The organism is Vibrio iocasae (assembly GCF_042245395.1).
Lineage (GTDB): Bacteria > Pseudomonadota > Gammaproteobacteria > Enterobacterales > Vibrionaceae > Vibrio > Vibrio iocasae.
In genome coordinates, this window is record NZ_CP145311.1 from 2821863 (window position 1) to 3052548 (window position 230686).

The 230686-nt window shown below is 43.7% G+C and carries 193 protein-coding genes, 2 tRNA genes, 1 pseudogene and 1 other annotated feature (2 of these 197 only partly in view); of the genes and pseudogenes, 75 read left to right on the top strand and 121 right to left on the bottom strand.

Going from position 1 to position 230686, the window contains the following annotated elements; translation table 11 throughout:
- From glnD to SNR28_RS22760, 5 genes are all read left to right on the top strand, one after another.
- Window positions 1-2314: the 3' portion of a bifunctional uridylyltransferase/uridylyl-removing protein GlnD gene (glnD, locus tag SNR28_RS22740; protein WP_375751103.1), read on the top strand. The gene continues 311 nt to the left of window position 1, outside the view; 2314 of the gene's 2625 nt are visible here — the last part of the coding sequence; its start codon lies off the left edge, out of view; the stop codon is at window positions 2312-2314.
- A gap of 151 nt (window positions 2315-2465) precedes the next feature.
- Window positions 2466-2849, top strand: coding sequence for a DUF3461 family protein (locus SNR28_RS22745; RefSeq protein ID WP_375751104.1), 384 nt, complete (start codon window positions 2466-2468; stop codon window positions 2847-2849).
- Window positions 2850-3011: 162 nt separating this feature from the next.
- Window positions 3012-3788 (top strand): substrate-binding periplasmic protein, encoded by a 777-nt coding sequence (locus tag SNR28_RS22750; RefSeq protein WP_375751105.1) that lies wholly within the window; start codon window positions 3012-3014, stop codon window positions 3786-3788.
- 149 nt (window positions 3789-3937) lie between these two features.
- The gene (locus SNR28_RS22755) at window positions 3938-5716 is read left to right on the top strand and encodes a C1 family peptidase (RefSeq protein WP_375751107.1); all 1779 of its coding nucleotides are present in this window, start codon (window positions 3938-3940) and stop codon (window positions 5714-5716) included.
- Window positions 5713-10596 (top strand): OmpA family protein, encoded by a 4884-nt coding sequence (locus SNR28_RS22760; protein ID WP_375751108.1) that lies wholly within the window; start codon window positions 5713-5715, stop codon window positions 10594-10596. The genes SNR28_RS22755 and SNR28_RS22760 overlap by 4 nt, the downstream gene beginning before the upstream one ends.
- A 64-nt stretch (window positions 10597-10660) precedes the next feature.
- Here the strand turns inward: SNR28_RS22760 and truC are convergent, their stop codons facing one another.
- A complete protein-coding gene (truC, locus tag SNR28_RS22765; RefSeq protein ID WP_375751109.1) occupies window positions 10661-11380 on the bottom strand; it encodes a tRNA pseudouridine(65) synthase TruC in 720 nt (239 codons plus the stop codon).
- Window positions 11380-11694, bottom strand: a complete 315-nt coding sequence (locus tag SNR28_RS22770) for a YqcC family protein (RefSeq protein ID WP_375751111.1) — start codon at window positions 11692-11694, stop codon at window positions 11380-11382. Before SNR28_RS22770 ends, truC begins: the two co-directional genes overlap by 1 nt.
- A gap of 93 nt (window positions 11695-11787) precedes the next feature.
- Between SNR28_RS22770 and SNR28_RS22775 the strand changes: the two genes are divergently transcribed.
- The 4 genes from SNR28_RS22775 to SNR28_RS22790 all read left to right on the top strand — a co-directional run bounded on the left by SNR28_RS22775 (window position 11788) and on the right by SNR28_RS22790 (window position 14666).
- Window positions 11788-12840 carry a DUF3549 family protein gene (locus SNR28_RS22775; RefSeq protein WP_375751113.1) on the top strand — a complete coding sequence of 351 codons (1053 nt, stop codon included), beginning with the start codon at window positions 11788-11790 and terminating at the stop codon, window positions 12838-12840.
- Window positions 12837-13160, top strand: coding sequence for a DUF3301 domain-containing protein (locus tag SNR28_RS22780; RefSeq protein WP_375751115.1), 324 nt, complete (start codon window positions 12837-12839; stop codon window positions 13158-13160). Before SNR28_RS22775 ends, SNR28_RS22780 begins: the two co-directional genes overlap by 4 nt.
- A gap of 781 nt (window positions 13161-13941) precedes the next feature.
- Window positions 13942-14223 (top strand): hypothetical protein, encoded by a 282-nt coding sequence (locus tag SNR28_RS22785; RefSeq protein ID WP_375751116.1) that lies wholly within the window; start codon window positions 13942-13944, stop codon window positions 14221-14223.
- On the top strand, window positions 14220-14666 hold the full coding sequence (locus SNR28_RS22790; protein ID WP_375751118.1) for a YaiI/YqxD family protein: 447 nt from the start codon (window positions 14220-14222) through the stop codon (window positions 14664-14666). The genes SNR28_RS22785 and SNR28_RS22790 overlap by 4 nt, the downstream gene beginning before the upstream one ends.
- 5 nt (window positions 14667-14671) lie before the next feature.
- Here SNR28_RS22790 and SNR28_RS22795 read toward each other — a convergent pair whose 3' ends face one another.
- Both SNR28_RS22795 and syd read right to left on the bottom strand, forming a co-directional pair.
- Window positions 14672-15448, bottom strand: a complete 777-nt coding sequence (locus SNR28_RS22795; protein WP_375751120.1) for a Zn-ribbon-containing protein — start codon at window positions 15446-15448, stop codon at window positions 14672-14674.
- Window positions 15449-15457: 9 nt separating this feature from the next.
- Window positions 15458-16003: a SecY-interacting protein gene (syd, locus tag SNR28_RS22800; protein ID WP_375751121.1), complete on the bottom strand. Its 546-nt coding sequence runs from the start codon at window positions 16001-16003 to the stop codon at window positions 15458-15460.
- Between the two features lie 75 nt (window positions 16004-16078).
- Between syd and queF the strand changes: the two genes are divergently transcribed.
- The 5 genes from queF to xni all read left to right on the top strand — a co-directional run bounded on the left by queF (window position 16079) and on the right by xni (window position 23272).
- Window positions 16079-16924 (top strand): NADPH-dependent 7-cyano-7-deazaguanine reductase QueF, encoded by an 846-nt coding sequence (queF, locus tag SNR28_RS22805; RefSeq protein WP_375751123.1) that lies wholly within the window; start codon window positions 16079-16081, stop codon window positions 16922-16924.
- Window positions 16925-16935: 11 nt separating this feature from the next.
- On the top strand, window positions 16936-19203 hold the full coding sequence (locus tag SNR28_RS22810) for a tetratricopeptide repeat protein (protein WP_375751125.1): 2268 nt from the start codon (window positions 16936-16938) through the stop codon (window positions 19201-19203).
- Window positions 19204-19300: 97 nt separating this feature from the next.
- On the top strand, window positions 19301-20875 hold the full coding sequence (locus tag SNR28_RS22815) for a diguanylate cyclase (protein ID WP_375751126.1): 1575 nt from the start codon (window positions 19301-19303) through the stop codon (window positions 20873-20875).
- Window positions 20876-21079: 204 nt separating this feature from the next.
- Window positions 21080-22438 (top strand): nucleotide 5'-monophosphate nucleosidase PpnN, encoded by a 1359-nt coding sequence (ppnN, locus tag SNR28_RS22820; protein WP_375751128.1) that lies wholly within the window; start codon window positions 21080-21082, stop codon window positions 22436-22438.
- A 66-nt stretch (window positions 22439-22504) separates the two neighbouring features.
- The gene (xni, locus tag SNR28_RS22825; RefSeq protein ID WP_375751129.1) at window positions 22505-23272 is read left to right on the top strand and encodes a flap endonuclease Xni; all 768 of its coding nucleotides are present in this window, start codon (window positions 22505-22507) and stop codon (window positions 23270-23272) included.
- Between the two features lie 72 nt (window positions 23273-23344).
- Here xni and rlmM read toward each other — a convergent pair whose 3' ends face one another.
- The 6 genes from rlmM to pomA form a co-directional block, all read right to left on the bottom strand.
- Window positions 23345-24436: a 23S rRNA (cytidine(2498)-2'-O)-methyltransferase RlmM gene (rlmM, locus tag SNR28_RS22830; protein WP_375751130.1), complete on the bottom strand. Its 1092-nt coding sequence runs from the start codon at window positions 24434-24436 to the stop codon at window positions 23345-23347.
- 4 nt (window positions 24437-24440) lie between these two features.
- Window positions 24441-24833: a DUF423 domain-containing protein gene (locus SNR28_RS22835; protein WP_375751131.1), complete on the bottom strand. Its 393-nt coding sequence runs from the start codon at window positions 24831-24833 to the stop codon at window positions 24441-24443.
- Window positions 24820-25734: a transcriptional regulator GcvA gene (locus SNR28_RS22840; RefSeq protein ID WP_375751132.1), complete on the bottom strand. Its 915-nt coding sequence runs from the start codon at window positions 25732-25734 to the stop codon at window positions 24820-24822. The genes SNR28_RS22835 and SNR28_RS22840 overlap by 14 nt, the downstream gene beginning before the upstream one ends.
- Before the next feature lie 394 nt (window positions 25735-26128).
- The gene (thiI, locus tag SNR28_RS22845) at window positions 26129-27577 is read right to left on the bottom strand and encodes a tRNA uracil 4-sulfurtransferase ThiI (RefSeq protein ID WP_375751134.1); all 1449 of its coding nucleotides are present in this window, start codon (window positions 27575-27577) and stop codon (window positions 26129-26131) included.
- Window positions 27578-27730: 153 nt separating this feature from the next.
- Window positions 27731-28690, bottom strand: coding sequence for a flagellar motor protein MotB (locus SNR28_RS22850; protein ID WP_375751135.1), 960 nt, complete (start codon window positions 28688-28690; stop codon window positions 27731-27733).
- Window positions 28691-28704: 14 nt separating this feature from the next.
- The gene (gene pomA / locus SNR28_RS22855; protein WP_375751136.1) at window positions 28705-29469 is read right to left on the bottom strand and encodes a flagellar motor protein PomA; all 765 of its coding nucleotides are present in this window, start codon (window positions 29467-29469) and stop codon (window positions 28705-28707) included.
- 315 nt (window positions 29470-29784) lie between these two features.
- Between pomA and xseB the strand changes: the two genes are divergently transcribed.
- Genes xseB through dxs form a run of 3 tightly spaced genes read left to right on the top strand, consistent with a single transcriptional unit; the run spans window position 29785 to window position 32847 of the window.
- Window positions 29785-30036 (top strand): exodeoxyribonuclease VII small subunit, encoded by a 252-nt coding sequence (xseB, locus tag SNR28_RS22860; protein WP_375751137.1) that lies wholly within the window; start codon window positions 29785-29787, stop codon window positions 30034-30036.
- Window positions 30037-30051: 15 nt separating this feature from the next.
- A complete protein-coding gene (gene ispA / locus SNR28_RS22865; RefSeq protein ID WP_375751138.1) occupies window positions 30052-30936 on the top strand; it encodes a (2E,6E)-farnesyl diphosphate synthase in 885 nt (294 codons plus the stop codon).
- Window positions 30937-30963: 27 nt separating this feature from the next.
- Window positions 30964-32847 (top strand): 1-deoxy-D-xylulose-5-phosphate synthase, encoded by a 1884-nt coding sequence (gene dxs, locus SNR28_RS22870; RefSeq protein WP_375751139.1) that lies wholly within the window; start codon window positions 30964-30966, stop codon window positions 32845-32847.
- A gap of 558 nt (window positions 32848-33405) precedes the next feature.
- On the opposite strand, the gene fusA is transcribed toward dxs, so the two are convergent.
- Both fusA and radA read right to left on the bottom strand, forming a co-directional pair.
- A complete protein-coding gene (gene fusA / locus SNR28_RS22875) occupies window positions 33406-35490 on the bottom strand; it encodes an elongation factor G (RefSeq protein ID WP_375751140.1) in 2085 nt (694 codons plus the stop codon).
- A gap of 217 nt (window positions 35491-35707) precedes the next feature.
- Entirely contained in the window at window positions 35708-37087 is a 1380-nt protein-coding gene (gene radA, locus SNR28_RS22880; RefSeq protein WP_375751141.1) for a DNA repair protein RadA, read from the bottom strand.
- Between the two features lie 168 nt (window positions 37088-37255).
- Here radA and SNR28_RS22885 point away from each other — a divergent pair, with 168 nt between their 5' ends.
- A complete protein-coding gene (locus tag SNR28_RS22885; RefSeq protein WP_375751143.1) occupies window positions 37256-39604 on the top strand; it encodes a PilZ domain-containing protein in 2349 nt (782 codons plus the stop codon).
- Between the two features lie 43 nt (window positions 39605-39647).
- Here SNR28_RS22885 and serB read toward each other — a convergent pair whose 3' ends face one another.
- Complete coding sequence (gene serB, locus SNR28_RS22890) at window positions 39648-40616, bottom strand: phosphoserine phosphatase (RefSeq protein ID WP_375751144.1); 969 nt, start codon at window positions 40614-40616, stop codon at window positions 39648-39650.
- Window positions 40617-40714: 98 nt separating this feature from the next.
- Here serB and SNR28_RS22895 point away from each other — a divergent pair, with 98 nt between their 5' ends.
- A complete protein-coding gene (locus SNR28_RS22895) occupies window positions 40715-41320 on the top strand; it encodes a YtjB family periplasmic protein (protein ID WP_375751146.1) in 606 nt (201 codons plus the stop codon).
- A 75-nt stretch (window positions 41321-41395) separates the two neighbouring features.
- Here the strand turns inward: SNR28_RS22895 and deoD are convergent, their stop codons facing one another.
- From deoD to SNR28_RS22930, 7 genes are all read right to left on the bottom strand, one after another.
- A complete protein-coding gene (deoD, locus tag SNR28_RS22900) occupies window positions 41396-42115 on the bottom strand; it encodes a purine-nucleoside phosphorylase (RefSeq protein WP_375751148.1) in 720 nt (239 codons plus the stop codon).
- Window positions 42116-42249: 134 nt separating this feature from the next.
- On the bottom strand, window positions 42250-43476 hold the full coding sequence (locus SNR28_RS22905; protein WP_375751150.1) for a phosphopentomutase: 1227 nt from the start codon (window positions 43474-43476) through the stop codon (window positions 42250-42252).
- Between the two features lie 25 nt (window positions 43477-43501).
- Window positions 43502-44833 (bottom strand): thymidine phosphorylase, encoded by a 1332-nt coding sequence (deoA, locus tag SNR28_RS22910; RefSeq protein ID WP_375751152.1) that lies wholly within the window; start codon window positions 44831-44833, stop codon window positions 43502-43504.
- A gap of 90 nt (window positions 44834-44923) precedes the next feature.
- Window positions 44924-45700 carry a deoxyribose-phosphate aldolase gene (gene deoC, locus SNR28_RS22915; RefSeq protein ID WP_375751154.1) on the bottom strand — a complete coding sequence of 259 codons (777 nt, stop codon included), beginning with the start codon at window positions 45698-45700 and terminating at the stop codon, window positions 44924-44926.
- Between the two features lie 476 nt (window positions 45701-46176).
- Window positions 46177-47448: a NupC/NupG family nucleoside CNT transporter gene (locus SNR28_RS22920; protein WP_375751155.1), complete on the bottom strand. Its 1272-nt coding sequence runs from the start codon at window positions 47446-47448 to the stop codon at window positions 46177-46179.
- 202 nt (window positions 47449-47650) lie between these two features.
- Window positions 47651-48427, bottom strand: a complete 777-nt coding sequence (locus SNR28_RS22925) for a TatD family hydrolase (RefSeq protein ID WP_375751156.1) — start codon at window positions 48425-48427, stop codon at window positions 47651-47653.
- On the bottom strand, window positions 48414-48575 hold the full coding sequence (locus SNR28_RS22930) for a DUF5363 family protein (RefSeq protein ID WP_375751157.1): 162 nt from the start codon (window positions 48573-48575) through the stop codon (window positions 48414-48416). Before SNR28_RS22930 ends, SNR28_RS22925 begins: the two co-directional genes overlap by 14 nt.
- Before the next feature lie 379 nt (window positions 48576-48954).
- Here SNR28_RS22930 and SNR28_RS22935 point away from each other — a divergent pair, with 379 nt between their 5' ends.
- The 4 genes from SNR28_RS22935 to SNR28_RS22950 all read left to right on the top strand — a co-directional run bounded on the left by SNR28_RS22935 (window position 48955) and on the right by SNR28_RS22950 (window position 53758).
- Window positions 48955-49953 carry a BMP family protein gene (locus tag SNR28_RS22935; RefSeq protein ID WP_375751158.1) on the top strand — a complete coding sequence of 333 codons (999 nt, stop codon included), beginning with the start codon at window positions 48955-48957 and terminating at the stop codon, window positions 49951-49953.
- A 159-nt stretch (window positions 49954-50112) separates the two neighbouring features.
- On the top strand, window positions 50113-51681 hold the full coding sequence (locus SNR28_RS22940) for an ABC transporter ATP-binding protein (RefSeq protein WP_375751160.1): 1569 nt from the start codon (window positions 50113-50115) through the stop codon (window positions 51679-51681).
- Entirely contained in the window at window positions 51678-52790 is a 1113-nt protein-coding gene (locus SNR28_RS22945; protein ID WP_375751162.1) for an ABC transporter permease, read from the top strand. Before SNR28_RS22940 ends, SNR28_RS22945 begins: the two co-directional genes overlap by 4 nt.
- 2 nt (window positions 52791-52792) lie before the next feature.
- Window positions 52793-53758, top strand: coding sequence for an ABC transporter permease (locus tag SNR28_RS22950; protein WP_277828882.1), 966 nt, complete (start codon window positions 52793-52795; stop codon window positions 53756-53758).
- Window positions 53759-53996: 238 nt separating this feature from the next.
- Here the strand turns inward: SNR28_RS22950 and prfC are convergent, their stop codons facing one another.
- Entirely contained in the window at window positions 53997-55586 is a 1590-nt protein-coding gene (prfC, locus tag SNR28_RS22955; RefSeq protein WP_375751164.1) for a peptide chain release factor 3, read from the bottom strand.
- Between the two features lie 327 nt (window positions 55587-55913).
- On the opposite strand from prfC, the gene SNR28_RS22960 reads away from it, so the two are divergent.
- Window positions 55914-56582 carry a hypothetical protein gene (locus SNR28_RS22960; RefSeq protein ID WP_375751165.1) on the top strand — a complete coding sequence of 223 codons (669 nt, stop codon included), beginning with the start codon at window positions 55914-55916 and terminating at the stop codon, window positions 56580-56582.
- A gap of 135 nt (window positions 56583-56717) precedes the next feature.
- Here the strand turns inward: SNR28_RS22960 and SNR28_RS22965 are convergent, their stop codons facing one another.
- The 8 genes from SNR28_RS22965 to SNR28_RS23000 all read right to left on the bottom strand — a co-directional run bounded on the left by SNR28_RS22965 (window position 56718) and on the right by SNR28_RS23000 (window position 62983).
- A complete protein-coding gene (locus tag SNR28_RS22965; RefSeq protein WP_375751166.1) occupies window positions 56718-57314 on the bottom strand; it encodes a hypothetical protein in 597 nt (198 codons plus the stop codon).
- Between the two features lie 34 nt (window positions 57315-57348).
- Window positions 57349-59085: a hypothetical protein gene (locus SNR28_RS22970; protein WP_375751168.1), complete on the bottom strand. Its 1737-nt coding sequence runs from the start codon at window positions 59083-59085 to the stop codon at window positions 57349-57351.
- 21 nt (window positions 59086-59106) lie between these two features.
- Window positions 59107-60144: a hypothetical protein gene (locus tag SNR28_RS22975; protein WP_375751169.1), complete on the bottom strand. Its 1038-nt coding sequence runs from the start codon at window positions 60142-60144 to the stop codon at window positions 59107-59109.
- 2 nt (window positions 60145-60146) lie between these two features.
- Window positions 60147-60491: a hypothetical protein gene (locus tag SNR28_RS22980; protein WP_375751171.1), complete on the bottom strand. Its 345-nt coding sequence runs from the start codon at window positions 60489-60491 to the stop codon at window positions 60147-60149.
- 618 nt (window positions 60492-61109) lie between these two features.
- Window positions 61110-61568 (bottom strand): ribosomal protein S18-alanine N-acetyltransferase, encoded by a 459-nt coding sequence (gene rimI / locus SNR28_RS22985; RefSeq protein ID WP_375751172.1) that lies wholly within the window; start codon window positions 61566-61568, stop codon window positions 61110-61112.
- Entirely contained in the window at window positions 61558-61959 is a 402-nt protein-coding gene (locus tag SNR28_RS22990) for a DNA polymerase III subunit psi (protein ID WP_375751173.1), read from the bottom strand. The genes rimI and SNR28_RS22990 overlap by 11 nt, the downstream gene beginning before the upstream one ends.
- Window positions 61960-61968: 9 nt before the next feature.
- Window positions 61969-62472 (bottom strand): GNAT family N-acetyltransferase, encoded by a 504-nt coding sequence (locus tag SNR28_RS22995; RefSeq protein WP_375751174.1) that lies wholly within the window; start codon window positions 62470-62472, stop codon window positions 61969-61971.
- The gene (locus tag SNR28_RS23000; protein WP_375751176.1) at window positions 62456-62983 is read right to left on the bottom strand and encodes an SCP2 domain-containing protein; all 528 of its coding nucleotides are present in this window, start codon (window positions 62981-62983) and stop codon (window positions 62456-62458) included. Before SNR28_RS23000 ends, SNR28_RS22995 begins: the two co-directional genes overlap by 17 nt.
- Before the next feature lie 235 nt (window positions 62984-63218).
- Between SNR28_RS23000 and SNR28_RS23005 the strand changes: the two genes are divergently transcribed.
- The 3 genes from SNR28_RS23005 (at window position 63219) to SNR28_RS23015 (ending at window position 67284) form a co-directional block, all read left to right on the top strand.
- Complete coding sequence (locus SNR28_RS23005) at window positions 63219-65258, top strand: EAL domain-containing protein (protein ID WP_375751178.1); 2040 nt, start codon at window positions 63219-63221, stop codon at window positions 65256-65258.
- A gap of 113 nt (window positions 65259-65371) precedes the next feature.
- On the top strand, window positions 65372-66385 hold the full coding sequence (locus SNR28_RS23010) for a peptidase U32 family protein (RefSeq protein WP_375751180.1): 1014 nt from the start codon (window positions 65372-65374) through the stop codon (window positions 66383-66385).
- 11 nt (window positions 66386-66396) lie between these two features.
- Entirely contained in the window at window positions 66397-67284 is an 888-nt protein-coding gene (locus SNR28_RS23015; protein WP_375751181.1) for a U32 family peptidase, read from the top strand.
- Between the two features lie 52 nt (window positions 67285-67336).
- Here SNR28_RS23015 and SNR28_RS23020 read toward each other — a convergent pair whose 3' ends face one another.
- The 17 genes and pseudogenes from SNR28_RS23020 to SNR28_RS23100 all read right to left on the bottom strand — a co-directional run.
- Window positions 67337-68662 (bottom strand): MATE family efflux transporter, encoded by a 1326-nt coding sequence (locus SNR28_RS23020; protein ID WP_375751182.1) that lies wholly within the window; start codon window positions 68660-68662, stop codon window positions 67337-67339.
- A gap of 64 nt (window positions 68663-68726) precedes the next feature.
- Window positions 68727-69137 carry a MarR family winged helix-turn-helix transcriptional regulator gene (locus tag SNR28_RS23025; protein WP_375751184.1) on the bottom strand — a complete coding sequence of 137 codons (411 nt, stop codon included), beginning with the start codon at window positions 69135-69137 and terminating at the stop codon, window positions 68727-68729.
- Window positions 69138-69251: 114 nt separating this feature from the next.
- On the bottom strand, window positions 69252-70178 hold the full coding sequence (nlpI, locus tag SNR28_RS23030; RefSeq protein ID WP_375751185.1) for a lipoprotein NlpI: 927 nt from the start codon (window positions 70176-70178) through the stop codon (window positions 69252-69254).
- Between the two features lie 73 nt (window positions 70179-70251).
- A complete protein-coding gene (gene pnp, locus SNR28_RS23035; protein WP_375751187.1) occupies window positions 70252-72384 on the bottom strand; it encodes a polyribonucleotide nucleotidyltransferase in 2133 nt (710 codons plus the stop codon).
- A gap of 308 nt (window positions 72385-72692) precedes the next feature.
- Window positions 72693-72962: a 30S ribosomal protein S15 gene (gene rpsO, locus SNR28_RS23040; RefSeq protein ID WP_375751188.1), complete on the bottom strand. Its 270-nt coding sequence runs from the start codon at window positions 72960-72962 to the stop codon at window positions 72693-72695.
- A gap of 113 nt (window positions 72963-73075) precedes the next feature.
- Window positions 73076-74014 (bottom strand): tRNA pseudouridine(55) synthase TruB, encoded by a 939-nt coding sequence (truB, locus tag SNR28_RS23045; RefSeq protein WP_375751189.1) that lies wholly within the window; start codon window positions 74012-74014, stop codon window positions 73076-73078.
- Window positions 74014-74409 carry a 30S ribosome-binding factor RbfA gene (gene rbfA / locus SNR28_RS23050; protein ID WP_375751190.1) on the bottom strand — a complete coding sequence of 132 codons (396 nt, stop codon included), beginning with the start codon at window positions 74407-74409 and terminating at the stop codon, window positions 74014-74016. Before rbfA ends, truB begins: the two co-directional genes overlap by 1 nt.
- A 251-nt stretch (window positions 74410-74660) precedes the next feature.
- Window positions 74661-77372 (bottom strand): translation initiation factor IF-2, encoded by a 2712-nt coding sequence (gene infB, locus SNR28_RS23055; protein WP_375751191.1) that lies wholly within the window; start codon window positions 77370-77372, stop codon window positions 74661-74663.
- 27 nt (window positions 77373-77399) lie between these two features.
- Complete coding sequence (nusA, locus tag SNR28_RS23060; RefSeq protein WP_375751193.1) at window positions 77400-78887, bottom strand: transcription termination factor NusA; 1488 nt, start codon at window positions 78885-78887, stop codon at window positions 77400-77402.
- A gap of 35 nt (window positions 78888-78922) precedes the next feature.
- Window positions 78923-79378, bottom strand: a complete 456-nt coding sequence (gene rimP, locus SNR28_RS23065) for a ribosome maturation factor RimP (protein ID WP_375751194.1) — start codon at window positions 79376-79378, stop codon at window positions 78923-78925.
- Between the two features lie 254 nt (window positions 79379-79632).
- Window positions 79633-79709 (bottom strand) — tRNA-Met (locus SNR28_RS23070).
- Between the two features lie 46 nt (window positions 79710-79755).
- A tRNA-Leu gene (locus SNR28_RS23075) sits at window positions 79756-79840 on the bottom strand.
- Between the two features lie 10 nt (window positions 79841-79850).
- A complete protein-coding gene (gene secG, locus SNR28_RS23080) occupies window positions 79851-80189 on the bottom strand; it encodes a preprotein translocase subunit SecG (protein ID WP_375751195.1) in 339 nt (112 codons plus the stop codon).
- A gap of 206 nt (window positions 80190-80395) precedes the next feature.
- Window positions 80396-81733 carry a phosphoglucosamine mutase gene (gene glmM / locus SNR28_RS23085; protein WP_375751197.1) on the bottom strand — a complete coding sequence of 446 codons (1338 nt, stop codon included), beginning with the start codon at window positions 81731-81733 and terminating at the stop codon, window positions 80396-80398.
- A gap of 8 nt (window positions 81734-81741) precedes the next feature.
- Window positions 81742-82578 (bottom strand): dihydropteroate synthase, encoded by an 837-nt coding sequence (gene folP / locus SNR28_RS23090; RefSeq protein ID WP_375751198.1) that lies wholly within the window; start codon window positions 82576-82578, stop codon window positions 81742-81744.
- Between the two features lie 69 nt (window positions 82579-82647).
- Entirely contained in the window at window positions 82648-84615 is a 1968-nt protein-coding gene (gene ftsH, locus SNR28_RS23095; protein WP_375751200.1) for an ATP-dependent zinc metalloprotease FtsH, read from the bottom strand.
- Window positions 84616-84791: 176 nt separating this feature from the next.
- Window positions 84792-85007 (bottom strand): annotated as a pseudogene (locus SNR28_RS23100) (SAM-dependent methyltransferase); the annotation flags it as partial.
- A 200-nt stretch (window positions 85008-85207) separates the two neighbouring features.
- On the opposite strand from SNR28_RS23100, the gene yhbY reads away from it, so the two are divergent.
- Window positions 85208-85504 carry a ribosome assembly RNA-binding protein YhbY gene (yhbY, locus tag SNR28_RS23105; protein WP_375751202.1) on the top strand — a complete coding sequence of 99 codons (297 nt, stop codon included), beginning with the start codon at window positions 85208-85210 and terminating at the stop codon, window positions 85502-85504.
- Between the two features lie 104 nt (window positions 85505-85608).
- On the opposite strand, the gene greA is transcribed toward yhbY, so the two are convergent.
- On the bottom strand, window positions 85609-86082 hold the full coding sequence (greA, locus tag SNR28_RS23110; RefSeq protein WP_375751204.1) for a transcription elongation factor GreA: 474 nt from the start codon (window positions 86080-86082) through the stop codon (window positions 85609-85611).
- A 542-nt stretch (window positions 86083-86624) separates the two neighbouring features.
- Between greA and SNR28_RS23115 the strand changes: the two genes are divergently transcribed.
- The 3 genes from SNR28_RS23115 to dacB all read left to right on the top strand — a co-directional run bounded on the left by SNR28_RS23115 (window position 86625) and on the right by dacB (window position 90517).
- Window positions 86625-87632: a porin gene (locus SNR28_RS23115; RefSeq protein ID WP_375751205.1), complete on the top strand. Its 1008-nt coding sequence runs from the start codon at window positions 86625-86627 to the stop codon at window positions 87630-87632.
- Window positions 87633-87958: 326 nt separating this feature from the next.
- Complete coding sequence (locus SNR28_RS23120) at window positions 87959-88981, top strand: porin (protein WP_375751206.1); 1023 nt, start codon at window positions 87959-87961, stop codon at window positions 88979-88981.
- Between the two features lie 141 nt (window positions 88982-89122).
- Window positions 89123-90517 (top strand): serine-type D-Ala-D-Ala carboxypeptidase, encoded by a 1395-nt coding sequence (dacB, locus tag SNR28_RS23125; RefSeq protein ID WP_375751207.1) that lies wholly within the window; start codon window positions 89123-89125, stop codon window positions 90515-90517.
- Here the strand turns inward: dacB and SNR28_RS23130 are convergent.
- The gene (locus SNR28_RS23130; protein WP_375754151.1) at window positions 90492-91337 is read right to left on the bottom strand and encodes a magnesium transporter; all 846 of its coding nucleotides are present in this window, start codon (window positions 91335-91337) and stop codon (window positions 90492-90494) included. The genes dacB and SNR28_RS23130 overlap by 26 nt on opposite strands.
- Window positions 91338-91720: 383 nt before the next feature.
- A complete protein-coding gene (gene tyrS, locus SNR28_RS23135; RefSeq protein ID WP_375751209.1) occupies window positions 91721-92908 on the bottom strand; it encodes a tyrosine--tRNA ligase in 1188 nt (395 codons plus the stop codon).
- A gap of 128 nt (window positions 92909-93036) precedes the next feature.
- Between tyrS and SNR28_RS23140 the strand changes: the two genes are divergently transcribed.
- Window positions 93037-94323, top strand: coding sequence for a peptidoglycan DD-metalloendopeptidase family protein (locus tag SNR28_RS23140; RefSeq protein ID WP_375751211.1), 1287 nt, complete (start codon window positions 93037-93039; stop codon window positions 94321-94323).
- Between the two features lie 191 nt (window positions 94324-94514).
- Here the strand turns inward: SNR28_RS23140 and tyrA are convergent, their stop codons facing one another.
- The 3 genes from tyrA to SNR28_RS23155 form a co-directional block, all read right to left on the bottom strand.
- Window positions 94515-95642 (bottom strand): bifunctional chorismate mutase/prephenate dehydrogenase, encoded by a 1128-nt coding sequence (gene tyrA, locus SNR28_RS23145; RefSeq protein ID WP_375751213.1) that lies wholly within the window; start codon window positions 95640-95642, stop codon window positions 94515-94517.
- 188 nt (window positions 95643-95830) lie between these two features.
- Window positions 95831-96901, bottom strand: coding sequence for a 3-deoxy-7-phosphoheptulonate synthase (locus SNR28_RS23150; RefSeq protein WP_375751214.1), 1071 nt, complete (start codon window positions 96899-96901; stop codon window positions 95831-95833).
- 172 nt (window positions 96902-97073) lie between these two features.
- Window positions 97074-97670 (bottom strand): DUF2057 family protein, encoded by a 597-nt coding sequence (locus tag SNR28_RS23155; protein WP_375751216.1) that lies wholly within the window; start codon window positions 97668-97670, stop codon window positions 97074-97076.
- Between the two features lie 198 nt (window positions 97671-97868).
- On the opposite strand from SNR28_RS23155, the gene SNR28_RS23160 reads away from it, so the two are divergent.
- Window positions 97869-99554 carry a LytS/YhcK type 5TM receptor domain-containing protein gene (locus SNR28_RS23160; RefSeq protein WP_375751217.1) on the top strand — a complete coding sequence of 562 codons (1686 nt, stop codon included), beginning with the start codon at window positions 97869-97871 and terminating at the stop codon, window positions 99552-99554.
- A 2-nt stretch (window positions 99555-99556) separates the two neighbouring features.
- On the top strand, window positions 99557-100282 hold the full coding sequence (gene btsR / locus SNR28_RS23165) for a two-component system response regulator BtsR (RefSeq protein ID WP_375751219.1): 726 nt from the start codon (window positions 99557-99559) through the stop codon (window positions 100280-100282).
- A 67-nt stretch (window positions 100283-100349) separates the two neighbouring features.
- On the opposite strand, the gene nagZ is transcribed toward btsR, so the two are convergent.
- Window positions 100350-101333, bottom strand: coding sequence for a beta-N-acetylhexosaminidase (nagZ, locus tag SNR28_RS23170; protein WP_375751221.1), 984 nt, complete (start codon window positions 101331-101333; stop codon window positions 100350-100352).
- Window positions 101334-101501: 168 nt separating this feature from the next.
- On the opposite strand from nagZ, the gene SNR28_RS23175 reads away from it, so the two are divergent.
- Both SNR28_RS23175 and murQ read left to right on the top strand, forming a co-directional pair.
- Window positions 101502-102620 (top strand): anhydro-N-acetylmuramic acid kinase, encoded by a 1119-nt coding sequence (locus SNR28_RS23175; RefSeq protein ID WP_375754152.1) that lies wholly within the window; start codon window positions 101502-101504, stop codon window positions 102618-102620.
- Between the two features lie 13 nt (window positions 102621-102633).
- Window positions 102634-103554, top strand: a complete 921-nt coding sequence (gene murQ / locus SNR28_RS23180) for an N-acetylmuramic acid 6-phosphate etherase (RefSeq protein WP_375751223.1) — start codon at window positions 102634-102636, stop codon at window positions 103552-103554.
- Window positions 103555-103593: 39 nt separating this feature from the next.
- Here murQ and SNR28_RS23185 read toward each other — a convergent pair whose 3' ends face one another.
- On the bottom strand, window positions 103594-107655 hold the full coding sequence (locus tag SNR28_RS23185) for a response regulator (RefSeq protein ID WP_375751225.1): 4062 nt from the start codon (window positions 107653-107655) through the stop codon (window positions 103594-103596).
- Window positions 107656-107700: 45 nt separating this feature from the next.
- Window positions 107701-108042, bottom strand: coding sequence for a DUF2799 domain-containing protein (locus SNR28_RS23190; RefSeq protein ID WP_375751226.1), 342 nt, complete (start codon window positions 108040-108042; stop codon window positions 107701-107703).
- A gap of 281 nt (window positions 108043-108323) precedes the next feature.
- Here SNR28_RS23190 and SNR28_RS23195 point away from each other — a divergent pair, with 281 nt between their 5' ends.
- Complete coding sequence (locus tag SNR28_RS23195) at window positions 108324-109808, top strand: carbon starvation protein A (RefSeq protein ID WP_375751228.1); 1485 nt, start codon at window positions 108324-108326, stop codon at window positions 109806-109808.
- 387 nt (window positions 109809-110195) lie between these two features.
- On the opposite strand, the gene ispH is transcribed toward SNR28_RS23195, so the two are convergent.
- From ispH to murJ, 6 genes are all read right to left on the bottom strand, one after another.
- Window positions 110196-111149, bottom strand: a complete 954-nt coding sequence (gene ispH / locus SNR28_RS23200; RefSeq protein WP_375751230.1) for a 4-hydroxy-3-methylbut-2-enyl diphosphate reductase — start codon at window positions 111147-111149, stop codon at window positions 110196-110198.
- A gap of 23 nt (window positions 111150-111172) precedes the next feature.
- Window positions 111173-111604, bottom strand: a complete 432-nt coding sequence (gene fkpB, locus SNR28_RS23205) for an FKBP-type peptidyl-prolyl cis-trans isomerase (protein WP_375751231.1) — start codon at window positions 111602-111604, stop codon at window positions 111173-111175.
- 109 nt (window positions 111605-111713) lie between these two features.
- Entirely contained in the window at window positions 111714-112217 is a 504-nt protein-coding gene (gene lspA / locus SNR28_RS23210) for a signal peptidase II (RefSeq protein ID WP_375751232.1), read from the bottom strand.
- Entirely contained in the window at window positions 112217-115048 is a 2832-nt protein-coding gene (gene ileS, locus SNR28_RS23215; protein WP_375751233.1) for an isoleucine--tRNA ligase, read from the bottom strand. Before ileS ends, lspA begins: the two co-directional genes overlap by 1 nt.
- Window positions 115049-115105: 57 nt before the next feature.
- Window positions 115106-116041, bottom strand: a complete 936-nt coding sequence (ribF, locus tag SNR28_RS23220) for a bifunctional riboflavin kinase/FAD synthetase (RefSeq protein WP_375751234.1) — start codon at window positions 116039-116041, stop codon at window positions 115106-115108.
- Window positions 116042-116133: 92 nt separating this feature from the next.
- A complete protein-coding gene (murJ, locus tag SNR28_RS23225) occupies window positions 116134-117693 on the bottom strand; it encodes a murein biosynthesis integral membrane protein MurJ (protein ID WP_375751235.1) in 1560 nt (519 codons plus the stop codon).
- A 238-nt stretch (window positions 117694-117931) separates the two neighbouring features.
- Between murJ and rpsT the strand changes: the two genes are divergently transcribed.
- Window positions 117932-118192, top strand: coding sequence for a 30S ribosomal protein S20 (gene rpsT, locus SNR28_RS23230; RefSeq protein ID WP_375751237.1), 261 nt, complete (start codon window positions 117932-117934; stop codon window positions 118190-118192).
- A gap of 75 nt (window positions 118193-118267) precedes the next feature.
- Here rpsT and SNR28_RS23235 read toward each other — a convergent pair whose 3' ends face one another.
- Together SNR28_RS23235 and nhaR are read right to left on the bottom strand one after the other, a co-directional pair.
- Window positions 118268-118564, bottom strand: coding sequence for an ArsR/SmtB family transcription factor (locus SNR28_RS23235; RefSeq protein WP_375751239.1), 297 nt, complete (start codon window positions 118562-118564; stop codon window positions 118268-118270).
- Window positions 118565-118697: 133 nt separating this feature from the next.
- Window positions 118698-119588, bottom strand: a complete 891-nt coding sequence (nhaR, locus tag SNR28_RS23240; RefSeq protein ID WP_375754153.1) for a transcriptional activator NhaR — start codon at window positions 119586-119588, stop codon at window positions 118698-118700.
- A 377-nt stretch (window positions 119589-119965) separates the two neighbouring features.
- Here nhaR and SNR28_RS23245 point away from each other — a divergent pair, with 377 nt between their 5' ends.
- Entirely contained in the window at window positions 119966-121108 is a 1143-nt protein-coding gene (locus SNR28_RS23245) for a Na/Pi symporter (protein WP_375754154.1), read from the top strand.
- Between the two features lie 101 nt (window positions 121109-121209).
- Here the strand turns inward: SNR28_RS23245 and SNR28_RS23250 are convergent, their stop codons facing one another.
- From SNR28_RS23250 to rppH, 5 genes are read right to left on the bottom strand one after another with little or no spacing between them, the layout of a single operon-like run.
- Window positions 121210-122061 (bottom strand): thymidylate synthase, encoded by an 852-nt coding sequence (locus SNR28_RS23250; protein ID WP_375751241.1) that lies wholly within the window; start codon window positions 122059-122061, stop codon window positions 121210-121212.
- Between the two features lie 2 nt (window positions 122062-122063).
- On the bottom strand, window positions 122064-122879 hold the full coding sequence (lgt, locus tag SNR28_RS23255; RefSeq protein WP_375751243.1) for a prolipoprotein diacylglyceryl transferase: 816 nt from the start codon (window positions 122877-122879) through the stop codon (window positions 122064-122066).
- 24 nt (window positions 122880-122903) lie between these two features.
- Entirely contained in the window at window positions 122904-123698 is a 795-nt protein-coding gene (locus tag SNR28_RS23260; protein WP_375751245.1) for a sulfite exporter TauE/SafE family protein, read from the bottom strand.
- 8 nt (window positions 123699-123706) lie between these two features.
- Window positions 123707-125956 (bottom strand): phosphoenolpyruvate--protein phosphotransferase, encoded by a 2250-nt coding sequence (ptsP, locus tag SNR28_RS23265; RefSeq protein ID WP_375751247.1) that lies wholly within the window; start codon window positions 125954-125956, stop codon window positions 123707-123709.
- Window positions 125957-125965: 9 nt separating this feature from the next.
- A complete protein-coding gene (rppH, locus tag SNR28_RS23270) occupies window positions 125966-126484 on the bottom strand; it encodes an RNA pyrophosphohydrolase (protein WP_375751249.1) in 519 nt (172 codons plus the stop codon).
- A 618-nt stretch (window positions 126485-127102) separates the two neighbouring features.
- Between rppH and mutH the strand changes: the two genes are divergently transcribed.
- Window positions 127103-127768, top strand: a complete 666-nt coding sequence (gene mutH, locus SNR28_RS23275) for a DNA mismatch repair endonuclease MutH (RefSeq protein WP_375751251.1) — start codon at window positions 127103-127105, stop codon at window positions 127766-127768.
- A gap of 56 nt (window positions 127769-127824) precedes the next feature.
- Here the strand turns inward: mutH and SNR28_RS23280 are convergent, their stop codons facing one another.
- The gene (locus SNR28_RS23280) at window positions 127825-128139 is read right to left on the bottom strand and encodes a DUF6482 family protein (protein ID WP_375751252.1); all 315 of its coding nucleotides are present in this window, start codon (window positions 128137-128139) and stop codon (window positions 127825-127827) included.
- Between the two features lie 121 nt (window positions 128140-128260).
- On the opposite strand from SNR28_RS23280, the gene SNR28_RS23285 reads away from it, so the two are divergent.
- Window positions 128261-129295 carry an NADP(H)-dependent aldo-keto reductase gene (locus tag SNR28_RS23285; RefSeq protein WP_375751254.1) on the top strand — a complete coding sequence of 345 codons (1035 nt, stop codon included), beginning with the start codon at window positions 128261-128263 and terminating at the stop codon, window positions 129293-129295.
- 50 nt (window positions 129296-129345) lie between these two features.
- Here SNR28_RS23285 and SNR28_RS23290 read toward each other — a convergent pair whose 3' ends face one another.
- The 6 genes from SNR28_RS23290 to hrpB all read right to left on the bottom strand — a co-directional run bounded on the left by SNR28_RS23290 (window position 129346) and on the right by hrpB (window position 142078).
- Complete coding sequence (locus SNR28_RS23290; protein WP_375751256.1) at window positions 129346-129600, bottom strand: DUF1127 domain-containing protein; 255 nt, start codon at window positions 129598-129600, stop codon at window positions 129346-129348.
- 516 nt (window positions 129601-130116) lie between these two features.
- Window positions 130117-131448: a sigma-54-dependent transcriptional regulator gene (locus tag SNR28_RS23295; RefSeq protein ID WP_375751258.1), complete on the bottom strand. Its 1332-nt coding sequence runs from the start codon at window positions 131446-131448 to the stop codon at window positions 130117-130119.
- A 318-nt stretch (window positions 131449-131766) separates the two neighbouring features.
- Window positions 131767-134364: a bifunctional aconitate hydratase 2/2-methylisocitrate dehydratase gene (gene acnB, locus SNR28_RS23300; RefSeq protein WP_375751260.1), complete on the bottom strand. Its 2598-nt coding sequence runs from the start codon at window positions 134362-134364 to the stop codon at window positions 131767-131769.
- A 279-nt stretch (window positions 134365-134643) separates the two neighbouring features.
- The gene (locus tag SNR28_RS23305) at window positions 134644-136977 is read right to left on the bottom strand and encodes a patatin-like phospholipase family protein (RefSeq protein ID WP_375751262.1); all 2334 of its coding nucleotides are present in this window, start codon (window positions 136975-136977) and stop codon (window positions 134644-134646) included.
- 30 nt (window positions 136978-137007) lie between these two features.
- Window positions 137008-139395, bottom strand: a complete 2388-nt coding sequence (gene mrcB, locus SNR28_RS23310; protein ID WP_375751264.1) for a penicillin-binding protein 1B — start codon at window positions 139393-139395, stop codon at window positions 137008-137010.
- 208 nt (window positions 139396-139603) lie between these two features.
- On the bottom strand, window positions 139604-142078 hold the full coding sequence (hrpB, locus tag SNR28_RS23315; protein ID WP_375751265.1) for an ATP-dependent helicase HrpB: 2475 nt from the start codon (window positions 142076-142078) through the stop codon (window positions 139604-139606).
- A gap of 62 nt (window positions 142079-142140) precedes the next feature.
- Between hrpB and sfsA the strand changes: the two genes are divergently transcribed.
- The 7 genes from sfsA to panC all read left to right on the top strand — a co-directional run bounded on the left by sfsA (window position 142141) and on the right by panC (window position 148126).
- Window positions 142141-142848 carry a DNA/RNA nuclease SfsA gene (gene sfsA / locus SNR28_RS23320; protein ID WP_375751266.1) on the top strand — a complete coding sequence of 236 codons (708 nt, stop codon included), beginning with the start codon at window positions 142141-142143 and terminating at the stop codon, window positions 142846-142848.
- A gap of 141 nt (window positions 142849-142989) precedes the next feature.
- Window positions 142990-143433 carry an RNA polymerase-binding protein DksA gene (dksA, locus tag SNR28_RS23325; protein ID WP_375751267.1) on the top strand — a complete coding sequence of 148 codons (444 nt, stop codon included), beginning with the start codon at window positions 142990-142992 and terminating at the stop codon, window positions 143431-143433.
- A 57-nt stretch (window positions 143434-143490) separates the two neighbouring features.
- Window positions 143491-144378 carry a tRNA glutamyl-Q(34) synthetase GluQRS gene (gluQRS, locus tag SNR28_RS23330; RefSeq protein ID WP_375751268.1) on the top strand — a complete coding sequence of 296 codons (888 nt, stop codon included), beginning with the start codon at window positions 143491-143493 and terminating at the stop codon, window positions 144376-144378.
- 185 nt (window positions 144379-144563) lie between these two features.
- Window positions 144564-145922: a polynucleotide adenylyltransferase PcnB gene (gene pcnB / locus SNR28_RS23335; RefSeq protein ID WP_375754155.1), complete on the top strand. Its 1359-nt coding sequence runs from the start codon at window positions 144564-144566 to the stop codon at window positions 145920-145922.
- Entirely contained in the window at window positions 145915-146400 is a 486-nt protein-coding gene (folK, locus tag SNR28_RS23340; protein ID WP_375751269.1) for a 2-amino-4-hydroxy-6-hydroxymethyldihydropteridine diphosphokinase, read from the top strand. Before pcnB ends, folK begins: the two co-directional genes overlap by 8 nt.
- A gap of 23 nt (window positions 146401-146423) precedes the next feature.
- A complete protein-coding gene (gene panB, locus SNR28_RS23345; RefSeq protein ID WP_375754156.1) occupies window positions 146424-147218 on the top strand; it encodes a 3-methyl-2-oxobutanoate hydroxymethyltransferase in 795 nt (264 codons plus the stop codon).
- A gap of 8 nt (window positions 147219-147226) precedes the next feature.
- Window positions 147227-148126, top strand: a complete 900-nt coding sequence (gene panC, locus SNR28_RS23350) for a pantoate--beta-alanine ligase (RefSeq protein ID WP_375751270.1) — start codon at window positions 147227-147229, stop codon at window positions 148124-148126.
- A gap of 137 nt (window positions 148127-148263) precedes the next feature.
- On the opposite strand, the gene SNR28_RS23355 is transcribed toward panC, so the two are convergent.
- The 3 genes from SNR28_RS23355 to SNR28_RS23365 all read right to left on the bottom strand — a co-directional run bounded on the left by SNR28_RS23355 (window position 148264) and on the right by SNR28_RS23365 (window position 151690).
- Entirely contained in the window at window positions 148264-149034 is a 771-nt protein-coding gene (locus SNR28_RS23355; protein ID WP_375754157.1) for an ABC transporter permease, read from the bottom strand.
- Between the two features lie 4 nt (window positions 149035-149038).
- Window positions 149039-149956: an ABC transporter ATP-binding protein gene (locus tag SNR28_RS23360; RefSeq protein WP_375751272.1), complete on the bottom strand. Its 918-nt coding sequence runs from the start codon at window positions 149954-149956 to the stop codon at window positions 149039-149041.
- An 87-nt stretch (window positions 149957-150043) separates the two neighbouring features.
- Window positions 150044-151690 carry a SulP family inorganic anion transporter gene (locus SNR28_RS23365; RefSeq protein WP_375751273.1) on the bottom strand — a complete coding sequence of 549 codons (1647 nt, stop codon included), beginning with the start codon at window positions 151688-151690 and terminating at the stop codon, window positions 150044-150046.
- A 229-nt stretch (window positions 151691-151919) separates the two neighbouring features.
- Here SNR28_RS23365 and can point away from each other — a divergent pair, with 229 nt between their 5' ends.
- Complete coding sequence (gene can / locus SNR28_RS23370; protein ID WP_375751274.1) at window positions 151920-152579, top strand: carbonate dehydratase; 660 nt, start codon at window positions 151920-151922, stop codon at window positions 152577-152579.
- A 60-nt stretch (window positions 152580-152639) separates the two neighbouring features.
- Here the strand turns inward: can and hpt are convergent, their stop codons facing one another.
- Window positions 152640-153170: a hypoxanthine phosphoribosyltransferase gene (hpt, locus tag SNR28_RS23375; RefSeq protein ID WP_375751276.1), complete on the bottom strand. Its 531-nt coding sequence runs from the start codon at window positions 153168-153170 to the stop codon at window positions 152640-152642.
- Between the two features lie 381 nt (window positions 153171-153551).
- Here hpt and SNR28_RS23380 point away from each other — a divergent pair, with 381 nt between their 5' ends.
- Entirely contained in the window at window positions 153552-154157 is a 606-nt protein-coding gene (locus tag SNR28_RS23380; RefSeq protein ID WP_375751278.1) for a LuxR/HapR/OpaR family quorum-sensing transcriptional regulator, read from the top strand.
- Window positions 154158-154232: 75 nt separating this feature from the next.
- Here SNR28_RS23380 and lpdA read toward each other — a convergent pair whose 3' ends face one another.
- The 5 genes from lpdA to ampD all read right to left on the bottom strand — a co-directional run bounded on the left by lpdA (window position 154233) and on the right by ampD (window position 161792).
- Window positions 154233-155657, bottom strand: a complete 1425-nt coding sequence (lpdA, locus tag SNR28_RS23385; RefSeq protein WP_375751280.1) for a dihydrolipoyl dehydrogenase — start codon at window positions 155655-155657, stop codon at window positions 154233-154235.
- A gap of 208 nt (window positions 155658-155865) precedes the next feature.
- Window positions 155866-157455, bottom strand: a complete 1590-nt coding sequence (aceF, locus tag SNR28_RS23390; protein WP_375751282.1) for a pyruvate dehydrogenase complex dihydrolipoyllysine-residue acetyltransferase — start codon at window positions 157453-157455, stop codon at window positions 155866-155868.
- 19 nt (window positions 157456-157474) lie between these two features.
- The gene (gene aceE, locus SNR28_RS23395) at window positions 157475-160141 is read right to left on the bottom strand and encodes a pyruvate dehydrogenase (acetyl-transferring), homodimeric type (RefSeq protein WP_375751283.1); all 2667 of its coding nucleotides are present in this window, start codon (window positions 160139-160141) and stop codon (window positions 157475-157477) included.
- Between the two features lie 47 nt (window positions 160142-160188).
- Window positions 160189-160956: a pyruvate dehydrogenase complex transcriptional repressor PdhR gene (gene pdhR / locus SNR28_RS23400; protein WP_375751284.1), complete on the bottom strand. Its 768-nt coding sequence runs from the start codon at window positions 160954-160956 to the stop codon at window positions 160189-160191.
- A 263-nt stretch (window positions 160957-161219) separates the two neighbouring features.
- Window positions 161220-161792, bottom strand: coding sequence for a 1,6-anhydro-N-acetylmuramyl-L-alanine amidase AmpD (ampD, locus tag SNR28_RS23405; RefSeq protein ID WP_375751285.1), 573 nt, complete (start codon window positions 161790-161792; stop codon window positions 161220-161222).
- A 131-nt stretch (window positions 161793-161923) separates the two neighbouring features.
- Between ampD and nadC the strand changes: the two genes are divergently transcribed.
- From nadC to zapD, 7 genes are all read left to right on the top strand, one after another.
- Entirely contained in the window at window positions 161924-162811 is an 888-nt protein-coding gene (gene nadC / locus SNR28_RS23410) for a carboxylating nicotinate-nucleotide diphosphorylase (RefSeq protein ID WP_375751286.1), read from the top strand.
- Window positions 162812-163025: 214 nt separating this feature from the next.
- On the top strand, window positions 163026-163478 hold the full coding sequence (locus SNR28_RS23415) for a pilin (RefSeq protein ID WP_375751287.1): 453 nt from the start codon (window positions 163026-163028) through the stop codon (window positions 163476-163478).
- Window positions 163478-165163, top strand: coding sequence for a type IV-A pilus assembly ATPase PilB (gene pilB / locus SNR28_RS23420; RefSeq protein ID WP_375751288.1), 1686 nt, complete (start codon window positions 163478-163480; stop codon window positions 165161-165163). Before SNR28_RS23415 ends, pilB begins: the two co-directional genes overlap by 1 nt.
- The gene (locus SNR28_RS23425) at window positions 165126-166382 is read left to right on the top strand and encodes a type II secretion system F family protein (RefSeq protein WP_375751289.1); all 1257 of its coding nucleotides are present in this window, start codon (window positions 165126-165128) and stop codon (window positions 166380-166382) included. The genes pilB and SNR28_RS23425 overlap by 38 nt, the downstream gene beginning before the upstream one ends.
- A 34-nt stretch (window positions 166383-166416) precedes the next feature.
- Window positions 166417-167286, top strand: coding sequence for a prepilin peptidase (locus tag SNR28_RS23430; protein WP_375751290.1), 870 nt, complete (start codon window positions 166417-166419; stop codon window positions 167284-167286).
- Between the two features lies 1 nt (window position 167287).
- A complete protein-coding gene (gene coaE, locus SNR28_RS23435) occupies window positions 167288-167896 on the top strand; it encodes a dephospho-CoA kinase (protein WP_375751291.1) in 609 nt (202 codons plus the stop codon).
- A gap of 45 nt (window positions 167897-167941) precedes the next feature.
- The gene (gene zapD / locus SNR28_RS23440; protein ID WP_375751292.1) at window positions 167942-168682 is read left to right on the top strand and encodes a cell division protein ZapD; all 741 of its coding nucleotides are present in this window, start codon (window positions 167942-167944) and stop codon (window positions 168680-168682) included.
- Window positions 168683-168740: 58 nt separating this feature from the next.
- On the opposite strand, the gene yaaA is transcribed toward zapD, so the two are convergent.
- Entirely contained in the window at window positions 168741-169514 is a 774-nt protein-coding gene (gene yaaA, locus SNR28_RS23445) for a peroxide stress protein YaaA (RefSeq protein WP_375751294.1), read from the bottom strand.
- A gap of 118 nt (window positions 169515-169632) precedes the next feature.
- Window positions 169633-171051 (bottom strand): alanine/glycine:cation symporter family protein, encoded by a 1419-nt coding sequence (locus SNR28_RS23450; protein ID WP_375754158.1) that lies wholly within the window; start codon window positions 171049-171051, stop codon window positions 169633-169635.
- Window positions 171052-171360: 309 nt separating this feature from the next.
- On the opposite strand from SNR28_RS23450, the gene SNR28_RS23455 reads away from it, so the two are divergent.
- The gene (locus SNR28_RS23455) at window positions 171361-171546 is read left to right on the top strand and encodes a DUF3545 family protein (RefSeq protein ID WP_375751295.1); all 186 of its coding nucleotides are present in this window, start codon (window positions 171361-171363) and stop codon (window positions 171544-171546) included.
- 58 nt (window positions 171547-171604) lie between these two features.
- Here the strand turns inward: SNR28_RS23455 and SNR28_RS23460 are convergent, their stop codons facing one another.
- The 3 genes from SNR28_RS23460 to nfo form a co-directional block, all read right to left on the bottom strand.
- Window positions 171605-172171, bottom strand: a complete 567-nt coding sequence (locus SNR28_RS23460) for a hemerythrin domain-containing protein (RefSeq protein ID WP_375751296.1) — start codon at window positions 172169-172171, stop codon at window positions 171605-171607.
- Between the two features lie 107 nt (window positions 172172-172278).
- Complete coding sequence (gene ung, locus SNR28_RS23465) at window positions 172279-172956, bottom strand: uracil-DNA glycosylase (protein WP_375751297.1); 678 nt, start codon at window positions 172954-172956, stop codon at window positions 172279-172281.
- Window positions 172957-173235: 279 nt separating this feature from the next.
- The gene (nfo, locus tag SNR28_RS23470; RefSeq protein WP_375751298.1) at window positions 173236-174093 is read right to left on the bottom strand and encodes a deoxyribonuclease IV; all 858 of its coding nucleotides are present in this window, start codon (window positions 174091-174093) and stop codon (window positions 173236-173238) included.
- Between the two features lie 344 nt (window positions 174094-174437).
- Between nfo and grcA the strand changes: the two genes are divergently transcribed.
- Complete coding sequence (grcA, locus tag SNR28_RS23475; protein WP_375751299.1) at window positions 174438-174815, top strand: autonomous glycyl radical cofactor GrcA; 378 nt, start codon at window positions 174438-174440, stop codon at window positions 174813-174815.
- A 577-nt stretch (window positions 174816-175392) separates the two neighbouring features.
- Here the strand turns inward: grcA and thrC are convergent.
- Genes thrC through thrA form a run of 3 tightly spaced genes read right to left on the bottom strand, consistent with a single transcriptional unit; the run spans window position 175393 to window position 180103 of the window.
- Complete coding sequence (gene thrC, locus SNR28_RS23480) at window positions 175393-176673, bottom strand: threonine synthase (protein WP_375751300.1); 1281 nt, start codon at window positions 176671-176673, stop codon at window positions 175393-175395.
- Entirely contained in the window at window positions 176670-177626 is a 957-nt protein-coding gene (gene thrB, locus SNR28_RS23485; protein ID WP_375754159.1) for a homoserine kinase, read from the bottom strand. The genes thrC and thrB overlap by 4 nt, the downstream gene beginning before the upstream one ends.
- Window positions 177627-177643: 17 nt before the next feature.
- Window positions 177644-180103 (bottom strand): bifunctional aspartate kinase/homoserine dehydrogenase I, encoded by a 2460-nt coding sequence (thrA, locus tag SNR28_RS23490; RefSeq protein WP_375751301.1) that lies wholly within the window; start codon window positions 180101-180103, stop codon window positions 177644-177646.
- 29 nt (window positions 180104-180132) lie between these two features.
- Window positions 180133-180248 (bottom strand) — a sequence feature (Thr leader region).
- A gap of 350 nt (window positions 180249-180598) precedes the next feature.
- Here thrA and SNR28_RS23495 point away from each other — a divergent pair.
- A complete protein-coding gene (locus SNR28_RS23495; RefSeq protein ID WP_375751302.1) occupies window positions 180599-181072 on the top strand; it encodes a ribonuclease regulator in 474 nt (157 codons plus the stop codon).
- On the opposite strand, the gene SNR28_RS23500 is transcribed toward SNR28_RS23495, so the two are convergent.
- Together SNR28_RS23500 and SNR28_RS23505 are read right to left on the bottom strand one after the other, a co-directional pair.
- Window positions 181069-181551 (bottom strand): putative 4-hydroxy-4-methyl-2-oxoglutarate aldolase, encoded by a 483-nt coding sequence (locus SNR28_RS23500; RefSeq protein ID WP_375751303.1) that lies wholly within the window; start codon window positions 181549-181551, stop codon window positions 181069-181071. The genes SNR28_RS23495 and SNR28_RS23500 overlap by 4 nt on opposite strands.
- An 85-nt stretch (window positions 181552-181636) precedes the next feature.
- A complete protein-coding gene (locus SNR28_RS23505) occupies window positions 181637-182065 on the bottom strand; it encodes a DUF3293 domain-containing protein (RefSeq protein ID WP_375751304.1) in 429 nt (142 codons plus the stop codon).
- A 339-nt stretch (window positions 182066-182404) separates the two neighbouring features.
- On the opposite strand from SNR28_RS23505, the gene arcA reads away from it, so the two are divergent.
- Complete coding sequence (arcA, locus tag SNR28_RS23510; protein ID WP_375751305.1) at window positions 182405-183121, top strand: two-component system response regulator ArcA; 717 nt, start codon at window positions 182405-182407, stop codon at window positions 183119-183121.
- Window positions 183122-183205: 84 nt separating this feature from the next.
- Here the strand turns inward: arcA and arcB are convergent, their stop codons facing one another.
- The 3 genes from arcB to SNR28_RS23525 all read right to left on the bottom strand — a co-directional run bounded on the left by arcB (window position 183206) and on the right by SNR28_RS23525 (window position 188369).
- Window positions 183206-185554, bottom strand: coding sequence for an aerobic respiration two-component sensor histidine kinase ArcB (gene arcB, locus SNR28_RS23515; RefSeq protein ID WP_375751306.1), 2349 nt, complete (start codon window positions 185552-185554; stop codon window positions 183206-183208).
- A gap of 88 nt (window positions 185555-185642) precedes the next feature.
- Window positions 185643-187376, bottom strand: a complete 1734-nt coding sequence (locus SNR28_RS23520) for a diguanylate cyclase domain-containing protein (protein ID WP_375751307.1) — start codon at window positions 187374-187376, stop codon at window positions 185643-185645.
- A 54-nt stretch (window positions 187377-187430) separates the two neighbouring features.
- Window positions 187431-188369 carry a TIGR01212 family radical SAM protein gene (locus SNR28_RS23525; protein ID WP_375751308.1) on the bottom strand — a complete coding sequence of 313 codons (939 nt, stop codon included), beginning with the start codon at window positions 188367-188369 and terminating at the stop codon, window positions 187431-187433.
- A gap of 519 nt (window positions 188370-188888) precedes the next feature.
- On the opposite strand from SNR28_RS23525, the gene gltB reads away from it, so the two are divergent.
- Both gltB and SNR28_RS23535 read left to right on the top strand, forming a co-directional pair.
- Entirely contained in the window at window positions 188889-193439 is a 4551-nt protein-coding gene (gltB, locus tag SNR28_RS23530; RefSeq protein WP_375751309.1) for a glutamate synthase large subunit, read from the top strand.
- Entirely contained in the window at window positions 193439-194911 is a 1473-nt protein-coding gene (locus SNR28_RS23535; protein WP_375751310.1) for a glutamate synthase subunit beta, read from the top strand. Before gltB ends, SNR28_RS23535 begins: the two co-directional genes overlap by 1 nt.
- Window positions 194912-195013: 102 nt before the next feature.
- Here the strand turns inward: SNR28_RS23535 and SNR28_RS23540 are convergent, their stop codons facing one another.
- Entirely contained in the window at window positions 195014-196405 is a 1392-nt protein-coding gene (locus SNR28_RS23540; RefSeq protein ID WP_375751311.1) for a Fic family protein, read from the bottom strand.
- Between the two features lie 325 nt (window positions 196406-196730).
- Between SNR28_RS23540 and mtnN the strand changes: the two genes are divergently transcribed.
- The 4 genes from mtnN (at window position 196731) to SNR28_RS23560 (ending at window position 199929) form a co-directional block, all read left to right on the top strand.
- A complete protein-coding gene (mtnN, locus tag SNR28_RS23545; RefSeq protein WP_375751313.1) occupies window positions 196731-197426 on the top strand; it encodes a 5'-methylthioadenosine/S-adenosylhomocysteine nucleosidase in 696 nt (231 codons plus the stop codon).
- Between the two features lie 20 nt (window positions 197427-197446).
- Window positions 197447-198400 (top strand): cobalamin biosynthesis family protein, encoded by a 954-nt coding sequence (locus SNR28_RS23550; protein ID WP_375751315.1) that lies wholly within the window; start codon window positions 197447-197449, stop codon window positions 198398-198400.
- Window positions 198387-199214 (top strand): vitamin B12 ABC transporter substrate-binding protein BtuF, encoded by an 828-nt coding sequence (gene btuF, locus SNR28_RS23555; protein WP_375754160.1) that lies wholly within the window; start codon window positions 198387-198389, stop codon window positions 199212-199214. Before SNR28_RS23550 ends, btuF begins: the two co-directional genes overlap by 14 nt.
- 94 nt (window positions 199215-199308) lie before the next feature.
- Entirely contained in the window at window positions 199309-199929 is a 621-nt protein-coding gene (locus SNR28_RS23560; protein WP_375751317.1) for a TRIC cation channel family protein, read from the top strand.
- 50 nt (window positions 199930-199979) lie between these two features.
- On the opposite strand, the gene SNR28_RS23565 is transcribed toward SNR28_RS23560, so the two are convergent.
- Complete coding sequence (locus tag SNR28_RS23565) at window positions 199980-200459, bottom strand: CinA family protein (protein ID WP_375751318.1); 480 nt, start codon at window positions 200457-200459, stop codon at window positions 199980-199982.
- Between the two features lie 89 nt (window positions 200460-200548).
- On the opposite strand from SNR28_RS23565, the gene mutS reads away from it, so the two are divergent.
- Window positions 200549-203116 carry a DNA mismatch repair protein MutS gene (mutS, locus tag SNR28_RS23570; protein ID WP_375751320.1) on the top strand — a complete coding sequence of 856 codons (2568 nt, stop codon included), beginning with the start codon at window positions 200549-200551 and terminating at the stop codon, window positions 203114-203116.
- Between the two features lie 62 nt (window positions 203117-203178).
- Here mutS and rpoS read toward each other — a convergent pair whose 3' ends face one another.
- The 10 genes from rpoS to prfB form a co-directional block, all read right to left on the bottom strand.
- Window positions 203179-204153: an RNA polymerase sigma factor RpoS gene (rpoS, locus tag SNR28_RS23575; RefSeq protein ID WP_375751321.1), complete on the bottom strand. Its 975-nt coding sequence runs from the start codon at window positions 204151-204153 to the stop codon at window positions 203179-203181.
- 71 nt (window positions 204154-204224) lie between these two features.
- Window positions 204225-205166, bottom strand: a complete 942-nt coding sequence (locus SNR28_RS23580) for a peptidoglycan DD-metalloendopeptidase family protein (RefSeq protein WP_375751322.1) — start codon at window positions 205164-205166, stop codon at window positions 204225-204227.
- Window positions 205167-205170: 4 nt separating this feature from the next.
- The gene (locus SNR28_RS23585; protein ID WP_375751323.1) at window positions 205171-205797 is read right to left on the bottom strand and encodes a protein-L-isoaspartate(D-aspartate) O-methyltransferase; all 627 of its coding nucleotides are present in this window, start codon (window positions 205795-205797) and stop codon (window positions 205171-205173) included.
- 5 nt (window positions 205798-205802) lie between these two features.
- The gene (gene surE / locus SNR28_RS23590; protein ID WP_375751324.1) at window positions 205803-206543 is read right to left on the bottom strand and encodes a 5'/3'-nucleotidase SurE; all 741 of its coding nucleotides are present in this window, start codon (window positions 206541-206543) and stop codon (window positions 205803-205805) included.
- Between the two features lie 41 nt (window positions 206544-206584).
- Window positions 206585-207631, bottom strand: coding sequence for a tRNA pseudouridine(13) synthase TruD (truD, locus tag SNR28_RS23595; protein WP_375751325.1), 1047 nt, complete (start codon window positions 207629-207631; stop codon window positions 206585-206587).
- 3 nt (window positions 207632-207634) lie between these two features.
- Entirely contained in the window at window positions 207635-208111 is a 477-nt protein-coding gene (gene ispF, locus SNR28_RS23600; protein ID WP_375751326.1) for a 2-C-methyl-D-erythritol 2,4-cyclodiphosphate synthase, read from the bottom strand.
- A complete protein-coding gene (gene ispD / locus SNR28_RS23605; RefSeq protein ID WP_375754161.1) occupies window positions 208108-208758 on the bottom strand; it encodes a 2-C-methyl-D-erythritol 4-phosphate cytidylyltransferase in 651 nt (216 codons plus the stop codon). Before ispD ends, ispF begins: the two co-directional genes overlap by 4 nt.
- A 63-nt stretch (window positions 208759-208821) precedes the next feature.
- Window positions 208822-209097 (bottom strand): cell division protein FtsB, encoded by a 276-nt coding sequence (gene ftsB, locus SNR28_RS23610; RefSeq protein WP_375754162.1) that lies wholly within the window; start codon window positions 209095-209097, stop codon window positions 208822-208824.
- Between the two features lie 223 nt (window positions 209098-209320).
- Window positions 209321-210844 (bottom strand): lysine--tRNA ligase, encoded by a 1524-nt coding sequence (gene lysS / locus SNR28_RS23615; protein ID WP_375751327.1) that lies wholly within the window; start codon window positions 210842-210844, stop codon window positions 209321-209323.
- 23 nt (window positions 210845-210867) lie between these two features.
- Window positions 210868-211966 (bottom strand): peptide chain release factor 2 gene (gene prfB / locus SNR28_RS23620; protein WP_375751329.1). Its coding sequence is split into 2 segments (ribosomal slippage): window positions 210868-211890 and window positions 211892-211966, totalling 1098 coding nucleotides; the frame shifts between segments, so codons are not numbered across the junction.
- 231 nt (window positions 211967-212197) lie between these two features.
- Here prfB and SNR28_RS23625 point away from each other — a divergent pair.
- Window positions 212198-212833: a hypothetical protein gene (locus tag SNR28_RS23625; RefSeq protein WP_375751330.1), complete on the top strand. Its 636-nt coding sequence runs from the start codon at window positions 212198-212200 to the stop codon at window positions 212831-212833.
- A 149-nt stretch (window positions 212834-212982) separates the two neighbouring features.
- On the opposite strand, the gene recJ is transcribed toward SNR28_RS23625, so the two are convergent.
- The 3 genes from recJ to xerD all read right to left on the bottom strand — a co-directional run bounded on the left by recJ (window position 212983) and on the right by xerD (window position 216512).
- Complete coding sequence (gene recJ / locus SNR28_RS23630; RefSeq protein WP_375751332.1) at window positions 212983-214722, bottom strand: single-stranded-DNA-specific exonuclease RecJ; 1740 nt, start codon at window positions 214720-214722, stop codon at window positions 212983-212985.
- Between the two features lie 68 nt (window positions 214723-214790).
- Entirely contained in the window at window positions 214791-215591 is an 801-nt protein-coding gene (locus tag SNR28_RS23635) for a thioredoxin fold domain-containing protein (protein ID WP_375751334.1), read from the bottom strand.
- A 24-nt stretch (window positions 215592-215615) separates the two neighbouring features.
- On the bottom strand, window positions 215616-216512 hold the full coding sequence (gene xerD, locus SNR28_RS23640; RefSeq protein WP_375751336.1) for a site-specific tyrosine recombinase XerD: 897 nt from the start codon (window positions 216510-216512) through the stop codon (window positions 215616-215618).
- A gap of 162 nt (window positions 216513-216674) precedes the next feature.
- Between xerD and fldB the strand changes: the two genes are divergently transcribed.
- A complete protein-coding gene (gene fldB / locus SNR28_RS23645; RefSeq protein ID WP_375751337.1) occupies window positions 216675-217193 on the top strand; it encodes a flavodoxin FldB in 519 nt (172 codons plus the stop codon).
- Window positions 217194-217247: 54 nt separating this feature from the next.
- Here the strand turns inward: fldB and brnQ are convergent, their stop codons facing one another.
- Window positions 217248-218558 carry a branched-chain amino acid transport system II carrier protein gene (brnQ, locus tag SNR28_RS23650; protein ID WP_375751338.1) on the bottom strand — a complete coding sequence of 437 codons (1311 nt, stop codon included), beginning with the start codon at window positions 218556-218558 and terminating at the stop codon, window positions 217248-217250.
- Between the two features lie 293 nt (window positions 218559-218851).
- On the opposite strand from brnQ, the gene SNR28_RS23655 reads away from it, so the two are divergent.
- The 3 genes from SNR28_RS23655 (at window position 218852) to yacG (ending at window position 221119) form a co-directional block, all read left to right on the top strand.
- Entirely contained in the window at window positions 218852-219574 is a 723-nt protein-coding gene (locus SNR28_RS23655; protein WP_375751339.1) for a tRNA1(Val) (adenine(37)-N6)-methyltransferase, read from the top strand.
- Window positions 219575-219669: 95 nt separating this feature from the next.
- The gene (gene srmB, locus SNR28_RS23660) at window positions 219670-220914 is read left to right on the top strand and encodes an ATP-dependent RNA helicase SrmB (protein ID WP_375751340.1); all 1245 of its coding nucleotides are present in this window, start codon (window positions 219670-219672) and stop codon (window positions 220912-220914) included.
- 10 nt (window positions 220915-220924) lie between these two features.
- Window positions 220925-221119 carry a DNA gyrase inhibitor YacG gene (gene yacG, locus SNR28_RS23665; protein ID WP_375751341.1) on the top strand — a complete coding sequence of 65 codons (195 nt, stop codon included), beginning with the start codon at window positions 220925-220927 and terminating at the stop codon, window positions 221117-221119.
- A gap of 272 nt (window positions 221120-221391) precedes the next feature.
- On the opposite strand, the gene rplS is transcribed toward yacG, so the two are convergent.
- The 5 genes from rplS to ffh form a co-directional block, all read right to left on the bottom strand.
- The gene (gene rplS / locus SNR28_RS23670) at window positions 221392-221745 is read right to left on the bottom strand and encodes a 50S ribosomal protein L19 (RefSeq protein ID WP_275130224.1); all 354 of its coding nucleotides are present in this window, start codon (window positions 221743-221745) and stop codon (window positions 221392-221394) included.
- A 41-nt stretch (window positions 221746-221786) separates the two neighbouring features.
- Window positions 221787-222530 carry a tRNA (guanosine(37)-N1)-methyltransferase TrmD gene (gene trmD / locus SNR28_RS23675; RefSeq protein WP_375751343.1) on the bottom strand — a complete coding sequence of 248 codons (744 nt, stop codon included), beginning with the start codon at window positions 222528-222530 and terminating at the stop codon, window positions 221787-221789.
- Window positions 222531-222553: 23 nt separating this feature from the next.
- Window positions 222554-223108 (bottom strand): ribosome maturation factor RimM, encoded by a 555-nt coding sequence (gene rimM, locus SNR28_RS23680; RefSeq protein ID WP_375754163.1) that lies wholly within the window; start codon window positions 223106-223108, stop codon window positions 222554-222556.
- 18 nt (window positions 223109-223126) lie between these two features.
- On the bottom strand, window positions 223127-223375 hold the full coding sequence (gene rpsP, locus SNR28_RS23685) for a 30S ribosomal protein S16 (RefSeq protein ID WP_275130227.1): 249 nt from the start codon (window positions 223373-223375) through the stop codon (window positions 223127-223129).
- Between the two features lie 339 nt (window positions 223376-223714).
- Window positions 223715-225115, bottom strand: coding sequence for a signal recognition particle protein (gene ffh, locus SNR28_RS23690; protein WP_375751345.1), 1401 nt, complete (start codon window positions 225113-225115; stop codon window positions 223715-223717).
- A gap of 189 nt (window positions 225116-225304) precedes the next feature.
- On the opposite strand from ffh, the gene SNR28_RS23695 reads away from it, so the two are divergent.
- On the top strand, window positions 225305-226105 hold the full coding sequence (locus SNR28_RS23695) for an inner membrane protein YpjD (protein WP_375751346.1): 801 nt from the start codon (window positions 225305-225307) through the stop codon (window positions 226103-226105).
- 85 nt (window positions 226106-226190) lie between these two features.
- Window positions 226191-227459, top strand: a complete 1269-nt coding sequence (locus SNR28_RS23700) for an HlyC/CorC family transporter (protein ID WP_375751347.1) — start codon at window positions 226191-226193, stop codon at window positions 227457-227459.
- 154 nt (window positions 227460-227613) lie between these two features.
- Here the strand turns inward: SNR28_RS23700 and luxS are convergent, their stop codons facing one another.
- From luxS to SNR28_RS23715, 3 genes are all read right to left on the bottom strand, one after another.
- Entirely contained in the window at window positions 227614-228132 is a 519-nt protein-coding gene (gene luxS, locus SNR28_RS23705) for an S-ribosylhomocysteine lyase (protein ID WP_375751349.1), read from the bottom strand.
- A 45-nt stretch (window positions 228133-228177) separates the two neighbouring features.
- Window positions 228178-229755 carry a glutamate--cysteine ligase gene (gene gshA, locus SNR28_RS23710; protein WP_375751351.1) on the bottom strand — a complete coding sequence of 526 codons (1578 nt, stop codon included), beginning with the start codon at window positions 229753-229755 and terminating at the stop codon, window positions 228178-228180.
- A 120-nt stretch (window positions 229756-229875) separates the two neighbouring features.
- On the bottom strand, window positions 229876-230686 hold the 3' portion of the coding sequence (locus SNR28_RS23715; RefSeq protein ID WP_375751352.1) for a M16 family metallopeptidase. 2042 nt of this gene lie beyond the right edge of the window; 811 of the gene's 2853 nt are visible here — the last part of the coding sequence; its start codon lies off the right edge, out of view; it ends in the stop codon at window positions 229876-229878.

The following is a 230686-nucleotide window of genomic DNA, read 5'->3' on the forward strand; positions in this document are numbered from 1 at the left end:
TCAGAAAGTTAGTGACTTTATTACTTTGCTATGGGATATAAAGCTTGAAGTTGGCCATGCGGTAAGAAGCATTGACGAATGTGTCAGTATAGGGAAAGAAGATCTGACTGTCGCGACAAACTTGCAAGAAACAAGATTGCTTTCCGGTTGTGAAGATACCTTTTACAAACTGAAAAATAAGGTGCTATCCGAGTCTTTTTGGCCCAGCGAACGATTCTTTGAAGCAAAGATTGCGGAGCAAAGAGCGCGGCACGCTAGGTTTAATGACACCACCTACAACCTTGAACCCGATATTAAGTCCACACCCGGTGGCTTAAGGGATATACATACCCTAAGTTGGATTGCACGTCGTCATTTTGGAGCGACTTCCTTACTAGAGATGAGCAAATTTGGTTTCCTTACTGAAGGAGAATATCGGGAGCTACAGGAGTGCCAGGACTTCTTATGGCGGGTGCGATTTGCACTACATCTGGAACTAAAACGATACGATAATCGACTCACTTTTGCCCATCAGGCAAATGTTGCTGAGCTTATTGGTTTTACCGGAGAAGCTAACGTACCTGTGGAAATGATGATGAAGGAGTTCTACAGAACACTTCGCCGAGTTGCCGAACTAAATAAAATGCTCATTAAGCTATTTAGCACCGCAATACTTGATCAGGGTGAGGAGCTGGAAGCTGAAATAATCAATGAAGACTTCCAGCGTCGCGGCCCCCATATTGAGGCGCGAAAGCCAGCGTTATTTCAGGCAAGACCAGAGACCATACTGGATATGTTCCTGCATATCGCAAACGATTCGAGCATCGAAGGTGTCGCTCCATCAACCATGAGGCAGCTTCGAACCGCTAGGAGAAGACTAAACCGCTTCTTACATACCATCCCAGAAGCCAGAGAGAAGTTTCTGGATCTCTGTCGACACCCAAATGCCTTACATAAGGCTTTCAGTTTAATGCACAAACTGGGCGTTCTGGCTGCATACTTACCTCAATGGAGCCAAATCGTTGGTCAAATGCAGTTTGACCTCTTCCACGTCTATACCGTCGATGAACACAGCATGAGGCTTCTAAAGAACATCCACGCCTTTAGCTTTGCAGAAAATCATAATAGGCACCCTATCTGCTGCGAGGTTTATCCTAAAATGCAGAAAAAGGAGTTGTTGATTATCGCGGCTATCTTCCACGACATTGGAAAGGGACGCGGTGGTGACCACTCTGAAATTGGGGCAGTCGAAGCGTACGATTTCTGTCTGGAGCTCGGATTGTCAAAGCCAGAAGCCAAGCTCGTTTCATGGCTGGTACAAAACCACCTGTTGATGTCGGTAACCGCTCAAAGAAGAGATATTTACGACCCAGAGGTTATCGCTGAGTTTGCAAAGAAAGTTCGTGATGAAGAGTATCTCGATTATCTCGTCTGTTTAACCGTTTCCGATATTTGTGCAACTAACCCCGAACTATGGAACAGCTGGAAGCGAACATTGCTTACAGAGCTCTATCATTCAACTCAACGAGCACTAAGACGCGGACTAGAAAACCCGGTAGACGTAAGAGATCGTATCAGACATAACCAGCAGCTTGCTTCTGCTCTGCTGAGAAAACAAGGTTTTACTGCACGAGACATCGAGCTTTTATGGCAACGTTTTAAAGCAGATTATTTCCTGAGACACACACACAAGCAGATTGCCTGGCATGGTACCCATATACTAAATATGGAGGATACCACTCAGACATTGGTTCTAATGAGTAAGAAAGCTACCCGTGGTGGTACCGAAGTATTTGTCTACTCGAAAGACCAGCCAGCCCTTTTTGCAATGGTTGTTGCAGAGCTAGACAGACGCCACTTTAATATCCATGACGCACAAATCATGACAAGCAAAGATGGCTATGTTTTAGATACTTTCATGGTATTGGATCATACCGGTCAGCCAATAGAAGAAGAACGTCATGAACTTATTATTAAAGGTATCGTAAAAGTTCTTTCTGACAGCAAACTAGACAAGATTCGTGTTCGCCGGACGCCAAGGAACCTGGTCCACTTCAACGTAAAAACTCAAGTTGATTTTATTCCTACTAAAGCTAAAAAACGTACGCTCATGGAGTTCGTGGCACTAGATACACCAGGGCTTCTGGCCACAGTCGGCTCAACTTTTGCTGACCTGAATATCAACCTGCTCGCGGCGAAGATATCTACCTTTGGTGAAAGAGCAGAAGACTTATTCATTCTCACCTCTTCTGATGGTGAGCAACTATCCGCAGAGGTGCAAGCGAAGCTACATAAACAACTAGTGAAAAATGTGGCAGATCTAACCCCAAACTAGAGGATTAAACTTTATACAAAAGTAAATGGCGATCTGGTGCACAATCCTTGTTGTTGCGTGGTATATCAGCTATATACCTCTCCAATGTGTTGCTAGTATGTATTCATACACGTACTCGTTTTTTTAACACAATAAGGTCAAGAGGTAGCTTATGTATCCCAACCTCACTGGATTAGGTATTCACGATCCTACTCAGATCGAACGATACTCACTTCGTCAAGAAGCTCACAAGGATGTGTTAAAAATTTACTTTCATAAGCAGAAAGGGGAACTGTTTGCGAAAAGCGTAAAGTTTAAATACCCACGTCAGGTGAAAAGTGTATTAGTGGATAGCGGTACGCACCAGTACAAAGAGGTTACCGAAATTAATCGTAATCTGACTTTGATTGTTGATGAGCTAAATCTGATTACCAACCCCGAAGTTGTATCAGAAAAAGATTTAAAGAAGAAAATTCTCATTGATCTTCAACACCTTGAAAAAGTTGTATCAAGCAAAATCAAAGAAATTGAATCTGACTTAGCGCGTTTAGATTAATCAGAAAAATTCAAAATGGTTAAGCCCCTGATTTGATATCAGGGGCTTTTTGTTTTTATCCGCACTCACTACAACATACGGTTCTCATTTCTGAACCAAAGCCAATGAAGATTTGATTGTTAAACTTAAACAAGCTGAAGATAACTATATAGAGCTTGTTTTATGCGTTATTTCGTCCTAATCATTACCTTGGTTATTAGTTGTACTCAGTATGCTTCTGCACAACCTGAACTCAACATTGTTCGCGGAAATAAGACTTATCCACCATTCGAAATATATAACCCTGGACAACCTTTAACCGGTTTCCATATCGAGCTGGTCACTGCTGTGGCAGAAAAACTGGGGGTTAAAGTCTCCTTTGACAGTGTCCCCTGGCGAAGAGCCGTGTATATGATTAGCACCGGGCAGGCAGATGCCATTACTTACTTTGGTAAAACTGCAGAACGAGAACACTTCGCGATTTTTGAACCCGGAAACCGAATCAGTTATTCCGCTAACGCTTTTTTTGTCCGAAAAGACGAATCGGAAAGCATTAAATATGATGGTAACTTTAACCAACTAAACGGCTATACCATAGGTAAAGTTCTTGGATACAGCTACGGTTCTAAGTTTGACAGCTACCCATGGATATCTGTCAGCGATACTGCTAAAGATGAAAACCGCTTACTGGATATGTTATTGGCCAATCATATTGACATTGGTATTGGCAATAAAGACAGAGTCGCCTACTTTGCCTCTCTGTCAGGTATCCGACAAAAAATTGAGTTCTTAACCCCGACATCAGATCCTATAGCCCAATATATCGCCTTTTCTAAAGCCAGCCCGAACCATAAGTGGGCTAAACCTTTCGCTGAGGCAATGCTGGAATTTACTCAAAGTAAAGAGTACGAGCGACTACTTGATAAGTATCAAATTGAGCCTCAAACAAGTACAGATTAACCATTTCTAAAAAAATACCCTCTAAAACATATATTTGCCCTTCACGACTCAACACAACCCAGCCTAACCCAACAAACACTAGCATTCGTGTAACATAATGCTAATATATTTAACATCTTGCGATAATTTAAATTCAAGGAATTCTAATAGTGATATTTATTCGCAATCGATGGCTATGGTTGTTTTTAAGTGCGCTCCCATTTTTTTCATTAGCAAAAGACACCACCTTCACGCTGGGTGGAGAGTTCGATATCAAACGCTATAAAAAAGTGAGTAAGATCCCTCCATTAGCACGTGGTGACTATGACGATATTCCTACGCAATTCTCACTCAAACGTTATGCTCCCTCAGTGGGTAACCAAGGAAGCTCAGGAAGTTGTGTTGGCTGGTCTACCGGCTATGCTGCCAGAAGTATCTTGTACAACAAGTGGGCCGATAAATCTCAACCTAAGCAAGCAAAAAAAGGGGCATTTTCTCCTGCCTGGGTGTTCAATCAGGTAAAGCTGTCTGACAACTGTGAAGGTGGAAGCTACATATCTGACGCCCTCAAATTATTAGCCGATAAGGGAGCGTTGCAGGACACTGCCTTTCCCTACTCTGAAAACTCATGCTATCGCATACCAACTCAAAGTGAGTTCTCCAAAGCAAATGATTTTAAAATTGAGCATTTCCGAAGGTTGTCCTCTTCTTATTCCTCGTCTTCTATTGCAGTAAACACCCGCAAAGCACTCGCCAGAGGAAACCCTGTCGTTATAGGAATGGCGGTTGGTGATACATTTATGAGGCACCGAGGAAGAAGTAATGTTTCTTTCTCTCAAGATGATTATCAGAGTTTTGAGTTCCACGGTATGGATGATTTCGGTGGTCACGCAATGACAGTTGTTGGTTATGACGACAACTACAAAGGCGGTTCATTCGAAATCATCAATAGTTGGGGAACAGACTGGGGAAACAAAGGCTATTTCTGGTTAAGTTATGAGGATTATCAGACGTTTGTGTTCGAAGCTTACGAGTTGATCGGACCAAAACCTTATGTTGAACCACCACCCGTTCCTAAGCCTAATTTTTTCCTGGAAGCGAACTTTATTCACTTTGATGGTTCCCCTCTTTTATTGAGTCATAAAAATGAAAGGTTCCATATAAAACAACCTCTTGGTTCAGGAGAGCGAATCAGGGCTCAACTAAAACTTGAACAAGATAGCTATGTTTATGTCATAGGAGCGGATAAATCAACCAGTGATCATGCTGTACTTTTCCCTCACAAAGAGATTTCGTCCCCCTATATTGGCAAAGGAGAAACACTGCTTCTTCCGGGTCCAACCGAAGCCTACTTCTCTCAACTGAACCGAACTGAAGGGGAAGATTACTTCATCATTCTGACGAGCACACAGCAGATAAGCATTGATGAAGTCGCGAGAAAAATGAGTACGCTCGCGATAGGTACACCAATCCAAAAAAGGCTTTCAGCAGCTTTAGGTGACACCATAGTAATACCTTCTCTAAATAAACAACTGGCGCGGGGCTATCTTAAAAACAACCAGGTGATGGCAACCGTTGTTTCACTGGATCACACAGCCCCTCGCCCGATGAAATCAGAAAATAATTCACCACAAATTGTGTTTACTTACCCCGAACCAGAAGCTCCGGCAACAACACATAGTCCAGCGCTTATCCTAACGACTGAAAACACAATCAGTATTGTTGGAGCAGCACAGGACCAGAGCCTCATAAAAGAAGTCTCTTCGGAGCAGGCTCTGCAAACTCGCTTTTCTTCGCGTGGAGCATTCAAACTGAAATTTGACCTAAGTGAGCTAGAGATTGGAAAAACTCAGACACTTACGGTAAAGGCTGTTGATGAGCACGGAAACGCTAAAACAGCCCAGTTAAATATAAGAAAACAAGCTGAACAACCTGAGGTCAGTCAATGAAATTAATTAAATACTTATTGAGCGCATTTCTACTATTGTGCGTAGTGCCAGTTGGCTTTGCCATGGACATTCAAAATGCTGGCCCTAAGCAACTGTATCAATGGGCTACCTCTCCAAACAATCAGAACCTTAAGTATTACTTGCGTTCTGTTTTGGCAGAGCGATTTCCTCAAACACCAGAAGGGCAATTTGCCAGAGCCTGGTTAGAGGACCAAAAAGGAAACTCTAAAAAGTCCCAACAACTGTATTTGAAAGCTATATCAGGTTCAGATGAACTTCACATAGCTTTTTATAATTTGTCTACCAGTACAGAAAATAGTGACAAGAAAATTTCTCTTTTGGAAAAAGCCTATAAAGCGACGATTCGCAACAACCACATCGATGCTGACTACTTTTTACGCGAGTATTATGCTGCAAGAGCAAAAGCTTCCGGATCAGACATTCTGAGTATGTTTGGCACTACGCTTCGCAATGGCGACGATGTTGAACAATCTCTCTACCACTTTTTAAAAGCAGCAGAATTTCGCAATAACGGTCAGTTCAAGCAGGCGATGGAATCTGCTTACGAAGCTGTACAGCAGTACCCTTCTCCCGACAGTATTTATAGGCTGTATGACTACATCTTAAGGTATCAGAAACACAGTGGAGCCTCCCGTTCTGAACTTTTTTCTGCATTAGAGGAAGCCGTCGTGACCATTGCAAGAATGGGCGCACCTGCCTCTATCAATGAGTATGCTTTTAGTCGGCTGGCTGCGGTCATTAACAGTGAGTTCAAGGTTCAGGGGAATAGCACCGAAGCCATTTTGTACCAGCAAGCCTATCTGCAGAGACAATCTCCCGCAATGGCAATACAGTGGGGGCTTGCATTGGGCTCTCTTGGTGTTGGTAACTACGAAGGCGGACAGGAAGTATTGGAAGATCTGATGAAAGAACTTCCCGATTTTGCTGACGGGTGGGATGCTCTGGCGTATTACTACTATGAACGAATGTTTGATCGGGATAAGTTTGTTCACGCTTCCGAGATGTCTATCAAAACCAGTAAAGGTACAAAAGAACTGCTTCGCTTCATGCCAAACGTTGCCAGCAGGTACTCTTCGTTAGCCATGCAAGATGCCGCGTTAAAAATACTTGAAGATAACTACCAACAATTAAAGCAAGGTGAAGGCAGTGATTACACTAGCTATTATTATGCACTGGTAGAAACAGCTCTTACTGCATTACAGTTTGATAAGGCTGAATATTATTATCAGGAGGCGATCAAAAAAGTTCCTTATAGCAACTATTGGGAAAAATACCGCACCTTCATTGACAGTGCCCGTAACGCAGAGCAACAAACGGACACTTTCTATAAAAACAATCCATTTTTAAGCAATTGGGAAAAACAGTTTGGTAAGAGCATTCAGCTCTCAATCAATTTTGCCGTTAACTCTGCTGCAATCCCATCGTCTGCCCACAAATCGTTAGATAAGGCTGCCAGGGCTCTCAAACAACCAGGGGGTGATAACTACCTGTTCGAAGTTGAAGGGCATACTGATAGCAGCGGCTCTGACCAGATCAACATCCCGCTTTCGCAAAAACGCGCTGAATCCGTTGTCGCATATTTAGAAAAGAAACACGGGATCTCACCCAACAGAATGATCACGAAAGGGTTTGGTTCTGCTTTACCTATTGCCTCTAACTGGACCGAAAAAGGTAAAAAGCGTAACCGACGAGTAGAAATCAAGCCAATGGGGAACATTCAACAGCCACAATTTGCGGTTGCAGGAAACCTAAAAAGTGACGGTGCGACATTCAGTAAAGATGGTCGTTATATGGCTTCAGGCTATGCACCAATCAGGTTATGGGATCTCGAAAAGGGCATTACTATAAAGGAACTTCATTTTGGTGGAGAAAATAGAGAGTTCTCTCCTGACGGCCGTTACTTAGCCGTTATTTCCGATGTAACGCTTAAGGATGGTATCAAAATAGCCGCTCTCTATGTTGTTGATACCAAGACCGGAATAATGAAGGCCCCACTTTCACTATTTGGCATGGGAACCAACTTCCGTTACCTATCCTGGAGCCCGGATAGCGATAAAATTGCTTTTACTACCGGGAATGGTTATGTCGGTATTTTTGATGTTTCGAAGAATAAGTTCACACGTGCAAGCAGAATTTCTAAAATCGCGGTCAGCGGCCCTGTAGCATGGGTTGCCGCTACAAACCAGATCGCTGTTGCACAATCCAACTCCAATAAACACCTGAGACTGTTTGATGCGGACACACTCGCACTAGAGAATACTCTGGAAGGTGTCGACTGGGCTCACTCCATCGCTTATGTTGCTGAGCAGAATAAACTCGTTGTTGCAAACAACAACCGCACCTACTCAGTTTACGATGTGCAAAACCCTGAAGCCTTTCAAACCTTCTCAACCTCTATGCCGATCCCAAGAAGAATGGTACCTATCACAGGCAGTAACTACTTACTCATTGATGATAAGTTTTCCGATACTTCTGTAGGACTTTTCAACTTCGTGGATGGCACAGAGGGAGTGCTCGCTGAATATGAAGATGATCCTCGTATAGGTATGAGCCCTGATGGCCGATATGCAATAGTTGCTTCGGGAGAGAAGCTCTTCAAATATGACTTGCATGTTGAAACATTCAGAACCCCTGTTGCTGAGTTCGAATCAGCCACACCAACAGCCATAGATCTCAAAATAAACAAGAAGCACAACTTCTTAATATCGGAAGATACTAATGGTACGGCCATATGGCACATTCAGGAAGGTCGTAAGATTCACACAATAGACAAGGTGAACCACCTAAGTTGGTACCAGTCGCGTTCCAATGAGTCGAGTTACTTCTCACTGACTAAAGAGGGTGACTTTCTTCAGTTTGATCTCAATGACTTCAAGCTAAAGCAAAAAACTCTGAATCTGGGCTTTGAGCCAACGAAGATTACATACAACAACAAACACCTGGTTATTGCAGGCGTTGACCCTGACAGTGATGGCAAAGGTGGAAATGGTTACATTGCGTTATACGACATCAAGTCTTTGCGTAAAATTCAGCAAACCCGTTTTGATCTAAATACAGCCCCACTTTCTTACGGATTGTGGTCAGGTGGATTCTCTGATCTTGCCCTGTCAGACGATGGTTCTAAGTTAATGGCACTAACCTGGTGGAATGATGGCGGTAGAGGTACAACACGCTCTAAAGCGGTTTACGTATGGGACACGAACAACCTGAGCTCTTCACCTAAATCACCACGCACCAGCAGTACGCCTCTGTACTTAGTTGAGTTTAAAAAAGGAGATTCCAATACCGCAGTTGTTGAAGGGCTCACCTCTAAGATGGAGATGAACTTATCCACATCGAAAATCTCCAACTATCAGAATATTTTTGACAAAATTCCTGAGACGGATAGTGAACCTAAAATCTCGCGCGATGACAGAAGCTTAGTGTATGGCACAAAGACACGCTATCTGGAAAATCAGGCATTGTCTGTTATCAGTGAAGAGGAGCTCAACCTTGCCGTGGTTTATACCAGAGCTAATGCAATGGAGTTTTACCAACTCGACACGTTAGAGAAAAAGCTAACCATTCAGAATCGCAGAGATGGTGAGTGGGTTGCATTCACACCAGCAGGATATTACAACGCCTCTCTTAATGGTCTCACCGGTGTTTACTGGTCATTTGGCGACTACCTACTTCCGTTTGAAAACCTTAAAGAGAAGTACGTAAGCCCGCAGAGAGTTAAGCGGGCACTTCAGGATATTATCAACAAGCGAGATTCTGATGATCAGCCAATAATAGACAATGACATCATTGTAGATATGCCATACGAAGTCGCTTTAGTCGGTAAAGATAAGATTAATACTGAGGCAGAAAGTTATACCATCGAGTTAAAGGTAACAAAGACGGACAACTCTAAGCCAGATCCGGACTTCTTCTTTACTATTAATAATCGTAAAACTCGTGGCTTCGAAGCGGATCCTTTTGTTGACGACGATGAGAGCATCACAGTAACCCGTAAAGTCCCACTGGGTATTGGCGAGAATATCGTCACCGCCAACCTCGTGTACAAAGGTGTTGTCACTTACAAAAAGGATATCGTAATCACAAGACAGGAGACGCAAAGCAACGAAGGTGAAGGTACGTTGTGGTTCTTTGGTGTTGGGGTATCACAATATGAAAACCCATTGCAAAATCTTGACTTTGCTCACCGAGACGCACAGGAGCTCGCCAAAGCTCTTAAGCAGCAGCAAGGCAAGTTATTTGCGAAGGTAAATACCAAGGTACTTACAGATCAGACAGCTACTGCTCGCGATATTAAGATAGAGATGAATGAGTTTTTGTCAGATGCAGGCAGAGATGATCTGGTCGTCATATTTATCGCTGGGCATGGTGTTCAGGATGGCAACCAGAATTTATACTTCATGGCGCACGATAGTGAACTGAGCAAGCCATATACTGGTATGCCAATTGATGAGTTTAAAGCATTTCTTGATCGCAGACCTGTAAACCAGAAGGCGCTCTTCTTGTTGGACATCTGTCACTCAGGAAGCAGTATCGATAAAGGGCGAATCACTTCTGAAGATGCGATCAAAGCGTTATCGGATGGAACCGCGACCACCGTGTTTAGTTCCTCGAAAGGTGCACAACAATCCTTCGAAGATGAGTCGTTTGGTGGTGGGCATGGTGCATTCACATATAGTCTTCTCGAAGCACTCAAGAAAGGTGACGAGCAAATGGGTGATGGTGATGGCTACACCAGTCTGATGGAGATGATCTTCTTCACTATTCGTGAAGTTCCTCGTCTGACTAACCGCGCTCAAACTCCGGCTATTCCGGTACTAATCAATAATGATGACTACCCTCTGGCAAAAACGCCTTAATCACTAGATAAGGAACCAGGGCGATTCGCCCTGATTCCTTATAATATCTAGGAAGACATAACCACTATGGTCTATCCCACTCAAACTCATCAAATAACCGGGTCCAAATCTCATCAAACTCAGCCTTAATAATTAGCTCTTTTCCAGTAAACGGGTGAGTGAGTCTCAGCTCTGATGCATGTAACAAAAGTCTGCGCGCATCATAGTGTTCGCGGAACAATCGGTTATGTTTGCCATCACCATGGGTAGTATCACCAATAATCGGATGACTAAGGTGGTGCATATGACGCCTTAACTGGTGCTTGCGACCGGTTTTTGGTTGCATCTCTATCAGGCTATAACGACTGGTAGGAAAACGTCCTGTGGAGTGAGGAACTTCTACTTTAGCAAGTGGTGTGTAAACGGTGACGGCCTCTTTTGCCTCTTTGTCTTTATCAGCAAACTTATCCGCTATTTTATCCAGCTCTTCTTTAAGAGGGTAATCCAGGGTATCCCCCTCCTCTATCCAGCCACGAACGACTGCATGATAGGTTTTCTGCATCTCATGATTGGCGAACATCGGCATCACTTTAGATGCGACTTCACTGGAAAGAGCAAAAAACAATACACCAGATGTAGGTCTGTCCAGACGGTGAAGTGGAAATACATGCTGACCAATCTGGTCTCTCAGAGTCTGCATAACAAACTGAGTTTCATGCTTGTCCAGCCAGGAACGATGAACCAACATGCCTGCTGGTTTATTCACCGCAACAAGATATTCGTCCTGATAAACGATTTCTAACACTATTGGCAAACCTCATCTATCAAAGTCAGCAATTTGATAAGACCATCCTTATCGTTATCACCTTTCCATGATTCTTCGAAGTAAGGAGTAATAGCAAAGCCACAAGGCATCGGTTGCTCGTGTTCAATAAGGTCAAGCATCTTGGGAATAAAGATCCACTGAAGCCATTGCTCTGGACGAAGTGTGTCAACACCAAATGGTTCTCTGCTACTGAGTGCTTTGTCTGACGGACGAGTATCCTGCCAAAGATTCAGTTCACGCATTAGAGACTCAAGATCAATAAAATGCTGTTTTAGGCGAACGATATTAGTCATTTGTTACCATAGATAGGAGTGTTACCTTGAAATTCCGGCTAAGAGTACCATTTATATCAATATCATTAAAATAATAGCCAATGAGCCCAAGTAATGGAAAACAGCAATACTCTTAGCCAACTACTGAACAACAGCGGATGCGAATACAAAATCTATGATCTCGGTCGCCGAATTCAATCTATCGATAATGATCTATTCTCGAAGATTGAGCTAGGACAACAGCCGTATCCATACCCGCTGCAACGTCAGGCTCTGCTCGCTATGGCTTATTGGAACGAAAAAAAACAACCCTGGATTTGGTTCCTGAAGTTTCCACTAGATGAACGTGGCCTTCTAAAGCAATCTGATGTTGGTAACTTCATTAAATATGTTGTTGAGGCGATGGGAACTCGCCTGACCAAAACCATGGATGAAGAGACAGAACAGAAACTGGCAAACAACCCATACACGTTTAAACCAAAAGAAGACAAGTTAGCTGTATTTCACAGCATGATAAGAACCCACCTTGCTATGCCCACCAGTCAGTATTACGAACATGCGCAACATTACTTTACAGGGGCTTTGGGTTGGGAGAACTGGCAAACAGTCGGTCTGCAAGGCTTAACCGACATCTGCACTCGTCTGGGTAAAGAACAAAATGGTGTTCAGGTTAGAAAAGCGATTGGACACCTTCCAAATGAGCCACTATACGGTTTACTTGGCGCTTTGGAGCACGTGGATTTACCGGACAAACTTAGCCAAAAAATCGCTGAAATGGCCATGAACATCTGCGCAGATAAAACACCCGATCTGTTTCTTCTTTCCGCATTAGTCAGGGCGATGGCAGGCGGTAAGAAAGAAGCTTTGATGAAAGTTGTCGACAATATCCTTTCAAGCCCGATGCTCAGCCATCAGGAAGTATTGATTGCAATTGCAGGACGTTCTTGGCAAGCGTTAGAAGATGCACAACTGGCAGAACGTTTTCTAGTCAGATTGGCACAAACTGGCAACCAAAATTTATTCAACCAACTGTTCGCTGATTTGGTTATGATTCCTTCTCTACGGATGGTACTGCTACCTCTGCTGCATGGGGCACCTTCAGAGGAACTGGCACAAGCATTAATTAACTTACAAAATACAACTAAAGCAGGAGCTGGCAAACAATGATAGGAGATCTTCTGGCAATATTAGGACTGAGCTTTGCCTGTTTTCTTTTTTGGCAACAGAGAAGACAATCCGAGCTCGCCAAGCAAGCTATTGCCAGACGATGCAATAAACTTGAACTTCAGTTGGTCAGCGTAGCACTTGGTTCGCATAAGCTAAGAACAGCAGACAAAAAGTGGCGCTGGCATACGGTTTATCAGTTCGAGTTCTCAGCTCTGGGAGATGATCTATATCAGGGAAGATTGATTATGCAGGGCTTCCAACCCGTACACTTCCAAATCCCACCACACCGAATGAGTAACGAAGAACATACTCTTCATTAAATGAACATGAGCTGATTATTTACTGGTTAAAAAAGAAAAGCCCCGATACTTGCGTATCGGGGCAATAGTCTTACTCGCAGCAATCCGGCTACAAAGTGTGCTCCATGCATCATCCATAATAGTGCTGATTCATTCAGCTTATTCCTGCGTCGCCTTCCTAGGCGGTGTCCTGAGTCGTCCTAACCTGCTAACCGTCCTGTTAGCTCACATCACTTGTTCCCTGAGCGGTGTCCCTTACATCATCCTGATGTTGTCCTAGCCTTATCCTTTAAGGTGTCCATCGCGATTCCTTGCAGTTAACTATCCTGTTAACTATTGCATCCTGCAATGTCCTTGTGCTCCGTGCGATTATCACCCTGATAATCCAACCTTCATCCTGAAGATAACCAAGTCCGTGGTTATTCTTAAATCCTGTGTCTACGTCCTGTCGACAAGGAAAAGATTACGCTATCCAGAATTCAGAACAACAGAAATAGTGGTTTTTTTCTTATTAACAACGTGCACAAATAACAACCAAAATCAATAAATACAAACACTTAAGACCCTAAAGGTTTGTTTATCTTAGTCATATATAGCTTTATCTCACATGCTTTGTGAGAGATCTCTTACAAGTATGATATTAATTCTCTATTCATATCTCTTCATAGTTTGTAACAATTAATAATCCAGATCACACTTTCCTACCCCTTAAGGGGTATTGGCAATAATCTCAAATAAGACGTCACTGACGATATGGTGTAATATTTCCCGAAATGAACCCATTAACCAGACAGAGTAAGAGATGGAAACTCAAAATGTATCTTCCGAGATAGAAAAAGTCCTTGAGGAACTCGCTACTCAGGGCAAGCAACCATCGGTTGCTCTTGTAAAAGCTCGCCTTTCCATACCCGTCCCTATGCCAGCCATTATTGCAGCGATAAAAAGCTGGAAAAAAAGCAACCGGGTACCAAAAATTGAAGTTGCGGCGACAGTGGAGAAAACTGCGGAACAACGTATAGAAGAACTTGAAGATCAGGTACGCCAGTTATTCGCACGCATAGAAAAACTTGAGGAAAAGCAATGAAAATATGGGTTGATGCAGACGCCTGCCCTAAAGTCGTAAGAGAAACACTGTTTAGAGCCGCTGAAAGAACGGGAGTAGATTGTACCTTTGTTGCGAATCATCGCATCCCGGTACCTGTACGGACAAACATTCACACTCTGCAAGTAGAAGCTGGATTTGATATCGCTGATAACGAAATCGTAAGGCGCGCAGAATCAGGTGACCTAATTATCACTTCAGATATCCCCCTTGCCGATGAAGTCATTACCAAAGGAGCAGTTGCACTTAGCCCAAGAGGTGAGTTGTACACTCGCGAAACCATCAAGGCCAGACTGAACATTCGTGACTTTATGGATACGATGAGAGCAAGCGGCATCCAGACTGGTGGTCCCGCTGCATTGTCCCAAACCGAAAGGCGAGAATTTGCCAATCATCTGGACAGAATCCTCGCCAAAAGAAAGTAAGACCGTTACTTCAGATGATCCCAGGAGATATTTGAAACAATCCGGCAATCATCGCATTTAAAATAAAAAATATCGTGAAGTGGCTCTTCAAGCAGCCACTCACCACCGCATTTAGGGCACTTTCTGTTTCGCTCAGCCTGAAGGCTCTCACCGCCAACTCGATACTGGTAATAATACGTCGGAATCTTGGTCATATATTCAATCCGTCCTCGTATATCCCACCCTCTTCGGAATAAGTCACTCTCGACTGAGGTGATCTCTTTTAAAGCTGCATGTTCAGCCTTACAACCACCCGCCATTTGCAACTCATCACAGGCTTGCCATTCCGTTTGCCATTTGATCACGGACTTATGGTCGCCATTCAATGTTGGTCCATTTCGATACAGTGGAATGGGCAACAGAGTTTCACCGCTCCTCAATGGAGAGCAGGTATGCACATAGGTGGTGTAAAGCACCTGCCAGCCAGGTCTCTCTTCTTCAGCAGCTTGCTCAGAGTTTAGATCCCTACCCAGCAAACGAGCCTTTGGCGAGAGGAGAGAGGCTTCAGATAACTGATTGATGCAATAATTCACGTAATCAGAGTGATTATCAGGATGTAGGCTTTCTGCTTCCGGGCAAACTACCCGAACCGTAAAAGTACCTTCTCCCATAGTGATAGGAAACTCTCTGCCTAATACCTGCCCATTGTATCTGAGCGCTTCCATCAGGCCGTTTATAGCCCTGTCCACCGCAGAAACGGTTGTATTATCAAAGCAATCAAACTGCAACTCTAAAACGTACATTCTGATTCCCTATACTTGTGGTTCAAGTTTGTCTAAAAACTCTTCCAGATTTTCAGCCAGGACATCTCTCTTTTTGGTTCCTAACCTTTCGAAGATAACATTACCCGTAAGATTACAGATAGAGACTACATCCAGATCAGCATCGGTTGCGCCAATAAAGACTGTTGGCTTCAGCTTAAGACGCTTTTGAGTCACTAAATGGCCAATAATATTCTCCTGCAGGCGAACAAAATCTTCATCACTCCAAACCTGTAACAAAGTTAAAGCGTTGCCATTCCAGCTAGCCTCCATATCTGCAGAGTACTGGCTTCCATAAAACTTTTTAATGTCTTCATGCAATGCCAGTTCGATACCATTTTCCAGATTCTCAAAGCTTGCTTCGCTGTCTCTTCTGGTGGGTTGCCAATACACCGCATCATCCTGCGTTTCCACTATACAAGGTGAAGCAATGCCAACTAGCTCTTCACTTTTAGGCAGTGTTCCAAACTTCTCTTCCCAGCTTTTCGTATAACGGGTTGAAAACGAGTACAATTTATCTTCAATCGATTGAGACATATTTCTTCCTAATGACAGCGAATGCGTGTTTCAGTAAAATCATTCACTGGTAATAAACTGAGTTCTAAAGTAACTATGAGCAAATATTCTAACGCAAAAGAGCTTGCGGGTCTGACCCTTGGTCAAAAAACCGAGTACCGAAATCAATATGACGCTACTCTTCTGCAACCAGTTCCAAGAAGCCTAAACAGAGGAGACCTGAACCTTTCAGAGAAACTCCCGTTCAAAGGTTGTGATATCTGGACACTGTATGAACTCTCGTGGTTAAACACCAAAGGTTTACCTCAGGTTGCTGTTGGGGAAGTCTTTATTCCTGTCACCAGCGAAAACTTAATCGAGTCCAAATCGTTTAAACTCTACTTAAATAGCTTCAACCAAACTAAGTTTGAAAGCTGGGAAGAAGTACAAAAGACCTTGGCAAAGGACCTTAGCCAATGCGCCGGAGAAGATGTAACCGTCGATGTCTACCCGGTTTCTCGATACACCAATCACCCTATCGTTGAACTCGAAGGCGATTGCATTGATGAGCAAGATATAGAGATCACTGACTACGAGTTTAATGCAGATCTACTAGAAAACTCTGCTGGCAGTGAAAAGGTGACCGAAACAATTCACAGCAACCTTCTGAAGTCTAACTGTCTTATTACCAATCAGCCCGACTGGGGAAGTGTAGAAATCAAATACACGGGCAACAAAATAGATAGGGAAGCGCTTCTTCGTTATTTAGTCTCATTCCGTGAACACAATGAATTCCATGAGCAATGCGTAGAACGTATCTTTGTTGACATCACCCGTTACTGTCAACCTGAATCACTGTCAGTACTCGCCAGATACACCCGAAGAGGTGGGTTGGATATCAATCCGTATCGCTCATCTTTATCAGAGCAACCAGAACAAAATTACAGACTAGCCCGTCAATAACAAGGTTTACTATGTGGTATCAAAACCTTTTAAAGTTACTGGTTATTCTTGCGACTGTTTTCAGCTTCACGGTAAAAGCTGAAAACAGTTCGCGCATTCTCGAAGAAGCTGCAAAGTTAGCGGAAGTAACGCCATCTCAGGCTGTGGCTATCGCTCAGAACTATCTCGATAGCAGAACGATGGTTACGACGAACAAGACTCAAGGTTCAGGCTCGTTAACCCGTGAGGACACAAATAAAGATACCAGAACACCTGATTCCACCATTGATGCTCTGCTTATCATCTCCAGAGCAAAGCTGGCACTGGAAGATCCGTATAGCGCGCTAATTAATGCTGAAAAAGCAGAAGCTATCGCAATCCGCTCGAAGCTAAGCAAGGTCACCATAGATGTAAAAACCTATAAAGCGTATGTTCTGTGGAAGTTGTACAGGAACAACGACAAAGTTCAGCCAGCCATTAACGAAATCGAAAATATCCTCGCGAATGCAGAGTTAGATAAGGCAACACTCAATCAACTTGAGTACAACTTAATCATGTTAAAGGCCAAGGTATCCTCGGCTCTTAACTTAGTAGAATCGTCTGATCTCTATTTTGAACAGGCAGAAGAGCTATTAGTTCAACAAGAAAATGTCTTGCTTGAAATCGAGTATGGGCTGGCTGTTGGTAAACACAACTTAGAGTTTAAAAGGTTCAACAAAGCACTTTATAGCCTTCTGGGAGCATACTGGTCGGCAGTTGAGAAAGACTCCCCGCTATTACTGGCTAAAACAAATCGCCTGTTAGCAGAGCTATACACTGAGCGTGGGGTTTTAGATAAAGCTTTAGATCACTTATCCCAAGCTGCAGACTTTTACGATAATTATGGTCACTCAGTCATCCTGACCAACATACTTCAGGATATGGCGAACATCTATTATGAGCAAAGCCGCTACAACCTGGCCTTAGTTCATTACTTCAATGTGTTGGACGGTGAATCCATTCAGAATAATCTCGAAGATATCATTGAGACTCGATTAAATCTGGCTAAAACTTATTTGCAGCTCTACAACTTCCCACTCACAGAACAATACATCGAGAAGGCAGAATCTTTCCTCGCTTATACAGATTTTAATTCTCTAAAAGCGCAATCTCTTTTGATTCAGGCAGAACTAAGCAGCCATATCGGTGAGGAAGAAAAAGGCATCGAACAGGCAAAGCAGGCGTTGCAAATAAGCACCGAGGTGAATAATAGTCAATTACAAATTCAAGCGAACTTATTACTCTCGAAAATACTGGAACTAAAAGACAACTTTAAAGACGCCTATTTTTATTTACATCAGTACAACAAATTAACTAAATCTGAACAAAACCAGTGGTTGGAAATTAGTGAAGACGATTTCAGTCAGCAAAGACAATTAATTGAGAAATCGATTCACTATAAAAACCAAGAAGCAAAAATACTAGAAAGTTCCAGAGAAAGAGCACGCTTTCAATCCTCCGCTGTAATCCTGTTTATTTTGTCAGCAATACTATTACTCCTGTTCGTCCGAAGGGGTATGTCTAATCGAGTATTGAAAAAGCAGCTGGCTGAGCTCTATACGGATCACTACACCCATCCGCGTTCTGGACTAAGAAACTTAAGGCTTCTCAATGTACGACTACCCTCTTCATTAGAGCAAAGTAGCGCCCACTTCGAGCAATGGCAGACAGGGGAGCTGATACACGAACCGCTACATGACAAACTCAGATTTGTGATGATAGATCTCCCCTTCTTAAGAGCAAGATATCTTAAACGTGGTTATAAAGCAGGGTTAGAGCTTGAAGACCTATTTGGTAAATACATAAAAGAAAAGATTAAAAGCCCCGCACGACTGTACCATTTCTCGGATGCACGGTTCCTATACGTCACACCAAATACTAACCCTGACCAAACAGAAGAAGAGCTGTTCGAGAAAATTAATGAATGGGTACTGCAGTTCGAACCAGAGCAGAACATCGACAAGACCATCAGGGCAGGTATCGCGGACTACCCGTTCTTACCTAGGGCGTATACCGCAATTAATGACAAAGAACTGATAGATATATTATTAATGGCACTAGGTATCGCCAGAAAATTAAGTTTAGATACAAATGAAAGCCACTGGGTAAACTTGAAAGCGATAGAGAATGCCCCAGCGGCAAGTTTCGCTGGTGAAGATATTAGAGCAGCTTGTAAATCCGCACTCTCTAAAGGTTTAATTAAAATTCATTCCTCCTGCAAAATTGAGGACGGAATCATAAATTTTGAAGTGACTGATTAAAATACCAGCAGTTATATATAAATTTAAATGCACTAACTTAAAATTTTGTTATCATCGATGAGATCGGTCTTATTTAGAGTTTTTTCGCTTTTTATTTATGAGTGAACTGGGTGTTAACGGTTCGTCTACAATTTTAAAACAATTGGACAACTTAAAAAACAAATTAGAGTTAGCGCGTCTCACGCAGAGGGACGCGTCGCTTAAGATGTCCAGAGAAGTGAAAATTCTAAAACGAGTTATTAATAAACTCGGAGATGCATGCCTCGGATACGATGACAAACTCGACCAGGAAGTGGTATCGCTTCAAAAATCGCTTGAGCAACAACAGGATATCAGCAAGCTTATTCCTAAGCTTGCTATACTTGAGCGTGCGCTAAGTAAAAATACACGTAAGATGGAAAAGCAGAAAAGCCATTTAGACGAACGGATTAAAAATAGCGGTGAAACGCTACAAAGAGTCCCAGGGCTACCCGCTCAGCTTAAACGAGACTTGAGGAACTTATTAAGTTTTCCATCAACAAGAAACTCGGGACAGCTAGATCAAGCAGTTAGGCTGCTCGCCATCTACGAAAGCGCAATTAAGATCATCACATCGAACTCAAGACACTCCCGATCCCATGAGCCTGCCTTTAACAATGAGTTACTGTACAAGCTTTCAGAAGAGCTCCAAAACTTAATCACCGAGTTAGACTTTGATAGTGACTCCGGTTACTTACTGACAGATATTCGAATTAAGTTATTAGATGGAACCAATGCTGAAACCTTACTGGAGCTCACACTTCAAGTATTAAGGCTTGTTATCGAGGGGACTCAGCATGAGCGAAAAACCTCAGAGCAGTTTATAGGTCAGGTTTCGGGTTCCTTAACTCAGGTAATTAACTCAAGCGCCAAGAACATAGAGCAGGGAGAGTCCTACTCAGAACATCGCTCTCAGATGGCGAATGAGTTACACACACTTTCAACTGAGTCTCAGTCAATATTAAGAAAAGCAACCGATCTGGACACTGCAAAGTCCACGATCAATCCACTTCTGGAACAGATCAATATGCTTACCGAGAGGCTACAGCATAATGAGCAAAGAGAAAAAATCCTTCTAGAACGGATGAATCACAACCAGCGTCAGCTTGATAGTTTACAAGAACTGACAAAAAGCCATAAGCGCAGGTTGGACGATCAGGCAGAACGTCTTAAGCAAGACCCTCTCACTAAAACCTATAACCGAACAGCCTTCATTGAAAAGCTTGAAGTCGAATATCACAAGTGGATTCGCTCCCAGCAACCGCTACATATTTTGCTGTTAGATATTGATAGCTTTAAAACACTTAATGACAGCTTTGGATATACAGCCGGAGATAAGGCACTTAAGATAATTGCCCGAACTATCACCAAAGAGCTGCGCGATACAGACACCATTGCACGCTTCTCGGGTGAAGAGTTTATCGTTATGCTGCCAGACAACAGCGTGAAAGGTGTTCAGGATCTTTCTCACCGCCTTCAGGTACAAATCAGTAAGCTGCCATTTAAATTCCGGGAGCAAAACATCACTATCACTGCTTCCATCGCGACAACAGAATTAAGAGACTCAGATACACCTGAAATGGTTCTGGACAGATTGAACCATGCTCTTAAAGAGGTTAAAAAGAAAGGCAACAATCAAGTTATATCTAAGTAATCCCTCACCTCCACCGTCAATAAACCACTCTGTTAATATCGTATAAAGGCCTTAAATTAATTGGACTTAGAGCCAATTAGGTATATTGTTAAAGGTATATCTGTTAACAGATGTAGTCTTAATAATAATTAGAATCCTTATATCTATGATATTTATTGGCAAATACAAGCGGGTAACATCATAGATACCAGAAAGGAGGGAAGAATGATCACTCATATCAGTCCCGCCGGTAGTATGGATCTGTTGTCTCAATTAGAAGTACAGCGCCTGAAAAAAGAAGCTACCAGCGATCTTTACCAACTCTATCGAAACTGCACACTCGCAGTACTTAACTCTGGCAGTCATACCGACAACTCACAAGAGCTTCTAGACAAGCACCTTGATTTTGATGTTGATGTCGTCAGTCGGGAACGTGGCATCAAGCTAGAACTTCATCACCCCCCAATAGAAGCTTTTGTAGATGGCAAGATAATTAAAGGTATTCAGGAGCATCTGTTTTCAGTATTACGGGATATTGTCTACGTTAATATGCATGTTGCTCAGATGCATCAGGAAAATCAAAACGATCCTGTGCACATTACCAACCTTGTGTTTGCTATTTTGCGTAACGCAGGTGCGCTTCACCCCGGACTAGAGCCGAATCTGGTGGTTTGCTGGGGAGGTCACTCCATTAATCCGGTAGAGTATCAATACACTCGGGAAGTCGGACATGAACTAGGCTTGAGAGAACTCAATATTTGTACCGGGTGTGGACCAGGTGCAATGGAAGGTCCGATGAAAGGCGCTGCCATCGGCCATGCTAAACAGAGATTTGATGAGCAGCGTTATATCGGGCTAACCGAACCTTCAATTATTGCAGCCGAGCCACCAAACCCGATTGTAAACGAGCTCATCATTATGCCTGATATCGAAAAGAGGCTAGAAGCTTTCGTTCGTATGGCACATGGCATCGTTATTTTCCCTGGCGGACCGGGAACCGCAGAAGAGTTGCTCTACATTCTTGGCGTCATGATGCATCCGGACAATCACGCACAACCTATGCCTATTGTGTTAACCGGACCAAAAGAGAGTGAAGCATACTTCCGCTCTATCGATGAGTTTATTGGTGCGACGCTGGGTAAACAAGCACAAAAACACTACACGATTGTCGTCGGTGATCCGGCCAAAGCTGCACAAATCATTAAAGAAGGTATTCCCGACGTACAAGAGCACCGGAAAGAGACGGAAGATGCATACAGTTACAACTGGTCTTTGAGAGTTCCACCAGAGTTCCAATATCCATTCGAACCGACTCATGAGTCTATGGCAAATCTGGATTTACATATGGCTCAACCTGCGGAATCACTGGCGTCTAACTTACGAAAAGCGTTCTCCGGTATCGTTGCGGGCAATGTTAAATCTGAGGGGATCAAGGAAATCGAGAAACACGGGCCATTTGTAATCGATGGTGATCCGGAACTGATGGATAAAATGGACAAGCTTCTCCAGGATTTTGTCACCCAGCAAAGAATGAAGCTTCCTGGTTCGAAATATGTCCCATGCTACAAAATAGCTGGCAACTGACATCTGTTATTCGCTTGCTGAATTGTTATAGAATAAGGGCTTACGCCCTTATTTTTTTGGAACAACATGTCTATTCACTTAGTTATTATCGATGCTCTCAACCTTATACGTCGGGTTCATTCAGCTCAACCTGATCCGAGCGATATATCCCGAACTATCGAAACAACTAAGCGAACTCTGAACAGAATCATTTCGGAGTCAAATCCGACTCATATTATTGCTGTGTTTGACCATCAATTTCAGGATCGTGGCTGGCGAGCAGAAATCCTTCCAACATACAAAGAAAATAGAAAGCCGATGCCAGAACCTCTGCAAAATGGCATGGATTCTATACAAGAAGCATGGTGGGAGCTTGGTATTGATTCACTTCTATCTGAAGGGGACGAAGCGGACGACCTGGTTGCAACGCTTGCCGTTAAAGTTGCTTCTCACGGTGAGCGAGTAACCATCATTTCTACCGACAAAGGTTACTGTCAACTTCTGGCACCAACGCTACAGATACGTGATTATTTCCAACATCGCTGGCTGGACACACCTTTTATCGAAGCTGAGTTTGGAGTTAAACCTTCTCAGTTGTCCGATTACTGGGGACTAACCGGAGTAAGCTCCAGCCAAGTACCTGGAGTTCCCGGTGTCGGGCCGAAAGCAGCAAAAGAGATACTGACTCAGTTTGCGGATATCGAAGAAGCTTTTATATCAGAGGAGTTACCAGCGAAGTACCGCAAAAAGCTAGATAAACACATTGAGTTGGCGAGAAAGTGCAAGAAGATATCGACATTAAAAACAGATATAGAGCTTGGGTTTAATTTGCAGGATATAAGGTTTAGCGGCTAGTTAGTTCTCAACACTGTTCTAAGGGCTACAAAGACTGCAGCCCTTAAGCTCTAATTCGCCTTAAACAGCCAACTATCTTGGAGATATGTTCGACAAGCACTGAACGTGCACGGTTATCTCTTCCCTGTCATGGTATAGATGTTTAGCCTGAAGCTTAAACTTCACACCATTTTCGATTAGGAATAACTTTAGGTTCTCAATATCTTCCAGCACTTCATCGTAACGACCTTTCATAGGTAACTTCAGATTGAAGATTGCTTCTTTGGCCCAACCACTAATAATCCACTCACCCATAAGCTGCGCTACACGAGATGGTTTCTCAACCATGTCGCACACCAACCAGGTTACATTTTTCTTAGCTGGTTCGAACTTAAAGCCATCTTCTGTGTGATGCTTAACCTGCCCGGTCTCCATCAGGCTATCAGCCATCATTCCGTTATCTACGGCATGAACAAACATCGAACGCTTCACAAGCTGATAAGTCCAGCCTCCCGGACATGCTCCGAGGTCAACACCCCACATGCCTGAAGCCAAACGCTCATCCCACTCGTGCTTAGGAATAAAAACATGAAATGCTTCTTCTAGTTTTAGCGTTGAACGGCTAGGTGCATCTGATGGGAACTTAAGGCGTGGTATTCCCATGAAAAACTGAGAGTTGTTGCCTGTCAGCGAGTACCCAATATAGCAATGACCCGGTTTCGTGAAACAAACGTGAAGAACAGGCTTCTTAGGATTATCTTTGCTGAAAAGAATACCCTTACCTCTTAGTGCCTGACGCAAAGGCACAGTGAACTTACGACAGAACTTGAGTAGTTCTTTTGCTTCATTGGTATCAGGTGTCTCGATACGAATATCACCACAGCGCGGAAGTGACTCTACTTCTGCCAGCTCTTGCAGTATTGGTGAAATTCGGTCGTCGGAAGGTAGCTCTTCAAACTCAGCGGCAACAGCAAACATCTGACGTGCGAAAATAAGCGAACTGAAATCCAGATTTTCTACCAGCTTCTCAGCATCACCATCCTGATAGCACTCAAACAGAACAAAGCCAGTATTGTTTTTAAGGCGTGGAAATCCATATACCTCAAGGTTTGTTGCTTTATCCTGTATCTCACCAGCACACTCTTTTTCAAATCCAGAGCGGCAATAGAGCATTAACTGTTTCACTATTTTACCTCGCGTCTATTTTAAGAGCGGAATAAGCCAACATACCCCAACCAATCATAAACATCAGTCCACCAAAAGGAGTAATAGGACCGAACCATTTTATTCCTGTCAGAGCCAGCGCGTACAGGCTTCCACTAAAACAAAGGATGCCGATAATAAAGCATATTGCAGAGATGAAAAGCCCTTTTTTTGCCTTATCGCTAACACTTGTTTTCATAACGATTGCACATGCGATCAGTGCCAGCGAATGCCATGCCTGATATTGGACTCCTGTGTTAAAAACACCTAACAGGTAGTCACCTAATACATTTTTTAATCCGTGAGCTCCAAAAGCCCCCAGAGCAACGCAGATGAGTCCTGAGATGGCACCAATCGCGATCAAGTTATTTGCTTTCATCAAACAATACCTCTTGTTCGCTCGCGGCTTTCGCCAACATCCAATCCCGGAATTTCGCTACCCTGCCACTATCGGCATTCTTATCGTGGCAAACGACATAAAATGCATTTCTGCTAACCAGCACCTCATCGAATGGAGAAACCAAGCGCCCTGCATCAAGCTCTGGTTGAGCCAGTACGTTGTTACCCAAAGCGACTCCCTGACCGTGCACTGCGGCTTGCAGCACCATAGTAGAATGGCTGAAGATAGGCCCGTGATTCACATTTATCTCTTCCAGTTCGTTCTGTTTCACAAACTGCTTCCAGTCCTTTCTGGACGTATCGTGAAGCAAAGTGTGATGCTTAAGATCTTTTAATGTTTCCAGTGGTTTTTCACCAAGCAAAACCTGAGGAGAACATAGTGGAACTAAATATTCCTGATACAGTTTGTCGTACTTTAACCCAGACCAATTTCCCCGACCGTAATAAATCGCGACATCCACATCGTCAGTGAGCGAGCCTTCATCCATGTCGACAGCTTTAATTCTTACATCAATATCAGGCTCTTGCTTATTAAAATCAGAGAGACGCGGCACCAGCCATTGAATAGCAAAACTCGGTGGCAGGCTTATTGTCAGAGCCCCTTTCTCACTTCTTTCCAGAACTTTATCAGTCGCATCGGCAATAGATGAAAAAATATCTTTGATATCAAGAAAATAACTTTGGCCTTCTTCAGTCAGTAGTAGTGACCGATTTCTACGCCGAAAAAGTTTTATTCCCAAATATTCTTCAAGTGTCTTTACCTGATGGCTTACTGCAGCCTGAGTAACAAAAAGCTCCTCTGCAGCTCTTGTAAAGCTTAGGTGTCTTGCCGCAGCTTCGAATACACGAAGGGAATTTAAGGGTGGAAGTCGTCTGGACATAACAGATATTCACGCATTAGTTTTTTTTATGCGAATCATTATAATTTGTCCATTGTGGTTAGGCCAGAGAAATTCTATATTTCATCCCGCAACGATAGTCTGAACGGCATGATTCCTCTGAATCTATCGGCTTTTTGTTGCGATGTTGTGTTTGCAAACTCGATTTCGAGTTAAGGTAGATTTCTACCACCAGTTGAGTGTTTACACCTTAGATACTCAACTTATACTTCCTGTATTATTTGACCTGTCTGTCAAAAAATTTGATGCACTGCCAATTTGGCGGTGCTTTTTTTTATCTGATTCTCAGCGTTCACTACTACAAAATAGCAACAACAAAAAAAGCGCGAGAGTAGAAACACCTCGCGCTTTCAATACTATCGATAAATCGGCTGATTTATGGTCTGTAAACTTTCACGTTCTCAAAGCCCTGATCTTTCAGATAAAGCGCCTGAAGGCGACTCATAACGCCACGGTCACAGTAAAGAAGATAAGTCTTAGACTGGTCAAGATCACCAAACTTAGTCGCCAGTTTGTAGAAAGGCAGGTGTTGCACTTCTACATTATTGATCTCTAGCGGGTTTTCATCTTCCTCGTCAGGGCTTCGGATGTCCAGAACAATCGCATGCTCCTGAACCGCATCTACCAGCTCAACTTCGGGTGCCTGCTGCTGGCTCTCTTTCTCGATATCTCGGATGTCCATAACACGTGCGTTATAAACCACGTCTTCAAGGACAGAGTAATCAAACTTAGCTTCTTCCGTTTCTAGCTTTTCTTTAACAGCTTTTACCGTAGGTTTTTTAGAGATAACACCACAATACTCTGGCATCACCTTAGCAAAGTCTTCAGTACCGATGCTTCGTGCTAGATCGATGATGTCTTCTTTATCCCAGTTAATCAGAGGGCGAAGAATCAGTGTGTCTGTTACTCCATCGATATGACGAAGGTTAGTCAATGTCTGACTCGATACCTGCCCCAAAGCTTCACCGGTTACCAATGCCTGAATGCCAAACTTCTCTGCTAACATTCCACCAGCACGCATAAACATACGCTTAAGCACTACGCCCATCTGGCCGTCATCTACTTTTTCAAGGATTTCAGCAACAACAGGTTCAAAATCCACCGAGATGAATTTTACCTTCGCAGAAGAGCCATACTTGTTCCAAAGGTAATGAGCAACCTGCTTAACACCAATCTCGTGCGCGGGGCCACCTAAGTTAAAAAAGCAGTAATGCGTCTTCGAGCCACGTTTAATATGCAGATAACTAGAAACACCAGAATCGAAGCCACCAGAAATCAAGCTAAGAACATCTTCCTGTGTACCCAGAGGGAACCCACCCAGCCCTTTATGGCGAGCAATAACCTGATTAAGTTTGTCACTCGCAATTTCAAGGTTCACAGTTACATCAGGTTTGTGCAGTTTAACTTTTGCACTTTCAACAGCCTGGTTCAGACCACCACCAACATAGCGCTCTAGCTCGATTGAGGTGAAATCATGCTTGCCACGACGCTTAACACGCACAACAAACGTCTTGTTTTCAATCTTACTACGGCTTAGTTCAAGTACCTGCTCATAGATATCATGCATATCTTTGAACTCAGATTGCTGAACTTCAAGCACGTGATGAATACCAGGAGTTTGTGTCAGTACTGCCAATACTTCGTTGTAGTACTCAGCACTGTTCGCCGTTACTTCGATATGATCACGACGGTTAAACACAGCAACAGATTCCGTTTGACGCTGGATGATATTTCGGATGTTGCACTCCAGAATGCGGGTAAATCTCTTACGTACCGATTCACTTTTTACAAAAATTTCTGGATGTGGCTTAACTATAAATTTCATAGATCACTTCGCTGGTTGAAAAAGGCATTGATGGCAGGCTTACAAAATAGTTCGTAAGCCGCGTCAAAATAGGCGCGAAATTATACACGAGTTGTATTCGTTAAGGGAAGGGATTAAAACAAGCGGGCCTATAGCCCGCTGTTTTAATTATTATTACTGTTGTTCTTCGATACTTACTTCATCCGAGTACTTCGGCTTGCCTTGAAGAATGCCTATCTCAACCCTTCGGTTTTGCGCTCTCAGTATCGGTGTAGAGTTGTCATTCAACGGCTCAGTATCAGCCATACCTCTGACTCGCAGGCGATTGTGGTCAAAGCCTCTAACCTTCTCCATTTCGTGAGCTACAGAAACCGCACGCTGAGAAGAGAGATCCCAATTAGATCGATAAAGTTCGGAATCTAAAACCTGATTGTCTGTATGCCCCGAAACCCTAACAACCCCTGGAACGTCACTAACCAGCTCTGCAATCTGTCTAACCAGTGGTCTGAACTTAGGTTGTAAGAAAGCGGAACCGGCTGGGAAAGCACCCTTTTCACGAATTCGGATTATTATCTCTTGCCCAAGGTTCTCAACTTCAATTGCGCCTTGCGCAATTTCACGTTCAAGCGCCTTCTTGATGCTCTCTTCTAGTGAGTCTGTCTCTTCTGCTGCCTGAGACTGGTTTACCTGCTCTTGAATATCCTGAGATTGAGTCTCAGCATCCATAGCCATTTTGGTTGAAGTCTGAGGTGACTGGCCGCCAGTTTGCTTACCAGCATCCCGGCTCTTACCACCTGCGCGATCAGATTCACCTTCATGGAAATCCAGAGTCTGCTGAGTAATGTCTATCGTCTGCTGCATGATAACATCGATAGGAGTTGGCTCTGGTCGACCCGGTCGGAACTCTTGTGCGATAACACTGGTACCTTTCGGTATATCTTTTACTTCGAGTCGGTTTTGTACACCAAAAGCAAACTTCATCGAACCGGCAATCTGTTTAAACTTAAGTACATCCATCTCTGAAAATGAGAGCAGTAGTACGAAAAAGCACATTAACAAGGCCATTAAATCGGAGAAAGTGCCCATCCACGCGGGGAGACCGGGGGGCGGACATTTGCAATCGTCTTCATCCATCTCAATCGCTCCCGTTACTCGCTATCTACATCAAGAACACGTTTCTTCTCATTGAGGTAATTCTTCAAATAACCATCAATAACACGTGGATTCTGACCATCCTGAATCGCCAATACACCATCCATAATAAGTCGACGGTTCAATTTTTCCTGATCTTTTCGAAGAGACAACTTGTCAGCAATTGGGAAAAACACCATGTTCGCCAGCATCGCACCATATAGAGTTGTTAACAATGCTACCGCCATCGCGGGACCGATGGACTTAGGATCATCCATGTTTGAAAGCATGGCTACCAGACCAACCAGTGTACCGATCATTCCCATCGCGGGAGCAACGTCTCCAAACTGACGGAAAGCTTCACTACCCTGAATATGTCGCTCATCAGTCAGCGCAATATCTTTTGCCAAAGCAGCACGTACAACCTCTGCATCGTGTCCATCAACCAATAGGTCAATACCTTTCTGCATAAAGCTGCTGGTAATTTCCATCTCTTCCAGAGCAAGAAAACCACCTTTACGCGCAGCATCGGCCATCTCAACAATTTTAGCAATCAGCTCTTCCGGGTCGTCTGCTTTAAACATAAATGCTTTACCAGCAATTTTAAAAGCACTAAAAAACTGACCAAGAGTAAATTTTGCTAAAACTACACCTGCCGAACCGCCCACTACGATTAGGATAGATGTCACGTCGACAAACATCCCCAGACTACCACCGAGGATCATCGCCATAATTACGAAAGCAAAAGACGCTATTAACCCTATTAATGTTGCTAAATCCACTAACCACCTCTTTCTGCAGTTTTCTGGCTAATATCCAATTAGCCATATTATCGGCAAAACCTTTCTATATTTTAGGCATTTATTCGAAAACAGCTTCTATTTCTAAAAAAAGTCGTTTTTATATCCAAACTCTGCTCAGAATAAGCTTTACTCAAAGAATTGCCAAGTTAACACTGATGAATAATAGCTATAAGCCCTTGGTAGATTTATAATACCTTCTTATTGCTCAAATTTGGTGAACAAAACGTACATCCTATTTGACCACCATCGCCTGCTAGGGTAACTTTCCAGCACTTTTCGAAAAGCAGAAAAACTATGGCTACTAAAAAACCAGAAAACATGACTTTCGAGGCAACGCTCGAAGAGCTTGACTCCTTGGTGGAACAGTTAGAAAACGGTGACTTAGCACTGGATGACGCACTCAAAAAGTTCGAGCGTGGCATTTCTTTAGCACGCGCAGGACAAACAAAGCTGTCTGAAGCAGAGCAACGAGTATCCATTCTTTTAAAGAACGATGACGATGCTGAACTTTCTGACTTCGAAAGTCAGGCTAATTTCGAAAACTAAGGTATTACGCAATCAATGTTAACGAACCTTTCGTACTTTCAGGAACGAAATAACAAACAACTTGATAGCTGGCTGGATAAGTTAAGTTATCAGGATGAGCCTCTTATTAAGGCCATGCGTTATGGTTTACTACTGGGTGGGAAAAGAGCCCGCCCTTTCCTCGTATACGCTACGGGTGAAATGCTTGGTTGCCAACATAGCGAGTTGGATACCGCAGCATCAGCTATCGAGTGCATTCACGCATATTCGTTAATTCATGATGATTTGCCAGCTATGGATGACGACGAGCTTCGTCGAGGACAACCAACCTGTCATATTGAGTTTGATGAAGCTACTGCCATTTTGACTGGTGATGCACTCCAAACCCTTGCGTTCACGATTCTCGCAGAAGGCTCACTATCTCCAGCTGGAGAAACCATGCGAGTTAAAATGATTCAATACCTTGCACAAGCATCCGGTGCTCAAGGCATGTGTTTGGGTCAGGCGCTCGACCTTGGTGCTGAAAATAAACTGGTCGAACTAGAAGAACTGAAGACAATCCACAGAAATAAGACAGGTGCTTTGATAAAGTGTGCCGTCCGTATGGGAGCATTGTCGGCCGGTGAAAAAGGTAAAGAGATTATTACTTTACTCGATAAATACGCAGATGCGGTAGGTTTAGCTTTTCAGGTTCAGGACGATATCTTGGACATTGTTAGTGATACTGCGACGCTAGGGAAACCTCAAGGTTCTGATCTGGAATTGAATAAATCCACCTATCCCGCTTTGTTAGGATTGGATGGGGCAAAGCAAAAAGCAGGAAAACTTTTTGATGAAGCTATTCAAGCTCTGGAAGCAATCCCATACAATACCCAATTACTCGAAGAGTTCGCCCGATACGTTGTCGAGCGCAAAAGTTAGAATCACTATAAGAAAAGTGCGCAGATTATGACTCTTGATATATCAAAATATCCAACCCTTTCACTGGCTGATACGCCAGATGAATTACGTACTCTACCGAAAGAGACACTACCAAAGCTATGTGACGAACTGCGTACATATTTATTAAATTCTGTAAGTCAGTCTAGTGGGCACCTTGCATCCGGACTGGGCACGGTAGAGTTAACCGTCGCTTTGCACTATGTGTACAACACACCTTTCGATCAGCTTATTTGGGACGTAGGCCATCAGGCTTATCCTCATAAGATCCTGACAGGTCGTCGTGACCAGCTTCCAACTATCCGTCAAAAGGACGGGCTGCACCCTTTCCCTTGGCGTGAAGAAAGTGAATATGATGTTCTTTCTGTAGGCCACTCATCGACTTCTATCAGTGCTGCACTGGGAATGGCGATTTCCGCAGAAAAAGAAGAAAAAGATCGTAAGGTTGTAAGTGTTATTGGTGATGGTGCGATCACCGCGGGTATGGCATTTGAAGCGTTAAACCATGCCGGTGATGTGCACTCAGATATGCTTGTTATTTTAAATGATAATGAGATGTCTATATCTGAAAACGTAGGTGCACTAAACAACCATCTGGCGCAAATTCTTTCTGGTACCACTTACACCTCTATTCGTGAAGGTGGTAAAAAAGTACTTTCTGGTCTTCCACCAATAAAAGAGTTGGTAAAAAGAACGGAAGAGCACCTAAAAGGAATGGTCGTTCCAGGTACGCTGTTCGAAGAGTTTGGATTTAACTACATTGGCCCTATTGATGGTCATGACGTGAATGAACTGGTTAAGACGCTTAAAAATATGCGTGGCCTGAAAGGTCCTCAGTTCCTTCATGTGATGACAAAGAAGGGTAAAGGCTACGAACCAGCGGAAAAAGATCCTATCGGATACCACGGTGTACCTAAGTTTGACCCGAAACACAGCAGCCTGCCAAAGAGTAATGGAAGCAAACCAACGTTCTCGAATATTTTTGGTGACTTCCTTTGCGATATGGCAGCTCAAGATCCTAAGCTTATGGCCATTACGCCTGCGATGCGTGAAGGCTCTGGTATGGTTCGATTCTCAAAAGAGTATCCAGAGCAATACTTTGACGTAGCTATCGCCGAGCAGCACTCAGTGACTCTAGCGACCGGTATGGCCATAGCTGGGAATAATCCGATCGTCGCAATATATTCTACTTTCCTGCAGCGCGGATACGATCAGCTTATTCATGATGTCGCGATCATGAACCTCCCAGTGATGTTTGCTATTGATCGAGCAGGCCTCGTAGGTGCTGACGGTCAAACACATCAGGGCGCCTTTGATCTTAGCTTCATGCGCTGTATACCGAATATGGTGATTATGGCACCTAGTGACGAGAATGAATGTCGTCAGATGCTGTACACGGGTCATAAGCACAATGGACCTAGTGCAGTTCGTTATCCTCGTGGTTCTGGTAATGGCACTGAAATCCAGAAAGAAATGACGGAGCTGGAAATTGGTAAAGGCCGAATCGTCCGTCAGACAAACACAGCACTATCATCTCATAAAATTGCTATCCTGAGCTTCGGTACGATGCTTGAGAGCGCTCTAGAAGCCGCAGAAGAACTTGACGCTACTGTTGCTGACATGCGTTTTGTTAAGCCTCTTGATGGAGCTCTTATCACTGAGTTAGCGAATAGCCATGATGTATTAGTTACTGTAGAGGAAAATGCAGTTGCAGGTGGCGCTGGTGCCGGTGTCCTTGAGTTTATGATGAAGTCAAAACTGATTAAACCAGTTCTTAACCTTGGCTTGCCAGATGAGTTCATCGCTCAAGGCACTCAAGAAGAGATGCATGAAGAACTTGGTTTAGATGGTAAGGGCATCGAAGCATCTATTCGCGAGTATATAAATAAGTAGTTTTAGAATATAACTCGAAGACTTTGAAAGGCTAGATACTTAGGTGTCTAGCCTTTTTGTTGTGGTTTCGTCAGTGCTGGCCGTTCCGTGCTGAAGGGCGTATCAGGAATGCTCGCTTCCATGAGCCGCTTTCGGTGAGTTGCCTTGCAAACCGCTTAGTTCTTACTAGCATGCTCATTCCACCGAGCACACCTGATACACCTATATTTCCGTGCCATATAACTTAGGGACTTAAGGTGTACTGGGTGTGCTCTATGCAGCAAACATGCAAACTGCAAAACCACAGATAGAACAAGAAAAGAGTTATGCGGTTTGCGGAAGAGTGCATTCCCAGTATTCCTTTGCCCCACGGAATTACTGCCCGATAGTCAAGACCATTAAGTTATAAATTTATTTTTGACTACGATATGCATTACCACGCGAGAGCGTGGGAACGAGGTGTTCAGGGGAAGAGAGTATTCCCAGTATGCCCTTCATCACGGACGCACAACAAAAAGCGGGCATAAAAAAACCGGCAGCCTAAGCTACCGGTTTCTATTCACTTCGTTAAAGTGCTAATTACTTAGCGTTTTCTTCTTTAACTTTAGCAATTACTTCTTCAGCAACGTTCTGTGGACATGCTGAGTAGTGGCTGAACTCCATAGAGAACTGACCACGACCAGAAGTGATAGTACGTAGGTGACCGATGTAGCCGAACATCTCAGATAGAGGTACGTCAGCTTTAATACGAACACCAGTTACGCCAGCTTCCTGATCTTTGATCATGCCACGACGACGGTTTAGGTCACCGATAACATCACCAACGTGATCTTCTGGAGTGAACACGTCAACCTTCATGATAGGCTCAAGAAGTTGCGCGCCAGCTTTAGGCATAGACTGACGGAATGCACCTTTCGCTGCGATTTCGAACGCGATTGCAGATGAATCCACTGCGTGGAAGCCACCGTCGAATAGTTCGATTTCAACGTCTAGTACAGGGAATCCAGCAAGAACACCCTCGTCCATCATCATTGCAAAGCCTTTCTCAACTGCAGGCCAGAATTCTTTAGGTACGTTACCACCAACAACTGTTGAAGAGAACGTGAAGCCAGAGTTTGGCTCACCTGGTTTGATACGGTAGTCAATCTTACCGAACTGACCAGAACCACCAGACTGCTTCTTGTGCGTGTAGCTGTCTTCGATAGCTTGAGTGATGGTTTCACGGTAAGCAACCTGTGGCTGACCTACTTCTAGCTCAACGCCGTAAGTACGCTTAAGGATGTCTACCTTGATGTCTAGGTGAAGTTCACCCATACCTTTCAGGATAGTCTCACCTGAATCTTCATCAGTCTCAACCTGGAACGATGGATCTTCTGCAACCATTTTACCGATCGCGATACCCATTTTCTCAGAACCGCCCTTATCTTTAGGCTTAACAGCAATAGAGATTACTGGTTCTGGGAAGATCATTGGTTCTAGAGTACATTCGTTCTTAGGATCACATAGAGTGTGACCAGTCTGAACGTTCTTCATACCAACTACAGCGATGATGTCACCAGCTTGTGCTGAATCGATCTCGTTACGCTCGTCTGCGTGCATTTCAACCATACGGCCGATACGCTCTGTTTTACCAGTTGCAGAGTTAAGGATTGTGTCACCCTTCTTCATTGTACCCGAGTAAACGCGGATAAATGTTAGAGCACCGAAACGGTCATCCATGATCTTAAATGCAAGAGCACGTAGAGGTTCAGATGCGTCAACTTTCGCCACTTCACCAGTTGCTTCACCAGTGTCTGGGTCAGTTAGAGGCTGAGGGTCAACTTCTGTTGGAGATGGTAGGTAATCTACAACAGCGTCAAGCATTGGCTGCATGCCTTTGTTCTTGAACGCAGAACCACAGAAAGTTGGGAAGAACGCTAGGTCACGAGTACCTTTACGGATACACTCTTTGATCTGCTCTAGAGTTGGTTCTTCACCTTCCATGTATGCCATCATTAGGTCATCGTCCTGCTCAACAGCAGTCTCGATTAGCATCTCACGGTATTCTTCAGCTTTTTCAGCATACTCAGCAGGAATTTCTTCTACTGTGTAGTTTTCTGGAAGACCAGAGTCATCCCAGATAAGTGCTTTCTGGTTTAGTACGTCGATAACGCCTTTGAAGTCGTCTTCGATACCGATAGGCAGAGTCATAACTAGTGGGTTAGCACCTAGTACGTTCTTCACCTGCTCTACAACACGGTAGAAATCTGCACCCATACGGTCCAGCTTGTTTACGAAGATTAGACGAGCTACTTCAGATTCGTTAGCGTAACGCCAGTTAGTTTCTGACTGAGGTTCAACACCACCAGAACCACAGAATACGCCCACACCACCATCAAGAACTTTAAGTGAACGGTAAACTTCAACTGTAAAGTCAACGTGTCCAGGAGTATCGATGATGTTTAGACGGTGGTCTTTCCAGAAACAAGTTGTTGCTGCAGACTGGATTGTAATACCACGCTCAGCTTCCTGCTCCATGAAGTCAGTAGTTGCTGCGCCGTCGTGTACTTCACCTGTACGGTGGATTTTACCAGTTAGCTTTAGGATTCGCTCGGTAGAAGTAGTTTTACCCGCGTCTACGTGAGCAAAAATACCAATGTTTCTGTATTTTGATAAGTCAGTCATTGTCTTACTCTGTTAATAAGGTATAAAAATGCGCGCAGAGTATACCACAATCCAAAAAGACTGATACCCCTACGTGCATATGTACGAAAAAAAATCTATTTATACCAGTCCGGCACGGCTAAGTGACCATGATTCAGACTGATATCTGGTTAAATAGGTAAAAATAAGTGTAGTTTGGAAACACCAATACTGCATATTATGAGGGCGGATTTAAAAATTACAACTCATCAAATGCTTCTATTGCTTCAGAAAGCTTTTTCACTCCATGGATCTGCATACCCTGAATACCACCTTTAGGCATATTTGCAGCTGGAACAATTGCTTTTTTAAAACCGTGCTTAAATGCCTCGTTCAACCTTTCCTGTCCACTTGGCACCGGGCGAATTTCACCTGCCAAGCCTACTTCTCCAAAGATCACAACATCTTTTGGCAACGCTCGGTCTCTGAAACTGGAAAGAAGCGCCATCACCAGAGCAAGATCTGCACTTGTTTCGGTAACCTTAACGCCACCAACAACATTCACAAACACATCCTGATCCGCCATTTGCAGACCACCGTGTTTGTGTAGTACAGCAAGTAATAGTGATAAACGGTTCTGCTCAAGGCCAACAGCAACACGGCGTGGATTGGCCAGTTGGGAGTAATCCACCAGCGCCTGAATTTCGACTAGCAGAGGACGGGTCCCTTCCCATACCACCATAACTGAACTACCAGAAGTTTCTTCTTCACCACGGGAGAGAAATATCGCGGACGGATTGCTGACTTCTTTCAGCCCCTGCCCTGTCATGGCAAAAACACCAAGCTCGTTCACAGCACCAAATCGGTTCTTATGGCTACGAAGCGTTCTGAATCGGCTATCTGTACCGCCATCAAGTAATACGGAACAGTCAATAATGTGCTCCAGAACCTTTGGCCCTGCGAGGGTGCCATCCTTTGTAACATGACCTACGATAAATACCGCCACGTTATTTTGCTTGGCGTATCGCGTTAGTGCGGTGGCTGATTCACGAACCTGAGCAACACTACCAGGAGAAGACTGAACATCAGCCACATGCATGACCTGAATCGAGTCGATAACCATAATGCGGGGCTGCTCTTTTTCTGCCACCTGAATTATTTTATCTACATTGGTTTCCGAGAGCATTTTCAGGTGGTCTTTAGGTAGTCCCAAACGAGACGCACGCATAGCAACCTGCTGCAATGATTCTTCACCCGTGACATATAAAGTGGGCATCTGAGACGAAAGCAGACACATGGTTTGCAGTAACAGGGTTGATTTACCTGCACCAGGGCTACCACCGATCAATATTGCGGCCCCTGGTACCACTCCACCACCTAGGACTCTATCCAGTTCTTTGAATCCACTGGTAAATCGAGGTACTTCCTGAAGGTCAATCTCTGACAACACCTGCACCGACGATTCGGTCGCAGAACCTGCATAACCAGTAAGTCGCTCATTTCGAGCGACCTGAGGCGATGCCGCTAAACGGACTTCAGTTATTGTGTTCCATGCCCCACACGCATTACATTGCCCTTGCCAGCGTGGAAAATCGCACCCACAATCGTTGCATACGTAAGCTCTTTTTACTTTCGCCATATCTCTTCTTTAAACTATTCTGAATAAGCTAAAGCCAATTGTTCTGAAGCCTAATTCTCACTTCACTAACTATTTAATCTTTATATCAATAATTATGTGATAAATTCACTTAACTTTATAAAATATCAGCCGTTAACCTAGGTTAGGAATAACACTCTAACAGAAAAGATGCAGCAATCTGAAATTCTCTCGCTAGTTGAGCGACTCATCCCCGTGTATGGCGCTCCTGATTTTGATGACGTTCTGGAACAGCTCACCGTTGATGCTCCACCGTCAGCAAAAGTGATCGCGAAAATGGAACTCAATCGAATTATGGCTCCGTGTATTAAGACCATTGATTTGAGGGGGAAAGTACAGGGTGAATGCCGTGAGTACGAGCTAGATGGCAGAAAACACTGGCTGGATGACATTGCGCTGAATTCTTACCATCGAAAAATAAAACGCTTTGGTGGTTACACAGAAGGTGTTTGGGAAGCATTAATCAATACCCGAAATAATTTCAGGGTAATGCACCAAAAATCTAAGCATAGAGTCAATGAAAACCTGACCGACCCAGAAAGCCCGTATAAAGTCGAAGCGATTCAGCTTGGATTTGCTCTTAAGAGGCAAGAAAAGCGTCTGAGAATGGCATCCCAGGTTCAAATTATTCTGAGCGACAAGCAAGAGATACATGCAACCAGCGCAGACCTTTCGAACTCGGGACTTAAGCTCAAAGTACCTACTGCCTTTGAATATAACTTAGGTGAGACTTTCCAGGCTATTTTCACTGAACTATACAAAGCAACAAACATAGAAGAACTGTGTAAACCATTAAATTATCGAATTATTGGCATTGAAGAGTGTTATGAAAACGATAGCATTCGATGGCTAAGAGCGATTCGTCTTTCAGATACTGATGTTATCCGCAAAGCAATAAGCATCGTTCTGGACTCTCAGGTTAAACGAGCAAACCACGATAACCAGGACAAGGTAATTCGTGCCCGCACACACAGTTACGAAAATGCTTATATAAAGCACACAACTGCAATGCCGCTTTTCTTTAAGGGAACCGAGCTCAAGTATGTACTTCTGAATGAGAACAATCAGAAAGCATGGGACTACTGGCACGACGAGCGAAATCAACAATCAATCTCACACTTGTTAAACCCTGCCCGGATGAACGAGCTAACCAAGCACGGGATAAAGAGCAGTAGCAATGTTATCTACTCTTTTATACACGAGCATCAGGGTAAGTCCTTACACTACTCCATGATGCTTCCAGAGGCTGACAGAGAAGAAAGGCAACTGTTCTGGCACCTTGGCGCTCGAAGAAGCAGCTGGAAAGTATATCGTCTCAATATGTTTGAGCTCAATTCTGAGGAAGTAGCCAGCTTTATTGATGCTACGCCAGAGTATGAAGAGGCAAAGCTGGAGCTGACTCATGTAGGGATATTGCAAGAAATATCGGCTACAGAGTCCAGAAGAGATTACCTGTTAACAGAAAAGCCAAGTATCGAGACCAGTGTACTAAACAGATTTCGACACCCAAGAGCAGACAATACTTCTCCAAAGGGCGTCTATTTTGATGCTATATCGAGAAGGAAAGAGCCTCGATTTGAGTTCCACTCTCCTTTAGAAATACGCTCAGAAGGTATGCCTGTAATTACCGGACGCTCAGTGAACTTCTCTAGTCAGGGGCTGTATATAAGACTGGCATCACCCATCTTTTTACCCGCAACAAGAGAACTGCAAGTCAGTTTTAAAGAGCTTCAGCTTTACGATCACACGATACCGCTAACTAACGTTCCTTATACTATTGTGAGAATTTCACCTGATGGGCTGAACGTACAGGTGAAAATTGAAGACAGCAGCCGCACCGCTAAGACAATAAATTTCCTCAAGAAGCTGATTCAACATAACAAAGGTAAGTTGGAAGAAACGCCTGAAAGACTACCAACCGTTGGGCTTCTGGATACCATGTATGACGTCATTCTTCCACGAATGGTGAGCGTACCTGTTTATATTGCTAAGCAGAAACAGAACATGAAGCCAATCGCTATTGGAGTGAACTACCCGCTCTCTCCGAGCTTGAAGGTGCTTCAGATGCTAGGACATGCGGATAGCTTTTCATTAGAGCCCATCTTTAAGAAGAGAACCAGCAGACTTCTTAAAGAACCACTAAGGCCAATAACGAATCCTAAACCTACTTATTGTGAAATCTACTTCGCTGTAATAAAGAACATGCATGGTGATATCGAGGCTATTCACACTAGACTGGAAAGTGAGTTTAACTCCATAAAAGAGCGCATACTGTTTATCAAGAAAGCGAAACAGCTCGGCGACTTCTATGCTTTCAGAATGTTTGGAATACCCGTATCGCAGGATAAGTCTCAGATACTCACTCAAAAGCTACGTGAGCTCTCGTCGGTCAGTGCCCACCACGCAAGGGCATTAGACAAAGAGATAAAATCTTTGGTTGGGTACTGCGAGTTAATCGATATCTCAGAAGAGGTATTGATCCGCTTAGAACTGACCTAAAGAAATGCAGCCATTTGAGGCTGCATTCATTGTGTTTATTCGCTTACCAGCTGATTTTTCTTTGCTTAGCCATCATTCCTGAGAGAATACAGATTACGCCTCCAAGGGCACCAAAGCGGATTGCTGTTTGAGCTTGCTGTTCAACCTTAGGTTTCGCATGATAGGCAATACCAAGGCCCGCAGCATCCATCATCACCAAATCATTAGCACCATCACCAACGGCAATCGTGTTGCTCATTTCGATACTGTATTGCCTTGCCAAAGCTTCCACTGTATCGGCTTTAGTTTGAGCAGTCACAACATCGCCCAAAACCTGGCCAGTCAGCTTTCCACCAACTATCTCTAACTGGTTTGATGTAGCAAAATCCAGATTCAGATGTGCTTTAACATGATCAGAGAAATAGGTGAATCCGCCAGATGCAATTGCCGTTTTCCAACCAAATGACTGTAAAGTAGCAATCATCTCTTCTATCTCTGGCATAAACGGCAGATCTGCACGTACTTCTTCCAGAATCGACTCTGGCGCATCTTTTAACGTACCAACACGCTGACGAAGGCTCTGTTCAAAATCTAGCTCTCCCTGCATCGCTCTTTCGGTAACTTCCGATACTTCATCCCCTACCCCTGCAAGCTTAGCTATCTCGTCAATACACTCTATCTGGATAGCGGTAGAGTCCATATCAAGAACAATCAGTCCAGGCTTGGAAAGATCAGGGACATCAGCCAGATTGGCATAATCTATTTCAAGTGCTTTAAGAATTTTTTCCAGCTCAGGAGTTAGCGCACCTGCCATCAAGGCAACTTCATAACCACCTACTTTCCAAATGTCCAATACCGGGTTGTACTCTCCAGTATAAAAGTCGATATCCTCAAAATTCTGAGGCGAAAGGTAGGAAGAAAATACAATCCACTGCGCTTTATTCTTGTCCAGTTGAGTGGAGAATCGAGTTTCGGGAAGTCGGTTAACTAATGAAGTGTGTTTTTTGATTTGAAGCTTTTTCACGCGTTCCATGCCTGTCGTGTTTACAATGAATCCAACGTTAACCTATTGCAATTTCAAAATGCAAGCGCCAATATGTTCCAAGCTTAAAAAAGGAAATAAACCACTTTATGAAAAGTTCACTGTTTTCATTCAAACTATTCATGAAAAGTCTGGCTATCGTACTGTTAGTCCTGATGTTTCTATATACAGCGAAAAACAGCGTGGTTATCAGTAAAGGTAACGAGAAAATCCAAAGCCATCAGCTTGAGACGCTTACTAAGGTTCTTGTTTCGCAGGCCGCTCTTTCGGCAAGTGAACCCATTGCTACGAATGACCAGGAAAGACTCCTTAAACTCGCATATCAATTGGCGACTGAAGAGCTGGTATTTGATGCCACCATCTACGACGCAGAGGGTGTTAAGCTTGCTTCTAGTGAAAACGCTAAATCCGCTCGCGAGATCCTTGGGCTCGACACGCCACTGCAAACTGCGAGTATTGGTCGCCTTCAGTTAATCGAACCTGTATTTCACGACAATGTTCAAATTGGTTATGTACGAATGACGTTTGAAAAAGGGCGTGTAACTGCTTTCTCTGATCACCATTACCGCAATAGCGACCGATATATGTACACCATGATCTTTATGGGTTTCTTGAGTGGTTTGTTATTGGCGATGATTCTTCGACGCACCAAAAAGCCAAAGGGCGAGAATTTACTGCTTCAAGACGCTAAGTAGTTCATCCCATAAAACAAAAAAACGGCTGCATTTAACAATGCAGCCGTTTTTACAATCTAGTCTCTTAGCTGACGATTACTCTTCATCACCAAGAAGTACTGAGTCAAGAGCGATTTCCATCATCTCGTTGAACGTTGTAGCACGCTCATCTGAAGTTGTCTGCTCACCAGTCTTGATGTGGTCAGATACAGTACAGATAGCAAGAGCCTTCGCACCGTATTCTGCAGCAACACCATAGATGCCTGCTGCTTCCATTTCAACACCAACGATGCCGTACTTGTCCATTACGTCGAACATTTCTGGATCTGGAGTGTAGAACAGCTCAGCAGAGAATAGGTTACCAACTTTAACGTCAATACCGCGCGCTTTAGCTGCTTCTTCAGCCGCTTTAACCATTTTGTAGTCAGCGATTGCAGCAAAGTCGTGATCCTTAAAGCGGATACGGTTTACTTTAGAGTCAGTACAAGCACCCATACCGATTACTACGTCACGAACTTTAATGTCTTCGTTTACCGCACCACAGCTACCTACACGGATAATTTTCTTAACACCGTAGTCTTTGATTAGCTCAGTTACATAGATTGAGCAAGATGGGATACCCATACCGTGGCCCATTACAGAAATCTTACGACCTTTGTAAGTACCAGTGAAACCGAACATATTACGTACATCACATACCTGAACTACGTCTTCAAGGAAGGTTTCCGCAATGTATTTCGCACGTAGTGGGTCACCAGGCATCAGTACAACGTCAGCGAAAGCACCCATTTCAGCATTAATATGTGGAGTAGCCATGTGTTTATTTCCTATATATTAATTAGTGAACCTCAACCTTAGGGATTAGCCCCCTAAGCACAGATTCAAGATAAAAAATCATTAAAAAAATGAAAGTCAGAACCGAATTATCCGCTCTGACTTTCGTTTAGTTATTACTTAAGAAAACTCTTACCGTATTCCATATCAGAAGTACCGAAGTACTCTGCAAGGCTCTGACCGATGTCTGCGAATGTTTCGCGACGGCCTAGTGAACCAGCCGGGATTTTCTTACCGTACACAAGCACAGGGATATGCTCACGAGTATGGTCAGTACCCTGCCATGTTGGATCACAACCATGGTCAGCAGTCATAATTAATACGTCATCTTCTTCAAGAATTTCCAGAACTTCAGGCAGACGCTTATCAAAGTATTCAAGCGCAGCTGCGTAGCCCGCAACATCACGACGGTGACCGTATGATGAGTCGAAGTCTACAAAGTTAGTGAAGATGATAGTGTTATCAGTTTTCGCTTCTTTGATCTGCTCTAGTGTTGCATCAAATAGATCAGGGATACCTGTCTTCTTGATCTTCTGCGTAATACCGCAGTTTGCGTAGATATCTGCAATCTTACCGATTGAGATAACTTCACCGTTTTTCTCTTCAACCAGTTTTTGCAGTACTGTTGGAGCCGGTGGCTCAACAGAAAGATCACGACGGTTACCAGTACGAGCAAACTCGCCGGCTTTAGGGCCGATAAACGGACGCGCGATAACACGGCCGATATTGTAATCTTCAAGCTCTTCACGAACGATCTGACATAGCTCTAAAAGGTTATCCAAACCGTAAGTTTCTTCGTGACATGCAATCTGGAATACAGAGTCTGCAGATGTGTAGAAGATTGGTTTGCCTGTCGCCATGTGCTCTTCACCTAGCTCATCCAGTACAACGGTACCAGAAGAGTGACAGTTACCAAGGTAACCAGGAAGATTCGCACGTTCAACGATGCGGTCTAGCAGCTCTTGTGGGAAGCTGTTTTGCTTGTCAGAGAAGTAACCCCAATCAAACAGTACAGGTACACCAGCAATTTCCCAGTGGCCAGACGGAGTGTCTTTACCTGAAGAAAGTTCTGCTGCGTGACCGTATGCACCAATGATTTCTGCATCTTTATCAAGGCCAGCAGGGAAGTTACCTGTAGACTCTTGTGACGCTAAACCAAGGCCAACCTTTGAAAGGTTTGGTAGTGTTAACGGGCCTTTACGTTGCTCATTGTCAGCCTGGCCATTAGCACATTGCTCAGCGATATGACCCAAAGTATCTGAGCCCACATCACCAAACTTATCTGCGTCAGCCGTTGCGCCGATACCAAATGAGTCTAAAACTAAAATAATCGCTCTTTTCATCGTTTTCTCCACAGATGTCTATCCGTTAAACGTCTTCTGAACGTATCTCACGATACACATCTGGTGTTGCTACATACGGTTCGCTACCAACTTTTATTGCTTTCTTAAGTGCATCTGCTGCTTCCTGCCACTGAGATTCATTTCGTGCGTGAATCACAGCCAGTGGCTTGTCAGAATCAGCTGTCTCGCCCAAGCGAATAAAGCTGTCAAAACCGACTGCATAATCAATACTATCTGTTGCGACACGGCGTCCACCGCCCATACCTACAACAGCCATACCAATTGCTCTTGTATCCATTGCCGAAACAATGCCGCTTTCATCAGCGTAAACTGGCTTTATAACTTCAGCCTTTTCTAAGTAGTTCTCGTAGTTCTCAACAAAATCAGCAGGGCCACCAAGACCAGCTACCATCTTGCCAAAACATTCCGCAGCTTTACCGTTATCAAGTACTTCCTGCAGCTTACTTCTCGCTTCATCAGTATCTTTAGCAAGGTTTGCAAGTACCAACATTTCAGCACATAAAGCCATCGTAACTTCCAGCAAGCGAGGGTTACGATACTCACCTGTCAGGAAGCGAACCGCTTCACGCACTTCCACAGCATTACCAGCGGATGAAGCCAATACCTGATTCATATCTGTAAGAATAGCAGTGGTTTTCGTACCAGCGCCATTTGCAACTGCTACAATCGACTTAGCCAGCTCTTCAGATGCTTCGTAAGTTGGCATAAATGCACCAGAACCTACTTTTACATCCATAACAAGCGACTCTAGACCAGCAGCTAGTTTTTTAGAAAGAATAGAAGCCGTGATTAGAGAAATGTTATCAACTGTAGCTGTGATATCACGTGTTGCATAAACACGCTTATCTGCTGGCGCCAGATCACCGGTTTGACCGATAATTGCAACACCTGAATCTTTAACAACGTTGCCAAAGCCTTCGTTATCTGGCGTGATGTTGTAGCCTGGGATAGACTCTAGTTTGTCCAAAGTACCACCGGTATGACCAAGGCCACGACCAGAAATCATTGGAACGAAACCACCACACGCAGCAACCATAGGGCCAAGCATCAGTGAAGTAACGTCACCAACACCACCTGTGGAGTGTTTATCAACGATTGGACCACCAAAATTCATATGGTCCCAGTTCATTACCATGCCTGAATCACGCATTGCACAAGTAAGCGCAATACGCTCTGGCATTGTCATTTCGTTGAAAAAGATAGTCATAGCAAATGCGGCAATCTGACCTTCAGAGATAGTGTCTTTCGCAACTCCCTGAATGAAGAAGTTGATTTCTTCTGAGGTAAGCACTTCGCCATCGCGTTTTTTGCGGATAATTTCTTGAGGTAAAAACATTAGATTCTCCCAGCTCGTATGCGAGCTTGTAATATGTAGGGTAATAGGGAGAGGCAGAACTCAAGCGCCCTGCCCCAATAACAGTAAAACTTAGTAAGCGTTTGGATCCGCAGTTTCTTCTGTTACTTCTAATGTGTTTAGTAGGTTTGTTAGCAGGCTTGATGCACCAAAACGGTAGTGCATGTTGTCAGCCCAGTCTGAGCCAAGAATCTCGTCAGCCATTGCTAGATATGCTGCTGCATCTTCTGCAGTGCGAACACCACCAGCAGGCTTAAAGCCAACTTTCTCTGCAACGCCCATATCACGAATCACTTTAAGCATGATTTCAGCCGATTCTGGTGTTGCATTCACTGGCACTTTACCAGTTGAAGTTTTGATGAAGTCAGCACCCGCTTCGATAGAAAGCTCAGATGCACGCTTGATTAGCGCTTCCTCTTTAAGCTCACCTGTTTCGATAATTACTTTCAGTAGAATATCGCCACAAGCTTCTTTAACTTGTTTAACCAGTTCAAAACCAGTTTTCTCGTCACCTGCGATAAGAGTGCGGTATGGGAATACCACGTCAACTTCGTCCGCACCGTATGCAATCGCTGCTTTTGTTTCAGCTACTGCGATATCGATATCATCGTTACCGTGTGGGAAGTTTGTTACCGTCGCGATGCGAACTTCTGGTGTACCTTGCTCACGAAGAGTTTTCTTAGCAATAGGAATAAAGCGAGGGTAAATACAGATTGCAGCTGTGTTGCCAACCGCTGTTTTTGCGTCATGACATAGTGAGATTACTTTTGCATCAGTATCATCATCATTTAGCGTGGTTAGATCCATTAGTTTAAGTGCACGTAGAGCTGCTGCTTTTAAATCGCTCATTTCTATCTCCGATCAATATATTCAATTTGTTTACCGAAAGCGTACATCTTCCCATCCAGTATAGAAGGTAATTCAGCACTTGCATCCGGGCTACGAAATGAACGGACTTGGTTCCCTGAAGACTTGATACTTACTGCGATATGTTGGTAATCCACCAACAGTTAAGTACCAATTGCTATCCTTGTCACCGCACAGTGCCAGTCTGGCCTATGGCACAACAATCTGTGATTGCGGTGTCTAACATTTTTTGTTCACTAACTTGAAACGCTCAAGCAAAAACTGTGAACTCATACATTATAGATACTCACAATCAATAAGATAGTGCTGTGCAAATACGCAAACGGTTTGTATCTCAAAAAAGTTTAAATATCTAATTATTTCTGTTTTTGGAATGCCATATTCCATGTAATCCAAAAACAAAACACCGTAGCAATTTCTTGCTACGGTGTTTTTAAGCTTTACATCTTTATCTCAAATTACATTGCAAGAGAGATACAGAAGCCAGCAATTGTTGCAGCCATCAGGTTAGATAGCGTACCAGCACAAACCGCTTTGATACCCATGCGAGCGATATCATGACGACGGTTTGGAGCGATACCACCAAGGCCACCAAGTAGGATTGCGATAGAAGAAAGGTTCGCGAATCCACATAGAGCGAACGAGATGATTGCAGTTGTCTTAGTAGACATTACTTCACCTGTTGCTGGAACAACCTGAGCACCTTCACCAACGAATGGTACAAAGTTTAGGTATGCAACGAATTCGTTAACAATTGTCTTCTGACCGATGAATGAACCAGCCAGCGTCGCTTCTTCCCAAGGAACACCGATTAGGAATGCTAGAGGAGCAAAAACGTAACCAAGAATAAGTTCTAGGCTTAGGTTTTCCATACCGATCCAGCCACCGATACCACCAAGCATACCGTTGATTAGAGCAATCAGACCGATAAATGCGATTAGCATTGCACCAACGTTTAGAGCAAGACCAAGACCAGCAGATGCACCACCAGCCGCAGCATCGATTACGTTAGTTGGTTTGTCGTCACCACCAGAGATGTCTTCGTCGTTTAGGTCATCAACGAACTCTTCAGTTTCTGGCTTGATGATCTTAGCGAATAGTAGACCACCAGGTGCAGCCATGAATGATGCAGCTACCAAGTATTCGATAGGCACACCCATTGATGCGTAACCCGCTAGTACACCACCAGCTACAGATGCCAAACCACCACACATTACAGCAAACAGCTCAGACTGTGTCATTTTAGGTACGAAAGGGCGAACAACAAGTGGCGCCTCAGTCTGACCTACGAAAATGTTAGCTGCTGCTGACATGGATTCTGCACGTGAAGTACCTAGAGCTTTCTCTAGCGCACCACCAAGAATCTTGATAACCCACTGCATTACACCAACGTAGTAAAGAACAGAGATTAGTGCAGAGAAGAAGATTAGTGTTGGTAGTACCTGGAATGCGAAAATGAATCCAAGACCGTCAACAGAGAATGTTACTAGGTTACCGAATAGGAACTTAGTACCGTCTTGACCGTAGTTAATTACGTTAGCAACACCAGCAGAGAAACCACCTAAAAGGTCTTTACCCCATGGTACGTAAAGTACAAATGCACCAAGTGCGAATTGGATAGCAAATGCGCCACCTACAGTTCTTAAATTAATAGCTTTGCGATTGTCAGATAGTAGTACTGCGATACCAAGCAGAACAAACATACCGACTAGGCTCATAACCAGGCTCATGGTATATGACTTCCTTATAGTTAAATTGGCGTGTAACAAAATGGAGCTCAAAAAGCGATGGCGATTATACTCATAGCCACAAATATAAAGTAATACCAACTTCACACTTTGGTACCTGATACACATTCAATTCACTTGAATATGTGAACCTGATCATGATTTAAACTCATTTCATGTACTAAATAAACACCTTTTCAAGATCTCATTCACAAATTCGAAACAAACGTTTGCTATTGTCAAAAACCACACTGGCAACCGTTTGCTCGCATTCATTTCGCAGCAAGTTTAATGATTTTAGTACATCAACACTCCGTTTCGGGTGATTTGGAATTCCCTGATAACTATTTAATGGCATATCTGGTGAGTCTGTTTCGATAACAATAGAAGATAGAGGAATGGATGAAATGGTTTTTCTGGTTTTACTCGCTCTTTCATAAGTAATAGTGCCACCGACACCTATATAGAAGCCAAGATCAATAAAATCATTTGCCTGTTGCAGGCTCCCCGAAAAACCGTGTATGACACCTGAGCACTTTGGTTTGTATTGACGCAAGATCTTGATCAAATCCTGATGTGCTTTTCGGTTATGTAATATAAGAGGAAGTTCAAAAGTGTTAGCGAGCTTGATTTGTTCTATAAGCAACGCTTTTTGAATCGCTTCATTATCCCGCGATAAGAAAAAGTCGAGGCCACATTCCCCCACTGCAACACAGCCAGGGTCGCCTTTTTGAAGTCTGCTCTCTAATTCGCTTAGGTCGTTTTTGTTGTGTTTATCTATAAAATAAGGGTGAAGACCAAGAGCGTAATACAAGTTCGCACGTGATTGACTTATTTCTTTGACTTGTTCCCAATTGAAAGCCCCGCAGCCAGGAATAAGAATATGCTTTACCCCAGCCTCAGCCGCTGAATCAAGAACACCTTCTATATTTATTGAAAGCTCTTCCCTATCCAGATGGCAATGAGTATCAAACAGATTCACTGTCTTTGTTCTCTGCTTTCTTATTTTGTTGCTCTGAATAATCTTCTTTCCTTATCGGTACACAGCATCGACCTTGCTCTTTAGTCAGGCCCATCTCTTCGCACCATTTATCATACTTCTTTACTGCACTTTTGAGCTTTTCCAACATATTACTCACCTTTACTTCTTCATTTCTTACTGAACACTTTTTTCATATAACAGACGATTACTTATACATTCGTTAAATAGCTTAATCATATAAATGACAAAAATGTTAAACCGCGCTCATAATTAGGTTAACGGTTACATCTTTCCTCAAATTGATGTGATGCAAGCGCTTTTTTTTTATGCAAGCAAACGATACACTCGCGTCTGGCTAAACGTATAACAAGGGTAAAGTTGTTAAAACAGCGATCATTTACCCAATATTAACCACTTTGACTTACCAAGCTTAACCGAGGTTAAGTGTAGGACAGAAGCTATCTGGCCGCGTCTTCTGAAGGGGCGCAGGTTGCTATTTAACTTGAATACAACATAGGGATTATCCAGTGAATAAAGCTACTATCAAACTTTCTGCGCTAGCAATTGCTATCTCATCTTTTAGCGCATTTGCCGCACCTAAACCAGCTGTTGTTTATGATACAGCAGGTAAATTCGACAAATCTTTCAACGAAGCAGTTTATAAGAACGGTGTAGAAGTATTTAAAGCAGACAAAGGCGTTGCTGTTCGTGAATTCGAACCACAAAACGAAGCTCAGCGCGAACAAGGTCTGCGTCGTCTGGCAAGCCGAGGCTTTAGCCCAATCGTAGCCGTTGGTTTCAACATGGCATCTGCTGTAGAGAAAGTAGCAACTGAGTTTCCTGACATTCAGTTCACTATCATCGATATGGTTGTTGACAAGCCAAACGTTCAATCAATCGTATTTAAAGAGCACGAAGGTTCATTCCTTGTAGGTGCTGCGGCTGCTAAAGCATCTCAAACTGGCACTGTTGGTTTCGTAGGTGGTATGGACATCCCTCTAATCCGTAAGTTCGCTTGTGGTTACGAGCAGGGCGCTGTTTACACTAACGCTGATGCAAAAGTACTTCAGAACATGACTGGTTCTACGCCTGCAGCATTTGCTGACCCAGCGAAAGGTTCTGAGCTTGCTAAATCTCAGTTCTCTCAGGGCGCTGACGTAATCTACGCAGCAGCTGGTGGTACAGGTCTTGGTGTTTACCAGGCTGCTAAAGATGCGGGCAAACTTGCTATTGGTGTTGACTCAAACCAGAACCACCTACAATCAGGCACTATGCTGACTTCTATGGTTAAGCGTGTTGGTGTTGCTGCATACAACACTTGGGAAGAAGCACTTGAAGGTTCTTGGGCTCCAGGTATCAAGGTTCTTGGTCTTAAAGAAGACGGTGTAGCTTGGGCAGTTGATGAGCACAACGCAAAACTTATCACTCCAGAGATGAAAGAGTACGTTGAAGGTCTGAAAGCAGACATCATCGCAGGTAAGATCGTTGTTCACGATTACATGGCTGACAACACTTGTACTTACTAATCAGTAAGATAAGTTAGCAAGAAAAAATAACGCCGCTGTGCAGTTCGCAGCGGCGTAGTTGCGCTAAAACAGCCGCTATATTCAATGCCGGATTACAAGTAAGCACGTGTACAGGCGCTTATTTAGCTTGGTATTCCACTCTTAGATCAGGAAATTTACGTGACGATAGTTCAAGACTATGCCATTGAACTAAAAGGGATCGATAAGCGCTTTGGGGCAGTACATGCAAACAGAGCAATCGACCTTCGAGTTCCTAAAGGCACTATTCACGGTATTATCGGCGAAAACGGAGCCGGTAAATCAACCCTAATGAGCATTATCTATGGGTTTTATCACCCAGATGCCGGTTCAATGCTCGTCAACAATAAAGACTACCGCCCTTCTAACTCACAAGAAGCAATCGCTTCAGGGATCGGTATGGTCCACCAGCACTTTATGTTGGTTGAAACCTTTACGGTACTTGAGAACATTGTTCTGGGTGCGGAAGGTGGCTGGAAGCTACAGGAAAGTCTGAGCTCAGCCAGAAAAAAACTATTACAAATTGAAAAAGATTATGGTCTGGAAGTTCCGTTAGATGCCATCGTCGGAGAACTTCCTGTCGGACTTCAACAGCGCGTTGAAATTCTTAAAGCACTTTATCGTGACGCAAAAATTCTGATTCTTGATGAGCCAACCGGTGTTCTGACACCACAAGAAGCGGATCACCTGTTTAAGATTCTAGATAAGCTTCGTGAGCAAGGCACTACCGTTATGATCATCACGCACAAACTGCGTGAAGTACTTGCTATCACAGACAATATTTCTGTCATGCGCCAGGGTCAGATGGTTGACCACGTCGTAACTGCAGAGACTAATCAGGAACAGCTTGCAGAGCTTATGGTAGGCCGTAAGGTTCGCCTAAAAGTAGAGAAGCAAGCTGCTCAGCCAAAAGACGAACTGATTAAGATTAAAGATCTGAGTTACTTCGATGATGCTGGCGTTCAGCGTGTTAAAGGTATCAACTTCAAGGTTCGCGCTGGCGAAGTTGTGGGTATCGCCGGTGTATCAGGTAATGGTCAGTCAGAAATTCTGGGCTTACTATCGGGCATCCTAAAGCCTCACTCAGGTGAGATTGAACTGAACGGGCACACTATCAGTAAGGAAAAATCAACAGATCCTCAGCATGTACGTGCGATGGGTGTTGGCCATATCCCTGAAGATCGCCATAAGCAAGGTTTGATTAACAAGTTCGAAGCGCAGGAAGCGTACATTCTTGGCTATCACCACTTACCTAAGTACAACAAAGGATTCTTACAGGATAAGAAAGCCATTGAAGAATACTGCCAGGTAAGTATGGACAAGTGGGATGTTCGTCCTAACGATGTGAACCTGAAGACAGCGAACTTCTCTGGTGGTAACCAGCAGAAACTGGTTATTGCACGTGAAATGGAAGAAAACCCTGATGTTCTTCTGGTTGGGCAGCCAACCCGTGGTGTCGATATCGGTGCAATTGAATACATCCACCAGCAAGTCATTGCTGGCCGTGATGCAGGTAAAGCTGTTCTTCTAGTTTCTGTAGAGCTCGATGAAATCATGAGCCTTGCCGACCGTATTCTGGTTGTGTTCGATGGTGCGATTGTAGGTGAAGTGAGTGCGGAACAAGCTGATGAGAAGACGCTTGGTCTGATGATGGCGAACATCGTTCCGGATCACCTTAAAAATCAGCAGACCCAAGGAGAAGTATCATGAGTCAGGCAAAAGTCCCTGCATGGGTTAACGTTGCGCTGCTACCAGCGGTGAACGTTGCTGTCGCCTTCTTAGTTTCAGCCCTTCTGTTTATCTATATTGGTATCAATCCGATTGATGCTGCAAAAACAATGTGGATAGGTGCATTCGGCTACGCTGAAGGCTTTGGCTACACACTTTACTATGCAACCGGCTTTATCTTTACCGGCCTTGCAGTTTCTGTCGCTTTCAACGCCAGCTTATTTAACATCGGTGGTGAAGGTCAGGCATACATCGGTGGTTTAGGTGTCGGCCTTGTCTGTCTGACACTGGGTGAAGTAGCTCCGTGGTACATTGTGTTCCCGGTTGCTGTTGTTGCCGGTGGTCTGTTTGGTGCGGCATGGGGTTTTATCCCTGCTTACCTTCAGGCTAAGCGCGGTTCCCATATCGTAATCACCACCATCATGTTTAACTTCATCGCAGCTTCTTTGATGGCTTACCTTTTGGTCGATGTCCTTAAACCTGATGGCACAATGGCAACGGAAAGTCGCGTGTTTGCGGCAAGCAGTTGGCTACCTAAGATGCATGAAGTCTTGGCTGTATTTGGCATCCAGATGGAAGCAAGCCCACTAAACCTAAGCTTTATCTTTGCTTTGATATGTTGTGTGTTTGTATGGCTGTTTATGTGGCACTCTCGATGGGGTTACGAAATCCGTGCTATCGGTGCAAACCCATCTGCTGCGGGTTATGCAGGTATCAACTACGTAAAAGTGGTTGTTCTGACCATGGCGGTGTCTGGTATGTTAGCTGGTTTCTTCGGCCTCAACGTTCTGCAGGGTGAGCTTCACCAGATTAAGCTGAACTTCGTAGAGGGCTTCGGCTTTACTGGTATCGCGGTAGCACTTATGGGTCGTAACCACCCGGTTGGTGTATTGCTGGCGAGTTTACTGTTTGGCTTCCTGTACCAGGGTGGTGCAGAGCTAAGCTTTGAGTACGGTGTTGACCGAAACATCGTTGTTGTATTGCAGGGTTTGGTAATCCTCTTCTCTGGTGCACTTGAGCATATGTTCAGACCAACACTTGAAAAGACTTACCTTAAACTGTTTGCTAAAGCAGGGAATGGAGCGGCTTAATTATGTTTGAAACCATTATTCTTATGCTTGACGCAACCATACGTGTTGCGACTCCTCTTATCCTTGCGTCTCTGGCGGGTATGTTCAGTGAACGTTCAGGTGTTGTTAACATCGCACTGGAAGGTAAGCTACTTGCGGCGGCTTTTGCAGGTGCAGCAACTGCTTACGAAACTAACTCAGCAATGCTGGGCCTGATGGCGGGCGTGTCAGTATCTGTTCTGTTGTCACTGCTTCACGGTTTTGCCTCTATCACCCACCGTGGTGATCAGGTAGTGAGTGGTATGGCAATCAACATCCTGGCTGCTGGCTTAACGGTTACTCTTGGTCGCCACTGGTATCATCAGGGGGGGCAGACTCCGGCACTTTCAGGTGATGGACGCTTTGCTCCAATTAACTTCCCATTCGCGGAAGAGCTTGCAGATACACCTGTAATCGGCCTGCTTTACTCTGAGCTACTAAGCGGGCACTCTTTCATCGAGTATCTGGTTATTCTGGTTGTGCCTCTTGCATGGTTTATCATGTTCCGTACGCGCTTTGGTTTGCGCCTGCGCGCGGTAGGTGAATCACCTTCAGCAGTAGATACAGCGGGTATATCTGTAGTAGGTATGCGTTACGCGGGTGTGCTTATATGTGGTATTTTGGTCGGCCTTGGTGGTGTTTACTTGTCTGTTGGTCAAACAGCACAGTTTATCCCTAACATGAGTGCAGGTAAGGGCTATATGGCTCTTGCGGCGCTGATCTTTGGTAAATGGCGTCCGTTTACTGCAATGGGTGCGTGTCTGCTGTTCGGCTTCCTGGATGCACTGGCGATTCGTCTACAAGGTGTGAGTATCGGTGACTTCCCTATCCCGGTGCAGGCAATCGAAGCAATACCATATGTATTGACCGTTTTCCTTCTTGCAGGATTTATCGGCAAAGCTGTTGGTCCAAAAGCTGTTGGTATTCCATATACCAAAGAGCGTGAATAACAAGCGAACTAAGCGAGAAAAAACGGAGCCGATTGGCTCCGTTTTTGTATCTGATATCACAATCAAAAACTGAGGATATTTCTACGTAAAAACGCTGCAAGTACATCCATGTACGCTCCAATTTTTCATCCCTGAAAAATAGGTTTTACTCCGAAACAACCTAAGCTTTTGAACATCAAACCCTGGACAATAAATTCCTCATTCCCACGCTCATGCGTGGGAATGAAGGGAAGAGCCTTTAATGCTCGCGAGTCGAACGGAAGTCAACTTCCGGGAATCGCTCTTTTGCCAGATTCAGGTTAACCATCGTTGGTGCAACGTAAGAAAGGTTATCACCACCATCCAATGCTAGGTTCGCCTGATTCTTACGCTTAAACTCTTCCAGCTTCTGCTCATCAGCACACTCAACCCAACGAGCAGTTGCAACGTTAACACCCTCGTAGATCGCTTCAACGTTGTATTCAGACTTCAGACGGGCAACAACCACATCAAACTGAAGCACACCAACCGCACCAACGATCAAATCATTGTTCTGCAGTGGACGGAATACCTGAACAGCACCTTCTTCTGAAAGCTGAACCAAACCTTTAAGAAGCTGCTTCTGCTTCAAAGGATCTTTCAGGCGAATACGACGGAACAGTTCTGGTGCAAAGTTAGGAATACCAGAGAACTTCAGAGTTTCACCCTGAGTGAAAGTATCACCAATCTGAATCGTACCGTGGTTATGAAGACCGATAATGTCACCTGCATAAGCATTCTCTGCGCGTGAACGGTCACCCGCCATAAAGGTTACCGCATCAGAGATATTGATTTGCTTACCAAGACGAACGTGGTTCATCTTCATGCCTTGCTTGTATGTACCGGAAACAATACGCATAAATGCGATACGGTCACGGTGTTTAGGATCCATGTTGGCCTGAATCTTAAATACAAAGCCGGAAAACTTCTCTTCGGTCGCTTCAACTTCACGCTCATTCGCCTGACGAGGAAGAGGCGTTGGTGCCCATTTAGTCAGACCATCCAGCATGTGGTCAACGCCAAAGTTACCAAGTGCCGTACCGAAGAATACAGGAGTTAGTTCACCGCTCATGAACAACTCTTGATCGAACTCGTGAGATGCACCTACAACCAACTCAAGTTCTTCACGAAGCTGTTCAGCTAAATCTTCACCTACAGCTTCATCTAACTCAGGGTTATCAAGACCTTTAATGATCTTCTCTTCCTGAATAGTGTGACCCTGACCAGTGCTGTACAAAATCGTCTCATCACGGTGAATGTGATAAACACCTTTAAACTCTTTACCACAACCAATTGGCCATGAAACTGGCGCACATGCGATGTTCAGCTCGCTCTCAACCTCGTCCAGCAATTCCATTGGGTCACGGATATCACGGTCAAGTTTGTTCATAAAGGTAACAATTGGAGTGTCCCGAAGACGCGTTACTTCCATCAACTTACGGGTACGATCCTCTACACCTTTCGCTGCGTCGATGACCATCAGACAAGAGTCGACCGCAGTAAGCGTACGATAGGTATCTTCCGAGAAATCTTCGTGTCCCGGAGTATCCAGAAGGTTTACCAGACATTCATTGTACGGGAACTGCATTACAGATGTGGTAACCGATATACCACGCTCTTTTTCCATCTCCATCCAGTCAGACTTTGCATGCTGGCTAGAGCCACGGCCTTTAACCGTACCCGCAGACTGAATAGCACGTCCGAAAAGAAGCACTTTTTCGGTAATGGTTGTTTTACCCGCATCCGGGTGAGAGATGATAGCGAAGGTTCTACGCTTAGAAACTTCGCCTAAAAAAGGCGCGTTAGACATGAGTAAAGTTCTTCTCGTTGCTTGCAGAATCCATCTAAAAAGATCGATTCAGATTGTGACTCAAAAATTGGCGCTTATTTTGGCCGATCTTGGCCTTTTTAACAATCAATCTGGTAAGAAAAACAATGAATCTTCATGAAAAACTGATTCGCAATGAGCTAAGAAAACGAGAAAAGCAGAATTCAAATATGTCCCTTAAATCAGCTTAGCCAGGGGGTTATATAAAAATGGATAAATATAGGCAGGCTCATTTTGAGTTATATTTGGTAATAATTCAGCCTATAGTTAAGGCTAAACTAATTCGATTTCTGAGTCATAAGGTTAAATATGAGTTCGTTCAAGTTTGACTTGCCACCAAGCCCCTTCAGAGAAAAGATTTTGATTTTAGTAGAGAATATAAATCACCATTACGGTGAACGTGCTGAAGACGCGCTTTATTTGGTGGTAAGAAAGCGCTGGCAGAACCGCTTATTTGACCAAGATAAGCCTGGTTATATCAGTGGCTTAGCTTCTGATGTTACCGATGCGAAGCGGGAGTTTCAGCAATGTTTTTATTCTGACTCGACAACAGAAAGCATTATGTCAAAACTGAAATTTGCGGTAGTTGAGCTCGCTGTTGCTTCGGACACACAAGATAAAAAATCAAATAGAAGCTTTGATGCCAAATACGTTTCAGAGCCAACGATCAGAACACTGCCGCTAAAACTAGCCGAGTTCCCCTTTTCATCACTAATGATACACCACCCTGTACTTGCATTACTTACTAGTTTATTAATCCCTCTATTCGGGGTGTTTTACGTCTCAGGTAAAGTGTTACTTTTGGCAGTGGTTTTGCACAGTCTGTTAATGGCTTATTACCTAAGCGGCTTAACGATACTATTAAGAAAGCTAAAAGCGAATAAAGCATGGTACTGGCAGTTCGCGTTGATTTTAGTACATGTCGCCTTTTTTGCACTCACAGTAATTGGTCAATACTTCTACTATCGACATGGTTAATTTTTGATACGTTTTATTTGTTTTTAATGCGAGCCAACTAAAGATAGGAGGTTTGTCTGTTTCTTACGTTCAACAGGAGTAACTAAAGCCACCGAGCACATATTCACTGTATTCGGTGACTTTTACGGCCACAATTTATCTTACTCGTCTAAGTAGAATAAGAACTAATGGTAACATTAACCACAACATAGGTGGTTCGCTGATCTGAGATCTATTATGAATTATCGCATTGCTTGTACCATCAATAAGCAAGGGATCGCCAAACGCATTGCCTAACCCAAAGATAGGTCCAATTGCCACTTCTGTAGAAGAGTCAAGTGGTAAAGCATCGACTGAAAACATGATCTCAGCGAGGCTAAAGCTATCTGGTTGCAGTGCATCTAACTCAAAATCGAACAAAAAGCTCACCAATGAAAGAGAGAGCGTACCAAAACCATCATCACCAAGGCTCAAGTCTAAAGCCTCTCCCAAGAAGACATCACCGAGCAAACTCGTTAAAGAAAAGCTGTCAACGGATATAGTGCCTGGATCATAGTGCAAATCCAAATCGAAATCCCCGACAGATTCTGGTCCCCCTGCGCCTAATCCGCCAATCATCAAGTCCAGTGTTACACTATCGCCAGTTTCCGCAAAAGTGCTAGATGGTGACAGCGACAAAAACACAGCATTCGCATTGCAGGCAAATAACAGCGACAATACAAGAAAAAACTGCTTTATAGATTTATTCATCATAAAGTTCCTTCCCTATTAAAATTTATCCCTAAATTTATGGCCCAGTTGTTGCGCACCTTGCAAAGTCACAAAGAAGCGAACATTTTCGTGCATCATTTACATTAATGAACCCATCACCATCAATATCAAGAAGTGGATCCCCCGGAGGCACGGGTACATTACGATGAGCACCAATCAGTCTGATATCCAACCTATCAACCTGATTATCATTATTGGCATCACATGAGAACGTCTCTAACGTTGAAACACTAACATCAGATAATATCGGTGAGACTCCACCAGTAGTAGGACGAAGGGTGGCTTGTATCTCTATAAACCGCCCAGTCAAACCTATACCGGGAGTATTGTTGCTGATTGGAATAAAGGTTTCGAGAGCAAGATTACCTTCGACATTTGCAGAACGAGCTTTGATTTCTATACTTGCACCACTTGGAATGTTACCTTCTGGTTCATTATTCCAATTTATCAAATCCCACTCAGTATCATTGTCCCCACTATCTTTAGTGACAGTCCAAATACCAGTTGGGTCGGTAAAACTGCGCTGTCCAAAACCTGTAGCGTCACTATAGGTGTATGGTGCATCACCCACGGTAACAGACGAGACAAAACCACAACTGGAGTTATATTGAGAAACGGTATCGTGGCTAAGATTTATAGTCCAAACATTGCCGTCTTTGTCTATGATAGGGCCACGCACGCCCTGTGTAGAAACAGAACACACCGGAGAAGTGTTTAAGAAACCCGTACCTGGATTAATTTCAAATTTTCTCAAGGTCGGTGTCCCAAACCAAACTGCCCCATCTCCATCGACCGCAACTCCTGTTCCTCCTCCAGCAATCACAGGACCGAATGAACTGGTAGTAGGATCAAATGATCTCAATGTTGAACCTAAGTACACTTTGCTAGCACCCAATGCTATACCATAGTTACTGCTACCACTAAAAGTACCTAAAAATGTATTGGTATTAGTATCTAGTTTTACGAGTAAGCTAGAAAGTGTTGCCCCCCATAAAATACCACTGGCATCTACAGCACAACCATAATTTCGAGCTGACCCCGTAGAGATAGGCCCTGCTAGTAAGTTCCCATTAGGGTCAAATTTATAATATGACCTAGTGTTAAATGTACCAGCCCAGATGTTTCCGTTGGTATCCAAGCATACAGAGCGCCCTAAACTTCCCGGAGTACCAAACTGCCGAACCCATATAACTCTTTCATCCAAGAAATCATCGATATCAAGTACACCATCACCGTCATCCACAACCGATAGCATCTCACTTGGTTCGATAATACAGTTTCCGTTGAGATCTCTAGATGTATCGATAACACCATTACCATTTCGATCGATACCTCCATCCACAGCAAATTTTATGAGATCTGGCGTACCTCCATCAAAATGACGATTGGCTAGATATACATCCCCATCGACATTAACTGCGGTACGTGAGGGTGCAGGGCCTGTTGAGTTGGTGTTATTTAGAGCATCACCGTACCATGTGAGATATCGTGCTTCTTCACATCCAGGGCCATCAGTGTTGACCTTAGAAAAAGTTGCATCTCCATAATTGGCAACCCATAGATACGGAAACGTTGTACCCGTTGAATTAATCTGCAACTGATTACTATTTGGGGCGTCGTAATTGACACCATTAATGATCCCTGATGCAAAATCAGCGTCCGAGGTATAAGTTGTTGTGTCTGCGTATAGTGTACCAGTGTTAACTATGGCTGAGACAATTAAAGCACTGGAGTATAATAATTTCCTTTTCACAATTTCTCTCCTGTCAACGTATTAACTATCGTTATCAGTTGTTGAAATTAATGTGGGTCTGAATAAAGGCTGACTTTGATATCCTTTTTCAGAAAATAATCTCACGACATTTTTCCCATCAACACTACTCATAAAAATATTAGGGTAACGACTTTCATAAACTCTGGTATATGAAATGTAACTCCCATCTGACGATATTGATGGTTCTTTATCTTGTGCCTGTGGCAGTCCTAGATTACGAGGCGAGCTTCCATCTTCTCCCATGATAAATAATTGGTTCTTTTCACCACCTCTCGCACTTAAAAATACGATTTCCCTGCCGTCTCTAGACCACTTGGGAGATGTATCCACAGTAGATAAATCCGTTAATTGGTACTCTTTCCCGGTCACTAAATCGTACTTATAGATATCGAAGACTCTTTTTCGACGAGAGTCATAGACAATTTTTTTACTATCCGGTGACCAGTCGATACTTGTTCCTTCTAGTTTTGGTTTATCAGTTACTCTCATTGTTTTTGCACCATCAGCGCTAATAAGAACAACATTAGATTTTTGGTTTCTGTCAAACTCAAAGTATGCGATCCACTGACCGTCAGGTGACCATGTCGGATGGCCTGCTTCTACTTCTACATCAGTAAGCCTTCGGAGGTTTTTCCCCTTTTTATCAACGATGTAAAGGTTGATACTGCCCTCTCGATCAGAGCAAAAAACTATTTGCTCTCCATCAGGAGACCATACTGCATTAGCATCATGTCCCCTCCTATTGCTAATGTTGATTTGATTTGACCCATCCGCATTCATCACATAAATTTCTGAATCACCGTTGTCACGATTAGATGTGAAAACAATCTCACTCCCATTCGGGGACCAGCTTGCTAAATAATCTTCACTCGCATTATTCGTTAACTGCTGTACTACTTTCCCTGAACCATCAGATAGATAGATTTCTCTATCTCCATCTTGATTAGACACATAGAGAAAATCAGTCGGGGAGGCTGTGGCATAAAAGCTCAAAGCCAGACTTAATGATAAGTAATTAGCTGTTTGTATAAGCTGCATAGTTAATCCCCATCTATGGAAAACACATCTACATATGCAACTACTTCGGATTCAGAACCAGATATAACACTAGCCTTGTAAGTGCCTGAGTCACTTGCGACAAGATTTATTTCTATTGATCCTTTTTCATTCGCGCTTTCAATATAATTTAGAGTGCCATTTTGAGGATCGGTGATTTCTATTTCGACAGACCCAAAAGGAGTAAAGTTAACTCCTCTAAGAACTAATAAATCACCTTCATAGACTCCTGTAGAAAAGTGCATTGACTCTGCTGCGTATACGAGATGTGAAAACAATATAACTAACGGCATGACAGCTATAAGTATCCACCTGTGAATGGTTTTCATTTCCGTACTCTCCGTTATCAAGTTACAACTACGGGTATTAATGAGCCACAAAATGTAAATATACATATAGTTTTGACTCTAATGCGCCGTATTTAAGCTCGTTACCTATCAATGTCCTCAATGAGGTAAACAAGCTCTTTCCAAAACATCATTTTTGAAATAAAACCAGATGCATAATACAGACCGACTAAATAGTGATTTTAATATCAATAAGTTAATTTGGAGGGATATGAAAATGTGAGGAATTTGTAAACAAAACTGACACGCTATTTTGTCTTGTAATCAAAGGCAGATAAGACCAAGAAATAAAAGCACTAAATAAACAATACTTTACGAAAGAAAAGATTCCATAAAACTTATATAGCACTGCTCATAGGTGTGTAAATTATATTGACAATCTTATGAACAGTTATTCGAATAAAAAACACTTTGTAGCTAAAAATAAAGTTATATCATTGGCTTTACTTATATTTGAAAACTTGAACTTAAAGAAAATTTTGCAGTTATAAATGAAGCGACTATGGGATGGGAGCGTTCTACTGAAGGTTCAGACTCGAAATACTTAGTACGATAAACAGACCAAATATACGAAAGGACCTCTCGGCCCTTTATTTGTAACTAAGTAAACGAGAAAAACAGGTAACTCATTATAATTGCATCTTCTTTGCCGTTTTCGGTAGGATAGTAATCCCTTCTCCTATCAACTTCATTGAAGCCAATAGACTGGTATAAACCGTGCGCAACGTGATTGCTTTCTCTGACTTCAAGCCAGGCGCTTTCCGCGTCGTTTTGCTCACATATCTCCAGAAAGTGCTCCATCAAGATGCGCCCGACTCCTTTCCCTTGTTGAACAGGATCTACAGCGATATTTAGCAAGGTAACTTCGCCAACAATGTTCTGGGCATAAAAGTAGCCAGCAACATTGCCCGTTTCATCGAGCAGTGAGTAATGACATGCTCCACGACTGGATAGATCATTAATCATGGTTTGAGACCAGGGATGTGTATGCGCAGAGCACTCAATCTGCCAAATTTGGCTTAAGTGCTCGGGTTTCATGGGTTGTAAACTAAGAGTCATAAGAACAGATCTGCAGCCATAGCGCCCGACGCTCTTGATTATTACCGTCGATGTCAGATAAAAGAGGTGACTGCAGAATGTTGCAATCTTCCAGGTCCGTTTGCTCGCACCCTGCGAACCACGCCCATTTGAGATTATCTGTATTCAATTGAGACACCTGTTCGGGATACAGATGCCGGGCATCCTTGAGGGAAAGCTTAATACTCTTAAGTACCTTCTCAAACATCTCCACCATATCACCTTCCGGTTTAACCGGAGAAACAAGCAGAAGTGAGCAAGCACCATCAAGTACAATCTTTTCTGGTTCGAACCTACTAAGTCGCTCAGGGCGAGCAAGTTCCCAGCACTCAATTCCCATCTCTTTTAGGTACGTAAATTCTCTGTCGGACATAATAATTAGTTACAGTTCCTGAAACTCAGGGCTGTACTGAATCTGTCCTTGTTTTCCGGCGAATACACCCGGGCTCAGCTCTACCGCTCTGAACACACCTTTCGGCACTTCCCACTCACAAGAAAAACCGAACTCAGAAGAATCTTTAAATCCAAATCTACTGCAAAAATCAGGATCACCCAGAACAACACAACCGTCATACCCAAACTGGAAAAGCGATTCTAAGCCCTGCTCAATAAGCTCACGAGCGATACCTTGCTTCCTGAACTCTTCTTTGACTGCGATAGGTGCCAGACCTTGCCAGCCAAAATCTTCACCCTCTAATGTAATCGGACTAAAGATGACATAACCAACCACTTCGCCTTCATCACTACACGCAACAAGCGCCAATGTAAGCTTGCCGTTCTCACGAAGCTTCATAACAAGATTGGCTTCTGCCTCTGTCTCAAAAGCTGATTTCAGTAGCGCATCGATTGGAAGTATATCTGCTGGTGCCTCAGTTCGAATAAGCATTAGATACTCCGCTCTGTTGCTGTTCTGGACTCATGCCTTTCTGAACAAAATCAGCAAGCTGGTTTAGCGCCACTTGCATCGCTTTCGGCAACGCATCAAGGTCAACACTGTCCATCAGATTTTTTACCTCAAGCCCAAGCTCTGTGTCGCCTTCGATGCTCAATCGGCGCTGGAAGAACAGTGTATCTGGATCTTCTTTACGGCCCGCAATAAGAACCAGATCATTCAGGCTACCAGAAAAGCTAACATCCTCTTGCTCAACTTTATCTGAAACAATCAGTTTTTCACCCTGATAACTTATAAACCACTCAAGTTTAAGATCGTTTACAGAGACCTTAAGCCATTTGTCTTCTAGAAACTCAAAGTCACCATCTTCAAGTGCTTCATGGAATACCTGTTTAAGCCCCTCTAATAACACTTTTGTCTGTAGCGGCTTTGGTAAAAAGTGGACTGGATATCTCAAAATCTCAGCAGCATTACTTACCAGATGCTTTCGAACCTTGTTTAACACAGATATTTTCCGTAAGTTGTTTCATCAATTTCGCCATAATAGAGGATATTGCAGGAGAATTCCTGTTATGTATCAAAAAAGTGCTTTAGAGAGCAAAGCTAGGCCTACAGACACTTTCACATCCACTCTATCAAGGTTATAGTAGTTATCAATAAGCACTGGTTGTAAGATTATCAGTAGCTATAACTGACTGATAATTAAAGTTCGCTCATTAGTAATTTTGGTAATAAGGTTGATGCCTGCAGTAAAACAATTACAAACTTGGTTTTCAAAATTAACGGATTCCAGCCCGTTTCTTTTTGCCGTTATTGATAAAGATCACAATTACAGTAACGTAAATGAAAGGTACTGCGAAATAGCAGGGCTTACCAAGCAAGAACTTGAAGGAATGAACGATACTCAAGTTCTGGGTGAAACTTTTGCTGAGCGTTTAAAGCCTTATTATGAACGCGCTTTTGAAGGTGAATCCGTAGAGGCCGAAATTACGCTGAACGACCATGAGCACGAAAGTAGCATTCATTTCAGTGTCGCCCCCGTCTCTTACGACGGAAGCATCGATTACATCACTTTCCACGCCATAGATACCTCTGAAAAACATATCCTTGTGCGTTCACTGGAAGAGTCTGAAGCAAAATTCTCAACGTTGACCGACATCATGCCTGATGGCCTTCTGATGGTTGAGAACGACATCATCATCTCAGCCAATCCTATTGCGTTAAGGCTCCTTGGGTTTCAGGAAACAGACGAACTACTAGGTGAAAGCTTAGGCCGCCTTTTCATTGATGAAAACACGAAGAGTGTATACAACGGGCGCTTAGTTGATTCCCTGAAAGACTCCGCTATCACATGTCTGACAGGCGCACGTTGTGGCGTAGAGAGAAAGGTTCATCTGCGAGCAGCAGAAGCCTCTGTATTTGGATCTAAGTCTCAAATTGTTATTCTGGAAGACGCTGACAACCAAACTTCTGACGGCTCTCGTGATAGTCACGACTCCCATTACGATTCGCTAACCAAGCTTTACAACCGATTTGGATTCACAAGACGTTTAGAACACTTTATTGAGAACAAGATCCCTTTGGTGATGTTGTACCTTGATATCGATAACTTCAAAAATATTAATGACTCACTTGGCCATCATATTGGTGATCGAGTGATCAAAGAGGTTTCTTCGCGTCTACAGCGACTACTGCCTGCTCAGGCGATTCTTGGTCACCTTGGTGGTGATGAGTTTGGTATCATCCTACCAGAACCCGATCAGCCTAAATCTGAAGAGTATCTGGCAGAACGAATTATCTCTTTGATCAATCAGCCATTCGATCTTCACCATTTTAGTAAGCGCCTTGCCTGTTCTATTGGTAGCGTTGCATATCCCGGAGATGGGAATGATGCTCGAATTCTTTTACAGAATGCCGATACCGCTATGTATGAAGCAAAAGACCGTGGCCGAAACCGACTCGTTAAATACCACGATCAGATGAACAAAGAGGCTCGTATGCGCCTCTGGTTAGAAATAGAGCTCCAGAAAGCGCTTCAACAAGATGGTTTGGAAGTCTGGTATCAGCCAAAAGTAAACGCTCGTGATTTCAGCATCAATGGTGCCGAGGCACTTATCCGTTGGAAGCATCCAATTGAAGGGTACATCAGCCCCGGAGCCTTTATCCCTGTAGCCGAAAAAGCGGGATTGATCGAACACCTTGGCCGTGTAGTAATGCGCGATGTCTTTACCACGGTAAAACGCTGGAAAACACAAGGCATTCTTCCAGGTCGTGTTGCGATTAACCTTTCACCAGAGCAGTTTGGTAACCCTAAGCTAATAGACTTCATGGAAAAGCTGTTAAGGACAACCGACCTTGATCCTGCATGTATTACGTTTGAGCTTACCGAAAGTGCGGTAATGAGTGACAGTGAGCACACTATCCAAATGTTGAAGGCGATCAAAAAGCTAGGCTTTTCTCTATCTATCGATGACTTCGGTACCGGATACTCTTCATTGTCTTATTTAGCACGTTTCCCTATTGATGAACTAAAAATAGACCGGGCTTTTATAAACGACATAGACCAACTACCTAAGCAGGTCACTGTGATAGAAAACATTATCAATCTGGGTAAATCTTTGGATCTGTCTGTCGTTGCAGAGGGTGTCGAAACCCGACAACAAGCTACTTTGTTATCAAATCTAAATTGCCACTCTATACAGGGATTCCACTTCCATAGACCTCAACCAAAACATGAAGTCGAAGAGTTATTTGCACTTAATCGCCGGTACAAAAATTAAACATATCCGTAACACCTTAGGATAAGATTACGATAAACCTGCCTTACATCAACTCTATCGCTAATTCTTACCCCTAAAATGCCCATAAGTTATAAATGAACGGTTTGTAGTAAATGGAACTTTTATGCCCTGCGGGAAACCTGCCTGCCTTAAAAACCGCTATTGATTGTGGTGCCGATGCGGTTTATATCGGCTTTAAAGACGACACTAACGCACGCCACTTTGCTGGTTTAAACTTTACCGGGAAGAAGTTGGAACGTGCTGTCCAGTATGTACGTGACAAAAACAGAAAACTGCATGTTGCCCTGAACACCTTCGCTCATCCTGATGGGTTCGACCGGTGGACTAAAGCCGTGGATAATGCTGCCGCTATGGGCATCGATGCGCTGATCATTGCCGATATTGCAGTACTTGATTACGCTGCGACAAAGTATCCGGACCTTGAGCTTCACTTATCGGTTCAGGCATCTGCAACGAACGTGGCAGCTATTGAGTTCTACAAACAGAATTTCAATGTCAAACGCGTCGTTTTACCTCGTGTTCTGTCCATTCATCAGGTTAAACAACTTTCGCGCAATATCCCTCAAGGTGTTGATCTGGAAGTTTTTGCTTTCGGTAGCCTGTGTATCATGTCTGAAGGACGATGCTACCTTTCTTCTTATATGACTGGCGAATCTCCAAATACGGTTGGAGCATGCTCACCAGCGAAATATGTACGCTGGCAGGAAACCGAAGACGGATTAGAATCAAGGCTAAACGAAATTCTCATCGATAAGTATGCAGAAGGCGAAAACGCAGGTTATCCAACGTTGTGTAAAGGTCGTTTTGATGTCAACCTCGACGGTGAATCAAAGCGCTATCACGCCCTGGAAGAACCAACCAGCCTGAATACGCTGTCTCTATTACCTGAGCTATTCGCAGCGAACGTAGCATCGGTTAAAATTGAAGGGCGTCAACGCAGCCCAGCCTATGTTGAGCAGGTGACCAGAACCTGGCGAGCTGCTATTGACCGTTACCAGGCAAATCCAGAAGCATATAAAGTTGAAGACAACTGGAATGCGGCATTAGCGAACGTATCAGAAGGAACCCAGACGACACTGGGTGCCTACCACAGAAAATGGCAGTAACGGAGTAGTAGATGGAAAACCAAATGAAGTATGCACTGGGTCCCCTGCTCTATTTCTGGCCAAAGCAAGATGTAGAGTCGTTCTATAAAAAAGCATCTGCCTCTTCCGCTGACATCATCTATCTTGGTGAATCAGTATGTTCAAAACGTCGTGAAATGAAGCAAGGCCATTGGCTTGATATTGCAAAAGAGCTATCTGCTTCTGGTAAGCAAGTGGTACTTTCTACTATGGCTTTGCTGGAAGCGCCAAGCGAAGTCAATGTGATGAAAAAGTACATCGACAATGGAGAGTTCGCAATAGAGGCGAATGACGTTTCTGCGATACAGCTTGCAGCAGAAAAGGGTGTCCCATTCATTGTCGGCCCAGCGGTTAACGCGTACAACGCGCACACACTGAAACTCTTCCATAAACAAGGAATGACTCGATGGTGTATGCCGGTTGAGCTTTCACGGGAGTGGCTTTCAAATACTTTGGTACAGTGCGATGAGCTAGGAATAAAAGGGAAGTTTGAAGTCGAAGTGTTTAGCCATGGCTACCTTCCCCTTGCTTACTCTGCACGTTGCTTTACGGCGAGAGCGGAAAACCGACCTAAAGATGAGTGCGAAACATGCTGTATCAACTACCCGACAGGGCTACAGGTATCTAGTCAGGAAGGACAGTCTGTATTCAATCTAAACGGTATCCAGACACAATCAGGATATTGCTACAACCTAATTAACGATCTGAAAGGTATGAAAGGATTGGTTGATGTCGTCAGACTGAGTCCACTTGGTGTAGAAACCTTCTCTCAACTTGACCAGTTCAGAGCCAACGAAGATGGGAATAGCCCGGTTAAAGTTGAAAGCCACCAGTGTAATGGTTATTGGCACCAGCTCGCAGGTCTGGAACTAAAAGAGTAACGTTAAAATCAGGCTACAGGCCGATAGCAAGCCTGTAGCCTATCTCCATTTATCAAGCCTTACAAAGCATTGCCTCTTCTTGCTTCACATCCTTTCTTAGAACAAAAATTAAGATCACGCTTACCAGGATATTTGAAATAGGGTACGCCAACCAAACCCCTTCTAATCCAAATAGCACAGGTAGCACCAGTAAGAACGGCAACTGTGCCAGCATGTTTCCACCTGTTGTAAACATGGCTTTTTTGCTATCACCAATCGCTTGATAGTAAGCCGCAGCAACCACAATAAACCCATCAAGGAATAGCGTAAACATATGTAAGCGGATGCCAAGCGTACTTGCTGCGAGTAACTCAGGATCTTCACTGTTAAATACAGAAATAATGGTTTCAGGGAATAAGTTTACAATCGCGATAAAAACTATTCCGAGCAAGACGGAAGTCCACATAGCGATTCCCAGTAGCTGCTTCACCAACTCAGGCTTCTTAGCACCATGGTTAAAGCTCACCAGTGGTTGCATACCATTTGCAACACCTTCTACTGTCAAATAGTAGATCGTCACGATATAACCAATGATGGCATAAGCGCCCACAATCAGGACACTACCATATTGAGTAAACATCCAGTTATGCACCGCAACCATGAAGGAGCCATAAACATACATAAAGAAGCTCGAAAGGCCGATTGTTAATATCTGCGGAACCAAATCAAACCGCAGTGTAAAACTCTTGACTGAAAGACGCATCGTGGCGTACTTCGAAAAGAAATACCAAACACCGATAACCGTTGTTATGCATTGAGCAATCGCGGTTGCTATTGCGGCACCGGTCAACTCCCATCCCATTATGCCAATAAAGAGATAATCCAATATGATGTTAAGCAACGCACCTAACACCATAAGTGCAGTAGCAAGCTTGGGACTGTTATCATTTCTCAACAAAAACGGAAGCGCGATACCGCCTAAGCCGAAAATATTAGCAACAATAAGGACATCCAGATACTGCTTACCAAGTTCGAATACATTGCCTTCTACACCCTGCAAAAGCAACAAGTCGTCCGAATAGAAAAACAGGAACAACGCAAGAATTGGGTAAACAAACAGAAGAATTCCTAATCCGGTACTCAACGTATCTTTCGCCTTTGTATGCTCTCCGGCTCCCTGACTAATCGAAGCGATAGCACCAGTACCAACCCCCACCATCATTCCGATTCCGAGCACGGAACCAATAATAGGCCAGGCTACGTTTATCCCTGCGAGTCCTTCTGCACCGACATATTGCCCTATAAAGATACCATCGATGATTTGATACAGGCCGTTTACCAACATCGCTGCTACGGTTGGTAAGGTATAATGCCAAAATTGTTTATATATCGGTTTCACAGTTCATACCACATTGTTAGCAAAGCTAACTATTTAGTTAAATATTGACGAAAGTAGTAAGCCTTCACTTAAGCATCTTAGTAAGAATAGTGACAAACTGTTCAGATTCTTCTTTTGTTACTTTCTGCTCAAACTTTTCTACAATGAGCGAATAAACCCTATCTTCCAATGCAAGATCATTTTTTGCCTTATCGGTTAACTCTACTCGCTTTACCCTTGCGTCTAACTCGTCGCTTACTCGTCTTACGAGCCCTTTCTTCTCTAACCTTACGACCATGTTTGAAGCGGAAGGTTTAGTAACCATCATCTCAGTAGCAAGGTCAGTAATCCTGATAGGCTCTCCGGAAACCTGGATTACCTTTAGATAGTCAAACTCGTTAAAGCTAAGTGCCGCCAACGGATCTTCTTTAGAAAATACTCGCCACTCTTTCGACGCGTACCTCTCAAACTCATACAAAATTTCTTTTAGAGACATATTACGCACACTTAGTTAGTCAGGCTAACTATTTTACTCACTCCATATTTCAAAGCAATAAAAAACCGCTGTGTCGTTAACAGCGGTTTTTTATTGAATGATTAGGACGAAACTCTACTTAGTTGTCGAACCTAGCTCACTTTGGGCTTTCATTTCCTTGCGAGCCTGTTTCACTTCTTCAAATATTCTTCCAAGTTCAAGAAATGAGTATCTATGTTCAACATATTCATAAACATTAAAGGATACGGCCAGTTTATACAGGGCAATGGCATTCGCGTAATCACCTTCAAACTGATAACGCTTACCTAAATAAAAATAGGCTTCCGTTAATCGCTGCGCCAACACAACATTATCTCTTGTATCTTTGAGTACAGCTTTAAACGCCTGCTCTTCAGTAATGTCATTCAGCATGATAGCAACGAGTACCCAACCCCACTCTTCGTTATGGTTTCGGTATCTAGAAGCGAGTTTGTCACGTGCAATGATAGGATCGAGCTCACGCTCAACGATATACAGCCAAAGAGCTCGAAACGGATCGCTTGGGTCATCCTTGTAGTGCTCTGTCATCTCTTCAAATGCCAGATCAATACGGTCACCATAATACAGGGCGATAGCTCTGTTACGCTCTGCATACTGGTTTTTAGAATCAAGTTCCAACGTTGAATCAAATGCTTCATATGCAGCATCAAACTCACCTACCTGAGTGTAATAAACACCTAACAGGTTAAAGATATCTGGCTGTGCCGGGTTTAAACTAAGAGACTTATTGAAATCAAGTCGAGCGAGATCTCTTAAGCCAAGGCTGTCGTAATAGCTGCCTCGCTCATAAAACATTTTAGCTCTGACTTCATCTTCGAGATTTGGCCTTAATAGAAGCTGATTAAGACGGGCTATCTGAACTTCCTGCTGAATACTAGGCTGAAGAGGGACTGCCATAGGAGGATATACCCAGCTACTCTGCCCTTTGTTCTCAACACCCTTAGAAGCACACCCGGAAAGAGCAACAAGTACACTTAATCCAACTAATCGAAACCATTTCACAAATATAATTCTCCAAAAAAGGGGGAGCACAATGCTCCCCCTTTTATATCACGCTTTGCTATAAGTAAGCTACTTACTCAGCATCAGAAGCTTTTGAATCGCCTTCAGCTTCTGCTGGCTTTTCTACTGCTTCCTTCATACTTAGACGTACACGACCCTGGCGGTCAATCTCAAGTACTTTAACTTTAACTTCCTGACCCATTTCAAGGTAATCAGATACCTTCTCAACACGCTGCTCAGCGATTTGAGAAATGTGTACCAAACCATCTTTACCAGGAAGAACAGTAACGAATGCACCGAAGTCAGCAAGACGAGCAACTTTACCTGTGTAGATTTTACCTACTTCAACTTCAGCTGTAATCGCTTCGATACGACTGATTGCGTCTTTAGCCTGAGCATTGTCAGTTGCAGCGATCTTGATAGTACCGTCGTCATCGATTTCGATAGTTGTACCAGTTTCTTCCGTTAGCTGACGGATAACTGCACCACCTTTACCGATTACGTCTTTGATCTTCTCAGCGCTGATCTTCATAGTGTGAATACGTGGAGCAAACTCAGAGATATCGTCACGAGCACCAGAGATAGCTTCATCCATTACAGACAGAATGTGCTTACGCGCACCTTGTGCCTGGTTAAGAGCAATCTGCATGATCTCTTTCGTGATACCTTCAATCTTGATATCCATCTGTAGTGCAGTGATACCAGTGTCAGTACCCGCTACTTTAAAGTCCATGTCACCAAGGTGGTCTTCGTCACCCAGGATGTCAGAAAGAACAACAAAGTCGCCACCTTCTTTAACAAGACCCATTGCGATACCTGCAACAGAAGATTTAATTGGCACACCAGCATCCATAAGAGCCAGAGACGTACCACATACAGACGCCATTGAAGATGAACCGTTTGATTCTGTGATTTCAGAAACAACGCGCACAGTGTACGGGAACTCATCTACAGAAGGCATTACTGCAGCAATACCACGCTTAGCCAGTTTACCGTGGCCGATTTCACGACGCTTAGGAGAACCAACAAAGCCAGTTTCACCTACACAGTATGGAGGGAAGTTGTAGTGAAGCAGGAAGTGATCTTTACGCTCACCTGTTAGCTCATCAATGATTTGAGCATCACGCTGTGTACCTAGAGTAGCAGTAACAAGAGCCTGAGTTTCACCACGAGTGAACAGAGCAGAACCATGAGTACGTGGAAGAACACCTGTACGTACGTCTAGAGCACGAACCATGTCTTTTTCACGACCATCGATACGTGGGTTACCAGCAATGATGCTGCGACGTACAACTGTCTTCTCTAGATCGTGGAAGATAGTATGAATTTCTTTGGTGTTTGCTTCAGGATCTTCAGCAAGTAGCACTTCGTTTACTTCTGCAGCAATCTCATGAATACGGTCATAACGAGCCATCTTTTCAGTGATTTGGTAAGCTTCAACAAGCTTAGCTTCTGCTAGTTCAGCAATCTTAGTGTTAAGAGCTGTGTTCTCTTCAGGAGCAACCCAATCCCAAGCCGGAGTTGCAACTTCAGCTTTGAACTCATTGATTGCATTAATTACTGCCTGCTGCTGATCGTGACCGTAAACAACTGCAGATAGCATTTCTTCTTCAGTTAGGTTATCAGCTTCAGACTCAACCATTAGAACTGCAGATTCAGTACCAGCTACAACAAGATCAAGCTTAGACGTTTCTAGCTCAGTGTTGCTTGGGTTAAGTACTAGTTGACCATCGATATGACCGACACGAGCAGCACCGATTGGACCATTGAACGGAATACCTGAAATAGCTAGAGCAGCAGAAGTACCGATCATTGTTACGATATCAGGCTGAACATCAGGGTTTACAGATACTACTGTTGCGATAACCTGAACTTCATTTTTAAATGCATCCGGGAATAGCGGGCGGATTGGACGGTCGATAAGACGTGCAATCAGAGTCTCGCCTTCCGAAGGACGACCTTCACGCTTGAAGAATCCACCAGGGATTTTGCCTGCAGCGTAAGTACGCTCCTGGTAGTTAACTGTTAGTGGGAAGAAATCCTGACCTTCAACTGCTTCTTTTTTACCAACAACAGAAACAAACACAGAAGTGTCGTCCATTGTTACCATTACAGCAGCAGTTGCCTGACGTGCGATTACGCCAGTTTCTAGAGTAACCGTGTGGTTACCATATTTGAATGTTTTAACGACTGGATTCGCGAACATTATAACTTTCCTTTAGATGTAATAAGACTCTGGATAAACTCCAGAATCAAATAGCTAAAACACCTTTCAGGTATTACCAATCGCGACTAATGGAAAATATCTTCTCAAGATTTTTTTCATTAGCCGCGACCTTATGGTCGACTGCGGTGACTGTAATACTCAAAAAAGTGCGTGTTGAATTAGATGCGCTATGCACAACTGGGCAGTAGTATAGATGAAAAAGAAAATAAGTGCAGGTAGTTATAGGTAAATTCTGGGGCAGAAAAAGAAAAAGGGGCTTGATAGCCCCTTTTTCATACAAACTGATCTTAGCGACGTAGGCCTAGACGTTTGATTAGGTCGTGGTAACGATCTAGATCTTTACCTTTTAGGTAGTCTAGAAGCTTACGACGACGAGAAACCATGCGTAGAAGACCGCGACGGCTGTGGTGGTCTTGTTTGTGGTTTGCAAAGTGACCTTGTAGGTGGTTGATAGAAGCAGTAAGTAGAGCTACCTGTACTTCTGGTGAACCTGTGTCGCCTTCGCCACGTGCGTAATCAGCAACGATTGCTGCTTTAGTTTCTGCATTCAGAGACATAATTCTCTCCTAATAAGAGTAAGTTAAACACTGTGCCAGCCAATCTCTGATTCAGCCGACACGAGGAGCGCGAATTATACGGGTATCACGTTTTTATAGCAAGGGGATTTTCCCTAGTCCCTAAATACAACCAGCCTTTTCGGTGCTACCTTGCCATCGTCATCGATTTCACCGACTCCGATAAACAGCTTCTCTTCACCTGAGGTCATACGAACCTGACCTTCAGCGGGTGCACCAAACACCTGCACTGGCTGACCGTGCTGAACCATATCTGTTAATTCAGGAATCAGGTTAACTTCCGGTAGATCCTGCACCGCAGTGTCCATAGGAAGAAGAACCGGATCCAACAACTCTTTAGGCTGGATATCCTGCTCTCTTGCTTCCTCAAGCATCGCCTCAAGCTGTTCAATCGTAACCATCTTCTCGTAAGGATAGTGTGATACACCAGTACGACGAAGGTAAGTTACATGTGCGCCACAGCTCAGCATCTCACCAAGATCATCCACGATAGTGCGAATGTAAGTTCCCTTAGAACAGTGAACTTCCATCTCAACTTCATCACCTTCAAAACGAAGAAGCTCAATCTCGTAAACTGTTATTTTGCGAGACTCACGTGGTACTTCGATGCCTTCACGAGCATACTCATAAAGAGGTTTACCCTGGTACTTAAGAGCAGAAAACATAGAAGGGATCTGATCCGTTGTACCACGGAACTTTGCGATACAGCGTTCTAGCTGACCACGGTCAACTTTCACCGGACGAGTCTCAACAACTTCACCATCAGAGTCTGAGGTATTTGTACGCTCACCCAGTTTAGCGATCACGCGGTAGCGTTTATCTGAATCCAGAAGGAACTGTGAAAACTTGGTTGCTTCCCCAAGACAGATTGGCAGCATGCCGGTTGCCAGAGGATCAAGCGCACCAGTATGACCTGCTTTTTCCGCAAAGTAGATACGCTTTACTTTCTGAAGCGCATCATTGGAAGAGATCCCTGTCGGCTTGTCTAAAAGGACAACACCGTTAACCGGACGACCTTTGCGACGACGAGCCATTACTCTTCATCCTCGCGACCAGATTCTTCTGCACGACGCTTGTCACTGCTAACAACTTCAGAAACAAGGTTAGACATACGCATACCTTCAACCAAGGTATTATCGTAAGTAAAACGAACTTCTGGAGTCAGACGTAGGCGTATACGCTTACCAAGCATCATACGAACATGAGCTTCATGTTCTTTGAGTGCAGCCAGACTCGTTTCCGGAGTCTGATCGCCAACACAAAGGAATGTAACGAATACTTTTGCGTAAGCAAGGTCACGTGAAACTTCAACGTCAGAGATAGTTACCATCCCCATACGTGAATCACGGATTTCTCTTTGCAGAATAACTGCTAATTCTTTTTGTAATTGCTGCGACACGCGCTGCGTGCGGCTAAATTCTTTTGACATAATTTTTCTCTCAGTAATACCGGAGTACGCACTACCTGTATGGGAATGATTCCGCAAACCGCTCAAGACATCCATGTACGCTTAGAAATTGCACATCCATGTGCAATTATGTTTGCTCCATCACACCCACACAGGCAGTCACAAACTTTCCCGATATAAGAAAATATGGGGGGATGGTAAATACCAGCCCCCCATGGTGTATTCAACAACCAATTGCTAAAGGAACCTTTAACAATTTTAGTCAATCTTTATTAGTCAAGCGTACGCTTAACTTCAACTGTTTCGAATACTTCGATCTGGTCACCAACGCGAACATCATTGTAGTTCTTAACGCCGATACCACACTCGTAGCCATTCTTAACTTCCTGAACGTCATCTTTAAAGCGACGTAGTGACTCTAGTTCACCTTCGTAGATAACAACGTTATCACGTAGAACACGAATAGGAGCATTACGCTTAATCAGACCTTCAGTAACCATACAACCTGCGATTGCACCAAGCTTAGGCGACTTAAATACGTCACGTACTTCTGCAAGACCGATGATTTCCTGCTTGAACTCAGGAGCAAGCATACCACCCATTGCCTGCTTAACTTCATCGATAAGCTGGTAGATGATTGAGTAGTAACGTAGATCCAAGTTCTCAGCTTCGATTGTACGACGAGCCGATGCATCAGCACGAACGTTAAAGCCAAGGATGATAGCGTTAGAAGCTGCTGCAAGTACTGCATCAGTTTCAGTAATACCACCAACACCAGAACCTACTACGCTTACTTTAACTTCGTCAGTAGACAGTTTCAGTAGTGAGTCAGTAATTGCTTCAACAGAGCCCTGTACGTCAGCTTTCAGTACAACGTTCAGCTCAGCAACTTCACCAGCAGCCATGTTAGAGAACATGTTCTCTAGCTTAGCCTTCTGCTGACGAGCTAGCTTAACTTCACGGAATTTACCCTGACGGTAGTTCGCTACTTCACGCGCTTTACGCTCATCACGTACAACTGTTGCTTCATCACCAGAAGCTGGAACACCAGAAAGACCGATGATTTCAACTGGGATAGAAGGACCTGCAGTGAAGATCTCTTTACCGATTTCATCACGCATTGCACGAACACGGCCATACTCCTGACCACAAAGAAGGATATCACCCTTGTTCAGAGTACCAGACTGAACCAGTACAGTTGCAACTGGGCCACGACCTTTATCAAGACGAGATTCAACAACTACACCAGAAGCCATACCGTCTGCTACAGCAGATAGCTCTAGTACTTCAGCTTGCAGAAGAATGGCTTCTAGTAGCCCTTCAATGTTTGTACCTTGCTTAGCAGAGATGTGAACGAACATGTTCTCACCGCCCCACTCTTCAGGAATAACATCGTACTGAGCAAGCTCGTTCTTAACGTTATCTGGGTTTGCTTCTTCTTTATCGATCTTGTTTACCGCTACAATCAGAGGTACACCTGCCGCTTTCGCGTGCTGGATAGCTTCGATTGTCTGTGGCATTACACCATCATCCGCTGCAACAACTAGAACAACGATATCTGTTGCCTGAGCACCACGTGCACGCATTGCAGTAAATGCTGCGTGTCCAGGAGTATCCAGGAACGTGATCATGCCGTTGTCAGTTTCTACGTGGTATGCACCAATGTGCTGAGTAATACCACCTGCTTCGCCTGAAGCAACGTGTGCTTTACGGATGTAGTCAAGTGTCGATGTTTTACCGTGGTCAACGTGACCCATGATAGTAACAACCGGAGCACGTGGCACAGCTTCAGCTGTATCATCACGATCAGATAGAACTGCTTCTTCCAGTTCATTCTCCTTACGAAGAACAACCTTGTGGCCCATTTCTTCTGCTACTAGCTGTGCTGTTTCCTGGTCAATAACCTGGTTGATAGTCGCCATAGCGCCCATCTTCATCATCACTTTGATAACTTCAGTCGCTTTAACAGACATCTTGTTAGCCAGTTCAGAAACTACGATAGTTTCACCGATAACAACATCTTGCTTAGCTACTGTCGCTGTCTTATCAAAGCCATGCTGCATTGAAGTTGGTTTAGCTAGCTTGCCTTTACGGCCTTTACCGCGCTGGTTGCGGCCACCACGGTTGTTAGCGTTGTTTGAATCATCGTTCCCCGCTTTCTTCTTACGCTTACGACGACCACCATCTGCGCGACGGTCAGCTTCGTCTTCAGCTTCACGGGCATAAGTAGAAGTTGTCACATGGTAGTCAGATTTCTCTTCCTGTGCCTTCTTCTTCTGTTCTTCTTCTTTCCAACGCGCCTCGTTTTCTTCCGCTAATTTACGAGCTTCTTCAGCCAGTCGTGCGGCTTCTTCTTCCGCTTTACGCTTAGCTTCTTCATCTTGGCGACGTTTTAGTTCATCTGCTTCTTTCTGCGCTGCTTCTTGCATAGCTTTTTCTGCTGGACTCTCTTCACGCTTCACAGCTTCTTCTGCTTCACGTTTAGCCTTTTCAGCATCACGTTTCGCTTTCTCTTCAGCGTCACGTTTTGCTTTTTCTTCGGCTTCACGCTTAGCTTCTTCTGCTTTGCGTTTTGCTTCTTCTTCAGCCAGACGCTTTGCTTCTGCTTCGCGCTTAGCTGCCTCTTCCGCTTCACGCTTCGCAGCTTCTTCTGCCTCGCGTTTAGCTTCCTCATCTACTGCGCTACGTTTAACGTATGTACGTTTTTTGCGCACTTCAACTTGCACATTCTTACTCTTACCACCGCTCGCTGCAACATTTAATGTGCTTCGAGTTTTGCGTTGTAGAGTCAAACGAGTCGGCTGAGCCTCACCAGAGGTGTCACCGTGCTCTTTTTTCAAGTGTGTAAGCAGTTTTTGCTTCTCTTCTTCAGAAACAACATCATTGCCTGATTTTTTGATTCCGGCATCAGCAAGTTGTTCGATCAAGCGCTCAACCGGTGTACCGATCTCTTCACTCAGGTTTTTTACTGTAAGTTGCGTCATTACGCTACCTCCTACTACTTGCTGAAATTATTCTTCTTCGCCAAACCAGCAGATATTACGAGCGGCCATTATAAGCTCTCCAGCACGCTCTTCTGTCAGGTCTTCGATCCCTTCTAGATCATCAATACCCTGATCAGCTAAATCTTCTAGTGTAGCAACACCTTTTGCTGCTAATTTGAACGCCATTTCGCGTTCAAGACCTTCCAAGCCAAGCAGATCTTCTGCTGGCTCAAGGCCTTCAAATGATTCTTCCTGAGCAAGAGCCAATGTTGTCAGTGCTTCTTTTGCACGACCACGTAGCTCTTCAACAATCTCTTCATTCAGACCATCAATTTCAAGAAGCTCGTTAACTGGTACGTAAGCGACTTCTTCTAGTGTTGAGAAACCTTCTTCAACAAGTAGCTCTGCGAAGTCTTGCTCAATGTCCAGATACTTCATAAAGTTCTCGATTGATGCAACAGACTCTTCCTGATGCTTCTTCTCAAGATCTTCAACAGTCATTACGTTCAGTTCCCAACCCGTTAGCTGAGAAGCCAGACGTACGTTCTGGCCATTACGGCCAATAGCCTGTGCAAGATTGTCTGCTTCAACCGCGATGTCCATTGAGTTAGCGTCTTCATCAACGATGATTGAAGCCACGTCAGCCGGAGCCATAGCGTTGATAACAAACTGAGCTGGGTTATCGTCCCAAAGAACGATATCAATACGCTCTCCGCCAAGCTCGCCAGATACAGCCTGCACACGTGCACCACGCATACCAACACATGCACCTACAGGGTCAATACGCTTGTCGTTTGTCTTAACGGCAATCTTCGCACGAGAACCTGGATCACGAGCCGCACCACGCAGTTCGATTAGCTCTTCAGCAATTTCTGGCACTTCGATGCGGAACAGTTCAGTTAGCATCTCTGGCTTAGAGCGAGTGATGAATAGCTGGAATCCACGAGCTTCCGGAGCTACCTTGTAAAGAAGACCACGTACACGGTCACCCGGACGGAAGTTTTCACGAGGAAGTTGGTCATCACGTAGGATAACGGCTTCAGCATTGTTGCCCAGGTCAAGCACGATAGTGTCGCGGTTTACCTTCTTAACTACACCTGTTACCAACTCACCTTCGTTATCGATAAACTGCTCAACGATTTGTGCACGCTCAGCTTCACGTACTTTTTGTACGATTACTTGTTTAGCTGTCTGAGTAGTAATACGGTCAAAAGTTACTGAATCAATTTCGTCTTCGATATAACCACCAACTTCGATAGTTTCATCTTCGTATTGCGCAGCTTCTAGAGAGATTTCCTTTGTTGGATTCTCTACTTCTTCAACAGCCATCCAACGACGGAATGTATCGAATTCACCAGTTTTACGATCGATTTCAACACGAACTTCGATCTCAACTTCGTATTTCTTTTTTGTAGCAGTCGCAAGTGCGATTTCAAGCGCTTCAAAGATTCGCTCACGAGGAACAGCTTTCTCGTTAGAAACAGCTTCAACAACCGCTAAAATTTCTCTGTTCATTTTTCCAGCCTCTTAAGCTCTTCTCTCTAGGAGAACTAAAATTTAGGGATCAGGTTAGCTTTAGAAATATTGCTTAGAGCAAACTCTTCCTCTTGTCCCTCTACAGTGACAGAGATAGTTTCGCCATCAACGGAATGGATAACACCTTTCCACTTACGACGGTTGCCCATAGCCATTTTCAGAACAATGCTGACCTCGTGACCAATAAATTGTTGATAATGTTCTGCTTTAAACAGTGGTCTCTCCAGACCTGGTGAAGAAACTTCCAGGCTATAAGCAACAGATATTGGATCTTCGACATCCATTACAGCACTTACCTGATGGCTCACTTCGGCACAATCATCCACATTGATGCCATTTTCGCTATCGATAAAGATACGCAGTGTTGAGTGTTCACCCGCACGGATAAACTCCAAACCAACTAATTCATAACCCGCAGCTTCTACCGCAGGTTCAAGCATTTCAGTTAGTTGCCTTTCTAAACCAGTCATTAAACCACTCCAGAAACAAAAAAAGGGCTCAGAGCCCAATCTAACATTCCAAGCAATAACACCACTTTCTGGAAACCAGAAAATAGATAATAAAAAACCCCGAAAAGTCGGGGTTTTTTAAATGCTGGACCCTGATACACCAAACAACTAACTTTAATTAAGTAAGCTATTTGGTTTCATAGTTAATATAATTCTAGCAAAAAATTGCCATTACAAAGAATATTAACTATGAACTTGTAAATCAGCATCAATATTGGTTGCGGGGGCCGGATTTGAACCGACGACCTTCGGGTTATGAGCCCGACGAGCTACCAAGCTGCTCCACCCCGCGTCCGACTGTCGAGCATTATACGCTCAACGTTTTGATTTACAAGTTATGGTGCCGAGAGAGGGACTTGAACCCTCACACCTTACGGCACTAGCACCTCATGCTAGCGTGTCTACCAATTTCACCATCTCGGCATTAAATCTTTTACTGAGGAATTTCGTCACTGCTTTTTTCAGCAGGCGCTTCACTCGGTACTTCAACAGCAGCTTCTACAGCCTGACCTTGAGTTGGGTCAATCCATTGTGATTCAGTTTTATGAGTTGCCATATTACCGAACACAAGAGCTACTATGAAAAATACTGTTGCACAAATTGCAGTCATTCGGGTTAGGAAATTACCTGAGCCGCCTGCACCAAAAACTGTGTTTGAGGCACCTGCACCGAAAGAGGCTCCCATATCTGCGCCTTTACCTTGTTGAATCAACACCAGGCCAATTAAACCAGCAGCTGCCAACAGGTAAATCACAAGTAGAACAGTAGTCATTTTTCCACCTATGTTTCAAATTGTCGAGCCAGCGCAGTCTTTGACAGATTCAGAGACAAAGCTAGCGACCTCCCTTATCGAAGGCCGAGCAATACTATAGGAACCGCTCTTTTCTGACAAGGGGTATTTCATCAAAACTTCACAGATTTGATTTAAATGGTTATTTTATCGGCTACCAATCAGTTATTGGTAGCCGATTTAGGATTTTAACAGCTTGCTTTAACTGCAGCGGCTATCTCCAGAGCAGAACTCTTCACAAGCTCAGAGTCTTCACCCTCAACCATAACGCGGATCAGTGGCTCTGTACCTGATTTTCTCAAGAGAACCCGACCTTTTGAACCTAATGTTGCTTCAGCGGCCTCAACGGCACTTTTAACTTCTTCTGCCTCAAGCGGATTTGAATCACCAGCAAAACGAACGTTTTCCAGTACCTGAGGATACAACGTCATACCCTCAGAGAGTTCTTTCAGGGACATTTCACTACTAACCACTGAAGAAAGAACCTGCAGTGCCGCAACAATCGCATCACCTGTGGTTACTTTATCTAACAGGATAACGTGACCTGAGTTTTCAGCTCCGATCGACCAACCTTTTTCTAAAAGCTGTTCCATCACATAGCGGTCACCTACAGCAGCACGAACAAATGGAATACCAAGTTGCTTCAAACCATTTTCCATACCAAGGTTTGTCATTAGAGTACCAACAACACCACCTTTTAGTTCACCACGACGAAGCGCATCACGAGCAATGATATACGCAATCTGGTCACCATCTATCTTATTGCCTTCATGGTCAACCATAATAATTCGGTCACCATCACCATCAAAAGCCAGGCCAAGATCAGCCTTTTCAGCAACAACACGCTTTTGCAATGCTCGAACATCTGTTGCGCCGACTTCATCATTAATGTTTACACCGTTCGGCTCAACCCCCATCGCAATGACTTCAGCACCCAACTCAGAGAATACAGCCGGAGCGATATGGTAAGTCGCACCGTTAGCACAATCGACAACAATTTTTAGGCCCGTTAGGTGAAGCTCTTTAGGGAAGGTTCCTTTACAAAACTCAATATAACGACCGGCAGCATCTTCAAGGCGCATCGCTTTACCAAGTTGAGAAGCTTCCACACACTCAAGCTCTTTATCTAGTTGAGCTTCAATAGCCAGTTCAACTTCATCTGGCAGTTTCGTTCCTTCAGAAGAGAAGAACTTGATACCATTGTCATAATATGGGTTGTGAGACGCAGATATTACGATCCCAGCCTCAGCACGGAACGTTTGAGTAAGATATGCAATAGCAGGTGTTGGCATTGGGCCAGTTAGCGTTGCTTTTAGCCCTGCAGCTGCGAGTCCCGCTTCAAGTGCAGACTCCAGCATATAGCCAGAAATACGAGGGTCCTTACCAATAATCACTTGCTTGGTACCACTTTTAGCAAGTACACGACCAGCCGCCCATCCTAGCTTTAGTACAAACTCAGGTGTAATAGGGTATTGCCCAACCTTTCCTCTGACACCATCGGTACCAAAATATCGTCTTTCTGACATAACAGATCCTAACTAATTATTTTATTGATCATATTTACAACTTTAACCACATCCATAGTCTCTTCAAAATCATGGACACGGATAATATGAGCGCCTTTTTGTGCTGCGATAGTGGCGCAAGCAAGACTTCCGGCAACACTATGTTCAGGCTTTTTATCCAACACTTTAAATATCATTGACTTGCGTGACATACCCGCAAGAAGAGGCATCTCGAACTTATGCAGTTCATCAAAGCGTTTCAATAGCTCATAATTATGTTCTATGGTTTTACCAAAACCAAATCCCGGGTCAAGGATTAAGTTTTCCCTGTTTATACCAACTTTATCGCAAGCTTCAACTCTCTCTACCAAAAATTCCTCAACTTCTTGTAAAAGATCGCAATACTCTGGAGCATCCTGCATGTTACGTGGCTGGCCTTTCATGTGCATCAGACATATTGGCACGTTGAGTTTTGCTGCCACCTTTAAAGCACCCGCTTCAGTCAAGGCTCTGACATCGTTAATAATATCAGCACCAGCATTTACTGCCTGCTCCATAACCTCGGCTTTACTGGTATCAATAGAGATCCATACGTCCTGATTCTTTTCACGAATCGCTTTAATTACAGGAATCGTTCTTTTTAACTCTTCTTCAAGTAGGACTTCTTTCGCCCCCGGGCGAGTAGATTCACCACCGATATCGATAATAGTTACACCAGCATCAATCATTTTGTCTGCTTGCGCTAATGCCATATCAATAGAGTTAAACTTGCCACCATCAGAGAAGGAGTCAGGCGTTACGTTGAGAATCCCCATCACTTGTGGAGTAGCAAGGGAGAGTTGTTTGTTTCTGGAAGTTAGTATCATGGGTAAACGTTCGAAATAAAAACAAAAAACCCCGAGAGAATCCCCGGGGTTTGTACTTATCAGTAAATATTACTCTTCGCCATCTTTTGGCTTAGCTTCAGTCGAGTTTTCAGAAGTTGCCGCTGGCTCTTCTTCTTTCTTCGCTTCCACTTTTTCTTCAGGATTCAAAGCTTCTTTCGCTTCCGCTCGAGCTTGTGCCACTTTAGCTTCCGCATCCGCCGTCCAACCCTGTGGTTCACGAATATCTTCTTTTCGCTCCATCAGATCATCAATCTGACCAGCATCGATGGTTTCGTACTTCATCAGAGCATCTTTCATCGAGTGCATGATATCCATGTTGTCTTCAAGGATCTTCTTCGCACGCTCATAGTTGCGGTCGATGATCTTACGAACCTCATCATCAATCAGTCTGGCAGTATCATCCGACATGTGTTTCGTCTGCGTTACGCTACGACCAAGGAACACTTCACCTTCTTCTTCTGCATAAAGCAGAGGACCAAGTTTTTCAGAGAACCCCCACTGGGTAACCATCTTACGAGCAATGTCCGTTGCACGTTCAATGTCATTAGAAGCACCCGTAGATACTTTTTCAGCACCGTAGATAAGCTCTTCAGCCAGACGACCACCGTAAAGGCTAGAAATCATAGACTCAAGGTGTCTGCGAGACATACTCACTCTATCTTGCTCTGGCAGGTACATGGTTACACCAAGCGCACGACCACGAGGAATAATAGATACCTTATAAACAGGATCATGTTCAGGAACAATACGACCAACAATCGCGTGACCTGCTTCGTGGTAAGCGGTTGACTCTTTAGTTTCATCAGTCATTACCATAGAGCGGCGCTCTGCCCCCATCATGATCTTGTCTTTCGCAAGCTCAAACTCAACCATTGATACATTACGCTTGTTACCACGAGCTGCAAAAAGAGCCGCTTCGTTAACAAGGTTAGCCAGGTCTGCACCAGAGAAGCCCGGAGTACCACGAGCAATCAGAGATGGCTCTACATCACCAGCAAGAGGTACTTTGCGCATGTGTACTTTAAGAATCTGTTCACGACCGCGTACATCAGGCAAACCAACTACTACCTGACGGTCGAAACGCCCAGGACGAAGTAGCGCAGGGTCGAGTACATCTGGACGGTTGGTTGCAGCAATAACGATAATACCTTCGTTGCCTTCAAAGCCATCCATCTCTACCAGCATCTGGTTAAGTGTTTGTTCACGCTCATCGTGACCACCACCAACACCAGCACCACGCTGGCGACCTACAGCATCAATTTCATCGATAAAGATGATACAAGGTGCTGCTTTCTTCGCCTGTTCAAACATGTCACGTACACGAGATGCACCTACACCCACGAACATTTCTACGAAATCAGAACCTGAAATAGTGAAAAACGGTACTTTTGCTTCACCAGCAATCGCTTTAGCAAGTAACGTTTTACCTGTACCAGGAGGACCTACCATCAGAACACCAGTAGGTATCTTACCGCCCAGTTTCTGGAAGCGGCTTGGATCACGCAGGTAATCTACAAGCTCTTTAACATCTTCTTTCGCTTCATCACAGCCAGCAACATCGGCAAATGTTGTTTTGATCTGCTCTTCGCTCATCATTCGAGCTTTACTCTTACCAAATGACATGGCGCCTTTACCACCACCGCCTTGCATCTGGCGCATAAAGAAGATCCATACACCGATAAGCAGAATCATTGGGAACCAAGAGATAAAGATAGTTCCAAGCAGGCTCTGCTCTTCAGGTGGAGTTCCCTGAACTTTCACATTTTGGTTAATTAAATCGTCAAGTAGCTTCTCATCGTAAATCGGCATGTAAGTTACATAGCGCGAGTTATCACGACGATAGAATACAATTTCACGATCGTTAAATTGTGCTTCACGTATCTGGCCTTGGCCGACGTCTTGTACAAATGTGGTGTAATCCACCGCTCTTCCATTGGTTTCACCAGGGCCAAAGCTCTGGAATACCGACATCAGGACTACAGCGATAACCAGCCACAGAATTAAGTTTTTTGCCATGTCACTCAAGGTGTCAGCCTCTCGATAACTAGTTGTAATTTAAAGGTAGGGTACTACAGTTTCTAATACCAATCTATACGGCTTCACGAATGAATTTGATAGTTGATAACTATTAGTGTAGCAACTGTGTTTAATTTAAACGGTTAATTTTAATGTAACTTTAGTAATAAGAGTAGCTAACCCTTATAACCAGTTGCAACTATATATACTTCCTGAGAGCAAACTCTCGAAGAATCTGGTTTACAAATATTGACTACTTTGAACATTTCACAAACATTTTTCATGTATTGATCAAAGCTTTCTCCCTGGAAAACCTTAACTGCAAAGCTACCATTAGGAGCAAGAACCTGTCGACACATATCTAATGCGAGTTCAATTAGCTCTAGATTGGTTAGGTTGTCGTTCGTATCTCTTCAATTTTAAAGATAGCACGTGAACGATAACTATTTACCCACAATAACTATAGGTAGCCAATAAATTATAGTCTTCGGTAGTAGATGGCGTTAAAATGTCGTTTTTCAACCCCAGCATCTGCTTATCTTTAAAATAATAAGGTACGCAGATAGAGTAAAACAAACTAATTGGCCGCGAAATGAACTTAAGCACAAAACAAAAGCAGCACCTTAAAGGCCTGGCACACAACCTAAAACCAGTTGTGTTGATGGGCGCAAACGGACTTACAGAAGCAGTGCTAGCGGAAATCGAACTGGCTCTTGATCACCACGAGCTAATCAAAATTAAAGTGACATCTGAAGACAGAGAAACACGGAAGCTGATCATTGAAGCTATCGTTCGCGAAACTGGCGCAGAGAATGTACAAACAATTGGTAAGGTTCTGGTTCTGTTCCGTCAGACTGATGAGCGCAAGATAGAGCTACCTCGTAAATAACTCATAGATTCAGAGTTAGTTACTGCTTTAACAAGCAAAAAAAAGAGACCGCATCAAAATGCGGTCTCTTTTTATTCGTCTCGCGCTTGAAAAAGAGAGTAGCCTTAAATATAAGCTACTTTGTCAATTTCATAGTCTTTATCGCCACCAGGGGTAGAGATAATAACTTCGTCGCCTTCCATTTTGCCAATAAGGCCACGAGCTATCGGAGAGCTCACTGAAATACGACCAGCTTTAATATCAGCTTCATCATCACCCACGATTTGGTACGTAGATTCCGCATCTGTATCCATATCGATAAGTGTGACTGTAGTACCGAAGATAACTTTACCTGTATTTTCCATCTTAGTTACGTCAATAACCTGAGCGACAGACAGTTTATATTCGATATCTCTAATCTGAGCTTCGCAGATCCCCTGCTCTTCACGTGCAGCGTGGTATTCCGCATTTTCTTTTAAATCGCCAAGCTCACGAGCTTCAGCAATAGCTTCAGAAATCAGAGGACGACGTTTTAATAGTACATCCAGTTCTTCACGCAGCTTAACTTCACCGCGAACAGTCATTGGAATTTTTTCCATTTTTAAACCTCTATGCCAAAGCCTGACTTTGGACAAAACATTCCCACTCAACTTATGCTGAGTAGGCTAATAATTCGAATCAGATTTCGGTTAGTGTAAACAAACTTGACTCGATAATCACTAGTAAATCAAATGAAGTTCTTCACACTTCCCGAGCAATAAATCTAAATACACCTAAAACAAGTGACTAAAGTCACACTTTTATTCTAAAAAAAACGAAAAACAGCTAATAGCACCCGTTCTAAATGCGTTTTTTTTAACTTTTTACGGAACTTAATTATTTGTTACATATTAATAAGTTAGATAAATAAACAAATAAAACATCGTAAAATTAAAATTTTTTTTAGAACATTTTACTCTCATACATTTCCACTTCAGCAGTAAAACATCTTTAGCGAACGAATGATTGCAAAAGACAAAAATCAGCTTGCTGAATTAAATAATCCCTGCCTGATAAATTTAATGCTTTTTATGCAGTTAGCTGATTTGTCGTTCGCATATAACTAAACACTCATAGGACCAATCACAATAGGATATTTACGATGAACAAAAAAATCATCGCATTAGCAGTGGCTTTCGTAGCTACAGGTGCAAACGCAGCAACTATCTACGAAAATGACCAAACAGCAGTTTCTCTAAAAGGTGAAATTGATACATACCTAAGCAAGTATGAAACTAAAGGTGTAGCTTCTCCTAAAAAAACAGACGCTGATATCGACCTTTGGGCAAAAATTCAAATCGATGCTAAGCACCAGCTAAACGAAGATATTTCAGTAATTGGCTCTTTCGAAATGGAAAACGGCAACGGCTTCCTACCTGGTGACAACGATTCAAATAGCGTGTCTACCGATGACCTTTATGTTGGTGCTATGTTTGGTGAAAACTTTGGTATCGCTGTTGGTGAGATCGGTGACTTTGGTGACTCACTAGATGCAATCATCATCGATAACACTAACGAAGGTGTTGGTTATGTTGACGACGTAGCGTCTCGCTTTGAGTCTAAAGGCCACGCTGTAAGCATTAAATACGCGACTGAGAATCTAAAACTGATCGCAGATACTTACCTACACCAGGATGAAGACAAAGATTCAACTTACGGCCTTTCTGCAGCATACGAAATGGCTGGCTTCTACGCAGGTGCATCTTACCAGGATCACGGTAACCGTCACGCATACGCTGAAACCAACAACGGTGACAACACTGTTATGGGTGTGAAACTTGGCTACGGCATTGGTGGTTTCTCAATTGCAACTCACTACGTTAAAGAAGAAATCAACAGCGTAGACGTTGACGTTTGGGGTGTTGCTGCTGACTACCAGATCAATGACGTTCGTCTATACACATCTCTATATAGCGGTGAAGTTGACACAACTAAAGATGATCTAGACGCTTACACAGTAGGTGTTGACTACGCAATCTCTGATAACCTAACAGCGTTCGTTGAATACTCTTCATCTGAAGGTACAACATTCGTAGCTGAAAACACTCCAGGTTTTGTTAAAGACTCTGAAACTGATGTTGCTGTTGCTGGTGTTTACTACACCTTCTAATAACATTGCAAGCATTATGATAAGCAAGCGCCCGCATCCCCCTGCGGGCGTCTTTATATCCTGAAGCCACATCACAGAATCACCTAACCTCAAAACTTCTCTAGAAAAACCTAAAACTAAAGAAATATCTCTTTAGGGCATTTTTCATCGTTTGACTAACTATTGCGACAAGAACAAGGGTAAAACGTACTTAGCAACAGTCAAATCGTATGTGAACTTACGCTGTTATATCTTAGACTTATACGCGTACAGTTGATTAGGCGTTCGCTGTTACAAGAATCTGGTCAAAGAACCGGGCATATAAACAGTAAATCAGGATACAAAACATGAATAAAAAAATTATCGCTCTAGCAGTGGCTGCTGTAACAGCATCTTCACTAGTAACAGCAGCTGAAGTATATAGCAAAGACGGTACTACTCTAGACATCGGTGGTCGTGCAGAGTTCCGTGGTGATTTTGGCGGAAGAACAAATGGCACTGATATCGATGGCACGATGCAGAACAATAGCCGTTTCCGCCTAAACGTGGGTGGCGAAACTCAAGTTACTGAACAGCTTACTGGCTTTGGTTTCTACGAAGGTGAGCAAGGTGTAAAATCTTCGTCAGATAACGACCAAACGGACAACTTCAAACAGCGCTATATGTTTGCTGGCTTAAAGGGAGACTTCGGTGCTCTATCTTTTGGTCGTCAGGATACTGCTGCCGTTCAGATTTCTCAAATGTCTGACGTTACAACGTTCACTGGTGCTCAAAAGTCCTTTATTTCGGCTTCTAACGAGCAAATCAACAACACCATTCTTTACACAGGTGAGTTTGATAACCTAAAAGTTAAAGCCAGTTATGTCGCAGGTGAAGAAAAGGATACTGATGGTTACGGCCTATCTGCAATCTACAAGTTAGATATGGGCCTTGGTTTCGGTATCGGTTACTCTGCTGATGGTAAAGGTACGAATACTGGCGATACTAATGAAGACGGCAACGCGGTTATCGCTGGTATCAACTACTCAATGGACGCGCTATATCTAGCTGGCACATACACTTCTGGTGAAACTGGTGCTGCTAAAGGCGAAGATTTCAACGGTATGGAATTCGCAGCGGTTTATAGCTTCGACAACAACTTCGCTCTTAAAGGTGCTTACCAAAAAACAGAGATCGAGCCAGCATCTGGTAGTAGCTATAACGCAAGTGACTTTTTCGAAATCACTGGCGACTACAAGTTCAACAATAACCTGAACGCGTACGTTGCTTACCAACTTAACAACCTGGACAAAGAAGACATGTCAGCACTAGGTCGTGGTTCATCAAGCGCTGAAGATACTCTACGTCTGGGCCTTAAGTACTCATTCTAATCTGAATACTTAACCATAGTGTCGATATGAGCCTCTGCAATGCAGGGGCTTTTTTCGTTACCCTCCTCCACAAATCAACATTGTGCTCCTAGTTATTTTTTATATACTCTCAGTAGCTTATTGAGATACACCGAGATACCTATGCGTTTACCACTATTTTTAATTGCTCTTGTCAGTTGTTTTTGTCAGGCGTACTCTCCTGTCGAGATGCTCCCGAAGGGTAGCCGAGTGGGTATTTCAGTCGAAACAGAAAAGCAACCTATGTTTCAACTCAATAATGAACAGCTCTTTCCACCAGCAAGCACACTAAAAGTCGTTACCGCACTTGCAGCTAAGTTGGAGCTTGGAGATAGCTTCAGATTTGAAACCCGACTAGAGAGTAGCGGAGATGATCTGATCATATTCTTTTCGGGAGATCCAACCCTGACATCAAAGGAGCTCAGCACTCTTCTTTCTATGCTAAAGGCAAAAGGAATGAGTGAGATTAAAGGCGATGTACTATTAAACCGAGGCGCCTTTTCTGGCTATGAAAGAGGTGTCGGTTGGCCGTGGGACATACTCGGAGTCTGCTATAGCGCACCGTCCAGCGCTATCACCTTAGACGACAACTGCGTACAAGCCTCAATATATACTAATGCTGATGGTTCGACTCGCGTCCATGTACCGGAACATCAACCTATTACCGTTACTACTAAGGCCGTCACTGTAAGTAAAGAAGTCCAGGAGGCACAACAGTGTTCATTAGAGTTAATTACCTACGATAATAACCACTACGAGCTCTCAGGGTGCTTAACTCATCGTAATAAGCCTCTACCCTTAAAGTTTGCTGTTCAGGAAACTGAGGGCTATACAGAGCAAACAGTAAGACGCCTGTTAAAATCGCTGAACATCACCTTCGACGGTAACATTTACTCAACCACTGAACGGCGTGGTGACCTTTTGGCTACCCATAAGTCAGAACCTCTTCCAGAACTGTTAGATACCATGCTGAAGAAGTCAGACAACCTTATTGCTGACAACATAGTGAAGACGCTGGGCGCTAAATTTTATATTCAGCCTGGAAGCTTCGGGAATGGTACAGAAGCGCTGAAACAGATTATATTCGCACATACTGGCATCAACATGACGTCATCACAATTGGCTGACGGTTCAGGGTTATCCAGAAACAATCGGATGTCTCCCCAGACAATGACCAAAATACTCGCTTATATCTGGAAACATGATTCAGAGCTAAAGCTTATTAAACTTTTACCTAGTGCAGGTGAAAGTGGCACTCTAAAGTATCGAAGAAGTATGCGTAACAACCCTATCAAAGGACACCTTAAGGCTAAAAGTGGGTCCCTCTATGGAAGTTACAATATGGCTGGGTATGTGTTGAGTGACAATGGGAAACCGAAAGCGACATTTGTCCAGTTTGTTACTGATTACTATCCACCAAAAAAGAGTGATGATGAAGTCATCACCACTCCTGCAATTTTTCAGTTCGAAAAAGCCTTCTATCAGGATTTGATTACACTTTCCCTAAAAAATAATTAACGACAGTAAAGTAGATCCAGATTCCTGATATATCGACAATGGAAGCCAAAACCGGGCTCACTAACACCGCTGGGTCCAGTTTAAAAGCTCTGGCCAGTATAGGTAACAGACCACCTAACGTGGTCGATATTGTCACTTGAATAAACAGCGCGACAGAGATTGCCAAGGCAATTATCGACAAGTCAAACCCGCCTGTTGACGCACCTCCGGTGAAAAACATCACCCTGCCAACAATGACAACAGAAACGACTATTGCTAAACATACGGCTATACGGCTCTCTTTCCAGAAAACTTTTAACCACTGCCGTTTCTTTAACTCACCTGTAGCCAATGCCCGGATCACAAGTGTTGCTGCTTGAGTACCTGTATTGCCACCTGCGGCAGCGATTACCGGCATATAGACAGCTAACAGCACAAGTTGACTAATTGTATCTTCATACTGTGCAATAATAAGCCCAGATACGATGCCCAATAGTGCTAGCATAACAATCCAGCCAACTCGCTGTTTTACATGCTCGAAAACACCTGTTGCAAGATAACTCCCGGCGGTTTCCGCTTCAGATCGGATAAAACCCATCTGATGCGCAAAGTGTCTGGCTCGTTTGTCGTAGCCTCTTACTTCCAGCTCCTGAATCAAGTGCTGAACATAAACCACAGTGCAGTGGGAAAGAATCCCGACAGCTTCTTCGATTGGCATCACTGCCAATAATTCTATTTGCTTATCCTGATCATATTGAAGGAAAGCATTACGTGCCGCACCAATTTCTGCTGAAGAAAATGGTGAAGATTGTTCAATATAAATATTGCTCATTACCGTCATGGCGAATCTCCCGATTAGCTTAAGGTAACGACCATCAACACACATAAATGCTCATATACAGCTACCGCGAGGGTTTCTGCCTATCGGCATAAGTGTATTTGCAATTAGTATGTGGAGAAAAACAGAGAAGAGTTATAGAAAAGGAATCTCCTACCGGCCTGGCAGGAGCGGAGATCGCTAATACCGAGCGCGGTTATTTTTCTCCCTTCATACTAGGGGGATGGTCGGTATTGTTCATAAAAATCTCCAAAATTACTGCAATTTGCAGCGGGCGGTATTCTAACTCTGAAAATAAGAGATTGCACGCAAATTTTGCACAAAAAAAGAGCGTTGCTATCAACGCTCTTTTTCTATAAATCACAGTGATATTTTATCACTATCAATTACTTAACAGTAACTCTTGCAAACTTACGTTTACCTACCTGATACACTGCAGTACCGGCCTCTGGTACCAGTTTTGTATCTTCGATTTTAGCACCATCAATCTTCGCGGCACCCTGACGAATCATACGCATCGCATCTGAAGTCGAGTTTACGAGACGCGCTTCTTTCAACAGGTTTGCAATCGCGATTCCAGCTTCAAAGTCGAACTCTGGCATCTCTTCTGGCATTGCACCTTTCTGGAAACGGTTAATAAATTCCTGCTCAGCTGCATCAGCATCTGCCTGAGTGTGGAAACGAGCAATGATCTCTTTCGCAAGCAGTATCTTGATGTCACGAGGGTTTTTACCTGCTTCTACATCAGCTTTGAACTTAGCAATTTCTTCAAGCGGACGGAAAGAAAGCAACTCGTAGTAGCTCCACATCAAGTCGTCAGAGATAGACATGATCTTACCGAACATTTCGCTCGGCGCTTCGCTGATACCGATGTAGTTACCAGCAGATTTAGACATCTTCTTCTCGCCATCAAGACCAACAAGAAGAGGCATCATCAATACTGCCTGAGGTTTTTGACCATTTGATTTCTGTAGTTCACGTCCCATTAGCAGGTTGAACTTCTGGTCAGTACCACCTAGTTCAACATCTGTTTCCATTGCCACAGAGTCATAGCCCTGAAGAAGCGGGTACATAAACTCATGGATAGCAATTGGCTGACCACCAGCATAACGCTTTTTAAAATCATCACGTTCAAGCATACGAGCAACCGTCTGGTTTGCAGCAAGACGAATCATACCTTCCGCACCAAGCGCTGATAGCCACTCTGAGTTAAACTGAATCTTTGTCTTTTCAGGATCAAGAATCTTGAATACCTGCTCTTTATACGTTTCAGCATTGCGCAATACATCTTCGCGACTTAGTGGCGGACGAGTATTGTTTTTACCTGTTGGGTCACCAACCATTGCCGTGAAGTCACCAATCAGGAAAGTTACTTCATGACCCAGTTCCTGGAACTGACGTAACTTGTTAAAAATAACAGTATGACCAAGGTGAATATCTGGAGCAGTTGGATCGGCACCCAGCTTAATTCTTAGAGGACGCCCCTCTTTTAGTTTTTCAATCAGTTCTTCTTCTGGAAGAATCTCTTCGGCACCGCGCTTTATCTCGGCCAGTGCTGCTTCAATACTCGCCATTCTTGTTTGCTCCCACAGATTTGGCAAAAAAATAATAGTGAGACATATTACTTGAATAGCGATGTTTTTTGAAACCAGTTAGACTCTTGTATTCACTATTTTTGTATTTTTTTCTGTTATCGCTAAATATGCTATTAACTTTCCAACGTTTACCTGCTGTTCATAGAGTATTAATCGTTCTCATATCAGCCTTTCTAGTCTTTATTATGTTTCTTCCCGATGCAGAGGAGTTGATGGAAGATCAGCGAACTCTGGAAGTAGGACACCACTACCCGCTAGCGATTAATGCCGAAGCACTACACTCCGGTGTCGATGTCCAGCCAACTGCTCTGATTCGGTGGGAAAAGCACTCAGTAAAATCAGGAGAAAGTGCAGCGGTACTATTTAATCGTATTGGATTGTCTGCAAGATTGTTGCATAACCTCATTAACTCAGACAAAGAGATTAATAAGCAGCTTTCTCGACTGCGCCCGGGCGATGAGCTGCTGTTTGGGTTTGATGAAAAAAATGAACTAGTGCAATTAGTACGAAACCTTACTCCATACAAAACATTCCGAATTACAAAATCAGGAAATACATTCCACTCCGAATTTGATGAAAAAGAAGTAAATATCCAATACAACTATACCGAAGCGGAAATTACTTCAAACTTCTGGAATGCCGCCATTGGCGCGGGTATGACACCAAACCAGATCATGGAACTGGCAGGAATCTTTGGTTGGGATGTGGACTTTGCTCTGGATATCCGCTCTGGAGACTCCTTCCAGGTACTTTATGAAGAGCGCATGGTTGAAGGTGAAATTATTGGTCGCGGTCGTATTATTGCTGCAACTTTCACCAACCGGGGTGATATGTTTAAAGCAGTGTACGATGACAAAACAGAAAACTACTACGATGAAAACGGCAGAGCGATGAAGAAAGCATTCCTTCGTTCACCTGTCGACTTCAGACGCATTACATCAAGCTTTAACCCACGTCGTAAACACCCAGTCACTGGTAAAGTTACTGCTCACAGAGGCATAGATTATGCTGCACCTGTAGGCACGCCTATTTGGGCTGCAGGTGATGGCACGGTAATGAAATCAAGCTACAACAAGTTCAACGGTAACTATGTCTTTATCAAACACAGTAACACCTACATAACTAAGTATCTCCACCTGAAAAAGCGATATGTAAAAACTGGGCAAAGAGTTAAACAGGGACAATCAATCGGAGCGCTGGGTGGAACTGGTCGAGTTACAGGCCCACACCTTCACTATGAGTTCTTAGTAAATGGTGTACATAAAAACCCGAGAACGGTAAAGCTGCCACAGTCTAAATCACTAACCGGGGCTCACAAGCAGGAATATATGAAGGTTGCGGCACAGCGTCTTAAAGAACTGGATAGATATGGAAAGTTAGTGTTTGCTCGTTAACTACAAAAATAGAGGATGAGACATTCCTACATAAAGTCGCTGCAAGATGTCCCTATGCGCTCCAAGTTTTTCTTCCTTGAAAAACAGGCTTTATTCCGGAACATCACAACCTCTACTTAACGGAGGTAATACACAAAATTTGGTTCACACGAGAGGCGTGGGAACCAAACGGGAGTATGGGAAGTTAAGCGCTACGAACGATGAATCGCGTCGTTCGCTTGCTTGAGCAGGTTTTGGCTCTCTGTCATAAACTGCTGTGAATAATCACCAAACCAGTCACTCACCTGATTAAAGCTCTCTACAAACGCTTCTTTGTCATTACTATCCAGCACTTTTAGTGCTTCACCGAAACATTGATGGAATCGCTTAATCATCTCGATATTTTCTTTAGAAGAAAGGATGATATCTCCGTATAGATTCGGGTCTTGTCCAAACAGACGACCAACCATTGCCAATTCCAGACGATAGATTGGAGAGCTCAGTTGAAGCAATTTATCGATATTTGGATTCTCACGGCTCAAATGCAAACCATAAGCAAAAGAAGTAAAGTGACGAAGTGCCTGAATCAATGTCATACCATGATCATGTTCTTCCGCGTCGATCTGACACAGACTCGCACCCCAGATTCCAAACTGTTCGAGCAACCACTGATATTGCTCACTACCACGACCATCACAGTAAACAATGACCTGCTTAGCAAGGCTAGGAACATCTGGGCCAAACATAGGGTGAAGACCCACAACGGGCCCCTGATGTACTTCGAGCATCTTAGCTAACGGCTTAGACTTAATAGAAGTGAAATCACAAAGAATGCAGTCCTCAGGCAGGTTAGATAGTTTTTCAATCACCCCTTCCGTCAGATGAATTGGAACGGTTACTACTACCAATCCGGCTCCATCAAGAATCTCGTCCGCGCGGTCCCAGTCTTTACTGCCCAGAACCTTTACTTCGTAGCCAGAAAGCGCAAACATCTTGCCGAACAAACCACCAAGCTGACCTTTACCACCAACAATCACGACAGAACGAAGCTCTGGGTTCAAACATTTAAAGCCCGAGTCTTTTTCACTGGCATAAGATTCACGCATGGTGCGACGAAGAATGTCCTCAATTAACTGAGGCGGAACACCTTTCTTCGCGGCTTCTTCGCGCCTTGAAGCCAACATCGCAGCTTCACGGTCTGGTGCATAAATTGGCAAACCATATTCGCTTTTGACTTCACCAACCTTCTCTACCAAAGCAAGACGTCGAGCTAATAGCTCGACCATCTGCTTATCTACTTCATCAATCTGATCTCTTAACTCGTTTAGTTCAACAGCCATCACTAACCTTTTCTTAAACTTTGCAGCCGCAGCAATTCTTTCATCTTGTACCGTATTGGGTCATGGATTGCCGGGGGGGCCCGATGTAATAAACATGCAAACACACATAAGACAACTATCAATGTATTCACATCTTATGCGGTTTATGGAATCGGGTTCCCTCGGTAATTCATATACAACCCTTATCGTTACTTCAGGCGATCCTGCAAAAATGGTACTAGTTCTTTATGTGCATGTCGAAGCAGAGTTTCCGTTGTGTCCCAGTTAATACATGCATCTGTGATAGAAACCCCATATGCCATTTCATCAACAGGAATATCCGACGGTTGATTACCTTCATTCAGATGACTCTCGATCATCAGACCGATAATAGACTTATTGCCTTCACGAATCTGATGAATCACATCTTCAGCAACAAGCGGTTGACGACGGTAGTCCTTACGTGAGTTAGCATGGCTACAATCCACCATTAGCGAAGCATCAAGACCATTCTTAGCCATCTCCTGTTCGCACTCAGTCACAGAAACTGAATCGTAGTTCGTCTGCTTGCCACCACGAAGAATCACATGACCATTCGGATTACCCTGAGTCGTTAGCAACGCTACCTGACCGTCACGGTTGATACCCATAAAGCGGTGACCTGACGATGCAGCCTGCATCGCATTGATTGCAGTCGCCAGACTACCATCAGTACCGTTTTTAAAGCCGATAGGCATTGAAAGACCACTCGCCATTTCACGGTGAGTCTGAGATTCTGTTGTGCGTGCACCAATTGCTGCCCAGCTAAATGTGTCTGCTAAGTACTGCGGGCTAATAGGATCCAACGCTTCTGTTGCCAATGGAATATCCATCTCAGCCAGATCCACTAATAACTCGCGACCAACATTCAGACCGTGCTCAATATTGAATGTGCCATCTAACTGAGGGTCGTTAATTAACCCTTTCCAACCAACAGTGGTACGAGGTTTCTCGAAGTAAACTCGCATAACAATGTAAAGCTGATCACTAAGTTCTTCCGAAAGCGCTTTTAGGCGTTTTGCATACTCTTTCGCGGCATCGACATCATGTATAGAGCAAGGGCCGCACACGACCAGAAGTCGATGGTCTTTCTTATGAATAATGTTCGCGATGGTTTCACGTGATTCCTGAATAGATTTACGCGCTTTTTCGCTTAGGGGAAGTTTTTCTTTTAGCTCATTAGGGGTAACAAGCACCTGCTCGTCACTAATGTTAATATTACTTAGTTCACTCTTTTGCATCTCTAGCACCGTAAATTTATTTTTACACTCCAGTTTACACAGAAGCGTATTAACCTGTTTAATAACGGCCAAGATACCAGCAGATAAAAAAGAATCAAGCGTAAATATTAAAAAACACCACTGTAAATAATAATTTACAGTGGTGTTTTTTATTAACGGGTATAACGAGGTATTAGTTTTGTACGGCTATCCAAGCTTTTAAAGCTTCACGATCAGCATCTGACATTTTTGGATACCAGCTTTTAAACTGATCAAGCGTAGGGACAAATCCTGTTTCCTGCACTGCCATCGGTTCCGCATCCCTAACACCAAATACAACACCATTCTGTTTGTTTTGATCTACAACGAGCGATTCAATATCACCAAAAGGTAAGAAGCCTTTCTTTCCTTTTATTGGGGCATACTCGTAATTTATCTCAGTATCGTTTGAAATCAATTTGATATCTGGTTGAGACTTAAAGTGCCTCTGCGCTTGATCATAGCTGCTTAGGCTTGGAGGCAAAATCACAACATCTTGCTCAGAGGCATCGAACGTCAGTAGAAACGGATCGGATTCGAAAATCTTCTTATTAGAACCACGGCCAAAGACTTTATAAATACGAATGGCAATTTGGTTTTTTCCAGAATCTATCTCTACCGCACTAGTATCATTCGCCGTTTGTTTTTCATTCACAACCAGCAATCGAACATGTTTTTCTGGTACCAGCTCCACCGCATATACATTGCCAACAATGAGCATCGCGAGCAGAGAAAAAATCACCGATTTCATAACATTCCTTATAATTTGTTTTTAAGTCCCGATTATTAATTCTCTAAATCAAAAGATCAGCAAACATACAGAATATTTTAGAAAAATTTAGAAAAACTCACCCACGACAGCAAGATGTGGCAAAGCTCCTACCCATTAACAGCAAATATCACTTATCATTTAATCAATAAATGAAACTCTCCGAGCGATATTATCAGCATGGATTTAGTCCTTTCTCTCTTGCAACAGATGTGTGTCTACTTAGTTCTCGCCTACATGCTAAGTAAAACGCCTCTATTTCTTCCTATTTTGGGAATGTCTACCCGCCTTGAAAACAGAATAAATTGTTATGTCATTTTCTCTTTGTTTTGTGTACTAGGCACCTATTTAGGACTTCAGATAAATGACGCAATCGCAAACACCCGAGCTATTGGTGCTGTGATGGGAGGACTATTTGGAGGGCCGGTTGTTGGGTTTGCCGTGGGACTGACCGGGGGCATGCATCGGTATACCCTTGGAGGTTTTACTGATGTCGCTTGTGCTATCTCAACGACTGCAGAAGGCTTAATAGGTGGTTTACTTCACATCTATATGGTGAAAAGACACAAACACGAACAGCTTTTTAATCCCGCTGTTGTTTTGTCTATCACCTTGGTTGCAGAAATTGCCCAGATGATCATTATCCTGGCAGTGGCCAAACCATTTGATCAAGCCTACTCACTTGTCTCTGCTATTGCGGCTCCAATGATCATTGCCAACTCTGTGGGTGCAGCCCTTTTCATGAGTATTCTTCAGGATAGAAAGACCATTTTTGAGAAGTACTCCGCGACCTTTTCTAAACGTGCGCTGACAATCGCGGAGCGCTCTGTTGGTATTCTCGCCTCTGGCTTTGATTCTGCAAACGCAGAAAAGATAGCCCGTATCATTTACGAAGAAACTAATGTCGGCGCTGTCGCCATCACAGACAGAGAAAGAATTCTCGCGTTCGTTGGTATAGGAGATGATCACCATAAACCTGATATGCCTATATCCTCTCAGTGTACTTCTAAGTCTATGGACAATAATGAAATCATCTATTTAGACGGGAAAGAGAACCCTTACCAATGTTCTATCTCCAGCACCTGTAAGTTGGGTTCGGCACTAATTATTCCGCTAAAAGCGGGCGATCAGGTAATCGGGACAATCAAGCTCTATGAACCAAAACGTAAGCTGTTCTCAACGATCAACATGTCAATGGCTGAGGGGATCGCACAACTTTTGTCCAGCCAGATTTTATATGGGAACTACCAGCAGCAGCAAATTCACTTAAATCAGGCTGAAATCAAACTGCTTCATGCTCAGGTAAACCCGCACTTTTTGTTTAACGCACTCAATACCATTAGCGCAGTTATTCGCAAAGATCCGGACAAAGCAAGAGAACTCATACAGCATCTCTCACACTTTTTCAGGAGCAACTTAAAGCAGAATATAGAAACTGTTACGCTTAAAGAGGAGCTGGCACACGTAAATGCCTATCTGACTATTGAGAAAGCGCGCTTCTCAGACCGGTTAGAAGTAGATGTGGATATTGAGGAGTCACTTCTCGACCGAACCATTCCAAGCTTTACATTGCAGCCGTTAGTTGAGAACTCTATTAAACATGGTATTTCTCAATTACTGGAAGGCGGATTGGTTCGCATCTACAGTAAATGTAATGATCTTGGCTGCGAAATTGTTGTAGAAGACAACGCTGGAAGTTATCAGGAACCCGATGAAAACCATTCAGGGCTCGGAATGCAGATCGTGAGCAAGCGCTTGACCAGCTACTTTGGTCATGAAGGCACACTTAAAATAGACTTTAAGAAAGAAGAATACACGCGAATGAGCTTTATCATTCCGCACCAACAGAAAAGGGACAAGGCGTAATCATGCTTACTGCTATCGTCATTGATGACGAGCTTTTAGCCAGAGAAGAGTTAACCGAGTTGATTCAACAAAATCAGCAAATTCAGGTTGTTGACGAAGCCAGCAATGCTATCGAAGGTCTTAAAAAAATAAACGCCATTAAGCCTGACATCGTCTTCCTTGATATACAGATGCCTCAGGTAACAGGTATCGAATTGTTGGCAATGCTGGATCCCGAAAACATGCCTTATGTAGTCTTTGTTACCGCCTTTGATAGCTACGCAATTCAAGCTTTCGAAGACAACGCCTTCGACTACTTATTAAAGCCGGTTGATCCAAAACGATTAGAAAAAACTATCTGCCGAATCATAAAACAGCAGAGCAAAGAGGCCGAAGTTCAGGATCTCTCAACTATCTCCCCTCCTACACTTGAACAAATACCTTGTATTGGCCTGAACCGAATCGTGATTATTCCAACGAAAGATGTCGAATTTGCTTTCAGCGATATCAGTGGTGTGCATATCCAAAGTTCACAGCAAAATGCGACAACTCAACTAACGTTGAAGACTCTGGAAGAAAAGACAGACTTGTTGCGCTGCCATCGACAATATCTTGTAAATACGTCAGCGATAAAAGAGATCAAATTGCTTGAAAATGGACTCGCAGAGATTATCACTCTAAGTAGCCATGAAATTCCTGTGAGCAGAAGATACCTGAAAGTACTAAAAGAGAAATTGGGTATTGGATAATCACCCATTAATGAGCAGGCAAACTAGACCAATAAAGGCTGATTCACATCAGCCTTTATTAATTAAATCAAGACAACACTCTCTTTACCGCTTCACTTGCGAGCTTCCACTCCTCAGAGGACTTCAGCTCATCCAGAGTAAATGAGCGTTGTTTGATAAGACCGTGAGCCTGAGGAACTTCCATCACTTCTAAGTTATCCAGTACTTCCGCTGCATATTTGCGGTTGTTACACATCAAAACCATATCACAACCCGCTTTCAGAGCTTGTTTAGAGCGTTCAGCAGCACCGCCCATCACAGATGCGCCTTCCATGTTTAAGTCATCTGAAAACACGAGACCTTTAAACCCAAGCTTATTCCTAAGTACCTCTTTCAACCAGTATTCTGAACCACTAGCGGGTTTGTCATCATACTCAGGAAAAACCACATGTGCTGGCATCATGGCATCTAGTGTGCCGGCATTTATCTGGGTCTTAAATATCGCCATGTCACGTTCAAAAATATCCTGGCGAATATCATATGGAGTCTCCAGATGAGAATCCGCAATAACACCACCGTGGCCTGGAAAGTGTTTGCCCGTCGTTGCCATTCCGACCGACTTCATCCCTTCCATAAACGCTGTACTGTGTTTGATTATGGTGTCAAAATCAGAGCCAAATGCCCGATTACCAATAGCTTTGCAATCATGGCCCTGATCCAGCACAGGAGCAAAGCTAATATCGATGTCGTGAGCAATCAGCTCTGCTGCCATTAACCAGCCTGCTTGCTTAGCAACTGCTTCGCCATTTTTTTGTTCTGCATAAGCTTTTGCAGGGGGAATCAAAGAAAAACCATCTCTGAAGCGTTGGACCCTTCCGCCCTCCTGATCGACACCAATTAATATCGGTTTACGAGCACTTTTTCGAATGTCCTTGTTGAGTGCAATAAGCTGCTGATTGTCATGATAGTTTCTCGCAAAAAGAATCACGCCACCAACCGTTGGGTGTTCAAGGATCTCTCGATCTTCCTGATTTAGCTCGCAACCTTCCACATCTAGCCAAAGTGGTCCCATTTTTATCTCCTGACTTGCATTCTTCTCATTATTTTCCTCAAATTTCTGGTCTTCGTAATCAAAATCTCATCTAAGTGTCTGTTGTTACGCTAATTTGACTTTACAATACCAGCGTAAAGATAGAATCTTTAACTTCTGTTGATTTAGGTAAACCGAGGCATGAGTGTAATGGATACAGGTGAACTCTACATTGGTGTGATGTCAGGAACAAGCATGGACGGTGTGGATACTGCACTGGTTCGTATTGAAGGTTCAGAAATTGAACTTCTGTCTCACGACGTTTACCCTCTGCCGCAAGAGTTAAAACAAGAGTTACTGACCGTGTGCCTTGGTCAGGAAACCACACTAAGACAGGTTGGAAAACTTGATCACCATCTGGGACAACTTTTCGCTAAAGCTGTCATTCAGCTTTTAGATAAATCTCATTTCAGAGCAGAAGACATTACCGCTATCGGAAATCATGGACAAACAGTTTTCCACCAGCCCTATGGTGATGACCCTTTCACACTACAACTCGGTGATGCCAATATCATTGCGGCAAAAACCGGAATAAAGACGGTTGCAGATTTCAGACGAAAAGATATGGCATTGGGTGGTCAGGGAGCACCGCTCGTTCCTGCATTTCATCACACTATTTTTCATGCAGAAGAGTCCTCTGTCGTTGTCCTTAATATTGGGGGCATCGCCAATATATCGGTTATGCAACCAGACAAGCCAACACTGGGCTACGATACGGGCCCCGGTAATATGTTGATGGATGCCTGGATAGAGAAAAAACTTGGAAAAAGGTTCGATAAAGATGGAGAGTTTGCCCGCACTGGTAACTGTATAGACGAACTATTAGATAGCCTATGTAATGATGGATATTTCAACCTTACTCCCCCTAAAAGCACAGGCAGAGAGCTGTTCAACCTTCCATGGCTAATAAATCAACTAGACAGTTTTGAGGGTAGCTTTCACCCCGAAGACATTCAGGCAACCCTCGCTGAGTTTACTGCCGTTACCATCTGCAACGAAGTTACGAAATACTCATCGGGGCCTGCCCCGGAGCTGCTCGTATGCGGAGGGGGGGCAAAGAATCAGTTATTAATGGAAAGAATAAAGCTGCACCTCCCTGGGTGGCAGGTAACAACAACAGACAATAAAGGAGTGGATAGCGACCATATGGAGGCAATGGCATTTGCCTGGCTTGCCCAAAGGCGCATTCACAACCTTCCAAGCAACCTTCCGGAAGTCACCGGTGCTTCAAAGCAAGCATCACTTGGTGTTATTTATCCGGCAGACTAATTGAGAGTTTCAGATGGCTAATGACGCGTTAATTTCAGCACTTTCAAACCTTATTTCTGAGGGAAGAAACCCAGCGACTATGGATATAGATTTACTACCCTCGATAGAGATAGTAACGAAGTTGAATCAACAAGATAAGCAGGTACCTGAAGCTGTAGAAAAGGTGTTGCCGGAAATTGCTGAAGCAGTTGATAAGATCGTAGAGGCTTTCAATCAAGGTGGTCGGTTGATCTACCTTGGAGCAGGAACCAGTGGTCGCCTGGGTATCCTTGATGCTTCAGAGTGCCCTCCTACATTTGGTGTGTCAGATGAAATGGTTATCGGGCTTATTGCCGGGGGACACGGAGCCATTTTCAAAGCAGTAGAAGGCGCTGAAGATTCACGTACATTAAGTGTCGAAGACCTGAAAGAAATCGACTTTTCCAAAGACGACGTACTAGTCGGTTTGGCAGCTAGTGGACGAACCCCATACGTAATAGGTGGGCTCGAATATGCAAACTCTTTGGGTGCAGCTACCGTAGCTATTTCTTGTAACCCAGGGTCAGAAATCGCCCACATTGCTAAGATTGCCATTAATCCAATAGTCGGACCCGAAGCATTAACAGGGTCAACGAGACTTAAGTCAGGGACTGCGCAAAAGCTAATACTCAATATGCTGACCACTGCTAGCATGATTCGCCTAGGGAAGAGTTACCAAAACCTGATGGTTGATGTAAAAGCGACAAACAAAAAACTAACCGCTCGCGCTTCAAGAATCGTCATGCAGGCAACAGACTGTGATGCAGATACTGCCCGTAAGATACTCAGTAAAACCGAGTTCGATGTTAAGCTCTCTATCCTGATGATTCTGACTGGCTTAGATCTAAAAGAAGCAAGAGAGCAACTGGACAAACAACAAGGCTTTTTAAGAGCAGCTGTAGAAAACCAAAGCTAAGCCTAGATACCCTCTAGTGCCGGTTCCAACACACCCGAGTTACTCAGACAGGAGCTTCGACCTGAAATGAGAAAGAGCAGAACCGGCAACATCAAAATCATACATACTTACCGATGTAGAGACTTCTCTAAAAGAATCCGCATACGGAGTATCCGCCAAAAGTTTTTCTAGCTCTTCCGCTGTAGCCGATGCCTCTGTACCATATTCAGCGATTTGACTTTCAAGCTGCTCAATCAGAGCTTCAACCTTGGCTTTATCAAAATCGTAATCAGCCTTACTTGTAACTAATGCTAACTTATCACTCAAGTCTATTAGAGTTGGCTCTAAAACCTGTTCTAATTCTGTCAGCAAACTATCTAAATTAGGCATTCCATCCTTAGATGCGAGTTCAAGCTTTTCTGCAGCATCAAAGATCTCAGACGCCCCTATAGTTCCTGCAGCTCCCTTTAATGTATGTGCTACTCGAACTGCAGCATCAATGTCATCTGTTCTTTCTCTGGCAGAGCTGTAGTCAGAAATAAAGGTTCGACCGTTACTCAAAAAATGATTCAACAGCTTTAGATATAGTTCCCTGTTTTCCTGAGTTCGCTTGAGGCCATTTTCTATATCTATTCCTAAAATGCCATCAAAAGGTAGTGCTTCATTTTTTGGTTTATTGATATCGGTATCTGTGTCACCACTTGATTCAGAAGGATGAATCCATTTCGCCATGGTTCTAAACATACTTTCAATGTCAATCGGCTTGGATATATGGTCATCCATCCCAACTTCCAGCACTTTTTCTCTATCCCCGACAAGGGCATTTGCCGTCATAGCTATAATAGGAAGATCCTTGTATTTGGGTAGTTTCCGAATCTCTTTAGTCGCAGTGTAACCATCCATAATCGGCATCTGACAATCCATTAAGATGCCATCGAAGTCATGCTCAGCTAACAAGGTGATAGCCTGCTGACCATCACCTGCAACCTTTACCTTCATTCCGTTGCCGGACAGAAGATCTAATGCAAGCTCCTGATTAATCTCATTGTCCTCTACCAATAAAATGCTAGCACCATGTAGCGCAGCTTTCGCCTCCAATAGAGTGCTGCTAGTGACCTGCTCCTTGTGCTCTGCCATTGCCTCTTTACCCATAGCCAGCAAAACAGAATCGAGCAGTGTTGAAGGTGTCACAGGTTTCGATATCAATCCACCAATGCCAAGATCTTCTGCTACTTCAGTCAGGCTTTCTCTGCCATGAGAGGTCATAAGGATAATTTCTGGTTTTAGAGAGATGTTTTGCGCCTGTCGAATCTGATGTATGGTTTCTATTCCATCCATTCCCGGCATATCCCAATCCATAAGTACCAGGTCAAATGGTGCTTTTGACTCTGCATTAGCCAACACCTGCAGCGCCCCTTTACCACCAGTAACCGCCTGAGAATAGAAGCCAAAATTACTCAGAAGCTGAGTAAATATCCCCCTTGATGTGTTATTGTCATCAACAATCAGGACTTTAAGAGCCCCTAATTCCGCTGCGATCTCTTCTTTAATATAAGACTGCTGCTTCTGTTTGAATAGCGGAATAGAAAAGTAGAAGGTGCTGCCTTCTCCAGCGACACTTTCACAGCCGATCTCTCCCGACATTATCTCGACCAAGTTCTTTGATATTGTGAGACCCAGACCAGTACCACCGTACTTCCGGGTTGTAGAAGTATCTGCCTGAGAAAATGACTGGAATAACCGACTCACCTGCTCATCCGTCATTCCTATGCCTGAGTCACTCACCTCGAAGCGAAGGTGAAGTGTTTCGTTATCTTCTGCAAGAACGATAACTTTAATGACGACCTCACCTCCTCGTTCAGTAAACTTCACAGCGTTATTTCCCAGGTTTGTAAGAACCTGACCAAGCCTGAGAGGGTCGCCAATAAGTGCGGTTGGCAGATTACCCGGAATATCAAAATGGAATTCAAGAGCTTTCTCTTCAGCACGCAAGCCAACAATATTGGCTAATTGTTCAAATACATCTTCCAACCTGAACTCTATGCTTTCTAGATCCATCTTACCGGCTTCTATCTTAGAGAAGTCCAAAATGTCATTGATGATACCCAACAGAGACTCCGCACTCCGATGAAGTTTCTCTACGTAATTGCGTTGTTTTGTTGTTAAATCAGTCTCAAGCGTCAGGTGGCTCATGCCAAGAATGGCATTCATAGGGGTACGTATTTCATGGCTCATGTTCGCCAAAAAGTCGGACTTAGCTTTGTTTGCGTCTTCTGCTTGCTGCATAGACTGCTTTAACGCCTGCTGCTGTGCTTTTCTCTCACTAACATTACGAGCAATGCCCATTGTTCCTTTCAATGAACCTTCTGCACTCATTAACGGCGTTTGAACCAAATCAAATGGAACAAGTTCATCACCAAGCGTAGTATCCGGTATCCACACCTCAAACTGTTGAGTCGATCTGGTCCGAACAACTCGTTTATCGTCTTCCTGAATTCGTTGAGCAGTATCTTGATCAAACAAATCATCGTCGGTTAACCCGGCCACCTCAACAGCTGGCTTTCCAACCAATGTCGAAAATTGGTGGTTTACATCAATATATCGACTGTCTTTATCTTTAATAAAGATAATGTCTGGAATGCTGTTAAATAATGTTGTAAGCAACAGGTGCTTATCTTCCGCTTCTTCTTTCGCTTGCTTTAGGCTGATATTCAGTGAATTCAGGTTGGATTGAGAGCGACGGATGATAACCATTAGCCAAAGCATGGTGATGGTGAAAACAAGAATGATATAGATAAGATAGTCAGACATATCGCTCAACACATTTATGCTCACCAGTCTGTCATCGAGAAACTGCCGTAAGATATAGTCTGACTCCAGTGCAGCGGTAATCATATCTGAGCTGGTGTTGATCTCGTTTATTTCAGTCTCAACCAGCTTTTTATATCCACTTAAGTAGTGTTCTAAGCTTGGGATAAACGAAGAGAATGCTTTGATATCATTAATGTTATAGAGCTGACCTGACAAGCCGTCAGCGATAGTTATGACCTCTAGCATGGATTCAACTACTGACTTCGAATAGTGCACCCGCGAATCAATAGACTTTACTTGCGCATAGTTTTTTTCTGTCTGGCGTAGTCGTTCATATCGAGCAGCTAAAGCCTCTGTCGCTCCGGAAATTTTCACCAGTTCATTCAGCTCCAGTTGCTTAGCGTCTAAAGACTGGTGAATAGCATCTACAACATTATTTTGGTTATTTCGCAGGCTATAAGCTGTACTTATCAATGTGTCTAGCGATTGTTCCAGGCGAACAAGCAATGAAGAGGATTTGTTCAGCCGTTTTCCCTCGTTTATGGCAGCCTGAATCAGGTCTAACGTTTCCTTATAAGTTTGATATGCAGCATCAAGCTCTCCTAATAACTGAAGGCTGGTTGAGTCTTTAATGCGAGTTTGGAGAGTGAATCCAGAAAAGCTGATTTCATTCAATTCACGATACAATAGATTGAGAAGCCCTTGTGTTGGGTCTGAGAGAAAAGTGAGTTGATTAAACCTAAGATTCAGAGCATTGATAATTATGTCATTGGACATGGATGTGTTATCCGTGACCTCTGACTGCCTTTTTTTCAGCCTTTCTATCGAGAGATTGACGTGCTTAATATATTTCTTCTGGTACCCATAAAGAAGCCGGATCGAAACTGCCGCATCCAACTCATGTCGGCTCATACTTTGTCTGATATCACGTGAAGAGTTTCGCAGCTCCACAAAATAAGTGAAGTTGTCCCGATAAGTAATGACTTGATCGTAGAACTGCTGAAAGGCAAGCTGAGTTTCGGTATCCAATATTGCCGCTTCCGACTTTAGAGACTCTAGCTTTTGAATCAAGCGCCCTATCTCTAACTCGGTTTTTTGAGCGCCTTCTCTATCATTGTCACGAACATAACTAAGCTCACTCAGCCTGGCATTATCCATCATCAGAGTTAATTCTGATGTGGCTGAAAATCTATCGATGGTAGTAAAGACCAAACCTGACCAATAAATTAACGCTCCGAAAAACACAAATATCAAAAGTGTTACAAAGCCAATTAAGTACTGCCCTTTTCGATACAAATCCTCAATAACCATAAATAGTCATCCATACCTGGCTGTGTTATTTGCCTAACTGAAGCGTTAATTACTTTCGTTCCAACCTCGTTGCCATTCCATACGAAACTTCTGTGCCTGCTCCGTACCTTCACAGACGCCTTCATAGTAGTGACCTGAAAGCCCCATTTGATAGGCAAAATCTGGGTTGCAGTACTCGCTGACACCCTCTAGATACCCCTGATCGTATTGCCCCTGATTTGCAACCCCAAGTTCAGCTAACTGTCTATGGTTACGAGGTGGCTGGCCCTTTATACCGTCCCGATAACCTATTTCTTTCCAATTACCTTTAGCAGCGAGATCTTCAAGCCCAGCACTACACCCTGTTAGTGCCACTAAACCAAGCAATAAGGCTATAAACGTCTTCATTTTTGTCCTTTTAAAATTTAGAGTTTGCTAACAAGCCTAGCTCTCAATTTAGGGAACAACAACAGAAATGTTATATAACATTCTGATTTTATTAACCTGTATCATAAAGAAGTCAGCTTGTGAGCCACATCTCCTTTATCTTTCTTCAAAACCACTTACTTCGTTTATTGACCGCTTAGTTCTCTATAACACCACTAACACTGCCTGTTAATGAATCTATCAATGCATCGCTTTAATATTGACCATGAACTATATAATTAAACTTACGTGGGACAACTATTATGATGTGGTTTCTATTCTGTATCGCAGCTCTGATTGCTGGATACTTTATTTACGGTGCCTTTGTTGAAAAAGTATTTGGTATCAACGAAAAACGCCAAACTCCAGCGCATGTAATGAATGACGGTGTCGACTATGTACCAATGTCAACGCCTCGAGTTTACCTTGTGCAGCTACTGAACATTGCGGGTGTAGGTCCAATCTTTGGCCCAATCATGGGTGCTCTGTACGGCCCTGCGGCTCTACTTTGGATTGTTATCGGCTGTATCTTCGCTGGTGCGGTACACGATTACTTCTCAGGTATGCTTTCTGTACGTAACAATGGTGCTTCGATTCCTTCTATTACCGGTCGCTACTTAGGCAACGGTGCTAAGCACTTTATGAACATCTTTGCTATCGTACTACTGCTTCTTGTTGGTGTTGTATTCGTATCTGCTCCTGCAGGTATGTTAACTAACCTTGCAAACGAACAGCTTGATCTTGGCGTAACTAAAATTGTAATGGTTGTTGCAATCTTTGCTTACTACATCATCGCTACTATCGTTCCTGTTGATAAGATCATCGGTCGCTTCTACCCATTCTTTGGTGCACTACTAGTATTCATGTCTGTTGGTCTGATGATCGCTGTTGGCGTATCTGCTGAGCACACTGTACTTGGTGGTTTCACAGTTAGCGACATGTTCTCTAACATGAACCCTAACAACCTGCCTCTATGGCCTGCACTATTTATCACTATCGCTTGTGGTGCTATCTCAGGTTTCCACGCAACTCAGTCTCCTCTGATGGCTCGTTGTATGGAAAATGAGAAGAACGGTCGTTTCGTATTCTACGGAGCAATGATCGGTGAAGGTATCATCGCTATCATCTGGTGTACTCTTGCTCTTACTTTCTTCGACGGTATTGCTGGTCTTCAGGAAGCAGTTAAAGCGGGTGGCCCAGGTAACGTGGTTTACTCGTCTGCATTCGGTCTGCTAGGCACATTCGGTGGTATCCTAGCGTTCCTAGGCGTAGTTATTCTGCCTATCACTTCAGGTGACACAGCGTTCCGTTCAAGCCGTCTGATTCTTGCTGAGTACTTTAACATCGGTCAGAAGACTCTTCCTAAGCGTCTGATGATGGCTGTACCACTATTCGTAATCGGTGCAATCCTGACTCAAGTAGACTTCGGTGTAATCTGGCGTTACTTCGGCTTCGCTAACCAGTCAACGGCAACTATCATGCTATGGACTGCGTCAGCTTACCTGCTACGTCACAACAAACTACACTGGATTGCGACTGTACCAGCTCTATTCATGACAACTGTATGTGTATCTTTCATCATGAGCAGTGCGAAACTGGGCTTCGGTCTTCCAATCGCTACAGCAACTATCATCGGTGTTGTTGCAGCAGCAGGCATCTGTGCTTACGTTATCAAAACTTCTAAAGGTAAAGGTGAAACTGACCTTGCTGATGAAGAAAAGCCAGAAGCTAAACCAGAAACAGTTTAATCAGTTATAGTCACCTCCCTTGACAACTGATACTCAAAGGGCTCCGCAATTGGATTGCGGAGCCCTTTTTCGTGTAACTAGCATCACCGGCATGATTACCAGAATCCTCTCTTCCGCTAACCGCATAAGCCGTTATTTCGTTGAGATTCAACTTCTTCACTTTGCATGTTTGCCCCGTAGAGCACTCCGGTAAACCTACCTAACTAGCAACAGATATTCTTGTACTCAATGGTATGCGCCATGCATGTGCGGTTGGGGTTAGGTTGGTACTTATCAGGTGTTTGCAGCATGGATGCTGCATCCAAGCCTACATGGAAGTATCTACGGCGACCTGAGAAGTATTAACCTAATCCCTGACGATTTGCTTTGCTGTTTAAGTGGTTGTGATTAAACGCTCTTTACTTGAAGTTCCCTCGGAACCTCAAAGAACATATTCTCTTCACGACCAGTCAGTTCTTCAACTTCAGAAGCACCAAGCTCTTTTACCCGGTCGATAATCTGGTTTACAAGCTCTTCAGGTGCAGAAGCACCAGCAGTCACTCCAATTTTACCCTTTCCTTCCAGCCACTCAGCTGAAATATCTTCCGGGCAATCTGTCAGATAGCCTGGAGTACCTAGCTTTTCTGCCAGCTCTTTAAGACGAGTAGAGTTAGAAGAGTTCTTTGAACCAACCACAATTACCACATCAACATCATTCGCCAGTTCACGTACAGCGTCCTGACGATTTTGAGTTGCGTAGCAGATATCATCTTTACGCGGGCCCTGAATATCCGGGAACACTTCACGTAGCTTATCGATAACATCTGCAGTTTCGTCTACAGAAAGCGTTGTTTGGCTTACGTAATGCAGATTCGACGGGTTCTTAACTGATAGTTTCTCTACATCTTCTGGCCTCTCCACCAGATACATACCACCCTGGTCACTATCGTACTGACCCATAGTACCTTCAACTTCCGGATGTCCTGCATGACCGATAAGAACCACTTCCATATGCTTGCGGCTTGCTCGCGCAACTTCCATATGAACCTTGGTTACCAGTGGACACGTTGCATCAAAAACCGTTAAAGCACGAGCCTTCGCTTCCTGACGAACAGCCTGAGAGACACCATGCGCAGAAAAGATAACAATATTGTCATCCGGTACTTCATTAAGCTCTTCAACAAATATTGCGCCACGCTGTTTCAAACCTTCAACAACAAAGCGGTTGTGTACAACTTCATGACGAACATAGATAGGTGGTTCGTACATTTCCAGAGCTCGCTCTACTATACTGATCGCTCTGTCTACTCCTGCACAAAAACCTCTAGGGTTTGCCAGTAATATTTTTTTGTTTTCACTCATCTTATTGCTCTGTTTAGTCTCGTTTACTCAACGGACAATATTTCTACTTCAAATGTCAGGTCTTGACCGGCTAGAGGATGATTGAAATCAACCGTTACCGAATCGCCTTGAATCTCTTTAATAATCCCTGGGATTTCCATTCCGTCAGGGCCTCTGAATGCCATGATAGTACCAACTTCTACCGCTGTATCACCAACGAATTTCGCCCTATCCATATGATGGATATTATCCGGGTTAGGCATACCAAATGCATCTTCTGCTTTTAGGTCAACACTGCTTTTATCGCCTGTTGATAGTCCTAATAAATGGCTTTCAAAGTTATCACTCAAGCTACCATCACCAATAATCAGCTTAGCGGGTTTACCCATAGAGTGAGTGCTATCGGCAATAGAGCCGTCTTTTAGCTTTATTTCAAAATGAAGAGTTACAGCTGAATCATTTTTTATTGTTGTCACGTTATCTTCCTTGGGATCATTATTGTAATAGTCAGTAGCCTTTATAGACAAAAGCGCCACCGGAATCAACCGACAGCGCTTATGGATATTCTGCTTATATGTTCAGCTTTTATTCAGTGTCTTTATCTTTACGGAAACTATCAAGAATGATCATCGCAGCACCTACACAGATCGTTGAGTCTGCAAGGTTAAACGCTGGCCAGTGATAGGTTCCCCAAAAGAAATCCAGATAGTCCACAACATAGCCATGCACAACACGGTCAAACACATTCCCAACCGCACCACCAATGATGAATGCGTAAGCAATGTTGTTCCACCTGTCTGTAACCGGGAGTTTGCGCATCCAGAACGTCAGCATGCCGCATACAACAAAAGCTATGGCCGTAAAGAACCATCGTTGCCAGCCAGCCTGATCGCTTAGAAAGCTAAATGCCGCACCATAGTTATGAACATAAAGAAGATTAAAGAAAGGCAGAACTTCAATGCGGTTCGCCCAGCCATAACCCATGTTTCCCATAACCAGAAACTTGATACCGATATCCAGTATAAAAATCAGAGCCGCCAGCCACAGCCAGCGAACTCCAGATTCTTTTAATGACAAAGAACTGCTCATTAAGCGAACTTACGCTCTTCACCTTCGCCGTCTACGTTTGATACGCAGCGGCCACAGATCTTCTCATGTCCTTCGATAGTGCCAACATCAGCAACATGATGCCAACAACGGTCACACTTCTCTGCTTCTGAAGCCTTAACTTCTACAAACAGACCTTCAAGCTCAGTTGCCTGTGCTGCATCTGATTTTTCGCTTAGAGGTTTAACTTCTGCTTTAGAAGTCAGAAGAACAAAACGTAGCTCATCTTCAAGCTTGTTCAGTTTCGCTGCAAGTGCATCGTCAGCATATAGTGTAACTTCAGCCTGAAGCGCACCACCGATTACTTTCTCGTTACGAGCTGCTTCAAGTAGCTTGTTCACCTGCCCGCGAACAGCCTGAGCATCATTCCAGAATTCGTTGTTCAGCTCTTCACCTTCAGCCAGGCCAAACAGACCTTCGAACCACTCACCAGTAAACACGAACTTCTCACGCTCACCTGGCATTTGGTTCCAAATTTCATCTGCTGTAAACGACATAATAGGTGCCATCCAGCGAACCAAAGCTTCAACGATGTAGTACAGTGCTGTTTGACAACTACGCTGCGCATGGCCACCAAGTTTAGCTGTGTACTGACGGTCCTTGATTACATCCAGGTAGAATGAACCCATTTCGATAGAACAGAACTGCATCAGACGCTGAGTTACACCGTGTGTGTTGTACTCATCGTAAGCTTTAACAATCTCTTCCTGTGCTGCTTGTGCACGATCTACTGCCCAGCGATCCAGAGCAACCATCTCTTCAACAGGAACGATATCTGTTTCCGGGTTGAAGCCGTTCAGGTTAGCAAGGAAGAAGCGAGCGGTGTTACGGATACGACGGTATGCGTCAGCACTGCGTTTAAGAATTTCGTCAGATACGGCTACTTCACCAGTGTAGTCAGTAGACGCTACCCACAGGCGAAGAATGTCAGCACCTAGCTTGTTAGTCACATCTTTCGGTGCAACCACGTTACCGATAGACTTAGACATCTTACGGCCCTGACCATCAACAACGAAACCGTGAGTAAGTACTTGCTTGTATGGAGCTTCACCCTTCATTGCGATAGAAGAGATCAGTGAAGACTGGAACCAACCACGGTGCTGGTCAGAACCTTCAAGGTACATATCCGCACTTGCCCCGTTGAACTCTTCACGGTTATCAACAACTGCATAGTGAGTTACACCAGAGTCGAACCATACGTCCAGCGTATCCAGAACTTTTTCGTAGTTCTGTGCGTCTTCTTCACCCATTAGCTCAGCAGAATCAACATCCCACCATGCCTGAATACCTTTCTCTTCAACCAGCTTAGCTACTTTTTCGATAAGCTCTGAAGTGTTTGGATGAAGTTCAGATGTCTCTTTGTGTACAAACAGAGCGATTGGCACACCCCATGTACGCTGACGAGATATACACCACTCAGGGCGACCTTCGATCATGCCTTCGATACGGCTCTGACCCCAGTCAGGCATCCACTGAACGCCTTTAATTGACTCAAGCGCCTTAGCACGAAGACCAGCCTGATCCATCGATACAAACCACTGAGGTGTTGCACGGAAGATGATTGGAGTCTTGTGACGCCAGCAATGCGGGTAGCTGTGCTCATAAGCGTGATGATGAAGCAGAGCGCCACGCTCTTTAAGTACTTCAAGAACAGAATCATTCGCTTTAAATACGTGCTGACCGGCAAACAGCTCTGTATCCGGAAGGAATACACCGTTAGAACCAACTGGGTTAGCAACTTCAAGATCATATTGCTGACCTACTGCGAAGTCTTCCTGACCGTGGCCAGGGGCAGTGTGTACAACACCAGTACCAGAATCTGTCGTTACGTGATCACCAAGGATTGCAGGCACATCGAAATCGTAGAACGGGTGGTTAAAACGAACCAGCTCTAAGTCGGTACCCTTACAGAAGCCAAGGTTGTGGTAGTGCTCAATACCGGTACGATCCATCACATCTTTTTCTAGCTCAGATGCAACAATCAGACGCTGCTTGTTCTCACCTTCAACCTGAATCATAACGTATTCAAGATCTGCACGAACCGCTACTGCACGGTTAGCAGGCAGTGTCCAAGGTGTTGTTGTCCAGATAACGATAGAGATATCGCCTTCACCCTGATGACCATCTGCAAAAGAGAATTTCTCTAGTACAGCCGCTTCATCAGCAGCGCCAAACTTCACATCGATAGACGGTGAAACTTTATCTTTATATTCAACTTCAGCTTCCGCAAGTGCAGAGCCACAGTCTGTACACCAGTGAACAGGTTTGAAACCTTTTAGCAGGTGGCCTTCATCAGCAATCTTGCCAAGTGCACGGATGATGTTCGCTTCAGTATCAAAATCCATTGTGCGATAAGGTTTATCCCACTCACCCATAATACCAAGACGCTTAAAGCTCTCTTTCTGGCCTTCAACCTGACCAGCAGCATATTGGCGACACTTCTCGCGAAACTCAGCAGCAGTAACCTTCTGACCCGGTTTGCCGACTTTCTTCTCTACCATTAGCTCGATAGGAAGACCGTGACAGTCCCAGCCAGGTATGTAAGGGGCGTCATAACCTGAAAGTGTTTTGGATTTAATAATAATGTCTTTAAGAATCTTGTTTAGCGCGTGACCAATGTGAATATCACCGTTGGCATATGGAGGGCCATCGTGTAATACGAAAGATTTTTTGCCTTTCTTAGCTTTACGGATTTCACCGTAAAGGTCTTCTTTGTACCAACGCTTAAGCATCTCTGGCTCTCTGTTTGCCAGATTACCGCGCATTGGAAACCCTGTTTCTGGTAAGTTCAGGGTATCTTTATAGTCAGTCATCGATTCTTGATTCCATTATATTGGGCGAAGTTAGACATTACGTTAGTCGAAGCTCGGCTAACTCTCTAGCTGCTGCAGCCACACCCTTGCTGCCTCAGCATCCAATTCAATTTGTGTTTTCAGTGCTTCAACAGATTCAAATTTTTGTTCTTCTCTGATCTTTTTAAGCAGAGCAACTTCAATCTGTTTTCCGTATAAATCGGCATTAAAATCAAACAAGTGCACTTCAAGTTGCTGGCGTACACCATTCACAGTTGGTCGCTGACCAATATTAGCGACCCCACCAATTGGCTTGTCTCCCAAGCCATGAGCCTTTACAACATATACACCCGATACTGGTGATACACATCGTTTAAGCGGCACATTAGCAGTAGGGAAGCCAAGTTGTCTACCAAGTTTGCGACCATGGGCAACACGGCCATTTATGCTATAGGCTCTACCCAGCATCATTTCGGCATCAGCGAGATTATTCTGTGCCAGTGCTTCACGTATTTTAGTACTGCTAACACGCTGTTCACGGACACAAAAGCTATTCGTACTCACCACATCAAAACCGTATTTTTGACCAGCTTCTTTTAGCATTTCAAAATTGCCCGCACGATCTCTGCCAAAACAGAAATCATCCCCTACAACAAGAAACCTGATGCCCAACTGATCAACCAAAAGTTTTTCAATAAAATCTTCTGGGGGCATGTCCGCAAACTCGCGATTGAAATTGACGCACAATAGTCGGTCAATTTTCAGTTTGCTGAGCTGAACATGTTTATCACGCAGCCTGGTTAGTCGTGCTGGTGCTTTTTGCTTAGCAAATAACTCCATTGGCTGAGGTTCAAAGGTCATTACAACGGAAGGTAGATCAAGTGACTTTGCCTTTTCAGAAACCTGAGCAAGCACTTTTAGGTGCCCCAAGTGGACACCATCAAAATTACCGATCGTAAGTACGCAGCCTTTATGCTGCGATTTAATGTTATGAATGCCTCGAATCAGTTCCATTCGGATCTGCTACCAACTTAGTTATTATTTTACTTAAGTATATGACTTGTCTGAAACCGACGGATTATATACTAATCGACAGCCCATGCCTACTAGGCAGAGGCTTTCAAATGACGGAACCTAATACCAAATAGCACAGCACAAACAACATATGTCAGGCCACCGACTCCAATCATTAATCCGAGCATCATAACTCGCTCCATCGCACTCCAGGTCAACCAAATGTTTATATCATCAAGTTGCCACAAAATAGCTGCCACCATAGCGCCACCAGCAACGACAATCCGGGCTACAAACAATAGTGTCTCTTTAGACACCTTGTATACACCCGCAATATGTAACCCTCGGTAAAGTAAGGACATGTTTACAAAGGCAGACAGAGCGGTTGCAATCGCTAAACCTACGTAACCGTAAAAGTAGGCAAATATCGCGTTAAACACCATATTAGAAGCCATCGCGATGATGCCATATTTGACTGGCGTTTTTGTATCCTGACGCGAGTAGTACCCCGGTGCCAGAACTTTAATAAGCATGAAGTTCAATAAGCCAGCTGCGTAGGCCGTTAAAGAAAGTGACGCTTGCTGAACATCATGCGGTGTAAACTCTCCCCGCATAAATAGTACCATTAGCATTGGCTTGGCCAGCACTATCAAACCTAACATTGCCGGGAAACCAAGGAGAATAACCATACGCACTCCCCAGTCCATCGTATGAGAGAATGCATCACTATGCTCATCGACATGCTTTCTAGAAAGTGTTGGCAGAATCACAGTCGCTATAGCAATACCAAACAGTCCAAGAGGAAACTCTAACAATCGATCAGAGTAATAGAGCCAACTGATAGAGCCCGTTTCCAGAAAACTAGCAATGAAGGTATCAAATAGAAGATTAATCTGACTGACAGAAACACCAAAAAGTGCGGGAATCATCAGTGTACGGATTTTGACAACGCCAGGGTCACGCCACCCCCATTGTGGTTTGACAAGCACACCCTCTTTAATAAGGAAGGGAATCTGAAACAAAAACTGGACTAAACCGCCAAGGAAAACACCTATTGCAAGCCCTACTTCCGGTTGAGCTAATTTCGGTGCAATAAAAACCGCAGACGTAATGATCATTACGTTTAGAAAAACAGGGGTAAATGACGAGACCGCAAACTTACCCAAGGTATTCAGAATCGCCCCTGATAAAGCAACAAAGGTGATAAACCAAAGATAAGGGAAAGTAATCTTTAGCATAAAACTGGCAAGTTCAAACTTGTGTGCCGAAGGCCCATCATTTAACCAGTCGATGTACCAACCAGCACCAAACAGAGCCGTCACTGCACCAGACCCCAGGACACCAACAAGAGTAACAATAGTCACCAGAACACCAAGTGTTCCTGATACTCTCGCAATTAACTGGCGCGTCTTTTCATCATCCCCTTGAGCCTGATACTCCGTGAGTACAGGGACAAATGCTTGAGAAAATGCTCCTTCAGCGAACAGTCTTCGTAGGAAATTAGGAATTTTATTAGCAAAAAAGAATACATCGGCACTAGCACCAGCCCCCATTAAGTTGGCTACAACTACATCCCGAACCAAGCCAAGCACTCGAGACACTAATGTCATAGCGCTTACTACCAAACCTGACTTAAGAAGTCTTTTACTCACGTAAACCTCGAATAAATGCCATCAATTACAACTGACTGCTAATTACAACCAGAATTGATGGCAATGGTATAAAAATACTGTTAGAATCCCCGCCATCTTAACCGCGTTAACCAAACTAATCCAAAATTTGTGTGGGTTAGACGGGTTTTTGCACAAATCATTTGACATTCAGGCGATAAAGAGGCATATTCCTCCGCCTTAAATTGTCACCGAACTAAAGTTTTTGGGAGTTAGACCCTTGGCAAACAGTAAATCTGCTAAGAAGCGCGCTATCCAGGCTGAGAAACGTCGCCAGCACAACGCTAGCCGTCGTTCTATGATGCGCACTTACATGAAGAAAACAATCGCTGCTATCGAAGCAGGCGATAAAGAAGCTGCAACTGCTGCATTCGCTGCAGTTACACCAATCCTAGACCGTATGGCAACTAAAGGCCTTATTCACAAGAATAAAGCTGCGCGTCATAAGTCTCGCTTCTCTGCTGCAATCAAAGCTCTATAATCTGAGTTTGATTCAAGCAAGAAAAAACCGGCTCTCGCCGGTTTTTTTATATCTGTTATTTAGCTTACTCAATCATTAAGCCGCACAATACAACTTGTGAAGCAGATGAATCATCTCTTTCACTTCCATGCTATGAAGAGAGTAGTATACAGTCTGCGCTTCTTTACGAGTAGAAACCAACCCATCTCGTCTCAACCATGCAAGGTGTTGAGATAAAGCCGACTGGCTCAGGTTAAGCTTTTGACACAGCTCCCCAACAGAAAGCTCTGTATCATGCAGGATACACAAAATCTGTAATCGTCTCTCATTTGCCATCGCTTTTAACAGCGCAACGGCTCTAGGTGAGTTTTTTTCCATATCCTGTAAGTTCATTAACTCGTCTCCAGTTTGGTACAGACTACAGAGGTACTCAATGTGGTTTACCCTCTGTCTGGATAATTATATAAATTAAAGACCTTGAATCTTAATACAATACGCTCATTTGTTAAAGTTCAAAGCAGTGCGCCTAGTCAAACAGTTGACCGAAATCTGCTTCACAAACACTTTTAACTGCTGGATGTTGAATCATTCGTTCGGCAAATATGACGTAATACTCTTCTTCAAGCTCAGGTACATCTCCAATTTTTTGCAACGGTAACTCTGACCCAACCTCAGTCATGTATAGTGTCGGTGCCAAAAATATTACCTCTGGATTATATCTGGCGAACGCTTTCATAAGCGCAACATCATCAAACTCGCCAAGAATATTGGGTTGAATGCCCTGTTGCTCAAACCACTGAGTTACTTTTCTTCCCATTGATGTCCGGCTTCCGGGAATAAGTAGCTTTCTCTCCAGTAAAGTTTCAAAGGAAGTTTCGTTACCAAGCTGTCCATAGGTATAAAAGCTTAAACGACACTCTCCTAGCTTCTTGCTGTACAACCCTGGGCTTTTTCCCGAGTCAACCGGGCAGTCAGAAAGAATCATATCCAGTTTATGTTGTGAGAGCTGCTCCAGAAGAAGTTCGTGTGTCGACTCAAAACAACGTAAATGTATGCTTTTATCCTCTGGGATTGTGCTCATCAACACTTTACTTACGAGTCGTTTAGAGAGTGCATCCGCCACACCAACATCAAACAGTACATTTGAGCGCTGACTGTAGTTAACGATATCGAGCATTTCATAACTGAGCCCGAACATGCGATCAGCATACTTATATATAAGTTGTCCCAACTCAGTGGGCTCTACACTTCTGCCATTTCGCTTCGTTAGTTTGCCGTTTACTCTCTCTTCCAGGGCTTTTATCTGTGCGGTGACTGTTTGAGGAGTTAAAAAGAGTGCGTCTGCGGCTTTGGTAATTGAGCCTTGCTTACACACCATCCAAAAGTAATAAAGATGGTTGTAGTTTAGGTGAGACATATTTGATACCTGAAATCCTTTTAGGTCCATCATATCTCATCGTCGCCAAAAATCATAACACTTCGAATTTTACGAAACATTATTGGAAATACATCAAATAAATTCCGTATATACAAGCTATATATGACATATTTATCATCAAACTTTTGTCATTTTTTTTAGAAAAATCTCTTTAACAGCTCTCTAGAAAAAAACTTTAAATCATTAAATATCAATCAGATAACCATTAATCACTTGCAGAAAAACGATTGCTTATGGTACAAACCGGCCTCCCAAACCTTTTATAAAACTGTAATATTAGTGAAATATTCCTTCACTACTATCGCGAACAGATAAATTAACCGACCAAATTAAAGTAAAGGTCCCGGAGAATTATGATGAATCAAGCGACAACAGCGGCAACTTCAAACGGTGGTAACCGCTGGCTTCGTTGGATAAACCTGGCGTTTATGCTGTACCTACTACTTCTATCTGTATCAATGGTAGGTGGCGGCTTTAAATTAGCGACAGGCGAGCAGGCAAAAACGTTATTTGAATTTGCTTCTCATCCAATCGCAGGCCTTATGATAGGCCTGGTTGCGACAGCACTTATTCAATCCTCGAGTACAGTAACATCAATCATTGTTGGCCTTGTAGCTGGCGGTCTGCCTGTTGCAACTGCTATTCCAATGATCATGGGTGCAAACATTGGTACTACTGTAACAAACACCTTGGTTAGCTTAGGGCATGTAAGAAACAAAGATGAGTTTAAGCGTGCATTTGCCAGCGCAACTATTCATGACTTCTTCAACCTATTAGCAGTTGCTATTTTCCTACCTCTGGAAATGATCTTTGGTTTCTTTGCGAAGGCCTCAGAGTGGCTGGTATCTCCTATGTTAGCGACTGGCGACATGAGCATGAAAGGTCTGAACTTCATCAAGCCAATGACTAAGCCTGTGATCAACGCTATTAAAGGGCCTCTAATGGACTTCGGTAACGTTGCAGCTGGTGTCACTCTGATTGTTCTGGGTATCGCTACCATCTTCATCGCCATCACTGTGATGGGCAAACTAATGAAGAGCCTGATGGTTGGCCGTGCAAAAGAGATCCTGAAGAACGCTATCGGTCGTGGCCCTGTTCACGGTATCTTCTCTGGTTCTATTGTAACTATTCTGGTTCAGTCTTCTTCTACTACAACAAGTCTAATGGTTCCGCTTGTAGGTACTGGTGTACTGAAAGTACGTGAAGTTTATCCATTTACTCTAGGTGCAAACATCGGTACATGTATCACAGCGCTTCTGGCAGCAACTGCAGTCTCAGGCGAGTACGCGGTATTCGCGCTTCAAATCGCTCTGGTACACCTAATCTTCAACATCACAGCTACTGTTGTCATCTTTGGTATTCCGTTCCTTAGAGAGCTTCCTGTGAAAGGTGCTGACTTTATCTCAGATGCTGCAGTTAAGAACAAATCAATTGTTGCTGCATACCTGCTTACCATCTTTATTATCATGCCAGGTACTATTCTGTTCTTTACGACCTAATGGTTTAGTAGAAACAGGACTAGATATAAAAAATCCCCGTCACCTTCTGGTACGGGGATTTTTAATTTTGTGGATAGCTGTTTTACGCCGGAATCTAAACGCTAAACAGAGAACGGATACTTAATCGCTTCGTGAGATTCATACCCTATCACTTCAAAATCATCTAGCGTTACCCAAGTTTCCAAATCTTCAAGCGATTTGATATCCGGGTTAATCTTAAACTGAGGCGGTGTGAGTGGTTCACGTTTAAGCTGCACATCGCGCATTAGCTCCAGCTGATCTTCATAAATATGGGCATTTACGAGTTTATGATAAGCTTTACCCGGCTTCTTGCCTGTAATCTGAGCCATTAGCGCCAGGAACACATAGACCTGAACCATATTAAAATTGAGCCCTAGAGGGACATCACAAGAACGTTGAGTGCTGTTTAGGTACAGAGTATCCCCTAGCAAAGAGAAATGGTGGCTGTACATACAAGGGCGCAAACAGCCCATGTGGAACTCACCCGGATTATAGAAGTTTAAAATTTCTCCACGGTCATCTATTCCGTTGGAAAGGTCATCAACAATCTTTTTCAGCTGGTCAATATGTCCGCCATCAGGCTTAGCCCAGGCTCTTCCCTGAACGCCGTATACACGGCCCATATCGTCTTCACCTTTACGATACGGGTTATTCAACCATGCTTCATTGAGGTTAGCATTTGCATCCCAGGTTTTTGTACCTAGCTTTCTGAAATCTTCAGCGTTATCGTAGCCGCGGATATAACCGAGAAGCTCCGCAACCGCAGCTTTCCAGAAGCTTTTACGAGTAGTCACCAATGGGAAATGATTGTTACCTACATCGTAAGTTAAATCTTCATTAATAACGGTTAGACAACGCTTACCTGTTCTTTCATTTTCAATCCAGACACCTTCATCAACAATGCGCTGGCATAAATCTAAATACTGTTTCACAACTAACCCTTATTATTTGCAACCAGTTTGCTCTCTTTCTTGTAAGACCAAACCATAATAGCGACACCAATAATGATCATTGGTGAAGATAAAATCTGTCCCATAGAGATGAAATCGCCAAAAAGCCCCAGATGAGCATCTGGCTCCCTAAAATACTCAACGAAGAATCTGAATGCACCGTAACCGATAAGGAATAAACCTGATACCGCTCCTTCTGGTCTGCCTTTACGAATAAAAAAGTTCAGGATGAAGAAAAGTACAATACCTTCCAACGCAAACTCATACAGCTGGGATGGATGACGTGGCAAATAACCACCGCTTGGAAATAGAACAGCCCAAGGAACATCCGTTACACGCCCCCAAAGCTCATCATTCATAAAGTTACCGATGCGCCCCATGCCCAACCCGAAAGGGACGAGAGGAGCAATAAAATCAGCAACATTAAAGAAGCTTCTGCCATTTCGATAGCCGTACCAGGCCATTGCTGTAATAACACCTAGCAAACCTCCGTGGAATGACATACCACCAGTCCAGACCTTAAACAGGTACAGCGGATCATCAAGAAACAGAGGGAAGTTATAAAACAGAACATAACCTACACGCCCACCAATGACGACTCCCAGAAATCCGGCAAAAAGTAGATCAGAGACTTGCTCTCGGGTCCAGCCACTGCCTTTTTTGTCTGCTCTTTTATTGGCAAGCCATAAAGCAAACATAAAACCAAACAGGTACATCAACCCATACCAGCGGACAGAAATAGGTCCTAAAGAAAACAGAATCGGATCGATTTGTGGAAATTCAATAAATGTTTGAGACATATAATACTCTTAGTCAGGTATTTCCTAGGAAAGTAGCATTTTAACAGCAACAAAAAGCAAGAATACTGCAAATATCTTCTTCAATGCTTTGGTTGGTAGTTTAGTTGTAAGGTGCGCACCTACTTTGGTGGTCAGAACAGAAGTTCCTGAAATTGCCAATAAAGCAGGAAGATAAACATAACCTACAGAATAATCAGGCAGAGCTTCCGAGCCAGTGCCGTGAAGAATATAGCCGATCATGCCGGACAATGCGATAACGCCACCGCACAAAGAAGCCGTACCAATCGCTTTTCGCATCTCGAGCCCGTACCGACTCAAATAGGGTACAATCAATGACCCGCCACCAATACCGGCTAACGTCGAAATCGTTCCGATAACAAGTCCAGAACCTAAGTTCATTTTCGCTGTCGGCGCCGCTTTTACCTTTTGAAACCTGACTGAAAGCATCATTTGTAGTGCCAGAAACGCGACAATAATACCGAATACTTTGGGTAGCATTTCAGATGGAATCAACTCAGCAATGTAGGAGCCCGCAAAGCCTCCGGCAATAACACCCGGTATCAACCAACGCACAACCGACAAACTGATATTGCCAAGTCTAAGGTGATTGAAAGCAGAAGAACCAGAAGTAAGAATGATCGTTGCCAGAGATGTTGCCAGCGCAATATGCATAACAATGTCTGCACCTACCCCGGCTAAAGGAAGAATAAACATCAGTGCGGGGACGACAATGAGTCCACCACCAATGCCCAGCAATCCCGCCATACACCCGACAATAGCGCCAAGCCCAAGCAGAAGAGCAATAAGTTCAATGTTCAAGTTTCAGTTTACCTTTTACCAGCACGAGTGAATCCGGCAAGCTCTTTGTCTTCCAGATATTGAAGCACGATATTATAAGTGCTTTGGCTGTAGGATTGCATCAATGCGTTGTCAGCAAGTTGCTTCAACTCATTCGAATCAGATTTTCTGAGCAGATATTTTATTCTGGCGACGTTTGAGGTGTTCATACTGAGTGAGCGATACCCCATACCAACAAGCAATAATGCTCCCACCGGATCACCAGCTAACTCACCACAAACACTTACTGGAAGGTTATATTGATCGCAGGTTTCGATTATCTGTTTCAATGCCATGATGACGGCCGGATGAATCGATTCATACACATCAGATACACGTGCATTATTGCGATCCACCGCTAATAAGTATTGGGTCAGGTCGTTACTACCTACAGAAACAAAATCCACCTTACTCGCGATATGCGGGAGCAGGTAAATCATTGAAGGTACTTCAACCATAATCCCTATCAAGGGTTTAGCGACATTAGGTTTAATCGCTAAGACTTCTTCATAGGCTTGCTCTATAAAGCTCAATGCATCATCAAGCTCTTGCGTGCTTGAGATCATTGGAAGAAGTATCTGAAGGTTATCAAAATCAACGCTGGCTTTGAGCATCGCTCTCAACTGAATCAGGAAGATGTCAGGGTGATCAAGTGTAAACCGGATACCTCGCCAACCGAGGAAAGGGTTATCTTCCTCTATAGGAAGGTAAGGTAATGCTTTGTCTCCACCAACATCTAAGGTACGCATTACTACTTTTTTATCGCTGTATGTCTTCAGTACACTTCTGTATTGCTTGGTTTGTTCTTCTTCGGAAGGAAAGCGGTGTTGCAGCAGAAATGAAATCTCTGTTCGGTACAATCCAACACCATTAACCCCGCTGTTAATCGCGATATTGGTATCAGCACTTAAACCAGCATTGAGCAACACTTCAACTTCACGGCCATCTTTGGTGCAGGATGCTTCTGAAATCTCACCTTCCACCAGCTCCGAAAGTTCAGACTCTTCATCAATTAAAGACTGATACTCAGCAAGCAATTGTGCGTTAGGTTCAACCAGAATGTCTCCGCTATAGCCATCGACTACACCAGTACGATTGTGGATAGACAGAGGATCCAGGGTTGCCCCCATAATAGCCGGGACTCCTAGCGCTCTGGAGAGTATCGCTGCATGAGAATTTGCCGCACCTTCCAACGATATAACAGCAAGCAGCTTCTCTTTAGGTATGCCAGCAAGAAGTGTCGCGGTAAGTTCACGAACGACGAGTATCACTGGTTGTTCTAACTCAAACTGCCCTACCTCGGAGTTATGCAAGAAGTACAGTAACCTTTGTCCAAGCTCCCTGATATCCTGAGCTCGCTCACGCATGTAGACATCACTCATCTGAGCGAATCGATTGGAATAACTCTCAACAACCTGTCTCAATGCCCAGTCAGCTCTGTCACCTTTATTTATCTGCGCTTTTAAATCAGAGCGCAGCATTGGATCATTCAACAAGTGAGTAAATAGGTCGAATATTGCTAGCGCGTCTTTATTTATCTCACTATCAAGCTTCTTTCTCATTCTCCTGAAATCGGAGATGGCACTTTCTATAGCAAGTAACAGCCATTCATGCTCTTGCTCGATATCCAAAGTAGAGGCTGGATATACGTCGGTTAACTCTGGCTGGGTGTTGTCCCACCAAAACGTACCAACTGCAACACCTGGTGATGCTGCGATACCCTGATAAGACTCTGATTGTTTCTCTGTAAGTAGCCAATGACCTTGTGCTTGAGCATGCGCGATGATAACAGCGACCTGAGCCGCCAGAGTCACTAAGAAAGACTCTTCCATCTCACTAAACAGTCGACGGGATTTCTGCTGTATAACCAGAACACCTAATACTTGTTTACGATAAATAATAGGGGTTCCAAGAAATGAGTGATAAATGTGCTCACCCAGCTCAGGAAAGAACTTATAGTTTGGATGTGAAGAAACATCAACAAGGTTAATTGGTTCAGCAGACTTTCGAACTAAACCAACCAATCCTTCTTCGTAACTTATGTGGATGGTATTGCCCTGAAACTGCAGACCTTGGGTGGCCATCAGTTCAAGCCGTTGTTTCTCATCATTTGCGAGATAGACAGTACAACACTCCGTTTGCATTGCCTGACAGGTTTCTCTTACCAATAGCTCCAAAGCTTGATGAATGTCATCAAACTTGGAAACATTTTCAACTATGTCCCTTAGTTGAGTAAGCATTACCTTTATCTATCCCCTACGATTTTTCCGTTTGCCTTTAACTTTTCGCTCTCTAAAGGGCATTGCTAAAGATGCAAACTCCTTCATCGCACGTCGATAAACATCTCGCTTAAATGAAACTACCTGTCGCACTGGATACCAATAACTTACCCAACGCCAACCATCAAATTCAGGGGTATTACCACGCTGCATATTGATTCTGGATTCATCACAATCCAGGCGCAATAAAAACCATTTCTGTTTTTGTCCGATACAAACGGGTTTAGAGTCCCAGCGTACCAGTCGCTTTGGTAGACGATATCTTAACCAATGACGACTTGTTGCTACGATCTTAACGTCTTGCTTTGTAAGACCAACCTCTTCATAAAGCTCCCGAAACATTGCTTGTTCAGGGGTTTCTCCATCATCAATTCCACCTTGAGGGAATTGCCAGGAATGTTGTCCGTATCGTTTAGCCCAGAATACCTGACCATGGTTGTTACATATTACGATTCCCACATTTAAGCGGTAACCATCGCCATCGATCACTGGCCGACCTCTAAAAAATTTTTTGTTGGCATGATTTTTCCACATATCCCTGTATGGAGCAAATTTACCATATGACTTTAAGTAAGTTTTATTAGCCAGCCCCCACTTTTCCCCACCCTCCTAATAGCCATAAAAGTTATCAACACTCAAGTGAGACCCAGCCCACATTTATTCACCTTTTCTGTGAATAAGTTTGTGTAGAATATGTAACTTCAAATAATTCGAGTATATTTATTAATCTTCAAAACAATCAGTAAAAACACCATAAAAAAAACTAACCCATAAAAATCATAATCTTAAAACAAAAACCAAGCACACCGAGCTCTCTCATTTCACAAAGATCTTTATCCCAAACAAAATGGTCAAAGATCAACCAAGCCTACCTTTATCCACATTAACAGGTGGCATTTTCATTATTCTTTGTTTTTTGCAACTATTTTATCGCTTTAAAACAACTGTTTATTGATCCAGTTTTTAATTTATCACTTACAACACATGATAAGCTGTGGATAAGTTTTTAAATGATCAATTTACGTACAGTTGGATCATTGTGAAAAATAAACTCACTGCCTGACTTCTGATATACTTCCGCATCAAGTCACCTTATCTATACAAGTCATGAAAGCCACCCCAAAGTCAGAACAAGAATTACTAGTAAGAGCGAAGGAACTAGCAGGGCTTACCTTTCAGGAGTTAGCTGATGAAGCAAAAATCAAGGTTCCCAAGGATCTGAAAAGAGACAAGGGTTGGGTTGGACAACTTCTTGAGTGGCACCTTGGGGCCTGTGCTGGAAGTAAACCAGAGCAAGACTTTGCCGATCTGGGAATCGAGTTGAAGAGCATCCCTATCAGCTATACGGGTAAACCATTAGAAACAACCTTCGTATGCGTTGCTCCGCTAACAGGTGTGCATGGCCTGACCTGGGAGTCTAGCCATGTGAGACAAAAGCTTTCTCGTATACTTTGGGTTCCGGTTGAAGGGGAAAGAGAAATACCTTTAGCAGAACGACATGTTGGAACCCCATTGATCTGGTCACCTTCAGAAGAGGAAGAACTGCAACTCAAAGAGGATTGGGAAGAGTTAATGGAAATGATCGTTCTTGGAAAGGTAGAGCAAATTAATGCCAAACATGGCGAAGTGCTTCAGCTTAGGCCTAAAGCAGCAAACAGTCGCGTACTGACCGATGCTTACGGGGCATCGGGTCGTCCAATCAAAACCTTACCTCGTGGTTATTACCTGCGTACACAATTCACCGGAGCGATTTTAGAGAAAAACTTCGTATAGAAGATCTTCCCCTATGAATAAGGGGAAGAGTCTTGTGTCGGTGTTCTCTTTATTAGCTAGTGAGCTTTAATCGATAGCTGAATATCATGATATGGTATCGATCCCTGGGGGGAGCCACACTCGTCATCAGTGTTGTGTAATCTGAGATATACTGAATCCACTCCCATTCGTACAAGCTCTTCTTTGACCATATCTAAAGAAGAGAATTGCATTGGCTCCCCATCTTTATGTATTGGTTCCAGTTTATGCTTATACTCCACTGCAAGCAGGTATTCAGCCATATCTTCACAGCCAATCACATATATTTTAGGGGGCACATAGTTATCTCTATGATCGCCATGTAGCCAGTGATCGAGTTGAGTCATTTTCATAGATACTACCTCCTATAACTTTAGTTTAGTTCAGGTCGAACGAAATTCTATTAACCTTTTCTTCACATCTACCACTCTTATCCTTTATATTGAGAAAAAATAACAAGCATAAGGATGTGAGATGGAATATAGAAAACTGCCAAATTCCACTCTTGAAATCAGCAAGATTTGTCTGGGCACTATGACCTTTGGTGAACAGAACACACAGTCAGAAGCCTTTGAACAGATAGACTTTTCTCTTGATAACGGAATCAATTTCATTGATACAGCGGAAATGTATCCCGTTCCCCCAAATGGGAAAACACAGGGACTAACAGAGACCTATATTGGCAATTGGATCGAGCAATCAGGTAAACGTGATAAGGTGATCCTTGCGACTAAAGTTGCAGGCCCGAGAAGCGTCCCTCATATACGTGAAAACATGAGTCTGGATCGAAGAAACATTCATCTGGCCGTTGACGACAGCTTAAAAAGACTCAAAACTGACTATATCGACCTTTACCAACTTCATTGGCCACAACGTCAAACAAACTGTTTTGGACAACTCAATTACCCTTATCCTGAAGAACAAGAAGAGGTCACTCTGATAGAATCCCTTGAAGCAATGGCTGAGTTGGTTCGGGCTGGAAAGATAAGATACATAGGCTTATCGAATGAAACACCCTGGGGCGTCATGAAGTTTCTACACCTTGCAGACAAACATGATCTGCCTAAAGTCGTTTCGATACAGAATCCCTACAACCTGCTAAACCGCAGCTTTGAAGTCGGGCTATCGGAAATTGCTCACTATGAAGGTGTTGAACTACTAGCTTACTCTCCTCTGGCATTTGGTTGCTTAAGCGGTAAGTATCTGAATGGAGCCAGACCTGAAGGCGCTCGTTGTACCATCTGGGAGCGTTTCTCTCGTTACTTTACTCCACAGGGTGTGGAAGCGACTCAAGCTTATATCGATGTAGCGTTAAAATTCGGATTAAGCCCAGATCAAATGGCTCTGGCATTTGTGAATCAGAGACCATTCATTGCGTCCAATATCATCGGTGCAACAAATCTGGAGCAACTAAAGGCCAATATTGAAAGCATTGATATCAAGTTAAATGATGAACTACTAAGTGAGCTGCAGAAAATTGGAACCCAATATTCCAATCCGTGCCCATAAAGGCAGTTGGAGTAGGCTGGGGGAAAGTCTTACGACTTTCCCCCTTTTGATTACGTCGGTATTCGAGCATTTAAAACACGACGAATATGACGAACACGACGTTCAGCAATAACGTGATCGGGAAGCGAAGGTGTGCCTACCGAACGACCATCTGCTTCCAGGCCGATATCACGCAACAAATGGGCATTGTGCCAAGGTATATCGTGTACGCTTTTTCTTATTTTCTTCTTCCATTCACGTTCTTCCCGACGTAAGTCAGCTTTAATTAAAAAAGTTGCAAGTGTCAGATAAACAGAGTGAGACATAATTTTTCTCCAGTATTAACAAGTTGGTTAAGTTGCTGGGGAAAGACAGGAAAAATATAGGAATGTAGAGAAGCCTTTTATTTCGCTGCCTTTTCTCCGCAGCCAAATAAAGGTTACGGATTAATTAGTCTAGATCGGTACGCTTGTCGGCCAATGTCATCGGAGACATGGCTTGTACTGTAAGAGACATAGACGCACAAATAACATGTTTAACAGTAAAGTTATTCATCTTACGCCTCCTACTAACTAATTAATCCAATTGAAGTTTTTCGTGAACTTTGATTCACGGTTAAATTGTAATCGATTACGTTTAATATTCAACCAATAATTTTAGTGAATGATTAAAATAAAACATTTGACTATATTTTATCTATTCTCATTCAAAATATCGGTTATATATTCTACTTCATCATTTCTTATCTACAGAATACTCTTACTTAAGGATCTGTTAATAAATATAAATAGGGAGCTACAAGTAGCTCCCTATTTTGATCTTCATCCCAAAACTATTTAAGCTTAAGCGCTTTCTGCTATCAGATTATGCTTGTTAAGCAATCGGTACATGGTTGCGCGCGAAACACCAAGCTCTTTTGCAGCCGGAGAAACCTGACCGTCATGAGATTCTAATACCAACATTAAAGCATCGCGTTCAGAATCTTCCCTAATGGATTTCAAGCTTCTCTTACCATTTGCTTTTTGTGGCAGATCTAATTGGCAAGCTTCAATTATTGCACCGTCAGACATTAACACCGCTCGCTTAATTAGGTTCATTAGTTCACGTACGTTGCCAGGCCAGTAATATTGGGTAAGTGCTTTCACAGCATCTTCAGAAAGGTCTTTTGCCTGAGCATTGTACTCTTTTGAGTACTCCTGAACGAAACGCTTCGCCAGGATACTAATATCCCCTGCCCGCTCTTTCAAACTTGGCACATTAATACGAAGTACATTTATGTAGTGATAAAGCTCATCGCTAAAGTCATTATCAGCTAATGCTTTATCAATATCTGAACTGTAAGCAGCCAGAATCCTTACATCCAGCTCAACACTGCCATTTGCTGTTTCAAGCTTCCCTTCCTGCATAAACCGCAGAAGGGCATTTTGCTGAGAGCGCGGCATAGTAAGAATATCATTCAGATATAGCGTACCTTTATTAGCCTTGACCAGAGCGGGTTCTTCATCGTCATCCGTTGAACCTATCCCGAATAATTCGGCAGCCATTCGTGCCTCAGACAGCGCTCCGCAATTGATAGAAACAAACTGCTCTTTAGAGCGAGAGGACATCGAATGAATCGCTTTAGCGACGCTCTCTTTGCCTGTTCCGTTTTCTCCAAAAATAAGAATGCTCACATCAGTAGAGGCAATACGCTTAACCTGTTCACGCAGGCGTTTCATCGCTACGGACTCACCAACCAGTCCCATATCTTTACGACATCCATAGTCCGGCCATACTTTTTTCTCTAGAGTCAGCATACCGAGCTGGTGACCGATAGTACTCATTAGTTGTGCATCAGGAATCGGCGCCGTGAAGAAGTCGATACAAAAGTTAACGATAAACTGACAGATAGTATCTGAGCGTAACTGTGATTCCCTGATAAATGCCAACCAACGGACATGTTTATAGCTACTTACCAGATTTGCAATCCCATTCAGGCTAAACTCATCCTGACTCAGATCTACTATCCCTATACAAGGTCCGGTTTCATTTAGAAGGGCATCTGCTTTCCTTAGATCTGCGCATCTCTGGCATTTCCAGCCACCTTGCTCCAGAACAGAAAACCACGGCTCATGTCTGCCGCCTACCACTACAAGTGAACCCGGAACGGAATCCATTCGGAATTGAGTTCCCATTTACATGTCCTTACTTTTTAATATCCAGGCATACACATACCGATTTTATTTTTTATTTCTCACCCAGAACATTGTGCCAAGATGATATCCGTATCGTGTAACCAACTAACCTTTAACTACTATTCTTAAATTTAATAATTTTTACAAGCAAACATATCGCTTACGTTATAAATTTTCTGTCTCGAATGTAAGACTTAGCACATACGGCTATTACGTCAATTCAAATTCAGATTTTTAAACACTCTTCTTAACTATAGTACTAACCAATAAAAAAAACCCACTCATAAAGATGAGTGGGTTTAATTTTATTCGGTTAATTTACGCAGGTTCCTGAAAAATAACCGTATCTGCTCTTTCAGTATATTGAGACATCTTATGGAAGTTCAGATAACGATATGTATCTGCGGCAGAAGCATCTATTTGCTTAGCATACTCCTGATATTCCTCATTGGTAGGAATTCTGCCAAGTATTGCACCTACAGCAGCCAACTCCGCAGAGGCCAGATAAACATTTGCACCTGTACCCAAACGGTTAGGGAAGTTACGCGTAGATGTCGAGATTACCGTAGCTTCATCTGCTACACGAGCCTGGTTACCCATACACAGTGAACATCCCGGAGTTTCAATACGAACCCCAGCTCGACCGAAGATACCGTAGTAACCTTCTTCCGTTAGCTGGTCCTTATCCATCTTAGTTGGTGGAGCTACCCACATGCGAGTATCCAGCTGGCCGCTATAACTATCCAGAAGCTTACCAGCAGCACGGAAGTGACCAATGTTGGTCATACATGAACCAATGAACACTTCGTCAACTTTAGCGCCATGCACATCAGATAGAAGGCGAGCATCATCAGGGTCATTTGGCGCACAAAGAATTGGTTCTTTGATTTCTGCCAAATCAATTTCGATGACATGAGCATACTCAGCATCGACATCCGCTTCCATCAGAGATGGGTTAGCCAGCCAATCTTCCATCGACTTGATACGACGCTCCATTGTACGAGCATCACCATATCCTTCAGAGATCATCCACTTAAGCATGATGATGTTCGACTTCAGATACTCTTCGATAGACGCCTGAGAAAGCTTAACAGTACAACCAGCAGCAGAGCGCTCAGCAGATGCGTCCGATAACTCAAATGCTTGCTCTACTGTTAGGTGTTCAACACCTTCAATCTCAAGAACTCGACCTGAGAACTCGTTGATCTTGCCTGCTTTTTCTACCGTTAGCAGACCTTGCTTAATCCCGTAGTAAGGAATCGCATGCACCAGATCACGAAGCGTAATACCCGGCTGCATTTCACCTTTGAAACGAACCAGAATTGATTCAGGCATATCCAGTGGCATAACGCCTGTCGCAGCTGCGAACGCAACCAAACCAGAGCCTGCAGGGAAAGAAATACCAAGAGGGAAACGAGTATGAGAGTCACCACCAGTACCAACCGTGTCAGGCAGAAGCATACGGTTCAACCAAGAGTGAATAACACCGTCACCTGGGCGAAGAGAGACACCGCCACGGTTCATAATGAAGTCTGGTAGCGTATGGTGAGTATTAACATCAACCGGTTTAGGATATGCAGATGTGTGACAGAAAGACTGCATAACCAAATCTGCTGAGAAGCCTAAACACGCCAAGTCTTTTAGCTCATCACGAGTCATAGGGCCGGTAGTATCCTGAGAACCAACGGTTGTCATCTTCGGCTCACAGTATGTGCCAGGGCGAATACCTTCAACGCCACACGCTTTACCTACCATCTTTTGAGCTAAGCTGAAGCCTTTACCTGTATCTTCAACCGCTACTGGTCTTCTGAACACATCAGAAGGTTCAAGACCAAGCGCTTCACGAGCTTTGTCTGTAAGGCCACGACCGATAATCAGAGGAATACGGCCACCAGCACGTACTTCATCAATCAGCACATCTGTCTTCAGGCCAAATTCAGCCAGTACTTCACCACTTTCGTGGCTAGTTACTTTGCCTTCAAACGGGTAAACGTCGATAACATCACCCATATTAAGCTTAGATACATCCACTTCGATAGGAAGTGCGCCCGCATCTTCCATTGTGTTGAAAAAGATTGGAGCGATCTTGCCGCCAAGGACATAACCACCACCTTTCTTATTTGGTACATTTGGAATGTCTTCACCCATAAACCACAGTACCGAGTTGGTCGCTGATTTACGAGAAGAACCCGTACCAACTACGTCACCAACATAAACAAGCTGATGACCTTTTTCCTGCAACGCTTCAATCTGTTTAATAGGACCAATAGTACCAGCGTCATCTGGTTCAATTCCTTCACGAGCATTTTTCAGCATCGCTAAAGCATGTAATGGAATATCAGGGCGAGACCATGCATCCGGTGCTGGTGACAAATCATCGGTATTGGTTTCACCTGTCACCTTAAATACGGTTAAGGTCACTTTTTCTTTTAGTTCAGGTTTAGACAAGAACCACTCTGCGTCAGCCCATGATTGCATAACCTGCTTGGCCGATGTGTTACCAGCTTTGGCTTTCTCTTCAACATCGTAGAAAGCATCAAACATAAGAAGTGTGTGAGACAGAGCTTTTACTGCAATAGGTGCCAGTTCCGCATCATCCAGAAAAGCAACCAGCGGTTCAATATTGTAGCCACCCTGCATGGTCCCAAGCAGTTCTGCTGCTTTCTCTTTGCTAACTAGTGGGGAAGACTCTTCGCCTTTCGCCAGAGCTGTCAGAAAACCTGCTTTTACATAAGCAGCTTCATCCACACCTGGGGGAATGCGATTCTCAAGAAGATCCAGAATAAACGCTTCTTCACCAGCTGGTGGGTTCTTAACGAGTTCTATAAGACCAGCAACTTGTTCAGCGTCTAATGGTTTAGGTACAACTCCTTCTGAAGCACGTTCTTCGACGTGTTTACGATAGGCTTCAAGCACGACATAATCCTCTACATTGCGGTTCACTTTTTCTATTGAAAAACATGAACATCCTTGGAAACTTGGCATCCTGCCACTCGAGCGAAAAGAGTGAGTTTTATTATTACTTTTCTAATAACAAACAGTGGCAGAGGCCAAACTGTGGTAGGCAGAATAGCAAATTTAACGAAAAATTAAAATCTGATCATTTTGACCAACATATCATCTTAAGACTAAAGTCGAATGCGTCTATCAGATTGAATTTAATCTTTTTTCAATTTGCTACTTAAATTCTTAAAACTAAAAACTCTGCCCGATTGTCAGGTAAACCGACTCATATCCTTCCTCGGTTACACCAATAGCAAACGCGATAGGTCCAATAGGCGATCTTACACCTACAAAGACAGATCCCGCTTTATACAATGGGGCGTTTGAGATTGATGTATCCACATCATTCCAAACACCACCATATTCTAACGATGCCCCCAGATAAACAGGGGCCGTAAACAACCCGAAGTCATTCTCAAACCATCGGTAACGGTACACTACACTGCTAAAGAAAAGGTTCTGGCCAGCCAGGCTATTTCTGGGAATACCTGACAACCTTAAAAAACCACCCAGCTCCTTAGGTTGAATGGCCGGATTTTCCCCGGACTTATCTTCTACAGCGCCATATTCTAAATGTCCGACTAAGGTATTGTCCCCAAAACTGTATGCCCCACGAAACATGGCATCAATCTCGTGAACAAGGTCATCTTCAAAATTAGTTGTGGGCAAATCTAAATCGTCTATGTTAGCCGATTGCCCAGAAACACTATCATCCGACGCAAAATACTCAAGGTCTAACAAGAAGCCTTTTTGAGGCAAACTATAGTCATCCAACGTATCCATTCTGTATCTGACAAATGCGCCCGATCTCTTGTAATCTACATTTCCCAGTGAAGGAATCGTCGAAACTGAAATATCTCCATCCACAAACCGTAAACCTATCTTAGCTTCTTGCCAGAGCGTGGGTTGATATCCGGCTGCGACCTCAGCCTCAAACTCTGAGTATGTTGTTGGAAATGAATTTTCGCTCATTTCGAGCGAGGGTTCTTCGTTAAAACCCCCTATAGGCGTGTTTTTTTTATCTTTTTTATAAATTATATGTGCTGTATTAAATAACTTTTGACTGGTGAAAAACGGAGATGACCAGTTAAGGGAAACGACCCGATCCGTGCCTAACTCGATATTTGTTTTCAACTCACCACCCACACTATTCATATCTGTGAAGTTTGCAGAGGCCCCAATCCCATACTGGCTGTCAGTTTGAAAGTCTTCTTCCAGGAAAAAACGGAAGTTAACGTAGTTGGGTCCCCACTCCTTTTCGTTTACATCAACAAATAAGGTCGTTTCATCCTCTTCGTTTTTTTCAAAGTGATAGGTAATACGTTCAAAGCGGTCAAGGGCATAAACGTCCCTGACACTTTTTTCAAGTTGTTCAGTAGAAATGGGTTGTCCTGCTTCGAGTTGCAATCTTCCAAGTACAACAGCGTCTTTGTAATGCGAGTTGTTATTAAGCACTATAGAATCAACAACGAGCTCATCTCCATGCTCAATCTCTCTACGCTTTTCCTGCTTTTCGTCTATATAATGCTGATATTCGGCTGAAGAAAGAGAATAACGAGAGAGGCTCTCTTTACTATCCATCGCCGCCTGATACCCCCATAGATACGCCTGAGGCATTCGATCAAACTGCGTCGTTTCCATTTCCCCTACAGCAGGATCAAGTAGGACATCTTTTTCTGTAAGTAAATCAGCCTGTTCATTTGTCGTTCTTCGAACCAGGTAATTAGAAAGTTGCCCACCAACGGACATCACACTAGTGAAATCTTCTTCTTTCTTGTAGTCGGTACTGATATCGACGGCAATAACGATATCTGCCCCCATTTCCCTCGCCAAATCGACTGGCATATTGTTGGTGATACCACCATCAACCAGCAAAGCGCCGTCGAGTTCATAGGGTGGTAATGCACCGGGTACGGACATACTTGCCATCATAGCGTCAGTAATCAGCCCTTTACTGATTACAACTTCTTTTAGCTCAACAATATCAGTCGCCACAGAACGGTAGCGTATAGGCAGGTCATCAAAGGATTCTAGCTTGGGAATGTTTCCGGAAGTTTCGCGCAAAATACGCAACATGTTTTGTCCTTGAACCACACCTTTTGGAGAACGAACTTCGCCAAAACGCAATCCAAGATCAGTATTTAGTTGGTAGTAATCTTCGTAGGCTTTTTCCCGTACGCTACGTTCACTGCGGCTCACTCTATCGCGATATCCGCTATTCCAGTCCACAGAGTAGATAAACGACTCAATCTCATCTGCGCTCATACCCGTCGCATAAAGACCACCTACATATGCCCCCATGCTGGTACCTGTAACGATATCTACCGGGATAAACATCTCTTCCAGTGCCTTTAACACGCCAATATGTGCTGCGCCTTTCGCACCACCACCAGCAAGCACGACTGCAACTTTTGGTCGCTCAGGAGCGCTACTTTCTGATTTCTGCTGCGCTAGCACCGATGCAGAGATAAAAGAGCAGAAAACAAGAAAGCACCCGCTAATGTAACGCCATTGCAATTTATTCACTCAAATATCTCCATGACCAGTTGTCAGGTATTACCAGTCAAACAGGCTTTTTATCCAGTTTGCCGGATTGCGTTCACATGCTTGCTTCAGCTCACCACTTTTATCCCAGACAGGCAGTTTAAAGTTACTTGAGCAATCAATTTTCAAGCCACCATCACTATTGGGTTTAAATCCAAGCGTCATTAAGTCTTTAGGCCAGGGCAATATTAACTTTTTCGGTGGACGAAGCCCCAGGTAATCATAGTAAATACGAAGTGCACCGCTAGAGCCCGTTAGCTTGGTTGGTTTGTTGTCATCTCGTCCGGCCCATACAGTAACAACCTCTCGCCCGTCGATACCAACAAACCAGCTATCTCTGCTATCGTTACTCGTTCCGGTTTTTCCAGCGAGCGCAGCCCAACTATATTTACTCTGAAGGTACCTACCCGTCCCCTCTACAACAACTTTCTTCATACCATAAGTTGTTAACCATGCTGCTTGCTCATCAACCGTTGAGCGCATACGTGGGATGGATTGGTAGATAACATTGTTGTCCAAATCTTTAACCGTTCTTAAGGCTGTTAATGGCGCATTCTTCCCTGAGTTTGTCAGCGTCTGGTACATCTGCGCAACCTGATATGGTGAAAGAGAAAATGAACCTAAAAACATCGAAGGAACCGGACGAATTTCTTGTCTGTCTACACCAAGCGCTTCCAATGTCGATACGACTCTGGGAATCCCAAGCTCCATTCCCAATTTGACAGTAGGTACGTTTAGCGATCTCGACAATGCAACATACAGTGGTACATCACCGCGATACTTTCTGTCGAAGTTCTTCGGTTCCCAAACACTGCCTTTGCTTCCTTTAAGCTGAATACGTTCGTCCGACAAGGTTGTTGCTAGCGTGTACTTTTCTGGTTCTGACAACGCTGTAAGATAGACCGCAGGCTTAACCAGAGAGCCTATTGGGCGACTCGCATTCAGTGCACGGTTAAATCCGTCATATCCCGTTCGCTTACCACCAACCATTGCCCGAATCTCACCGGTTTTACGATCTACAGCTACAGCCGCTGCTTCCAACCCTTTTCCTGCAACTTTCTCTAACTCAGGGACACGTTTTTTAATCGCTCTTTCCAGCATTACCTGAGAAACAGGATCGAGTGTCGTAAAGAGTCTCAACCCAGATTGAGCATGAAAGCCTCTTCCGACTTTCTGTTTCAGTTCATTCTTTAACTGCTGGAAATAGGCAGGCTGTCTAGACGCTATTCTCGGGCTGTCCTGAATATCCAGATCACGACTTACCGCCTGGTTATATTGAGCAGAGGAAAGCACCTCCTGCTTCATCAATAAACGTAAAACAAGATCCCTTCGCTCTTTCGCTCTTTCTGGATATCGAACAGGATTGTAGTAAGAGGGGCCTTTAACCATGCCGACAAGCAGTGCAATTTGATCAATTCTTAACTCTTGTATCGGCTGGCCAAAATAGAACCTGGACGCTAGACCAAAACCGTGGATAGCCTGTCCCTGACTATGACCGAGATACACCTCGTTCAGATACGCTTCCAGGATCCTGTCTTTGTCGTAACGATGATCCAGAATCAAAGCAATATAAGCTTCCCTGATTTTTCGCCAAAGTGTTCTATCCTGGGTAAGAAAGATATTCTTGGCCAACTGCTGAGTTAAGGTACTGCCACCCTGAACGGTTCTCCCAGCCTTGATGTTCACCACTAATGCTCTGAGTATCGCTAAAGGTGATACTCCTTCATGCTGATAAAAATCTCGGTCTTCAGTAACCAACAATGAATCAACCAGAATTTCCGGGAACTGCTCACGCTTAATAAACAGGCGGTTTTCTTCAACGTTCTTTTCAAGCATTCCGAGCATCTTTGGCTCGATGCGCAGATAACCTAAATCACCTTTTGATTCTAAAGACTGAATACGAGACAAGCCGCTATCAGTAAAATGAAGCATGACATGTCTGTCAGGCTGAGGGCCATCTTCAAACTCAAATGGTCTTCGGATCAACTCGATCTTTGTGGAAGAAGACGAATATTCTCCCGGGTGGCGAGGCGAACGAACTTTACGATAATTGAGCACATCCAGCTCTTGCTTCAATTCAGAGATGGATGCGTTATTGCCGGGAGCCAGGTTCAAAACCCTTGCATAAACAACGGTCGGCAAATCAAAGATCTGCCCATCGAATCGTTCCCGGACAACGGAATCAAGATATACACCAACAAACACCAAAACCGCAAATACCGCTATAGATAACTTCCAACTCAAACTCCAGAGTTTTCTAAAAAAGCCAGGCTTTTTAGATTTAGACTGCTTTCGCTTACTGGTCGTTCTTTTTGCTGTTGTCTTCGGGCGTTTGGTTGCAGTCTTTCTTTTGGCACTCTTCTTTGCCCCGAGGCGAGATGGTGCTTTCTTGTCACTCATGAGTTCAGTTGTCGCTTAATTTGTTGTTGCATGCGAGTAACCCACAAGGGATTACGCTCATGCATAAAGTAATACCCTTTCGTCTACATCAGACAAAATGCAGGGTCTATAGGTTTAGGATAATTGAAACTGTCCATACGAATCAAACGATTAAAACATCAGTAATAGCCTCAACTAATTCACGAAATTTATATGTTTTATTCCTTTTCTACATATATTTTTTAGTATGTTTTGTAGGTATATGAGTAGCCGGGTCATCTGGCCATGGATGCTTGGGGTAACGACCTTTCATCTCCTTCTGCACATCTTTATAAGACCCAGCCCAGAACCCGGCCAGATCCGAAGTCAATTGCAGAGGTCTTTGTGCCGGAGACAGCAACTCCAGAGTGAGCTTTACCCGCCCTTTAGCTATCAGCGGTGAACTCTTTTCTCCAAACACCTCCTGCATTTTTATAGAAATGACAGGAGCTTTCCCACGGTTATAGATGATTTTTTTCTTGCTGCCTGTGGGGGCCCGATAGCTAACGGGTAACCACTCATCAATCTGCTGGTTCAAAGGCCAGCTAAGATATGCATTCAAAGCTTCCACAAGATCAATTTTCTTGAGTGCACTTACGGATTTCACTTCACTCATGTATGGCTCCAGCCACTCTTCCAATGAGTACAGCAACGTCTTTTCATCGACACTTGGCCACTCCTCTTCAGGAAGCCACTCTTTTGCACAGACAATTCGTTCTCGTAAATTAATGCTGTTGTCAGTCCAGTTAAGAACGCCTAAACCTTCTTTACGAACATAGTTAAGCAACGCTTCGGTTATTTTCGATTTATCAGGTTCAGGAAGCCCTTGAGATTTTATGATTAAGTACTGCTCGGGCTGGCCTATACAAAACTGTTTTTCAGCTTTTAACTTACCTTTTTGTGTATCCCACTCCACCGATTCTTTTTCAAAAAACATCTCTGGGGCCACATCGTGTAGCGTATTAGTATCCAGCCCAGTGGCTAAGAACAACTGGCTTTCGTCTTTGCCTGTCCGCATCAAATCTACTGCAATTAGAAATTCTTGGTCTGCAAGACGATCTTCTTCCGAAATAAATGCACCATGCCCGTTAGCCAGTAGAAATCGACCAACACGATTATTGCGCTGCTTTGCAATTCGATCAGGAAAAGCGAAGGCCAGGCAAATCGCTGCGCACGATTCATCGACATTATCTAAATCGAAATGCCCAGAGTTTAGCTTGCGAGCTAAATTAGTGGCTCTCTGGATCAGAGCTTTTCTCTTTGGGTGCTTGCCATTCAACAACCGATACAAAGAGTAAGAAATATCCGTTATGTTTTTTTCTGGCTCTTCTAATATTGAGGTTAATGCAAGAGCAGTATCCAGATAACTTTTCCCCAGAACTTCCGCTTTAAGTAGCATCGCACCATATCTTGGTGCTACACCAAGCGATTGAAGCTTGTTGCTGCTCTCATTAGTTTGATACTCATCAGTAAGCAACCCTAGTGATAACAACAAGTCACGGGCTTGATTCAAAGAGGAAGCGGGAGGCATGTCTAGCCACTTTAACTCACTAGCATCATTTGCACCCCAAAGTGCCAGCTCAAGTGCAAGAGAGGATAAATCTGAATGCAAGATTTCAGGCACAGGTACTTTAGGCTGTTGATTGAACTGACTCTCACTGAAAAGACGCACACAAATACCCGACTCAAGACGCCCAGCACGTCCAGCCCTCTGAATAGCAGAAGATTGGGCAACCCGAACTTGCTCTAGTTTGGTAATCCCTGTTTTTAAGTCAAAGCGCGCTACTCTTTCTAATCCGGGGTCGACAACCATTCGAATGCCTTCAATGGTAAGAGAGGTTTCGGCAATATTGGTAGCCAGAACCACTTTACGCTTACCTTCTGTAGCGGGCAGAATGGCTTTCTCCTGCTCTTTGAAACTTAGCTGTCCATAGAGCGGCGTGATTTCGGCATCAACTGACAGTTCTGACAAGCCCTGCTCTACTTGTCGAATTGATCCGACTCCTGGTAAAAAAACCAATATAGAGCCAGTTTCACTGTGAAGCAGATTACTGATCTGTCTGACTACAGATGGAACCAGCCTCTCATTTACAGGAATTGGGCAATATCTTTGTTCAACTGGATACGCGCGTCCTTCTGATTCGACATACTCACTCTCAGGAAGTAACTCTATTAAAGCATCACTATCGAGAGTCGCTGACATGACAACAATCTTCAGGTCATCTCTCAACGCTTCCTGAACCTCGAGGCTAAATGCCAAGGCGGTATCTGCATGAATGCTTCTCTCGTGGTACTCATCAAAAATTAACAAGCCAACGCCATTTAGCTCGGGATCCGACTGAATCATGTTCGTCATAATGCCTTCAGTCACAATTTCCAGTTTTGTCTCTGCAGAAACCTTCACGTCTCCACGGACGCGGTACCCCACCATCTGACCCACTCTTTCACCAAGCTTAGACGCGAGGTAGGTTGCGATATTACGCGCAGCCAATCTTCTTGGCTCAAGCATAATGATCTTGCCATCGATGCTGTTCTGTTTGATCAATTGCAAAGGAAAATATGTTGATTTACCAGCGCCAGGAGCGGCTTTGAGAATAACCTGATTTGAACTCTGAACCTTATCAAGCAGTTCAGAAATAACAGATTCAATTGGAAGTTGTGACAATTGCTAGGCCTTGTGTTATACCCATTAACTAACAACGTATTGTACATAAAAACAGTAATAAGATGCACTTCGAACCTAAGCTAAAAAGCGCAAAACTTATCAAGCGCTACAAACGTTTTCTGACAGATATTGAGCTAGAAGACGGCTCAGTCACAACTATCCATTGTGCCAACACAGGAGCAATGACAGGCTGTGCAGAACCAGGAAACACCGTTTGGTACTCAACCTCTGATAATAAAAAGCGAAAATACCCCCACAGTTGGGAAATCAGCCAAAATCCTGCTGGTGATATGATTTGTGTAAATACGGCCAGAGCAAACACTTTAGTTGTTGAAGCCATTGAAAACGGGTTAATTTCTGAACTGTCTGGGTACGATACTTTGAAGACAGAAGTAAAATATGGACAAGAAAATAGTCGAATTGATATCTACTTATCATCCAAAGATCGTACTCCGTGCTATATAGAAGTAAAAAGTGTTACTCTTCTGGAAGATGAAGGGCAGGGATTCTTTCCAGACACCGTTACTACTCGTGGTCAGAAACACATTCGCGAGCTACAAGAAATGGTAAATACAGGAAACAGAGCTATACTTTTCTTCGCTGTTTTGCATTCAGGTATTGAAAAAGTGTCTGTAGCACACCATATAGATGCAAAATATTCACAATTACTAAAACAAGCAAAAGAAGTTGGTGTTGAAGTGCTTTGCTATAAAGCAGAGCTCTCCGAAAGTGAAATTCGTATTGTTGAGCCGTTAGAATTTATTGATTAATTGGCAAAAATGATGCGATGTTCACATTGAATGCAGAGGTTGAAATTCTGTGTTTGCTTCCGGCTTTTCTTTCTGCTATAGATACCCGCCTTAAATTAGCAGTTACATCTGTTAATATTTGGTGTAAGTAGGAGATGCGGTATGCCAGAAAAGAAAAAAGCGCTAGGCATCCTAGCCATTGCAGGTGTGGAGCCATATCAGGAAAAAGCTGGTGAAGAATACATGTCACCAGAGCAAATGGCTCACTTTACTAAGATTTTAGAAGCGTGGCGTAACCAACTGAGGGATGAAGTTGAACGAACTGTACACCATATGCAGGACGAAGCAGCAAATTTCCCAGATCCAGTTGACCGTGCTTCACAAGAGGAAGAGTTCAGTTTAGAGCTTCGTAACCGTGACCGTGAACGCCGTTTAATCAAGAAGATTGAAAAGACACTTACAAAGATTGAAGAAGACGATTTTGGCTTCTGTGAATCTTGTGGTGTTGAAATCGGCATCCGTCGCTTAGAAGCGAGACCAACAGCTGATCTTTGTATCGACTGTAAAACGCTTGCGGAAATGAAAGAACGCCAGATGCAAGGTTAATCCTTTGTTCTGATGTTTAAAGGGAGCCTTGGCTCCCTTTTTTGCTGATATATGATTATGAAAATTGTTGGACGATTTGCCCCCTCTCCTTCCGGCCCACTCCATTTTGGCTCACTAATCGCCGCGCTTGGCAGTTATTTTAGTGCAAAATCCAAAGGTGGTGACTGGCTTGTCAGAATGGAAGATATTGACCCTCCAAGAGAGATGGAAGGCGCGGCAGAGCTGATATTAAAAGCATTAGAAACTTATCACCTGTTCTGGGATGGTGAGGTTCTATATCAAAGTCATCGTCATAACGCTTATCAGCAGCAGATAGATCAATGGTTGCAAACCGGTCAGGCGTATTATTGCCAATGCACCCGTAGGCAAATAAAAGAATCTGGTGGATTTTATGCTGGTACCTGCCGGAATAAAGGATTAAGTGATCCGGATAACTGTTCCGTCAGAATAAAGATAGAGAAACCAATACTCACTTTTGACGATATAAAACACGGCCAAATGTCAATTCCATCGGGTTTGGCAGCAGAGGACTTTATAATTAAACGTCGTGATGGCTTATTCGCCTACAATCTTGCTGTCGTTCTTGATGATATCTATCAGGGTGTAACTGAAGTTGTAAGAGGTGCTGATCTCATAGAACCAACGGGCCGTCAGATCAGTTTGTATAACATTCTCGAACAAGAACCCGTACATTACCTGCACCTGCCTTTAGCGATGGATAGTAACGGTAATAAGTTATCCAAACAAAATCATGCAACGGCCATTGATTTGAAGGAACCAGCACCTACCCTTATCAGAGCAATGGCTTTTTTAGGGTTTCAGATGCCTGCTGATGTTCAGTCTGCAGAGATCTCTGAAATAATAAATTGGGGAGTAAAAAACTGGTCTTTACGCCAGCTTCCTGAAGAGATCAAAATCACATCACCATTCGCAAATGGGATATGATTTAACTATTAACGATTCAGTCATCACAGGCTTGATATTGAAACGTTGACACGCCCTACGCTATTATTAGCCGCAAATTAAAGCAGTAGAATTTACAATATCGCGTTTTGATTAAAACGAGATATTTTTTAGAAGCAAAAACGAGGTGGGCTATTTTTAGTCAAGTTGCCAGTTTTTACCGGAAAATAGTCAGAAATAATGAAGACAGCAGAGCGACAGATTGCCCTGCAACTGAAATCAGTCTGAATGTTATTCCGCGTGAAGAACATAACATATCAAGACAGCAGATTAGTGAGAACGCACTTAAGGTTCTCTATCGTCTACACAATGCCGGGTACAACGCGTATCTGGTCGGTGGTGGTGTGCGTGATTTGCTGCTAGAGAAAGAACCAAAAGATTTTGATATAGCCACCAATGCGACACCCGAACAAATCAAGGCACTGTTCCGAAACTGTCGCCTGATTGGTCGTCGATTCAGACTTGCTCATATCATGTTTGGTCGAGACATTATTGAAGTCGCAACGTTCCGCGGACATCATCAAGAGCCGTCAAAAAACGTCTCAGCACAGTCAAAAGAGGGCATGCTGCTTAGAGATAACGTTTATGGCAGCATCGATGAAGACGCTGAGCGCAGAGACTTCACTGTCAATGCAATGTATTACAACATCGCTGACTACAGCATCCACGATTATGCTGGAGGAATGGAAGACCTGGAAGACGGCTTGATTCGTCTAATTGGTGATCCAGAAACCCGTTACCGTGAAGACCCGGTTCGAATGCTGAGGGCAATTCGCTTTGCCGCAAAACTGGATATGGATATCTGTGAAAGCACAGCACTCCCTATTCCGGAACTGGCTCACTTGCTGGAAGATATTCCTGCGGCTCGTTTATATGAAGAGTCATTGAAGCTTCTTCAATCTGGTCAGGGTCTTGAAACTTATTTCTTATTAAGAGATTACAACCTGTTCAAGCCGCTGTTCCCAAGAATTGCGCAAGAGTTTACTGAAGATGAAAGCTCTAACTCCGAAAAAATGCTTGAATTGGTTCTTAAATCCACTGACAGACGTATCGGAGAAGGTAAGCGAATCAACCCTGCCTTTATGTTTGCAGCACTACTCTGGTATCCGTTGAACAAAGAGGCGGAAGAGATGATGGCTTCACGTAATATGAGCTATTACGATGCCATTATGGAAGCCAGTAATACGATACTTGATCAACAAGTTAAAACTATTGCGATTCCGCGTCGACACACCGCAACTATCCGCGAAATCTGGCAACTTCAGCTCAGGCTACCACGCAGAAGTGGCAAGCGTGCATTCAGGCTTATGGAACTGAACAAGTTCCGTGCTGGCTTCGACTTTCTTGAAATGCGTGGTCAGGTTGAAGGTGGTGAAACTGCAGAGTTAGCTAAGTGGTGGCAGACTTTCCAAAATGCTGGCAGAAATATGAAGCAGGCAATGGTTGGAGACCTCGGCCCCGCAAAGCAGGGATATCGCCGCCGCAAAACTTATCGCAACAAAAAGAGCAAGAAGTCGAATGACTAAAGTCTATATTGCGATAGGTAGTAACCTGTCTGATCCTGAAGCGCAGGCCCTAAATGCAATCAATGCGCTAAAAACGCTACCGAAGTCAGAGTTTTTGACTGCGTCTTCGCTATACAGTAGCACTCCTATGGGGCCTCAGAATCAACCAGACTACATTAATGCTGTCGCCATTATCGAAACAGAATTAACGCCACTTGAACTTCTCGATTGCACTCAGGCTATCGAGCTAGAACATGGGCGTGTCCGAAAAGAAGAAAGATGGGGCCCACGAACACTGGATCTGGATATTCTTCTTTTCGGCAATGAGGTGATCGATTCCGAGCGACTTACTGTTCCACACTATGGAATGAAAGAGAGAGAGTTTGTGCTTTACCCGCTAGCGGAAATCGAACCTAATTTGCAACTACCTGATGGGACTAATCTCAGCGAACTTCTGAAAACAGTTGATCGCAACGGGCTTAGAGTTTGGCAGCAATAGCCAATTCCTGATAAGGAAAAATGATGAAAAAAATTACTATTAATACTCTTATGACCTGGAAGCAAGAAGGTCGTAAGTTTGCATCTTCAACCGCTTATGACGCGAGCTTTGCTCAGTTATTTGAAGAACAAGAAATGCCAGTTTTACTGGTTGGCGACTCTCTGGGTATGGTTCTGCAGGGAAAGAATGACACGTTGCCAGTTTCTGTTGAAGATATCGCCTATCACACCCGTTGTGTTAGAGCAGGAAGCCCAAACTCTCTACTTATGGCTGACATGCCGTTTATGAGTTACGCCACACCTGAGCAAGCATGCGAGAACGCAGCGCAACTTATGCGAGCTGGTGCAAACATGGTGAAACTGGAAGGTGGTGACTGGTTAGTAGATACCGTTAAAATGCTCACTGAGCGCGCCGTCCCTGTTTGTGCTCATCTAGGCTTAACACCTCAGTCTGTAAATATTTTTGGTGGCTACCGTGTTCAGGGTCGTGAGCAACAACAGGCTGACAAGATGGTTAAAGATGCCATTGCACTACAAGACGCAGGTGCGCAAATTGTTTTGCTTGAGTGTGTACCAGCCTCTCTCGCCAAGCGTATTTCAGAAGCCGTTGATGTTCCAGTTATCGGCATAGGTGCAGGTAATGATACTGATGGTCAGATTCTGGTGATGCACGATATGTTCGGTATTTCAGCGACTTATATGCCAAGGTTCTCTAAGAACTTTTTAGCTGAAACAGGCGATATTCGTAGCGCTGTGACTCGTTATATTGAAGATGTTCAATCCGGAGCATTCCCGGGTGAAGAACACACAATTGCTTAAGGATGACTATGCAAACGTTCGAAGATATTTCAACGCTTAGAGAGCAGATAAAACAGCTTAAACGTGAAGGTCGAAAGGTTGCTTTTGTCCCTACGATGGGAAACCTGCACGAAGGACACTTGACGCTGGTACGCAAAGCTCGTGAACATGCGGATGTAGTAGTCGTAAGCATCTTTGTTAATCCAATGCAGTTTGAAAGAGCAGATGATCTGAATAACTATCCTCGCACACTTGAGGATGATTTAAGTAAGCTGAACGGCGAAGGGGTTGAACTGGTTTTCACTCCGACTCCGGAAATCATGTACCCGGAAGGGCTTGATAAGCAGACATTTGTTGAGGTTCCTGGACTTTCTCATATGCTGGAAGGGGCTTCTCGTCCTGGTCACTTCCGTGGTGTCGCAACTATCGTAACGAAGTTATTCAACATCGTTCAACCAGATGTTGCCTGCTTTGGTGAAAAGGATTTTCAGCAGCTCGCTGTTATCCGTCAGATGGTGACGGACCTTGCGATGGATATCGAGGTTATCGGTGTGCCAACAGTGAGAGAAATGGATGGTTTGGCTATGAGCTCTCGCAATGGCCTGCTAACCGTAGACGAACGCCAGCGAGCCCCTGTTGTCGCAAAAACTATGCGCTGGATTAGTAGTCAAATTCGTAGCGGTAAAACCGATTACGCATCCATCATTGAAGATGCGAGTGATCAGCTAAGAGCTGCCGATCTGGAAACGGATGAGATCTTTATCCGTGATGCGAGAACTCTTCAGACTATCTCAGAAGAAACAACACAGGCGGTTATTCTAATCTCTGCCTTCCTGGGCAAAGCAAGGCTTATTGATAATCAGGTTGTGGAAGTTGTTCAAGCGACAGAAGCAGAAGTTGAAGAGAAAGAAGAAGCTTCTGAAGAGTAAGAAACAAACTCCTAAATCTTATCCAACGACTCCCACGTTGCGGCGTGGGAATTCATTACTACTTAAATCAACCTCAACACACTATCAAACCATGATATACACTCCCACGCTGGAGCATGGGAGCGAGTTAAGGTTTGCTAGCTTCTAAGTCCTTTACCACTGGTGACAAGGTAGTGAGCAATCGCGTATAGCACGACGATAAACACCGAAAGCACGCCAAACGAAGTGACAATACCCACATCTGAAACACCTAGGAAGCCATAGCGGAAAGCGTTAACCATGTAGACGATTGGATTGATTTTCGACACACCCTGCCAAAACTCAGGTAGCAGAGTCAGTGAGTAGAAAACCCCACCAAGATACGTCAGTGGTGTTAAGACGAATGTTGGAATAATTGAGATATCATCAAATGAGTTGGCGAAGATCGCATTGATCAAACCACCAAGCGAGAAAACGACTGAAGTCATAAAGACAGTCGCACAAACCACACCCCAATGCTCAACTTGAAGATTTACGAAGAACAGTGACACAAAGGTCACAATAATGCCGATTAGCAGACCGCGAACAACACCACCCATTACAAATCCTGCAATGATGATGTAGTTTGGAACCGGAGCAACCAGCAGCTCTTCTATATTTTTTTGAAACTTAGCGCTATAGAAAGATGACGCAACATTAGAGTATGAGTTGGTGATGACCGACATCATAATCAGTCCAGGAACAATATATTCCATATAGGTAAAGCCACCCATTTCACCGATTCTCGAACCAATCAGGTTACCAAAGATAATGAAATAGAGCGTCATTGTGATTGCTGGTGGAACAAGAGTCTGCACCCAAATTCGCATAAAGCGGGTAATTTCTTTGTTCAGCAAGCTCTTAAAAGCAGTCCAGTATAAGTTGTACATTCTGTTATTTTCCATTCTGATCCCGAACGATGCTAACAAACAGCTCTTCAAGTCTGTTGGCTTTATTTCTCATTGAAAGCACATTGACGCCTTGCTCGCTCAATTGACTGAATACCGAGTTTAACCCCATTGTTTTTTCGATCTCGATTTCCAGAGATCCAGCCTCTAACTTCTGACTAATCACACCATCAAGCTTTGGCTTTTTGCTATCTGCGGCTAAATCCAGAATAAAGGTCTCGACATGAAGTTTGTTCAATAGTGCTTTCATTGTCGTGTTTTCGATCAACTCACCACGGCTGATGATACCGATATTACGACAAAGCATCTCAGCTTCTTCCAGGTAGTGAGTTGTCAGAATGATGGTGACACCTTCGCGATTGATCTCTTGAAGGAATTCCCACATGGAACGGCGAAGTTCAATATCAACACCAGCTGTTGGTTCATCAAGAATCAACAGTTTTGGCTCGTGCACCAGCGCACGTGCAATCATCAGGCGGCGCTTCATACCACCCGATAAATTTCTTGCGCGCTCTTTACGCTTTTCCCACAAATCGAGCTTGGAAAGGTATTTCTTAGTTCTTTCCTTCGCCAGCTCTCGGTTAACGCCATAGTAGCCCGCTTGCTGTAGAACGATCTGCTCAACCGTTTCAAACTGGTTGAAGTTAAACTCCTGTGGAACCAATCCCAGATTCATTTTGGCGAGTTCAAGCTCATTTTCTATATTGTGACCAAATACCGTGACCTTGCCTGATGTCTTGTTTACTAACGACGAGATAATACCGATAGTCGTTGATTTACCTGCACCATTTGGTCCAAGCAAGGCGTAGAAATCGCCCTTTTCCACTTTCAGGCTAATGCCCTTAAGTGCTTCAAAACCAACAGCATAGGTCTTCTTTAAATTTTCTATTTCTAGTGCGTACATATTCTGCTCATCACTGCTTTTTCACAGCTATATAAAAATAACGCGAGCTGGCTAGCTCGCGTTAAGAAGTATTTACTGAGTGCTGGGTTAACTATTTCTGTTTACAGTTTCAACCGCAGCATCTAACGCTTCATAACGGGAAGAGTATCTGTTCTCCAGAGGCACTAAATCATCTAGATGAAGCCGCTCTAGTTGTTGCTTTGTTTGCTCATGCGGGCATAACAAATACACCTGACACTCTACTTCTTTTGCATCCTTTATTGCGTTTTCCAAAGCAAGGGCAACGGTGACATCTATCATAGGGACATCCGTCAAATCCAATACCATCGATTTATATTGACCAATACTAGAATGTTGTCGGGATATAGCTTTGGATACGCTAAAGATCATGGGGCCTGAAAGGTAGAAAAACAATACCTGTCCGTTAGCTTTCTCTAATAGATTTCTTTCGTCTTCGTTGAGAGGAATCTCTTCATCATCTCCATCACTGATTGCTTTTACGTTTTTCTCCTGAGCGAGGCTCAGTTTTTCTATAATCAGGATGTTGGAAATAAAGACACCCAGGCCAACGGCAACAATCAGATCGACAAAGACCGTTAGCAGCATAACGCCATACATAACGCCCATACCCAGAAGGCTCACCTTGTGAGCCCGGGAGATAAAGCTCCAATCCAGAATATTAATACCGACATAAACTGCAATACCTGCCAGCACCGCCATTGGAATCGGCTCTGTCAGCGAACCAGCCACCAAAACGACCAACGCAAGAATCAACGCTCTTATAACTCCGGAAAGCGGTGTCCTTGCACCTACCTGAATATTCACCACCGTACCCATAGTAGCCCCCGCTCCCGGAAGCGCCCCAAACAGACCGGCAAGGATATTGGCAATACCTTGTCCGCGTAACTCCTTATCTGAATTATGCTCACTTCGGGTAAGCGAATCCCCAATTACCGCAGTCAATAGAGTATCTATACACCCTAATGTTCCCAAAACCAGAGCATCAATCACCATAGTCGTAAAGGTTTCAGTGGTGATTGTCGGAATAACTAAAGAAGGCAATCCCGCTGGAATTTCACCAATACGACGCACCGAATCAAAATCGAATATCAGAATCGAAAGTAGTGTCACAAAGACCAAAGCTACAAGCTGGGAAGGAACATAACGAGTATATTTCTTAGGCATCAAAAATAAGATAAGAAGAGTGGTTACGCCTAAAAACAGCTCTTTAAAGCTCAGAGACATGACCGTTTCTGGCAACTGCTTAAGTGTCCCTAAAACACCTCCTCCCGGAGCCGGATGACCAAGGAGAGGAGAAAGCTGGAGGATAATCAGAATAACACCAATACCCGACATAAATCCGGACACAACGCTATAGGGCATCAGAGTTACGTATTTACCTAGCTTCAGAGTTCCAAGCAAAACCTGAAAAGCACCAGCCATCATGACTACGGTAAAGGTCATCGCCATTCCTGACTCGGGATATTTGGCGGTCATGGTGGTCAAAACCGCGGTCATAATGACAGTCATCGGCCCGGTAGGCTCTGAAATCAGCGTATTAGATCCACCAAAAAGTGAAGCAAACAACCCCACCATGATAGCACCCCAGAGCCCTGCTTCAGCACCAGCTCCAGACGCAACACCAAATGCCAGTGCAAGTGGTAGCGATATAATTGCGGTGGTTACGCCACCAAAGAGGTCACCCTTAACGCTGAGTGTGTTAAACCTGCTCATCTAAGTTTCTCATCCCTTACAAATCAATAAGCCAATAATCAAAATGACTTATTGTAAATAGCATGCAGCCAAAGTTGTTCTAATATTTCACATAGAAAACGAACAAAAGAGTAAACAAATATTAACAAAATCAGCTCAGACCAGTCGGTTTTCCAACGAAATCTGAAAATAAAATGAAGTAACAGAATGTGAGCTTGTGTATATTAGAAAGCTCAATGAGGAATGTTGAATGCCAGATATTAAAGAATTGTTTGAGAAAAACGCCACTTGGTCAGAACAAATGACATCCGAATCACCGGAGTATTTTTCCAAGTTGGTAGAACGCCAGTCTCCTGATTACCTATGGATAGGTTGTTCAGACAGTCGTGTTCCAGCCGAACTACTGACAGGCTTAGACTCAGGTGAACTTTTTGTTCATCGTAATGTGGCTAACCAGGTTATCCATACTGATCTAAACTGTCTATCCGTGGTTCAGTACGCTGTAGATGTGTTAAAAGTAAAGCATGTCATCATTTGTGGGCACTATGGATGTGGTGGAGTCAACGCATCAATAGAAAACCCGCCACTTGGGCTTATTAACAACTGGATTCTCCATATCAGGGATCTTTACCTAAAGCATCGCAGCTGGTTGGGAGAACTGCCTAAAGAGAAACACGGTGATAAGCTATGTGAGATTAACGCAGCAGAACAAGTTTATAACCTCGGTAACTCAACAATCATGCAAAATGCATGGGAAAGAGGACAGAAAGTCGACCTTCACGGTGTCATTTACGGTATCGGAGATGGAAAGCTAATTGACCTTGGAATGAGATGTAATAGCAGGGAAACTCTTGAAATCGCTTATCAAAGCGCTGTTGCTAAGATTACTACCGGAGAAATCGGTAAGTAATAGAGAGTAATCAGGCTACAAGTTCAAACCTGTAGCCTGTTATTTGTTGCCTGTTACAAGTTATTCCTGAGGAATAACTTTACCGATATACGGAAGGTTGCGATATTTCTGAGCAAAATCTAATCCAAGGCCAACAACAAACTCATCTGGAATTTCAAAACCAACCCACTCAACATCGACTTCAACTTCGCGACGAGAAGGTTTGTCTAGCAGTGTACAGATCTTGATTGAGTTTGGTTCACGAAGTGACAGAATTTCAACCACTTTGCTCAATGTGTTACCAGTATCAATAATATCTTCTACCAGAAGAACATCTTTACCAGCAATATCATCATCCAGATCTTTCAATATACGAACGTCACGAGAACTTTCCTGGCTGCTTCCATAGCTTGATGCCGTCATGAAATCAACGGATAGATCCAGCTTAACCTCTCTTGCAAGGTCTGCCATAAATACAAAAGATCCTCGTAAAAGACCGGCAATAACCAGATTGTCTGAATCTTTATAGTGCTCTGTTATTACCTCTCCAAGCTCACGCACACGATTGCGTATTTTTTCCTCGGAAATCATAACTTCAACTGTATGTTTCATACTGTTCTCATTTACTTAAGTATTATTAGGGTCAGGATAGACCCGACGGGTAGTGTCTGCCAGCGCAAATCAATAAGGAAGTATTTTAGCATCCCATAACATTTACTCAAGATACATAGAGGTATCTTGTATATAGAAGGGTTGCATTTTCTGTTAATGGAATTTAATTAACCAATTTCAGGTATTGAAACTCTTGGCATTTAGAAACATTTTGTAACAAGTGTATCAAAATTTAATCGTGGTCAAATAACTGACTGATATATAAACAAGGGTTGTTGATCTTCAAAATATGCACCTGTACACTCATCTAGCGACAAATATATTTACAATAATCTCAATGTCGCTTGATTAATAAAACAACACGTTGGCAAGGAAATCGTTATGGATATGATTAAAAAAAGACCTAGAACCCGTCTGTCTCCACAAAAGCGTAAATTACAACTTATGGATATTGCGCTTGAAGTATTTGCACGCAGAGGTATTGGTCGAGGCGGACATGCTGATATCGCAGAAATCGCTCAGGTTTCAGTCGCGACAGTATTTAACTACTTCCCTACTCGCGAAGATTTGGTTGATGAAGTTCTTCACCATGTTGTTCGCCAGTTCTCTGGTTTCTTGAATGAAACTATTGATACTTCCCTTCATTCGAAGCAGAACCTGGAAAACATTACTTCTCAAATTATTGAACTAGTGCATCAAGACTGCCACTGGCTAAAAGTTTGGTTTGAATGGAGTGCTTCTACTCGTGAAGAAGTTTGGCCTCTGTTTGTCTCACTAAACAAAAACAGTTCTATGCTGCTGGAAAGTATGTTCCAGAAAGCCATTGATCAAGGTGAGATCTGCGAAAGTCAGAATCCTACTTACCTGGCGAAAATGCTGCACGGCCTTTGCTACTCTGTATACGTTCAGGCAAACCGCGATCAAAACGAACAAGAACTGAAAGATATGGTTCAAGGTTTCTTAAGCATGCTTTGTATTTACAAATAAATTTGCAGAAATCTAATCACAAAAAAACCGCTGAAATTTCAGCGGTTTTTTTATATCTAATCAGAACTAAAAAGATTACTTCTTCTTAGCCTTCTTATTTGGAAGGTCAGTGATCGTACCTTCAAATACTTCAGCAGCCAAACCTACCGATTCGTGCAGAGTCGGGTGAGCGTGGATAGTAAGTGCCAAATCTTCAGCATCACAACCCATTTCGATCGCTAGACCGATTTCACCAAGCAGTTCACCACCGTTTGTACCAACGATAGCACCACCAACAATACGGTGAGTATCTTTATCGAAGATAAGCTTAGTCAGACCATCAGCACAGTCAGATGCGATTGCACGACCAGATGCAGCCCAAGGGAAAGTCGCAACTTCATAGTTGATACCTTCTTCTTTTGCTTCTTTTTCAGTTTTACCAACCCATGCAACTTCTGGCTCAGTATAAGCGATTGAAGGAATCACTTTAGGATCGAAGTAGTGCTTCTTACCCGCGATAACTTCAGCAGCTACGTGACCTTCATGCACACCTTTGTGAGCCAACATTGGCTGACCAACAATATCACCGATAGCGTGGATGTGTGGAATGTTAGTACGCATCTGCTTATCTACATTGATAAAGCCACGCTCATCCACTTCCAGACCAGCTTTCTCTGCGTCAATCAGCTTACCGTTTGGCACACGGCCAATTGCCACAAGTACCGCATCATAGCGCTCAGCTTCTGCTGGTGCTTTCTTACCTTCCATTGAAACGTAGATACCATCTTCTTTCGCTTCAACTGCTGTCACTTTTGTTTCCAGCATCAGGTTAAACTTATCTTTAATGCGCTTGGTGTAAACCTTAACTACATCTTTATCTGCTGCCGGGATAACCTGATCGAACATCTCAACAACGTCAATCTGAGAACCCAGAGAGTGGTAAACCGTACCCATTTCAAGGCCGATGATACCACCACCCATGATAAGCAGTTTTCCAGGAACTTCTTTCAGCTCCAGAGCATCTGTTGAGTCCCAGATACGTGGATCTTCGTGCGGAATGAAAGGAAGTTTAATCGGGCGAGAACCTGCAGCAACAATAGCGTTGTCGAAGTTAACAGTAGTAACACCATCATCACCTTCAACATCGATAGAGTTAGGGCCGGTAAACTTACCGAAACCATTAACCACTGTTACGTTACGCATCTTAGCCATACCACCAAGACCGCCAGTTAGCTGATCGATAACCTTCTCTTTCCAAAGACGGATTTTATCAATATCTGTTTGCGGTTCACCGAACACGATACCGTGATCAGCAAGGGCTTTAGCTTCTTCAATTACTTTTGCAACGTGAAGCAGTGCTTTAGATGGAATACAACCAACGTTCAGACAAACACCACCAAGGGTGCTGTAACGTTCAATCAGTACTGTTTCCAGACCAAGGTCTGCACAGCGGAATGCAGCTGAATAACCAGCAGGACCTGCACCAAGTACTACTACCTGGGCTTTAATTTCTTTGCTCATTGTGACCTCTTGTAGTCATTATCCCTAACAGGCTAACGGGGCTTCTTAGTAAACCGTATTAGTTTACAAAGATGTTAACGATATGAAAAATAATTCCATTTAGCCTGTGAGCTGTACAACAATTCCTTTTCAGCCAAGCCAATTGAATTGTTGAGAATTTCTTTAGAATAAAAAGGTGGCTGATTAAGCCACCTTATCTATTATTTATTTACAAAACAAGACGGCGAATGTCAGACAGACAACCGTTCAGGTATGTAATAAAGCGAGCACCATCAGCACCATCGATCACGCGGTGGTCGTAAGACAGAGATAGCGGAAGCTGTAGGCGCGGTTCGAAGTCCTTACCGTTCCATACTGGCTTCATTTCTGACTTAGATACACCTAGGATAGCCACTTCAGGCGCATTGACGATTGGTGTAAATGCAGTACCACCGATACCACCAAGGCTAGAGATGGTGAAACATCCACCCTGCATATCAGCCGCAGTCAGTTTACCAGCACGTGCTTTCTTAGATACCGCCATCAGCTCTTCAGAAAGCTCAAAGATACCCTTCTTGTTTACATCCTTGAATACTGGAACAACAAGGCCGTTTGGTGTATCTACTGCGATACCAACGTTTACGTACTTCTTCAGAATCAGGCTTTCACCGTCTTCAGATAGTGAAGAGTTGAACGTAGGGAACGCTTCAAGTGCTTTCGCTACCGCTTTCATAATAAATACAAGCGGAGTGATCTTCATACCTGAGTCTTTCTTCGCTTCAATAGCATTCTGCTCTTTACGGAACTTCTCAAGCTCTGTGATATCTGCATTATCCCACTGTGTAACATGAGGAATCATCACCCAGTTACGATGCAGGTTAGCACCAGAGATTTTCTTGATCTTAGATAGAGGCTGAGTTTCAACATCACCAAACTTGCTGAAATCAACTTTTGGCCAAGGAAGCAGACCAAGCGCACTACCGTCACCTTTGCCAGAACCAGTACCCGCCTCAAGACGCTTAAGCGCTTCCTTCACGTAGCTCTGAACATCTTCTTTAAGGATACGACTCTTACGACCAGTACCTTTAACTTTAGAAAGGTTAACGCCAAACTCGCGAGCGATACGACGCACAACAGGTGATGCGTGAGCATACTCATGATTTTCCTGGAACTCACCAGCAGAAGCCGGAGCAGACTCTTTTGCCGCAGCAGGTGCTGGCGCAGCTTTAGGAGCCTCAGTTGCAGGTGCTGCAGCTGGAACTGCTGCCGCAGGTGCACTACCTGCTGTTTCAAATACCATGATTAGAGAGCCGGTAGAGACTTTGTCACCTTCAGCAACTTTGATCTCTTTCAGAGTACCTGCAAACGGAGCTGGTACTTCCATAGAAGCCTTATCACCTTCTACAGTGATCAGCGACTGCTCTTCTTCGATTGCATCACCGATTGCTACCATGATTTCGGTAACTTCAACTTCGTCACCACCGATATCAGGAACATTTACTTCTTGTAGTGCCGGAGCACTAGCTGCTGGTGCCGCTGCAGGCGCTTCTTCAGCTACTGGAGCTGGAGCAGCTTCAGTAGCTGCACCGTCTGCTTCGAATACCATAATCAAAGAACCAGTAGAAACCTTGTCACCTTCAGCGACTTTAATCTCTTTTACTACACCAGCCTGAGAGGCTGGAACTTCCATTGAAGCTTTGTCGCCTTCAACCGTGATCAGTGACTGTTCTTCTTCAACCGTATCGCCAACGCTTACCAGAATCTCAGTAACTTCAACCTCATCCGCACCGATGTCAGGTACATTAATTTCGATTGCCATTATTCTTTTCCTACCTTAATTAAGCGTATAGCGGGTTAGCTTTTTCAGTGTCAATGTCGAACTTCTTGATTGCTTCAGCAACCACAGATTTCTCAACATCACCACGCTTAGCCAGTTCACTTAGAGCAGCAACAACTACGTAACCAGCGTTCACTTCAAAGTGACGACGTAGGTTGTCACGGCTGTCAGAGCGACCAAAACCATCAGTACCAAGAACCTTGTAAGATTCAGCAGGAATAAATGCACGTACCTGCTCTGCGTAGTTCTTCATGTAGTCAGTTGCTGCGATTGCAGGCTCTGTACCCATTACTTCTGCAATGTATGGTACTTCTGGCGCATCAGCTTCTGGGTGAAGCATGTTGTAACGCTCTGCTTCCTGACCGTTACGAGTCACTTCGTTGAAAGAAGTTACTGAGTAAACATCAGATGCAATGCCGTAGTCATCGCTAAGAATCTGAGCCGCTTTACGTACTTCGTTCATGATAGTACCTGAACTCATCAGCTGGACCTTACCCTTCGCACCAGTGTAAGTTTCTAGCTTGTAGATACCCTTACGGATACCTTCTTCAGAACCTTCCGGCATTGCTGGCATTGCGTAGTTTTCGTTCATCAGTGTCAGGTAGTAGAAAACATTTTCCTGTTCACCGTACATGCGACGAATACCGTCCTGCATGATTACCGCTACTTCATAAGCGAAAGTCGGGTCATAAGAGATACAGTTAGGAACCGTACCAGCCATGATGTGTGAATGACCATCTTCGTGCTGAAGACCTTCACCATTCAATGTTGTACGACCTGCTGTAGCACCAAGCAGGAAACCACGAGCCTGCTGATCACCAGCCATCCACGCCATGTCGCCCACACGCTGGAAGCCGAACATTGAGTAGTAGATGTAGAACGGGATCATTGGCAGATCGTTGGTACTGTATGATGTTGCCGCTGCAACCCACGAAGACATTGCACCAAGTTCGTTGATACCTTCTTGCAGTACCTGACCTGACGTTGCTTCTTTGTAGTAAGAAACGATGTCGCGATCCTGTGGTGTGTAGTTCTGACCGTGTGGGTTGTAGATACCAATCTGACGGAACAGGCCTTCCATACCAAAGGTACGAGCTTCATCGGCAATAATAGGAACGATGTTCTTACCGATGTTCTTATTCTTAAGCAGTACGTTAAGAGCACGTACAAAAGCCATTGTTGAAGAGATGTCACGCTTCTGCTCTTCAAGCAGAGGTTTGAACTCTTCAAGCTCCGGAGTAACGAACTCCTGAGTAAATTTAGGCAGACGAACCGGTGTATAACCGTGAAGTGCTTTTCGACGAGCATGCAGGTATTCGTACTCTGCACTGCCTTCTTCCAGTTTCAGGTATGGAAGTGTCTTCATCTCTTCGTCAGAAACCAGATCCTGAAGACCAAGACGATCACGCATATGCTGTACGTGAGTCATATCCATCTTCTTCACCTGGTGAGCGATGTTCTGACCTTCTGCCGCAGCACCCATACCGTAGCCTTTAACTGTCTTAGCAAGGATTACAGTTGGACGGCCTTTGGTCTCTTTCGCATTGTTCAGTGCAGCGTACATCTTAGAAGAGTCATGACCACCACGCTTAAGCGCGAAGATTTCATCATCAGTCATGTCGGCAACTAGTGCAGCTGTTTCAGGGTACTTACCAAAGAAGTTCTCACGTACGTAAGCGCCATCTTTTGATTTGTATGTCTGGTAGTCGCCATCCACAGTTTCGTTCATTAGCTGAAGCAGCTTACCAGTTGTGTCCTTCGCAAGAAGAGCATCCCAACCAGTACCCCAAACAACTTTAACAACGTTCCAGCCTGCACCTTTAAACAGACCTTCAAGTTCCTGCATGATCTTCCCGTTACCCATAACAGGTCCATCAAGACGCTGTAGGTTACAGTTGATAACGAAACATAGGTTATCCAGTTGCTCACGCGCAGCAAATGAGATTGCACCACGTGATTCCGGCTCATCCATCTCACCATCACCAAGGAATGCGTATACGCGCTGGTTAGAGGTATCTTTTAGCTTACGGCCATCCAGATATTTCAGGAAACGAGCCTGATAGATAGAAGAGATTGGACCTAGACCCATAGATACTGTTGGGAACTGCCAGAATTCAGGCATCAGTTTAGGGTGTGGGTATGAAGGAATACCTTTACCATCTACTTCCTGACGGAAGTTATCAAGCTGATCTTCAGTCAGACGGCCTTCAACGAATGCACGGGAATAGATACCCGGAGAAATGTGGCCTTGATAGTAAACTAAGTCACCACCGTCCTGCTCATTTGGAGCACGGAAGAAGTGGTTAAAACAAGTTTCGTAAAATGCTGCTGAAGACTGGAATGACGCCATGTGTCCGCCAAGTTCTAAATCTTTTTTAGAAGCACGCAATACGATCATAATTGCGTTCCAGCGGATTATAGAGCGAATTCGGCGCTCAAGTGTTGTGTCTCCAGGGTATGGAGGCTCTTGATCGGCCGGAATGGTGTTGATGTAGTTGGTAGTTATGCCTGTAGGCATATCTACACCGTCAAGGCGTGCTTTATCTAAAACTGTTTCTAGTAAGAACTGGGCACGCTCGACACCTTCTTCACGTACTACGGATTCAAGAGCTTGTAACCACTCCTGAGTTTCCAGTGCATCAACGTCATTGTTCATGACTTCAGACATGGCGGTCTATCCTTTTGTTTAGTTGGATCTAATGAAACCAGCAAACCCTAAGATTCACTGTTTTGCTGAATTCTCCGCAAAGAACGCTCTCTTCTGCTCTCTTCACGGTTTAAGTCCAGCAAGGTTTCTTCGATATAAGCTAAATGAGTATGAGAAAGTTCTCGCGCCTTTTCTGGCTGACCAGAAACAATCGCATCCACAATATTAGCTCTGTGTTTACTTACTTTTTCCACCACATCATTGCGGCGGTGTAATAGTTTTAAATTCTGTAATACGTTTTGCTCGAGAAGAGGTGCCAGACTACGCACTATATGGAGTAAAACGACGTTGTGAGCGGCTTCAGTAATGGCAATGAGAGACTCCATTACAGCTTTAGCTTCACGCTCTACGTCTTTCTCTTCTTCGGCAATACAAATCTGCTTTTGGCTTTGACAGATTCGTTCAAAATCTTCTTTTGTACCGCGTAGCGCTGCGAAATAGGCAGAAATGCCTTCAAGCGCATGACGCGACTCCAATAAATCTAATTGGGTTTCTTTTTGACTAGCCAACAAATCAAGTAGTGGATCTGAAAAACTCTGCCACAGCGTATCGCTGACAAAGGTGCCACCACCCTGACGACGAGTTAGAAGCTTTTTAGCTTCAAGACGCTGTATCGCTTCTCGGATAGAAGGGCGGGAAACATCGAACTGCTTTGCCAACTCTCGTTCTGGCGGCAGCTGCTGTCCTGCTGAAAATGTTCCTTCCAATATCAGCCTCTCGAGCTCTTTCTCTATTACATCAGAGAGCTTAGGCTGACGTATCCTTTGATAAGCCATATTGAGCGTCTTTCTCGTTAACTTTTATTCTTATTTATTCGTTTGTTGTAATCTAATTTAGTATTTAGTTGTAAATTGGTATTACCAATTGAACGCGAAAGAACTTAACATACCTCCAACATTCCTGTCTAGGTGAAATTGATTTAAATCATAAAAACACTTAAAAAGGGGTATTTATTAACATTTATTTCGCACTTCGAAAATATTTATGCTAATAGCTGCTTGTAAAGCAAGCACCCCAACCCTTTGAATGTAACACGAATTTAAATTGTACTACAATACGACTTAAATCGTTTCCAGTTGAAGGACAAACCAGGATCGGTCTTGCGGATTGGAGCGATATATTGATGCCCGGTAATTCGATCGGCCGTTATCTGAGGATAGTGTTCCTGTATCGCTTGGGTAACACGTGCAAGAGCTTGGTATTGGTGTTCTGTGTAACTATCAAAATCTGTTCCTTCAAGCTCAATACCTATTGAGTAATCATTGCATTTATCTCGACCTGCAAAACTCGACTGACCTGCATGCCATGCTCTTAGGTTAAACGGAACAAACTGCACTACTTCCCCGTCACGTCTTATTAGACAGTGGGCTGATACTTCCATCTTATGGATAACTTTAAAAAAGGGATGTTCTTCTGGATCTAAACACCCGGTAAAAAAACGTTCGATGGCATCACTTCCATAATGATTTGGAGGCAAGCTAATGTTATGAAGCACCAATAGAGAAATGACCTCTTTTTCAGGTCTCTCATTGCAATGTTGCGATGGAACTCTTCTCGCCTCCACCAGCCAATGATCTTTAGTTATATCCATAAACGACTCATTAAACTTCATCTGTACATCCAAATTAACGCGTAACTATATATACACAAGCAAAAAAACGACATTTGAGAGATTTGATGCTGATTTATTTACTAAGCAGGAGTATCATTCTCACCTCCGTCAATACAGGCTTTAAATGAGTAATGAAAAACTGTCACGATAGCCAAGCTCGTCTTGAATACCTTAAAGAAACACTTCCGAAAGAAATTACCCGTGCTGTATCAGATACCCTGCGCGAAGATCTGGGTGGAACACTGGATCAAAGTGCAGATATTTCTGCCAGCTTAATCCCGGAAAACACGGTGAGTGTTGCCAACCTAATCACTCGCGAACACGGTATTTTTTGTGGCAAGCAATGGACTGAAGAAGTCTTTAAACAGCTCGGTGGTGAAGTCAGTATTGAGTGGCACGTACAAGATGGTGACAGTGTAGAACCAAACCAAAGACTTTGTACGCTAACCGGCCCAGCTCGAGTTCTGCTTACGGGCGAGCGTAACGCAATGAACTTCATTCAAACTCTGTCTGGTTGTGCCACAGAAGTATCAAAGTACGTAAAACAGTTGGAAGGGACGAATTGTAAGCTTCTGGATACTCGAAAGACTATCCCTGGCTTACGCAGTGCTCTCAAGTACGCAGTAGCATGTGGTGGTGGGTTTAACCATCGCATAGGTGTATTTGATGCCTACCTAATCAAAGAAAACCATATCATCGCTTGTGGTGGAATTACAAAAGCGGTCCAAACAGCAAAAGAGCTAAACCCTGGCAAACCAGTCGAAATTGAAACAGAAAGCCTTGAAGAGCTTACTGAAGCCATTGAGGCTGGTGCAGATATCATCATGCTGGATAACTTCACTAAAGATATGATGAGAGAGGCGGTTAAGATCAACCAGGGGCGTGCTGATCTGGAAAACTCAGGCAACGTAACACTGGAAACCATCCGTGAGTTCGCTGAAACAGGTGTTGACTACATTTCTGTTGGCGCACTAACTAAGCACCTAAAGGCGATGGATCTTTCCATGCGATTCCAGTAATTACTTTTCTTAATTCTTCTATTCAGCTCCCAAACGGGAGCTGAATTGTTTAAACCGCTCAATAAAACGTACTATCACTCTCAAACACACTAAAACCGTTGCAACAAACCACTTCTTATCACAACGTTCTTCGCACCCCACACAACATCTGATTTCGAATTTGACTCCCCTTACTTATCCTTTTGTGCCCGAAGAGTATTCCTAAGGTGGATTTATGAAGAATGGATTTACCCTAATAGAACTTATGATTGTGGTGGCAATCATCGGTGTGCTTACCGCAACGGTTATCCCTCAATATCAAAGTCATCTTAAAAAGTCTGAACTCACTGCCTCCCTGGCGACCGCAAATGCATTGAAAATCAATCTGGAAACCTACTTAACTTATTCCGGTTACTTTCCTAGCCTCAGCACACAGGAAAGCCTCACACAAAAACTTGGGGCCAACCAGACACCTCTGGGCAATATCACTACAAAGCAAAACCCGGCTCACCCTCTTGCAGGTCAGATAGTTATGATCTTGTCTGGAACTCAGTTTAGAAACTATGCCAATGAAAATGCCCTTGCTCTTGAACGTGATGAAAAAGGATCCTGGCACTGTGTCACTAACTTACCTGAAAGAGAGCGCGATGCCTTTCCCGAAGGTTGCACAAGAGGGCAAATCTTCTGATGGATTGGCGCTTACTTCCCATATTACAAAAACATAATCTCATTAGTCCGAGTCAGGAGAAGCAGTTGCTCGACGCTTTGCCTGGTATAACGTCTGAGGTAACAGCCATTATCGAGCTCGGTCTGCTAGACTCACCTGTGCTGGCCAAAGAGCTGAGTTCAATATTCAATCTTCCTTTAATAGCGCTTGATAGCTATGACTACTCAAGCGTCTGTCAGGAACTGGGATTAAGAAAGCTTATTACTTCTCACACAGCCCTTCCTGTTAACCTCAAAGAACATACGCTAACACTAGCTCTGACCGATCCTACTAACGATCAAGCGATAAAAGACTTTCAGTTTGCAACTAACTACCAAGTAGAAATGGTATTAGCCGATCACCTGACTATAGTTGCTGCAATTAATAAGCTTTATGGAGAACAATTAGGAGACGACACCGAAACAGGTAAAGACGTTATTTCTGAAGAACTATCTAAGTTAATCACTTCAGCAGAAACAGACAGTAAGAGGCCCGAAGACCTTAGCAATAGTAATGAGCCTATCGCTCGGTATATTCACCAAATTCTTCTGGAAGCTATCGGTAAAAACGCTTCCGACATACATTTTGAGCCCTATGAAGACCACTATCGTATTCGATTAAGACTGGATGGCATTCTCTTTGAAAGTCAGCCCCCTCCAGCCAAGCTTGCTAAACGTTTGTCCGCACGCATCAAAATAATGTCTCAACTGGACATATCTGAAAAGCGCATACCACAAGACGGTCGCATGAAGATAAAACTCAAAGAGAACATGTTTGTTGACCTACGTGTCTCAACACTACCAACACTTTGGGGTGAAAAAATCGTCTTACGACTTTTAGATAGAAGAACCGTTGATTTAGACATCAACACTCTTGGAATGACACCAAGACAAGCTGACTTGTATTGGAACTCCCTACATACTCCTCAAGGGTTGATTTTGGTTACCGGCCCGACAGGCAGTGGAAAAACCGTCTCGCTCTTTTCCGGGTTAAACATTCTAAATAAGACCGAAAGAAACATATCAACAGCAGAAGACCCCGTTGAAATAAACATACCGGGGATCAATCAAGTTCAGATTAACAATAAGATTGGATTCGGATTTTCGCAGGCACTCAGAGCATTTTTACGCCAAGACCCGGATATTGTCATGATAGGCGAAATCCGAGATTTAGAAACGGCAGAAATAGCAGTAAAAGCGGCTCAAACCGGCCATTTAGTTTTGTCTACATTACACACGAACTCTGCTCTTGAATCGCTCTCCAGACTCAAAAACATTGGCGTTTCTGATTACAATATTGTTTCATCATTAAACCTCATGATTGCTCAACGGCTATGTAGAAAACTCTGTTCAAGTTGTAAATTGCCTGCTCAAATACCGACATCTATCAAAGAACTCTTTGAACCTAACGCCCCTATCTATCAGGCCAACTCACAAGGATGCCAAAAATGTCACTCAGGCTATCTTGGCCGCACTGGTCTCTATGAAGTGATTGAAATGACTGCTGAGTTAAAAGATGCGATGGCAAGAAGTGAAAGCATTCTCGAGTTAGAGTCTATCGCCCGGAAACAAGGTGCTATTTCGCTAAAACAATCCGGAATAGAAAAACTCAAACAAGGAATCACCAGTTATGCCGAACTTCAGCGAATCCTCAAACTCTCACTATAGAGCAAAGCAAAGAGTACTGAAGTGCTTTATATGGAAGGGGATTATTTCTTCAGGAGAGCTCAAAAGTGCCTATCAGCTAGCGTATACCGAAGCAGAAGTTCGCGAGGAACTGGCAAATCAAAACATCCAAATCATTAGAATAAGGTCTAAATCACCTTCAACTTACACACAGATTCAAAATAGAATCACAGAAAAAGATATCCACTACATCACCAAGCAATTAGGTTCAATGATTACGGCAAGCCTGCCTCTATCAAAAGCTTTAAGGTTGATTGCCAGGAACACGAATAAAGCGAGTATTCGTTCACTGTTAGTTTTAGTCACCAAAGATATCGAAGAAGGAAAAACACTGTCGCAATCTTTGCGTCAGGCCAATCATCACTTTTCAGGAGCATACTCAGACTTAATCGAAGCTGGAGAAAAAACAGGAAAGTTACCCGAGGCATTTGAGCAAATTATAGGCTACCAAAGCAAAAGTTTAAGCCTGAAAACAAACCTTAAAAAAGCAATGCTGTACCCAATTATCGTATTGTCGGTCACAACAACTGTGCTTACTTTGATGCTGTTAGTTGTGATTCCTGAATTTGAAGCAATGTTCAGGAATCTTGATGGTCAATTGCCCTGGCTAACAAAGATGTTGATATCTATATCAGAATGGTTCCAGGCTCGTTTTCAGCTACTCTTGGTATCTATGTTTAGTCTTGTATTAGTTCTATGGCAGTTCTACACCAAAAGTGAAAGGTTTCGGTATTGGTTCAGCAAAACAATTTTAAGGTTACCTGTGATAGGTGACCTGACAATCAAGTCCAGCATTGCCCGTTTTTGCAGAACACTCTCAACTTGTTATAGCGCAGGCATCCCGATACTAAACGCACTCGATTTATCGTCAAAAGCGACGAGTAGCCCTTATTATCAGAAAGCCCTTAAGAGCATTATTGCTTCTGCTGCTTCGGGAACATCTCTTCACCTTGCAATACAACAGACCAATAAGTTCCCTCCGGTAGTAAGCCAAATGATTATGGCTGGAGAAGAGTCCGGTATGTTGGAGCACATGTTAACTAAGCTGGCAGACATGTACGAATCCGAAGTTGATGATAGTATCGAGAGTCTTGGCAAAACCATTGAACCTGTTTTAATTGTTGTTCTCAGTGCAGTAATCGGAACAATAGTCGTATCCATGTACCTACCGATCTTTAACTTACTGAGTGTGTTAGGGTAGAATCCATCTCAACCAGCCCTGAATGAGTATCAAAATGGAATTGTTGTATATCTACCCTTGGCTTTTTCCTGTATTAGCGTCTATTTTGGGTTTAATCGTTGGAAGCTTTCTGAACGTAGTTATCCATCGTCTCCCGATCATGATGGAGCGAGAGTGGAAACAAGACTGTGCGGAAACATTTCCAGAGCTAAATATACCTGTGGAAGAAGGGACGTTTAACCTCAGTAAGCCACGCTCCCGTTGCCCAAAATGCAACACGCCTATCAGGGCAATCGACAACATTCCGGTTCTTAGTTGGCTGATGCTGCGGGGAAAATGCCACAAATGCTCTACCTCAATTAGCATTCGCTATCCACTAATAGAAATACTCACTGCCGTGATGTGTCTGACGGTGGCATTAGTCATGGGATTCAACTACTTCGCTGTAGCCGCACTTTTCTTCACTTTTGTACTGATAAGCGCCACTTTCATCGACTTCGATACGATGTTATTGCCAGATCAGCTTACTCTGCCTTTGATGTGGGGTGGAATCGCATTATCTCTGATTGGTTGGAGCCCTGTTTCGTTGGAAGATGCGATCATAGGTGCGATGGCTGGTTATCTCTGCTTATGGTCAGTTTACTGGTTATTTAAGTTGCTGACAGGTAAAGAAGGGATGGGTTATGGTGACTTCAAGTTACTCGCAGCTTTAGGGGCATGGCTAGGTTGGCAAGCTCTACCAATCATCGTACTTCTTTCGTCATTTGTTGGTCTGTTCTTCGGCATAATACAGCTAAGAATGCAAAAGAAAGGCATAGATAAGTCCTTTCCATTTGGCCCTTATCTGGCAATAGCTGGGTGGATTGCTCTGCTTTGGGGTGTAGATATCACCAACTGGTATTTCACGAACATTCTGGGGATTTAATATGCCTTATATCGTCGGATTAACTGGCGGAATCGCTAGCGGCAAAACGACTGTCGCAAACCTATTTCAGAATGAATTTAAGGTTCAGGCTGTTGATGCGGATATCGTTGCAAGAGAAGTGGTGGAACCAGGTACCACAGGGCTGAATGAAATCGAAAAGCGATTTGGTAAAGAGATTCTCACCACTTCAGGCCAGCTCAACAGAGCCAAGCTGCGTGAAATCATTTTCTCTAAACCAGAAGAAAAAGATTGGCTAAACAATTTACTTCATCCGATTATTCGCCAAGAGATGAAGCAGCAACTAGCAAATATCTCATCACCATATGGACTCTTTATTGTTCCTTTACTGGTAGAAAACCAGATGCAATCAATGACGGACAGAATTCTGGTCGTAGATGTTAGCCCTGAGACTCAAATTCAGCGTACAATAAAGCGTGATAACGTATCTGAATCGCAAGTAAAATCAATATTGGCTTCCCAGGCAGATAGAAAACAGAGACTTGCTATCGCAGATGATGTTATCCTAAACGATAATGAGAATCTGGATCTGCTGCCCAGAGTTGCAGAATTACACGCTAAGTATCTATCTCTCAGTCAAAGCTCCCACTAACATTGTGTAGTAAGTAACCAACCGAGAGGATATTAAGGTCGCGGAATGACAAATCATAAATTTGAACACCCACTAAATGAGAAAACCCGCATTTACCTCAGAGTTGAAGCTCTGTTGAGGCAGATGCACCATTCCGCAAACTTTTCAGATAACCATCAATATCATCAGTTCTTTCGTTCGATTTTCGATTTATTAGAGATATTCGATCAGATTCAGCTAAAAGCTGAACTCGCGAAAGATATAGAAAAGCAAAGACTTTCCTATAAGAGTTGGTTAAATGTCGAAGGCGTTAATCAGGAAAAGCTATTATCAGTACTGGAAGAGTTAGATCTCGTTCATAAAAAGCTGATGGGAGCAGAAAGATTCGGCCGTACTTTAAAGGAAGATCGTTTCCTAAGCTCAATCCGCCAGAGGTTCAACCTACCAGGCGGAACTTGTTGTTTCGACTTACCTGCACTGCACTACTGGAACCACCTTCCCCTCGAAACGAGAAAGAAGAATGCCGAAGGCTGGATGGAGACCTTGCAACCGCTGTCTGAGTCACTGAATTTGTGGCTACAGCTATGCCGCGAATCTGGCTACTTTAAACCGCAAATAGCACGAAATGGCTTTTTTCAAAGTGATGCTGAAGAAGCCAATATTCTGCGGCTGAACATTCCGTTAAAAGATGGTGTCTATCCAATGATCTCAGGTCATAAAAACCGATTCGCTATCAAGTTTATGTCCTTCTCGACAGGACAAGCAAGCAGTCAGGATATCGAGTTTGAACTGGCTATATGTAGCTAACAACCAGATACAATAAACCGCATCGTTCGATGCGGTTTTTTATTACTAGTCAAATAGCTTACTGCTCGTCTCGCTTGAACACCAGTTCTGTCGCAGTAGATTCTGCTTCATCAAAGTAGTAACCAGCAACATCAAACTTAGTCAGTCCTTCTACACTGCTCACTCGGTTGTCAATAATATAACGGGCCATCATGCCGCGAGCCTTTTTGGCATAAAAGCTGATCACTTTATACTTGCCATTCTTACAGTCTTTAAATACTGGAGTGATTACGCTGGCATCAAGTGACTTAAGTTTAACCGACTTGAAATACTCGTTGGAAGCTAGGTTTATCAGGACATTGTCACCTTGCTGATTAAGAGCTTCGTTCAGCTTATCTGTGATGATGTTTCCCCAGAACTGATATAGGTTTGTACCTCGTTCATTTCCAAGCTTAGTACCCATCTCAAGGCGATATGGCTGCATTAAGTCAAGAGGCTTTAGTAAGCCGTATAATCCAGAAAGAATACGAAGATGTGACTGAGCATAGTTAAAGTCGTCTTCACTCATAGTTTCCGCTTCCAACCCGGTGTATACATCCCCTTTGAAAGCAAGAATCGACTGCTTGGCATTTTCCCGATTGAAAGTCTCTTGCCACTGCTCAAAACGAGCCACATTCAGACCTGCAATTTTATCGCTCACCTTCATCAATGCAGAAATATCCTGAGGCGTAAGTTGGCGGCACACCTCAATCAGTTCCTTTGAGTGATCTACCAATTCTGGTTGAGTATAGGTTTGTGTCACTGGTGGAGTTTCGTAATCTAATGTTTTTGCTGGCGATATAACAATAAGCATGACTTTCTTCCTGACTGAATAATTTTTATAACTGGCTCTAAATTGAATAGTAATGAAAACACGCACCTAAGTCAGCACGGCTTTCTCTATTGTTCTGATAGGTACTATATAGCAAGCCTTAAGGTGAGTTAACCTTATCCTTTTCCCTCCAAATCCCCTCTTCCAACTGAGAGTGAAGTTCAGGATAATCTTTCGGATTAAACTTTGGAACTCTGCCCGACATTAACTGCTGGTTGTAGTCCCTGGCTAACTTAATCACAATTTCAGACAGAAGCAGTATTGCCACCAGATTTACGATGACCATCAACCCCATAGATACGTCTGCTAGTGACCAGACCACCTCTACTGGCTTTATTGCACCAAACATAACCATAAGCAGTACAAGAGCTCTGAAGAAGTTCATCCCAGCCTTATGATTGTGCTCAATAAACATCAGATTTGTCTCAGCATAAGAGTAGTTGGCAATAATGGAAGTAAAAGCAAAAAAGAAAATTGCTACGGTGATAAAAATACTTCCCCACTCTCCTGTTTGTGAGCTTAAAGCTCTGTGCGTCAATTCTATCCCTGACATTTCGCCATTGGGTACATATTCCCCGGAAAGAAGAATAATAGCGACCGTCGCGCTACAAATTACTAACGTGTCAAAAAAAACACCCAGCATTTGAACATAACCCTGCGATGCGGGATGCGGCGGGTAAGGAGTTGCAGAAGCAGCTACGTTGGGAGCAGAACCCATTCCCGCTTCGTTTGAAAACAAACCTCGTTTTATCCCATTTATCATCGCCTGAGCGATGGCGTACCCAACACCACCAGCCGCAGCTTCTTGAAATCCAAATGCACTTTTAAAGATCAAAACCAGTATCGATGGAACTTGCTCGATATTGATAATCAGGAAAAATAAGGCGATACCTAAGTAAGCCAGGGCCATAAAAGGAACAATAATCTCTGCTGTTCTTGCAATCACCCTCAGACCACCAAAGATCACAACAGCAGATAAAGCAACAATACCAAAACCAACGTATACGGGATTCCAGCCAAAGGTCACCTGCATGGCGCTCGCTATCGAGTTGGCCTGAACGGCATTAAAAACCAACCCGAATGAAATAATAAGGAATATAGAAAAGACAACACCGAGCCAGCGCATCCCGAGTCCTTTCTCGATATAGTACGCAGGGCCTCCCCGATAGCTTCCGTCACGGTCTTTCGTTTTATAAAGCTGAGCCAGAGTACTCTCAGCAAAGGCCGTTGGCATCCCTAACATGGCGATTAGCCACATCCAAAAGATAGCTCCAGGTCCACCAACGGTTAATGCAACTGCGACACCAGCCATATTACCGGTACCAACACGCGCTGCCAGACTGGTACATAGAGCCTGAAAAGATGAGATACCCGCTTTGTCGGATTTTCGGCTACTTTTTAGGACAGAAAACATATGGCGGAAGTGCCGGAACTGGATGAAATTTAACTTTACAGTAAAAAAGATACCTACCCCAATCAGCAGGTAGATCAACACTGCCCCCCAAAGTAGATCACTCATTATATAAATTACTTCTTCCACCAAAGCTCCTTTTGGTACTTCTGCCTAACTGCATACAGCAAGAGTTAGTTTAGTCCTTTTGGCCAATACTACACGATTTGTACTATCAGAATTAAACGACAATCTGGAATTCGGTTATTTTTCAACCAACTAATATGTTCAAACTGTGAATTAGTGTTAATTTTCTAATAAAAGCTTCATAGAAGAGAAACAAATGAGAAACACATCATGGCTAACCTGATGGCAGTTATGTTACTTAAGTACCTGAGACACTCTGGTTAGGATTAATTACAATAAGTGAGGTCGCACATGAATGGATTTGCACTAGATGACATCATGGAAATGAATGAAGGTCAGACTCGCTCAAGCAGAGCTAAACCAGCCAAACGAAAATGGCGCGAAATAGAGGCAATTAAGGATCGCCAGCGCTTACAGAAAGAGCTGATGGATCTGGATTGCTGTCTGGATTACAGTATCGACGATATCGACTTATAACGAATTTACCAAACAGGCACCTCATCGGTGCCTGTTTGGTATTTATTAGAATGCTTTATCAAATAGCTTCCTGATCCGTCTGGCGAACACGTTCAGCAAGCTGCTTGTACTTGTCGGCAATAGTATCCCCAAATACCGGGTCATCATCAGTCTGCTCCCACAGGCTCTCTACTGCTTGCCAATCATGAGTCGTAAACGTCTTGTTGATTACAGGAAGAACTTCATGCTCTTCAAAATCCAGATGACGTTTTTGTTCCTGAATAAATGACTCTAGCTGATCTGCAAATACATCTAACGGAACGACGGCATCCTGAAGAATCATCTCCACAATATCCAAAAAATCATGAGTCTTGGCAGAAAGCTCCACATGATCCTTTTCCAGATCTTTCATCTCCTGATTATGCACTTTATCTCCGGCACCATAAGTCTTGATATAATACTGATATAAAATATCTTCTTTTGGATGGTGGGTAGATTCGGAATGACTGGATAGGTAATCGACTATCTCTTTTATCAAGCTGTAGTTGATAGGTTCTTCACTACGAATTCGATTAAGCTTCTTTCTAAGTATCGCCAGTAATCGAACCATGTAGCCATGTTCGCGGCGAATCTGCTCTATCATCATCGCTTCCTTCTCCTTATCTAATTGTCCTTAATAAATATAAGTGTATAAAAGAATCCGGAAGCTTGCCTTGATAACTGTCTAGAATTTCAACAATAAATTAGTAAGTACTAATCTAGCTTTGGTTGCCAATCGATAACTTTAAAGCCTTTTTGGGACAAAATCTCATTGGTTTGGGAGAAGTGTTTACTACCAAAAAAACCACGATGGGCTGACAGTGGAGAAGGGTGCGGTGCCATCAATACATGGTGACGGTTACGGTCAATTACCCGCCCTTTCTTCTGAGCATGCGCTCCCCACAGCAGAAAAATAACCCCTTCACAGTGCTCGTTGACTGCTTCGATTACTCTGTCTGTAAAGGTTTCCCAACCTGTTTTTGAATGAGAATGGGCTTTACCCTGCTCGACAGTTAAAACCGTGTTCAAAAGCAATACACCCTGCTCCGCCCAACTTTTCAGGTAGCCGTGTCCTGGAATCTCAAAACCGGGAATATCCTGCGCCAGCTCTTTGTACATGTTTACTAGAGACGGAGGTGTTTTAACACCAGGAAGTACAGAAAAACAGAGACCATGAGCTTGGTTAGGTCCGTGGTAAGGGTCTTGTCCTAAAATGACCACTTTGACATCGGAAAGCTCTGTGTAACGAAACGCATTGAATACATCCTGCGCTGGAGGGTAAACAGTCTTGCCTGAATCGCGCTCGGCCTGCACAAAGGCCATAGTCTGACGGAAGTACTCTTGTTCTTTTTCACGACCGATGACATCGTGCCATGTAAGTGCTTGGCTCATTTCTGATTCCCCTAAAATTTTGTCGGAATGATTATACCGATTTTAAAGGAATCAGAAAGTCGACTTAACCTGAATCAATGGTGCCTTTGTGGTGTTCGAAAGTGACCTCGCCCTTGGATATGGCGGTTTGGTACAGGTATAGAGCGAGAACGATTAATTGAAGTTGAAGATAAACGCATATGGCACCTCTTACGACTTTGGTATAACACAACCTTAGTAATGAAAGATCAGTGCCAGCTTTTCAAAATATGCTCATCCTGAACTTCAACTCTCTGGATACTAACTACTTTTTATTTCAAGATGACGAAGTGCTTGTATTTCATCCTTCCAGATTTCTGGTTCAATTGTCTCTAAGATCAATGGGATAGAATTAAATCGACTGTCCTGAGCAATATACTCAAAGCAGTCCCAGCCAATTTCACCCTGTCCCAGAGAGTGATGTCGATCGACTTTCCCTGCGAGTTTTGTTTTTGAATCATTAAGATGCATTGCTCGTAAATAGTGCATACCTACAACTCGATCAAACTCTGCGAATGTCTCCTCGCAAGCTTCTTTTGTTCTGAGATCGTATCCAGCGGCAAAGGTGTGGCAAGTATCGAGGCAAACCCCTACCCTTTCTTTATCCTCCACCAGCTCAATGATCTCCGCCAGGTGTTCAAACTTCCAGCCAAGGTTAGTTCCCTGCCCAGCTGTATTTTCTATTACAGCGATAACCTCAGGTACGGTTTTGTGCGCCAGATTGATCGACTCAGCGATCTTTGCCAGACACTCTTGTTCAGATATTTTCTTAAGGTGACTTCCCGGATGGAAATTCAGTAGAGTCAGCCCTAGCTGACTACAGCGCTCCATTTCATCGATAAACGCATTACGAGACTTTTCTAACTTTTCTTCTTCAGGTGCTCCAAGGTTTATCAGGTAGGAATCATGGGGAAGAATCTGTTCAGATTTATAACCTAACTTTGCGCAGTTTTGTTTAAAGCCGCGAATACTCTCATCAGTAAGAGGCTTTGCTACCCATTGCCTTTGGTTTTTAGTAAACAGTGCGAATGCATTTGCTTCAATCTCACTCGCTCTGATAGGTGCATTTTCAACACCACCAGCGGCAGAAACATGGGCTCCGAAATATTTATTACTCACTACTTTCTCTCTATGTTTTCTTTTGTACTTTTTTCACTACATTGCCAAAGCGAAACACCAAAGTAAATCCTTAAATTGATAACGCATCATTATCAATTAATCGACATTTATGTAGTAAACAAACAACAATAAATTCACTTTTGAAAATTTCAAAAATATCAGTAAAATCCAGAACTTACTGTTTTTAAACATTTATTGATGTACCTCAAGGAAAATACCTTAAAATTTTCGAGGTTTTTAGTTGTATTTTGACTTAAATCAATATTATTATAACCACAACAAGCTAACGCAAGATGCTCAACAAATTAATAATTACCACACAAATTGTGATTTAGGAGAAAGTTATGATTCAGGGTATTCAAATTACTAAAGCAGCAAACGATGAGCTACTAAACTCTATCTGGCTACTAGACACTGAAAAGAACGAAGCACGCTGTGTTGCAGCAGCTACTGGCTACGAAGCTGATCAGGTTGTAGCAGCATCTGAGCTAGGTGAGTTCGAAAGCCGTGAAGTTGCTATCGAAACAGCACCAAAAATCGAAGGTGGTCAGCACCTGAACGTTAACGTTCTGAAGCGTGAAACTCTTGAAGATGCAGTAGCACACCCAGAGAACTACCCACAGCTAACTATCCGTGTATCTGGTTACGCTGTACGCTTCAACTCTCTGACTCCAGAGCAACAGCGCGACGTTATCGCTCGTACTTTTACTGAAACTCTATAATTCAGTACTCAAGTTTCCAAAAAGCAGCATCCGATGATGCTGCTTTTTTTATGCCTGTAACCTGCAATCAGGCTCATTGGGAGTACTCTACTCCATGAGCAGTATAATTAAAAAAGACGGATGATTTGCTGGGTGTGCTCGATGGAATGAACATGCGAGTAGTTATCTAGGTAACATTATTATCATAGCTGAATAAGCGGTTTATGGAATCGAGCATTCCCAGTAAATCATTCCCCCCCTAATCAGAAATTCCTTAAACAAATGTAACAAACGGAATTAACTCATATTGCGAATGTAAGTAAGCATTAATACCTACTATTACTCGCTTATATAGACAGATAGCATCCTTGTATCTCAACAATCTATTTATATAAGAAAGAAAGGATAACCCCATATGAGCATGACCATGCTAACTATAATACTTACCGCTCTGTTAACAGGTGTGATTGTCGGACTCGTCGCGATTGTTTTGTCTAAAGAGATGTCATGATTGGTGTTAATGCTTCTAACAAAAAGAGCGCTTTCCATCCACCGGGTAAGCGCTCTTTCTTTATCTGCTTTTGATTCTATTTGATACTTAGCGGATGCTTCTCAGCTTAGCCTTTAGTGCATCGAAATCAGCATCCATCTCGTCGGACAGAAGCTCCATCGCTGCATGCTTAGCCAATGGTCCCGGAACTTCGATATCCTTATCCAGGATCTCATCAACCACCTCTTTGAACTTCGCTGGGTGAGCAGTACAAAGGAACAGGCCTGTTTCACCTTCCTGTAACTGCTCATCTAGCACACGGTAAGCAATCGCACCGTGAGGTTCACACAGATAATCCATACCATTTAGCTCACGCACAGAATCCGCACTCTGCTCGTCTGTAACTGCACCTTTACCCAGTGTATCTAAACCCCAGCCTTTGATGCGGCAAAGCTCTTCAATTCGAGGCCAGTTGTTTGGCTGACTTACGTCCATTGCGTTTGAAGTAGTCGCGATAGTTGGCTTAGGTTCCCACTCACCAGTTTCAAGGTAACGAGGAACGGTGTCATTTACGTTAGTTGCCGCGATAAAGCGTTTTACCGGAAGTCCAAGCGCTTTAGCAAGCATCCCCGCAGTTAAGTTACCGAAGTTACCACTTGGTACTGACACAACCAAATTCTCGCGCTCTTCCTTACTCATCTGCGATGCTGCTTCAAAGTAGTAGCAGATCTGAGCCATCAGACGGCTAATGTTGATTGAGTTCGCTGAGTTAAGACCGATCTCTTCACGCAGTGCCTGATCTTCAAATGACTGTTTAACCAGTGACTGACACGCGTCAAAATCGCTGTTGATTGCAACGGTGTGAATGTTTTTACCAAGTGTACAGAACAGCTTTTCCTGAAGTGGGCTGATCTTTCCTTTAGGATAAAGGATCACGACATCGATATTTTCCATACCGTAGAAAGCATGAGCTACAGCGGCACCAGTATCACCCGATGTTGCCGTCAGAATAGTGATTTTGCCACCGTCAGATACTGCTGCAAGAGACTGAGCCATAAAGCGGCCACCAAAGTCTTTAAATGCCAGCGTAGGACCATGGAAAAGCTCAAGGGCATAGACACCATCTTTTACCTGATTAATCGGTGCTGGGAACTGGAAAGCGTTGCCTACGAGTTCTTCTACCTTTTCTGGGCTTAACTCATCACCAATCAGTGCAGAGAGAATTTTACCGCTGCGGGTAATAAAGTCTTCTGCCAATAGAGCATCTACATCATCAAACTTTGGCAGTTCAGATGGAAAAAACAACCCTTGATTACGGCCTAACCCCTGGCGAACGGCTTGGCCAAAGGATACAACTTCATCATTCTCTTTTATGTTATAAAGCTTCATAGCTCACTTCCTGTAACGATCGAACCTTGTTTGTCCAGACGGCAAACGTGAACGAATCCTTCATCATTTTGTACGTAATTTTGTTCTAACCAGCGAGCAACTCGCTCAGCGACATCTTTTTCTTTGCAAACGCTAAATAGGGTTGGGCCTGATCCTGATATACCCGTCGCGAGAGCACCTGCTGAGGTAGCGTACTTACGTGCATTCGCAAAACCCGGCAGTAGTTTCTCACGATACGGTTCAGCGATCACGTCTTTGATCATTTTTGCAGCTAATTCAGGCTGCCCTGAATGACACGCATGAATAAAACCAGCAAGGTGGCGACCATGGGCGATAATGTCCTGGCGACGATACTGGGATGGCAAAATTTCACGCGCTTCCGCAGTGGATACTTTAATACCCGGATACGCCATCACCCAATACCAATCATCAAAGCATGGTACTTCCTGACTGATAATGCCAAGCTCTTCCAACATTAATTGAACACCGCCCAGATAACACGGAGCAACGTTATCGTAATGAACACCACCAGAGATCTTACCTTCCATCTCTCCCATCAGTGCCAGCAGTTCCATCTCGTTTAACGGTTGACCATGGAAACGATTCAGAGCATCCAGTGCTGCAACGATAGAACAGGCGGAAGAACCAAGGCCCGAACCGATAGGCATATTCTTTTCAAGAGTCATGGTTAAAGGCTTCAGCTCGACACCTTTTTTCTCTAACTCTCTGGCAAATACAACCCAGCAGTCGTAAACAATGTTCTCTTTTGGGTTCTCCGGTAGCTTAGATACAAAGTTACCTGCGGTATTCAAAGCAAAAGGCTCACTTCCTGCTTTAACTTCTACTCTGTCGCCAAGTAGTGTCCCATCAATAGGAGACACTGCTGCGCCAAGTACATCGAAACCAACACTCACATTCCCGATTGAAGCGGGAGCGTAAACAACAACACTCATGTCACTTGATTCCATTTTTACATCCCCAACTTCCAGCCAAGCGTACGCATCACATCAGCAAAGACACCTGCTGCTGTTACTTCTGTACCCGCACCGTAGCCACGAAGAACCAGAGGGATTGGCTGATAGTATCGGCTATAGAACGCAAGCGCGTTCTCGCCATCTTTAATCTTGAACATAGGGTCGCTACCATCGACAGCAGTAATGTGCACTTTGCACTGACCATCGTTGATCTCGCCTACGTAACGTAGCACTTTGCCTTCTTCCGCCGCTTTTGCAGACAGTTCTGAGAAATAAGCATCAGCCTCAGGAAGGCGATCCATAAACTCTTCAACACTACCAGAATCATCAAATCCAGGTGGTAACGCCTGTTCAACCTGAACATCTTCAAGCTCAAGTTCAAGCCCAGACTCACGAGCTAAAATAAGTAGTTTACGCGCCACATCCATACCGGATAGGTCATCACGTGGATCTGGTTCGGTAAAGCCGTTCTCTTTCGCAATATTTGTCGCTTCGCTCAGAGTCATACCTTCATCCAACTTACCGAAGATATAAGAAAGAGATCCTGACAGAATACCGTTGAACTTCTCTAACTCATCACCTGCCGCCATCAGATTTTGCAGGTTCTCAATAACCGGAAGGCCAGCACCAACCGTTGTCTCATACATCAGCTTACGACGAGAAGTTCTGGATACATCTCTTAGCTGATGGTAGTAAGCCATGCTTGCTGTGTTTGCTTTTTTGTTCGGAGTAACAACATGGAAGCCTGCCGCCATAAAATCTGCGTACTGGTTTGCGATAACTTCACTGGAAGTACAATCTACAAGTACCGGGTTGATAATGTGGTTACGCTGAACAGTCGAGATCAAACCTGCAAGGCTAAGCTCTTCGGAAACATTGTTCATTCTGTCACGCCAACCATCCAGAGGCAGGCCTTTCCCATCGATAAGCATGCCCTTGCTATTCGCTAAACCACAAACTCTCAGAATGATGCCTTTGTCAGCCAGTTTCGCTTGTTGACGTTGAACCTGATCCACAAGTTCACCACCAACGCCACCAACACCAACGATAAACAGGTCAAGGAAATGCTTTGAGTTAAATAAGTTCTCGTGACATGCTTTGATTGCTTCTGAGACCTTATCTTCAGGAATTACGGCTGAAATAGCTCGCTCAGATGATCCTTGAGCAATTGCAACGATATTCACGTTGATTTCTGCAAGAGATGAGAAGAAGCGAGAAGCTACCCCTTTCGATGTTCTCATGCCATCACCAACCAGAGTCACAATAGATACGTCATCCATAAACTCTACAGGCTCTAACAGGCCATCTTTAAGCTCAAGCTCAAAGGTATTACGAAGCGCGTCTTCAGCCAAAGGCTTGTCAGCGGCTTCAATACAGAAGCTGATTGAGTATTCAGAAGAAGACTGAGTAATAAGAACTATCGAAACACCAGCAGACGACATAGCACCGAATACGCGGCTTGCCATACCAACCATGCCTTTAAGACCTGGTCCACATACGTTGACCATAGTCAGCTTGTTCAGAGTCGTAATACCCTTGATAGATAGCTTGTCTTCGCCCGTATCCTGCCCGATAAGTGTGCCAGCACCCTGTGGGTTAAAGCTGTTTTTGATTAGACACGGAATATGGAACTGAGCAATAGGTGCGATAGTTTTAGGATGAAGAACTGAAGCTCCGAAGTAAGAAAGCTCCATTGCTTCCTGATAGCTCAACGATTTTAGCAGACGAGCGTCATCGACAAGTCGAGGGTCACAGTTGTATACACCATCTACATCAGTCCAGATTTCACAGCATTCAGCTCTTAAACATGCGGCAAGAACCGCTGCGGAGTAGTCTGAGCCATTTCGACCTAGAGTAACCAGCTCACCTTCTTCATTACCGGCTGTAAAGCCCGGCATGATGTTTACATGACCTTCAGGTAGCGGGTTCTTTTTAAAGTTTAGTGTCGAAGCTTCAACATCAACCATTGCTTCAAGATGATCACCAGACGCATTCAGGTACTTTACCGGATCAATTAGACTCGCAGGCTGACCTTTCGCTTCCAGGACGGATTGCATCAACTTGATGGAAATACGCTCACCTTTACTGATGATGCGCGCATTTACGTGATTCGGACAAGTCCCCAACAAAGAGATGCCATGCACAAACTGGCGAAGCTGTGAAATGGATGTATTTACCTGATCATCGAATGCTTTGTTCTCAAGATTGGGCAGTACTTCCTTAATCGCTGCAAATAGCTGGTTAAAAGAACTCTCGAGCTCATTAATCTGTAAATCTGCGTCACCATTACGTAGTGCCCCTTCGATAACTGCCACCAGTTTGTTAGTGGTTTTACCTGGAGCAGACAAAACTACCGCTGTCTCTTCCTGCTGTGCATTGTTTGCAATAATATCCGCTGCTCTTAAAAAGCGATCTGCATCTGCTAGTGATGAGCCACCAAATTTTAGAACTCGCATCCCTACCTCCGGTCTATTTTAAATCGGTATAAAAAAAGGCCTGTATCTTGTGGGATACAGGCCTTTTCTTGAAATTCTTTCGCTTAGCAGCCTGCCCCAACAATGGTAGTGTCGGTAATAATCATGGTTGTGGTCATAATATGGCGTGCTGTTAGCATTTAATTATTTACTTCTGTTGCGTGTTTATCTGTTTGCTATCTCTACGTTTACCGATTTTCTGACTAGGAGTCAATGGAAAGTTGGCCTTTTGTCAAAAAAAGCCTAAATTTTAAGTGTCAGTTCCATAACATTAGATATAGGTATAGCTATAAATAACAGACAGTTAGATATCTTATATTCCATTTAATAACCAAACGTTCTATATAAATATCTAAATGAAAGGTTCAAAATTAGAAAAATGTGTTTTAATGAATGAAATGAACATTTTTAAAACAAGATAGTAACATTTAAATCATTATAAATAATCATTCAGTGATACCAAGCAGGGGAGGCATAATGAAAACATTATCATTAGTTTGTCTCGTGCTGCTTTCTGGAACCGCACTGGCTGAGCAACTACCTTTCCTGCCCGGTCAGGAAAATGATTCTCCGCACAAACTGTTTGTCTCTAGTCAGACTCAATACAACGATTCATTTGATACTTGGAAATTTGATAGCGGTTACGCCTATTCAGTTTTCGATTCTATTGATCTGTACGTTGGGGCACGCTTTAACAATAGCGGATCTGATGAATCTCTTAATGAAAATGGCTTTTTAAGTGGTGTTAGCTATCACTTTAGTGAGAAGGTAACCTTACAAAGTACACTTCATACCAAGAATGAAAAGTTAGATGATGGTAAGAGAGAAAATGTCTATTCTGCCGAAGTATCTAGCCGTGTGAAACTATCTGAGCATTTGGATTTGCATGCCACTCTTGATGTCGAAGAGTGGCAAAGTGGTTTTGAAGTGGGTCTAGGGTTCCGCTTTTAGAACTCTAATTCCTCATGTGACATCAAAGTACCATTCCAGTCTGCATAGATATAATCACCAGGCAAGACCGTTTGTCTGTTCATGGTTAGAGGTACGTTCACCTCACCAGCTCCGTTCTTCTCTGTTTTGAACGGGTTTGCGGCAAGTGCTTTGATACCTAAATCCATTTCCGCAAGAGCGGCTACATCTCTTACAGCACCATAAACAATGACACCTTCCCAACCATTTTCAATGGCTAGAATTGCAAGCTGGTCTCCGAGTAGTGCTTTTTTGCAGGAACCATTCCCGTCAACGAAAAGAACTTTACCTTTTCCATCCTGGCTTAAGACCTCTCTAACCATAGAGTTGTCGTGAAAGCACCTTACTGTGACAATTTCACCAAAAAAAGCATAGCGCTGGCCGTAGCTTTGTAGTGGCAGATCCAACAGTGTTACCTGCTCTTCGTACTTGTCACATAGATCTGGAAGTATATCGTTCATTTTTCCTCCTTGAGTTTTGCAGCATACATCGTATCTACTCTTCTGGTACTCATTACCGGACTGCAGATACATAGCTGTGTTTAATTTAATTCCTTCTTAGATCTATTACGGAGTCATGGTATTTCGTGCGCTGAGAAAAAAGTGCAATTTCATTTTCAACTTTTTGTTCATCAATGCATGACACCAGATAAACATTGTCACTTCTCACGTAATAGATTGCATTCTGTTCGTACTTTATTCCTAACTCTACAGCCTCGTCTAAAGACATCTCAACTGCAAAGCTCTCTTCTGTCCATTCTTTATTTATATCACCAACCAGCAATTTTTCGTAATTTTGTTTCAATATTTCACATTCTAAGTGAAAATTTTTCTGCCTATTATCATTATAAGACACTGGTTTACTAAAAGGGTTCCACGCAGTAATAATAGCGAACTCAATAGCCGCTATCTCATTGTTTAAAAAGAAGTACACGCTTTTATACTTTTCTAAAAGTGATGGTTTAATATTCATCATTTACCTTTGTATCACGGTTACATAACTATCAATAGTGGATTTTGAAGCCACTTGATATAAATCAACAAAGTGAAAAAAATTAACAAACTGTTATTGTTGCTATCTCGTTAAAATATTAGAATCCTTCGCTATTACGGCAATAGAGAGACTGATCAGGGAAAAGCGTGCTCTCAAGAAACAGATAAGTTTGCAAGACAAGTAGCGCAATGGACGGCCCACTATTTGTAGATAATTCTCGAAAATTTACTGCACAATATCGCAAACAAGTTACTCATATGTTATTTTTTGCCTAGAATTCAATTAAATTTAAACATAATAGTTACAATTTAGGTACCGCCGATGCAAACCCCGCAGATTCTTATCGTTGAAGATGAGCAAGTAACTCGCAATACTCTTAAGAGTATTTTCGAAGCAGAGGGTTATGCAGTTTTCGAAGCCAGTGATGGTGAAGAGATGCATGACGTATTATCCGATAACTCGATCAATCTGGTTATTATGGATATCAACCTTCCTGGCAAAAATGGGCTTCTACTGGCCAGAGAACTACGTGAGCAGGCTAATGTTGCACTAATGTTCCTGACAGGCCGTGATAACGAAGTAGACAAGATTCTAGGTCTGGAAATTGGTGCTGATGATTACATCACTAAGCCATTCAATCCTAGAGAACTGACTATCCGTGCTCGCAACCTGCTAACTCGTTCTATGAGCGCTAATGCTGCTCCAGAAGAGAAGCGTACAGTAGAGAAGTATGAGTTCAATGGCTGGATATTAGATATCAACAGCCGCTCTCTAATCAGTCCTATGGGCGAAGGCTACAAGCTACCTCGTTCAGAGTTCCGTGCTCTACTTCATTTCTGTGAAAACCCAGGAAAAATCCAGACTCGCGCAGACCTTCTTAAGAAGATGACTGGTCGTGAACTTAAGCCACACGACCGCACAGTAGACGTTACTATTCGTCGTATTCGCAAACACTTTGAGTCAGTGGGTGATACACCTGAAATCATCGCAACTATTCACGGTGAAGGCTACCGCTTCTGTGGTGACCTAGAAGAGTAAGGGGTAACCTTTACAAAAATTGAAAAGCGCGAAGTCTGACTTCGCGCTTTTGTTTTGTCTGTCGCTCAAAAAGAAGCCGAAAAACTATTCTTTTGTCTTCAACCACTCTTTAAGTACTTTGATATCATTCTGGTATTCATTCTTAATCTCTTCCACCCAGTCATTGATGTTATCCCACCATGCGGTTAATTGAGGAGACTGAGCACTTTGAGCAACGCTCTGAATGTGCTTAAGACCGATTGAGCCAGCCGCACCTTTTATCTTATGCGCTTCAGAGACAATTCCATCCTGATCTTTTGCAGTCATATTCGAATCAAGAATCTCGATATACTCCGGCATCATTGATTCAAACATTTCAATGCTATCCAGAACAGGTTGTGTGCCGACAATCTCTATATAAGATTCGAGCATCTCCAGATCAAGCAACCTCGTTGCTAACTCAGAAGTCGGAGCTTGCTTTGAAACAACCTTCTCTTTTTGAGGCTCTCTGTGCTCTTTCTTCACCGAATAATTATCTATCACTCGCTTAATCGCTTTAATTGATAATGGCTTGCTTAGTGCATCATCCATCCCTTTTTCCAGATAATCATTTTTATCTTTCATCAGGTTTGCAGTTAGCGCTACCAATGGAGGGAGATCGTCGTAGTTGTCCCTCAAATACATGGCAATATCGAATCCCGTCATATCCGGGAGCTGTATGTCCAGCAACACTAGGTCAAACTTACCCTCTTCAAAGGTGTCCAACGCCTCTTCACCGTTCATTGCAACCGTGACGGTATGCCCAAGCGTTTCTAGTAGTGACTTGGCTACGGTAACGTTCAGTTCAATATCCTCAACCATAAAGATATTGAGCGCCTGACCAGATTCCGACCTCTCTTCAACTTTTTCTTCCTGAATCTCAGCTACCGGCACTCGGAAAGAAACGGTGAATACACTGCCAAAGCCCTCTTCACTTGATACCGTGATGTCACCATCCATCATGTTGATCAGCTGTTTTGATACGGCAAGTCCGATTCCGGTTCCGACCGCATGAAGGTTGTCCTTGCCAGATTTGACCTGATAATACATAGCAAAGATCTTTTCGACCTCTTTCTCAGGGATTCCTATTCCCGTATCTTCTACCTCGATTGAGATATTCGCGTAGCCGTCTTCTACATCAGAACTTACGCTCATCACCACGCCACCATCTTTGGTGAACTTCACGGCATTACCAACAATGTTCCACAGCACCTGACGCAATCTTGTAGCATCGACTTCAATAGCTCTTGGTAAATCTGTCAGCCTTTCCAGATCGAAACGAAGCCCCTTTTGTTGTGCCATCAGGCCTGAAATGCTTTCCATTTCCGAGACAAAGTCGCCAAAGTCGATAGCTTTAGGTAGTAACTCTAGCTTGCGGCGGTCAAACTTATCCATATCGATAATATCGTTAAAGATATTACCGAGCGTCACTGCGCTCACGTTGATGGTTTGCATCTGCTGACGCTGCTCTTCATCTAACTTGGTATCAAGCAGCATTCTTGAAAGGCCAACAATGCCGTTCAACGGTGTTCGAAGCTCGTGACTTACTGTCGATATAAAGGTGGTTTTGTCCCGGCTAGCTTTCTCCAGAGCATCCTGATACTTCTTACGCTCTGTAATATCACGACCAAAACCAACTAAACCAAGGTGACGTCCATCTTTGCTATAAAACGGTACTTTGCGAAGCTCAAAGTAGACTTTCTTGCCGTCAGGGTATTCAAGCCACTGCTCGTAGGTTATCTCTTCATTATTCTTGAAAACCTGCTGATCGGTTTCAACCACCTGACTCGCAACTTCTTTGCTGTATACATCCCACGGAGTCAGCCCAACAAGCTCCTGCTCCTTTTTACCAATCAAGTCTTCTACTGCTTTGTTACATCCAGAGAAAACACCATCAGCATTACGGTAGTAAATTAAGTCAGGAGATGCATCGATAAATGAACGAAGAAGTGCTGTACGCTCTGCCAGCTCAACCTGAGTCATCTCGCGCTGATAAACCTCGGCCTCAAGATCTTTCATCGCAATCTCACGGGCATTTTCTGCTTTACGACGCTCTTCAATTTCCTGATTCAGTTTGATGATGTTCTGTTGGAGCTGATTATTAAGCTCCTGATCTCTGGAACGCATATCTTTTAGCTTGGCAACCAGCTTGGATAGCCTCTGACGCGATTCTTCAAGTTGGTCAACAACAACAGAAAGGAAGTAGACGGCCCAAGGGGTAATGATTAGACCAAAAAACACGGAACGTATGATATCTATATTGTCTACTGCACCTTTCAGTCCAAGAGTAATTCCTACCTGAACGAAAACCGCCAGCGCGACAATGGCGAGAGCCAGTAGAATAGAGAATCGGAGAATACCCAGCTTAACCAGTAGATCAACATAATACTGAGCTAAGTTTTTGATTGGTTTCATTTAATGCTCCATGCTCAAAACATGGAGACATTCTAACGTCTAGTTACGCTTTTGTATGTAGCTGAACTAAAATCCGGATCACATAGAATCAGGAATAAAAACAACTACGATTTCGACCACCCTCTTTTGCCTGATACAACGCCTTATCAGCCTGGCTGATAATGGTACTAGACTTCTCTCCCACTTGAGGAACATAAGAGGCAACACCAATACTCAAGGTCAGTTGAGAGGCAACTTTGGAGTATTCATGTTGAATTTCGAGTTCTTTGATCGCCTTGTGAATGCCTTCAGCAATCACCTTAGCGCCTTCTTCATCCGTCTCTGGCAAGATGAATGCAAACTCTTCACCACCATAACGGGCTACACAGTCGGTAGAGCGAGTCAAAACGCGCTGGAACGCACCAGCAACTTCTATCAGCGCCTGATCGCCCATTTGGTGGCCATAGTTATCGTTATAGTTTTTGAAGTAATCGATATCCACAAGAAGAATTGTTAGAGAGGCTTTTTGACGGATATGCAGGTTCCAGAATGTATCCAGCTTCTCATCAAACTGGCGGCGGTTAGCAATTGTTGTCAGACTATCCAGGAAGCTGAGCTTTTCAAGCTCTTCGTTCATCTCTTCCAGTTTTCTTTCTGCCAGGTATCTTTCAGTAACGTCACGCGCCATAACCAGCACACCACTTTGTGATGTAGCAGAATCTCTATAAGGTGACTTCACCACATCCAGCCACTGCTCCCCCGAGTCATCAAACATGTGATCCACATAGCGAAGTGTCTTGCCTTCATTGATAACCAAATCGTTAGAGCGAGTAAACCGGCCATGAACTTCTTCAGGCAAAATATCTTCCGCTTTTGCTCCTATCAACTCTCTGTAATCATCAATACCGAGAGCAGAAGCAAAAGCCTGATTGCATGCCTCATAAACACGGTTTTCATTAAATATACCGATAGCATCCGGAGAGGAGTCAAGAATAGACTGAATAATGATGTCTCGTTGAGCAAGGGCTGCCTCGGTACCCTTACGCCTGTCCATTTCGTCACGAAGATCCTGCTGCATTTTATACCAGTCCGTTACATCATGGCTGATACCTAAGGAACCAATGACGTCCCCTTCGTCTGAGATAAGCATGGTATGAGATGTTTCGAGCAAACAACTTCGCCCTTCAGAGTCCGTTGTCCAGTTTCGCTGATTTCCTCGGCCTCGCATTGGCCCTTTGACGGTTATTGCACCTTCATCAGCTCTGCCTTTCCAGAAGTTGTCAAATGCCCTATTGGTACCAATCAGCAGCCCTTCTTTGTCTTTAACGAAGATAAGCTCAGAAAGAGAATCCATGGCGGTTTTGGAAATTCTTAAAGAGGTTTGTTCCTGAATGGTCTCTTCTGTCGACTTCTGGTGTGGCACTGCGTAAACAATCCATACACGATTGCCTTTAAATGTGCTTTTTCTGCCGGAAAGATCTAATGCTACAGATGATAGATCGGACACAGTCCAGGTATAACGATGCTTGTTAAAACTCATACCACCAAACTGGCTAAGCAGGGTTGTGATACTTTCTGGTGATATCAAAGAAGGGTAGATAAACTTCTTACCAACTTTTCGCACACCTAATAGTTGCATTGCAGACCGGTTAGCAGAAATCAGCTTTCCAGATTGCTCTCCGATGATAAGCATTGCCAACGGCGAGTCCTGAATCAGTTGATAAAATTCATTGTGTTTTCGTGCTCGATAGTAAATGGCAACAGAGATGCAAAAAACGACAAGAAGCGCATCGAATCCAACGAAGTAAAACCATTCTGATAACTGAAAGAGCAACTTATCCATTTTTATTAACTACACCAAGAATATACGCGCATACAATCTATTGTCTTTTCACTTTTAGTCAACTACAGGTTTAGTATATGTGAAAGGACGCTGAATTAACGAACCTTGCGGACCTTTTTTATCCAAATGCCTGCCGATCTCTGTCATTGCCAGCCAGCGATTTTCACACCAAAGCGGTGAAAGAAGTGTCGGTCTTCGGGCTGCGGCTGATACGCGATGATAAACCACTTCCGGCGGTGTCATACGAATCATCTCACTTGCAACGGAGACATACTCCTCAAGTTCAGGTGCTTCCATTCTTCCCGCTTTCCAGGCTTTCGCCATCGTACTTCCTTCTACTATATGCAATGGGTGAAGCTTGATACCGTCAGTACCTACTTCTACAACCTTGCTCATTGTCTCTATATAGTCAGCACGAGTTTCTTTAGGCAAACCAACAATCAAGTGAGTACACACTTTTATACCCAAGGCGCGTGCTTTCTTAGTAATTTCAGCATAGCACTCAAAATCATGACCACGGTTGATTCGTTTGAGTGTGTCGTTATTGGCGGTTTGCAGACCAAGCTCAAGCCAGATCTCATACCCCTGCTCAACATAACCCGAGAGCAAATCTAAAACGGCGTCGGGAACACAATCAGGACGCGTACCCACACATAACCCAACAATATCAGCCGCCTTTAACGCTTCTTCATACATGGATTTCAGAGTCTGAACTTCTGCGTAAGTGCTGGTGTACGCCTGAAAATAAGCCAGGTACTTTTTAGCACGATGCACTTCCCCTGCTCTGTCGGTGAGTTGCTCCAGAATACTCTGTTTTTGGGTTTGCTCATCGGAGAAGGAGGCGACATTGCAGAAAGTACACCCACCTCTGCCAAGCGTGCCATCCCGGTTAGGACAACTAAAACCTCCGTGTAAGGTTAGCTTATGAACTTTCTCGCCATAGCGTCTCTGTAAGTCCTGTCCCAGAGTATTAACTAATTCGTGTAACTGCATGTGGTGCCACTAAAGGAATGAAAACTGAAATAAAATTACATAATCACCGATTTTTCGGCCGGATATTATAGTGTATTTACTGGTGAGAATTATATTAATAATCAATAAAGATGCATTCTTTGTGAGAAAAACACCCATTTTCATCGATATATATCTATTTGTTATTCATTGGCTTATTAAAAAAAACTTGTTCGATGTCAACTTTTATTGGAATTAAGCTACAAAAAAAAGTAGGATGTCAAAACGTTCGAGAATAATCCCCTACAGATCTATACAGGATTATTGTGCGAATTATTTTGTGATAATCCTAACCCACCTATATAAACCACTAGTTTGTGGATAAATAACCAAGGATATCACTAGGGAATGTTTTCTTCACAAACTTTACTTCCTGTGAAGAACGGAAAGGATTCAGGCTTACGCACAGATAAGCTAAGTTCTAACAACGATTAATGATAAGGCAGTGATGCTAACGCATTAGGCATATTGCGCCTTAAATTTAACTGGAAGGATGTATCTATGGTAGATAGAGAGCAAAAGGCACAAGGTCTTTATACTCCTGAGCTGGAGCATGACGCTTGTGGTATCGGTTTTGTTGCTCACTTAAAAAACCGTAAATCTCACGAGGTCGTGACCCAAGCACTGGATATGCTTGCGCGCATGGAGCACCGAGGCGGACAGGGTTGTGACCCTAGCAGCGGTGATGGCGCGGGTATTCTTTTACAAAAACCCCACGAATTCTTACTCGAAGAGACAGTAAAGCTTGGTATCAAGCTGCCGTCTTTTGAAAAGTATGGTGTTGGTGTCGTTCTGTTCCCGAAAGATGAACATAAACGTCAGCAGTGCCGCGATATTTTAGAGCGCAACGCAAGCCGCTTGGATCTGGAAATTCTGGGCTACCGCGTACTGCCAACTGATAACTCAATGATTGGTGCTGACCCACTGAGCACTGAGCCACAGTTCGAGCACGTATTTATTTCTGGCGGCCCGGGTGTAACACCAGAAGAGCTGGAGCGTAAGCTATACGTTCTGCGTAACTACACTGTACGTGTATGTCTTGAGAGCGTTTCAAATATCGGTGATGACTTCTATATCAACTCAATGTCTTACAAGACACTGGTATATAAAGGTCAGCTAACCACAGAGCAGGTACCTCAGTACTTCCTTGATCTGCAGAACCCAACCATGGTGACTGCACTTGCGCTGGTACACTCTCGCTTCTCTACCAATACATTCCCGAAATGGCGTCTGGCACAGCCTTTCCGTTATATTGCTCACAACGGTGAAATCAACACCGTACGTGGTAACCTGAACTGGATGAAGGCACGTGAAGCAATTCTGGAATCAGAACTGTTTACCCAGACCGAAATCGACATGCTTCTTCCTATCTGTCAGGAAGGCAGCTCGGATTCATCTAACTTCGATATGGCACTAGAGCTGCTGGTTCTTTCTGGACGTAGTCTGCCACACGCATTGATGATGATGATTCCTGAAGCATGGCAAGAAAACAAAAACATGGATCCAACACGTCGTGCGTTCTATCAGTACCACGCGAACGTTATGGAACCATGGGATGGTCCTGCATCAGTATGTTTCACCGATGGTGTACAGGTAGGTGCGACACTTGACCGTAATGGTCTACGTCCATCTCGCTACACAGTGACTAAAGACGATTATCTGGTAATGGCATCAGAAACTGGTGTTGTAGAAATCGATCCAGAGAACGTTGAACACCACGGTCGTCTACAGCCAGGACGTATCTTCGTTGCTGACCTTGAACAAGGCCGCATCATTTCTGATGAAGAAGTGAAAGATGGTATTGCCTCTGCTCAGCCATACGAACAGTGGGTTAAAGAAAACCTACTTTGCCTGAAACAGCTACCTGAAGCGGATAACCGTCACCACCAGCCTTCACAAGAGCGTCTGCTGCATACTCAGCAAGCATTCGGTATCTCTTCTGAAGAAGTGAACGAAATCATCGTTCCTCTAGCTCGTGATGGTAAAGAGCCTCTGGGTGCAATGGGTGCAGACTGGCCACTGGCGGTACTGTCTCATCAGTCACAGCATCTTTCTAACTACTTCAAGCAGCTGTTTGCTCAGGTAACCAACCCACCGATCGACCCGATTCGTGAGCGTATGGTTATGTCACTGAACACTTACCTTGGTAAGGATCAGAACCTGCTGACTGAATCTCCGGAACACTGTCAGAAAGTTGAGCTTTCTTCACCAGTACTTTCGAACTCTGAACTTGAAAAGCTGCGTGCTATCGATAACGAGCACCTTCAAGCGAAAACGCTAGATATCGTATTCCGCGCAAGTGAAGACGAAGGCAAGCTGCAACGCGCACTTAAGCGTGTATGTCAGTATGCTGAAGATGCGGTTGTTGATGGGTACTCAATCATCCTTCTGACTGACCGTGCAATTAACTCTAACCACGCTGCTATTCCAGCTATGCTGGCGGTTGGCGCGGTTCACCACCACCTAATCCGCAAGGGTCTGCGTGCGAAGTGTGACATCGTAATCGAAACTGGTGATGCACGTGAAACGCACCACTTTGCAACGCTTTGTGGTTACGGTGCGAACGCAGTTAACCCTTATCTTGTTCTGGAAACCATTGTTGATCTTCAGAAGAAGAAAAAACTGGATCCAGAAACATCAGCAGAAGAGCTATTCGATAACTACCGTAAAGGGGTTAACGCTGGCCTCCTTAAGATCTTCTCTAAGATGGGTATCTCTACGCTACAGTCTTACCACGGTGCACAGATCTTTGAAGCACTTGGTATCAGCAAGTCTGTGGTTGATAAGTACTTTACTGGTACAGTGTCCCGTATTCAGGGTCTGACTATCGATGACATCGCGAAAGAAGTTATCGTACGTCACCGTATTGGCTTCCCGACTCGTGAAATCCCAATTCAGCGTCTTGACGTTGGTGGTGTTTATCAGTGGAAACAGCGTGGTGAGAAACACCTGTTTAACCCAGAGACTATCTCTCTGCTACAGGAATCTACCCGCAACAAGAATTACGACCAGTTCAAGAAGTATGCAAGCACTGTAGACGCTCAAGGCGATGATGCAGCGACACTACGTAGTCAGCTAGAGTTTATTAAGAACCCGGCAGGCTCTGTACCTCTTGCAGAAGTAGAGCCGGTTGAGAATATTCTTAAACGTTTTGCTACCGGTGCAATGAGCTTCGGTTCTATCTCTTATGAAGCACACTCAACACTGGCAGTTGCGATGAACCGCATTGGCGCGAAATCGAACTCTGGTGAAGGTGGTGAAGACCCAGCTCGTTTCGAAAGAAAAGAGAACGGTGACTGGGAACGCTCTGCAATCAAGCAGGTCGCATCCGGCCGATTTGGTGTAACGTCTTACTACCTGACGAACTCTGATGAAGTTCAGATTAAGATGGCACAGGGTGCGAAGCCTGGTGAAGGTGGTCAGCTACCGGGTGATAAGGTTGATGACTGGATCGGTGCTACTCGTCACTCCACTCCTGGAGTTGGCTTGATTTCACCACCGCCACACCACGATATCTACTCAATCGAGGATTTGGCTCAGCTAATCTACGACCTGAAGAACGCAAACCGTGCTGGCCGCGTAAACGTGAAGCTGGTTTCAGAAGCGGGTGTAGGTACTATCGCATCAGGTGTAGCTAAAGCGAAAGCAGACGTTGTACTTATTGCTGGTTTCGATGGTGGTACAGGTGCATCTCCTATCTCATCTATTCGCCACACTGGTCTTCCATGGGAACTAGGTTTGGCTGAAACTCACCAGACACTTCTGAAGAACGGCCTGCGTAACCGTATCGTTGTTCAGTCTGATGGTCAGATGAAGACACCTCGTGATCTTGCAGTAGCAACACTACTTGGTGCAGAAGAGTGGGGTATTGCAACAGCGGCTCTTGTTGTTGAAGGCTGTATCATGATGCGTAAGTGTCATAAGAACACCTGTCCAGTTGGTATCGCAACTCAGAACAAGACTCTGCGTGAGCGCTTTGATGGCCGCGTAGAAGACGTTGTTACCTTCTTCAATTACATGGCTGAAGGTCTGCGTGAAATAATGGCAGAACTAGGCTTCCGCACTATCGACGAGATGGTTGGTCAGTCTCAGAAGCTTAAAGTTCGCGAAGATATTAAACACTGGAAATACACTAACCTTGATCTGTCACCAGTTCTGTTCAACGAGCCAGCTCGTGAATCAGATGGTGTATACAACCAGATTGAGCAGAACCACCTTCTTGAAGAAGTAGTTGACCGTAAGCTTATCTCACTTGCTACTCCAGCACTTGAGAAAGGTGAAGCAGTTGATGCCGAGCTTCCGATTATCAACACCGACCGTAGTACAGGCACTATGCTGTCGAATGAGATTTCGAAAGTGTACAAAGACCAGGGTCTGCCACAACCAATGAACGTGAAATTCAACGGTTCTGCAGGTCAGTCATTCGGTGCCTTCCTTGCTAAGGGCGTTAAGTTCGAAGTTGAAGGTAATGCGAACGACTACTGGGGTAAAGGCCTGTCGGGCGGTACTCTTGTACTTTATCCGGATGCAAACTCAACCATTACTCCTGAAGAAAACATCGTGGTAGGTAACGTATGTTTCTACGGTGCAACTTCTGGTGAGTCATACATTCGTGGTCTTGCTGGTGAGCGTTTCTGTGTACGTAACTCAGGCGCGAAGGTAGTTGTAGAAGGTGTTGGTGACCACGGTTGTGAATACATGACTGGTGGTATCGCTGTAATCCTTGGTTCTACAGGACGTAACTTCGCTGCTGGTATGAGTGGCGGTACAGCGTACGTATGGGACAAGGCTGGTGACTTCGAAGCAACCAAACTAAACCCTGAACTTGTTGACCTGGATCCAATCGAGCAGGAAGACAAAGAGCTACTAGAAAGCATGCTAACTAAGCATATTGAGCTGACAGGAAGTACCGTTGCTAAAGCGTTCCTTGATGACTTTGACGCTAACCTTGCTCAGATGGTTAAGGTTATGCCGCGTGACTATAAAGCGGTACTAAATAAGCGCAAGGCAGAAGCTGAAGCAGCATCTCAGGAAGAGTTGGAGGCAGTATAATGGGTAAGGCTACTGGATTTTTAGAGCATGGTCGTGAACTGCCAAAGAAGATCGACCCAAGTGTTCGTATTGAAAACAACAAAGAGTTCGTACTAAACGAAGAGTTTGGTGAGAAGATCAATACTCAGGCTTCTCGTTGTATGGACTGTGGCGTGCCGTTTTGCCATAACGGCTGCCCTATCGGCAACATCATCCCAGAGTTTAACGATGCTGTGTATCGTGACAGCTGGGAAGAAGCATGGAACATTCTAAGCAGCACAAATAACTTCCCGGAGTTTACTGGCCGTGTTTGTCCTGCTCCATGTGAAAGCTCGTGTGTTCTGGGTATTAACCAGGACCCAATCACCATCTGTAACATCGAAAAGACCATCGTAGAAACAGCGTATCGTGAAGGATACGCCAAGCCTAAGAAACCACGTATGCGCACAGGTAAAACAGTTGCGATCATCGGTTCTGGTCCTGCTGGTCTTGCTGCTGCCGAACAGTTAAACAGTGCTGGTCACTGTGTGACGGTTTACGAGCGTGATGAAAAGGTTGGTGGTCTGCTACGCTTTGGTATCCCTGACTTTAAGCTAGGTATGGATATCATTGACCGTAAGATCAATATCATGGCAGAAGCTGGTATCGTGTTCGAAACCAATGCTCACATTGGTGTTGATATTAACGCTCAGCAGCTACGTCAGGAATACGATGTCGTTCTTCTGACGGGTGGCTCTACTGTACCGCGTGATCTGCCAATTCCAGGTCGCGAGCTAAAAGGTGTTCACTTTGCAATGGAGTTCCTTGGCCAGAACAACCGCCGTGCGAACAACATGGATCTTAAAACTGAAGAGATCCACGCGAAAGGTAAACACGTTGTGGTTATCGGTGGTGGTGATACGGGTTCTGACTGTGTTGGTACTTCTAACCGTCACGGTGCGGCAAGTATCACTCAGGTGGAAATCATGCCGATGCCACCAGAGAAGCGTACCGAAAATATGCCTTGGCCTCAGTACCCTATGATTCTTCGCACATCAACTTCACATGAAGAGGGTTGTGAACGTCATTGGAGCATCCTGACCAAAGAGTTTATCGGTGACGAAAACGGTAATGTTACCGGCCTTCGTATTGCGGATATCGAGTGGGAAGATGCAGAACCAGGTGTTCGTCCTAACTTCGCTGAAATTCAGGGTACAGAGCGTGAAATCCCATGTGATATGGCATTCCTTGCAATGGGCTTCCTGCATCCAGAACCAAATGGTGTACTAGCTCAGCTGGATATCAAACTGGATGAGCGCGGCAATGTGGCTACTGAAGGTTTCGCAACAAACCAGAAAGGTGTTTTCGCTGCAGGTGATATGCGTACAGGTCAGTCTCTTGTTGTTCGTTGTATCAACGAAGGCCGTGAATGTGCTCGCGCTGTCGATGAGTACCTGATGGGTAATACAAACCTAGAAGCTAAAGCAGATTCTCAAATGCTGTCGAACGCATAAGAGGCTTTGGTTTTGATTTATAGATAAAGTTTCCTTCCAAAACTTTATATTTGGCCAGCTCTCGAGCTGGCCTTTTTTATGTAGCAACTAAGCCCAGTCCTCTTAATTTAGTTTTGCTTTCTCAAGTCGGCTTTTCCATTGATTAAACATGTTTTCCGTTACTCCAAGAGAAATAATTGCTCCACTATGTAAGTTATCCATCTCTACCAATACGATAGAGATAAACTTGTCCGGTTCTTCAATACCATTCTCAACACAAAACTGTTCAAGCAACTTCTGAACGTTATCCCCAACCGTCATCGAACGAATAATCTGACCCAAAGCACGTTTGCGATCAGCTCTATATTTGATTCTATATGAGTCGATTTCTCCAACTGACTTTTCAACAACCTCATACTGCTCACAAGATCGCTTATAAGCCCAGGTATAGACCTCTAACGCAGGTTGGTAATCTCCGGTTTCATAAAAGTAGATTAATGAATTGGCGTAGTCATCCCTTGGAACATCCACAAAACTTAACGGACATAAATTCTCCTGAATAAAGGGTAGATTACAGCTCAAACGAGCGGTGCGTTTATTTACATCTTCAAATGCCTGAAGGTAAGAAAGATGAATAAACAGAAAAAATGACTTCTCAAATGGATCATCAATCTTTTGCGCTTTTCTCAGTAGAAGTGTAAAAAGTTCCTCAAGTTGCTGAGGGGCGTTAAGAGGCATATAAGATGTCTTGGTAATGTTGACTTCAATCTGTCTGATTTGACCACATGCGGCAGTATTGGAGAGCAGATCTTGTGACAGCAACTGATGTAGATTTCTGATAACAAAAGGCGTAACAGAAAGCTCCTCCGCATTTTCAATCAAGAACAGTATTGCTTCTTTGTGGTTTAAGATCATGATGGTTTCTTCATCATACTTACCGTCCGCTGTCTCCCCAACTTCCAATAACTTCTCAGTATCCAGAATCGAGTAGGTATTGCCTTCTAAGCGACTAGAGTGAAAGGACAAATCTATTAAAAGCCTTTGTGCAATATTTTTTGCGTATGTTCCTGCCGCTAACTTGCGGTTAAAACGCTGACCTGACTTCCTGAGTTCACTGGCAATTTCGTTAGAGACATAGCGACTCGTGTTAGGGACATAGTTTTCTACTAACGACTTATTGTAAGCAACTATGGTGCGGGCATAAGAAGGGGTGTGCAGATAGCTAAGTTTCTGTTGGCTTTGTTGGGACAGTAAGATCCCGGCGTCATATGTTGACTCATTCTCTGAAACCCCACCCAAAGTGTCCTTAGTATAGTTTAAGGACACATATCTAAGGCCACTTCTCTGGCCTAGTGTGCCAATACGCAACTCAGAAGACAATTTTTTCAAACGCCTTTGAAGTGTTTTTTCAGTCAGAGGTATAGATAACTGCTCATGGATATCACTCCGAGATAAGGGAGTTCCAGCACCTTCAATGATATTTTGTATTATCTCAAGCTCTTGAAGTATGGTCATGGGCTCTTCTTTTATCTCTATTTTAAAGCTGTCCTTAATAAGATCAGAGTAGCACCACTAAGGACACATTAAAACAATAAAGGACAAAATCAGACTATGTGTCGTACTTATTTGTAGCAGCTAGTATGTCAGTGTAAACGATTTCTGAATTATTATGCCCAAACACAACTCTCTATACCTGAACTCTCACTTGCTCAAATGGCCCATATTTATAAGCTTAAAAAAACCACTTTTGGACACTTATATAAAATAAGTCAGTAGCTATTCAGCAGCCTGAACTATGCTACAATCCAGAAATTATTATCCAAAATTGAAGAACATATCTATGAAAATTGGCATTATCGGTGCGATGGAGCAAGAAGTCGCAATTCTTAAAGGTTCACTGGCTAACTGTGAAGAGCTGAAAAAAGGCGGCTGTACTTTTTATCAGGGACAACTGAATGGCGTTGATGTTGTACTTCTTCAGTCAGGTATCGGTAAAGTCGCAGCAGCAGTAGGTACTGCAATTCTTCTTGATCAATACGCACCAGATGTCGTTATCAATACAGGCTCAGCCGGTGGTTTTGATTCTTCGCTAAATCTTGGTGATGTCGTTATCTCTACAGAAGTTCGCCACCACGATGCTGACGTAACCGCATTTGGGTACGAGATCGGTCAGATGGCTGGTCAACCAGCTGCATTCAAAGCTGATGAAAAACTAATGCAAGTTGCAGAAGAGGCACTTAAGCAGATTGGTGATACACATGCTGTTCGAGGACTAATCTGTACAGGCGACACTTTTGTGTGCACAGAAGAGCGTCAAAACTTTATCCGCACTCATTTCCCGTCCGTTATAGCGGTAGAAATGGAAGCTTCTGCAATTGCACAAACATGTCTTCAGTTCGAAGTACCATTTGTTGTCGTGCGTGCTATTTCTGATGTAGCAGATAAAGAGTCACCAATGAGCTTTGATGAGTTCTTGCCTCTTGCAGCAAAAAGCTCTTCAGAAATGGTTATTAAGATGGCTGAACTTCTTAAGTAATTCCATTCCAGAATTAAGCTATGCAAGAGCTATTCGACCTAATCTACAGTAATGGGGCCCTGGCCGTTCTATGGGGGGCTCTGTTATTTCATTTGGTTTTGCCAATTCCCCTATCTTCTCATCCAGCAACGCTGTGGCGAGCTTTTGCTCGTATACTGGCAGATAAGGTCAATACCAACCATAGCTACTCTCAGAGCCTAATATCAGGCTCGCTAGCATGGCTTTTAATGGTCATTCCCGCAGTTATCGTACTCATTGCCCTGCAACCACTGGTCTGGCAACAGCAACTATTTGAACTTGCGTTATTGCTCCTCGCTATAGACTGGCGCAACAACGAAAAGCTGGCAAATGGCCTTACCGATGCTCTAACAAAAGAAGATAAAGTAAAGGGGAGAAAGCTTTTAGAGCCTCTTCTCAATCGCGATGTGTCAACCTTATCTCCACTTGGTCTTGGTAAAGCTGGTGCCGAAACGGTAACACTCGGTTTTAGCCGTAACGTTATCTCTGTTCTCTTCTGGTATGGGTTAACAGGCGGTATTGGAGCCTTTACCTACCGGCTGATTCAAGAGCTCTCAAGAGCCTGGTCTCCAAGCAGACAAGCATTTCTTCCTTTTGGATTACCAGCTGTGAGAATGCTCGCTCTGCTGGACTATATTCCGCATCGATTATTCGCTCTGATGATTGCTATCGGAAGCAAAGCATCAACTGTTTTTAAACTTGTCATTGTTCAAGGAAAAAGCTGGCCAACTCCTGGTCCTGGATGGGTATTAGCAGCCATAGGCGGGAAGCTAGAGCTCTCTCTGGGCGGTCCTGCTATCTATTCTGGTAAAAAGACTATTCGCCCCAAACTGGGGGGACGTATCGCACCTTCAGCCATTCATTTAGGACAAGTTAAAAAGTTACTTGCCTGGAAAGGGTTGCTCTGGATAGTGATTCAAAGTCTGATAATGCTTGCGTTCTATCAAGGTATCTAACTTGAAGAGATTGCTCTCCCTATCTTTTTTACTATTGCACTCCCCTTTTTCATTTGCGATAGAGAGAGTGGTATCGCTCGCCCCGTCATCAACTGAAATAGCTTATGCCGCAGGGTTAGGGGATAAGATGATCGCAGCCAGCAAGTTTAGTGACTACCCGGAACAAGCTAAATCACTTGAGCGGGTTGCCGCCTATAACAGCGTAAATATAGAACGGATTATTGCGCTAAATCCCGATCTGATTGTTGCCTGGCGATCTGGCAGTTCTCTTAAAACGCTCCATCAACTGGAACAACTCGGCTTTACACTATTTTATACAGACACTGACTCCCTCGCGGAAATAGCGACACACATTGAAGAGCTCGGTAAGTTTAGCGATAACCCTGCCGACAGTATTAGGGTAGCGAATCAATTTCGTGAGCAACTGACTCGCCTTCAAAAACGGTACACCGATAAAGAGCCAGTTAAATATTTTTACCAACTGAGTAGCTCACCGATTTTTACCATTGCACAATCCAGTTGGCCTAGCGAAGTATTCGAACTCTGTGGCGGAGTGAACGTCTTTAACGATTCTCCAAGTCCCTACCCTCAAGTTGGCTTTGAACAGGTACTGGCTTATGCACCGGAGATAATCTTTACTTCTGCGCATGCGATTCAGGACACCAGTCAGTGGATGATATGGAAGGATCAGGTTCCGGCAGTCGCACATAATCATATCTGGTCACTGAATGCAGACTGGCTGAACCGGCCTACCCCACGCTCTCTATTAGCCGTTGAAGAGGTGTGCAATTATTTTGATGAAGCGCGTAAATAGAACTAAATGATACGCCTAACAAAACTATTACTTTTCAAATTAGTAAAGTATCGTAAAATCTAGCTTCTTTTAGCAATTTGACTACTAATTAACCATGGATTCATCCCTACTTTATTTTATTGATATGTTTGGAACCGCAGTTTTTGCGATTTCCGGAGTCCTGTTAGCCGGTAGACTGAAAATGGATCCTTTTGGTGTGGTTGTGCTAGCGAGTGTTACCGCGATCGGTGGTGGCTCTATTCGTGATATGGCGCTTGGAGCAACGCCAATATTCTGGATAACAGACCCAGCCTATATTTGGGTAATTATAGGAACCTGCCTATTTACTATGCTTTTGGTAAGGCGACCAAAACGACTACCCTGGTACGTTCTTCCCGTATGTGACGCTATTGGTCTGGCGGCATTTGTTGGTATTGGGGTAGAGAAAGCACTGCACTTTCAAGACTCTTACCTTATCGCAATCATTATGGGCGTCATTACTGGTTGCGGTGGCGGTATTATCCGCGATGTGCTGGCAAGAGAAATCCCAATGGTACTCAGAAGTGAGGTGTATGCGACTGCCTGTATTTTAGGTGGCATGTTCCACGTAACTGCGCTGTCATTTGGATGTGATAACCATACCGCTTTTTTGTCAGGAGCACTGACAACTCTCATCATCAGACTTGGGGCAATTAAGTGGCATTTATCGCTGCCAACTTTCGCTATTAACCGCTAACCCTATAAGAGTGAGGCTCCTGGAAAGGAGCCTCATTTATAATGTCGTTGTTAATTCAGTACCTTGCGAATGCCTTCTATAGCGTGCATACAAGCCTGATAACGCACCGATGAACGATCACCATCAAACAGGCAGCACTCTTCAATTGTGTTTCCTTGGTAACTCCAACCAAACCAGACCGTGCCCACAGGCTTATCTTCTGTTCCACCTGTTGGACCGGCAATACCACTAATTGATACTGATATGGTTCCTCGGGAATGAGCCAGTGCTCCTTCCGCCATCTCTTTTACAACTTGCTGACTCACCGCACCAACCGTCTCAAGAGTTTCCGGCATAACGCCCAACATTTCTATCTTTGCTTCGTTGCTATAAGTGATAAATGCTCTGTCAAACCAGGCTGAGCTACCAGAGATATCCGTTATCGCACTAGCAACACCACCACCAGTGCAAGATTCGGCGGAGACCATAACCTGATTGTTCTGTAGCAATAGTGTCCCAACCTCTTCACTTAACTGTTTTAGCTTATCCACTTTCAGAAATCCCCTTTTCACCTTGCCAGTAAATTCTATTCACGTATCCTAAGCCGCTAGAAAACGAAGTTAAAGCAATAAAGGTTAATATGGCAAAGGAAAAACAGACCCATACCCCAATGATGCAGCAATATCTGAAGCTGAAGGCAGAGAATCCGGACATCCTGCTTTTTTATCGGATGGGAGACTTTTATGAGCTTTTCTACGACGATGCCAAACGAGCATCTCAGCTTATGGACATCTCACTGACCAAACGTGGCTCTTCCGCAGGCGAACCGATTCCTATGGCGGGTGTTCCTTTTCATGCAGTAGAGGGTTACCTTGCAAAACTTGTCCAGTTAGGTGAGTCAGTCGCCATCTGTGAGCAAGTGGGCGATCCGGCTACCAGCAAAGGACCTGTAGAACGCAAGGTTGTACGTATCGTCACTCCAGGTACTGTTACTGACGAAGCGCTTCTTTCAGAGAAAATCGACAACCTTATTGCGGCTATTTATCACAATAATGGTAAGTTTGGCTATGCCACTCTGGATCTCACTTCTGGGCGATTCCTTCTTTCTGAGCCAGAAACCGAAGAGGCGATGCAAGCCGAGCTTCAACGCACATCACCAAAAGAACTGCTTTTCCCGGAGGACTTTGAACCAGTACACCTGATGGAAAGCCGCAATGGTAACCGTCGTCGTCCGGTCTGGGAGTTTGAGCTTGATACTGCCAAGCAACAACTAAATAAGCAATTTGGCACCAGAGACCTTGTTGGCTTTGGTGTAGAAAAATCAGAGCATGGACTTTGTGCTGCAGGCTGTTTGATTCAATATGTAAAAGATACTCAGAGAACCGCACTTCCACATATTCGTTCTATTGTTCTTGATAGCCAGGACAGCTCTGTAATTCTGGATGCAGCAACGAGACGCAATCTGGAAATCACTCAGAACCTTTCAGGAGGAACAGAGAACACCCTTGCAGAAGTTCTTGATCACTGTGCGACAGCAATGGGAAGCCGCATGCTTAAGCGATGGCTCCACCAGCCGATGCGTTGCCGAAATGTTCTCAATCAACGTCTTGATGCAATTACAGAACTCAAAGAACTAAACAGTTTTATAGATTTACAGCCTGTTTTGAAGCAGATAGGTGATATTGAACGAATTCTGGCGAGACTGGCAATTCGTTCAGCCCGTCCGAGAGATATGGCGAGATTGCGTCACGCGATGCAGCAACTGCCTGAACTTGAATCAGTGATGTCATCGCTAAGCAACAGCTACCTGACGAAACTGGCTAAGTTCGCTTCACCAATGGAAGATATTTGCGAACTACTTGAACGCGCTATTAAAGAGAACCCGCCAGTAGTTATTCGTGATGGTGGCGTTATTGCCGAGGGTTACAACGATGAGCTTGATGAATGGCGTAGATTAGCCGATGGCGCGACCGAGTACCTTGAACAGCTTGAAGCGGATGAGAGAGATCGACACGGTATCGATACTCTAAAAGTTGGCTACAACAACGTTCACGGTTTTTACATTCAGGTAAGCCGTGGGCAAAGCCACCTTGTACCACCGCACTATATCCGCAGGCAGACACTGAAAAATGCAGAGCGCTATATTATCCCTGAACTCAAAGAGCACGAAGATAAAGTGCTTAACTCCAAATCTAAAGCATTAGCACTGGAGAAACAGTTATGGGAAGAGTTGTTCGATCTGCTTCTTCCTCAGCTAGAGCAACTTCAGAATCTCGCTTCTGCCGTCTCTCAGTTGGATGTACTGCAAAATCTGGCAGAAAGAGCTGATTCACTCGATTACAGCAGACCAACGCTGAGTGAAAAAGAAGACATTGGTATCCATATTCAAAATGGCCGACACCCTGTTGTTGAACAGGTCATGGACGAGCCATTTATTGCCAACCCAACTGAGCTACACCCTGACAGGAAGATGTTGATTATCACAGGGCCTAATATGGGTGGTAAATCCACCTATATGCGTCAAACGGCCCTGATCGTTCTTCTTGCACATATTGGTTCTTATGTTCCAGCAGAAGCCGCAACTATCGGCTCGGTAGATCGAATCTTTACCCGTATTGGTGCATCCGATGATCTGGCGTCAGGCCGTTCAACCTTTATGGTTGAGATGACCGAAACCGCGAATATCCTTCACAATGCCACTCCATATAGTTTAGTTCTGATGGACGAGATCGGCCGTGGCACCAGCACTTACGATGGCTTATCGCTGGCCTGGGCAAGTGCAGAATGGCTAGCCAATCAAATAGGTGCAATGACACTGTTCGCAACACACTACTTTGAGCTTACAGAATTACCTAATCAGCTAGTTCATCTTGCAAACGTTCACCTAGATGCCGTTGAGCATGGTGACAGCATTGCATTTATGCATGCAGTACAAGAAGGTGCTGCAAGCAAGTCTTACGGTCTTGCGGTAGCAGGTTTGGCGGGTGTGCCAAAGGCGGTGATTAAAAATGCTCGCGGTAAACTTAAACAACTAGAGCAGTTAGGTCAGGAAAGACCTGAAGGTAAACCTGATGTCGATATCGCTAACCAGTTAAGCTTAATCCCGGAACCAAGTGAGGTAGAAGAAGCTTTGGCTGGTATAGACCCAGATGATCTGACACCGAGACAAGCTCTTGAAGAGTTGTATCGTCTTAAAAAACTACTTTAGACACAAAAGCTTGGGGGACTTAACGTCCCCCAAGCTTTTACCGCTAACTAACGTGTTAGTAATTATGATTGCTCTACATCAAACAGAGATTCCATATTCAACCCCTGCTTCATCAGTATTTCTCTAAGTCGACGCAAACCTTCTACCTGAATCTGGCGAACTCGCTCACGAGTCAGATTAATTTCACGTCCAACTTCTTCTAACGTTGATGGCTCGTATCCAAGCAGACCAAAGCGTCTTGCCAATACTTCTTTCTGTTTAGGGTTTAGCTCATCCAGCCAATGGATTAATGAGCTCTTGATATCATCGTCCTGAGTTGAAACTTCAGGGTCAGAATGGTTTACATCAGGAATGATATCCAACAGTGCTTTTTCACCTTCACCACCAATTGGTGTATCAACTGAGCTTACACGTTCATTCAGACGCAGCATCTTGCTGACATCACTTACTGGTTTATCCAGTGTCTGTGCAATATCTTCAGCAGTTGGCTCATGATCAAGTTTCTGAGACAGCTCACGAGCAGTACGAAGGTAAATATTGAGTTCTTTAACGACATGAATTGGTAGTCGGATTGTACGTGTCTGGTTCATCAGAGCACGTTCGATTGTCTGTCGAATCCACCAGGTCGCATAGGTAGAGAAACGGAAACCTCTTTCAGGGTCAAACTTCTCTACAGCACGGATCAGACCTAGATTACCTTCTTCGATTAGATCGAGAAGAGCAAGACCACGATTGCTGTAGCGGCGTGAGATTTTAACGACGAGACGTAAATTACTTTCGATCATTCTTTTACGCGCAGCCTCATCACCTCGTAGTGCTCGGCGGGCATAAAGAACTTCTTCTTCTGCGGTTAATAACGGTGAAAAACCAATTTCACCAAGATAGAGTTGTGTGGCATCTAAGCTTTTAGAAGATGCATCAAATTCTTCTTTTGCTTCAGGTTGTTCTACAACAGTTTCATTTTCTAATGCGCCTTCCAATGCCGCATTATTAATGTCAAACTCTTCGACTTTAGTTACTGTATTGCTCATACTCATAGCGCCTCCCCTTGGCGAGCTAGCAAGACATCCATACTTCAATGTCGCTGATATACCCGATTAATATAAATCTATGGCAAGTACCTCTGCGGATTAACCGACTTGCCCTGATATCGAATTTCAAAGTGAAGCTTTACGCTGTTGGTACCAGAACTGCCCATTGTGGCAATTTTCTGGCCGGCTTTTACACTTTGACCTTCTGAGACTAGCAAACGATCGTTGTGAGCATATGCGCTTAGATAGTTATCATTATGTTTAACAATTATTAAATTACCATATCCGCGCAGTGCATTTCCGGAGTAGACTACCGTCCCTCCTGCAGTAGAAATAACTGACTGACCTCGCTGCCCTGCTATGTCAATGCCTTTATTTCCCTGGTCTCCAGCTGAGAACTTATTAACAACCCTCCCTTTAGTTGGCCATAACCATTTCGATACTTTCACATTCTGAGGTTTCGACTTAGTTACAGGCTTTTTAACATTTTGTTTACCACCAACATACTCTTTTGATCTCTTCTGATCAACATTATTTTTGGTGGTATTTTTCGCTGAAGATGAATTTTTTGAAGTAGGTTTATTGACTTTTGACGCAGTTGAACTAGAAGAACTTGTTGCTTTTGCACTACTTACGCTAGCAACAGGAGCAGCCGCTACTGATGCTACAGCAACTGTGCTACCTGCTTTTGCCGAGTCTCCTGCTCCGGTTCCACCATATGCAGGAGCCTGGTAAGCAGGGAGCCACAGACGAAGTTTTTGACCCGGATGTATAATGTAGGGTTTTGAAAGGTTATTGTAACGAATAAGATCTTTTACATTCTTATCTGTGATGTATGCGATAAAATAGAGCGTATCGCCCTTTTCTACTTCATAATAACTGCCACGATAACTGCCTCGCTCAATTGAACGATAATCTTTTTTTACGCTGGATACTGGCGCAGGGGAAGTCGCTGAGCATCCTGCCAAAAGAATACTGAGAAAACTACAAGCTATGGCTGTTTTCTTCAAAGCAATCATTAAGTTACGCTAACTCACCTGCAACTAAAGGAACAAAGCGAACCTGTTCAATCACACTAGACAGGTACTCTTCACCACTTTTAACAATTTTAAGCAACTGTTGTTCGCTTCCGCCAACCGGAACGATAAGACGCCCGCCATCAGAAAGTTGATCTAATAGCGCGGCAGGGACTTCTGAAGCCGCGGCGGTAACAAGAATAGCATCAAACGGCGCTTTTCCTGGCCAACCTTGCCAGCCATCAGCATGCTTAGTAGATACATTGTAGATATCGAGCTGCTTTAAGCGTCTTTTGGCTTCCCACTGAAGCGCCTTGATGCGCTCTACGGAATAAACCTTGTCCACCAATTGAGCAAGAACTGCGGTTTGATAACCCGACCCCGTCCCAATTTCCAGAATCTTGCTATCAGACTTTAGCTCCAGTAGCTCAGTCATCTTCGCCACAATATAAGGTTGAGAAATCGTCTGACCATGTGCAATCGGCAGCGCATTATTGTCATACGCCTGATGCATCATAGCTTCAGATACAAATCTTTCCCTCGGCACTCTGCGAATAGCATCTAAAACTCTCGCATCTTGTATACCGCTGGAAGATAAAAATTCAATCAGGTTGTTCACCTGAACGTTATTCATGAATATTAACCTTTTAACCAATTACTCATACTACCCAAAGATTCATGGGCGGTAAGATCAACCTGCATTGGTGTGATGGATACCATATTTTGCTCAACAGCATAAAAATCGGTACCTTCACCAGCATCCTGCTCTTTACCCGGAGGGCCTAACCAGTAGACTTCGTGACCTCTTGGATCCTTCTGTTTAACCATGTTCTCTGCATGGTGACGTGCGCCTAATCTAGTGATTTGAGTTCCTTTGAGTTCCTCGTAAGGAACATCAGGAATATTTACATTTATAAGACGATTCGTAGGAATCGGATGTTTAATATGTTGCTCGACAATATTTCGAACAACCTGTTTTGCTGTATCGAAGTGCTTGTTTCCAACAAGCGAAAAAGCAACCGACTGTACCCCCAGAAAATGCCCTTCCATCGCAGCAGCAACCGTGCCCGAATAAAGAACGTCATCACCCAGGTTAGCACCATGATTAATGCCAGAAAGCACCAAGTCAGGGTAGTCATCTTTTAGCAGCTCATTCAAAGCCAAATGAACACAATCGGTAGGCGTTCCCTGAACCGAGTATATATTGTTTGATAGTTGCTTTACTCGTAATGGATTTTCCAGAGTCAGTGAATTGGAAGCGCCTGAACGGTTTCTGTCCGGAGCTACGATAATAATTTCCGCAATATCTGATAATGACTCAGCAAGCGCCTTAAGCCCTTCTGCATGTACTCCATCATCATTACTAAGCAAGATTTTCATTCATTCACTTCCATTTTCGATTTTCTAATTACAACTTCACTTCACGAATAGTGCCTTTCCGGCTCTGTTGTTTGTGCTATTTCACGAACAATGGACGTAGCAAAGCTACCTGAAGAGAGCGAAAACTGTAGTTTAATATTATGTTCGTCAATTACATAACTGAGATTATCAGGCTTAAGCAGTACCTCACGTCTATCATGACGCATTCGATTACCGCGAATGAGCGCCATCAAGTCTGGTTCTGCATCAACGACTCGTTGTTCTATAACTTGAGCATCAGCCTTTGAAGGAAGGTCATTATCTCCCGCTAATGCCGCGGTTAATGCCACCTCGCCAGATTGCAATCTGCTATTGAAAGCATCTAGCTCAGAAGATTCGAGCACCTTTTCATTTCCGTTTTCGGCAATCACGTCACCTTCAAGCAGGCGATTAAAGACATCCTGTTGAACTCTGTCAGAAACAATATGGTTGAAGATCCAAGAGCGAGCAGTTGACAGGAACATACTGCGTTTATTCTGATTACGAGTTCTTACGTTTTCTCTGCCCCAGCGTCTTGCTTCATTGAGGTTATTGCCTTCATGGCCAAATCGCTGAGCGCCAAAGTAGTTTGGAACACCGACTTCTATTATCTGCTTAATACGCTCTTCTGCCAAAGTAACGTCTGAAACCTCGGACAGTACCAATTCAAATTCATTACCCGTTAAATCACCAGGTCTGAGTTTTTTACTGTGTCGACTGGTTTCAAGAATCTGTACATTCGGATACTGTTTCTCAAAAGCAGAGAAATCTGGAGCATCACCTTTTGGAAGGTGAATACTTAGCCATTGCTCAGTCACTGCATGACGATCTTTAAGCCCCGCCCAGCTCACATCCTTAGACTTTACTCTGCAGACTTTAGCCAGCTCATTAGCGACAAAAGTAGTGTTTTCTCCACTCTTACGAATTCTTACCATCAGGTGCTCACCACTGCCGGTGAACTCAAACCCAAGAATTTCTTTAACAATAAAATGCTCAGGTGCAGCTTTAATCTTTGCTTGGATATCCGGCTTTCCATTCAAATAGGCCAGATCAGACAAAATATCAGTCATCAGTTATTTCTTCATTAGTAGAACAACAGCTTCACAGGCAATGCCTTCTTTACGGCCTGTAAACCCAAGTTTTTCGGTAGTCGTTGCCTTAACATTTACGTTGCCAATGCCAGTATCCAGATCTGCGGCAATCGCTTCGCGCATACTCTGGATGTATGGCAACATCTTTGGGGCCTGAGCAATAATGGTCACATCAAGGTTACCAATCTGGTACCCTCTCTCCTGCACCAGTTTATACACTTCACGCATCAGCATTCGGCTGTCTGCACCCTTCCACTCTTCATCCGTATCAGGAAAATGTCTGCCGATATCCCCTTCAGCTATCGCGCCAAGCAATGCATCCGTTAAAGCGTGAAGAGCAACATCACCATCAGAGTGAGCAATCAACCCCAGCTCATAAGGAACCGCTACGCCACCAATGATTACCGGGCCTTCTCCACCAAATTTATGTACGTCGAACCCATGACCAATTCTTATCATGCTTGTATCTCTCTGCTCAGGTAGAACTCAGCCAGAGCAAGATCTTCCGGCTGGGTTACTTTTAAATTGTCAGTTCGCCCTGCAACCAGCTTTGGTGATAAACCAAGCCACTCCATTGCAGAGGCTTCATCGGTAATTACGACATTGGCTTCCAGAGCCTCTTCCAGTGCTTCTTTGAGCTCTTTAATTTTAAACATTTGTGGTGTCAATGCATGCCACAGGTTTGCTCTTTCGACAGTAGATTCAATATTCTGTTCATTATTACTGCGCTTCATTGTGTCGCGCACTGGTGCAGCAAGAATGCCACCAACGGAATGCTCTGAAACCTGCTCTATCAGGTTATTGATATCTTCCGGTGCAACACAAGGACGCGCGGCATCATGCACCAATACCCAATTGTCGTTATTCGTATTTTTTTCCAGATAGGTCAAAGCAGAGAGAACCGAATCCGCCCTTTCCTTTCCGCCATTAACTCTGATTACTCTAGAATCATTGGCGATTGGAAGCTCTGAAAAGTACGGATCGCTTTCACTAATCGCAACAACAACAGTATCGATATAGGAATGTGCCAAGAGCTTTTCGATTGTATGCTCAAGAATAGTTTTACCGTGCAGTTGAAGATACTGCTTAGGGACATCAGCCTTCATTCGGCTGCCAACACCAGCAGCAGGCACAACAGCGTAGTATTTATTTTTACTCACTAGAACTCTCTACTTATTTTTACTCGATGTGTCACCAACTATTCTGTAAAAGGTCTCACCCTCTTTTACCATTCCAAGTTGATGTCGCGCTCTCTCTTCAATAGCGTCCAGTCCCTGACGTAAATCATCTATCTCAGCGAACATTTCGTCATTTCTCTCTTGTAGACCAGCATTCACTGTCTTCTGAACTTCTATTTCACTTGATACGTTCAGATAATCTGAGACACCATTTTTACCCCAGACAAGAGAATAAACCAGGAAGGAAAGGAGCAGAAAAAGCCCCATACTGAATAAGCGCACAGTAAAGATCTCTTTATTTAATCTGGTCGACATTTATAGCACACAGAGCTATCTACTGTCAGCTAGCAGACTGTCAGATACAAAAAAGGTGATCAGAAAGACCACCTTTTAGCTTTGTTCAAGTACGTCATCCCTGCAAAGGCAGGGATCTAGTCAACACAAGTTCACAAAACTCCTGCCTGCGCTGGCGAAATGACGAGTTTAATAATTAACCCTGTGGGCGCATTGCCGGGAACAGGATTACGTCACGGATAGTGTGAGTGTTGGTAAACAGCATTGCAAGACGGTCGATACCGATGCCCTGACCAGCCGTTGGTGGCAAGCCGTGCTCTAGTGCAGTGATGTAGTCCGCATCGTAGTACATTGCTTCATCATCACCCGCGTCTTTCGCTGCAACCTGTGCTTTAAAGCGCGCATCCTGATCTTCTGCATCGTTAAGCTCAGAGAAACCGTTAGCCACTTCTCGACCACCGATAAAGAACTCAAAACGGTCAGTGAAGAACGGGTTATCATCGTTACGACGAGCCAGTGGAGAGATATCCGCCGGGTAGCCGGTAATGAATGTTGGCTGGATTAGCTGAGGTTCAGCAGTTTCGCCAAAGATCTCTTCAAGTAGCTGACCACAAGTCCAGAAGCTTTCAACCTCTACGTGTACAGACTTAGCAATAGCAACCATCTTCTCACGATCCTGAAGGTCTTCTTCACTCAGCGCCTGAATGTCTGCGTGATCCGGGTTGTAGTGTTTAATAGCTTCGAACATGCTCATACGAGCGTAAGTGCCACCAAATTCAACCGTCTCTTCACCATAAGGCATAGATGTTGAACCAAGAACTTCCTGAGCAACAGTGCTTAGCATCTCTTCCGTCAGATCCATAAGATCGCGGTAATCAGCGTACGCCATATAGAATTCCATCATTGTAAATTCTGGGTTGTGACGTGGAGAAAGGCCTTCGTTACGGAAGTTACGGTTGATTTCGAATACACGATCAAAACCACCTACAGTCAGACGCTTAAGGTATAGCTCTGGTGCAACACGTAGGTACATGTCGATATCCAGCGCGTTGTGGTGAGTGATAAACGGACGAGCTGTTGCACCACCAGGAATCACGTGCATCATTGGGGTTTCAACTTCAAGGAACTGCTTAGAGCTCATAAAGTTACGGATTGCAGAAACCAGCTTAGAACGGATGATAAACGCAGTGCGAGAGTCTTCGTTCACAATCAGGTCAACGTAACGCTGACGGTAACGCATCTCTTGGTCAGTAAGACCGTGGAACTTCTCTGGAAGTGGGCGAAGTGCTTTCGTCAGCAGTTCATACTCTTCCATGTTTACGTAGAGATCGCCTTTACCTGACTTATGAAGCGCACCTTTCACACCGATGATGTCACCGATATCAAGGCCTTGATACTTCTCTTTCAGCTCTTTTTGAACTGGTTTAGCTGCGTATGCCTGAATACGGCCAGAAGTTTCCTGAACAACAAGGAATGGGCCACGCTTAGCCATTACACGACCAGCGATAGCGACTGTTTTATTCAGCTCTTCCAGTTCTTCTTTAGATTTTTCACCGAATTGCGCCTGAAGATCGCCCGCTAAGCTGTCGCGACGAAAATCATTAGGGTGACCATTTGCTTTGCAGCTCTTACGGATATGATCCAGTTTAGCGCGACGCTCAGCAATCAGCTTGTTCTCTTCCTGTTCGTTTAGTTCTGGCTGTTGAACCTGTTCAGTCATTGTTTTATACCCTTAAAATGCGCTTATAAGCCTGATTTCAGGCTTGCTTCGATAAATTTGTCTAAGTCACCGTCAAGAACCGCTTGAGTGTTACGGTTTTCAATGCCAGTGCGTAAATCTTTGATGCGAGAATCATCCAGTACATATGAGCGGATCTGGCTGCCCCAGCCGATATCCGATTTAGCGTCTTCGTTCGCCTGCTTTTCAGCATTTTGTTTCTGTAGTTCAAGCTCAAACAGTTTTGCTTTCAGCTGTTTCATCGCCTGATCTTTGTTCTTATGCTGAGAACGATCGTTCTGACACTGTACAACTGTGTTGGTCGGCAAGTGAGTAATACGAACCGCTGACTCGGTGGTGTTTACGTGCTGACCACCAGCACCCGATGCACGGTATACGTCAATACGTAAATCCGCCGGGTTGATATCAATCGCAATGTTGTCATCAATCTCTGGATAGATAAATGCAGAAGCAAATGAAGTATGGCGACGACCGCCTGAATCAAACGGAGATTTACGAACCAGACGGTGTACACCAGTCTCGGTACGTAACCAGCCGTAAGCATACTCACCCGCAATACGAACAGTTGCTGATTTCAGACCAGCCACATCACCTTCGGATACTTCGATAACTTCCGCTTTGAAGCCTTTAGCTTCCGCCCAGCGAAGGTACATACGCAGCATCATTGAAGTCCAGTCCTGAGCTTCTGTACCACCTGAACCAGATTGCAGGTCGATATAACAGTCAGAAGAGTCATGATCGCCAGAGAACATACGACGGAATTCAAGCTTTTCTAGCTTAGCTTCAAGCTCTGCAAGCTCTGGATCGATTTCATCGAAGGTTTCTTGATCTTCAGCTTCAATCGCAAGTTCAAGCAGACCGTCTACATCGTCTACACCCTGATCAAGCTGATCGATGGTTTCTACAACCGCTTCAAGTGAAGAACGCTCTTTACCCAGCGCCTGTGCACGCTCAGGTTCGTTCCATACATCCGGTTGTTCTAGTTCTGCATTTACTTCTTCAAGACGCTCTTTTTTGGCGTCATAGTCAAAGATACCCCCTAAGGACATTCGTACGTTCAGTCACGTCCTGCAGGCGGTTTTTTATAGGATTGATTTCAAACATTTCGAGTCTGTATTTTTGAATAGAATTTAACCGAGGAATTCTACTGAAAAATGTGACGAAGATACAGAAATTTTTCTACTCAAAAGTGGACCTTTTCCATCCATAAATACACGTCTAAAAAATATGTCAGCGTTATGTCAAACCCCTAAAAATGAACATGTACCTGACATTCACTTTATACAGTACGGAGATCTCGAATAACTAACGGTTTAGTAAATAAGGATTAGAGAGATGATGAAAACATCATTCAAGCTAGCGACATTAGCAGTGACGCTGATTTCTGGTACAGCAATGGCAGCAAACGAGCTATATATTCCAAACTATGCTTATCATTCTCAAGACGTACGCAACGTGTCAACTAAGGTTCATGTGACATATGAGGACAGTGGTGACACACTCAATTTTGGAGGCCAATACGGCATCAATGGTGTAGCTGCAGTTGGGTTAGACTACCGTAACTGGGATGGTGGAAATGATAGTGACACTTTCAACATTAATGGTCAGTACAACATCAATCAAAATGTGGTAATACACGGCTCTTACGATTTTGACGCTGCAAATCAGCTTACGGTAGGTGGTAAGTATGTTATGCCGGTTTCTTTTGGTATCGTGGATCTGGGTGCGAACTACCTGAACAGTAACTCTGACGACACACTTGAGTTTGAAGCAGGCTTGTTAGTTCCTATTGAACTGTTCTATTACCGTGGTGATGTTTCTTACCAAACCGATGCGGGTGAGGAGTTCCGGTTTGGTAACAAGTTTGGCTGGAGCAATGGTCAGGTCGATGCAAACCTGAGCCTGAACTATGTAGATGCAAAGCATTGGGATGATACGTTCTTTGGCTTTGAGGTTGATTACTACTTCTAAGGTTTGCGAATTTAAAGGCTTACCGGGAATACCTGATTCCATGAACCGCCTTCATTCTGACTTTGCACGACATGCCGATTCCATGTATCGGCATGTTCATTACATCAGGCACACCCGGTAAACCTCTATTCAACTTAAGGGAAGTAAGACTACTTTGCCTCTATATGTTCAACCATCAGTTGTAGTGACTGATTACCTCTGAACTCGTTGATATCCAGACGATAGGCAAGCGTTACAGTTTTGACTGATGCGTCAGGCCAGCGACGTAAATCAACGTTAAAAGCGATAGCATCCAGTGTCAGGTTGGTCGGAAAGCCTTTAAATAACGGCTCTACCATGAGTTTCAGGTGTTTTTCTCCCACAAGCTTCTGGTGCAAGACTTTGAATTCTCCATCGAACACAGGTTCTGGGAAATTTTGCCCCCATGGGCCACCAGCGCGAAGTTGTTCGGCAATAGCCATTGAAAACTCTTCAGGTTGTAGCTCACCGTCAGAAACAACCACACCTTTCAGCGCGGTTTCATCCAATTCTTTACGCACCGCCTCATCAAAAGCAGATGCAAACTGATTAAAGCTTTCTTCTTTAATAGTAAGTCCTGCCGCCATTGCGTGACCACCAAACTTGAGAATCATTCCCGGATGTTGTTTATCAATTAAATCCAGAGTGTCGCGCATATGCAGACCGGGAATAGAGCGACACGAACCTTTGATATAGCCATCACCACCATCAGCAAATGCTATCACCGGGCGATGAAACTTCTCTTTGATTCTGGACGCTAAAATCCCAATGACTCCCTGGTGCCAGTCACGCTGAAATAGCGCAAGGCCATAAGGTAACTCGTTGCCTTCTCCAAACTGAAGACGTTCACAGAAAGCCATGGCCTCCTGCTTCATCCCTTCTTCAATTTCTTTGCGAGTCTGGTTTAGTCCATCCAGCTCATTCGCCATCCTTCGTGCTGCATAGATGTTGTTACTCATCAAGAGTTCAACACCAAAAGACATGTCATCTAAACGACCTGCTGCGTTGATTCTTGGGCCTAAAGCGAAACCAAAATCAGCTGCGACGAGCCTTCTTGCATCGCGTTTAGCCACTTCGATCAATGCCTGAATGCCCGGTCGGCCCTTGCCTGCTCTTATCCGCTGTAATCCCTGATGAACCAATATTCGATTGTTTTCATCCAGAGGCACCACATCAGCAACGGTTCCCAAAGCGACCAAATCCAGCAACTCAGCCAGATTAGGCTCCTGAACACCATTGTTCTGAAACCAGTTTAACTCACGCATATGCGCTCTTAACGCCATCATTAAGTAGAAGGCGACCCCAACACCAGCCAATGACTTAGAAGGAAAATGACATGATTCGAGATTTGGATTCACCATGGCATCAGCATCAGGCAGCTCAGAGCCGGGAAGGTGATGATCGGTAACGATCACATCAATCCCCTTTGATTTGGCGTAACGGACACCTTCAATAGAAGAAACGCCATTGTCCACCGTCATGATGACATCAGCCTGATACTCAATAGCCTGCTCAACAACTTCAGGGCTTAAACCGTACCCATCTTCAAAACGATTTGGCACCAGATAATCGACACTTTTGCAGCCTAAACTACGCAGAGCAACGACAGACAAAGCGGAGCTCGTTGCGCCATCAGCGTCAAAATCTCCAACAACAATAATTCGCTTATCGTTTTCAATAAATTGAAGCAACAGTTCAACGGCTCTTTGTATTCCGTTTAACTTCTGAAAGGAAATCAGGCCTCTGGCAGATTTGTCTAGTTGTTCTGCAGAAGTGATTCCTCGGCTAATATAGATACGTTTTAAAAGTTGAGGGATGGTATCGGGAAGAAGAGACAAATCTACTTCAGGGCGGCGGGTAATTTCAATCATATTATCGGTGGTTCTGAGTTTGAGTAGACAGGGCTTCGTACTCTGAAGCCCTGTGATCTTTAGCTTGATTACATTTGCTCTAAACGCTGATACAAACCAGCAGGTGGCATATAACCAGCAACCAGTTTTCCATCAGGAAGGAAAATAGCAGGTGTCCCCGTAATTCCCAAGTCTCGGCCAAGATAGAATTGGTCAGAAATCTTCTGCTGACACTGTTCCAGATTACTCACCTCACCAGTGAACTTACGCTCGATCTTTACTTCATGCATCGACTTAGCAGGATCATCTGAACACCAGATTTGCGCCATTTGATCAGCAACGCTGCCTTCAGGGCCTTGTCTTGGGTAAGCCAGGTACCTCACCGTGATACCTAAATCGTTATAGCCTTGTATCTGGCTATGAAGCCTCACGCAATATGTGCAGGTGGTGTCGGTGAAAACAGTAATTGCATACTTCTCATCATCTGCCTTATAAACAATCATGTCATCGGCAAATTTCTCTATCATCTCAGCATTCATTGGCGCTTGCTTCTCTGCCAGTACATCAACCGGACGACCATTTTCATCAAACGAGAAGAAGGTACCTGAAATAAAGTGCTCACCTTTTGGATCTGAGTAAACCACACCACCGGTAGTCGTCACTTCAACGACACCCGCCATCGCAGTTTTTTCAATACTATTCACTTCAACACCCACAGCTTCGAAATGCTTTTTGATGGAAGCTTCATCAACAGAGGGGGTATTGATTCCTTCTGCCACTTCCACCGGGGCTGCTTCTTTTTCCTGAGTAACTTTAGGTTCCTCTGCTTCAGTACAGGCAGCAACCAAAAATGGAGAAACTACGAATAAAACTCGGCGTAAAACGCTCATGAAATTCACCTTATAATTATCTATTTAAGCTCGGGGGTGATGCTCTTTATGGATCTGCTTCAGCCTCTCTTTAGCTACGTGAGTATAAATTTGGGTTGTCGATAAGTCACTATGTCCCAATAACATCTGAACTACTCTGAGATCTGCACCATGATTCAAAAGATGTGTTGCGAAAGCATGTCTCAGAACATGCGGAGAGAGTGAATCGGTATCAATTCCCGCAATAACCGCATAATGCTTAATTCTGTGCCAGAAAGTTTGCCTCGTCATTTGCTTTGCCCGACTACTCGGAAAAACAACGTCAGAGGTTTTTTCCCCCATCAATTCAGACCGACCTTCCGTAAGAAAAGTTTCAATCCAGTCTATGGCATTCTCTCCCATAGGCACTAAGCGTTCTTTGTTACCCTTACCTATGATCCTGACAACCCCTTGCCTCAGACTCAGGTTTTCCATTGTCAGGCTCACCAACTCGGTTACTCGCAATCCAGTAGCATAGAGTAGCTCAAGCATTGCCTTATCACGCAGCTCGATAGGATTGTTTGGGTCAGGTGCATCCATCAAAGCTTCTACCTGATTTTCCGTTAGATCTTTTGGCAACCTTTTGGGTAACTTTGGTGAAATAAGGCGCGCACTAGGGTCATCTTCCCGAACCTGCTCATGGTTCATATACTGGAACAGCCGTCTGATTGCGGAAAGCATTCTTGCTCTGGATGTTTGCTTGTAACCTTTATCCAGCAACCATGCCTGATAGTCTTGCAAGTTCTCAGCACTAACAGTATCAAGAGCTAACGACTCCTTTTCCATCCACTGTAGCAAGCGATTTAAATCATTTCGGTATGAGGATAAGGTGTTTTCTGAAAGACCATTTTCAAGAAGCATAGTATCCAGAAATTGCTCCACCAAAGTCTGACTATTAATCATTCAATCTCTTGTTGGTATAAGTTACTCAGCCAATGAGTATTGCAAACTGATGAGTTAGAGTATGTCAGAGAAGTCTAAAATACTAGTTATTCTAACTTGTTAACGCTTAAATTATCGGTAGAATCCTGATCATCATCCTTTGAAATAACAAGCCTAACTTCTATGAAAATCGGACTTTTCTACGGTTCATCTACCTGTTACACCGAAATGGCAGCGGAAAAAATACGAGCCATTATTGGTGAAAAACTCGTTGATATTTATAACGTAAAAGACATACCGCTATCAAAGGTAGCAGACTATGACTTCTTGATTTTTGGTATTTCAACCTGGGATTTTGGTGAGATTCAGGAAGATTGGAACGAGATCTGGCCTGACGTTGGGAAAGTCTCTCTAGAAAACAAGTATGTCGCTCTATTCGGTCTCGGAGATCAAGAAGGCTACGGAGAGTGGTACCTTGATGCCATGGGTATGCTCCACGATGAGTTACAAGCGACAGGGGCACAATTCTTAGGTTACTGGCCAAATGAAGGTTACGAGTTCGAGGCCTCAAAAGCACTCACGGAAGATGGCTCTAAATTTGTGGGGTTAGCTCTCGATGAAGACTCTCAATATGAGCTTAGCGATGAAAGAATTGCTGCCTGGTGTGAGCAAATTCTGACTGAATACAGTGAGTTGTTGTAACACTCAAAATAGAAAGCCCGATGATGTATCGGGCTTTACTTTTATTTATCCAGATTAAGCCGTTTCTTGCGCCAACTGTTGTTGCCTACTAGGAATGATAAACATCGCCAGCAGAGCCACTGTAGTTGGTAGTACCCAGCCCATACCAAAGCTAAATAGTGGTAGAACTTCAAACACAGAGACATTGATACCAATAATCTTAGCTGCATCGATCAATGCAAAAAGCAAAGAGACGGAAAGAACGAATCGGTAAGCAAGCTGTGGGTTTGGCAGACGCTTTCTAAAGAAAGTAAGTGCGACCAGAGCAATTGCAACCGGGTAAAGTGCAAACAGCACAGGAACAGATAGTGCAATAAGCTGTGAAAGACCTACATTAGCTACCGTTGCACAAGCAATACCGTTAATGATAACCCAAGCTTTATAAGGTACAGGTGTCAAAGAGCAAAAGTAGTCTGAACACGCAGAAATCAAACCAATCGCCGTTGTTAAACAAGCCAACAGAACAATAACGGACAATACCACCTGACCTGACGGTCCAAACAGAGCCTGAACATACTGGCTGAGAACAACACCACCATTATCTGCATTTACTGCAACCTCAGTACTGGTCGCTCCAAGATAAAACAGTGAAATATAGACAAACGCTAATCCTGATGCCGCAATTACCGCTGCCATGGTCAGGTATTTCGTCGTCGCTTTCTTCTCTGTAATGCCTTTTTTACGCAATACATCTACGATTAGCATACCGAACATTAAAGCACCAAAGGTATCCATTGTGTTGTAACCTTCAAGGAACCCTGTTGTTAGAGGCTGAGAGACATAATCTCCCTGAGCAGCCATGATAGCGCCCTGTGGATTCACAAAGACTGAAAATGCCAGCACAAGTAAACCGACAAACAAAGCTGGCGTCAGTACTTTACCGATAATGTCGATAAGTTTTCCTTGTGACCAGGCAAAGTACATTGCCACCGCAAAGAAGAATATTGAGAATATCGCAAGATCAAACTGGCCAGCGTCGGTCAAGAAAGGCTTCACTGCCATTTCGTACGCAACTAATCCTGTTCTGGGTGCAGCAAAAGCAGGGCCAATAATGATAAATATTAAAACTGCAATTAACGTGGCCGCTTGTTTTGGAAGATCTTTCGTCAGCAGATCCCAGGTTCCACCCGCAACAGCTATCGCTATAATGGTAATTAAAGGTAAGCCTACCGCAGTAACCAGAAAACCGCTCATAGCCGGGAGGACATTTTCACCTGCTAACTGACCAGCCAGAGGAGGAAAAATGATATTGCCAGCCCCTAGAAAAAAGGCAAAAAGCATGAAGCCCACGGCAATTACATCTGAGAATTTAAGGCTCTGTTTCATTAGACACCCTTATATAAAATTGTATAGATAGAAATTTAATTAGAATATAAATCCAATTCAAGGCGACAGATCATGAATAAGTTCGAGTTATTTATCAATAGAATCTAAAAATTCAACATATAAATCCAATTAAGATATATGTAATCAGTATGTTTGACTGGGCTGGATGATTTATGCAGCAGATATACAAATAAAAACCAACAATACAAAGAACATGAAATTAAGATGATATGACTAATATTTATTTTAATTTTAGAAATATGAGCCATAAGAGAATAATTTAACAAAAGATCATGAAAAAAATTAACAAGACCACAAAAGACTTTATGTTTAAAGAGTTCTCAATATACGGTGGATTATCTGGAATGCCTGTAAGCACTGACGGAGTCCTGCTGGGTGCGTGGTTTAACTGCTATAAAGAAACACCTCAGGTACTGGATATTGGCACCGGAACTGGCTTGCTCTCTCTCATGTGTGCTCAACGCTTTACTCGCTCTAAGATTACAGCTGTGGAAATTGACCACGAGGCAGCAAAAGCCGCGACCATTAACTTTGGAACCAGTAACTGGAATGAAAGAATAACGCTGCTTCAGCAAGATATTCTGGACTATGTTCCAGATGAAAGGTTTGACACCATAGTTTGTAATCCCCCTTATTTTGTATCTGGAGAGCAATCTCACATTCAACAACGCGCTACAGCCAGACATACAGGATGTTTAGAGCATCAAGCCTTGCTCATAAAATGCCTTGAGATTCTAGAAGTCGATGGAAATGCATGCTTTATACTTCCTCTGACTGAGGGAGAGCAGTTTATTGAAATTGCTAGGAATCTGGGATGGCACTTAACTGCATTATGCAGAGTTAAACCTACCAATAGAAAAGCTACAAACAGGTTATTGATTGAGCTTTCTCCAATGCCTAAGCCCTTGTCTGCAACAGAGATAACTATCAGAGACTCAGAAGGGTATACAAAACCATTTACAGAGCTTACAAAGAGCTTCTATTTAAAGATGTAGTATTGCGAAAGATCCTTTATAATGCGCGGTCTGTCTGAGGCCATGACACATTCATCACCTCACCTTTTTTACTCAATGCTTGCGGAGATCTTATTGTGATCAGAAATTTTGCAGAACTGGAACTGGATATTGAACTACTGGATGCCATCAAAGATATTGGCTTTGATCGTCCAACTCAAGTCCAGGCGGAAGCAATTCCACAAGCACTGGATGGCAGGGATATTCTGGCATCAGCACCAACAGGTACTGGCAAAACAGCGGCTTTTGTTCTTCCTGCACTGCAATACCTTCTAGATTTTCCACGTAGAAAAGCTGGCCCGGCACGCGTATTGATTCTGACGCCTACCCGTGAACTAGCAATACAGGTTTCAGAACAAGCTCAAGCACTGGCGAAGAACACGAACCTTAAAGTATTTACCATCACAGGTGGTGTTCAGTATCAGGAGCATGCGGATATCCTCTCTACCACTCAGGATATCGTAGTAGCAACACCTGGCCGTTTAATGGAGTACATTGAAGCTGAACGCTTTGATTGCCGCGCTATTGAGTGGTTAATTCTTGATGAAGCAGACCGCATGCTGGATATGGGTTTCGGCCCTGTTGTCGATCGCTTGTCTGCTGAGTGCCGCTGGCGTAAGCAAACACTTCTTTTCTCCGCAACGCTCGAAGGACGTGGCGTTGAAGGCTTCACTGCTGATCTTTTAAAAGAGCCAGCTGAAATTGATGCTCAACCATCCCGTCGTGAGCGCAAAAAGATCACTCAGTGGTATCACCGTGCAGACAGCATGGAACATAAACTAGAGCTTCTAAAGCATATTGTTACTGAACAAGCTGAACGCTCAATTATCTTCCTGAAAACACGTGAGCGTCTTGCTGACTTACGTTCTCAACTGGAAAGTGCACAGATCCCATGTAGCTGGATTCAGGGAGAAATGCCTCAGGACAGACGCAACAACGCTATTCGTCGCTTCCGAGATGGTGATGTTAATGTTCTTCTGGCTACTGACGTTGCCGCGCGTGGTATCGATTTACCAGACGTTTCTCATGTTATTAACTTCGACCTGCCTCGCACTGCCGATGTTTACCTGCATCGTATCGGCCGTACAGCCCGTGCCGGTAAAAAAGGCAGCGCACTTTCTATTGTAGAAGCTCACGATCAGCCAATGATGGACAGAATTGCTCGCTACACGAAAGAAGATATCAAAGAACGCTTTGTTGAAGGGATGCGTCCTAAACACAAAAAGCCTGTGTTCAAGAAAAAGAAAAAAACGAAAGCTGCGGACAAGAAAAAAGCCACTGCTGCGAAAGCGAAAAAGAAAGTAGCGAAGAAGAAAAAGTAAGGAAACGACTATGTCTAAAGTTACCATCGTAAAATGCCCGACCTGTCAAAGCGACGTTGAGTGGACTGAAGAAAGCAAGTTTCGCCCTTTCTGCAGCAAAAAATGTCAGATGATAGATTTCGGTGAGTGGGCAGATGAAGAGAATTCCATTCCGGGTGCCCCGGATATGTCTGACTCAGACGGTTGGTCTGAGGATACTTATTAAGGTTCTTGGTTCTTCTAGTTCCCACGGTCCCCGTGGGAATTCATAACACTGGTAGGCATTACCACGCAGAGCGTGGGAACGAGTGTATAGAATAAACTTTGAGAATTAAGCGCAGAGATTTTTTGCAAGAGCAATGAGGAAGCGCGGAGTTTACGATAGTAAATGAGCACTGACGAAGCGGCTATTGCGAAAAATAGCCAGCTTAAATCCAAAGTAAAAAAAGGGGCTCCAACTGGAACCCCTTCTTCTTTATGAGAAATGCTGGTTTAGCATTACTTCTTAGCAAGCTTCTCTTTGATACGAGCTGACTTACCAGAACGCTCACGTAGGTAGTACAACTTGGCACGACGTACTGCACCACGGCGTTTAACTTCAATGCTATCAACCATTGGAGAGTGAGTTTGGAACGTACGTTCAACACCTTCACCGTTCGAGATCTTACGAACAGTGAATGCAGAATGTAGACCACGGTTACGTACAGCGATTACAACGCCTTCAAAAGCCTGTAGACGCTCACGGTCACCTTCTTTAACCTTAACCTGAACAACAACAGTGTCACCTGGTGCGAACTTTGGAAGGTCAGATTTCATTTGCTCTTGCTCAAGAGCTTTGATGATGTTACTCATTTTTAAATTTCCTAGAATAAACTGATACTAAATTAAATAGGTTACTTAGCTTTATGTTCTCTAATGAACTCAGCCAGTAATTGTTCCTGTTCGTCAGTCAGAGCTAGGTTTTCCAGGAGCTCTGGTCTTCTAAGCCAAGTACGGCCTAACGACTGCTTTAGTCGCCAGCGACGAATGTCCTTGTGGTTTCCGGATTTCAGTACTCCTGGTACTTCTTCTCCATCCAGCACTTCAGGACGAGTATAGTGCGGACAATCCAGCAAGCCATTGGCAAAAGAGTCTTCCTCTGCTGACGCAAAATCTCCAAGTACGCCCGGTATAAACCTTGATACTGAGTCTATTAACGTCATGGCTGGCAGTTCGCCACCCGTCATCACAAAATCTCCGATTGACCATTCTTCGTCAACCTCAGATTGTATGATGCGTTCATCTATCCCTTCGTAACGACCACAAATCAGAAGCATGTTCTCATTTGTTGCCAGTTCCTCTACCCCTTTCTGGTCGAGCTTACGACCTTGTGGGGAAAGATAGATTACCTTCGTCTTTCCCGGTGAAGCTTTCTTGGCAGTATGAATAGCATCGCGCAAAGGCTGTACCATCATTAACATACCAGGACCGCCACCGTAAGGTCTGTCATCGACTGTTCGATGTTTGTCGTGAGTGAAATCCCGAGGATTCCATGTCTCAACTGACAAAAGACCTTTTTTAACCGCTTGACCTGTAACTCCAAATTCAGTGATTGAACGGAACATTTCAGGAAATAGGCTTATTACGCCAACCCACATCGTTCTATCGCTCCACTGCGGAGTTAAAATCCAGGATCCCAGTCAACTTCGATCCGTTGAGCTTCGCGATCAATATTCTTGATCACCTGCTCTTCAAGGAACGGAATTAAACGTTCCTTTTGACCAAAAGCATCTTTAAGATTCGCTTTCACAACCAAAACATCGTTTGAACCGGTTTCAAGCATATCTGTAACTTTACCAAGGTCGTAACCTTTGGTTGTTACCACTTGCATACCAAACAATTCGCGCCAGTAGAACTCATCTTCTGACAGCTCTGGTAGTGAGTCTGGGTTGATAGAGATTTCAAAGTTTGTCAGTAAGTGAGCTTCCTCACGAACATCCATACCTTCAAGCTTAGCTACCATACCTTTGTTATGGCGCTTCCAGCTCTCTACTTTATATTCAACCCACTGCCCTTTTTGGTTAATAAACCAAGGGCTGTAATCAAAAATACTTTCAGCGTCGTCTGTGAAAGAAATAACTTTAAGCCAGCCACGAATACCATATGTAGCGCCAAATTTGCCGACTACCATTTTTTCGTTTTGCTCACTCATTGTCTCTTTTCCTTCCATCGACATGATTTTGTTACTGACCAATTAAGCCGCTTTTTGAGCGTCTTTAACTAGCTTAGCAACGCGATCAGATAGAGAAGCACCTTCGCCAACCCAGTGGTTAACGCGGTCTAGGTCTAGACGTAGACCTTCTTCCTGACCTTGAGCAGTTGGGTTGAAGAAACCAACTTTCTCGATGTAGCGACCAGTAGCAGCGAAGCGGCTATCTGCAACTACGATTTGATAAAATGGACGCTTCTTAGCGCCGTGACGTGCCAAACGAATGGTTACCATATCGTCCTCTTTGCTTTCTCAATAATAAAATAAACCCCAAAGAAGTAGTTTCTTGGGGCCTCGTGCCAATTTAAAGCCCCGGAATTTTACTCTTCTTAGGATGTTTTGCAAGCAAAATGTGATGTTGGTGGGGTAAATAATAGACTCTATTTCTAGCTAACTTGTCTAGTTCCCACGGTCTCCGTGGGAATTCATATCGGACTTGCTACTTCAAGCAATACCAGACTTCCTAACCTGAGGTATGCATTATCACGCAGGAGCGTGGGAACGAGCACAACTATACAAAAAAAAGGTGGTCAATTGACCACCTCTGTTATCTTTGATTTAAGGATTGGGGTATTAACGTCCGAAACGACCGAATCCGCCTGGGCCACCCATACCGCCCATGCCTCCCATTCCGCCCATCATGCCTTGCATGTTACGCATCATGCCTTTCATACCACCCTTCTGCATCTTCTTCATCATCTTCTGCATTTGAGTGAACTGCTTAAGCAGGCGGTTTACATCTTGAATCTGTACACCAGAACCAGCAGCAATACGCTTCTTGCGAGAGCCTTTGATGATTTCAGGGCGTTGACGCTCTTTCATTGTCATTGAGCTGATGATTGCTTCCATCTGCTTAAACATCTTGTCGTCAACTTTATCTTTTACATCAGCCGGTAGGTTGTTCATGCCTGGAAGCTTATCCATCATGCCCATCATACCACCCATGTTCTGCATCTGACCTAATTGCTCTCGGAAGTCTTCAAGGTCAAAACCTTTCTTTTCTTTGAACTTCTTCGCCAGCTTTTCAGCTTTCTTCTTATCGACATTACGCTCTAGATCTTCGATAAGAGAAAGAACGTCACCCATGCCAAGAATACGAGAAGCAACACGATCCGGATGGAAAGGTTCAAGCGCGTCAGTCTTTTCACCAACACCAAGGAACTTGATAGGCTTGCCAGTAATGTGACGAACAGAAAGTGCCGCACCACCACGCGCATCACCGTCCACTTTAGTCAGGATAACACCTGTTAGTGGTAGTGCATCGCCAAATGCTTTCGCTGTATTTGCCGCATCCTGACCCGTCATTGCGTCCACAACAAACAAGGTTTCTACAGGAGTGATCGCTGAGTGAAGCTCCTGAATCTCACCCATCATCTGCTCATCAATAGCAAGACGACCCGCGGTATCGACAATCAGAACGTCAAAGAATTTCTTCTTCGCGTGGTCAATTGCAGCGTTTGCGATATCAATAGGTTTTTGATCTGCTGAAGAAGGGAAGAAATCAACACCGATATCCGATGCCAGTGTTTCCAGCTGTTTGATCGCCGCAGGGCGGTAAACGTCGGCAGACACGACAAGTACTTTCTTCTTGTCACGCTCTTTAAGGAGTTTAGAAAGCTTACCGACACTGGTCGTTTTACCGGCACCTTGCAGACCGGCCATCAAAATAACCGCAGGTGGCTGAGCTGCCAGATCCAACGCTTCGTTGGATTCGCCCATCACACCTTCCAGCTCTGACTGAACGATCTTGATGAACTCCTGCCCCGGAGTCAGAGATTTAGAAACCTCGATACCTACCGCGCTTTCTTTAACTCTTTTGATAAAGTCACGTACAACAGGAAGAGCGACGTCCGCTTCAAGAAGTGCCATACGCACTTCACGTAGCGTCTCTTTAATATTGTCTTCTGTAAGGCGACCTTTACCGCTGATATTTTTCAGCGTACTGGATAGTCTATCCGTTAAATTCTCAAACATGTCTGTCTCTTTCGATCAATTCGATTTCGCAAAGCGAATAATTGCAGAGAGTATACCCCACTGGCCGATGATCAATCAAAATGTGCATTTAAATTGGCTGATTTCTTTGCTCTCTCACAAAAACCCGGATAGCTCATCTTATGGAACCGAGTTATAATCTGTTAATTATTTGAGAAAATTTCGGAAAGCATGGACAGTTTACTCGCAGTTGTTGCCGCTATTTTATACACACTCTCCATCGGTATGATCGTACCGGGGTTAGCGCACCAGACAGGAATAAGAACTAAGACTGTATTTGTTAGTGCGATACTAGCTCTATTTTTTCATGCCTGGCTGCTTCACGATCTGATCCATACGGATGGTGTAACTGGACAAAACCTGAGCATTCTAAATGTCGCTTCTGTTATCAGCTTTATTATTTCGCTGGTAATGAGTGTGGCCATGCTAAAAACTCGCCTTTGGTTCTTATTACCTGTCGTTTATAGCTTTTCAGCAATGAACATCCTGGCTTCTGCTTTCCTTCCCGGGGCTGTAGTCATGCATTTCGAGAACAACCCTGGCCTGCTAATTCATATCACGCTGGCTCTGTTCTCATACGCAACATTAACGATCGGTGCACTGTTTGCCTTGCAGCTTGCATGGCTTGATTACAAGTTGAAAACCAAGAAAGCACTGGCTATCAACCCGAACCTTCCACCATTATTAAAGATAGAACGTCAACTTTTCCGTATCATTCTAATTGGTACCGGACTTCTGACTCTTACCCTTATCTCGGGCTTCATCTTCCTTGAAGATATGTTTGCTCAGGGCAAAGCTCACAAAGCAATCCTGTCGATGATCGCATGGGTAGTGTATTCGGCATTGCTTTGGGGACACTACCACAAAGGATGGCGCGGCAGAAAAGTCACCTGGTACGCAATGGCCGGAGCATGTTTGCTTACCCTTGCCTACTTTGGTAGTCGATTTGTGAGTGAGATTATTCTTTCTTAGCCCTACTCTACGACTTAAATCTATTTGACAGCTCAGTTTAATTAGGTCATTAATTGAGCAGGATTATAAAAAGGAAACTCCAACTTTGGATGACATATCAACGGGCATTTTGTTCGCCCTACTAGCTTGTCTGATCGTTATATCTGGTTATTTTTCAGGTTCAGAAACAGGGATGATGTCTCTGAACCGTTACAGACTTAAGCACCTGTCCGGCAAAGGGCACAAAGGTGCTAAACGCGTCGAAAAACTTCTTAATAGACCAGACCGCCTTATCGGTCTTATTCTTATCGGTAACAACCTCGTTAATATTCTTGCATCAGCTATCGCAACGATTTTAGGTATGCGAATCTATGGCGATGTGGGTGTGGCTATTTCGACTGGCGTTCTGACTCTCGTTATTCTTGTCTTTGCAGAAGTGACACCAAAAACCCTTGCTGCGCTCTATCCGGAAAAAGTTTCTTACGCTAGTAGCATTGTTCTTTCGTTATTGATGAAGGTTCTTTCACCGCTCGTTCTCTTGGTTAACTTTATCACCAACGGTTTTTTGCGCATACTCGGTGTAAAAGCCAATCACGGCACAGACGACCCATTGAGCTCAGAAGAACTCCGTACGGTAGTAAATGAGGCCGGTGGACTTATCCCTAGCCGACACCAGGATATGTTATTGTCCATCTTGGATCTGGAAAATGTCACAGTAAACGACATTATGGTTCCACGCAACGAGATCACAGGGATCGATATTAACGATGACTGGAAATCGATCGTTCGCCAGCTGACACACTCTCCTCACGGAAAAATCGTTCTTTATCGCGATCAAATTGACGAAGTGGTAGGCATGCTCCGATTACGCGAGTCCTACCGTTTGATGCTGGAAAAAAATGAGTTCACCAAAGAGACACTTCTTCGTGCTGCTGATGAGGTCTATTTCATCCCTGAGGCAACACCGCTTAACGTTCAGCTTCTAAAGTTCCAAAGAAACAAAGAACGTATCGGCCTGATTGTGGATGAATATGGCGACATTATCGGTCTTGTGACGCTAGAAGATATCCTTGAAGAGATCGTTGGTGAGTTCACCACGTCTATTGCACCAAGCCTATCTGATGAAATCACGCCACAAAATGATGGCAGCTTTATGATTGAAGGCAGTGCCAATATCCGCGATATAAATAAAGGCCTCAAATGGACGCTACCAACTGATGGTCCAAGAACGCTAAACGGCCTGATACTAGAACATTTGGAAGATATTCCAGAAAGCCAGCTGAGCATCAATATCGAAAATCATACGATGGAAATTATTGAGTTCACGGAAAACAAAATCAGTATGGTTAAGGTGTTTCCAGCGGCCAAAAAATAACTTTGGTAATTGCAGTATATAAAAAGCGCGAGTATCCATGATACCCGCGCTTTTTTTGTTATTTTCAGGTTCTGTCTAGTTCCCACGCTCTGCGTGGGAATTCATACCTGACTTTACTCCCACACAGAGCATAGGAGCTAGAGGGCGTATTTTATTAGTCTACTTTCAGTTCCTGAAGCATAGACTCAGGCAGTGCCAGATCATCGTTCTTGTTTACAGAAACACCTGCTTCAAGAATTCCCTGAGCGATAGCCTTTGCATCTTCCAGAGAGTGCATTTCATATGTACCGCACTGATACTCGTTCAGCTCAGGAATTTTGTTTTGGCCTTCAACCTTCAAGACATCTTCCATTGCAGCAACCCAGGCATCAGCGACACGTTGCTCGGTAGGTGTGCCAATCAGGCTCATGTAAAAACCTGTACGACAACCCATAGGAGAAATATCGATAATTTCTACATCGCTACCATTCAGGTGTGCACGCATAAATCCAGCGTATAGATGTTCCAGAGTGTGAATACCTCGCTCAGAAAGAATATCTTTGTTTGGTGCACAGAAACGTAGGTCAAACACCGTAATTGTGTCACCTTTAGGTGTTTGCATTGTTTTAGCTACACGTACAGCTGGTGCATTCATACGAGTGTGATCAACTGTAAAACTGTCCAGTAATGGCATTGAGTTACTCCGCTTAAATATCAAAAGTGATATATCAAATTCTAGTTATTCATTTAAATATGAAAAGTAATCCGCCAGAAAATCTTCAAAACTGACCTGATCTGACTCTTCAATTTGGTGCTGTTCAACCAACGATTTTTTAGCCTCTTCCAACATCAATGCTTCAGAATAAGTTTTGTATTCGTGGGTTAAATGTTTTTCTCTGTATTCAATACCTAACTTACAGCCTAGTGTTCCAATACCACCAGCTAACTTAGTTTGCTCCAGCAACTGGCCGGAGACAGTAAGTTCAGGGTTATCAATCCAGGTTTGCAGAAGAGAACATGTATCCGCGTACTTAGTTCCGCCAATCGCTTTATCCATTTCTGCAGCAATTTCCTCGAGATCACAGAATATTTGCTTTGTGTAATCGTGAAGGGAAAGCTCTTTACCATCACAACCGTTTCTCAGCTCTCTAAGCATCAAATCTGGCTTGCGACCTTCAAGGATGACTTTATTCCAGTTATCTTTCCAACAACTCAACTCAGAGTTACAAACAGTGTCTGCGTCTTTTATCAAGCACCATGTCAGGAATAGATCCAGGAAGCGAATTTGCTCTCGGGTAATACCCACCGGGCTAAACGGGTTCACATCTAGTGAGCGAACTTCTATGTATTCAACACCACCGCGTCTCAAAGCTTCTGATGGTTTTTCGCCTGACTTAGCTACTCGCTTAGCACGGATAGGAGCATATAGTTCATTCTCGATCTGCAAAACATTACTGTTGAGCTGACGATATTCACCATCAACCTTTATACCAATTTTGGCAAAGTCTTCAGACGGAGTGTTGATGGCTTTATCCAAACCATCAAGGAAATGTTCCAGGTTATTGTAACCAATATTCAACTCACTCTGGGCGCTGTTGGTATAACCCAAATCGCTCAAACGCAAAGATGTGGCGTATGGCAGATACTTAGTATGTCCCAGCTGCTCAAAAGGCAAGCTGGTTTCTTGTTCTTTCAGGAATGAGCTACAAAGTGCTGGTGATGCACCAAACAGGTATGGGATTAGCCATCCGTAGTGGTAGTAATTTCGGATAAGACTGAAGTATGCATCCGACTTTGTCTTCTGCCTCTCATCTTCACTCTGCTCTCCATACAAGCTATCCCACATAGACTCAGGGAAAGAGAAGTTAAAATGCACACCAGAGATAATCTGCATCATGCTACCGTATCGGTTTTTCAGACCCTGACGGTAAAGGGTTTTCATTTTACCGGTATTCGAGCTACCGTATTGAGCCAGTGCAATATCATCCTCATGCTCGACAAAACAAGGCATAGAAAGAGGCCATAATTTTTCCTCTCCCATTTGCTTGATTGTGAAATGATGAATATCTGATAGCTGATCGACCAACTCTTCTACATCGTTCGATACAGGTGTAATAAACTCAAGTAACGACTCTGAAAAATCCGTTGTAATCCATTTATTAGTTAACGCAGAGCCCAGGCCTTCAGGATGAGGAGTCAGTGCTAACTTTCCATCTTGAGTATAACGTAGAGATTCACGCTCAACACCACGAATAAATTGCTTAAAGCTATCTGGATTATTAGCGACTTTTCTGAGTCGTGAAGAGAAATTAGTCAAAACAAAGGCCACTTATATTATTGAGTTTTTGCGTAGATTACTCTCTTTACAAGAGATTACCAGCTTATCATGTAGTTAAAGTAAGAGGGGCTGATTGCCCCTCTCTTATTTATTTGTTCACTACTTCTGAATTTCAAGCTGTTCTACAGGAATATTCAACTCTTTAAGTTGAGGGAGGAGCGATTCAGCATCCCCGACGACAATAATTTGATAGTCTTTCGGGTTAAACCAGTTGCTAGAAATAGCATCCAACTCTTCTTTTCCGACACTTTCCAGCAACTGATAGCGCTGCTCTATATAGTCGTCATCCAGTGAGTAAACCAGAATATTCTGAAGTAACTGCGCTTTCTTTCCGGGTGTTTCATATTTCAACGCATCCTGCTGGCCAACTGCAAGACGCATAAATGCCATCTCTTCATCGGTCATACCATTTTTAGCGTAGTTATCCATCTCTTTCATAAACTCTTTGATGGAAGGAACGGTAGAGTCAGCTCTGACTTGTGCATCAAACACCAAAAGACCAACTTCACGATTGCTTGCGTGATACCCACTCGCACCGTATGTATAGCCCTTATCTTCTCGTAAGTTCTGGTTGATGCGACTATTAAAGTTGCCAGCCAGATTAAAGTTAGCCAGTTTCGATAGGTACTGCTCCCCAGTCGCGTCATAAGGAAGACCTGTTCTGACCAAACGCACGACACTTTGTGGCGCCTGAGGCTTGTCGATCAGATAGACTTTTTGTTCTTTATTAGCCGGTATCACCTGTGGCCTTAACAATGGAGCATCTTCACCACGCCATTGGTTCAGGAATGTAAGATCTTCTTCAAGCTGCGATTTACTGATATCTCCAACAGCCAGCACCTCAGTGCCACTTGGCGTGTAGTTGGAAGTGTAGAAGGCCTTAACATCATCCAGAGTTAAAGATTCCACA

Coding starts and splice junctions, on each gene's coding strand:
- SNR28_RS22745 (WP_375751104.1), top strand. CDS start 2,466: ATGTATCCCAACCTCACTGGATTAGGTATTCACGATCCTACTCAGATC.
- SNR28_RS22750 (WP_375751105.1), top strand. CDS start 3,012: ATGCGTTATTTCGTCCTAATCATTACCTTGGTTATTAGTTGTACTCAG.
- SNR28_RS22760 (WP_375751108.1), top strand. CDS start 5,713: ATGAAATTAATTAAATACTTATTGAGCGCATTTCTACTATTGTGCGTA.
- SNR28_RS22770 (WP_375751111.1), bottom strand. CDS start 11,694: ATGACTAATATCGTTCGCCTAAAACAGCATTTTATTGATCTTGAGTCT.
- SNR28_RS22775 (WP_375751113.1), top strand. CDS start 11,788: ATGGAAAACAGCAATACTCTTAGCCAACTACTGAACAACAGCGGATGC.
- SNR28_RS22780 (WP_375751115.1), top strand. CDS start 12,837: ATGATAGGAGATCTTCTGGCAATATTAGGACTGAGCTTTGCCTGTTTT.
- SNR28_RS22785 (WP_375751116.1), top strand. CDS start 13,942: ATGGAAACTCAAAATGTATCTTCCGAGATAGAAAAAGTCCTTGAGGAA.
- SNR28_RS22790 (WP_375751118.1), top strand. CDS start 14,220: ATGAAAATATGGGTTGATGCAGACGCCTGCCCTAAAGTCGTAAGAGAA.
- SNR28_RS22795 (WP_375751120.1), bottom strand. CDS start 15,448: ATGTACGTTTTAGAGTTGCAGTTTGATTGCTTTGATAATACAACCGTT.
- syd (WP_375751121.1), bottom strand. CDS start 16,003: ATGTCTCAATCGATTGAAGATAAATTGTACTCGTTTTCAACCCGTTAT.
- queF (WP_375751123.1), top strand. CDS start 16,079: ATGAGCAAATATTCTAACGCAAAAGAGCTTGCGGGTCTGACCCTTGGT.
- SNR28_RS22810 (WP_375751125.1), top strand. CDS start 16,936: ATGTGGTATCAAAACCTTTTAAAGTTACTGGTTATTCTTGCGACTGTT.
- SNR28_RS22815 (WP_375751126.1), top strand. CDS start 19,301: ATGAGTGAACTGGGTGTTAACGGTTCGTCTACAATTTTAAAACAATTG.
- ppnN (WP_375751128.1), top strand. CDS start 21,080: ATGATCACTCATATCAGTCCCGCCGGTAGTATGGATCTGTTGTCTCAA.
- xni (WP_375751129.1), top strand. CDS start 22,505: ATGTCTATTCACTTAGTTATTATCGATGCTCTCAACCTTATACGTCGG.
- SNR28_RS22835 (WP_375751131.1), bottom strand. CDS start 24,833: ATGAAAGCAAATAACTTGATCGCGATTGGTGCCATCTCAGGACTCATC.
- SNR28_RS22840 (WP_375751132.1), bottom strand. CDS start 25,734: ATGTCCAGACGACTTCCACCCTTAAATTCCCTTCGTGTATTCGAAGCT.
- thiI (WP_375751134.1), bottom strand. CDS start 27,577: ATGAAATTTATAGTTAAGCCACATCCAGAAATTTTTGTAAAAAGTGAA.
- SNR28_RS22850 (WP_375751135.1), bottom strand. CDS start 28,690: ATGGATGAAGACGATTGCAAATGTCCGCCCCCCGGTCTCCCCGCGTGG.
- xseB (WP_375751137.1), top strand. CDS start 29,785: ATGGCTACTAAAAAACCAGAAAACATGACTTTCGAGGCAACGCTCGAA.
- ispA (WP_375751138.1), top strand. CDS start 30,052: ATGTTAACGAACCTTTCGTACTTTCAGGAACGAAATAACAAACAACTT.
- dxs (WP_375751139.1), top strand. CDS start 30,964: ATGACTCTTGATATATCAAAATATCCAACCCTTTCACTGGCTGATACG.
- fusA (WP_375751140.1), bottom strand. CDS start 35,490: ATGACTGACTTATCAAAATACAGAAACATTGGTATTTTTGCTCACGTA.
- radA (WP_375751141.1), bottom strand. CDS start 37,087: ATGGCGAAAGTAAAAAGAGCTTACGTATGCAACGATTGTGGGTGCGAT.
- SNR28_RS22885 (WP_375751143.1), top strand. CDS start 37,256: ATGCAGCAATCTGAAATTCTCTCGCTAGTTGAGCGACTCATCCCCGTG.
- serB (WP_375751144.1), bottom strand. CDS start 40,616: ATGGAACGCGTGAAAAAGCTTCAAATCAAAAAACACACTTCATTAGTT.
- SNR28_RS22895 (WP_375751146.1), top strand. CDS start 40,715: ATGAAAAGTTCACTGTTTTCATTCAAACTATTCATGAAAAGTCTGGCT.
- deoD (WP_375751148.1), bottom strand. CDS start 42,115: ATGGCTACTCCACATATTAATGCTGAAATGGGTGCTTTCGCTGACGTT.
- SNR28_RS22905 (WP_375751150.1), bottom strand. CDS start 43,476: ATGAAAAGAGCGATTATTTTAGTTTTAGACTCATTTGGTATCGGCGCA.
- deoA (WP_375751152.1), bottom strand. CDS start 44,833: ATGTTTTTACCTCAAGAAATTATCCGCAAAAAACGCGATGGCGAAGTG.
- deoC (WP_375751154.1), bottom strand. CDS start 45,700: ATGAGCGATTTAAAAGCAGCAGCTCTACGTGCACTTAAACTAATGGAT.
- SNR28_RS22920 (WP_375751155.1), bottom strand. CDS start 47,448: ATGAGCCTGGTTATGAGCCTAGTCGGTATGTTTGTTCTGCTTGGTATC.
- SNR28_RS22930 (WP_375751157.1), bottom strand. CDS start 48,575: ATGTTGGAAAAGCTCAAAAGTGCAGTAAAGAAGTATGATAAATGGTGC.
- SNR28_RS22945 (WP_375751162.1), top strand. CDS start 51,678: ATGAGTCAGGCAAAAGTCCCTGCATGGGTTAACGTTGCGCTGCTACCA.
- SNR28_RS22950 (WP_277828882.1), top strand. CDS start 52,793: ATGTTTGAAACCATTATTCTTATGCTTGACGCAACCATACGTGTTGCG.
- prfC (WP_375751164.1), bottom strand. CDS start 55,586: ATGTCTAACGCGCCTTTTTTAGGCGAAGTTTCTAAGCGTAGAACCTTC.
- SNR28_RS22960 (WP_375751165.1), top strand. CDS start 55,914: ATGAGTTCGTTCAAGTTTGACTTGCCACCAAGCCCCTTCAGAGAAAAG.
- SNR28_RS22965 (WP_375751166.1), bottom strand. CDS start 57,314: ATGATGAATAAATCTATAAAGCAGTTTTTTCTTGTATTGTCGCTGTTA.
- SNR28_RS22975 (WP_375751169.1), bottom strand. CDS start 60,144: ATGCAGCTTATACAAACAGCTAATTACTTATCATTAAGTCTGGCTTTG.
- SNR28_RS22980 (WP_375751171.1), bottom strand. CDS start 60,491: ATGAAAACCATTCACAGGTGGATACTTATAGCTGTCATGCCGTTAGTT.
- rimI (WP_375751172.1), bottom strand. CDS start 61,568: ATGACTCTTAGTTTACAACCCATGAAACCCGAGCACTTAAGCCAAATT.
- SNR28_RS22990 (WP_375751173.1), bottom strand. CDS start 61,959: ATGTCCGACAGAGAATTTACGTACCTAAAAGAGATGGGAATTGAGTGC.
- SNR28_RS22995 (WP_375751174.1), bottom strand. CDS start 62,472: ATGCTTATTCGAACTGAGGCACCAGCAGATATACTTCCAATCGATGCG.
- SNR28_RS23005 (WP_375751178.1), top strand. CDS start 63,219: ATGCCTGCAGTAAAACAATTACAAACTTGGTTTTCAAAATTAACGGAT.
- SNR28_RS23010 (WP_375751180.1), top strand. CDS start 65,372: ATGGAACTTTTATGCCCTGCGGGAAACCTGCCTGCCTTAAAAACCGCT.
- SNR28_RS23015 (WP_375751181.1), top strand. CDS start 66,397: ATGGAAAACCAAATGAAGTATGCACTGGGTCCCCTGCTCTATTTCTGG.
- SNR28_RS23025 (WP_375751184.1), bottom strand. CDS start 69,137: ATGTCTCTAAAAGAAATTTTGTATGAGTTTGAGAGGTACGCGTCGAAA.
- pnp (WP_375751187.1), bottom strand. CDS start 72,384: ATGTTCGCGAATCCAGTCGTTAAAACATTCAAATATGGTAACCACACG.
- rpsO (WP_375751188.1), bottom strand. CDS start 72,962: ATGTCTCTGAATGCAGAAACTAAAGCAGCAATCGTTGCTGATTACGCA.
- truB (WP_375751189.1), bottom strand. CDS start 74,014: ATGGCTCGTCGTCGCAAAGGTCGTCCGGTTAACGGTGTTGTCCTTTTA.
- rbfA (WP_375751190.1), bottom strand. CDS start 74,409: ATGTCAAAAGAATTTAGCCGCACGCAGCGCGTGTCGCAGCAATTACAA.
- infB (WP_375751191.1), bottom strand. CDS start 77,372: ATGACGCAACTTACAGTAAAAAACCTGAGTGAAGAGATCGGTACACCG.
- nusA (WP_375751193.1), bottom strand. CDS start 78,887: ATGAACAGAGAAATTTTAGCGGTTGTTGAAGCTGTTTCTAACGAGAAA.
- rimP (WP_375751194.1), bottom strand. CDS start 79,378: ATGACTGGTTTAGAAAGGCAACTAACTGAAATGCTTGAACCTGCGGTA.
- secG (WP_375751195.1), bottom strand. CDS start 80,189: ATGACTACTGTTCTACTTGTGATTTACCTGTTGGCAGCTGCTGGTTTA.
- glmM (WP_375751197.1), bottom strand. CDS start 81,733: ATGTCAGAAAGACGATATTTTGGTACCGATGGTGTCAGAGGAAAGGTT.
- folP (WP_375751198.1), bottom strand. CDS start 82,578: ATGATACTAACTTCCAGAAACAAACAACTCTCCCTTGCTACTCCACAA.
- ftsH (WP_375751200.1), bottom strand. CDS start 84,615: ATGGCAAAAAACTTAATTCTGTGGCTGGTTATCGCTGTAGTCCTGATG.
- yhbY (WP_375751202.1), top strand. CDS start 85,208: ATGAACTTAAGCACAAAACAAAAGCAGCACCTTAAAGGCCTGGCACAC.
- greA (WP_375751204.1), bottom strand. CDS start 86,082: ATGGAAAAAATTCCAATGACTGTTCGCGGTGAAGTTAAGCTGCGTGAA.
- SNR28_RS23115 (WP_375751205.1), top strand. CDS start 86,625: ATGAACAAAAAAATCATCGCATTAGCAGTGGCTTTCGTAGCTACAGGT.
- SNR28_RS23120 (WP_375751206.1), top strand. CDS start 87,959: ATGAATAAAAAAATTATCGCTCTAGCAGTGGCTGCTGTAACAGCATCT.
- dacB (WP_375751207.1), top strand. CDS start 89,123: ATGCGTTTACCACTATTTTTAATTGCTCTTGTCAGTTGTTTTTGTCAG.
- SNR28_RS23130 (WP_375754151.1), bottom strand. CDS start 91,337: ATGACGGTAATGAGCAATATTTATATTGAACAATCTTCACCATTTTCT.
- tyrS (WP_375751209.1), bottom strand. CDS start 92,908: ATGGCGAGTATTGAAGCAGCACTGGCCGAGATAAAGCGCGGTGCCGAA.
- SNR28_RS23140 (WP_375751211.1), top strand. CDS start 93,037: ATGCTATTAACTTTCCAACGTTTACCTGCTGTTCATAGAGTATTAATC.
- tyrA (WP_375751213.1), bottom strand. CDS start 95,642: ATGGCTGTTGAACTAAACGAGTTAAGAGATCAGATTGATGAAGTAGAT.
- SNR28_RS23150 (WP_375751214.1), bottom strand. CDS start 96,901: ATGCAAAAGAGTGAACTAAGTAATATTAACATTAGTGACGAGCAGGTG.
- SNR28_RS23155 (WP_375751216.1), bottom strand. CDS start 97,670: ATGAAATCGGTGATTTTTTCTCTGCTCGCGATGCTCATTGTTGGCAAT.
- SNR28_RS23160 (WP_375751217.1), top strand. CDS start 97,869: ATGGATTTAGTCCTTTCTCTCTTGCAACAGATGTGTGTCTACTTAGTT.
- btsR (WP_375751219.1), top strand. CDS start 99,557: ATGCTTACTGCTATCGTCATTGATGACGAGCTTTTAGCCAGAGAAGAG.
- nagZ (WP_375751221.1), bottom strand. CDS start 101,333: ATGGGACCACTTTGGCTAGATGTGGAAGGTTGCGAGCTAAATCAGGAA.
- SNR28_RS23175 (WP_375754152.1), top strand. CDS start 101,502: ATGGATACAGGTGAACTCTACATTGGTGTGATGTCAGGAACAAGCATG.
- murQ (WP_375751223.1), top strand. CDS start 102,634: ATGGCTAATGACGCGTTAATTTCAGCACTTTCAAACCTTATTTCTGAG.
- SNR28_RS23185 (WP_375751225.1), bottom strand. CDS start 107,655: ATGGTTATTGAGGATTTGTATCGAAAAGGGCAGTACTTAATTGGCTTT.
- SNR28_RS23190 (WP_375751226.1), bottom strand. CDS start 108,042: ATGAAGACGTTTATAGCCTTATTGCTTGGTTTAGTGGCACTAACAGGG.
- SNR28_RS23195 (WP_375751228.1), top strand. CDS start 108,324: ATGATGTGGTTTCTATTCTGTATCGCAGCTCTGATTGCTGGATACTTT.
- ispH (WP_375751230.1), bottom strand. CDS start 111,149: ATGAGTGAAAACAAAAAAATATTACTGGCAAACCCTAGAGGTTTTTGT.
- lspA (WP_375751232.1), bottom strand. CDS start 112,217: ATGAGCAGTTCTTTGTCATTAAAAGAATCTGGAGTTCGCTGGCTGTGG.
- ileS (WP_375751233.1), bottom strand. CDS start 115,048: ATGACTGACTATAAAGATACCCTGAACTTACCAGAAACAGGGTTTCCA.
- ribF (WP_375751234.1), bottom strand. CDS start 116,041: ATGGAACTGATTCGAGGCATTCATAACATTAAATCGCAGCATAAAGGC.
- SNR28_RS23235 (WP_375751239.1), bottom strand. CDS start 118,564: ATGAACTTACAGGATATGGAAAAAAACTCACCTAGAGCCGTTGCGCTG.
- nhaR (WP_375754153.1), bottom strand. CDS start 119,588: ATGTCTCACCTAAACTACAACCATCTTTATTACTTTTGGATGGTGTGT.
- SNR28_RS23245 (WP_375754154.1), top strand. CDS start 119,966: ATGAATCAAGCGACAACAGCGGCAACTTCAAACGGTGGTAACCGCTGG.
- lgt (WP_375751243.1), bottom strand. CDS start 122,879: ATGTCTCAAACATTTATTGAATTTCCACAAATCGATCCGATTCTGTTT.
- ptsP (WP_375751247.1), bottom strand. CDS start 125,956: ATGCTTACTCAACTAAGGGACATAGTTGAAAATGTTTCCAAGTTTGAT.
- mutH (WP_375751251.1), top strand. CDS start 127,103: ATGAAAGCCACCCCAAAGTCAGAACAAGAATTACTAGTAAGAGCGAAG.
- SNR28_RS23280 (WP_375751252.1), bottom strand. CDS start 128,139: ATGAAAATGACTCAACTCGATCACTGGCTACATGGCGATCATAGAGAT.
- SNR28_RS23285 (WP_375751254.1), top strand. CDS start 128,261: ATGGAATATAGAAAACTGCCAAATTCCACTCTTGAAATCAGCAAGATT.
- SNR28_RS23290 (WP_375751256.1), bottom strand. CDS start 129,600: ATGTCTCACTCTGTTTATCTGACACTTGCAACTTTTTTAATTAAAGCT.
- SNR28_RS23295 (WP_375751258.1), bottom strand. CDS start 131,448: ATGGGAACTCAATTCCGAATGGATTCCGTTCCGGGTTCACTTGTAGTG.
- mrcB (WP_375751264.1), bottom strand. CDS start 139,395: ATGAGTGACAAGAAAGCACCATCTCGCCTCGGGGCAAAGAAGAGTGCC.
- sfsA (WP_375751266.1), top strand. CDS start 142,141: ATGCACTTCGAACCTAAGCTAAAAAGCGCAAAACTTATCAAGCGCTAC.
- dksA (WP_375751267.1), top strand. CDS start 142,990: ATGCCAGAAAAGAAAAAAGCGCTAGGCATCCTAGCCATTGCAGGTGTG.
- gluQRS (WP_375751268.1), top strand. CDS start 143,491: ATGAAAATTGTTGGACGATTTGCCCCCTCTCCTTCCGGCCCACTCCAT.
- folK (WP_375751269.1), top strand. CDS start 145,915: ATGACTAAAGTCTATATTGCGATAGGTAGTAACCTGTCTGATCCTGAA.
- panB (WP_375754156.1), top strand. CDS start 146,424: ATGAAAAAAATTACTATTAATACTCTTATGACCTGGAAGCAAGAAGGT.
- panC (WP_375751270.1), top strand. CDS start 147,227: ATGCAAACGTTCGAAGATATTTCAACGCTTAGAGAGCAGATAAAACAG.
- SNR28_RS23355 (WP_375754157.1), bottom strand. CDS start 149,034: ATGTACAACTTATACTGGACTGCTTTTAAGAGCTTGCTGAACAAAGAA.
- SNR28_RS23360 (WP_375751272.1), bottom strand. CDS start 149,956: ATGTACGCACTAGAAATAGAAAATTTAAAGAAGACCTATGCTGTTGGT.
- SNR28_RS23365 (WP_375751273.1), bottom strand. CDS start 151,690: ATGAGCAGGTTTAACACACTCAGCGTTAAGGGTGACCTCTTTGGTGGC.
- can (WP_375751274.1), top strand. CDS start 151,920: ATGCCAGATATTAAAGAATTGTTTGAGAAAAACGCCACTTGGTCAGAA.
- hpt (WP_375751276.1), bottom strand. CDS start 153,170: ATGAAACATACAGTTGAAGTTATGATTTCCGAGGAAAAAATACGCAAT.
- SNR28_RS23380 (WP_375751278.1), top strand. CDS start 153,552: ATGGATATGATTAAAAAAAGACCTAGAACCCGTCTGTCTCCACAAAAG.
- lpdA (WP_375751280.1), bottom strand. CDS start 155,657: ATGAGCAAAGAAATTAAAGCCCAGGTAGTAGTACTTGGTGCAGGTCCT.
- aceF (WP_375751282.1), bottom strand. CDS start 157,455: ATGGCAATCGAAATTAATGTACCTGACATCGGTGCGGATGAGGTTGAA.
- aceE (WP_375751283.1), bottom strand. CDS start 160,141: ATGTCTGAAGTCATGAACAATGACGTTGATGCACTGGAAACTCAGGAG.
- pdhR (WP_375751284.1), bottom strand. CDS start 160,956: ATGGCTTATCAAAGGATACGTCAGCCTAAGCTCTCTGATGTAATAGAG.
- ampD (WP_375751285.1), bottom strand. CDS start 161,792: ATGAAGTTTAATGAGTCGTTTATGGATATAACTAAAGATCATTGGCTG.
- nadC (WP_375751286.1), top strand. CDS start 161,924: ATGAAAAACTGTCACGATAGCCAAGCTCGTCTTGAATACCTTAAAGAA.
- SNR28_RS23415 (WP_375751287.1), top strand. CDS start 163,026: ATGAAGAATGGATTTACCCTAATAGAACTTATGATTGTGGTGGCAATC.
- pilB (WP_375751288.1), top strand. CDS start 163,478: ATGGATTGGCGCTTACTTCCCATATTACAAAAACATAATCTCATTAGT.
- SNR28_RS23425 (WP_375751289.1), top strand. CDS start 165,126: ATGCCGAACTTCAGCGAATCCTCAAACTCTCACTATAGAGCAAAGCAA.
- SNR28_RS23430 (WP_375751290.1), top strand. CDS start 166,417: ATGGAATTGTTGTATATCTACCCTTGGCTTTTTCCTGTATTAGCGTCT.
- coaE (WP_375751291.1), top strand. CDS start 167,288: ATGCCTTATATCGTCGGATTAACTGGCGGAATCGCTAGCGGCAAAACG.
- zapD (WP_375751292.1), top strand. CDS start 167,942: ATGACAAATCATAAATTTGAACACCCACTAAATGAGAAAACCCGCATT.
- yaaA (WP_375751294.1), bottom strand. CDS start 169,514: ATGCTTATTGTTATATCGCCAGCAAAAACATTAGATTACGAAACTCCA.
- SNR28_RS23450 (WP_375754158.1), bottom strand. CDS start 171,051: ATGAGTGATCTACTTTGGGGGGCAGTGTTGATCTACCTGCTGATTGGG.
- SNR28_RS23455 (WP_375751295.1), top strand. CDS start 171,361: ATGAATGGATTTGCACTAGATGACATCATGGAAATGAATGAAGGTCAG.
- SNR28_RS23460 (WP_375751296.1), bottom strand. CDS start 172,171: ATGATGATAGAGCAGATTCGCCGCGAACATGGCTACATGGTTCGATTA.
- ung (WP_375751297.1), bottom strand. CDS start 172,956: ATGAGCCAAGCACTTACATGGCACGATGTCATCGGTCGTGAAAAAGAA.
- grcA (WP_375751299.1), top strand. CDS start 174,438: ATGATTCAGGGTATTCAAATTACTAAAGCAGCAAACGATGAGCTACTA.
- thrC (WP_375751300.1), bottom strand. CDS start 176,673: ATGAAGCTTTATAACATAAAAGAGAATGATGAAGTTGTATCCTTTGGC.
- thrB (WP_375754159.1), bottom strand. CDS start 177,626: ATGAGTGTTGTTGTTTACGCTCCCGCTTCAATCGGGAATGTGAGTGTT.
- thrA (WP_375751301.1), bottom strand. CDS start 180,103: ATGCGAGTTCTAAAATTTGGTGGCTCATCACTAGCAGATGCAGATCGC.
- SNR28_RS23495 (WP_375751302.1), top strand. CDS start 180,599: ATGAAAACATTATCATTAGTTTGTCTCGTGCTGCTTTCTGGAACCGCA.
- SNR28_RS23500 (WP_375751303.1), bottom strand. CDS start 181,551: ATGAACGATATACTTCCAGATCTATGTGACAAGTACGAAGAGCAGGTA.
- SNR28_RS23505 (WP_375751304.1), bottom strand. CDS start 182,065: ATGATGAATATTAAACCATCACTTTTAGAAAAGTATAAAAGCGTGTAC.
- arcA (WP_375751305.1), top strand. CDS start 182,405: ATGCAAACCCCGCAGATTCTTATCGTTGAAGATGAGCAAGTAACTCGC.
- arcB (WP_375751306.1), bottom strand. CDS start 185,554: ATGAAACCAATCAAAAACTTAGCTCAGTATTATGTTGATCTACTGGTT.
- SNR28_RS23520 (WP_375751307.1), bottom strand. CDS start 187,376: ATGGATAAGTTGCTCTTTCAGTTATCAGAATGGTTTTACTTCGTTGGA.
- SNR28_RS23525 (WP_375751308.1), bottom strand. CDS start 188,369: ATGCAGTTACACGAATTAGTTAATACTCTGGGACAGGACTTACAGAGA.
- gltB (WP_375751309.1), top strand. CDS start 188,889: ATGGTAGATAGAGAGCAAAAGGCACAAGGTCTTTATACTCCTGAGCTG.
- SNR28_RS23535 (WP_375751310.1), top strand. CDS start 193,439: ATGGGTAAGGCTACTGGATTTTTAGAGCATGGTCGTGAACTGCCAAAG.
- SNR28_RS23540 (WP_375751311.1), bottom strand. CDS start 196,405: ATGACCATACTTCAAGAGCTTGAGATAATACAAAATATCATTGAAGGT.
- mtnN (WP_375751313.1), top strand. CDS start 196,731: ATGAAAATTGGCATTATCGGTGCGATGGAGCAAGAAGTCGCAATTCTT.
- SNR28_RS23550 (WP_375751315.1), top strand. CDS start 197,447: ATGCAAGAGCTATTCGACCTAATCTACAGTAATGGGGCCCTGGCCGTT.
- SNR28_RS23560 (WP_375751317.1), top strand. CDS start 199,309: ATGGATTCATCCCTACTTTATTTTATTGATATGTTTGGAACCGCAGTT.
- mutS (WP_375751320.1), top strand. CDS start 200,549: ATGGCAAAGGAAAAACAGACCCATACCCCAATGATGCAGCAATATCTG.
- rpoS (WP_375751321.1), bottom strand. CDS start 204,153: ATGAGTATGAGCAATACAGTAACTAAAGTCGAAGAGTTTGACATTAAT.
- SNR28_RS23580 (WP_375751322.1), bottom strand. CDS start 205,166: ATGATTGCTTTGAAGAAAACAGCCATAGCTTGTAGTTTTCTCAGTATT.
- SNR28_RS23585 (WP_375751323.1), bottom strand. CDS start 205,797: ATGAATAACGTTCAGGTGAACAACCTGATTGAATTTTTATCTTCCAGC.
- surE (WP_375751324.1), bottom strand. CDS start 206,543: ATGAAAATCTTGCTTAGTAATGATGATGGAGTACATGCAGAAGGGCTT.
- truD (WP_375751325.1), bottom strand. CDS start 207,631: ATGACTGATATTTTGTCTGATCTGGCCTATTTGAATGGAAAGCCGGAT.
- ispF (WP_375751326.1), bottom strand. CDS start 208,111: ATGATAAGAATTGGTCATGGGTTCGACGTACATAAATTTGGTGGAGAA.
- ispD (WP_375754161.1), bottom strand. CDS start 208,758: ATGAAGGCTGATGTCCCTAAGCAGTATCTTCAACTGCACGGTAAAACT.
- ftsB (WP_375754162.1), bottom strand. CDS start 209,097: ATGGGGCTTTTTCTGCTCCTTTCCTTCCTGGTTTATTCTCTTGTCTGG.
- lysS (WP_375751327.1), bottom strand. CDS start 210,844: ATGACTGAACAGGTTCAACAGCCAGAACTAAACGAACAGGAAGAGAAC.
- SNR28_RS23625 (WP_375751330.1), top strand. CDS start 212,198: ATGATGAAAACATCATTCAAGCTAGCGACATTAGCAGTGACGCTGATT.
- recJ (WP_375751332.1), bottom strand. CDS start 214,722: ATGATTGAAATTACCCGCCGCCCTGAAGTAGATTTGTCTCTTCTTCCC.
- SNR28_RS23635 (WP_375751334.1), bottom strand. CDS start 215,591: ATGAGCGTTTTACGCCGAGTTTTATTCGTAGTTTCTCCATTTTTGGTT.
- xerD (WP_375751336.1), bottom strand. CDS start 216,512: ATGATTAATAGTCAGACTTTGGTGGAGCAATTTCTGGATACTATGCTT.
- fldB (WP_375751337.1), top strand. CDS start 216,675: ATGAAAATCGGACTTTTCTACGGTTCATCTACCTGTTACACCGAAATG.
- brnQ (WP_375751338.1), bottom strand. CDS start 218,558: ATGAAACAGAGCCTTAAATTCTCAGATGTAATTGCCGTGGGCTTCATG.
- SNR28_RS23655 (WP_375751339.1), top strand. CDS start 218,852: ATGAAAAAAATTAACAAGACCACAAAAGACTTTATGTTTAAAGAGTTC.
- yacG (WP_375751341.1), top strand. CDS start 220,925: ATGTCTAAAGTTACCATCGTAAAATGCCCGACCTGTCAAAGCGACGTT.
- rplS (WP_275130224.1), bottom strand. CDS start 221,745: ATGAGTAACATCATCAAAGCTCTTGAGCAAGAGCAAATGAAATCTGAC.
- trmD (WP_375751343.1), bottom strand. CDS start 222,530: ATGTGGGTTGGCGTAATAAGCCTATTTCCTGAAATGTTCCGTTCAATC.
- rimM (WP_375754163.1), bottom strand. CDS start 223,108: ATGTCGATGGAAGGAAAAGAGACAATGAGTGAGCAAAACGAAAAAATG.
- rpsP (WP_275130227.1), bottom strand. CDS start 223,375: ATGGTAACCATTCGTTTGGCACGTCACGGCGCTAAGAAGCGTCCATTT.
- ffh (WP_375751345.1), bottom strand. CDS start 225,115: ATGTTTGAGAATTTAACGGATAGACTATCCAGTACGCTGAAAAATATC.
- SNR28_RS23695 (WP_375751346.1), top strand. CDS start 225,305: ATGGACAGTTTACTCGCAGTTGTTGCCGCTATTTTATACACACTCTCC.
- luxS (WP_375751349.1), bottom strand. CDS start 228,132: ATGCCATTACTGGACAGTTTTACAGTTGATCACACTCGTATGAATGCA.